Annotated in this window: 197 protein-coding genes and 2 pseudogenes (1 of these 199 running past the window's edge); 105 read left to right on the top strand and 94 right to left on the bottom strand. The window is 73.4% G+C overall.

Annotation, left to right across the window (positions count from 1 at the left end; all coding sequences use genetic code 11):
- The first annotated feature begins 119 nt into the window (after window positions 1-119).
- On the top strand, window positions 120-713 hold the full coding sequence (locus ACFY3I_RS26405) for a hypothetical protein (RefSeq protein ID WP_390863226.1): 594 nt from the start codon (window positions 120-122) through the stop codon (window positions 711-713).
- Between the two features lie 25 nt (window positions 714-738).
- Here the strand turns inward: ACFY3I_RS26405 and ACFY3I_RS26400 are convergent, their stop codons facing one another.
- Together ACFY3I_RS26400 and ACFY3I_RS26395 are read right to left on the bottom strand one after the other, a co-directional pair.
- Window positions 739-2,724 (bottom strand): HEAT repeat domain-containing protein, encoded by a 1,986-nt coding sequence (locus tag ACFY3I_RS26400; RefSeq protein ID WP_390863224.1) that lies wholly within the window; start codon window positions 2,722-2,724, stop codon window positions 739-741.
- A gap of 127 nt (window positions 2,725-2,851) precedes the next feature.
- Window positions 2,852-4,513: a DNA alkylation response protein gene (locus ACFY3I_RS26395; protein ID WP_390863222.1), complete on the bottom strand. Its 1,662-nt coding sequence runs from the start codon at window positions 4,511-4,513 to the stop codon at window positions 2,852-2,854.
- Between the two features lie 71 nt (window positions 4,514-4,584).
- On the opposite strand from ACFY3I_RS26395, the gene ACFY3I_RS26390 reads away from it, so the two are divergent.
- Together ACFY3I_RS26390 and ACFY3I_RS26385 are read left to right on the top strand one after the other, a co-directional pair.
- Window positions 4,585-5,340: a PaaX family transcriptional regulator C-terminal domain-containing protein gene (locus tag ACFY3I_RS26390; RefSeq protein WP_390863220.1), complete on the top strand. Its 756-nt coding sequence runs from the start codon at window positions 4,585-4,587 to the stop codon at window positions 5,338-5,340.
- Between the two features lie 19 nt (window positions 5,341-5,359).
- On the top strand, window positions 5,360-6,634 hold the full coding sequence (locus tag ACFY3I_RS26385; RefSeq protein ID WP_390863219.1) for a lanthionine synthetase LanC family protein: 1,275 nt from the start codon (window positions 5,360-5,362) through the stop codon (window positions 6,632-6,634).
- Here the strand turns inward: ACFY3I_RS26385 and ACFY3I_RS26380 are convergent, their stop codons facing one another.
- Together ACFY3I_RS26380 and ACFY3I_RS26375 are read right to left on the bottom strand one after the other, a co-directional pair.
- A complete protein-coding gene (locus tag ACFY3I_RS26380; RefSeq protein WP_390863217.1) occupies window positions 6,635-8,029 on the bottom strand; it encodes a nucleobase:cation symporter-2 family protein in 1,395 nt (464 codons plus the stop codon).
- A gap of 99 nt (window positions 8,030-8,128) precedes the next feature.
- Window positions 8,129-9,475 carry an FAD-dependent oxidoreductase gene (locus ACFY3I_RS26375; protein ID WP_390863215.1) on the bottom strand — a complete coding sequence of 449 codons (1,347 nt, stop codon included), beginning with the start codon at window positions 9,473-9,475 and terminating at the stop codon, window positions 8,129-8,131.
- A gap of 191 nt (window positions 9,476-9,666) precedes the next feature.
- On the opposite strand from ACFY3I_RS26375, the gene ACFY3I_RS26370 reads away from it, so the two are divergent.
- Entirely contained in the window at window positions 9,667-10,224 is a 558-nt protein-coding gene (locus ACFY3I_RS26370) for a DUF6214 family protein (RefSeq protein WP_390863213.1), read from the top strand.
- 9 nt (window positions 10,225-10,233) lie between these two features.
- On the opposite strand, the gene ACFY3I_RS26365 is transcribed toward ACFY3I_RS26370, so the two are convergent.
- The 6 genes from ACFY3I_RS26365 to ACFY3I_RS26340 all read right to left on the bottom strand — a co-directional run bounded on the left by ACFY3I_RS26365 (window position 10,234) and on the right by ACFY3I_RS26340 (window position 15,714).
- Window positions 10,234-10,896: a TetR/AcrR family transcriptional regulator gene (locus tag ACFY3I_RS26365; RefSeq protein ID WP_390863211.1), complete on the bottom strand. Its 663-nt coding sequence runs from the start codon at window positions 10,894-10,896 to the stop codon at window positions 10,234-10,236.
- 136 nt (window positions 10,897-11,032) lie between these two features.
- Window positions 11,033-11,767: an HAD family hydrolase gene (locus ACFY3I_RS26360; RefSeq protein ID WP_390863209.1), complete on the bottom strand. Its 735-nt coding sequence runs from the start codon at window positions 11,765-11,767 to the stop codon at window positions 11,033-11,035.
- 10 nt (window positions 11,768-11,777) lie between these two features.
- Window positions 11,778-12,455: a phosphatase PAP2 family protein gene (locus tag ACFY3I_RS26355; protein ID WP_390863207.1), complete on the bottom strand. Its 678-nt coding sequence runs from the start codon at window positions 12,453-12,455 to the stop codon at window positions 11,778-11,780.
- A gap of 185 nt (window positions 12,456-12,640) precedes the next feature.
- Window positions 12,641-13,918, bottom strand: a complete 1,278-nt coding sequence (locus ACFY3I_RS26350; RefSeq protein WP_390863205.1) for an IS701 family transposase — start codon at window positions 13,916-13,918, stop codon at window positions 12,641-12,643.
- Window positions 13,919-14,134: 216 nt separating this feature from the next.
- Window positions 14,135-15,070, bottom strand: a complete 936-nt coding sequence (locus ACFY3I_RS26345; RefSeq protein ID WP_390863203.1) for a M56 family metallopeptidase — start codon at window positions 15,068-15,070, stop codon at window positions 14,135-14,137.
- A 95-nt stretch (window positions 15,071-15,165) separates the two neighbouring features.
- Window positions 15,166-15,714: a DUF5134 domain-containing protein gene (locus tag ACFY3I_RS26340; protein ID WP_390863201.1), complete on the bottom strand. Its 549-nt coding sequence runs from the start codon at window positions 15,712-15,714 to the stop codon at window positions 15,166-15,168.
- 199 nt (window positions 15,715-15,913) lie between these two features.
- Between ACFY3I_RS26340 and ACFY3I_RS26335 the strand changes: the two genes are divergently transcribed.
- Both ACFY3I_RS26335 and ACFY3I_RS26330 read left to right on the top strand, forming a co-directional pair.
- A complete protein-coding gene (locus tag ACFY3I_RS26335) occupies window positions 15,914-17,569 on the top strand; it encodes an FUSC family protein (RefSeq protein ID WP_390863199.1) in 1,656 nt (551 codons plus the stop codon).
- Window positions 17,566-18,126 carry a MarR family winged helix-turn-helix transcriptional regulator gene (locus ACFY3I_RS26330; RefSeq protein WP_390863198.1) on the top strand — a complete coding sequence of 187 codons (561 nt, stop codon included), beginning with the start codon at window positions 17,566-17,568 and terminating at the stop codon, window positions 18,124-18,126. The genes ACFY3I_RS26335 and ACFY3I_RS26330 overlap by 4 nt, the downstream gene beginning before the upstream one ends.
- Window positions 18,127-18,163: 37 nt before the next feature.
- On the opposite strand, the gene ACFY3I_RS26325 is transcribed toward ACFY3I_RS26330, so the two are convergent.
- Both ACFY3I_RS26325 and ACFY3I_RS26320 read right to left on the bottom strand, forming a co-directional pair.
- Window positions 18,164-18,928 carry a VOC family protein gene (locus ACFY3I_RS26325; protein WP_390863196.1) on the bottom strand — a complete coding sequence of 255 codons (765 nt, stop codon included), beginning with the start codon at window positions 18,926-18,928 and terminating at the stop codon, window positions 18,164-18,166.
- A gap of 76 nt (window positions 18,929-19,004) precedes the next feature.
- Window positions 19,005-19,397, bottom strand: a complete 393-nt coding sequence (locus ACFY3I_RS26320) for a VOC family protein (RefSeq protein ID WP_365291087.1) — start codon at window positions 19,395-19,397, stop codon at window positions 19,005-19,007.
- A 193-nt stretch (window positions 19,398-19,590) separates the two neighbouring features.
- Here ACFY3I_RS26320 and ACFY3I_RS26315 point away from each other — a divergent pair, with 193 nt between their 5' ends.
- Window positions 19,591-20,130 (top strand): GNAT family N-acetyltransferase, encoded by a 540-nt coding sequence (locus tag ACFY3I_RS26315; protein ID WP_390863194.1) that lies wholly within the window; start codon window positions 19,591-19,593, stop codon window positions 20,128-20,130.
- Between the two features lie 4 nt (window positions 20,131-20,134).
- Here ACFY3I_RS26315 and ACFY3I_RS26310 read toward each other — a convergent pair whose 3' ends face one another.
- A complete protein-coding gene (locus tag ACFY3I_RS26310) occupies window positions 20,135-20,818 on the bottom strand; it encodes a glycerophosphodiester phosphodiesterase family protein (protein WP_365291082.1) in 684 nt (227 codons plus the stop codon).
- Between the two features lie 414 nt (window positions 20,819-21,232).
- Here ACFY3I_RS26310 and ACFY3I_RS26305 point away from each other — a divergent pair, with 414 nt between their 5' ends.
- The 5 genes from ACFY3I_RS26305 (at window position 21,233) to ACFY3I_RS26285 (ending at window position 25,869) form a co-directional block, all read left to right on the top strand.
- Entirely contained in the window at window positions 21,233-22,630 is a 1,398-nt protein-coding gene (locus tag ACFY3I_RS26305) for a DUF6421 family protein (RefSeq protein WP_390863191.1), read from the top strand.
- A gap of 38 nt (window positions 22,631-22,668) precedes the next feature.
- On the top strand, window positions 22,669-23,418 hold the full coding sequence (locus ACFY3I_RS26300; protein WP_390863189.1) for an SDR family NAD(P)-dependent oxidoreductase: 750 nt from the start codon (window positions 22,669-22,671) through the stop codon (window positions 23,416-23,418).
- Entirely contained in the window at window positions 23,415-24,485 is a 1,071-nt protein-coding gene (locus tag ACFY3I_RS26295) for a low specificity L-threonine aldolase (protein WP_365291076.1), read from the top strand. Before ACFY3I_RS26300 ends, ACFY3I_RS26295 begins: the two co-directional genes overlap by 4 nt.
- Before the next feature lie 78 nt (window positions 24,486-24,563).
- Entirely contained in the window at window positions 24,564-25,157 is a 594-nt protein-coding gene (locus tag ACFY3I_RS26290; protein ID WP_390863187.1) for a transglutaminase domain-containing protein, read from the top strand.
- A gap of 10 nt (window positions 25,158-25,167) precedes the next feature.
- A complete protein-coding gene (locus ACFY3I_RS26285) occupies window positions 25,168-25,869 on the top strand; it encodes a B3/4 domain-containing protein (protein ID WP_390863335.1) in 702 nt (233 codons plus the stop codon).
- A 3-nt stretch (window positions 25,870-25,872) separates the two neighbouring features.
- On the opposite strand, the gene ACFY3I_RS26280 is transcribed toward ACFY3I_RS26285, so the two are convergent.
- Window positions 25,873-26,601 carry a lysophospholipid acyltransferase family protein gene (locus ACFY3I_RS26280; protein ID WP_390863185.1) on the bottom strand — a complete coding sequence of 243 codons (729 nt, stop codon included), beginning with the start codon at window positions 26,599-26,601 and terminating at the stop codon, window positions 25,873-25,875.
- A 189-nt stretch (window positions 26,602-26,790) separates the two neighbouring features.
- Window positions 26,791-27,207, bottom strand: a complete 417-nt coding sequence (locus tag ACFY3I_RS26275; protein WP_390863184.1) for a DUF4395 domain-containing protein — start codon at window positions 27,205-27,207, stop codon at window positions 26,791-26,793.
- A 103-nt stretch (window positions 27,208-27,310) separates the two neighbouring features.
- Between ACFY3I_RS26275 and ACFY3I_RS26270 the strand changes: the two genes are divergently transcribed.
- The 4 genes from ACFY3I_RS26270 to ACFY3I_RS26255 all read left to right on the top strand — a co-directional run bounded on the left by ACFY3I_RS26270 (window position 27,311) and on the right by ACFY3I_RS26255 (window position 30,496).
- Window positions 27,311-27,727, top strand: a complete 417-nt coding sequence (locus ACFY3I_RS26270) for a TlpA family protein disulfide reductase (protein WP_390863182.1) — start codon at window positions 27,311-27,313, stop codon at window positions 27,725-27,727.
- Between the two features lie 208 nt (window positions 27,728-27,935).
- Entirely contained in the window at window positions 27,936-28,445 is a 510-nt protein-coding gene (locus tag ACFY3I_RS26265) for a flavin reductase family protein (protein ID WP_365291065.1), read from the top strand.
- A gap of 217 nt (window positions 28,446-28,662) precedes the next feature.
- Window positions 28,663-29,451 carry an electron transfer flavoprotein subunit beta/FixA family protein gene (locus tag ACFY3I_RS26260; RefSeq protein WP_365291063.1) on the top strand — a complete coding sequence of 263 codons (789 nt, stop codon included), beginning with the start codon at window positions 28,663-28,665 and terminating at the stop codon, window positions 29,449-29,451.
- A gap of 82 nt (window positions 29,452-29,533) precedes the next feature.
- On the top strand, window positions 29,534-30,496 hold the full coding sequence (locus ACFY3I_RS26255) for an electron transfer flavoprotein subunit alpha/FixB family protein (protein ID WP_390863180.1): 963 nt from the start codon (window positions 29,534-29,536) through the stop codon (window positions 30,494-30,496).
- Between the two features lie 59 nt (window positions 30,497-30,555).
- Here ACFY3I_RS26255 and ACFY3I_RS26250 read toward each other — a convergent pair whose 3' ends face one another.
- Window positions 30,556-31,506, bottom strand: a complete 951-nt coding sequence (locus tag ACFY3I_RS26250; RefSeq protein ID WP_390863179.1) for an endonuclease/exonuclease/phosphatase family protein — start codon at window positions 31,504-31,506, stop codon at window positions 30,556-30,558.
- A gap of 210 nt (window positions 31,507-31,716) precedes the next feature.
- On the opposite strand from ACFY3I_RS26250, the gene ACFY3I_RS26245 reads away from it, so the two are divergent.
- The gene (locus ACFY3I_RS26245) at window positions 31,717-33,021 is read left to right on the top strand and encodes a DUF6986 family protein (protein ID WP_390863177.1); all 1,305 of its coding nucleotides are present in this window, start codon (window positions 31,717-31,719) and stop codon (window positions 33,019-33,021) included.
- A gap of 132 nt (window positions 33,022-33,153) precedes the next feature.
- On the opposite strand, the gene ACFY3I_RS26240 is transcribed toward ACFY3I_RS26245, so the two are convergent.
- The gene (locus ACFY3I_RS26240; protein WP_390863174.1) at window positions 33,154-33,951 is read right to left on the bottom strand and encodes a hypothetical protein; all 798 of its coding nucleotides are present in this window, start codon (window positions 33,949-33,951) and stop codon (window positions 33,154-33,156) included.
- Window positions 33,952-33,958: 7 nt separating this feature from the next.
- Window positions 33,959-35,035: a LacI family DNA-binding transcriptional regulator gene (locus ACFY3I_RS26235; RefSeq protein WP_390863172.1), complete on the bottom strand. Its 1,077-nt coding sequence runs from the start codon at window positions 35,033-35,035 to the stop codon at window positions 33,959-33,961.
- Window positions 35,036-35,229: 194 nt separating this feature from the next.
- Here ACFY3I_RS26235 and ACFY3I_RS26230 point away from each other — a divergent pair, with 194 nt between their 5' ends.
- A complete protein-coding gene (locus tag ACFY3I_RS26230; protein ID WP_390863170.1) occupies window positions 35,230-36,186 on the top strand; it encodes an ROK family protein in 957 nt (318 codons plus the stop codon).
- 290 nt (window positions 36,187-36,476) lie between these two features.
- Here ACFY3I_RS26230 and ACFY3I_RS26225 read toward each other — a convergent pair whose 3' ends face one another.
- Window positions 36,477-38,516 carry an NPCBM/NEW2 domain-containing protein gene (locus ACFY3I_RS26225; RefSeq protein ID WP_390863169.1) on the bottom strand — a complete coding sequence of 680 codons (2,040 nt, stop codon included), beginning with the start codon at window positions 38,514-38,516 and terminating at the stop codon, window positions 36,477-36,479.
- Window positions 38,517-38,803: 287 nt separating this feature from the next.
- Complete coding sequence (locus ACFY3I_RS26220) at window positions 38,804-39,157, bottom strand: hypothetical protein (RefSeq protein ID WP_390863167.1); 354 nt, start codon at window positions 39,155-39,157, stop codon at window positions 38,804-38,806.
- Between the two features lie 152 nt (window positions 39,158-39,309).
- Here ACFY3I_RS26220 and ACFY3I_RS26215 point away from each other — a divergent pair, with 152 nt between their 5' ends.
- Window positions 39,310-39,519 (top strand): hypothetical protein, encoded by a 210-nt coding sequence (locus ACFY3I_RS26215; RefSeq protein WP_365291046.1) that lies wholly within the window; start codon window positions 39,310-39,312, stop codon window positions 39,517-39,519.
- Window positions 39,520-39,663: 144 nt separating this feature from the next.
- Window positions 39,664-40,704: an NUDIX domain-containing protein gene (locus tag ACFY3I_RS26210; protein ID WP_365291043.1), complete on the top strand. Its 1,041-nt coding sequence runs from the start codon at window positions 39,664-39,666 to the stop codon at window positions 40,702-40,704.
- A 117-nt stretch (window positions 40,705-40,821) separates the two neighbouring features.
- Here the strand turns inward: ACFY3I_RS26210 and ACFY3I_RS26205 are convergent, their stop codons facing one another.
- From ACFY3I_RS26205 to ACFY3I_RS26195, 3 genes are all read right to left on the bottom strand, one after another.
- A complete protein-coding gene (locus ACFY3I_RS26205; RefSeq protein WP_390863165.1) occupies window positions 40,822-41,805 on the bottom strand; it encodes a zinc-dependent alcohol dehydrogenase family protein in 984 nt (327 codons plus the stop codon).
- A gap of 121 nt (window positions 41,806-41,926) precedes the next feature.
- Window positions 41,927-42,499, bottom strand: a complete 573-nt coding sequence (locus ACFY3I_RS26200) for a TetR/AcrR family transcriptional regulator (RefSeq protein ID WP_390863163.1) — start codon at window positions 42,497-42,499, stop codon at window positions 41,927-41,929.
- A 216-nt stretch (window positions 42,500-42,715) separates the two neighbouring features.
- Entirely contained in the window at window positions 42,716-44,071 is a 1,356-nt protein-coding gene (locus ACFY3I_RS26195) for a dipeptidase (protein ID WP_365291037.1), read from the bottom strand.
- Between the two features lie 242 nt (window positions 44,072-44,313).
- On the opposite strand from ACFY3I_RS26195, the gene ACFY3I_RS26190 reads away from it, so the two are divergent.
- Complete coding sequence (locus ACFY3I_RS26190; protein ID WP_390863161.1) at window positions 44,314-45,663, top strand: geranylgeranyl reductase family protein; 1,350 nt, start codon at window positions 44,314-44,316, stop codon at window positions 45,661-45,663.
- On the opposite strand, the gene ACFY3I_RS26185 is transcribed toward ACFY3I_RS26190, so the two are convergent.
- A complete protein-coding gene (locus tag ACFY3I_RS26185; RefSeq protein WP_365291033.1) occupies window positions 45,653-46,102 on the bottom strand; it encodes a nitroreductase family deazaflavin-dependent oxidoreductase in 450 nt (149 codons plus the stop codon). The genes ACFY3I_RS26190 and ACFY3I_RS26185 overlap by 11 nt on opposite strands.
- Before the next feature lie 203 nt (window positions 46,103-46,305).
- On the opposite strand from ACFY3I_RS26185, the gene ACFY3I_RS26180 reads away from it, so the two are divergent.
- Complete coding sequence (locus ACFY3I_RS26180) at window positions 46,306-47,004, top strand: TetR/AcrR family transcriptional regulator (protein ID WP_390863159.1); 699 nt, start codon at window positions 46,306-46,308, stop codon at window positions 47,002-47,004.
- A 248-nt stretch (window positions 47,005-47,252) separates the two neighbouring features.
- On the opposite strand, the gene ACFY3I_RS26175 is transcribed toward ACFY3I_RS26180, so the two are convergent.
- Window positions 47,253-48,404 (bottom strand): medium chain dehydrogenase/reductase family protein, encoded by a 1,152-nt coding sequence (locus ACFY3I_RS26175; protein ID WP_390863157.1) that lies wholly within the window; start codon window positions 48,402-48,404, stop codon window positions 47,253-47,255.
- Between the two features lie 206 nt (window positions 48,405-48,610).
- Between ACFY3I_RS26175 and ACFY3I_RS26170 the strand changes: the two genes are divergently transcribed.
- From ACFY3I_RS26170 to ACFY3I_RS26160, 3 genes are all read left to right on the top strand, one after another.
- The gene (locus ACFY3I_RS26170; protein ID WP_390863155.1) at window positions 48,611-49,264 is read left to right on the top strand and encodes a TetR/AcrR family transcriptional regulator; all 654 of its coding nucleotides are present in this window, start codon (window positions 48,611-48,613) and stop codon (window positions 49,262-49,264) included.
- 247 nt (window positions 49,265-49,511) lie between these two features.
- Window positions 49,512-50,744, top strand: a complete 1,233-nt coding sequence (locus ACFY3I_RS26165; RefSeq protein ID WP_390863153.1) for a sensor histidine kinase — start codon at window positions 49,512-49,514, stop codon at window positions 50,742-50,744.
- Window positions 50,741-51,406 carry a response regulator transcription factor gene (locus tag ACFY3I_RS26160; protein WP_365291022.1) on the top strand — a complete coding sequence of 222 codons (666 nt, stop codon included), beginning with the start codon at window positions 50,741-50,743 and terminating at the stop codon, window positions 51,404-51,406. Before ACFY3I_RS26165 ends, ACFY3I_RS26160 begins: the two co-directional genes overlap by 4 nt.
- A gap of 237 nt (window positions 51,407-51,643) precedes the next feature.
- Here the strand turns inward: ACFY3I_RS26160 and ACFY3I_RS26155 are convergent, their stop codons facing one another.
- Window positions 51,644-53,155: an MFS transporter gene (locus tag ACFY3I_RS26155; RefSeq protein WP_390863151.1), complete on the bottom strand. Its 1,512-nt coding sequence runs from the start codon at window positions 53,153-53,155 to the stop codon at window positions 51,644-51,646.
- Window positions 53,156-53,241: 86 nt separating this feature from the next.
- On the opposite strand from ACFY3I_RS26155, the gene ACFY3I_RS26150 reads away from it, so the two are divergent.
- Window positions 53,242-53,634 carry a MarR family winged helix-turn-helix transcriptional regulator gene (locus tag ACFY3I_RS26150; protein ID WP_390863149.1) on the top strand — a complete coding sequence of 131 codons (393 nt, stop codon included), beginning with the start codon at window positions 53,242-53,244 and terminating at the stop codon, window positions 53,632-53,634.
- Window positions 53,635-53,655: 21 nt separating this feature from the next.
- Here the strand turns inward: ACFY3I_RS26150 and ACFY3I_RS26145 are convergent, their stop codons facing one another.
- The 3 genes from ACFY3I_RS26145 to ACFY3I_RS26135 all read right to left on the bottom strand — a co-directional run bounded on the left by ACFY3I_RS26145 (window position 53,656) and on the right by ACFY3I_RS26135 (window position 55,676).
- The gene (locus ACFY3I_RS26145; protein ID WP_390863147.1) at window positions 53,656-54,390 is read right to left on the bottom strand and encodes a maleylpyruvate isomerase family mycothiol-dependent enzyme; all 735 of its coding nucleotides are present in this window, start codon (window positions 54,388-54,390) and stop codon (window positions 53,656-53,658) included.
- 192 nt (window positions 54,391-54,582) lie between these two features.
- On the bottom strand, window positions 54,583-55,287 hold the full coding sequence (locus tag ACFY3I_RS26140) for a CPBP family intramembrane glutamic endopeptidase (RefSeq protein WP_390863146.1): 705 nt from the start codon (window positions 55,285-55,287) through the stop codon (window positions 54,583-54,585).
- A 23-nt stretch (window positions 55,288-55,310) separates the two neighbouring features.
- A complete protein-coding gene (locus ACFY3I_RS26135) occupies window positions 55,311-55,676 on the bottom strand; it encodes a hypothetical protein (RefSeq protein WP_390863144.1) in 366 nt (121 codons plus the stop codon).
- Between the two features lie 251 nt (window positions 55,677-55,927).
- Between ACFY3I_RS26135 and ACFY3I_RS26130 the strand changes: the two genes are divergently transcribed.
- The gene (locus ACFY3I_RS26130) at window positions 55,928-57,547 is read left to right on the top strand and encodes an alpha/beta hydrolase (RefSeq protein ID WP_390863142.1); all 1,620 of its coding nucleotides are present in this window, start codon (window positions 55,928-55,930) and stop codon (window positions 57,545-57,547) included.
- Window positions 57,548-57,597: 50 nt separating this feature from the next.
- Here ACFY3I_RS26130 and ACFY3I_RS26125 read toward each other — a convergent pair whose 3' ends face one another.
- The gene (locus ACFY3I_RS26125) at window positions 57,598-58,749 is read right to left on the bottom strand and encodes an MFS transporter (RefSeq protein WP_390863140.1); all 1,152 of its coding nucleotides are present in this window, start codon (window positions 58,747-58,749) and stop codon (window positions 57,598-57,600) included.
- A gap of 270 nt (window positions 58,750-59,019) precedes the next feature.
- Entirely contained in the window at window positions 59,020-59,667 is a 648-nt protein-coding gene (locus ACFY3I_RS26120; protein ID WP_390863137.1) for a TetR family transcriptional regulator, read from the bottom strand.
- Window positions 59,668-59,724: 57 nt separating this feature from the next.
- Here ACFY3I_RS26120 and ACFY3I_RS26115 point away from each other — a divergent pair, with 57 nt between their 5' ends.
- The 3 genes from ACFY3I_RS26115 (at window position 59,725) to ACFY3I_RS26105 (ending at window position 61,906) form a co-directional block, all read left to right on the top strand.
- Complete coding sequence (locus ACFY3I_RS26115) at window positions 59,725-60,402, top strand: class II aldolase/adducin family protein (RefSeq protein WP_390863135.1); 678 nt, start codon at window positions 59,725-59,727, stop codon at window positions 60,400-60,402.
- Entirely contained in the window at window positions 60,399-61,328 is a 930-nt protein-coding gene (locus tag ACFY3I_RS26110) for a carbohydrate kinase family protein (RefSeq protein WP_390863133.1), read from the top strand. The genes ACFY3I_RS26115 and ACFY3I_RS26110 overlap by 4 nt, the downstream gene beginning before the upstream one ends.
- A 182-nt stretch (window positions 61,329-61,510) precedes the next feature.
- On the top strand, window positions 61,511-61,906 hold the full coding sequence (locus ACFY3I_RS26105) for a luciferase family protein (RefSeq protein WP_390863131.1): 396 nt from the start codon (window positions 61,511-61,513) through the stop codon (window positions 61,904-61,906).
- A 71-nt stretch (window positions 61,907-61,977) separates the two neighbouring features.
- Here the strand turns inward: ACFY3I_RS26105 and ACFY3I_RS26100 are convergent, their stop codons facing one another.
- Window positions 61,978-62,757, bottom strand: a complete 780-nt coding sequence (locus ACFY3I_RS26100) for a DeoR/GlpR family DNA-binding transcription regulator (protein ID WP_365287309.1) — start codon at window positions 62,755-62,757, stop codon at window positions 61,978-61,980.
- Window positions 62,758-62,946: 189 nt separating this feature from the next.
- A complete protein-coding gene (locus ACFY3I_RS26095; protein ID WP_390863129.1) occupies window positions 62,947-64,077 on the bottom strand; it encodes a methyltransferase in 1,131 nt (376 codons plus the stop codon).
- Between the two features lie 67 nt (window positions 64,078-64,144).
- Between ACFY3I_RS26095 and ACFY3I_RS26090 the strand changes: the two genes are divergently transcribed.
- The 3 genes from ACFY3I_RS26090 to ACFY3I_RS26080 all read left to right on the top strand — a co-directional run bounded on the left by ACFY3I_RS26090 (window position 64,145) and on the right by ACFY3I_RS26080 (window position 66,710).
- A complete protein-coding gene (locus ACFY3I_RS26090; RefSeq protein ID WP_390863127.1) occupies window positions 64,145-64,795 on the top strand; it encodes an alpha-ketoglutarate-dependent dioxygenase AlkB family protein in 651 nt (216 codons plus the stop codon).
- Between the two features lie 127 nt (window positions 64,796-64,922).
- Window positions 64,923-66,158: an ROK family protein gene (locus ACFY3I_RS26085; protein WP_390863125.1), complete on the top strand. Its 1,236-nt coding sequence runs from the start codon at window positions 64,923-64,925 to the stop codon at window positions 66,156-66,158.
- A gap of 261 nt (window positions 66,159-66,419) precedes the next feature.
- Window positions 66,420-66,710, top strand: coding sequence for an SHOCT domain-containing protein (locus tag ACFY3I_RS26080; protein ID WP_390863123.1), 291 nt, complete (start codon window positions 66,420-66,422; stop codon window positions 66,708-66,710).
- A 385-nt stretch (window positions 66,711-67,095) separates the two neighbouring features.
- Here the strand turns inward: ACFY3I_RS26080 and ACFY3I_RS26075 are convergent.
- Window positions 67,096-67,530 (bottom strand): annotated as a pseudogene (locus ACFY3I_RS26075) (ATP-binding protein); the annotation flags it as partial.
- A gap of 183 nt (window positions 67,531-67,713) precedes the next feature.
- Complete coding sequence (locus ACFY3I_RS26070; protein ID WP_365287319.1) at window positions 67,714-68,037, bottom strand: hypothetical protein; 324 nt, start codon at window positions 68,035-68,037, stop codon at window positions 67,714-67,716.
- A gap of 355 nt (window positions 68,038-68,392) precedes the next feature.
- Here ACFY3I_RS26070 and ACFY3I_RS26065 point away from each other — a divergent pair, with 355 nt between their 5' ends.
- The gene (locus tag ACFY3I_RS26065; RefSeq protein WP_365287321.1) at window positions 68,393-69,517 is read left to right on the top strand and encodes a PLP-dependent cysteine synthase family protein; all 1,125 of its coding nucleotides are present in this window, start codon (window positions 68,393-68,395) and stop codon (window positions 69,515-69,517) included.
- A gap of 155 nt (window positions 69,518-69,672) precedes the next feature.
- Here the strand turns inward: ACFY3I_RS26065 and ACFY3I_RS26060 are convergent, their stop codons facing one another.
- Both ACFY3I_RS26060 and ACFY3I_RS26055 read right to left on the bottom strand, forming a co-directional pair.
- The gene (locus ACFY3I_RS26060) at window positions 69,673-70,131 is read right to left on the bottom strand and encodes an SRPBCC family protein (protein ID WP_390863121.1); all 459 of its coding nucleotides are present in this window, start codon (window positions 70,129-70,131) and stop codon (window positions 69,673-69,675) included.
- Between the two features lie 67 nt (window positions 70,132-70,198).
- Entirely contained in the window at window positions 70,199-71,014 is an 816-nt protein-coding gene (locus ACFY3I_RS26055) for a DeoR/GlpR family DNA-binding transcription regulator (RefSeq protein WP_365287325.1), read from the bottom strand.
- Between the two features lie 292 nt (window positions 71,015-71,306).
- Here ACFY3I_RS26055 and ACFY3I_RS26050 point away from each other — a divergent pair, with 292 nt between their 5' ends.
- Window positions 71,307-73,685: a hypothetical protein gene (locus ACFY3I_RS26050; protein ID WP_390863119.1), complete on the top strand. Its 2,379-nt coding sequence runs from the start codon at window positions 71,307-71,309 to the stop codon at window positions 73,683-73,685.
- Here the strand turns inward: ACFY3I_RS26050 and ACFY3I_RS26045 are convergent, their stop codons facing one another.
- From ACFY3I_RS26045 to ACFY3I_RS26035, 3 genes are all read right to left on the bottom strand, one after another.
- Entirely contained in the window at window positions 73,686-76,121 is a 2,436-nt protein-coding gene (locus ACFY3I_RS26045) for a right-handed parallel beta-helix repeat-containing protein (RefSeq protein ID WP_365287327.1), read from the bottom strand.
- A 176-nt stretch (window positions 76,122-76,297) separates the two neighbouring features.
- The gene (locus tag ACFY3I_RS26040) at window positions 76,298-76,903 is read right to left on the bottom strand and encodes a hypothetical protein (RefSeq protein WP_390863333.1); all 606 of its coding nucleotides are present in this window, start codon (window positions 76,901-76,903) and stop codon (window positions 76,298-76,300) included.
- 1,020 nt (window positions 76,904-77,923) lie between these two features.
- A complete protein-coding gene (locus ACFY3I_RS26035; protein ID WP_390863117.1) occupies window positions 77,924-78,379 on the bottom strand; it encodes a DUF6643 family protein in 456 nt (151 codons plus the stop codon).
- Between the two features lie 290 nt (window positions 78,380-78,669).
- Here ACFY3I_RS26035 and ACFY3I_RS26030 point away from each other — a divergent pair, with 290 nt between their 5' ends.
- Window positions 78,670-80,037 (top strand): TerD family protein, encoded by a 1,368-nt coding sequence (locus tag ACFY3I_RS26030; protein ID WP_390863115.1) that lies wholly within the window; start codon window positions 78,670-78,672, stop codon window positions 80,035-80,037.
- A 15-nt stretch (window positions 80,038-80,052) separates the two neighbouring features.
- On the opposite strand, the gene ACFY3I_RS26025 is transcribed toward ACFY3I_RS26030, so the two are convergent.
- Entirely contained in the window at window positions 80,053-81,228 is a 1,176-nt protein-coding gene (locus ACFY3I_RS26025) for a glycosyltransferase (protein WP_390863113.1), read from the bottom strand.
- A 57-nt stretch (window positions 81,229-81,285) separates the two neighbouring features.
- On the opposite strand from ACFY3I_RS26025, the gene ACFY3I_RS26020 reads away from it, so the two are divergent.
- Together ACFY3I_RS26020 and ACFY3I_RS26015 are read left to right on the top strand one after the other, a co-directional pair.
- Window positions 81,286-82,077 carry a glutamate racemase gene (locus ACFY3I_RS26020; RefSeq protein WP_390863111.1) on the top strand — a complete coding sequence of 264 codons (792 nt, stop codon included), beginning with the start codon at window positions 81,286-81,288 and terminating at the stop codon, window positions 82,075-82,077.
- A gap of 89 nt (window positions 82,078-82,166) precedes the next feature.
- Window positions 82,167-82,724 (top strand): hypothetical protein, encoded by a 558-nt coding sequence (locus ACFY3I_RS26015; protein WP_365287341.1) that lies wholly within the window; start codon window positions 82,167-82,169, stop codon window positions 82,722-82,724.
- Window positions 82,725-82,933: 209 nt separating this feature from the next.
- Here ACFY3I_RS26015 and ACFY3I_RS26010 read toward each other — a convergent pair whose 3' ends face one another.
- A complete protein-coding gene (locus ACFY3I_RS26010) occupies window positions 82,934-83,962 on the bottom strand; it encodes an O-antigen ligase family protein (protein WP_390863109.1) in 1,029 nt (342 codons plus the stop codon).
- Between the two features lie 184 nt (window positions 83,963-84,146).
- Between ACFY3I_RS26010 and lnt the strand changes: the two genes are divergently transcribed.
- The 4 genes from lnt (at window position 84,147) to ACFY3I_RS25990 (ending at window position 89,241) form a co-directional block, all read left to right on the top strand.
- Window positions 84,147-85,757, top strand: coding sequence for an apolipoprotein N-acyltransferase (gene lnt / locus ACFY3I_RS26005; RefSeq protein ID WP_390863107.1), 1,611 nt, complete (start codon window positions 84,147-84,149; stop codon window positions 85,755-85,757).
- A 67-nt stretch (window positions 85,758-85,824) separates the two neighbouring features.
- A complete protein-coding gene (locus tag ACFY3I_RS26000) occupies window positions 85,825-86,304 on the top strand; it encodes an NUDIX domain-containing protein (protein WP_390863105.1) in 480 nt (159 codons plus the stop codon).
- Between the two features lie 54 nt (window positions 86,305-86,358).
- A complete protein-coding gene (locus tag ACFY3I_RS25995) occupies window positions 86,359-87,171 on the top strand; it encodes a 3-hydroxybutyrate dehydrogenase (protein ID WP_390863103.1) in 813 nt (270 codons plus the stop codon).
- Between the two features lie 75 nt (window positions 87,172-87,246).
- Window positions 87,247-89,241 (top strand): helix-turn-helix domain-containing protein, encoded by a 1,995-nt coding sequence (locus tag ACFY3I_RS25990; RefSeq protein WP_390863101.1) that lies wholly within the window; start codon window positions 87,247-87,249, stop codon window positions 89,239-89,241.
- A gap of 26 nt (window positions 89,242-89,267) precedes the next feature.
- On the opposite strand, the gene ACFY3I_RS25985 is transcribed toward ACFY3I_RS25990, so the two are convergent.
- Window positions 89,268-90,638: an MFS transporter gene (locus ACFY3I_RS25985; RefSeq protein WP_390863099.1), complete on the bottom strand. Its 1,371-nt coding sequence runs from the start codon at window positions 90,636-90,638 to the stop codon at window positions 89,268-89,270.
- Window positions 90,639-90,840: 202 nt separating this feature from the next.
- Entirely contained in the window at window positions 90,841-91,245 is a 405-nt protein-coding gene (locus ACFY3I_RS25980) for an FKBP-type peptidyl-prolyl cis-trans isomerase (protein ID WP_390863097.1), read from the bottom strand.
- Window positions 91,246-91,595: 350 nt separating this feature from the next.
- Here ACFY3I_RS25980 and ACFY3I_RS25975 point away from each other — a divergent pair, with 350 nt between their 5' ends.
- Window positions 91,596-92,828, top strand: a complete 1,233-nt coding sequence (locus ACFY3I_RS25975; RefSeq protein ID WP_390863095.1) for a CaiB/BaiF CoA transferase family protein — start codon at window positions 91,596-91,598, stop codon at window positions 92,826-92,828.
- A gap of 34 nt (window positions 92,829-92,862) precedes the next feature.
- Here ACFY3I_RS25975 and ACFY3I_RS25970 read toward each other — a convergent pair whose 3' ends face one another.
- The gene (locus ACFY3I_RS25970) at window positions 92,863-93,975 is read right to left on the bottom strand and encodes a PucR family transcriptional regulator (protein ID WP_390863093.1); all 1,113 of its coding nucleotides are present in this window, start codon (window positions 93,973-93,975) and stop codon (window positions 92,863-92,865) included.
- A 255-nt stretch (window positions 93,976-94,230) separates the two neighbouring features.
- On the opposite strand from ACFY3I_RS25970, the gene ACFY3I_RS25965 reads away from it, so the two are divergent.
- Window positions 94,231-95,742, top strand: a complete 1,512-nt coding sequence (locus ACFY3I_RS25965) for a long-chain fatty acid--CoA ligase (RefSeq protein ID WP_390863091.1) — start codon at window positions 94,231-94,233, stop codon at window positions 95,740-95,742.
- 169 nt (window positions 95,743-95,911) lie between these two features.
- On the opposite strand, the gene ACFY3I_RS25960 is transcribed toward ACFY3I_RS25965, so the two are convergent.
- Window positions 95,912-96,301 carry a cold shock domain-containing protein gene (locus ACFY3I_RS25960; RefSeq protein WP_365287363.1) on the bottom strand — a complete coding sequence of 130 codons (390 nt, stop codon included), beginning with the start codon at window positions 96,299-96,301 and terminating at the stop codon, window positions 95,912-95,914.
- Between the two features lie 209 nt (window positions 96,302-96,510).
- On the opposite strand from ACFY3I_RS25960, the gene ACFY3I_RS25955 reads away from it, so the two are divergent.
- Window positions 96,511-97,308, top strand: coding sequence for an SAM-dependent methyltransferase (locus ACFY3I_RS25955; protein ID WP_390863089.1), 798 nt, complete (start codon window positions 96,511-96,513; stop codon window positions 97,306-97,308).
- Window positions 97,309-97,348: 40 nt separating this feature from the next.
- On the opposite strand, the gene ACFY3I_RS25950 is transcribed toward ACFY3I_RS25955, so the two are convergent.
- The 4 genes from ACFY3I_RS25950 to ACFY3I_RS25935 all read right to left on the bottom strand — a co-directional run bounded on the left by ACFY3I_RS25950 (window position 97,349) and on the right by ACFY3I_RS25935 (window position 100,905).
- The gene (locus ACFY3I_RS25950) at window positions 97,349-98,602 is read right to left on the bottom strand and encodes a hypothetical protein (protein ID WP_390863088.1); all 1,254 of its coding nucleotides are present in this window, start codon (window positions 98,600-98,602) and stop codon (window positions 97,349-97,351) included.
- Entirely contained in the window at window positions 98,599-99,732 is a 1,134-nt protein-coding gene (locus ACFY3I_RS25945; RefSeq protein ID WP_390863086.1) for a dolichyl-phosphate beta-glucosyltransferase, read from the bottom strand. The genes ACFY3I_RS25950 and ACFY3I_RS25945 overlap by 4 nt, the downstream gene beginning before the upstream one ends.
- An 89-nt stretch (window positions 99,733-99,821) precedes the next feature.
- Window positions 99,822-100,373 carry a hypothetical protein gene (locus ACFY3I_RS25940; RefSeq protein WP_390863084.1) on the bottom strand — a complete coding sequence of 184 codons (552 nt, stop codon included), beginning with the start codon at window positions 100,371-100,373 and terminating at the stop codon, window positions 99,822-99,824.
- A 10-nt stretch (window positions 100,374-100,383) separates the two neighbouring features.
- Window positions 100,384-100,905: a SigE family RNA polymerase sigma factor gene (locus ACFY3I_RS25935; RefSeq protein WP_390863082.1), complete on the bottom strand. Its 522-nt coding sequence runs from the start codon at window positions 100,903-100,905 to the stop codon at window positions 100,384-100,386.
- A gap of 203 nt (window positions 100,906-101,108) precedes the next feature.
- On the opposite strand from ACFY3I_RS25935, the gene ACFY3I_RS25930 reads away from it, so the two are divergent.
- Genes ACFY3I_RS25930 through ACFY3I_RS25920 form a run of 3 tightly spaced genes read left to right on the top strand, consistent with a single transcriptional unit; the run spans window position 101,109 to window position 105,136 of the window.
- A complete protein-coding gene (locus tag ACFY3I_RS25930; protein WP_390863081.1) occupies window positions 101,109-102,638 on the top strand; it encodes a hypothetical protein in 1,530 nt (509 codons plus the stop codon).
- Window positions 102,639-102,680: 42 nt separating this feature from the next.
- Window positions 102,681-103,898, top strand: coding sequence for an AAA family ATPase (locus ACFY3I_RS25925; RefSeq protein WP_390863079.1), 1,218 nt, complete (start codon window positions 102,681-102,683; stop codon window positions 103,896-103,898).
- The gene (locus ACFY3I_RS25920) at window positions 103,895-105,136 is read left to right on the top strand and encodes a VWA-like domain-containing protein (protein WP_390863078.1); all 1,242 of its coding nucleotides are present in this window, start codon (window positions 103,895-103,897) and stop codon (window positions 105,134-105,136) included. The genes ACFY3I_RS25925 and ACFY3I_RS25920 overlap by 4 nt, the downstream gene beginning before the upstream one ends.
- Window positions 105,137-105,156: 20 nt before the next feature.
- On the opposite strand, the gene ACFY3I_RS25915 is transcribed toward ACFY3I_RS25920, so the two are convergent.
- On the bottom strand, window positions 105,157-105,867 hold the full coding sequence (locus tag ACFY3I_RS25915; protein WP_390863076.1) for a transcriptional regulator: 711 nt from the start codon (window positions 105,865-105,867) through the stop codon (window positions 105,157-105,159).
- Window positions 105,868-106,035: 168 nt separating this feature from the next.
- Between ACFY3I_RS25915 and ACFY3I_RS25910 the strand changes: the two genes are divergently transcribed.
- The 4 genes from ACFY3I_RS25910 (at window position 106,036) to pqqB (ending at window position 109,871) form a co-directional block, all read left to right on the top strand.
- Complete coding sequence (locus ACFY3I_RS25910) at window positions 106,036-107,007, top strand: threo-3-hydroxy-L-aspartate ammonia-lyase (protein ID WP_390863074.1); 972 nt, start codon at window positions 106,036-106,038, stop codon at window positions 107,005-107,007.
- 348 nt (window positions 107,008-107,355) lie between these two features.
- Window positions 107,356-107,757 carry an SseB family protein gene (locus ACFY3I_RS25905; protein WP_365287383.1) on the top strand — a complete coding sequence of 134 codons (402 nt, stop codon included), beginning with the start codon at window positions 107,356-107,358 and terminating at the stop codon, window positions 107,755-107,757.
- 49 nt (window positions 107,758-107,806) lie between these two features.
- A complete protein-coding gene (locus ACFY3I_RS25900) occupies window positions 107,807-108,919 on the top strand; it encodes a hypothetical protein (protein ID WP_390863072.1) in 1,113 nt (370 codons plus the stop codon).
- 61 nt (window positions 108,920-108,980) lie between these two features.
- Window positions 108,981-109,871, top strand: coding sequence for a pyrroloquinoline quinone biosynthesis protein PqqB (pqqB, locus tag ACFY3I_RS25895; RefSeq protein ID WP_390863071.1), 891 nt, complete (start codon window positions 108,981-108,983; stop codon window positions 109,869-109,871).
- Window positions 109,872-110,032: 161 nt separating this feature from the next.
- Here pqqB and ACFY3I_RS25890 read toward each other — a convergent pair whose 3' ends face one another.
- Entirely contained in the window at window positions 110,033-110,431 is a 399-nt protein-coding gene (locus ACFY3I_RS25890) for a MarR family winged helix-turn-helix transcriptional regulator (RefSeq protein WP_390863069.1), read from the bottom strand.
- A 106-nt stretch (window positions 110,432-110,537) separates the two neighbouring features.
- Window positions 110,538-110,888, bottom strand: coding sequence for a VOC family protein (locus ACFY3I_RS25885; protein ID WP_351322685.1), 351 nt, complete (start codon window positions 110,886-110,888; stop codon window positions 110,538-110,540).
- A 281-nt stretch (window positions 110,889-111,169) separates the two neighbouring features.
- On the opposite strand from ACFY3I_RS25885, the gene ACFY3I_RS25880 reads away from it, so the two are divergent.
- From ACFY3I_RS25880 to ACFY3I_RS25830, 11 genes are all read left to right on the top strand, one after another.
- Window positions 111,170-111,457 carry an ArsR/SmtB family transcription factor gene (locus ACFY3I_RS25880; RefSeq protein ID WP_390863067.1) on the top strand — a complete coding sequence of 96 codons (288 nt, stop codon included), beginning with the start codon at window positions 111,170-111,172 and terminating at the stop codon, window positions 111,455-111,457.
- 29 nt (window positions 111,458-111,486) lie between these two features.
- The gene (locus tag ACFY3I_RS25875) at window positions 111,487-112,440 is read left to right on the top strand and encodes an SMP-30/gluconolactonase/LRE family protein (RefSeq protein WP_390863065.1); all 954 of its coding nucleotides are present in this window, start codon (window positions 111,487-111,489) and stop codon (window positions 112,438-112,440) included.
- Between the two features lie 70 nt (window positions 112,441-112,510).
- A complete protein-coding gene (crcB, locus tag ACFY3I_RS25870; protein WP_390863063.1) occupies window positions 112,511-113,011 on the top strand; it encodes a fluoride efflux transporter CrcB in 501 nt (166 codons plus the stop codon).
- Window positions 113,008-113,382: a fluoride efflux transporter CrcB gene (gene crcB, locus ACFY3I_RS25865; RefSeq protein WP_390863061.1), complete on the top strand. Its 375-nt coding sequence runs from the start codon at window positions 113,008-113,010 to the stop codon at window positions 113,380-113,382. Before crcB (ACFY3I_RS25870) ends, crcB (ACFY3I_RS25865) begins: the two co-directional genes overlap by 4 nt.
- 72 nt (window positions 113,383-113,454) lie before the next feature.
- Complete coding sequence (locus ACFY3I_RS25860; RefSeq protein WP_390863059.1) at window positions 113,455-114,291, top strand: undecaprenyl-diphosphate phosphatase; 837 nt, start codon at window positions 113,455-113,457, stop codon at window positions 114,289-114,291.
- Window positions 114,292-114,483: 192 nt separating this feature from the next.
- Window positions 114,484-115,161 (top strand): FadR/GntR family transcriptional regulator, encoded by a 678-nt coding sequence (locus ACFY3I_RS25855; protein ID WP_390863331.1) that lies wholly within the window; start codon window positions 114,484-114,486, stop codon window positions 115,159-115,161.
- Window positions 115,162-115,240: 79 nt separating this feature from the next.
- The gene (locus ACFY3I_RS25850; protein WP_390863057.1) at window positions 115,241-115,405 is read left to right on the top strand and encodes a hypothetical protein; all 165 of its coding nucleotides are present in this window, start codon (window positions 115,241-115,243) and stop codon (window positions 115,403-115,405) included.
- 43 nt (window positions 115,406-115,448) lie between these two features.
- Complete coding sequence (locus tag ACFY3I_RS25845; RefSeq protein ID WP_390863056.1) at window positions 115,449-116,459, top strand: asparaginase; 1,011 nt, start codon at window positions 115,449-115,451, stop codon at window positions 116,457-116,459.
- Window positions 116,460-116,530: 71 nt separating this feature from the next.
- Window positions 116,531-117,466, top strand: a complete 936-nt coding sequence (locus tag ACFY3I_RS25840; protein WP_365287405.1) for a glutaminase — start codon at window positions 116,531-116,533, stop codon at window positions 117,464-117,466.
- Between the two features lie 294 nt (window positions 117,467-117,760).
- On the top strand, window positions 117,761-119,155 hold the full coding sequence (mptB, locus tag ACFY3I_RS25835) for a polyprenol phosphomannose-dependent alpha 1,6 mannosyltransferase MptB (RefSeq protein ID WP_365287407.1): 1,395 nt from the start codon (window positions 117,761-117,763) through the stop codon (window positions 119,153-119,155).
- A 14-nt stretch (window positions 119,156-119,169) separates the two neighbouring features.
- Window positions 119,170-120,513: a glycosyltransferase family 87 protein gene (locus ACFY3I_RS25830; protein WP_390863330.1), complete on the top strand. Its 1,344-nt coding sequence runs from the start codon at window positions 119,170-119,172 to the stop codon at window positions 120,511-120,513.
- 89 nt (window positions 120,514-120,602) lie between these two features.
- On the opposite strand, the pseudogene ACFY3I_RS25825 reads toward ACFY3I_RS25830, so the two are convergent.
- Window positions 120,603-121,448 (bottom strand): annotated as a pseudogene (locus ACFY3I_RS25825) (D-alanyl-D-alanine carboxypeptidase family protein); the annotation flags it as partial.
- 94 nt (window positions 121,449-121,542) lie between these two features.
- A complete protein-coding gene (gene rho, locus ACFY3I_RS25820) occupies window positions 121,543-122,691 on the bottom strand; it encodes a transcription termination factor Rho (RefSeq protein WP_390863053.1) in 1,149 nt (382 codons plus the stop codon).
- A 395-nt stretch (window positions 122,692-123,086) separates the two neighbouring features.
- Here rho and ACFY3I_RS25815 point away from each other — a divergent pair, with 395 nt between their 5' ends.
- The 3 genes from ACFY3I_RS25815 to ACFY3I_RS25805 all read left to right on the top strand — a co-directional run bounded on the left by ACFY3I_RS25815 (window position 123,087) and on the right by ACFY3I_RS25805 (window position 126,123).
- Window positions 123,087-124,322, top strand: coding sequence for a cytochrome P450 (locus ACFY3I_RS25815; protein WP_390863051.1), 1,236 nt, complete (start codon window positions 123,087-123,089; stop codon window positions 124,320-124,322).
- 117 nt (window positions 124,323-124,439) lie between these two features.
- Window positions 124,440-125,330, top strand: a complete 891-nt coding sequence (locus ACFY3I_RS25810) for a hypothetical protein (RefSeq protein WP_390863049.1) — start codon at window positions 124,440-124,442, stop codon at window positions 125,328-125,330.
- Between the two features lie 34 nt (window positions 125,331-125,364).
- Window positions 125,365-126,123, top strand: a complete 759-nt coding sequence (locus ACFY3I_RS25805) for a class I SAM-dependent methyltransferase (RefSeq protein ID WP_390863048.1) — start codon at window positions 125,365-125,367, stop codon at window positions 126,121-126,123.
- Here the strand turns inward: ACFY3I_RS25805 and ACFY3I_RS25800 are convergent.
- From ACFY3I_RS25800 to ACFY3I_RS25790, 3 genes are all read right to left on the bottom strand, one after another.
- Window positions 126,093-126,836, bottom strand: coding sequence for a GntR family transcriptional regulator (locus ACFY3I_RS25800; protein WP_390863046.1), 744 nt, complete (start codon window positions 126,834-126,836; stop codon window positions 126,093-126,095). The two genes, ACFY3I_RS25805 and ACFY3I_RS25800, sit on opposite strands and share 31 nt — an antisense overlap.
- Window positions 126,837-126,956: 120 nt before the next feature.
- A complete protein-coding gene (locus ACFY3I_RS25795) occupies window positions 126,957-128,123 on the bottom strand; it encodes a serine hydrolase domain-containing protein (protein WP_390863044.1) in 1,167 nt (388 codons plus the stop codon).
- Between the two features lie 121 nt (window positions 128,124-128,244).
- Entirely contained in the window at window positions 128,245-129,132 is an 888-nt protein-coding gene (locus tag ACFY3I_RS25790; RefSeq protein WP_390863042.1) for a CDP-diacylglycerol diphosphatase, read from the bottom strand.
- Window positions 129,133-129,374: 242 nt separating this feature from the next.
- Between ACFY3I_RS25790 and ACFY3I_RS25785 the strand changes: the two genes are divergently transcribed.
- A complete protein-coding gene (locus ACFY3I_RS25785) occupies window positions 129,375-129,704 on the top strand; it encodes a hypothetical protein (RefSeq protein ID WP_365287760.1) in 330 nt (109 codons plus the stop codon).
- Window positions 129,705-129,795: 91 nt separating this feature from the next.
- Here the strand turns inward: ACFY3I_RS25785 and ACFY3I_RS25780 are convergent, their stop codons facing one another.
- Window positions 129,796-130,764, bottom strand: coding sequence for an acetylxylan esterase (locus ACFY3I_RS25780; RefSeq protein ID WP_390863041.1), 969 nt, complete (start codon window positions 130,762-130,764; stop codon window positions 129,796-129,798).
- A gap of 134 nt (window positions 130,765-130,898) precedes the next feature.
- Complete coding sequence (locus ACFY3I_RS25775) at window positions 130,899-131,486, bottom strand: DUF3592 domain-containing protein (protein WP_390863040.1); 588 nt, start codon at window positions 131,484-131,486, stop codon at window positions 130,899-130,901.
- Window positions 131,487-132,004: 518 nt separating this feature from the next.
- Here ACFY3I_RS25775 and ACFY3I_RS25770 point away from each other — a divergent pair.
- Together ACFY3I_RS25770 and ACFY3I_RS25765 are read left to right on the top strand one after the other, a co-directional pair.
- On the top strand, window positions 132,005-132,928 hold the full coding sequence (locus ACFY3I_RS25770; RefSeq protein ID WP_390863039.1) for an NADP-dependent oxidoreductase: 924 nt from the start codon (window positions 132,005-132,007) through the stop codon (window positions 132,926-132,928).
- Complete coding sequence (locus ACFY3I_RS25765) at window positions 132,925-133,674, top strand: GNAT family N-acetyltransferase (RefSeq protein ID WP_390863037.1); 750 nt, start codon at window positions 132,925-132,927, stop codon at window positions 133,672-133,674. The genes ACFY3I_RS25770 and ACFY3I_RS25765 overlap by 4 nt, the downstream gene beginning before the upstream one ends.
- Here the strand turns inward: ACFY3I_RS25765 and ACFY3I_RS25760 are convergent.
- Window positions 133,635-134,036 carry a MarR family winged helix-turn-helix transcriptional regulator gene (locus ACFY3I_RS25760; protein WP_390863328.1) on the bottom strand — a complete coding sequence of 134 codons (402 nt, stop codon included), beginning with the start codon at window positions 134,034-134,036 and terminating at the stop codon, window positions 133,635-133,637. The genes ACFY3I_RS25765 and ACFY3I_RS25760 overlap by 40 nt on opposite strands.
- A 183-nt stretch (window positions 134,037-134,219) precedes the next feature.
- Here ACFY3I_RS25760 and ACFY3I_RS25755 point away from each other — a divergent pair, with 183 nt between their 5' ends.
- Together ACFY3I_RS25755 and ACFY3I_RS25750 are read left to right on the top strand one after the other, a co-directional pair.
- The gene (locus ACFY3I_RS25755; RefSeq protein WP_390863035.1) at window positions 134,220-135,272 is read left to right on the top strand and encodes a hypothetical protein; all 1,053 of its coding nucleotides are present in this window, start codon (window positions 134,220-134,222) and stop codon (window positions 135,270-135,272) included.
- 31 nt (window positions 135,273-135,303) lie between these two features.
- Window positions 135,304-136,107 carry a putative protein N(5)-glutamine methyltransferase gene (locus ACFY3I_RS25750; RefSeq protein ID WP_390863033.1) on the top strand — a complete coding sequence of 268 codons (804 nt, stop codon included), beginning with the start codon at window positions 135,304-135,306 and terminating at the stop codon, window positions 136,105-136,107.
- 99 nt (window positions 136,108-136,206) lie between these two features.
- On the opposite strand, the gene ACFY3I_RS25745 is transcribed toward ACFY3I_RS25750, so the two are convergent.
- Window positions 136,207-136,932 (bottom strand): hypothetical protein, encoded by a 726-nt coding sequence (locus ACFY3I_RS25745; RefSeq protein WP_390863031.1) that lies wholly within the window; start codon window positions 136,930-136,932, stop codon window positions 136,207-136,209.
- Window positions 136,933-137,136: 204 nt separating this feature from the next.
- Window positions 137,137-139,212: a SpoIIE family protein phosphatase gene (locus tag ACFY3I_RS25740; protein WP_390863029.1), complete on the bottom strand. Its 2,076-nt coding sequence runs from the start codon at window positions 139,210-139,212 to the stop codon at window positions 137,137-137,139.
- Window positions 139,213-139,503: 291 nt separating this feature from the next.
- On the opposite strand from ACFY3I_RS25740, the gene ACFY3I_RS25735 reads away from it, so the two are divergent.
- The 4 genes from ACFY3I_RS25735 (at window position 139,504) to ACFY3I_RS25720 (ending at window position 143,585) form a co-directional block, all read left to right on the top strand.
- Window positions 139,504-140,373: a hypothetical protein gene (locus ACFY3I_RS25735; RefSeq protein WP_390863027.1), complete on the top strand. Its 870-nt coding sequence runs from the start codon at window positions 139,504-139,506 to the stop codon at window positions 140,371-140,373.
- 145 nt (window positions 140,374-140,518) lie between these two features.
- Entirely contained in the window at window positions 140,519-140,887 is a 369-nt protein-coding gene (locus ACFY3I_RS25730) for a hypothetical protein (RefSeq protein WP_390863025.1), read from the top strand.
- Between the two features lie 117 nt (window positions 140,888-141,004).
- Window positions 141,005-143,020: an FAD-dependent oxidoreductase gene (locus ACFY3I_RS25725; RefSeq protein WP_390863023.1), complete on the top strand. Its 2,016-nt coding sequence runs from the start codon at window positions 141,005-141,007 to the stop codon at window positions 143,018-143,020.
- 22 nt (window positions 143,021-143,042) lie between these two features.
- Window positions 143,043-143,585 (top strand): PadR family transcriptional regulator, encoded by a 543-nt coding sequence (locus ACFY3I_RS25720; protein ID WP_390863021.1) that lies wholly within the window; start codon window positions 143,043-143,045, stop codon window positions 143,583-143,585.
- Window positions 143,586-143,592: 7 nt separating this feature from the next.
- Here the strand turns inward: ACFY3I_RS25720 and ACFY3I_RS25715 are convergent, their stop codons facing one another.
- Window positions 143,593-144,147 (bottom strand): hypothetical protein, encoded by a 555-nt coding sequence (locus ACFY3I_RS25715; RefSeq protein WP_390863019.1) that lies wholly within the window; start codon window positions 144,145-144,147, stop codon window positions 143,593-143,595.
- 186 nt (window positions 144,148-144,333) lie between these two features.
- Complete coding sequence (locus ACFY3I_RS25710; protein ID WP_390863017.1) at window positions 144,334-145,296, bottom strand: fibronectin type III domain-containing protein; 963 nt, start codon at window positions 145,294-145,296, stop codon at window positions 144,334-144,336.
- Window positions 145,297-145,679: 383 nt separating this feature from the next.
- On the opposite strand from ACFY3I_RS25710, the gene ACFY3I_RS25705 reads away from it, so the two are divergent.
- Window positions 145,680-146,375, top strand: a complete 696-nt coding sequence (locus tag ACFY3I_RS25705; RefSeq protein WP_390863016.1) for a glycoside hydrolase family 75 protein — start codon at window positions 145,680-145,682, stop codon at window positions 146,373-146,375.
- 326 nt (window positions 146,376-146,701) lie between these two features.
- On the opposite strand, the gene ACFY3I_RS25700 is transcribed toward ACFY3I_RS25705, so the two are convergent.
- From ACFY3I_RS25700 to dhaK, 3 genes are read right to left on the bottom strand one after another with little or no spacing between them, the layout of a single operon-like run.
- Window positions 146,702-147,112, bottom strand: coding sequence for a PTS fructose transporter subunit IIA (locus ACFY3I_RS25700; RefSeq protein WP_365287453.1), 411 nt, complete (start codon window positions 147,110-147,112; stop codon window positions 146,702-146,704).
- Complete coding sequence (gene dhaL / locus ACFY3I_RS25695; protein ID WP_365287455.1) at window positions 147,105-147,704, bottom strand: dihydroxyacetone kinase subunit DhaL; 600 nt, start codon at window positions 147,702-147,704, stop codon at window positions 147,105-147,107. The genes ACFY3I_RS25700 and dhaL overlap by 8 nt, the downstream gene beginning before the upstream one ends.
- A 47-nt stretch (window positions 147,705-147,751) precedes the next feature.
- Window positions 147,752-148,744, bottom strand: coding sequence for a dihydroxyacetone kinase subunit DhaK (dhaK, locus tag ACFY3I_RS25690; protein WP_390863014.1), 993 nt, complete (start codon window positions 148,742-148,744; stop codon window positions 147,752-147,754).
- 339 nt (window positions 148,745-149,083) lie between these two features.
- Between dhaK and ACFY3I_RS25685 the strand changes: the two genes are divergently transcribed.
- Window positions 149,084-149,395 carry a hypothetical protein gene (locus tag ACFY3I_RS25685; RefSeq protein WP_390863012.1) on the top strand — a complete coding sequence of 104 codons (312 nt, stop codon included), beginning with the start codon at window positions 149,084-149,086 and terminating at the stop codon, window positions 149,393-149,395.
- 133 nt (window positions 149,396-149,528) lie between these two features.
- Here ACFY3I_RS25685 and ACFY3I_RS25680 read toward each other — a convergent pair whose 3' ends face one another.
- Both ACFY3I_RS25680 and ACFY3I_RS25675 read right to left on the bottom strand, forming a co-directional pair.
- Window positions 149,529-150,278, bottom strand: a complete 750-nt coding sequence (locus ACFY3I_RS25680; protein ID WP_390863010.1) for an SDR family NAD(P)-dependent oxidoreductase — start codon at window positions 150,276-150,278, stop codon at window positions 149,529-149,531.
- A 296-nt stretch (window positions 150,279-150,574) separates the two neighbouring features.
- On the bottom strand, window positions 150,575-152,116 hold the full coding sequence (locus ACFY3I_RS25675) for a GMC family oxidoreductase (protein WP_390863008.1): 1,542 nt from the start codon (window positions 152,114-152,116) through the stop codon (window positions 150,575-150,577).
- A gap of 268 nt (window positions 152,117-152,384) precedes the next feature.
- Here ACFY3I_RS25675 and ACFY3I_RS25670 point away from each other — a divergent pair, with 268 nt between their 5' ends.
- Window positions 152,385-153,722, top strand: a complete 1,338-nt coding sequence (locus ACFY3I_RS25670; protein WP_390863006.1) for an aspartate aminotransferase family protein — start codon at window positions 152,385-152,387, stop codon at window positions 153,720-153,722.
- 37 nt (window positions 153,723-153,759) lie between these two features.
- On the opposite strand, the gene ACFY3I_RS25665 is transcribed toward ACFY3I_RS25670, so the two are convergent.
- The 8 genes from ACFY3I_RS25665 to ACFY3I_RS25630 form a co-directional block, all read right to left on the bottom strand.
- Window positions 153,760-154,443, bottom strand: a complete 684-nt coding sequence (locus tag ACFY3I_RS25665) for a helix-turn-helix domain-containing protein (protein ID WP_390863004.1) — start codon at window positions 154,441-154,443, stop codon at window positions 153,760-153,762.
- Window positions 154,444-154,658: 215 nt separating this feature from the next.
- Complete coding sequence (locus ACFY3I_RS25660) at window positions 154,659-155,561, bottom strand: LysR family transcriptional regulator (RefSeq protein WP_390863326.1); 903 nt, start codon at window positions 155,559-155,561, stop codon at window positions 154,659-154,661.
- Window positions 155,562-155,724: 163 nt separating this feature from the next.
- A complete protein-coding gene (locus ACFY3I_RS25655; RefSeq protein ID WP_365287467.1) occupies window positions 155,725-156,387 on the bottom strand; it encodes an enoyl-CoA hydratase-related protein in 663 nt (220 codons plus the stop codon).
- 270 nt (window positions 156,388-156,657) lie between these two features.
- Window positions 156,658-157,911 (bottom strand): CaiB/BaiF CoA transferase family protein, encoded by a 1,254-nt coding sequence (locus tag ACFY3I_RS25650; protein ID WP_390863002.1) that lies wholly within the window; start codon window positions 157,909-157,911, stop codon window positions 156,658-156,660.
- 5 nt (window positions 157,912-157,916) lie between these two features.
- A complete protein-coding gene (locus tag ACFY3I_RS25645) occupies window positions 157,917-159,143 on the bottom strand; it encodes an acyl-CoA dehydrogenase family protein (RefSeq protein ID WP_390863000.1) in 1,227 nt (408 codons plus the stop codon).
- Window position 159,144: 1 nt separating this feature from the next.
- Window positions 159,145-160,089, bottom strand: a complete 945-nt coding sequence (locus ACFY3I_RS25640; RefSeq protein ID WP_390862998.1) for a 3-hydroxyacyl-CoA dehydrogenase NAD-binding domain-containing protein — start codon at window positions 160,087-160,089, stop codon at window positions 159,145-159,147.
- Complete coding sequence (locus tag ACFY3I_RS25635; protein WP_365287475.1) at window positions 160,086-160,832, bottom strand: acetoacetate decarboxylase; 747 nt, start codon at window positions 160,830-160,832, stop codon at window positions 160,086-160,088. The genes ACFY3I_RS25640 and ACFY3I_RS25635 overlap by 4 nt, the downstream gene beginning before the upstream one ends.
- Window position 160,833: 1 nt before the next feature.
- Window positions 160,834-161,601, bottom strand: coding sequence for a crotonase/enoyl-CoA hydratase family protein (locus tag ACFY3I_RS25630; protein ID WP_390862996.1), 768 nt, complete (start codon window positions 161,599-161,601; stop codon window positions 160,834-160,836).
- A 342-nt stretch (window positions 161,602-161,943) separates the two neighbouring features.
- Here ACFY3I_RS25630 and ACFY3I_RS25625 point away from each other — a divergent pair, with 342 nt between their 5' ends.
- Window positions 161,944-162,855 (top strand): ADP-ribosylglycohydrolase family protein, encoded by a 912-nt coding sequence (locus tag ACFY3I_RS25625; protein WP_390862994.1) that lies wholly within the window; start codon window positions 161,944-161,946, stop codon window positions 162,853-162,855.
- Window positions 162,856-163,071: 216 nt separating this feature from the next.
- On the opposite strand, the gene ACFY3I_RS25620 is transcribed toward ACFY3I_RS25625, so the two are convergent.
- Entirely contained in the window at window positions 163,072-163,917 is an 846-nt protein-coding gene (locus ACFY3I_RS25620; protein ID WP_390862992.1) for a helix-turn-helix domain-containing protein, read from the bottom strand.
- 186 nt (window positions 163,918-164,103) lie between these two features.
- Here ACFY3I_RS25620 and ACFY3I_RS25615 point away from each other — a divergent pair, with 186 nt between their 5' ends.
- Window positions 164,104-164,688, top strand: a complete 585-nt coding sequence (locus tag ACFY3I_RS25615) for a YrhB domain-containing protein (protein WP_390862990.1) — start codon at window positions 164,104-164,106, stop codon at window positions 164,686-164,688.
- A 90-nt stretch (window positions 164,689-164,778) separates the two neighbouring features.
- On the opposite strand, the gene ACFY3I_RS25610 is transcribed toward ACFY3I_RS25615, so the two are convergent.
- The 3 genes from ACFY3I_RS25610 to ACFY3I_RS25600 are packed head-to-tail and all read right to left on the bottom strand — an operon-like array spanning window position 164,779 to window position 166,749.
- Complete coding sequence (locus ACFY3I_RS25610; protein WP_390862988.1) at window positions 164,779-165,549, bottom strand: alpha/beta fold hydrolase; 771 nt, start codon at window positions 165,547-165,549, stop codon at window positions 164,779-164,781.
- On the bottom strand, window positions 165,546-166,109 hold the full coding sequence (locus ACFY3I_RS25605) for an NAD(P)H-dependent oxidoreductase (RefSeq protein WP_390862986.1): 564 nt from the start codon (window positions 166,107-166,109) through the stop codon (window positions 165,546-165,548). Before ACFY3I_RS25605 ends, ACFY3I_RS25610 begins: the two co-directional genes overlap by 4 nt.
- A gap of 13 nt (window positions 166,110-166,122) precedes the next feature.
- Complete coding sequence (locus tag ACFY3I_RS25600) at window positions 166,123-166,749, bottom strand: ABC transporter permease (RefSeq protein WP_390862984.1); 627 nt, start codon at window positions 166,747-166,749, stop codon at window positions 166,123-166,125.
- Window positions 166,750-166,911: 162 nt separating this feature from the next.
- Here ACFY3I_RS25600 and ACFY3I_RS25595 point away from each other — a divergent pair, with 162 nt between their 5' ends.
- The gene (locus tag ACFY3I_RS25595) at window positions 166,912-167,328 is read left to right on the top strand and encodes a TetR-like C-terminal domain-containing protein (protein ID WP_390862982.1); all 417 of its coding nucleotides are present in this window, start codon (window positions 166,912-166,914) and stop codon (window positions 167,326-167,328) included.
- A gap of 374 nt (window positions 167,329-167,702) precedes the next feature.
- Here ACFY3I_RS25595 and ACFY3I_RS25590 read toward each other — a convergent pair whose 3' ends face one another.
- A complete protein-coding gene (locus tag ACFY3I_RS25590; protein ID WP_390862980.1) occupies window positions 167,703-168,605 on the bottom strand; it encodes a LysR family transcriptional regulator in 903 nt (300 codons plus the stop codon).
- 99 nt (window positions 168,606-168,704) lie between these two features.
- On the opposite strand from ACFY3I_RS25590, the gene ACFY3I_RS25585 reads away from it, so the two are divergent.
- Together ACFY3I_RS25585 and ACFY3I_RS25580 are read left to right on the top strand one after the other, a co-directional pair.
- Window positions 168,705-169,451 carry an SDR family oxidoreductase gene (locus ACFY3I_RS25585; protein ID WP_390862978.1) on the top strand — a complete coding sequence of 249 codons (747 nt, stop codon included), beginning with the start codon at window positions 168,705-168,707 and terminating at the stop codon, window positions 169,449-169,451.
- 202 nt (window positions 169,452-169,653) lie between these two features.
- Entirely contained in the window at window positions 169,654-170,058 is a 405-nt protein-coding gene (locus ACFY3I_RS25580) for a VOC family protein (protein ID WP_390862976.1), read from the top strand.
- A gap of 118 nt (window positions 170,059-170,176) precedes the next feature.
- Here the strand turns inward: ACFY3I_RS25580 and ACFY3I_RS25575 are convergent, their stop codons facing one another.
- Together ACFY3I_RS25575 and ACFY3I_RS25570 are read right to left on the bottom strand one after the other, a co-directional pair.
- On the bottom strand, window positions 170,177-171,070 hold the full coding sequence (locus ACFY3I_RS25575; RefSeq protein WP_390862974.1) for a hypothetical protein: 894 nt from the start codon (window positions 171,068-171,070) through the stop codon (window positions 170,177-170,179).
- Between the two features lie 11 nt (window positions 171,071-171,081).
- Window positions 171,082-171,681: a DsbA family protein gene (locus tag ACFY3I_RS25570; RefSeq protein ID WP_390862972.1), complete on the bottom strand. Its 600-nt coding sequence runs from the start codon at window positions 171,679-171,681 to the stop codon at window positions 171,082-171,084.
- Window positions 171,682-172,161: 480 nt separating this feature from the next.
- On the opposite strand from ACFY3I_RS25570, the gene ACFY3I_RS25565 reads away from it, so the two are divergent.
- Window positions 172,162-172,869, top strand: coding sequence for an SDR family oxidoreductase (locus ACFY3I_RS25565; RefSeq protein ID WP_390862970.1), 708 nt, complete (start codon window positions 172,162-172,164; stop codon window positions 172,867-172,869).
- A gap of 172 nt (window positions 172,870-173,041) precedes the next feature.
- Here ACFY3I_RS25565 and ACFY3I_RS25560 read toward each other — a convergent pair whose 3' ends face one another.
- Window positions 173,042-173,308: a hypothetical protein gene (locus tag ACFY3I_RS25560; protein WP_365287535.1), complete on the bottom strand. Its 267-nt coding sequence runs from the start codon at window positions 173,306-173,308 to the stop codon at window positions 173,042-173,044.
- Between the two features lie 424 nt (window positions 173,309-173,732).
- Between ACFY3I_RS25560 and ACFY3I_RS25555 the strand changes: the two genes are divergently transcribed.
- Window positions 173,733-174,518 carry an SAM-dependent methyltransferase gene (locus ACFY3I_RS25555; RefSeq protein WP_390862968.1) on the top strand — a complete coding sequence of 262 codons (786 nt, stop codon included), beginning with the start codon at window positions 173,733-173,735 and terminating at the stop codon, window positions 174,516-174,518.
- 58 nt (window positions 174,519-174,576) lie between these two features.
- Here ACFY3I_RS25555 and ACFY3I_RS25550 read toward each other — a convergent pair whose 3' ends face one another.
- Window positions 174,577-175,380 carry a hypothetical protein gene (locus ACFY3I_RS25550; RefSeq protein WP_390862966.1) on the bottom strand — a complete coding sequence of 268 codons (804 nt, stop codon included), beginning with the start codon at window positions 175,378-175,380 and terminating at the stop codon, window positions 174,577-174,579.
- 171 nt (window positions 175,381-175,551) lie between these two features.
- Window positions 175,552-176,388 carry a class I SAM-dependent methyltransferase gene (locus ACFY3I_RS25545; protein WP_390862964.1) on the bottom strand — a complete coding sequence of 279 codons (837 nt, stop codon included), beginning with the start codon at window positions 176,386-176,388 and terminating at the stop codon, window positions 175,552-175,554.
- 290 nt (window positions 176,389-176,678) lie between these two features.
- Here ACFY3I_RS25545 and ACFY3I_RS25540 point away from each other — a divergent pair, with 290 nt between their 5' ends.
- Together ACFY3I_RS25540 and ACFY3I_RS25535 are read left to right on the top strand one after the other, a co-directional pair.
- Entirely contained in the window at window positions 176,679-177,596 is a 918-nt protein-coding gene (locus tag ACFY3I_RS25540; RefSeq protein WP_390862962.1) for an NAD(P)-dependent oxidoreductase, read from the top strand.
- A gap of 9 nt (window positions 177,597-177,605) precedes the next feature.
- Window positions 177,606-178,061, top strand: a complete 456-nt coding sequence (locus ACFY3I_RS25535) for an RpiB/LacA/LacB family sugar-phosphate isomerase (RefSeq protein ID WP_390862960.1) — start codon at window positions 177,606-177,608, stop codon at window positions 178,059-178,061.
- Window positions 178,062-178,064: 3 nt separating this feature from the next.
- Here the strand turns inward: ACFY3I_RS25535 and ACFY3I_RS25530 are convergent, their stop codons facing one another.
- The gene (locus tag ACFY3I_RS25530; RefSeq protein ID WP_365287546.1) at window positions 178,065-178,430 is read right to left on the bottom strand and encodes a DUF6479 family protein; all 366 of its coding nucleotides are present in this window, start codon (window positions 178,428-178,430) and stop codon (window positions 178,065-178,067) included.
- A gap of 271 nt (window positions 178,431-178,701) precedes the next feature.
- On the opposite strand from ACFY3I_RS25530, the gene ACFY3I_RS25525 reads away from it, so the two are divergent.
- The gene (locus tag ACFY3I_RS25525; protein WP_390862958.1) at window positions 178,702-179,034 is read left to right on the top strand and encodes a hypothetical protein; all 333 of its coding nucleotides are present in this window, start codon (window positions 178,702-178,704) and stop codon (window positions 179,032-179,034) included.
- A gap of 142 nt (window positions 179,035-179,176) precedes the next feature.
- On the top strand, window positions 179,177-179,602 hold the full coding sequence (locus ACFY3I_RS25520) for an SsgA family sporulation/cell division regulator (RefSeq protein WP_390862956.1): 426 nt from the start codon (window positions 179,177-179,179) through the stop codon (window positions 179,600-179,602).
- Window positions 179,603-179,688: 86 nt separating this feature from the next.
- Here the strand turns inward: ACFY3I_RS25520 and ACFY3I_RS25515 are convergent, their stop codons facing one another.
- On the bottom strand, window positions 179,689-180,393 hold the full coding sequence (locus tag ACFY3I_RS25515; protein WP_390862954.1) for a TetR/AcrR family transcriptional regulator: 705 nt from the start codon (window positions 180,391-180,393) through the stop codon (window positions 179,689-179,691).
- 184 nt (window positions 180,394-180,577) lie between these two features.
- On the opposite strand from ACFY3I_RS25515, the gene ACFY3I_RS25510 reads away from it, so the two are divergent.
- Window positions 180,578-180,952, top strand: a complete 375-nt coding sequence (locus tag ACFY3I_RS25510) for a ferredoxin (protein WP_365287554.1) — start codon at window positions 180,578-180,580, stop codon at window positions 180,950-180,952.
- A 59-nt stretch (window positions 180,953-181,011) separates the two neighbouring features.
- Here ACFY3I_RS25510 and ACFY3I_RS25505 read toward each other — a convergent pair whose 3' ends face one another.
- Together ACFY3I_RS25505 and ACFY3I_RS25500 are read right to left on the bottom strand one after the other, a co-directional pair.
- Entirely contained in the window at window positions 181,012-181,671 is a 660-nt protein-coding gene (locus tag ACFY3I_RS25505) for an MSMEG_1061 family FMN-dependent PPOX-type flavoprotein (RefSeq protein ID WP_390862952.1), read from the bottom strand.
- Window positions 181,672-181,902: 231 nt separating this feature from the next.
- Window positions 181,903-182,568 (bottom strand): TetR/AcrR family transcriptional regulator, encoded by a 666-nt coding sequence (locus tag ACFY3I_RS25500; RefSeq protein ID WP_390862950.1) that lies wholly within the window; start codon window positions 182,566-182,568, stop codon window positions 181,903-181,905.
- Window positions 182,569-182,759: 191 nt separating this feature from the next.
- On the opposite strand from ACFY3I_RS25500, the gene ACFY3I_RS25495 reads away from it, so the two are divergent.
- The 10 genes from ACFY3I_RS25495 (at window position 182,760) to ACFY3I_RS25450 (ending at window position 195,223) form a co-directional block, all read left to right on the top strand.
- Window positions 182,760-183,548, top strand: coding sequence for an SDR family NAD(P)-dependent oxidoreductase (locus ACFY3I_RS25495; protein ID WP_390862948.1), 789 nt, complete (start codon window positions 182,760-182,762; stop codon window positions 183,546-183,548).
- A gap of 156 nt (window positions 183,549-183,704) precedes the next feature.
- Entirely contained in the window at window positions 183,705-184,835 is a 1,131-nt protein-coding gene (locus ACFY3I_RS25490; RefSeq protein WP_390862946.1) for an ABC transporter permease, read from the top strand.
- Window positions 184,836-185,154: 319 nt separating this feature from the next.
- Complete coding sequence (locus ACFY3I_RS25485) at window positions 185,155-186,378, top strand: Glu/Leu/Phe/Val dehydrogenase dimerization domain-containing protein (RefSeq protein WP_390863324.1); 1,224 nt, start codon at window positions 185,155-185,157, stop codon at window positions 186,376-186,378.
- Window positions 186,378-187,214 carry an EamA family transporter gene (locus ACFY3I_RS25480; RefSeq protein ID WP_390862944.1) on the top strand — a complete coding sequence of 279 codons (837 nt, stop codon included), beginning with the start codon at window positions 186,378-186,380 and terminating at the stop codon, window positions 187,212-187,214. Before ACFY3I_RS25485 ends, ACFY3I_RS25480 begins: the two co-directional genes overlap by 1 nt.
- A 46-nt stretch (window positions 187,215-187,260) precedes the next feature.
- Window positions 187,261-187,668: a nuclear transport factor 2 family protein gene (locus ACFY3I_RS25475; RefSeq protein WP_390862942.1), complete on the top strand. Its 408-nt coding sequence runs from the start codon at window positions 187,261-187,263 to the stop codon at window positions 187,666-187,668.
- A 202-nt stretch (window positions 187,669-187,870) separates the two neighbouring features.
- The gene (locus ACFY3I_RS25470; protein WP_390862940.1) at window positions 187,871-190,267 is read left to right on the top strand and encodes a hypothetical protein; all 2,397 of its coding nucleotides are present in this window, start codon (window positions 187,871-187,873) and stop codon (window positions 190,265-190,267) included.
- A gap of 121 nt (window positions 190,268-190,388) precedes the next feature.
- Window positions 190,389-192,920, top strand: coding sequence for a hypothetical protein (locus ACFY3I_RS25465; protein WP_390862938.1), 2,532 nt, complete (start codon window positions 190,389-190,391; stop codon window positions 192,918-192,920).
- 145 nt (window positions 192,921-193,065) lie between these two features.
- A complete protein-coding gene (locus ACFY3I_RS25460; protein WP_390862936.1) occupies window positions 193,066-193,389 on the top strand; it encodes a WXG100 family type VII secretion target in 324 nt (107 codons plus the stop codon).
- Window positions 193,390-193,454: 65 nt separating this feature from the next.
- Window positions 193,455-193,778 (top strand): WXG100 family type VII secretion target, encoded by a 324-nt coding sequence (locus ACFY3I_RS25455; protein ID WP_390862934.1) that lies wholly within the window; start codon window positions 193,455-193,457, stop codon window positions 193,776-193,778.
- A 50-nt stretch (window positions 193,779-193,828) separates the two neighbouring features.
- Complete coding sequence (locus tag ACFY3I_RS25450; protein ID WP_390862932.1) at window positions 193,829-195,223, top strand: EsaB/YukD family protein; 1,395 nt, start codon at window positions 193,829-193,831, stop codon at window positions 195,221-195,223.
- 110 nt (window positions 195,224-195,333) lie between these two features.
- Here ACFY3I_RS25450 and ACFY3I_RS25445 read toward each other — a convergent pair whose 3' ends face one another.
- Complete coding sequence (locus ACFY3I_RS25445; protein WP_390862930.1) at window positions 195,334-196,077, bottom strand: response regulator transcription factor; 744 nt, start codon at window positions 196,075-196,077, stop codon at window positions 195,334-195,336.
- Window positions 196,078-196,334: 257 nt separating this feature from the next.
- On the opposite strand from ACFY3I_RS25445, the gene ACFY3I_RS25440 reads away from it, so the two are divergent.
- Entirely contained in the window at window positions 196,335-197,156 is an 822-nt protein-coding gene (locus ACFY3I_RS25440) for a hypothetical protein (RefSeq protein ID WP_390862928.1), read from the top strand.
- Entirely contained in the window at window positions 197,153-199,885 is a 2,733-nt protein-coding gene (locus ACFY3I_RS25435) for a right-handed parallel beta-helix repeat-containing protein (protein ID WP_390862926.1), read from the top strand. Before ACFY3I_RS25440 ends, ACFY3I_RS25435 begins: the two co-directional genes overlap by 4 nt.
- Before the next feature lie 160 nt (window positions 199,886-200,045).
- Here the strand turns inward: ACFY3I_RS25435 and ACFY3I_RS25430 are convergent, their stop codons facing one another.
- Window positions 200,046-200,765 (bottom strand): hypothetical protein, encoded by a 720-nt coding sequence (locus ACFY3I_RS25430; RefSeq protein WP_390862925.1) that lies wholly within the window; start codon window positions 200,763-200,765, stop codon window positions 200,046-200,048.
- Between the two features lie 208 nt (window positions 200,766-200,973).
- Between ACFY3I_RS25430 and ACFY3I_RS25425 the strand changes: the two genes are divergently transcribed.
- The 3 genes in view from ACFY3I_RS25425 to ACFY3I_RS25415 are tightly spaced (at most 14 nt apart) and all read left to right on the top strand, a layout consistent with a single transcriptional unit that may run on beyond the window.
- Window positions 200,974-203,421, top strand: coding sequence for a WXG100 family type VII secretion target (locus ACFY3I_RS25425; RefSeq protein ID WP_390862923.1), 2,448 nt, complete (start codon window positions 200,974-200,976; stop codon window positions 203,419-203,421).
- A gap of 14 nt (window positions 203,422-203,435) precedes the next feature.
- Window positions 203,436-203,906: a WXG100 family type VII secretion target gene (locus ACFY3I_RS25420; protein WP_390862921.1), complete on the top strand. Its 471-nt coding sequence runs from the start codon at window positions 203,436-203,438 to the stop codon at window positions 203,904-203,906.
- A 13-nt stretch (window positions 203,907-203,919) separates the two neighbouring features.
- Window positions 203,920-226,950, top strand: partial view of a lonely Cys domain-containing protein gene (locus tag ACFY3I_RS25415; RefSeq protein ID WP_390862919.1) — the 5' portion only. Its footprint extends 936 nt past the window's final position; 23,031 of the gene's 23,967 nt are visible here — the first part of the coding sequence; the start codon lies at window positions 203,920-203,922; its stop codon lies off the right edge, out of view.

The following is a 226,950-nucleotide window of genomic DNA, read 5'->3' as shown; positions in this document are numbered from 1 at the left end:
GACGCCTGCGCGAGCGGGCTCACTCGTGCGACCGTCGACTCGCAGGTTCGCCGTGAGCAACAGGGCGGCCGCTCCCGTATGGGAGGGCGGTCCGGGCTGTCCGTGCGCGCGTGAGGAGGATGCCTTTGAAGGCGTTCCGTGGTCCGAAGGTCTGGTTGTGGCGGTGGCGGCGCAACCCGTTGAAGCGTCCCGGCGACGCGCTGGAGGCCTGGGTGCTGCTTGGCGCCTGGCTGTTCACCCTGGTGGCCGGGGTGGTGGGCGGGCTCGCGGCGGCCCGGTCGGTCGAGGACGGGCTGGCCCGGGAGCGTGCCCAGTGGCATCCGGTCGTGGCCCACGTCCTGGACAGGGCCCCGGGAAGGCCCGGGCCGGAGTCCGGGTCCTCCGGCGGCGAACGGGTCTGGGCACGGGTGGGCTGGACCGTCTCCGACGGCTCCGCGCACACCGGCCAGGCGCGGGTCGCGGCGGGCAGCGCGATCGGCACCCCGGTCACCGTCTGGTCGGACCCCCAGGGGCATCTCGTCACCCGGCCCGCCACCGCCTCCGAGGCGCATGTCAGGTCCGCGCTGATCGGCGGCCTGGTGGGACTGAGCACGGCCGCCGTCCCCTTCGTCGCCGGGCTCGTGGTGCGCGGCCGGCTGGAGCGCAGGCGGATGGATCGCTGGGACGCCGAGTGGGCGCGGTTCGGGCCCCAGTGGGGCCGGACGATCGGCTGAGCCGGGCCGTCGCGGGGCCTTGGGATCACTGCCGCGCGAGTGCCGTCCGGCAGTCGGCGAGCAGCCGCTCGTCCCTGGCGATGTCGTGGCTGCCGTAGCCGCCGGGGCGCGCCGTGTGCCGTCGGGCGGCGGCGAGTTCGCCCGTCGGCAGGTCGCGCAGCGGTGCGCCGGCCGGGCCCATCTCCGCCAGGCATTCGGCGATCGCGCCCCGGGCGTACGGATTCTCCGACCAGGCCGTGCGCAGCACCGGCAGTACCGGATCCGGATCCCCCTCGATCCGCCACCAGGCCCGCGCCGCCGCGGTCCGCTCCCTGCCCCGGCCCGACTCGGCGAGCGCGCGCAGGGCGGGCAGCGCCTCCCCGGCGGCGGCCCCGAGCCGGCCCAGTTGCTCGGCGGCCGTCCGGACACCGCGACCACGACCGAGCGTCAGCTCCCGCAGCAGGAAGGGGAGTACGGCCCGCGCGTCCCCCTCGGCCGACCACAGGGCGCCCGCCGCCACCGCCGCGTGCCGGGTGTCGAGGAGCCCGCGCAGCACCGGCGTCGCCGCCCGGGCCGTCGCGCCGAGGGCGTCGAGCGCGCGGACGGCCTGCCCGACGAGGGCCTCCCGCGCCCCGAGCCCCTCCGGTGCTCCGCGCAGCAGCCGCAGCACCTCGGGCACCGCGGCCGGGTCCTTCAGGGCGGTGAGCGCCGCCAGCAACGGCGCTGCCAGTTCGGCGGCCTCGGGCGAGTCCAGCGGTATCCGGCCCAGGCGTCGCCGCAGCGCGGGGGCGAGCGGAGCCGCGGCCGCGCCCAGACGAACCACCTCGAAGCCCAGACCGGCGGGGGCCGCCGGACCCGCCAGTGACTGCGCGAGGACCGGGACGGCACGCGGGTCACCGCTTCTGGTCAGTGCCTTGAGCGGTCCGCCCAGCGAGGGTCTGCCACGCTCCCAGGCGTGCGTCCACAGGTCGGGCCGGGCGATCACCAGGGCGTGCAGGTCGTCGGCGGCGGGTGCGGCCAGCTCGAACAGCTCCGCGAGCACCGAGACGGCGGCATCGCGCAACTGATCCTCCGCGCTCCGTAATTGGGCGCCGATCAGCGAGACGGGCGCCCGGAAGTCCGCCCGCCACTCACGGAACAGCCCGGCCGACATCCGTACCGCGTTGCACCGGTCCATGGCGTCCGGGCTGTCCAACTGTCCGACGAGCAGGGCGATCCGGTCGGCGACGCGGTCGTCCAGGGCCCGGTGGAGGGTGCGCAGGAGGTTCGATCCCTCCTCGTCCGACGGGCGCAGCCGCCGTATCCGGCCGACCAGCGTGTCCGGTTCCGTCCGGCCCGGCGCCGGCGCCGTCGTGCGGTGCCCGGACCGCTCCCGGAGCAGCCGGACCGCCGTCGGCACCAGATCGGCGGGCAGCCGCTCCGGTGCGCCGAGGCCCAGTTGGCCGAGCGCGGCGAGCCGCGTACCCGGGGAGTGCGGCGGCCCGCTCTGCGCGGCCAGCAGCCGCACCGCACCGGCCGCCTCGGCGGGACGGCTGCGCGCGAACAGGCCGAGGGAGGCGGTCAGGGCCCGCAGCACCTGCTCGTCACGCTCCACCGCGATCCGCCGGCCCAGCAGCTCCAGCACCCGCGCGGGCTCGTCCAGGAACCGGACCAGCGCCGCCGTGGCCGCCCGCCGTACCCCGGGGCACGGGTCCTCGGCCAGCGACACGAAGGCCTCGGCGCCCGCGCGCACCGCGGTCCGGGCGGGCGGACCCGCGCTCTCCGTGCCGATGCTGACCAGCAGTTCGACGATGGCGGCCCGGTCCGGCACCTCCGCGCGGGCGGCGAGCGCGAAGAGGAACGGCACGCAGGCGAGCGTCGAGTCGTACACGTTCCCCTGGTGGTGCACCGAGCCGTACATCCCGTCGAGCGCGGCCTCCCGTTCGGCCGTGTCCGCGGAGGCCAGTCCGCGCAGCAGGCCGGGCACGTCCGCGGCGCTGCCGTGGGCGTGCCGCAGGGAGGCCCAGTCGACCTCGTCGATCCCCGTGAACACGTCGTCCTCCCCGGGTGAGTACCACCTGTTCAGGAGTCTGCACCACGGCACTGACAACGATGCGGAATCGGACGGCGACTGTGTGCGATCCGTCGGCGGTCACCGGCCAACCGGGCCTTGGCGGCGGCTAGTTCAGGCCAGGCAGCGCCCGGTCGAGGATCGCGCCGAACCCGGACCCGGCGGGCAGGGTACCGAACGCGTACCCCCAGTCGCCGCCGAGCCGGGTCGCGCAGAAGGCGTCCGCGACGGCGGTCGGGGCGTACCGGACGAGGAGGGAGGCCTGCAGGGCCAGCGCCATCCGCTCGACCAGCCGGCGGGCACCGGTCTGATCGGTTCGCGTCAGTTCCGTCCTGAGCCGGGTCACGGTGTCGTCCAGCCGGGAGTCCGCCCCCCGCGCGTGGGCGAACTCCCCGAACAGGGCGTCCGCGGCGCCGGGTTCGCGGGCGAGCGCCCGCAGCACGTCGAGCGCGTTGACGTTGCCGGAGCCCTCCCAGATCGACAGCAGGGGCGCCTCGCGGTAGTGGCGGGGCATGCCGGAGTCCTCGACGTATCCGTTGCCGCCCAGGCACTCCAGGGCCTCGGCGGTGAAGGCCGGGCCGCGCTTGGTGACCCAGTACTTGCCGACCGCGGTCGCGATCCGCCGGAAGGCCCGCTCCTGTTCGTCCCCGCGCACCGCGCGGTCCGCGGCGCCCGCCAGCCGCAGCGTGAGCGTGGTCGCGGCCTCCGACTCCAGGGCCAGGTCGGCCAGCACGTTGCGCATCAGCGGCTGGTCGACGAGCCGCGCGCCGAACGCGCTGCGGTGGCGGACATGGTGACCGGCCTCCACGAGCGTCTTGCGCATCAGCGTCGCCGAGTTCATCACGCAGTCCAGCCGGGTGCAGTTGACCATCTCGATGATGGTCTTCACGCCCCGTCCCTCGGGCCCGACCAGCCAGGCCACGGTGCCGTCGAACTCGGGTTCCGAGGACGCGTTCGAACGGTTGCCGAGCTTGTCCTTGAGCCGCTGGATGCGGAACGCGTTGCGGCTGCCGTCGGGCAGCACCCGCGGCACCAGGAAGCAGGACAGCCCGCCCGGCGCCTGGGCCAGCACCAGGAAGACGTCGCACATCGGCGCCGAGGTGAACCACTTGTGCCCGCGCAGGGTGTAGACACCCGGCTCCGAAGTGGGCGTGGCGGCCGTGGTGTTGGTGCGGACGTCCGAGCCGCCCTGCTTCTCGGTCATGCCCATCCCGGCGAGCAGGCCGGGCTTCTCGGTCGGCACCCGCAGTTCCGGGTCGTACTCCCGGCTGGTCAGCAGCGGCTCGTAGACCTTGGCCAGCTCCGGTGTGGCCCGCAGCGCGGGCACGGCCGCGTAGGTCATCGAGGTGGGGCAGCCGTGCCCGGACTCGGTGTGTCCCCACACCAGCCCGCCGGCCGTCCGGGTGACATGGGCGCCGGGCCGGTCGTCCGCCCAGGCGGCCCCCGCGAGGCCCTCGGCCACAGCCGTCCGCATCAGGTGGTGCCAGCTGGGGTGGAAGTCGACCTCGTCGATCCGGTTGCCGTACCGGTCGTGGCTGCGCAGCTCCGGCTCGTGCCGGTTGGCCAGCTCGCCCCACTCCTGTGCCTCCGCGCTCCCGGCCCGCGCCCCGAGCCGCCGGATCCCCGGCTCGGCCCAGTCGGCGCCCTCCCGGCGCAGCCCCTCCAGGAGGGCCGGGTCGTCGGAGGCGTCGTAGGGGGCGAGCGGCGGCGGCTGGTTGGTGACGTCGTGGGTGGCGTACTGCGGCTGCGGAAGCGCGGCGGTCGGGTCCATGCCTCCATGTTGCACTCCCACTACGGCTGCAGCAATGCTGCAACATGAGGCCGCACGTACAGTACGTGACCATGAGCGCGAACGTGTCCGCCGAGCCCGCCGGCGTCGACCTGCGGCCGCTGTCGGCCCGGTCGGTCGTGCTGAGCGTGCTGCTGGGCACGCATCCGCCACGGCTGCCGGTGAAGGACCTGGTCCGGCTCGTGGAGCCGTTCGGTGTCGGCGGCTCCGCGCTCCGGGCCGCGCTCAGCCGGATGACGGCCGCCGGCGACCTGCGCCGTACCGACGACGCCGTCTACGGCCTCAGCGACCGGCTGCTGGCCCGCCAGCGGCGTCAGGACGAGGCGGTGCGGCCGCGCACCCTTGCCTGGCACGGCGACTGGGAGATGCTGGTCATCACGGCCACGGGCCGCGGCCCCGCCGAGCGTGCGGAGCTCCGCACCCGCCTGGCCCGTCTCCGCCTGGCCGAACTCCGCGAGGGCGTGTGGCTGCGCCCGGCCAACCTCACCAGACCGCTGCCCGCCGAGGTCCTGGCGATCGCCGAGCCCTGCGCGGCCCGCCCTGCCCGCCCGGCGGCCGAACTCGCCGCCACCCTCTGGCCGTTGAACACCTGGGCCGCCACCGCCCGCGCCCTGCTGGCCCACGCGGCCGACGCGCACCGGCCGTCCGACCGCTTCACGGTCTTCGCGGCGGCCGTACGGCATCTGCTGACCGATCCCGTCCTGCCGCCCGAACTCCTGCCCGCCGACTGGCCGGGCGACCGGCTGCGCGGCGCCTACGCGGCCTACCGCGCCGAACTGGGCGAACCGGCACCGGAATCGGCCGACTGATCCGTGCGAGAGTGGGTCCATGACAGCGGCACGGGACAGGGCGGCGACGGCCGACGAGGCCGAGGACCTCGCGCTGGACGGCCTGCGGTGGCTGGCCGGGTCCGCGCGGGAGACCCCCGACGGGGGGCTCGCCTGGCCGGACCTCCGCTCCGACGACGAACCGGACCCCATGTTCTACGGCGGTACGGCCGGGCAGGTCCTGGTGCTACTGGAGGCATGGCGGCACTTCGGTGACGACTCCTACGCCGACCTCGCCCTGCGCGCGGGCCGCGGCATCGCGGAGGCCGTCGACGCCGCCGACGACGACTCCCTGTACTTCGGCCGCACCGGAACGGCGCTCGTGCTGAGGGCACTTCAGCGGGAACTCGGCGACGAGGACGCCGGCACCGCGGCCGACCGCGCGCTGACGGTCGTACGGTCACGTTTCGACGGCACCCGCTGGGGCGCCCTGTTCGAGCTGATGGGCGGAAACGCGGGGATCGGCCTCGGGGCGCTCGCGGCCGGCGACCCCGAACTGGCCGTCCTCGCCGTGGAGCCGTACCCGCGGACGGCGGAGCCGACCCCGGCGGGTGTGCAGTGGGCCCACCGCACGGGCGTCGAGTCCCGTCTGCACCACATCTCGCACGGCACGCTCGGGATCGTCGCGTCGCTGGCCCGGGTCGGCGCGGCGACCGGCCGCCGGGACCTGGTCGAACTGGCCCTGGCCGGCGCCGCGGACGTGGTGGCGCGTGACGTGGCGGGACCGGAGGGCTTCCTGGTGCCGCACTCCACCCCTCAGTACCGCCCCGACCTGATCGATCCCGTCAGCTACGGCTGGTGCCACGGACCGGCCGGCGACGCCCAGGTCTTCCGGCTGCTGGGGGACGTCACGGCCGACCCGGTCTGGGCCGCCCTCGCCGACCGCTGCTGGCACACGGTCACGCACTCCGGTCTGCCCGAGCGGCTGCGCCCCGGCTTCTGGGACAACAACGGCCGCTGCTGCGGCACCGCGGGCGTCCTCGCCCTGGCCTGCGACCGGATCGCCGAACAGCGGGACCCGCACGACTTCGCCCGGGTCCTCGTCGCCGACCTCGCCGCCCGGGCGATCCGGGACGCGGCCGGCGCCCGCTGGTCCAACTTCGACCACCTGGCCGACGCGGGCGACCTCGAACCGCGCACCGGCTGGGCGATGGGCAACGCGGGCATCGTCCGCGAACTCCTGCGCTTCGCGCGGCTGAGCCGCGGCGGCGATCCCCGGTACGCGCTCGCCTGGCCGGATCAGCCGCCGGTGCCGGTGGGCCCCGGCGGCAGCTGATCAGACGGGTCCGGCTCCGGCCAGCGCGTTCTCCGGGGCCGGTCCCGCCTTCGCCGGCAGGTGGTTGAAGAGCAGGTTCAGGGCGATCGCGGTGAGGCAGCCCGCGCTGATGCCGCTGTTCATCACCGTCTGGAACCAGTCGGGGAACTTCGCGTAGACCGTCGGCACCCCCATCGGCAGCACCCCGACCGCCACCGAGACGGCCACCACCGTCAGGTTGTGGTTGCCGGTGAGGTCGACGGCGGCGAGGGTGCGCAGACCGCTCGCCGCGACCGTCCCGAACATCACCAGACCCGCACCGCCGAGCACCGGGGCCGGTACGGCCGCGACCACCGCGCCCAGCTTGGGCAGCAGGCCGAGCAGCACCAGGATGCCGCCGGCCGCCGCCACCACCCACCGGCTGCGCACCCGGGTCAGGCCGACCAGACCCACGTTCTGCGCGTACGCCGTGTAGGGGAACGTGTTGAAGACGCCGCCGAGGACGGTCGACAGACCGTCGGCGCGCAGACCGTCGGACAGGGCGCGCGGCTCGACCCGCCGGCCGGTCAGCTCGCCGACCGCGATCAGGTCACCGGTCGTCTCCGTCATGGTGACCAGGGCCACCACCAGCATGGAGACGACCGCGGACGCCCGGAAGGCCGGCGTCCCGAAGTGGAACGGCGTGCTGACGCCCAGCCAGTCCGCGTCGCCGACCCCGCCGAAGTCCGTGAACCCGAAGGGCACCGCCACCGCCAGCCCGACCGCGATGCCGATCAGGACCGCGATCCGGGCGAGGGCCGCCGGCGCGAACCGCTGGACGCCGACGACCACCGCGAGCACGAAGGCCGCCAGCGCCAGGTTCCGCGGCTGCCCGAAGTCCTTCGCGCCGGCGCCGCCCGCCGCCCAGTTGCCCGCGACCGGCAGCAGCGAGACCCCGATGATCAGGATCACCGTGCCGGTGACCAGCGGCGGGAAGAAGCGCAGCAGCCTGCCGAAGACCGGCGCGAGGAGCGTGATCGCCAGACCCGCGACGATCACCGAGCCGTAGATCGCGGGGAGTCCACCGCCCGTCGTACCGATGAGGACCATCGGCGACACCGCGGCGAACGTGCAGCCCTGCATGATGGGCAGCCGGACGCCGAAGCGCCAGAACCCGACGCACTGGATGAGCGTCGCGACCCCGCACACCAGCAGGTCGGCGGTGATCAGATACGCCAGGTCGGCGGGCGACAGCCGCAGCGCACCGCCCACGATCAGCGGAACGGCGACGGCTCCCGCGTACATCGCGAGGACGTGCTGCAGACCGTAGGCGGCCAGTTCCCGCAGCGGCGGCACCTCGTCGACGGGATGGACGGGGGAGGGGGCGGGGGCGGGGGTGGCGGACACGGGGACTCCAGAGCGCGGCGGGGACGACATCCGGTCACGACGAGACCGTAGACGGTGTGCACAGTTCGTTGATTGCCGTGGCGTTGCCGACACGTGTCCCGCCCGTTTGCCCGCCCGCGGTCGACCGCGCTACGCCCCGGAATGCGCCGCCGTCAGCAGGGCGTCCCAGTCGGCCAGTTTGACCACACCGCGTCCGAGGCGGGCACCGAGCGCCGCCTCCGCCCGCTCGATCGCCTGCCACCCGGGCCACTCGACGGGCCTGACGCCCAGCGCGCGCAGTGCGACGACCGGATCCTCCGGGACCGTTCTGCCGAGCAGCGTGGGCGCGTCCGCGAGCAGCGACGTCACCGTCTCCTTCGCGTCGGGCCGGTTGGTGCCGATGACGCCGGTCGGGCCGCGCTTGATCCAGCCGGCCACGTAGTCGCCCGGGCCGGAGGCCCGACCGTGCAGGACCCGGCCGGCCGCATGGGGCACGGTGCCGGTCGCCGCGTCGAACGGGAGCCCGGTCAGCGGCAGTCCGCGGTAGCCCACCGAACGCAGCACCAGCTGCGCGTCGAGGGTCTCGTACCGGCCGGTGCCGCGCACCCCGCCCTGCCCGTCCGGCTCGGTCCGCTCGAAGCGCACCGCGCCGACCCGTCCGCCGTCCGCGAGCAGTTCGACCGGGCGCAGGAAGAACCGCAGCCAGATGCGGCGCTCGGCGCCGCCGGTGCCGCCCTCGGCGAGGCCGCGCAGCACCTCCACGTTGCGGCGCTGCGCGGTGGGCAGCGCGGACGGGTCGGCGCAGTCCGGGTCGAGCGCCAGCTCCGCCGGGTCCACCCGGACCTCGGTGTCCGGGAGGGTCGTCAGCTCGCGCAGCTCCCTGGTGGTGAAGCGGGCCTGGGACGGGCCGCGCCTGCCCACCACGTGGACCTCTCTTATCCGGCTCGCCGCCAGCGCGGTCAGCGCCGCCTGCGGCATGTCGGTCGGGCTCAGCTCCGCCACGCCCCGGGCCAGCATGCGCGCCACGTCCACCGCGACGTTGCCGACGCCGATCACCACCGCCGAGCGGGCGTCCCGCACGAAACCCGCGTCGATCGCGTCCGGATGCGCGCTGTACCAGGACACGAACTCGGTGGCCGACCAGCTGCCCGGCAACTCCTCGCCCGGGATCCCGAGCCGCCGGTCGCCCGCCGCGCCCACGCAGAACACCACCGCGTGATACAGCTCGCGCAACCGCTCCACCGGGAGCTCGCCGGGGCCGCCGCCGATCCGGACCCCGCCGAGGAACCGCACCCGCTCGTGTTCGAGGACCGTGCGCAGGTTGCCCTGGAGCGACTTGATCTTCTCGTGGTCCGGGGCGACCCCGTACCGCACCAGCCCGTACGGGCACGGCAGCCGGTCCAGCACGTCCACGGCCACCGTGGGATCGAGCTGTACGAGGTTCTGCGCGGTATAGCACCCGCTCGGCCCGGAGCCGACGACGGCGACACGCAACACGGGGGACTCCTTGCCCGAGGAGCTGGTCGCTCCAGCATCCCACCGGCACGACCGCCTCGACAGAGGCCGCTGGGGTGAAGCGGACGCGTGTCCGCGCGTATGGAGTGTGATCATGCGGTTACGTTTCGTGTGTGCTAGAAGCATCCTTTCTTAATCTTTCTGATCGGTGCGCGGAGGACGGCACGGTCTCCGTGTCGCCGGCCTGGGAGGTGCAGGAGCACACGGGGGCCACGTCCTGGTTCCAGGTCAGGCTGGCCTTCGGGGACGGCGCCCAGGTCGACGCCCTCGCCGTGGTGGCCGCGGGCCGGGTGTCGATCGAGGACGTCAAGGCCCGGCCCGCGCTGTCCCTGGCCGATCTGACGGCGCTCGCCGACTGGATCGAGGAGCCGCTGTTCAGGGCGTGCGGGATGGAGTCCTACGCGGACGAGGAACCGGCCGGCGAGGATCTCGACGAGCACATGGGCGGCGCGGGCGGCGCGGAGGACACGGGCGCCGCGGAGGAGGGCGCCGGGAGCGCGGAAGGGGACGCCGGGGGTGGTGTCGGCGCTCGGCGTGCCCGGCCGGCCTGGCCGCGGGGGATCGAGGGGCGGTGGCTGGTCGCCCAGAAGTACCGGGCCGCTCAGGAGGAGGGCGCCGACCCCGTCCTCGCCGTGATGTGGGCGACCGGGCACAGCCGCCGGCGCTCGCTGCGGCTCATCGCCCAGGCACGCGACGCGGGCTTCCTGACGCCCCGCCACGCACGGCGCTGACCAGGGCGGTCACGCGGACCCCGACCGGTCCTCGGTGGCGAAGAACCGCGACAGTTCCTGCGGCTCCGCCGCGGGCGCGGACCCCGGGGGAGTCCCCATCTCCCAGTCGAGCCCGTAGCGCTCGAACAACTCCTCCCGCAGCACCGGGATCGGCATCGGCACCCCCGGCACCAGCGCCGCGTACACCGCACCCATCAGCAGGGCTCGCAGCATCGGGTAGTCGGCCGTGACGTTCTGCGAGCCGTAGCGGGCGACGGTGTCGCCGAGCAGCTCCGAGAGCCGGCGCTGCTCCGGGCACTGCACGAAGCCCTCCGCCTGCAGCAGCCCCGCCATGTGCTGGCGCATCAGCACCGGCCGGTCGCGGGTGAGACCCAGGATGGCGTCGATCGCCCGGGCCAGCCGCTCCCGGCCGTCCTCCGTGTGCGGCTCGCGCTCCAGTCCCTCCTCGAGCGTGCGGTGCATCAGCCGGTGTACGGCGGACTGCACCAGCTGGCGCTTGCCGGGGAAGTAGTACGACACCAGTCCGCGCGCGGACCCGGCCCGGTCGGCGATGGCGCCCAGGGTGGTGGCCTCGAAGCCGTGCTCGTCGACCAGTTCGACAGCGGCCTGCAGCAGCCGCTCCCGGGAACGCCTGCGCAACTCTTCATTGACCGAGGCGCTGCGAGGGGACATGCTGGACTCCTGCGTTGACTGGCTGCCAGCCAACTATAATCGACGCAGTGGGCACCGCCCTGCGCGGGCCTTGTTCAGTGCTGCCGTCCGTCCGGGGCGACACGGGGGAGCGTCTCGGACGGGCGGCGCACGCAGGTCAGGCCTGTGTGGGCGTGACCCGTCGGCGGGCCACGCCCATCAGGTCGAGCACCGGCAGCAGGGCGTCCGGCCGTTCGGCCACCGGCAGGTGGTCCACGAAGTGCACCCGGCAGCCCAGCGCCGCCGCGCCACCGTCGGCCGGCCTGCTGTCCCCGACCATCAGCGTCTCGGCGGGCGCGGCCCCGAGCGCCTCCAGCGCGACCCCGAAGAGCCGCGGATCCGGCTTCTGCACCCCGTGCTCGTACGACAGGACGTACGCGTCCACATGGGCGTCGAGCCCGTGGGCGCGGAAGACCGGGCGCGGGTCCCAGCCGATGTTGCTGATCACGCCGACCCCGATCCCCTGCGCGCGCAGCGTCCGCAGGACCTCGGCGGCGTCCGGGTAGGGCGCCCACGCCTCCGGGACCATGTGCCGCTCGTACAGCGCGTCGTGCAGGGCCGGGTCCGGCAGCGGCACCCGGCGGGACAGCCCGGTGTAGGCGGCCCGGTGCTGTTCGGCGCTCTGGTCGCGTACCGCCCACAACCCGGCGAGTTCCGCGGGCAGCTCCACCGGGTTCGCCCCGCCGGGCTGCGCCCCGGCCAGCTCCAGCGCCCGGGCGGCCGTGACCACCTCGGCCTCGGTGAGCCGCGCCGCGGACTCCGCTCCGGCCCCGGCGAGCACCGCCCGCAGCCAGGACTCGGTGGACTCGATGCGGAAGAGCGTCCCGGAGAAGTCGAAGAGCACGGCAGCCATGCGGCGGACTCTACCGGCCCGCCACCCGGCGTACGGCGGTCGCCGGGGACCACTCGTACGCCAGCACCGCCAGCGCCACCACCAGGGCCCCGAGCAGCCAGCCGCCGAGGACGTCCGAGGGCCAGTGGACGCCCAGCCACACCCGGGTCAGGCCGGCGCCGACGACCGAGACACCGGCCGCGGCCAGAGCCGTACGCCGCAGCGCCCGGCCGGTGCCGCAACGGTGCAGCAGCCACAGCAGCAGGCCGCAGACCACGGTGGCCGTCATGGTGTGCCCGGACGGGAAGGCCGGGTAGGGGGCGGAGTCGACCGGGTCGTGCCACTCCGGACGCGGGCGGCCGACGGCGGCCTTCAGGGAATGCTGGGCGACGGTGCCGAGCGCACAGGTGGCGGCCAGCCACAGGGCGGTCCACCACGCCGAGTGCCGCCACACCAGCCACACCGCCACCCCCGCGCACAGCAGCCGCATGGTCAGCGGGTCCCACACCCAGTCCGTCAGGATGCGCAGCACGTGGGTGGTGCCGTGGTCCGCGGCGGCCCAGCGGTGGGCGGTGTCGGCGACGTCCCGGTCCAGGGCGACCAGTGGGGGCCACTCGCCGGCGACGAGGGCGAGCAGCAGCGCCGAGGAGAGGGCGAGGACGGCGGTCGCGAGGAGCGGGGCAGGACGATCGCCGGGCGGGGGAGGCATGACGCGATCTTTGCCGAATCATTGCCCGCAGGGCAATTCCCCTTCCGGAGAGGGTGCTGTTCGTCCCCTTCCGCTGAGAGTGCTAGTAGAACTCCGTTAGGTTGCTCTGGCTCTTGGGTTCTGGCTGGTGGGGGATGTTCTGGGCAGGGGGCGGTGGCAGGTGGTGCAGGTGCCGGTCCAGCAGTTCAGCAGGTCCTGGATGGCGTCGAGGATCTGGTAGAGGGTGAGTCCGGTGTATCGGCTTTTGGGGCCAGGCGCTGTTCGGTGAGGAACGCGTGGGCGGCGGTGACCAGGGTGACGTGGTGATGCCAGCCGTTCCAGGAACGTCCCTCGAAGTGGTCCAGGCCGAGGCCGTGCTTGAGTTCCCGGTAGTCGTGCTCGATCCGCCAGCGGATCTTGGCCAGGCGGACCAGTTCGGCGATCTGGGCGTCGGCGGGCAGGTTGGACAACCAGTAGTCGGTGGGTGCCTCCGCGTCGGCGGGCCATTCGACCAGCAGCGTCACCTCGGGCAGGACACCGTCCCAGCAGCCGTCCCGCGCGGTGGCGGCGGCCTGCGCCAGGCGGCGGGCCCTGACTCCGGCCGGCCGCACCCGCAGTGCCAGGAAGTGTGAGCGCATGGGTCCACGGGAGCCTTCCCGCCAGGTCACCTCGGTGAAGGCCTGCCGGCCCTGGCCGGCCGCCAGCGCGGCCACCGAGGACGGCTTGTCGCGGTAGCGGGGCTGCGGCTTGCGGCCGTTGCCCGACCACGCCGGGGCGGTGGGCTGAGCGTCGTGCGGGTGGGCGGTCACATCCGAGCGGACGGCGACGACATAGTCGACGCCCCGACGCTCCAGCCCGTCGCGGAAGTCGGCGTTCTGCCCGTAACCGGCGTCGGCCACCAGCACCGGCGGGACAAGGCCCCATCCGGCCAGTTCGTCCAGGACGTCCAACGCCAGGCGCCACTTCTCCCGGTGCCCGACCTCCTCGGGGATCCCCGTCTTGCGCCGACGGACGGCATCGGCCGCCCACTCCTGGGGCACGAACAACCGCCACTGCAACGGACAGGACGCGGTGTCGGAGACCGCGTGCACGCTCACCGCGACCTGGCAGTTGGCCTGCTTGCCCAGTGCTCCGCAGTACTGAGGCGCGACCGCGACCGACATCTTCCCGCCCTTGGGAAAGGACACGTCATCGACCGCCCACGCGTCCGGGCCGATCTGCGGCACCATCCGCTGCGCGATCCGCTGCCGCACCAACACCGGATCCCAGGTCGACTGGTTCACGAACTGCTGCAGGTTCTGCTCGTTGCCGTCCGGCAACCGCTCTGCCATGGCCTGAATGGACTTGCGGCGCCCGTCCAGCATCAGCCCCCGCAGATAGCAGTCACCCTTCGCCCGCTGGTCCTTGCGCGGCACCGACGCGAACACGTCAGCCACGAATAACGCCAACTTGGCCCGAGCCCGGTTCACTTCATGTGCGTCCACACCTCCAACATGCTCCCGAACAGGACCGAGAGGAAGACCTAACGGAGTCCTACTAGTGCTGCGACCGGAAAGGTTCACCGGCTCGCGACGCCCGGCACGGCACCTCGCCGCGTTGTCGCACCACCCGAGTACATCCAGTACGCGGGCGATGCTCCGCCTTGCGATGCACCGCACCGGACGCCGCAAGCCTTCCGGCAAACCTTTCCGGTCACAGCACTAGCCGAGCGCGCGCAGTCCGGGCACGAGTGCGACCAGTACCGGGACCACGGGGACCAGCGCGGCGGTCGCCGTCAGCCGCAGCCGGTGCCTGGCGGGGAGCCGGTCCGGAGCGGCGAGCAACCGGTCGACGCGCTGCGGGAGATGTGCGTGGCCGGCCGGGCCGGGACCGAACACGCCCCGGTCCTCGTTGAGTTCGACCAGGGCGAGCGCGGTGGTGAGCCGGCCGTGCCGCCGGGAGGCCATGTCGTCGGCGGCCAGTTCGACCAGCCGGTGCATCTCGTCGCGGAACGCCGCGAACACCGGGATCTGCGGAAAGCCGCCGGCCAGCGCGGCCGAGCAGTGCAGCAGCCAGTCGTGCCGGGCCTGGGCGTGCCCCTGTTCGTGGGCGAGCACCGCGTCCAGTTGCCGCCCCTTCAGCCGGCGCAACGCGGCCGTGGTCACGACGAGTCGGGGCGGCGCGCCGGGCAGCCACCAGGCGTCGGAGCGTTCCCCCTCGAGTACCACGAGACGGTCGGCGGACCCCTCCTCGCCGGGCAACAGCGGCGCCCGAAGCCGGAGTTCGGCCCTCCGTCGGCGGCGGCCGGCCCTGGCCCCGGCGATCTCGCGCACCAGCATCGCGCCGCTCCACAGTCCGGCGCAGGCGAGGGTCACCGCGGTCACCGCCGCCCAGGAGCCGGTCGCCGCGAGCGGGTAGGCGTCCGCCACCCCGTGCGGGGCGCTGGCGAACAGGTGCCCTCGCGCCACCTCCCAGGCCGCCGCCGCGCTCAGCGTCATCGACAGCGCGCAGCACAGCAGGACGGCCGCCACCACGCACTGCCACACCCACAGGGCGACCACCGGCTCCCGGTCCGTCCAGTCGGCCCGGGCGAGCAGTCGGGGGCCGGCCACGGCCGTCAGGATGCCGAGCAGCAGCAGTGCCACGGGGACCGTCATGACCGGCAGCCTATGAGCGAGGGGCCGCTCAGGATACGTTCCCTTGCGTCAAAGTGACGCAGGCAACGCGTGTGCCCCGTGTGCTGTGGCCCGGTTCAGAGTCCCAACAGCATGGCCACCATCCCGATGCCCATCGACAACCGGCAGGCCCGCGCCAGTTCGGGCCGGTCGCCCCACCGGCCGGCCGGCCCGCTGCCGGGCGCCGCCACCGCGACCGGAACCAGACGGGCCCCGGACAGCAGGACATAGCCGGTGAAGTAGACGAGCAACAGCCCGGTCACCGCCGGGACTCCGGCGCCGCCGTGGTGATGTCCGCCTGGGGAGGCCGCCATCGCGACCGCCATGTAGACCATCGCCGCCGTGCCCACCAGGTGGTGCAGATGGTGCGCGCTGTCACGGGCGCTCCACAGGGCGCGCAGCGCGGCCGCGCCGAACACCGCCGCGTACAGCGGCCATGCCCACGCCGGCGGAGTGAAGACGGTCGCGGGCACGGCCATCGCGGCCATGCCGAACCCCATCAGTGCCTCGCCGCCCGCGGCCCGCCGCTGTGCCTCGACGCTGCTGCGCATCCGCAGCAGGCAGTAGGCCCCGGTCGCCGCGCACAGCGCGACCAGCAGCCAGCCGGGCGAAGCCGGTCCGTGCACGCGCACCTCCCCGCTCGACGTCGCATCGAGGGATGCGATGCCCCGCCCACCGGGCGCGCACGCGAGCGCAAGGGTGTACACGGGGAGCACTCGGCGGAGCACAGCAGGTGAGGGCGGCCTGTTCGAACGGTATCGGACGTGCGTCCGTGCGGCATGTTCGAGAGTATTTCACGAGTAAAACACATGTTAAATTGATGGTATGAGCACTGCGACCCCGACCTCCCGACGTCTGCCCCTCGCCGGCGCCCTGCGCCTCGGCCGGCCCTCCGACATCTGGTTCAAGCCCGCCCTCAGCGTGGTCGCCGCGGTCGCTCCGCCCAACCTGGCCCTGCTGGCGCTGGGCCGCCTCGACCTGGCGATGTACACCATGGCCGGATCGCTGTGCGCCCTCTACGGCCACAACCGCCCCTACCCGGCCCGTGCCCGCACGCTGGCCCTGGTCGTGCTCGGCATGACCGCCGGCCTCGCCGTCGCCCTGCTCGCCGCCTCGCTCACCGCGAACGCGGTCGTGCTGGTCACCGTCGGCGCCCTGATGGCCGCGGCACACAAGGTGCTGTGCGACGCGACCCGGGTCGGGCCGCCCGGGAACGTGGTCCTCACCTTCATCGGCTCCGCCTCGCTGTTCGCCCCGCAGACGCTCGGCGAGGTGCCCGCCCACGTCGGACTCGCCCTGCTCGCGGGGGGCTGGGCCTGGCTGGTCGGCATGGCACCCGGACTGCTGCGCCCGCACGGTCCGGAACGCCGGGCCACCGCCCGGGCGCTGAACGCCACCGCCGCCTACGCGGACACCCGCGGCACCGGGGAGGGCCACGACCGGGTCCGGGCCGCCGCGGCGGCGGCCGTGCAGGCGGCCTGGCAGTCCCTGTTCGCCACCGGTGCCCGCACCGACCGCACCCGCCGAGCCCTCGAACACCTCGTCGTCCGCGCCGAGGTCGCCCTCGCCGCCCCCGCCGACACCGACCCCGGACGGCTGCGCGACTGGGCACACCGGCTGCGCGGCACCGGACGCGTCCCGCGGGTGGCCGGCGCCGCCGACGACCTTCTCGGCGTCGACGCCGAACGTGCCGCGGCGCCCCGTCCGCCCTGGCGCCGGCTCGGCCCGCTCGGGCCGCTCGCCGCCCGTACCGCGCTCGGCTGCGCCCTCGCCGGGTACGCCGCCCTGGCCCTCGGTGTCGGCCGCCCGTACTGGGCGCTGGTCACCGCCGCCTCCCTCTACCAGGCGAACACCACCCTGACCTGGAGCCGGGGCGTCCAGCGCGTCGTCGGCAACCTCATCGGCGTCCTGGTCTTCGCCGCCCTCGCACCCCTGGCGCACCTGCACCCGGCCGTGCTGGTGTCGAGCTGCCTCGCCCTCAACTTCGGCGCCGAGGCGCTGATCGGCCGCAACTACTGGCTCGGCAGCGTCTGCGTCACCCCGATGGCGCTGCTCATCACCGAGTTCGCCCGCACCCAGGACTCCGGGCGGCTGATCACCGAACGGGTCCTGGACACCCTGGTCGGCGCGCTCGTCGGCTTCGCCGCCGCCGTCGTGGTCACCGACCGGCGGGCCGGCGACCGCATCGAACAGGCCCTGGCCGCCGTCGAGCGGGTCCGGGAGGACACCGCCCGGCTGCTGGCCGAGCCGCACCCGGACCCGCGCGCGCTCGAGGCCGCCCGCCGTGCCCTGTCCGCGGCCCTCGCCGAACTGCGCGCCACGGCCGACGCCGCGTCCGGCGAGTGGTGGCGGGGCGCGCTGCCCGAGGAGCGGGTCGTGCTCGCCGAGCAGTCCGGACACCGTACGCTCGCGGCGACGGTACGACGCCAGGGACCGCACTCCTTGGACGGCACGAGGACTACGGAGGACGTACGGCCATGACGGCGACCAACGGACGACCGGCGGCCGACGGCGACCCGGACGGGGGCGAGGGCAGAGCGGACACGGTCGCCGGGGTCGTCCGGCAGTGGCGGGCCGTCCACCCCCAGCTGGACACCGGACCCATGGAGGTCATCGGCCGGATCAACCGCTGCGCCGCCCTCCTCCAGCAGGCCGAGGACGCGCCGCTGCGCAGGGCGGGTCTCAGCCGTCCCGAGTTCGACCTGCTCGGCGCGCTGCGCCGCACCGGCCATGAACTCACCCCGAGCGAGCTGGCCAAGGAGACCTTCTCCTCCGGCGCCGCCGTCACCAAGCGGCTCAAGCAGCTCAGCGAGCGGGGCCTGGTCGAGCGGCGGGGCGACTCCCGGGACCGGCGGGTGGCCCATCTCCGGCTCACCGACACCGGGCGCGAACTGGTCGACGCCATCCTGCCCGAGCAACTCGCCTACGAGACGGCGGTGCTGTCCGTCCTCGCCCCCGACGGACAGGGCGAACTGGCGGGTCTGCTCGCCGAGCTGCTGGGACGCCTCGAGGGCAGGATGGGCGCGCTGCGGGCCTGACCGCGGCGGATGCCACGAGGTGCCGCGGCGCTCGGACTCAGCCGTGGCGTCCCGGGCGGAAGACGCCGAACGCCGCGCCCCGCGGATCGGCGAGCACGGCGATGCGCTGACCGTCCGGCACCGTCATCGGGGCCGTCCGCACGGTCCCGCCCGCCGCGACCGCCGCCGCGGCCGCGGTGTCCACGTCCTCCACCGCGAAGTACGGCAGCCAGTGCGGCGGCGCCTCGGGCGGGAACCGGTCGCCCATGTCGGCCATCCCGCCGAACTGCTGCCCGCCCACGGCGAACTCCGTGTACCACTCGGAGGACTCGGCGTTCCAGCCGAAGACGGTGGTGTAGAAGTCCGTGGCCCGCCCGGTGTCCCGGGTCGCCAGCTCCACCCAGCCCAGCGCTCCGGGCGCGTTGAGCAGTCCGGCACCGGGGAAGGCCCGCGCCTCCCACATCTGGAAGGCGGCACCGGTGGGATCGAGGGCGACCGCGAAGCGGCCCGCGTCGAAGATGTCCATCGGGCCGACGACCACGGTGCCGCCCGCCTCCTCCACCAGCCGCGCGGCCGCGTCCGCGTCGGGCACCGCGAACGACACGTTCCACGCGACCGGCTGGGACTCCTGGTAGAGCCGGCTGATGGCCGCGACCGCCGCGTCCCCGAGATGCGCCACGGTGTAGCAGCCGGCCTCCTGCCGGGGATCGGTCTCCGGACGCCAGCCGAACAGCTCCGCGTAGAACCCCTTGGCGCTCTCCAGGTCGTCGGTTCCCAGCTCCGTCCAGCAGGGCCCGCCCGCAACCGGCTTGTCGAAATCCATGGCCGCTCCTCGTGTGGTCTCTCCTGCGAACGCTAGACCCCGCCACTGACAGCGGCGATCGGACCCGGGCGCGCCCTCAGACCCCCGGCCGGTACCGGATCGGATGGTCGGCCGGCACCTCGACCAGCACGATCCGGATACCGTCCGGGTCCGCGATCCACATCTCGATCAGGCCCCACGGCTCCTTCACCGGCGGACGCACGATCTCGACGCCCTTGGCCACCAGTTCCCCGTGCGCCGCGCCGGCGTCCGCCACCTGCAGCCACAGCTGCACCGCGGGGGAGGCGGGGGCGTCCGCCCGCCCGGAGACCTCCAGGAAACCGCCGCCGAGGAAGTACACCGTGCCGCGCTCGGGACCGGTGCCGAACTCGCGGTAGACGGCGAGACCGAGCTGCTCGCCGTAGAAGGCACGGGAGCGCTCGGGGTCGGCGGGACGGAGAAGGGTACGGCTGCTCACCACATGCACCATGCGACCGGAGCGTAACGTTCCGCGGCGCCCCCACCCCGCCTCCCGCGCCCGAGCCCGGCACCGGGATCCCGAGCCGCCGCGCCGGACGCCCCGCCCGACCGCCCTCCCCGCGCCCCCGACGCCCCCGAACCGTCGGCCGGACGCGGCGCTAGGCTCATGCCCGCTCAGTGTGACCGAGACCGGGAGACCGCCCATGGAGAACGCCGCCGCCGGACTGACCTTCCGCGACGCCACCGACGCCGACGTGGACGCGCTGGTCGCGCTGATCGAGTCGGCCTACCGGGGCGACGCCAGCCGGGCCGGCTGGACCACGGAGGCGGACATCCTGGAGGGGCAGCGGACCGACCCGGAGGGCGTCCTGGAGGTCGTCAAGGCGCCGGACGGCAAGCTGCTCACGGTCGAGCGCGACGGCCGGATGGTCGCCTGCTGCCAGCTGGAGCACCGCGGCACCCACGCCTACTTCGGCATGTTCGCGGTCAGCCCCGCATTCCAGGGCGCGGGCCTCGGCAAGGCGGTCATCGCCGAGGCGGAGCGCCGGGCCCGCCGGGAATGGGGCGCCACGGAGATGCACATGACGGTGATCTCCGTGCGCGAGGACCTGATCGCCTGGTACGAGCGGCGCGGCTACCGCCGTACGGGAAGGATGACGCCGTTCCCGTACGGCGACGAGCGCTTCGGCATCCCCCAGCGTGCCGACCTGCAGTTCGAGCTGCTGGTCAAGCCGCTGGTGTGACGGCTCACGCGGTGAAGCGGGCGGTGCGTTTGATCTCCGGGTAGTCGGTCGTCGCGCCGTCCAGCTGGAGCGCCCGCACCAGACGCAGGTCGTCCTGGGTGTTCACCACCCAGCCGATCACCTTCAGGTCCGCCTTGCGGGCGTGCTCGACGACCTCCAGGGTCAGCCGCCGGATGTTGAGGCAGAGCGTCGCCGCCCCGGCCTCCCTGGCCCGCTCCACCACGTCGGTGCCGAAGCGGCTGGCGATCAGCGCGGTCCGCACGCCCGGCACCAGCCGGCCGATCTCGGCGACGGCCTCGTCGTGGAAGGACGACACCTCCACCCGGGACACCAGATCCCGCCGCTGCATCAGGTCGGCCAGCGCGCGGGCCGCCGCGACGTCCTTGATCTCGGCCTGCAGGGGGGCCTGCACCGCGTCCAGGACCTCCTCGAACAGCGGCACCCGCTCGCCGCGGCCCGCGTCCAGGGTGCGCAGCTCCTCCAGGGTCTTCTCGGCGATCGGGCCGGTGCCGTCGGTCGTGCGGTCGACCTCCGCGTCGTGCATGACGACCAGGGCGCCGTCCTTGCTCAGGTGCAGATCGAGTTCGATCAGGTCGAGGCCGGCCTGCTGGGCGGCGACGAAGGAACGGAGGGTGTTCTCGGGCTCGACGCCCATGACTCCGCGGTGACCGATGGTAAGGAAGTTCAAGATTCAACTCGCTTCCGTCGACGGCGGCGGGGGATGCACGCGCGCGGACCGTACGACGGGACGTCGCTGTCCACGCGGCTGGGCGCAGCCTAACGGCCGCCCGTCGCGATGAACCCCCTGCGTACGCGGGGGATTGGTGCGCCGGGCGCGCGGCGCCTGCCCTGTGCCCCTGTTGGCGGTCACCCGGGGGTGGGCGCGTTGCGCCGCGCATTGACCGGCCGGATCCATGCGCTGCCCGGGAGCTGACGCCCCGTCACAGATCGTGGTGAATGTGAGCGCCTTCACGGTTTCAGACAGGAAAAAGCGCGGTGAAGATGCGATGCCGCAGGATAATTTCCCGAGAGCCCTCTTGCTGGGAGAAAGCCCGTACGCATACGGTGTCCATACGCGAGGTACACCCGTGGAGGATGGGTCATGACGGAAATTCTTGTGCAGGTGGGTTCGGAGGAGCAGGTTTCTCCCGTGACCAGGGTGGTCGAGCACCCTGCATGGCCCGTGCTCAAGGATGGTGTGGAGCGGATCCGGCCATGGCAGGCCAAGGACGGGTCGATCGATTTCGGCGCCGAGGACGCCCCGGCGCGCGCCGACGCGGAGCGGGCCGTGGACACCGTGATCGCCGCCGTCGAGGAGCTGTCCCCGCTGCTCCCGCACGACGCCGACTACCACCGGGCCCTCGTGACCGACCTGCGGCGCTGGGCGGTCGGCGGCTTCCAGGTGCCCGACTTCCTCGACTCGCTGCTGGCCTTCCAGCCCGCCGCGAGCCGCGCGCACGGCCTCCAGCACCTGGTCGTCTTCCCGATGTACACCCAGAACGGCAACCCGGACCGCAACCTGGAGGCGGTCGTGCTGCGCATGGTCTGGCCGGAGTGGCTGGCCGAGCTGGAGCGCACCCGGTACGACAACCCGCTGTTCTGCGGCATCACCTTCGAGGACTTCACGGCCGGCTACGACACCAACTCCGCCGTCCTCTTCCCCGAGACCATCGCCGTGCGCGAAGCGCCGGAACGATTCTCCTGGGGCGGTATCTTCTGCGACCGCGAGGCCGCCCGGTTCCGCCGGGTCACCGACGCGGCGGTCGGCATACTCGGCCTGGAGCTGCCCGAGGACATCGCCGCCATGGTCCACGACCAGAAGCGCTGCGAGGAGGCCTTCGTGCTCTGGGACATGGTCCACGACCGCACCCACAGCCACGGCGACCTGCCGTTCGACCCGTTCATGATCAAGCAGCGCCAGCCGTTCTGGATGTACGGCCTGGAGGAGCTGCGCTGCGACCTCACCGCCTTCAAGGAGGCCGTGAAGCTGGCGGCCGACGGCGTCCCGCAGGCCCGTGACGTGCAGTACGCGGTGCTCTTCGACCGGATGTTCCGCTTCCCGGTCACCGGCGACCGGGTGCGCAACTACGACGGGCTCGGCGGCCAGCTGCTCTTCGCCTACCTGCACAAGCACGACGTGGTCCGCTGGACCGACAACAGGCTCTCCATCGACTGGGAGCGTGCCCCGCAGGTCACCAACCAGCTGTGCGGCGAGATCGAGAAGCTGTACAAGGACGGCATCGACCGCCCGAAGCTCGTCCACTGGTTCGCCGGCTACGACCTGGTCGCCACCTACCTCGCCCCGCACCCCGGCTCGAAGTGGGCCAAGGGGCCCGACGCCCTCGACCTGAGCCTGCCGCCGCGCAAGCTCGTGGACGACGTGCTTCCGGACGAGTTTCCGCTGAGCATGTTCTACGAGGCCCTGTCCAAGAAGCTGAAGAACGTGATCGCCGAGACCAAGGGCATCACGGCGGACAGCGCCGAGCCGGTCGCCGCGTGAGCGACCGTCTTCGGAACACTACTCAAGAGGGGAAGCACATGGCGGGCAACGGGTCTCTCAGTGGTGCGGTGATCGCGGTGGCCGGGGCGGGCGGACCCGCCGGGCACGCCACCCTGGTCAGGCTCGCGGAGGCGGGCGCGACCGTGGTCGGCGCCGACAACAACCCCGAGCGCCTGGCCGAGGCGGTGGACGCGGCCCGCTACGCGGGCGGCGGCGCCGTGGTCACTGGCGAGACGGTCGACCTGCTCGACCTGGAGTCGACCCGGGCCTGGGCCGACCGCATCGAGAAGGACCACGGCCGGGTCGACGGCCTGGTCCACCTGGTCGGCGGCTGGCGCGGCAGCGCCAACTTCGCCGAGACCGACCTGGCCGACTGGGACCTGCTGGAGAAGCTGCTGATCCGCACCGTGCAGCACACCTCCCTGGCCTTCTACGACGGTCTGCAGCGCAGCGACCGGGGACGGTACCTGCTGATCAGCGCGTCCGGCGCGTCCCGGCCCACCGCCGGGAACGCCGCGTACTCGGCCGCCAAGGCGGCGGCCGAGGCCTGGACCCTCGCCATGGCCGACGGCTTCCGCAAGGCCGGGGGCGAGGCGGGCCCGAAGTCCGCTGCTGCGATCCTGGTGGTGAAGGCGTTGGTGCACGACGCGATGCGCGCCGAGCGACCCAACGCGAAGTTCGCGGGCTTCACGGACGTCACGGACCTGGCCGAGGCCGTGGAGGGCGTCTGGAGCAGGCCCGCCTCCGAAGTGAACGGAAACCGTCTGTGGCTGACCGAGCAGCCGTGAACCCTCCGAAGACCGACGCGCGTCGCCACCACGACCCGGAGGTCCGCGGCTTCGCCAGTGACAACTACGCCGGAACCCACCCCGAGGTGCTGGCCGCCCTGGCCCTGGCCAACGGCGGCCACCAGGTGGCCTACGGCGAGGACGAGTACACCGAGAACCTCCAGCGGATCATCCGCGGCCACTTCGGCGCGACCGCGGAGGCCTTCCCGGTCTTCAACGGCACCGGCGCGAACGTCGTCGCGCTCCAGGCGGTCACCGACCGCTGGGGCGCGGTGATCTGCGCCGAGAGCGCCCACATCAACGTCGACGAGGGCGGCGCCCCCGAGCGCATGGGCGGCCTCAAGCTGCTCACCGTGCCCACGCCCGACGGCAAGCTCACCCCGGAGCTCATCGACCGGCAGGCGTACGGCTGGGAGGACGAGCACCGCGCGATGCCGCAGGTCGTCTCGATCACCCAGAGCACCGAGCTCGGCACCCTCTACACCCCGGACGAGATCCGGGCGATCTGCGAGCACGCCCACGCGCACGGCATGAAGGTGCACCTGGACGGCTCCCGGATAGCCAACGCGGCGGCCTCCCTGGACGTGCCGATGCGTACGTTCACCAACGCCGTCGGGGTCGACATCCTCTCGCTGGGCGGCACCAAGAACGGTGCCGTGTTCGGCGAGGCGGTCGTGGTGATCGACCAGGACGCCGTCAGTCACATGAAGCACCTGCGCAAGCTGTCCATGCAGCTGGCCTCCAAGATGCGCTTCGTGTCGGTGCAGTTGGAGGCGCTGCTGGCGAAGGATCTGTGGCTGCGCAACGCCCGGCACGCCAACGAGATGGCCCAGCGGCTCGCCGAGGGCGTCCGCGCCGTGCACGGCGTTGAGATCCTTTACCCGGTGCAGGCCAACGGGGTCTTCGCGCGGCTCCCGCACGACGTGAGCCTGCGTCTGCAGAAGCGCTTCCGGTTCTACTTCTGGGACGAGGCCGCCGGGGACGTGCGGTGGATGTGCGCGTTCGACACCACCGAGGAGGACGTGGACGCCTTCGTCGCCGCCCTCAAGGAGGAGATGGCCCGCTAGTCCGGCTCGATGCATAGATATGCGGCCACCTGAAAAGTCATTGACTCTCGGGTGGTCGCATTCCTATGCTCTGCGCCCATGCAGCTGATCCAGAACACCGCCGACCTGTCTGCCTATTTGGCCGCCGATGAGGCCGTCGACCACCATCATCCGCTGGTCAGGGAGACAGCCGCACGGCTGGCCTCGGGATCCGCGGACTCGTATGAATTTGCGCGGGTCGCCTACGAGTTCGTACGGGACTCCGTCCCGCACTCGGCCGACAGCGGCGATCCCCGCGTCACCTGGAGGGCCTCGGACGTACTGGAGCGGCGCACCGGCATCTGTCACGCCAAGGCCCACGCCCTCGCCGCCCTGCTGCGCGCCGAGGACATCCCCACGGCCCTGTGCTACCAGCGCCTGACGGACGACGGCGGCACCGGGCACGTCGTGCACGGACTGGTCGCCGTCCGGTTCGGCGGAGCCTGGCACCGGCAGGATCCGCGCGGCAACAAGCCCGGCGTCGACGCGCGGTTCTCCCTCGACGGCGAGCGGCTGGCCTGGATCCCCGATCCGGAGTCCAGTGAGATGGACTATCCGGTCCTGTACGCTGAACCTCACCCGGCGGTGCTCGGCGCGTTGAAAGCGGCACCCGACCGGCCGGGCCTGTGGAAGACGCTCCCCACCGCACTCTGAGGCAATGCAGATGACTCTCACGCTCACCGTGTCCGACGAGGTGCGCGCGCTCGCGCCCGGCTTCACGCATCTCGCGATCGAGGCCCACGGACTGGTCAACGGCCCGAGCAGTGAAGCGAGTTCGGCTCTCCTCGACGAGGCGGCCCGACGGCTCGCCGCCCGCCTGGACGGGCGCGCCCCGCACGAGGATCCGCACATGGCGGCCTGGCGCGCCGCCTACACCGCGTTCGGCTCCAAGCCGAACCGGACCCGGAACTCCGCCGAGGCGCTGGCCAGGCGGGCCCTCGCGGACGGCGGTCTGCCCCGCGTCAACCTGCTCGTGGACCTCTACAACGCCGTCAGCGTCGCCCACCTGATCCCCGTCGGCGGCGAGGACCTCGACCTCATCCAGGGCGGGATGCGCCTGGTGCGGGCCACGGGGGAGGAGGACTTCGTGACGGTCGCGGCCGGCGAGGAGGCCGTCGAGCACCCGGACTCCGGCGAGGTCGTGTGGAGTGACGGAGCGGGTGTCACCTGCCGCCGCTGGAACTGGCGTCAGGGCCCGCGCACCCGGCTGACCGGGGGCACCACCTCGGCCCTCTTCCTCCTGGAGAGCCTCGCGCCGATGCCGGTCGCCGACGTCGAGGCGGCGGGCGCCGAACTCGCCGAACTGCTGGAGAAGTTCAGCCCCGGGGCCCGTATCGAGGTACGGGCCCCCGAGTCGGCGGGCTGAGGCTCAGACCGCCTCGGCCGCCTTCAGCTGCTCCTGGGTGGGTGCCGTACCCCCCAGGTGGGTCGGGAGCCACCAGGTGTCGGCCGGGTCCTTGGGCCGGGCCGGATAGGCGCGCTGCGCCGCTTCCAGCAGGTCCTGGACGCGGTCGCGCAGGCGGCGGGTGATGGCGCCCGCGTACTGGTCGCGCGGGGCCTCCACCGGCTCGCCCACCCGGATGGTGACGGGCAGGTGGTCGCGCTTGAAGTTGCGCGGCTGGCCCTTGGTCCACAGCCGCTGCGTGCCCCACAGGGCCATCGGGATCAGTGGGACGCCGGCCTCCTGGGCGAGCCGTGCCGCGCCCGACTTGAAGCTCTTCAGGGTGAACGACTGGGAGATCGTGGCCTCGGGGAAGACCCCCACGATCTCACCGGACTTGAGGGAGTCCAGGGCGTGCTGGTACGCCGTCTCGCCCTGCTTGCGGTCCACCGGGATGTGCTTCATGCCGCGCATCAGCGGGCCGGAGATCCGGTGGCGGAAGACCGACTCCTTGGCCATGAAACGCACCAGACGCTTCTGCGGCAGAGCGGCCAGACCGTCGAAGACGAAGTCCAGGTAGCTGATGTGATTGCTCACCAGCACGGCCCCGCCCGAGCGCGGGATGTTCTCGGAACCCTGGCAGTCGATCTTCAGGTCCCAGACCTTGAACAGCGTCTTGGCGAAACCGATGACGGGACGGTAGACCAACTCTGCCATGGGCGGGGCGGACCCTTTCTGCTCTGCCTGGGAAAGGGGCTCCCGGCGGGAAAGTTACGGAGCCGTAGGTTTACGACGCGTATCGCAGATCGTGCCCGAAGAACGGACGGGGAGCCAGCCCTGGTGCCCCGGAGTGGCGAGATCCTCGTCACGTCGGCCTATGATCCACCTCGGATTTTTAACCCGCCTTTACTTCGCCCCCGCCGCCGGCCGGCGCACCAGCCGGAACACCTCGCACCCCAGGCAGTACCCGAACGCGGCGTTCAGGAACGCCGCGGCGAGCGCGAGCCCGGTCGCCGCGAGACCCAGCCAAACCGGCCCCACGCCGAAGCCGACCAGGCCGAGTCCCGCGAACACGAGTCCCACCGCCTGGGCGAATCGCGGGGGTTCGGGTGGTTCGAACTCCGTAGCGGGAGCGAGCCGGGGCCGTACGGCCTTCCGGAACACCCACCCGTACGGCGACCGGCTCACGCCCGCGGCCGCGCCGACCGCGAACGCCAGCGTCTGCCAGGCGAGGATCCAGGGGCTTGTCGTGATGAGCGCGGCGGCCAGCACGACCGTCGTCACGGCCGCCGCGAAACGGGGCCCACGCGCGTCGATGTCCATGAACCAAGGATTCCGCCCCGAAGACCGGCAGGGGAGTCGGGAATCTTTGCAGTCTCGTGAACGCTGGCCGTCAGGGCGGGCGGAGTCATGAATGCTGGTGTCCGTGACGAGCGGACTGACGGTGTGCGCGGCGGTGCTCGCCGCGGCGAGTGTCTACGGAGTGCTGCACAGGCGGCGGAGCGGGAGGGTACGGGTGCGCGGGCGGGACGACGGCAGGCGGCTCTCGGCGGCCGAACTCGGCGGCGAACTGGGCGGACGGGCCACGCTGGTGCAGTTCTCCAGCGCCTTCTGCGCCCCCTGCCGGGCCACCCGGCGGGTGCTCGGCGAGGTCGCCGCCATGGTCCCCGGGGTCGCCCACGTCGAGATCGACGCGGAGGACCGCCTGGACCTGGTGCGCGAACTGGGGATCCTCAAGACGCCCACCGTCCTGGTGCTCGACGCCGGCGGCCTGGTGGTGCGCCGGGCCACCGGGCAGCCGCGCAAGGCGGACGTCATCGCCGCGCTGGGAGAGGCCGTCTGACGAGGGTGGCGATGACGGTGAGGCAGCTCCCATATCCCGGAACGTACTTGACTGGGTGTACCACCTATCGTCAGCCTGACTGTATGTCTCATGAACTCCTTCTCTTCGGGCGGGTCCACGTGGACCTGGCCCGCACCGCGAGCGCGCGGTGTCCGGGTCACTGATCATCCCCGGACCTGAACGCCGCCTCCCCCAGAAGGACGACTCCATGACGGCCACGCCCGACCTCGGTACCCCTCGGCTCGCCTCCCCCGACCTCCTCCGCTCCGCCTTCCGGCGCCACGCCGCCGGAGTCGCGGTGATCACCGCGCGCGGCGCGAGCGGCCCGGTCGGCTTCACGGCCACCTCGCTCACCTCCGTCTCCGCCGAGCCCCCGATGCTCTCCTTCGGCGTCGGCACGGGAGCGTCCAGCTGGCCCGCGATATCCACCGCCGAGCACATCGGCGTGCACATCCTCGGCGAGCACCAGGCGGAGCTCGCGGCCACCTTCGCGCGCAGCGGCGCCGACCGGTTCGGGGCGCCCACCGGCTGGCGCGAGGGTCATGCCGGGGTGCCCGTCCTCGACGACGTGCTGGTCTGGCTGGTGTGCCGGGTCGTCGCCCGCGTTCCGGCCGGCGACCATCGCATCGTGCTGGCCGAGGTGGTCCTCGGCGACCCCTCCCGCGCCGGCCGGCCGCTCCTCTACCACCAGGGTGCTTTCAGCGGACTGCGGGATTGATCACGCGCCCCCGTTCTGCGGGGGTGTCGAGTTCCGGTTACGCTGCGTTGCGAAGGTCACAGTTCAAAGCGCTTGCTTAGCGGGCAGGAACTGGTTGTACTGGTGAGTAATATTTCGTTCGGAGCGCGCGGCCGCCCCGACCGGGATGAGCCGCTTGAGGCGCCTATGCTGCCCTCAAGAGGCAGCCACGAAAAGACGATGCGGTAGGAGAGCCGGCGTGAGCCTGAGGATCGTTGTCACTGTGAAGTACGTGCCCGACGCCACGGGCGACCGGCATTTCGCCGATGACCTGACCGTGGACCGTGACGACGTGGACGGTCTGCTCTCCGAGCTGGACGAGTACGCGGTCGAGCAGGCGCTGCAGATCTCCGAGAACTCCGACGACGACGTCGAGGTCACCGTCCTCACGGTGGGCCCCGAGGACGCGAAGGACGCGCTGCGCAAGGCGCTGTCCATGGGCGCGGACAAGGCGATCCACGTCGAGGACGACGACCTGCACGGCACCGACGCCATCGGCACCTCGCTGGTGCTGGCCAAGGCGATCGAGAAGGCCGGCTTCGACCTGGTGGTCTCCGGCATGGCCTCCACCGACGGCACCGCCGGCATCGTCCCGGCGCTGCTGGCGGAGCGCCTCGGCGTCCCGCAGGTCACCCTGCTGTCCGAGGTCTCCGTCGAGGACGGCACCGTCAAGGGCCGCCGTGACGGCGACGCCGCCTCCGAGCAGCTGGAGGCCTCCCTGCCGGCGGTCGTGTCCGTCACCGACCAGTCGGGCGAGGCGCGGTACCCGTCCTTCAAGGGCATCATGGCGGCGAAGAAGAAGCCGGTCGAGTCCTGGGACCTGTCCGACCTGGACATCGAGGCCGGCGAGGTCGGTCTTGAGGGCTCCTGGACCGCGGTCGAGACCGCGACCGCGCGTCCGGCCCGCACCGCGGGCACGATCGTCAAGGACGAGGGCGAGGGCGGCAAGCAGCTCGCCGCCTTCCTCGCGGAGCGCAAGTTCGTCTGACACGGCCCGGTGGGCCGGAAGTCCGTCCGAGCCCCGCAGCCGCCGACCGCCCCTCAACCTCGTTTCGCAGGAGAGCAATCCCATGGCTGAAGTCCTCGTCTACGTCGACCACGTGGACGGTGCCGTCCGCAAGCCCACCCTGGAGCTGCTGACGCTGGCCCGCCGGATCGGCGAGCCCGTCGCCGTCGCGCTGGGCAACGGCGCCGCCGGCACCGCCGCCGCCCTCGCCGAGCACGGCGCGGTGAAGGTCCTCACCCACGAGGCGTCCGAGTACGCCGACTACCTGGTCGTCCCGAAGGTCGACGCGCTGCAGGCCGCCGTCGCCGCGGTGTCCCCGGCCGCCGTCCTGGTCCCGTCCTCCGCGGAGGGCAAGGAGATCGCCGCGCGTCTGGCGCTGCGCATCGGGTCGGGCATCATCACCGACGCCGTGGACCTCGAGGCCGGCGACGAGGGCCCGGTGGCCACCCAGTCGGTGTTCGCCGCGTCCTTCACCACCAAGTCCCGGATCTCCAAGGGCACCCCGGTCATCACGGTCAAGCCCAACAGCGCCGCCGTGGAGGCCGCCCCGGCCGCCGGTGCCGTCGAGGCCCTGGACGTCACCTTCTCGGAGAAGGCGACCGGCACCAAGGTCACCGGCCGCACCCCGCGCGAGTCGACGGGCCGTCCGGAGCTGACCGAGGCCGCGATCGTGGTCTCCGGCGGCCGCGGCGTCAACGGTGCCGAGAACTTCTCGGTCATCGAGGCGCTCGCCGACTCCCTCGGCGCGGCCGTCGGCGCCTCGCGCGCCGCGGTGGACGCGGGCTGGTACCCGCACACCAACCAGGTCGGCCAGACCGGCAAGTCCGTGTCCCCGCAGCTGTACATCGCCAACGGCATCTCCGGCGCCATCCAGCACCGCGCCGGCATGCAGACCTCGAAGACGATCGTCGCGGTCAACAAGGACGCGGAGGCCCCGATCTTCGAGCTCGTCGACTTCGGCGTGGTCGGCGACCTCTTCGACGTCGTGCCCCAGCTCACCGAGGAGATCAACACCCGCAAGGGCTGATCACCGCCGGGCTGTCCGAGGCCCCCGCGACCGGCACCGGTCGCGGGGGCCTCGTGGCGTCAGCGCAGACTCAGCGACACCTGCACGGGCAGATGGTCGCTGGGGAACTGGCCGTGCATCGAGAAGGTGTCCATCGTCGCCTCGTGCGTGGTCACGCCCGGCGAGGTGAGGATCCAGTCGATCCGGTCGCCGTCCTGCCGGAGCCGGTGGTAGCCGTGGAAGGTGCCGTACGGGGTGCCGCGCCGCTCCGCCGTGTCCCAGGCGTCCGCGAGGCCGGAGCCCACCAGCGTGTCGTACGCCGGGTTCTTGTGCGCGGCGGCGTTGAAGTCCCCGGTCACCACCACCGGCAGCGCGGGGTCGAACTCCGCGATCCGCCGGACCAGCAGATCCGCGCCGCGCTCGCGGGCGTACTGGCTGCGCTGGTCGAAGTGGGTGTTGGCGACGTAGAACTCCCGGCCGTCGTCGGCGAGATCGCGGAAGCGGACCCAGGTGACGATCCGGGGGAACGCGGCGTTCCAGGTGTTGGAGCGGATCACCTCGGGGGTGTCGGAGAGCCAGAAGGTGTAGTGCTCCACGGGGGCCAGGCGCCGGATGTCGTAGTAGATCGCGGTGGACTCGTCGCGGCTGCCGCCCTCGCGGCCGGTGCCGATCCAGTCGTAGTGCGGTCCGAGGTCGCCGTCGATGTCGCGCAGCTGCTGGTAGAGGCCTTCCTGGGTGCCGACGACGTGGGGGCGCGCGCGGCGCAGCAGTTCGCGCATGACGGGCCTGCGGTCGGCCCAGCTGTTGGGTTCGGCGGTGCTCGCGTACCGCAGGTTGAAGGTCATGACGTCGAGCCGGGGCGCGCGCCGCGGCGGAGCCGAAGGGGCCGCCCGCCGTGACCGCAGGATGGCCGACGGCCCGGAGGACGCGGAGGAGGCGGAGATCGCGGCGCTGGAGAGGGGCACGGTGACCGCCGCCGCCAACAGGATCTGCAGGCCAAGGCGGCGGGTGACTCGGCGCTGGTGCGGCACGGGTGCTCCTTCGGTGGCGTGGGCCGGACGAGGCGTGCGTGAGGCGAGTCCTGCGCAGAGAGTGTGCTACCCAGGTGTGAGTCAAGCGTGAACATGCCCAGATGGGGGCGTGTCGGCCCGTGGACATGGTGTTGACCATCCCGAAGGCGCCCGGATAACTTCATTCAACGGATTGTTGATTCCGTACAGTGGAAAACAGGAGGGTGTGGGATGGGCCAGGGCCAGCAGCAGAAGGTGGCGACGAGTCTCGCGGGCGCCGTCAGCGAGGAGATCAGCGCCTCCCTCGCGCCGGTCGACGCCGAACTGGAGCACCGCTACCCGGGCGACCCCGGCACCCGCCAGCCCGTCCACACCGTCTACGTCCCCGGTGACGCCTTCGCCGCCGACACCGTCCGCTCCTGGGGCGACCTGGCCCTCGCCGCCCTGGACGAACACGCCCCCGACGCCGCCTCCTTCGCCGCCGTCCTCGGCCTGTCCGAGGAACTCGCCGAGCCCGTGCACACCCGGGTCCGGGCCAAGCTGGAGCGCGAGCCGATCGAGGACCTGCGCGTCGACTTCGAGGACGGCTACGGCCCCCGCCCCGACGCGGAGGAGGACGAGACCGCGGCCCGCGCCGCCCGGCTGATCGCCCAGGCCTACGCGGACGGCACCGCGGCCCCGTACATGGGTATCCGGATGAAGTGCATGGAGGCCGCGGTCCGCGACCGGGGCATCCGCACCCTGGACATCTTCCTCACCGGCCTGATGGCGGCCGGCGGGCTGCCCGACGGCCTGGTGCTCACCCTGCCCAAGGTGACCTACCCCGAGCAGGTCTCCGCGATGGTCCGGCTCCTGGAGGCCTTCGAGAAGACCCACGGCCTGGCGGCGGGCCGGATCGGATTCGAGATCCAGATCGAGACCAGCCAGTCCATCCTCGCCGCCGACGGCACCGCCACCGTCGCCCGGATGATCCAGGCCGCCGAGGGCCGGGCCACCGGACTGCACTACGGCACCTTCGACTACAGCGCCTGCCTCGGCGTCTCCGCCGCCTACCAGGCCAGTGACCACCCGGCGGCAGACCACGCCAAGGCCGTCATGCAGGTCGCGGCCGCGGGCACCGGAGTACGCGTGTCGGACGGCTCCACCAACGTCCTGCCGGTCGGCCCCACGGCCAGGGTGCACGACGCCTGGCGGCTGCACTACGGGCTCACCCGGCGCGCCCTGGCCCGCGCCTACTACCAGGGCTGGGACATGCACCCGGCGCACATCCCGACCCGGTACGCGGCCGTGTTCGCCTTCTACCGGGAGGGATTCGAGCAGGCGGCCGCCCGGCTCGCCCGGTACGCCAACCGCACCGGCGGTGACGTCATGGACGAGCCGGCCACCGCCAAGGCCCTCGCCGGCTACCTGCTGCGCGGGCTGGACTGCGGCGCCCTCGGCATCGCCGAGGTCGCCCGGCTGGCCGGTCTGACCCGCGCCGACCTGGAGGGCTTCGCGGCGCCCCGGCGCGGCGGTCTGACGGCCTCGGGCAGCTGACGCACAGCCGTCAAGCCATGCCCTCTCCGGGTGACTTGAACCGACCCCGCCGTCACCCGGTCCCCGCCGCGCCGTCCGGGCGGCGGGGACCGGCGACGGCACGGGCGGCACCGGTGGGTGCGTCGGCGACGTCTACCTCCAAGGCGGTGCCGAGGGCGGGCCGGTCCCCGACGTGCCCGCCCGCTGATCACGCAGGTACCGCTCCAGCCCCGACGCGACCGCCCATTTCCGCTCGGCGAACAGCCGGGTGCCCTGCCGGCACAGTTCGGCGTCGGCCCGCGCCCGCGCGCAGAACTCCTCGGGCGTGCCACCGAAGAGCCCCCGCAACTCCTCCGACTCGTCGAGGAGTTGCGTGAGAAGGGCGTGCTCACCGGGATGGCGGCGGGGGGTGCCGGTCCCGTCGTGCAGGACGCCGTGCCGGTTGACGTAGGCGTGCACGCCGGTCAGCGCGGTGCCGTCCGCGAGGCTGACGCGGACGTGCGGGGCGGGCAGCCAGGCCCGGCCGAAGTTGCCGTCCGGCAGCGGCGCGCCCTCGCTCGCGTCGATCACCTCCAGCTGCCGTCCGTTCAGCCAGACGACGAACAACTCCCGTACCGTCGCGGGGGACCGCAGCGGAGATGCCGAGACATAGCCCAGGCGGCTGACGTGTGCGGAGACCCCCACGTCGAGACCGGTGACCCGGGTACGCACCATGGGGATCGGCCCGCTCACCCCGGACTCGGCCATCTTGTGCTGGAGTTGGGCGGGAGAGGCGTTGGAGCCGACCGCGAGCACCGGTACCCGGCCGTCGTCGTGCACCAGCCGCTCCAGCGGCAACAGCCGGTCGCCGTCGAGGAGTCCGGAGTCGGCGGGCCAGGAGCCCGGATAGGTCAGCGGGTGGTCGCGCGGTGCCCGGTCGAGTCCCAGCTCCGCGAGCGTACGGCCCCTCACGCGCCGCTCACGCCGAGGGCGGCAGCTCGCCCGAGCCGCGGGTGACCAGCCGGGTCGGCAACTCGATGCGCTCGGGTGCCAGGAGGGTGCCGTCCAGCTGGCGGAAGAGCCGCTCGGCGGCGGTACGGCCGAGCAGGGCCGCGTCCTGGGCGACGACCGTGAGCCCCGGGTGCAGCAGATCGGCCAGCTCGATGTCGTCGAAGCCCACGAGCGCGACCGGGCGGGGCAGTTCGGCCAGGACCCGGATCACGGTGACCGTCACGCGGTTGTTGCCCGCGAAGATCGCGGTGACGCGGTCGGGCCCCGACAGCATCTCCTCGGCGGCCACCCGCACCCGCTCCGGGTCCGTCACGCCGAGCGAGGTCCACGCCTGTTCGACGGGTATCCCGGCGTCCTCCATCGCGGCCCGGTAACCGCGCAGCCGCTCGGCCGCCGTGTGGATGCGGGGCATGTCACCGATGAAGCCGATCCGGCGGTGGCCGTGCGCGATCAGATGGGCGACCCCGTCCCGGGCGCCGCCGAAGCTGTCGGACAGCACCACGTCCGCGTCGATCTTCCCGGCCGGGCGGTCCACGAACACCGTGGCCACGCCGGCCCTGATCTCCGGTTCCAGATAACGGTGGTCGTCGCCCGCCGGGATCACCACCAGCCCGTCCACCCGCCGCGCGCACAACGCGAGCGCCAACTCCTGCTCCCGGTCCGGGTCCTCGGCACTCGAGCCGTTGATCAGCAGCGCGCCGTGGGCCCGTGCCACCTCCTCCACGGCACGGCTGAGCGGGCCGTAGAACGGGTCGGCGAGGTCCTCCAGGACCAGACCGATGCTCGCGGTACGGCCCTTGCGCAGCACCCGCGCGCTGTCGTTGCGGCGGAAGCCCAGCGCGTCGATCGCCTCCTGGACCCGCCGCTCGGTGTCCGGGGTCACCCCGGGCTCGCCGTTGACCACCCGGCTCACCGTCTTCAGGCCGACACCGGCGCGCGCAGCCACGTCCTTCATCGTCGGCCGGGTCCCGTAACGGGAGCCGGGAAGACGGTCTGCGCGGCGGGAGGTGTCGGGCACGATGCGGCGTCCTGTCCTGTCGTCCACGGTGGGATTCCTGTTGTCCACGGGGGATGCACAGGTCCATGGGTTTGTATGAGGATGTGGCGTCGAGCATAGAGCCTGGACAACGTTGTCAGATGCGGGGGAGACTGTCCACCGCAATCTCCGGCCCGCGCCCCCACCGCTGGACGGCTGCCTTTCACTCGGTTACTCATGGTTGACGGGGAGATCTGACTCTGATGCACACCGACCTCGTGGCGGCCCTCGACATCGGCGGCACAAAGATCGCCGGCGCACTGGTGGACGGTCACGGACGGATCCAGGCGCGCGCCCAGCGCGCGACGCCCGCCCAGCAGGACGGCGAGACGGTCATGGGGGCCGTCGAGGAGGTGGTCGGCGAACTCGCCGGTTCACCGCTGTGGGCGAGGGCGGGTTCGCTCGGGATCGGCAGCGCGGGCCCGGTGGACGCCTCCGCCGGCACCGTGAGTCCGGTCAACGTCCCGGGCTGGCGGGACTTCCCGCTCGTCGAGCGCGTGCGCGCGGCCGCCGGCGGGCTGCCGGTCGAGCTGATCGGCGACGGCGTCGCCATCACGGCCGCCGAACACTGGCAGGGCGCGGCCCGCGGCCACGACAACGCGCTGTGCATGGTGGTCTCGACGGGTGTCGGCGGCGGCCTGGTGCTCGGCGGCAAGCTGCACCCGGGTCCCACCGGCAACGCGGGCCACATCGGCCACATCAGCGTCGACCTGGACGGCGACCCCTGCCCCTGCGGTTCGCGCGGCTGCGTGGAACGGATCGCGAGCGGCCCCAACATCGCGCGGCGCGCACTGGAGGGCGGCTGGCAGCCGGGTCCCGACGGCGACACCTCGGCCGCGGCGGTCGCGGAGGCCGCGCGGGGCGGCGACCCGGTCGCGGTGGCGTCCTTCGACCGGGCCGCACAGGCGCTCGCCGCCGGGATCGCGGCCACCGCGACCCTGGTCGAGATCGACATCGCGGTGATCGGCGGCGGGGTGGGCAAGGCGGGGGACATCCTCTTCACGCCGCTGCGCAAGGCCCTCACCGACTACGCGACCCTCTCCTTCGTGCAGCGTCTGACGGTCGTTCCGGCCCAGATGGGCACGGACGCGGGCCTGGTGGGCGCCGCGGCCGCGGCACTGGCCCGGCTGGGCACGGACGCGACGGCGGCGGGCGTCTGACCGGCGAGGCGGCCCGGCAGGAACGTTCAGGCCCGGCCGGGCGGGCCTGACGTGCGGGTCCCGTCGGCCGGCCCTGACGCGCGGGCCCGGCCGGCCGGGGCTGAACGTTCAGCCCCGACCGGCCGGGTTTGACGTGTGGGCCCGGTCGGCCGGGGTTCAGGTCCGGCCGACCGGACCCCGCTCGGGGACGGCCGGGACGCCCGGGCGGGGGCGCGTGACGTCACGGCCGGACGGGCGTGCCCGACGGCGACGGCCTGGCGGGACCGGGTGTCCCGCCGGGCCGCGGCCCGTCAGCAGGTGATCCGCGCGTCCGCCCAGTCGCCGTGGTCGGAGGTGATCCCGTTCCCGCCGTCGGTGACGACGAGGCTGACCACCTCGGCGCCGGTGACGTCGGCGGTGAGCGGCTGGGCGGCCATGTCCGTGGTCAGTACGCCGGTGGAGGCCACCTCCCTGCCGTCGGCCCAGACCTCGAACGAGACGCTGCCGTCGGCTCTTTCCTCGTCGTCCACGCCGACCTCGGCGGTGACCTTCTGACACGCCCTGCCGGTGTAGTAGTCGACCTGGCTCGGCGCGTGCGTGCCGAGCCCCTTGGCGTACACCACCCCGTCGACGGTGAGCGGATGTCCGTCGCCCGCCGCGGTCTCGCCGTTGCTGGTGTCGCGTTCCACGGGCCCCCAGCCGTTGTCGGCCGACAGCCAGGGAAGGTCACTGAGGTAGGAGCCTCCGGCCGGCGGCGGCTCCGCGACCCTCAGCGTGATCGTCGTCGTGCTCTCCGCGCGCACACCGGCGGGCGAGCGGTAACGCGCCCTGAACGCGAGGTCGTACGATCCCTCGGGCGTCCCCGCCGGAGCGGTCACCCGCCAGCCGGTACGCAGCGCGTGGCCGGTCGGCAGGGCCGAGGTCCCGGTGCGCGAGGTCGCGGTGACGCTCCAGCCCCGCGGGCCGGTGAGCGCCACGGAGACCCGGCGGGCCGGCGTGCGGCCGAGATCGGTGACCGACGTGGTGAGCGCGGCCGTGCCGCCGGGCCGGACGAACCGGTCGCCGTCCAGGCCGGGTTCCACGGCCGGCGGGTTGGCCGCCCAGTGCCGGTCGACGGCGACGCGGACCAGCACCGTGCCGTGCGCCGGGACGAGCGCGGAGACGGTGCCCGCGGTGTTGTAGCTGCGGTGCCGCCACAGGTCGCGCAGGGTGTAGGCGGGCGCGTCCGGCAGGCCGGCCGCGGTCGCGGTGGTCGCGACGCGCTGCGGGGAGCCGGACTCGTTGAAGAGGGCGACCGCGCGGCTGCCGTCCTTCATCTCCTTGGTGACGACCCAGCGTCCGCCCGCCGAGGACAGCACCGTGCCCTGCTTGCCGAGCGGGTCCTGGTCGACGGCGATGACCTCCTTGTCGTCCAGGATGTCGAAGGTCGCCGGGGAGGCCTTGCGCAGGTCGGTGCCGATGAGCAGCGGGGCGGCCATCATCGACCACATCGAGAAGTGCGTCCGGTACTCGGTGTCGGTCATGCCGCCGTTGCCGACCTCGAGCATGTCCGGGTCGTTCCAGTGCCCGGGGCCCGCGTGCGGCGCGAGGGGCAGGTTCTGCTTCAGGATCGACAGCATCGAGCCCCAGCTGTCACTGATGTCCCCGGTGGTACGCCACAGTTGGCCGACGTCCGCGGCCCACTCCCAGGGCTTGTTCTCGCCCCATTCACAGATGCTGTAGACGATCGGCCGCCCGGTCGCCCGCAGCGCGTCCCGCATGGTGAGGTAGCGCTGCTTGGCGTCCACACCCTGGTTGTTGCAGTTGTCGTACTTGAGGTAGTCGACACCCCAGTCGGCGAACTGCTGTGCGTCGCCGTACTCGTGGCCCAGGGCGCCCGGAAAGCCCGCCTCGTTGCAGGTCTTGGTGCCGGCGCTGGTGTAGATGCCGAGCTTGAGGCCCTTGGCGTGCACGTAGTCGGCGACCGCCTTGATGCCGTGCGGGAACCTGGCCGGGTCCGGGACCAGCCTGCCGTCCGCGTCACGGCTCGGCAGGGCCCAGCAGTCGTCGAGATTGACGTACCGGTAGCCGGCGTCCTTGAGGCCCTTGGCCACGAAGAGGTCCGCGATGCCCTCGACCATGGACTCGTCGAAGTCCGCACCGCAGTGCGTGGAGTTCCAGTTGTTGAAGCCCATCGGCGGGGTGAGGGCGAGACCGTCGGCGGGGGCGGGTGCGGGGGCGGGTGCGGGTGCGGGCGAGCCGGTCGCCGTGCCGGCGGCCGCGGGTGCGGCGAGGCCCGCCGTGCACAGCAGTGCCGCCGACAGTGCTCCGACCACTCTTCGGCGGGTAGTGCGGGTGTGAGGGTGACGCATCGTTACGCTCCTCCAACTCGCGAAAGGTGGGATGACGGCAGAGTGGGCGTCATCGGTGCGCGCTTATGGTAGGAGCTGTTCGGCTCTGTTGGAAGAGCGGTGCCGCAGGTTGCGTGAGTGGCCCCATCGGCCCGGCTGAAAAGGGTTGTTGGGGTGATGCGCGTCGATGCCCGTTGAGTTGTGTTGACCGGTGACGTCGGGCGACGCTGGGAGATGGCCGAGTCCGGCCTGTGCCGGTGCCGCGGTCAGGACGTCCGATGTCCTGACCGCGGCACCGGCGCCGAGCCTCACCGGAACTCGTGCACCACGTCGATGGTGCCGACGATGTGCGCGTTGAACTCGTCCAGTTCCTCGGCCGGAACCCACAGCTCCAGGATCGTGCTGCCGCCGGCCTGCCGGACGGGATAGCGGCCTGCGAACTCCGCGTCGACCTCGAAGCGGGTCACGAAGCCGGCGCCGTCGTGCTTGACGTTCCAGTCCCGGGCGATCCGGACCGCGTAGTCCTCGTCGAGCACCGGATAGAAGACCGGCTGCTCGGGCAGCCGCGGCGGCCAGGCGCGCCACCCCGACTCCCGCACCAGGCCGAGCTCCACGGGGCCGGTGGGACGCCACAGTGTGGTGGTCGGTCGAGGGCTGGTCATGGCGTACGGCTTCCTGCGCGGATCGGATGCGGGCAAGCCGACGGTAGTCGCGCCGTGATCGTCGGGGCCACCGGTTTCCGTACCGTCCCGCCGCGTTGCTCCCCTCGTGGGTCCGCCCGTGACCCCGGGGCGCCCGCGTAGTTGAAAGGAGCATGAAGAAGCGCAGCATGCTCGCCATCGCCAGCCTGGCCACCGGATTCGTCGTGGCCGCCATCACCCCGTCGCACGCCGCCGTTCCCCCGTCCCACGCCGCCGACGGCCCGCTCGACGACCTGTACGTCTCGGACGCCCTGGAGCACGTCGGCCACCTCGTGGGCGAGGACAGTTTCCAGACCGACCGGGACTTCCTGGGCCAGGAGTAGCCCGGCGGGGCGGAAGCGAACGACGGTGCCGGTGTTCCGCCGAGGGACGCCGGCACTCCGATTCGGGCGCCCTCAACGCGAACTGGTTTCCGTGGCAGTGTGGAGCGGGCAAGCCTCAGGGGGCCAACAGAAGAGGGGGAGTCCGTGATCGTCTGGGTCAACGGCGCGTTCGGTGCGGGGAAGAGCACCACCGCACGTGAACTGATCGAACTGATCCCGAACAGCACGCTCTTCGACCCCGAGGTCATTGGCGGGGCACTGACACACCTGCTGCCGGCCAAGCAGCTCGCCGAGGCCGGCGACTTCCAGGATCTGCCGATCTGGCGGCGGCTGGTGATCGACACGGCCGCCGCGATGCTGGCCGAGCTGGGCGGGACCCTGGTGGTCCCCATGACGCTGCTGCGCCAGGAGTACCGCGACGAGATCTTCGGCGGTCTCGCCGCCCGCCGGATCGCAGTCCGGCACCTGTGCCTCACCCCGGCCGAAACGATCCTGCGCGAGCGGATAGCCGGTCGGGAGATCCCGTCCGACCTGCCCGACGGCGAGATACGGGTCCGGCAGTGGTCGTACGACCACATCGAGCCCTACCGGGCCGCCCTCGCCTCCTGGATCGGCGCCGACGCCCACCTCGTCGACACCAGCGCCCTCACCCCGTACGAGACGGCCGTGTACATCGCCGAGGCCGTCGGCACCGGTGCCGCCAGGGTGTGCGACATCGTGCAGACGCCGGAGCCCACCGCCGAGACGCTCGCGGCCGGGGTGCTCCTCTTCGACGAGCAGGATCGTTTCCTGCTGGTCGATCCCACCTACAAGGCGGGCTGGGAGTTCCCCGGCGGTGTCGTCGAGCCCGGCGAGGCCCCCGCCCGGGCGGGCGTGCGCGAGGTCGAGGAGGAGACCGGGATACGACTGGAGAAGGTGCCGAGACTGCTGGTCGTCGACTGGGAGCAGCCCGCGCCGCCCCGCTACGGGGGCCTGCGGCTGCTCTTCGACGGCGGCCGCCTGGACGCCGCCGAGGCCGGCGGGCTGGTGCTGCCGGGGCCCGAACTGCGCGGCTGGCGCTTCGTCACCGAACAGGAGGCCGCGCAGCTGCTGCCCCCGGTGCGCTACGAACGGCTGCGCTGGGCGCTGCGGGCCCGTGAGCGCGGCGCCGCGCTCTACCTGGAGGCGGGCGTCCCGGTCGGCTGACCACCTTCGTGACCGGGAAGCGGCCGCGCCTTCCCCGCGGCGGGTGTTCCCCGCCGACGGCGGGGCGGCCGTTCCGCCCGTCGGCGGTCTCGTACGAGGGCGGCCCGCGCGGCGACCTCAGGCGACGTCGACCACGATCCTTCCCCGGGCGGTGCCGCTCTCCACGGCCGCGTGCGCGTCGGCGACGTCGGTGAGGGCGAAGCGCCGGGGGTCGAGCACCGGTGTGAGCCCGCCCGCCTCGGCGAGCGCCGCCGCCTCGCGCATGATCTCCCCGTGATGCTCCCGACCGCGCCCGGTCAGCAGGGGCAGCAGGGTGAAGACGCCGGAATAGGACGCCCCGCGGAAGCTGAGGGGCGCGAGGCTGTGGGTTCCCCACCCCAGGGCGCTCACGACGTGCCCCGTGTAGGTGCGCACCGCGTTGAAGGAGGCGTCGAGCACCGGACCGCCGACGGTGTCGAGGACGACGTCGAAACCCTCGCCCCCGGTGTGCTCGGCGACGTACTCGTCCACGGACGTGGCGGCGTAGTCGATGGGGGTGGCCCCCAGGCCCTCGACGACCGACAGCCGCGGGGCGGACGCGGTGGCGAAGACCTCGGCGCCGCGGGCGCGGGCGATCTGCACGGCCACCTGGCCGATGCCGCCGGCGCCGCCGTGGACGAGGACCTTCTGTCCCGCGCGGACCCGGGCCCGGTCGACCAGCCCCTCCCAGGCGGTGATGAACACCAGGGGCAGGGCCGCGGCCTCGCGCACGCCGAGCGAGGACGGCTTGCGGGCGAGCAGCCGGGCGTCGACCGCCGCGTACTCGGCGAGCGAACCCTGCAGGTCACCGACCCCGCCCGTCATGCCGAAGACCTCGTCGCCCGGCGCCAGGCCGTCCACGCCCGCGCCCACCTCCTCGACCACACCGGCCAGGTCCAGGCCGAGGACCGCCGGCAGTGTGCGCCGGGCATGGGCCGCCTTGCCGGCCCGGATCTTGGCGTCGAGTGGGTTGACGCCACTGGCGCCGATCCTCACCAGCGCCTGGCCCGGGCCCGCCGTCGGCTTCTCGATGTCCCTGAGGACCAGCGGTGATCCGAACTCTTCGAGGACTACTGCGCGCATGACTGCGTCTTCTTCCTGCCGTTGTCAGGCGGGTGCGGGTGCGGGTGCGGGGGACGTCGGGGTGGGGTACGGGTGAGGGCGCGGCGGCCCGTGACCGTGGTCGTCGGTCGTGTCCTCGGGGTCAGAGGTGACCGGCGATGAGCAGGCGCGCCGCGGACTTCGCCTCGGTCACGACGGAGCGGTCCTGAAGGAGGCGCCCGGAGGTCAGGGCGCCGTCGACGAGGAGGCCGATCCCGCGGGCCAGTGCCTCGGGTGCGCCGGCGCCGGCCCGCTCGCTCAGCTCGGTCAGCCATGCCTTCCGGCGCTGTGTGTGCTGCACGGTGACGGCCCGGGCCTCCGAGTCCAGCTCGGCCTCGACCGCCGCGCTGACGAACGGGCATCCGAAGAAGCCGTGCCGGTCGAAGGCGTCGGTCAGGGCGTCGAACAGCCCGACGAGTTGTTCGCGTGGACCACCGGGGGTGCGTTCCGCGGCGGCCTGGAGCTGCGCCATCCAGGAGTCGTCGGTCCTGCGCAGATACTCCGCGACGAGCTCCTCCTTGGTGCGGAAGTGCGCGTACAGCGTCGACTTCGAGATGCCGGCCGCCGCGATGACCTGATCGACGCCCACGCCGCGGAGTCCGTTCGCGTAGAACAGGTCCGCCGCCGCGGTGAGGATCCGCTCCTCGGATCTCGTCTTCCTGAACTGCGTCGCCATGACCCCGTCTCCGTATCCTCAGCTCCTTAATCGAACAGACTAGTTCGTCCGATTAAGGTCCGCAAGGGCCCATGCCGACGCGCCTCGACGCGTCTCGACGCGGCGTGGCGTGCCTTTGGGGGCAAACGAAAGACGGGCTCCGGCTGCTCGCCGAAGCCCGTCTGGCCGCACTGCGGGGAACCGACCCGCCGGTCGGCCACATCCCCCGGAACGGGCTCAGCCCGCCGCGTAGTTCCGCAGGAACAGCGCCTCCGCAACCGACAGGCGCTCCAGTTCCTCGGGCGACACGCTCTCGTCGACCGCGTGGATCTGCGCCTCCGGCTCGCTCAGCCCGATCAGCAGGATCTCGGCCTGCGGGTAGAGGCTCGCGAGGGTGTTGCACAGGGGGATGGACCCGCCCTGACCGGCGTACTGCATCGTCTCGCCCGGGTAGGCGACCGTCATCGCGTCGGCCATCGCCCGGTAGGCGGGGCTGGTGGTGTCCGCGCGGAACGGCTGGCCCTGGCCGACCGCCTCGGTCCGCACCCGGGCACCCCACGGCGTGTGCGCCTCCAGGTGCGCCTGGAGCAGCTTGCTCGCCTCGGCCGCGTCCACGCCCGGCGGCACCCGAAGGCTGACCAGGGCGCGGGCGCTCGCCTGCACCGAGGGCGTGGCGCCGACCACGGGCGGGCAGTCGATGCCGAGCACCGTGACCGCAGGACGCGCCCAGATGCGGTCGGCGACCGAGCCGTCGCCGATCAGCCGGACCCCGTCCAGCACCTTGGCGTCCTTGCGGAACTGCTCCTCCTCGTACGCCAGCCCCTCCCAGCCCGACTCCGGCGCGAGACCGTCGACCGTCGTCGAACCGTCCTCGGCGCGCAGCGAGTCCAGCACCCTGATCAGCGCGGCCAGCGCGTCCGGGGCGGCGCCGCCGAACTGTCCGGAGTGCAGATTGCCCTGGAGCGTGTCGATCTGGACCCGGAGCATGGTCATGCCGCGCAGGGTCGTGGTCACCGTCGGCAGCCCGACGCGGAAGTTGCCCGCGTCGCCGATGACGATGGTGTCCGCCGTCAGCAGGTCGGGGTGCTGCTCGGCGTACCGCTCCAGGCCGCCGGTGCCCATCTCCTCCGAGCCCTCGGCGATCACCTTGACGTGGACCGGGACACCGCCGTTCGCCCGCAGCGCGCGCAGCGCCAGCAGGTGCATGATCACGCCGCCCTTGCAGTCGGCGGCACCGCGCCCGTACCAGCGGCCGTCCCGCTCGGTCAGCTCGAACGGCGGGCTGGTCCAGGCGGCCTCGTCCAGCGGCGGCTGCACGTCGTAGTGGGCGTAGAGCAGGACCGTCTTGGCGCCCTCCGGGCCCGGCAGGTAGCCGTACACCGACTGTGTACCGTCCGGGGTGTCCAGCACGGCGACGTCCACGAAGTCCTCGGCGCGCAGCGCGTCGGCGACCCAGTTCGCGGCGCCCTCGCTCTCGCTCTTCGGGAACTGGGCGAAGTCCGCCACCGACTTGAAGGACACCAGCTCGGCGAGCTCCGTCCTCGCCCTGGGCATCAGGGCGGCGACGGTCTCGGCGACCGGATTGGACGACATGGGCACGCTCCTCGTGGGTGCGACGTTCAACTGGTGAGTACACCGATCCTCCCACAGCGGCCTGCGGCGATCTCCGCCGTAGGATGCGGGAGGACAGGTGACAGGTGTCCGGCTGCGGACGGACGGTGGCTGCCTCCTGGCGCACCGGCCGCGCGGCACCTTCGGCTCGGTGCGGCACCCATGGCTTGACACGGCATACGGCACTTACGGCTTCTACGGCTTGATCGGAGCAGCGGACCATCGTGAGCGGTGAGATTTCTTCGGCGGACGACATGCAGCGGGTGTGGGACGTCGTCGTGGTGGGCGCGGGACCCGCGGGGGCCTCGGCGGCCTACGCTGCGGCGGTCGCGGGACGGCGCGTGCTGTTGCTGGAGAAGGCCGAGCTGCCGCGCTACAAGACCTGTGGCGGCGGCATCATCGGGCCCTCGCGCGACGCGCTCCCGCCCGGCTTCGAGCTGCCCCTCAAGGACCGCGTGCACGCGGTCACCTTCTCCAACAACGGCCGGTTCACCCGCACCCGCCGTTCCAAGCAGATGATGTTCGGGCTGATCAACCGGCCCGAGTTCGACCAGCAGCTGGTCGAGCACGCCCAGAAGGCGGGCGCCGAACTGCGCACCGGCGCCGCCGTGCAGCGCGTCGAACAGCACGGCTCGGCCGTCCCCGACCGGCGCACGGTCGCCGTGGTCCTCCAGGGCGGCGAGACCGTGCTGGCCCGCGCGGTGGTCGGCGCCGACGGCAGCGCCAGCCGGATAGGTGCCCATGTCGGCGTCAAGGTCGACCAGGTGGATCTCGGCCTGGAGGCGGAGATCCCGGTGCCGGAGACGGTCGCCGAGGACTGGAAGGGCCGGGTGCTCATCGACTGGGGCCCGATGCCCGGCAGTTACGGCTGGGTCTTCCCCAAGGGCGACACCCTGACCGTCGGCGTGATCTCGGCGCGCGGTGAAGGCGCGGCCACCAAGCGGTACTTGGAGGACTTCGTCGCGCGGCTCGGCCTGGCCGGCTTCGAACCGAGCATCTCCTCCGGCCACCTGACCCGCTGCCGCGCCGACGACTCGCCGCTGTCGCGGGGCCGGGTGCTCGTGTGCGGTGACGCGGCGGGCCTGCTGGAACCGTGGACCCGCGAGGGCATCTCCTTCGCGCTGCGCTCCGGACGGCTCGCGGGGGAGTGGGCCGTGCGCATCGCCGAGGCCCACGACGCCGTGGACACCCGCCGTCAGGCGCTGAACTACGCGTTCGCCGTCAAGGCGGGCCTCGGCGTCGAGATGAGTGTCGGCAAGCGGATGCTGGCGGTGTTCGAGCGCAGGCCCGGCCTGTTCCACGCGGCCCTGACCGGCTTCCGCCCCGCCTGGCGCGCTTTCAAGGAGATCACCCAGGGCCGCACCACCCTCGGTGAACTCGTCCGTTCCCACCCGCTCGCCCAGCGCGCCCTCGCGGCGATGGTTCCCGAGCCGGCGGCTCCGCAGGACGCCGCCGAGCCGGACCCGCACCACGCCGACGAGACGCACGACACGGACGGGACGGGCGGCACGGACGGGACGGACGGCACGGACGGGACGGACGGGACGGGCACGCCGGGTTCTGTCACTTCGTGACGGCGATCCGGAAGACCGGGTGGTCGGGGGCGATGCGACGCAGGTCGGCGTCGGGCGAGTCGGGCCCGACCCCCTTGAAGAACACGCCCACCTCGGCCTTCCAGCGCTTCAGGTAGGCCCGCAGCAGCTCGACCTTGTCGTCGTCGGCGACCTCGGTGGCGGTGAACACGTCCACGTTCCTGCCGAGCCGCAGTTCGCCGCCGCCGGCGGCGCGCATGTTGTGGGTCCACTGCACGTGGCCGCGCGGCGCGAGCAGGTACTGCTGCCCGTCCACCGTCAGCAGGTTCACCGGCGTGGTGCGCCATTGCCCGGTCTTGCGCCCGCGGACGGCGAGGAGGCGGGAGCCCCAGATGCTGATACCGCGCCCGGTGAGCCAGCCGACGGCCTGGTTGAAGATCTTGATCGTGAACCAGCCGGGCTTCTGGACGTGTGCAGACACGGTGACCCCCACAGTTTGGGAGAGCGGTGCTCTCGCTTGACTCCAGTGTGGGGAGATCGGCGATCCAAAGCAAGAGCAGTGCTCTCTTTTTTGTGCAGTGCACTCGTTCGAGATCGGTGCGCCGAACGGAGTGCGATGCTCATTTTCCGGCGCACTGCTCCGAAATGTGTGCACCGCTCTGCCCGCGTGGCAGACTGCTCGCCATGACCACCGCACAGGGCGCCCGTGCGCGAGCCAGGATGGAAGTCACCGCGGCCATCAAGGACGAGGCGCGCAGACAGCTCGCGGCCGAAGGCGCCCCCAAGCTGTCGCTGCGTGCCGTCGCCCGCGAACTCGGCATGGTCTCCTCGGCGCTCTACCGTTACTTCCCGAGCCGGGACGACCTGCTCACGGCGCTGATCATCGACGCCTACGACTCCCTCGGTGAGGCCGCCGAGGCCGCGCACGCCGCCGGCGAGGCCGCCGGGACCGCCTCCGTGGAGCGCTGGGTCGCCGTGTGCGAGGCGGTGCGGGGCTGGGCGCTGGCGCACCCGCACGAGTACGCGCTGATCTACGGCTCGCCGGTGCCCGGCTACTCGGCCCCCGACACCACCATCCAGCCGGCCGCCCGCGTCGCCCTCGTGCTGATCGGCATCCTGCGCGACGCGTTCGGGCGCCGCGGGCTGGCCCGTACCCCGGTCTCCGCCGAACTGGCGCCCGAGGCCCGCCGGATGGCCGACGAACTCATGCCGGGCCTGCCGCCCGAGGTCGCCGTCGCCATGGCCGCGGCCTGGGCGCAACTGTTCGGCCTGGTCGGGTTCGAACTGTTCGGCCAGTTCAAGGGGGTCGTGGAGGAACGCGACCAGTTCTTCCGGCATGCGGCCGCGCAACTCGCCCACGGAGTGGGGCTGGTCTTTCCCTAGTGGACTCCGGTGGGCGGGGTGCCGGCCCGGCACGCGCCGTGGCCTCACCCTGCCCCTGCCCCTGCCCCTGCCCCTGCCCCTGCCCCCGCCCTCGCGCACGTGGAGGATCCCGTGTGTCGGGGCCGCCGGCCCGAGGGCCCCGATGTCCGAGACCGCGGTCACCGTGCCGACGGTTGTCGTCGTGCGGACGCCCGTCACCTCACCCATGGCTGTCTCTGTGCCGGCGGCCACCACCGCGGCGACGGTGGTCATCGCGCCGGGTCGGCCGACGTGTCGGTGCCCGTGCCCGTGTCGGTGCCCCCGTCCGTGCCGGCGTCCGCGTCCGCGTCCGTGTCCGGGACGAGGACGACCTTGCCCGCGACCGTCCCGGACTCGGCGAGCCGCAGGGCTTCGGCGGCCCGGGTGAGGGGCAGCCGCGCGGCGACGCGGGCGGTGACCTCGCCGCGCCGCAGGGACTCGAAGACCTGGGTGAGGTCGGAGCTCAGCCGGGCCCGGAAGCGGTCCCTGCCGAAGGCGCGGCCCTCCCAGACGTTGAAGAAGTACGCGTGCCTGCCGTTGGGCAGCGCGTTCCACAGCCACACCCGGCCGAGGATCTTCAGCACGGGAAGCTGCTTGGAGCCGGAGTCGTCCCGGGTGGTGGCGCTGCCGTAGGAGACGAGGGTGCCGCCCGGGGCGAGGAGGTTCCAGGAGTCGACGACGCTGCGTCCGCCGAGGTGGTCGAAGACGGCGTCGACGCCGCCGGGGGCCAGTTCGCGGACCCGGGTCGGGACGTCCTCGGCGCGGTAGTCGACCGGGGTGACGCCCATCTCGCGCAGTGACGCGTGGTGGCGGGCCGAGGCCGTGCCGATGACGCGAAGGCCGGCCGCACGCGCGAGCTGGACGAGGACCGTGCCGACCCCGCCGTTGGCACCGTGCACCAGGATCGTCCCGCCCTGCCGCACCCTGGCCTTGCGGTACAGCATCTGCCAGGCGGTGATGCCGTTGACGACCAGCGTCTCTGCCTCGGCCGCGCCGATCCCGGCCGGGACCTCCACGGCGTCGGCCGCGTCGAGTACGACGTGGCTGGCCCAGCCGCCGACCTTGACCAGGGACGCCACCCGCCTGCCGACGAGGGCCGGTGCGACCCCTTCGCCGGTCGTGAGCACCGTGCCGACCAGGTCGTAGCCGGGGACGAAGGGGAACGGCGGCTGGTCGTAGTAACGGCCGCGGCGCATCTGCTGCTCCGCGAAGGAGACGCCGGTGGCCTCCATGCGGACGACGATCTGGCCGGCGCCCGGGGTGGGGATCTCTCCGCGCCGGATCTGCAGCCCCTCGGGTTCCACGACGCCCGGCAGGACGATCTCGACGAGCCGGGTGCCGGCGGTGCTCTCCTGCGGTGTGGCGGTTCCCGTGCTCTCCATGACGATCTCCCTATAGATGCAGTCACAAGTGAGAGTGCTTCTAGCTTGCGTTATAAGCTATAACTAAAATGACTCGCGCTAGCTTCAGTGTCAAGTCCTCGCGGGGCGGGGTGCTCTCGCGGCTTGTTAGAGGTAGTCTCGAAAGTGACGGGTTAAAACGGTCGTAACGGGGCGGCCGCAGCGGGAGCGAGAGGAGCGCGCAGGTCATGGCGGAACAAGCGGTGAGTCCTCGCGAGCGGTACCGGAGCCAGGTACGCGCCGACATCAAGGCGCGCGCCTGGGAGCAGATCGCCAAGTCCGGCGCGACGGGCCTGTCCCTCAACGCCGTCGCCAAGGAACTGGGCATGAGCGGGCCCGCCCTCTACCGGTACTTCGGCAGCCGGGACGAGCTGATCACCGAGCTGATCCGGGACGCCTACCGTGGCCTGGCCGACACCTTCCGTGCCGCCGCCGACTCGGGGGCGGGCGTCGACGGTCTCGCCCACACCCTGCGACGCTGGGCGCTCGACGACCCCCAGCGGTATTTCCTCGTCTACGGCACGCCTGTGCCCGGCTATCACGCGCCCGACGACATCACCGCCATCGCCCAGGAGATCATGACCGCGCTCCTCGACGTCTGCGCCGCGGCCGCCCCGGAGGCGCCGGTCTCCGCCGGCTTCACCGCCCATCTCGCGCAGCACCGCGCGTGGGCCGGTGACCATTCCGCGTCACCGGCCGTACTGCGCCGGGCGCTCGCGTTCTGGACCCGGATGCACGGAGTGCTCTCCCTCGAACTCGCCGGTCAGTTCACCGGCATGGGCTTCGACCCGGAGCGGCTGTTCGAGGCCGAGGTGGCCGAACTGGCGAGCGGCGGCAGCTGACGGATCCGCGGGGGCAGACGGATTTGTGGAAGGTGACCGCCCCGCCCCGCGCTGCTCGCGCCCCGCGCTGCTCGCGCCCCGCGCTGCTCGCGCCCCGCGCTGCTCGCGCCCCGCGCTGCTCGCGCCCCGCGCTGCTCGCGCCCCGCGCCGCTCCCGCCCCCTCGCGTCGCCTACTTCCCCGGGAGTACGCGTGATCACCTCGCCGGGCTGACGTCCGCGCGGCACGGCGCCGTCTAGCGTGGCGGACATGGACGAGTGGCGGGAACGGCGGCGCGGACCCGCGCACTGGTGGCACCACGGCCCCGCGGGGTGGCGCCGAGAAGGCGACGGCAGCGACGGCCCGCCGCCCGGCCGGCTGCCGTGGCGCACCACCGTCGCGGTCACCGTGCTGGTACTGGTGGGTTCGAACTTCGCCGCTCACGCGCAGCCGCACCGTGAGCCGCTGGACGGGTATGCCCGCCTGCTGCTCCTGGCTGCCTGCGCGCTGCTGCTGTGGCGGCAGCGGCACCCGGTGCCCGTGGTGTTCGGCACGGCGGTGCTGGCCCTCGGCTACCTCGCGGCCGGCTACCCCTACGGCCCGGTCTTCGCGGCCGTGGCCGTGGCCTGCTTCAGCGCCGTCGTCGCGGGGCACCGCCGGTCCGCGTGGGCGGCCGTGGGGCTGCTGTGGGGCGGGCATCTGCTGATCTCGCTCTGGCTGTACCGCGTGCTGCCGCCACCGGGTGACCAGGGGGCCGGCGCGGGCCAGGAGCTGGTCGCCGCCACCTGGGTGCTGATCATCCTCTCCGTGGCCGAGCTGGTGCGGCTGCGGCGCGAGCAGTGGGCGCGGGAACGGGCGGACCGCGCCCAGGCGGGCCGGCGCCGGGCGGACGCGGAACGGCTGCGGATCGCCCGCGAACTGCACGACGTGCTCGCGCACAGCATCTCCGTCATCAACGTGCAGGCCGGCGTGGGCCTGGCGCTCCTGGACTCCGACCCCGAGCAGGCCCGGGCCGCGCTCACCACCATCAAGGCCGCGAGCAAGGAGGCGCTCGGCGAGGTGCGCCAGGTACTCGACACCCTGCGCGCTCCGGGAGACGCTCCGCGAGCCCCCGCGCCGGGTCTTGGGCGGTTGCCGGAACTGGTCGAGCAGGCGGCGGGTGCGGGGCTCGAGGTGACCGTGCTGGGGGAGCCGCCCGGGCTGCCGCCCGGCGCCGATCTGGCCGCGTTCCGGATCGTTCAGGAGGCGCTCACCAACGTCGTACGGCACTCGGGTTCCCGGCAGGCGCGGGTGCGCCTCGAACACGGTGGCGGGGAGCTGCGGTTGCGGATCGACGACGACGGCCCGGCGACCGGTGCGGACGCGGGCGGCAGCGGGAACGGGCTGGCCGGGATGCGGGAGAGGGCGGCCGCCCTCGGTGGCACGATCGAGGCGGGGCCGCGCGCCGACGGCGGTTTCCAGGTGCTGGCCGTACTGCCTCTGAACGACCGGGAGGGCCGATGATCCGGGTACTGCTCGCCGATGACCAGGCGCTGGTGCGGGCCGGCTTCCGGGCGCTGCTCGACGCGCAGCCGGACATCGAGGTGACCGCGGAGGCGGCGGACGGCGAGGAGGCGGTGCGCGGGGTGCGCGAACTGCGCCCCGACGTGGTCCTGATGGACATCCGCATGCCGCGCCTCGACGGGCTGGCGGCGACCCGCCGGATCACCGGCGAGGACGAACTGAAGGACGTCAGGGTGGTGATGCTGACGACGTTCGAACTGGACGAGTACGTCTTCGAGGCGATCCGCTCCGGCGCCTCCGGGTTCCTGGTCAAGGACACCGAGCCGGAGGAACTCGTGCGCGCCGTCCGGGCGGTGGTGGGCGGGGACGCGCTGCTGTCGCCGGGTGTGACGCGGCGGCTGATCGCGGAGTTCGCGGCCCGATCCAAGGAGCCCGCCGCCGCCGAGTCCCTCGCCCGGCTCACGGACCGCGAGCGGGAGGTGATGGCCCTGGTGGGCATCGGCCTGTCCAACGAGGAGATCGCCCGCCGCCTGGTGGTCAGCCCGCTCACCGCCAAGACCCATGTGAGCCGTGCCATGGTCAAGCTGGGCGCCCGGGACCGGGCCCAACTGGTCGTCCTGGCCTACGAGTCGGGGTTGGTCAGGCCGGGCTGGCTGGGCTGAGGGGACGGTCGGAAGCGGACTGGCACGCTGACGAGAGAGGGAGGACACATCGGTGGCGTGCGGTCCGCCCTCCCTCGTCACGCGCGCCGTCCCCTGGCGCGCCGTACCGGCGGTGTCACGGCCGTGCGGCCGTATACCCGATGTCACGGCCGTGCGCCCGGCGGGGCCGGAGCCCCGCCGGGCGCACGTCGGGCGTACCTCGGGAGGCGACCCCGTGGGCCGCCGGTCCCTCACGCGTCAGTCGCGCACCGACACCCGCTCGGCCCCGGCCCCGGCCTGAGCCTCGGCCTCGGCCCCGGCCTCCAGGACCGTGGACTTCGCGATCACCACGGTCCGCTGCTCACGCCGCGTGCGCAGTCCGGTGAGTGTGATCAGGAGGCCGGCGAGGGCCACGCCCGCGACCACCATGAAACCGGGGCGGTAGCTGTCGAGGACCGCCTGCGGGGTCGCGTCCGCCGGAGCGCCCGCGGTGACGACGGCCGTCACGACCGCCAGGAAGATCGCGCCGCCCACCTGCACCGAGGTGTTGAGGAGCCCGGAGACCATGCCCTGCTCGTGGTCGTCGACCCCGTTGGTGGCCTGGATGTTGAGCGAGGGGAAGACCAGCGCGCAGGCCGCGCCGATCAGCAGCATCGACGGCAGGATCACCGCCGCGTACCCGGGGTTCAGGTCGATGCGCAGGAAGAGGGCGTAGCCGAGGACCATGAACGCGAAGCCCGCCGCGATGAGCCGCGGGGTGCCGAACCGGTCCACGATCGCGCCGACCTTGGCCGAGGACACCGCCACCAGCGCGCCCGCGGGCAGGAAGGCGAGCGCGGTGTGCAGCGCCGACCAGCCGAGCAGGGACTGCATGTAGAGGGTGGTCAGGAACTGGAAGCCGACGTAGGAGCCGAAGAAGGCGACCGCGCCGAGCTGGGCGCGGATCTGGCTGCCCGAGCGCAGCACGCCGAGGCGGATGAGCGGGCCGGGGGAGCGGCGCTCGACGCGGACGAAGGCGGTCAGCAGGACGGCGGCCGCGAGGAAGGACAGCAGGGTGCGGGCCGATGCCCAGCCCACCTGCGGGGCCTCCACCACGGTGAACACCAGCAGCAGCATGGAGGCGGTGCCGAGGATCGCGCCGGGGATGTCGTAGCCGTTGTGGTCGCGTTCGCGGGCGCTGCGCGGCAGCAGCCGGAGGCCGGCGACGAGCGCGATCAGGGCGATGGGGGCGGGCAGCAGCATGGTGAGGCGCCAACTGGCCTCGGTGAGCAGGCCGGAGAGGACCAGGCCCATCGAGAAGCCGGTGGCCGCGCAGGTGGTGTAGATGGCGAGGGCCCTGTTGCGCAGCGGGCCCTCCGGGAACGTGGTCGTGATGATCGAGAGGCCGGCCGGTGCGGTGAAGGCCGCGCTCAGGCCCTTGACGAAGCGGCTGGCGATGAGCAGCGGGCCCGAGTCGACCAGGCCGCCGAGCAGCGAGGCGAGGGCGAAGACGCCGAGGGCCACGAGGAACACCTGGCGGCGGCCCAACAGGTCGGCGGTGCGGCCGCCGAGCAGCAGCAGGCCGCCGTAGCCGAGGATGTAGCCGCTGACGATCCACTGCAGCGTGGAGGTCGACAGCTGCAGGTCGGAGCCGATCGAGGGCAGGGCGACGCCCACCATCGACACGTCCAGGGCGTCCAGGAACATCGCGGCGCAGAGCACCAGCAGGGTGCCCCACAGGCGGGGAGTCCAGCGTCCCGCTGAGGCAGGGGCGGTGAGCGGAGAGGTCATGTCGACAGACACTACATGCACATGCATCGAATGCAAGTGCATTTAATTACGATGCAATGATTCCACTTCTCTGCTACGGTGCCGGGATGGCGGCGAACGAGCCTGAGCAGGCACTTGTGGAGCAGTGGCGGGACATCCTCGCCCTGCACGCCCGCACCCAGTGCGAACTCGACCGCGCCCTGCACGGCCACGGTCTGTGCGCCAGTGACTTCGAGGTCCTCGACCTGCTCTCCGGCGGTACGGCCCCGGACGGCGGCTGCAGCTACCGCGTCCAGGAGATCGCCGAGCGGGTGCACCTGAGCCAGAGCGCGCTGTCCCGGCTGGTCGCCCGGCTGGAGAAGGACGGTCTGGTCGAGCGGGCCATGTGCGCGGAGGACCGGCGCGGAGTACGGGTGGCCCTCACCGGCAAGGGGCGCGCGCTGCACGGCGAGGTGCTGCCGGTGCAGCGCGCGGTGCTCACCCGGATGCTGGCCGGCTAGAACCGGCGGCCGGATCGGCGGTCAGATCCCCGACGTGGTGCGCCACAGGTCGGCCAGTTCCGGGTCGCCGGTCACCTTCGGCACCGGCATCCGGTTCCAGAGCGCCAGGTACAACTCGTCGGCGGGGCCGGAGAGTTCGGCCGTCGCGCCCGGAAGGGCGCCGAGCTCCGTGACGGGCGGTGCCGCAGACAGCCGTACCGTCCAGGCCGCGTCCCGGTCGGCGGCCCGCACCTGGAGCACCTGAGGATCCTCGGAGCGGACCCGGCTGCGCGGGCGGGCGTGGAACCCGCGCAGCAGTTCGTCGATGCCGTCGACCGCGAAGTCGGTGGCGACCGGGGAGACCGGCCCGCCCCGGGCGGCCTCGGCGTCGTACCGGTGCACGGTCGTCTCGTGGGCCTGGCGGCGCGCCCAGAAGGCGAGCGGGGACGGGACGGGCGCGGGATGGAAGGTCCAGCACGGTACGTCCGGCGGGGCCGCGGCCAGGGTGTCGACGAGGATGCGGTGGCCCTCCCGGAACCAGGAGGTCAGTTCGGTGCCGTCGAGTGCGGGCGGGTCGGGGATGGGACGCGGCCCGGGACGGGCGTCGGCGACGACATCCGCGGCCCACCGGTGGATGGTGCCCGTGTGCCGCAGCAGGTCGCGTACCCGCCACTCGGGGCAGGTGGGCACCTCGGCGTCGAGTCCCGCCGTCGCGGCGGCCTCGGCCAGCGACCGGCCCTCCCGGTCGAGGATCTGAAGATATTCGGCAGTCTCCATGCCGCGAGTCTGCCCGATCCGGCACCCGCCGGTGTGACGGTCCCCGGTCACCTTCCGTGCCTGCCACCGCCGGTACCGCGTTTCCCGACCGCGCCCGCCGCGTCCGTACGGCAGTCACCTACGGGCCTGTCGCCGAAGAGCCTCTGCCACCGACGGGTCTGCCACCGGCCGCCCACCCTCGGCCGGTTCGCCCTAACGCAGCAGGAACCCCACCGCGTAGCCCAGCGCGTTGACCGCCCAGTGCAGGGCCATCGGTGCCAGCAGCGACCCGCTGCGGTCGCGCAGCCAGCACAGCAGACACCCCGCCAACGCGGTGAACAGCACCGCTCCGACGTCCACCAGCACCGCCCCGGCCACCGACTCTCCGAAGACCGAACCGAGCGTCGGCTTGTCCCTGTTGAGGTTCAGCGAGGGCAGGATGTGCCAGAGGCCGAACAGCACGGAGGACAGCACCGCGGCCGTCGTCGCCGTGCGCAGCCGGCGCAGCAGCGCGAACAGCACACCGCGGAAGGCGATCTCCTCCAGCAGCACGGTCCCCACCGGTACCGCCACCAGCGCCTTGAAGGCGATCTCCGGCCCGCTCAGCACGTCGGTCCGCTGATCCGCGAACAGCCCGCGGGTGACCGGGACCAAGGCTCCGCAGAGATAGACCGCCGCGACGATCCCGATCAGCGCGACCGCCCAACGCACCCCGTCCACCAGTGTGTTCCGGCCGAATCCGAGCTCCGACCGGTCGCCCCCGGCCCAGAACAGCACCGCCACCAGCACCCCCGAGACGGCGACCGCGGTGAGCAGACTCCAGGACCTGGCCCAGCGGTTGTCCAGCAGGTTGGCCGCGACCAGCACGGCCACCACCGCCACCAGGGCGGCCGGGGTGGGGAGCCGGGGAACCGGCATCTGCCGGCCCGGACCTGGGGGAGTCAGAACTCGACCGGGTCGCGTGGCGGGATGTCGGTCCGGGTGTTGCGGTCGCAGGCGAACACCACGCCCGGCTCCGGCGCGACGGCGTTGCCGCCGCCGTACCGCCGGAGGGTGGCGAGCGGGCTGACGGGGACCCGTGCCCAGGCACCGGCCGCGTGTTCCGGCACTCCGGCCGTCGAGGGCGGGCGCAGCCCGGCGGTCCCGCTCGTCGGCAGCGGGCCGTACGACACGATCGTCATGGACGCGAAGACGCGGCAGGCACCCGGGAAGCCCAGCGGCGTCGCCCGGCCCCCGTCCGCCCGCCGCTCGGCGTGCCGGGAGTACACGCTCGAACGGGGACTCTCGGTCGTCGGGGCCTGGACCATGTCCACCACGATGGGACATCGCCCACCGCCGCGCACCTTCTCCGCGGCCAGGTGGAGGGGCCCGGCGGCCTTCGGGATGCGGCGGCGGGCGCCGTGGCCGATCGTGGTCCCGAGGTGGCCAAGTGGGTGTTGCGGGCAATGCTCTGAATCGTACGAGGGAGTGGCCCCGCCGGGCGGCGGAGTGGGCGCGCCGGCACACGGCGGGCTCCGGCCGGGTGGTCCGGCGTCGGCCGTGCTGGTGCGGAACCGTCGTGGCGGTCCTCTGCTACTGCCTGTCCCTCACGCCTTCGCTTCTGCCGCGCGCCTGGTGGCTGCAGGGGCTCGTGGCCGGTGTCTCGGCGGTCGTCGGATACGCCGTCGGGGCCGTGGCGGAGACACTCGCCCGGTTCATGCTCCGCTGGGCCGGCTTCCGTCTCCGTCCACGGGTCCGCCGCCGCCTCTGGGCGGTCCTCGGGGTTCTCGGAGCGGCCGCGGTCGTCGCGGTCACCGCCTGGAGCGTCCGCTGGGAGGGCGAGGTCCGGCGCGCGGTGAGCCTGCCTCCCCAGGTGGTCTGGTGGCAGTGGACGCTGGTCCCGTTCGTCGCCGCCCTGGTCGGCACGGTACTGCTCCTGATCGGCCGTACGGTGCGGCTCGGCACCCGCCTCGTCAGCCACCCGCTCGGCAGACAGATCCCGCGCCCGGTCGCCTACGCCACGGGGGTCGCCCTCGCCGCGTTCGTGATCGCCGGCATCGTCCAGGGCTTCCTGCTGCGCGGGGCGCTGGACGCGGTCGAGAGCGCCGCGTCCCTCGCCGACCAGGGCACCGCCGAGGGCGTCCACCGGCCCGACCTGCCCACCCTCTCCGGCACCCCGCGGTCCGCCGCGCCCTGGGACACGCTCGGCGCCAGGGGCCGCGACTTCGTGGGGACGGCCACCACCCGCGCCGACATCACCGCGTTCACCGGCCGTCCGGCGAAGGACCCGGTCCGCGTCTACGTCGGTCTGCGCACCGCCGACACCCTCGACGAACGCGCCGCCCTCGCCGTGCGCGAACTCGAACGCACCGGCGGCTTCTCCCGCAGGATCCTCGCGGTGATGGGCACCACCGGCACCGGCTGGATCAACGACCAGGGCAGCAAACCGCTGGAGTACATGTGGGGCGGCGACACCGCGGAGGTCGCCATGCAGTACTCCTACCTGCCGAGCTGGGTCTCCGCGCTCACCGAGGACGAGGCCGCCGCCACCGGACGCGCCCTCTTCGACGCCGTCTTCGACAAGTGGCGCACGCTTCCCGCCGGCTCCCGCCCCCGGCTCGTCGTCTACGGCGAGAGCCTCGGTTCCTTCTCCATGGAGTCCGCCCTCGACGGTTCCCTGCCCACGCTCACCTCGAAGACCGGCGGCGCGCTGTTCGTCGGGCCGACCTACGACAACCCGCTGTGGAAGAAGCTCACCGAGGACCGGCGGCCGGGCAGTCCCGAGTGGCGGCCGGTGGTCGGCGACGGCGCGCACGTGCGCTTCGCGCAGGTACCGGCGGACTACGGCATCCCGCCCGCGCCCTGGGACGAGCCTCGCGCGGTCTACCTGCAGAACGGTTCCGACCCCGTCGTCTGGTGGTCACCGGCCCTGGCCCTGCACCGGCCGGACTGGCTGGATCGACCGCGCGCCCGGGACGTCTCCCCGGCGATGCGCTGGTACCCGCTGTTGACGTCCTGGCAGGTGGCCTGCGACCTGGCCGGCGCGGACAGCGTGCCGGACGGTTACGGTCACCGGTACGGCACCCTGCCGACCAGCGCCTGGGCCGAGATCACCCGGCCACCGGACTGGACCGCCGCCGACACGGCGAGGCTGGCCGCACTGCTGGAGTCGGTGCGGGAGCCGGGCCTGCTCGACTGAGGCGCGGAAACCTCCACCGGACGCCTTCCGCGCGGCGCCCGGTCCGCTCCTCACCCGCTCGTCGCGCCTATCACCATCGCCGCTCCCGCCAGCACCGCCACGCTCGTCAGCGCCGCGGGCAAGGAGGTCCAGCCGGCCAGGAAACCGATCGCCGGCGGGCCCAGCAGCATGCCGCCGTAGCCGAGCGTGGACGCCGTCGCGACGCCCGACGGGCCGGCCAGCGCGCCCGCCCGCTCCACCGCCACGGGGAAGAGGTTGGCCAGACCGAGCCCGGTGACCGCGAAGCCCAGCAGCGTCACCCAGGTCCAGGGGGCGAGGGAGCCGAGGAGCATGCCGGCCGCCGCCGTGCCGCCGCCGAGGATCACGGTCCTGGACCGGCCGAGCCGCTCCAGCAGCCGCGTCCCGCTCGCCCGGCCGATCGTCATGGCCAGCGCGAAACACGTGTACCCGGCCGCCGCGAGCCCCGGGGAGGCGTCCAGGTCCTGCCGGAGGTGGAGCGCGCCCCAGTCGGCCATCGCTCCCTCGCCGTACGCCGTGCACAGGGCGATCAGGCCGAAGACGATCACCATGCGGCGGGTACGGCTGTCGAGGCGGCGCGGGGCGGCGTCGGCGGGCTGCCCGGTGTGGGCGGTCGGGGTGTCGTACCGCAGCAGCGTCGGGGCGGTGACGGCCGTGACCAGCAGGCCGATGACGGTGAGGGCGAGCAGGTGGCGGGTGGGGGAGAGGGAGCCGGCGACCAGGCCGCCGAGCCCCGCCCCGATCATGCCGCCCAGACTGAACGCCGCGTGGAAGGTCGGCATGATCGGGCGGCCGAGGGCGGCGACCAGGTCGACGGCGGCGCTGTTGAAGGCCACGTTCAGTCCGCCGTAGGCCGCGCCGAACACGAGCAGGACGGCCCCGAGCGCCGCCACCGAGTGGGTGAGCGGGGGCAGCGCGACGCTCAGGGAGAGCAGGGTCGCGCAGACGAGGGTCACCGGGTGGCTGCCGTGGCGGCGGCAGAGCCGGCCGGTGAGGGTCATGGTGATCACCGCGCCGGCCGAGACGCCGAGCAGGGCGAGACCGAGCGCGCCCACGGAGGCATGTGTCTGGTGCTTGATGTCGGGGATCCGCACCACCCAGCCGGCGAAGACGAAGCCGTCCATCGCGAAGAGCGCGGTGATGGTGACGCGGAGGCGGGTGAGGGCGGTGGTGCTTCCCGGCACGACGGTGTGCGAACGGGTTTTGTTTATTAGCGGCACAAAATCAGCGTAGGAGGGTGCCCCGTGGTGCCGCAAGGGGAGTCCCGGGCGATATGGCGACGGCCGGCGCGGCGGGCTCGCGCCCGTGATCCGGACACGTCTCTGCGGAACGCGGTATCTCGCCGCGAACAGCGGTGTTCTCGGTGATCCGCGTCGGTTCGCGGTGGTGAGGGCGGAGCGGGCGCCCGTCCGCGGGTGGACGTCCTTCGGGGCGTTCCCGGCGGGCGTCGGCGATCAGGTGTGCCGTGAGCGGTCGGCGACGGCCGCCAGGTAACCGCGCAGCATGACCTTCGCCTCCTCCAGCAGGGCCGAGTCGCCCCCGGGGTCGCGCCGGAAGGCCTCCTGGGCGAGGGTGTCGGCGGCGAGGACGGCGGCATGGCAGGCCCGGCCGAGCGTCTCCGGGTCGCCGGTGACCCCGAGCGCGAGCAGGACGCGGTGCACCCCGTCGGCCATGCGGCGCTTGTGCGCGCGGTCCGCCTCCCGGGTCCGGTCGGTCAGGCCGCTGCCGAACCACAGGGCCCGGAAGCCGTGTTCGGCACGGTAGAGGGCGGCGAACGAGTCGACGAGCACGTCCACGGGATCGTCCCAGTGCCCGGCGCCCGCGGCACGCACGAGGTCGTCCATCAGCCCTTCGAGCCGGGAGAAGTACGTCGCCGCCAGCGCGTCGATGATCGCGTCCCGGTCGGGCAGGTACTGGTACAGCGAACCGACGGACACCCCCGCCTCCGCCGCCACCCGCGTCGTGGTCAGTGCCGGCACGCCCTCGGCGACCAGGACGCGCTCGGCGGCCTCCAGCACCCGCGCCAACCTGGCCCTGCTGCGGGCCTGTCGGGGAGTCCTGCGCAGGGCGGACCCGGTCTCCTCGGGGATCGGCTCGCTCACCACGGGCTCCTGAATCTGAACGTGACTTTGTTTCAGGTTTACGTTAGCGTCGCGGCCATGACGGTCTCAAGCTCCGCGCTGGTCCAGGAGCGACGGGCGGTGGCGGACGCCTGCGGTCGGCTGGAGGCGGCGGGCCTGCTCTTCGGCACGTCGGGAAACGTCAGCGTGCGGGCGGGAAACCTGGTCGCGGTCACCGCGACCGGGGCTGAACTCGCCCGGCTCACCGCCGAGCAGGTGACGGTGGTCGACCTCGACGGAAACGTCGTCTCCGGATCCCTGCGGCCGACCTCCGAACTCGGCCTGCATCTGGGGGTCTACCGCCGCTACGGCGCCGGTGCCGTCGTCCACACGCACGCGCCCACGGCCACCGCGCTCTCCTGCGTACTCGATGAACTACCCTGTATCCATTACCAGTTGATAGCCCTCGGCGGCACGGTGCGGGTGGCTCCTTACGCCACCTTCGGTACCCCGGAACTCGCCGAGTCGGTACTCGCCGCCCTCGACGGCCGCAGCGCCGCGCTGATGGCCTCCCACGGCTCGGTCACCACCGGTGCCACCCTCGACCAGGCGGTCGAGAACGCCCTGTTGCTCGAATGGGCCTGCGACGTCTACCGGCGGGCGGCCTCGGTCGGAACGCCCCGCGTCCTCGACGCCGAGCAGCAACTCGCGGTGGTCGAAGCCGCGATCGCACGGAACTACGGCACCACTCAACCCCTGCGGGAGGACAGGCCATGAAGGTCGTCACGATGGGCGTGCACGTGCTGGACGTACTGGTGCGGCCGGTGGACGCGATACCCGAGGGCCAGGGCGCCACGCTGGTCGAGGACATCAGGATGACGGCCGCCGGGACCGCCGGCGGCACCGCGCTCACCCTGGCCAAGCTCGGCGCCACCGTGCGCAGTGCCGGAGCCGTCGGCGCGGACGCGACCGGCGGCATGCTCGTACGGCTGCTGGAGGACGCCGGAGTCGACACCGGGTTGCTCGTCCGCCGCGACGGCGTCGCGACCTCGGCGAGCGTGCTGCCGATCCGCTCCGACGGCGGCCGGCCCTCCCTTCATCTGCTCGGCGCCAACATCACGTACGGCGTCGACGACGTGCCCTGGGACGCCGTCGCCGAGGCCGACCATCTCCATCTCGGCGGACCGGAGTTGATCGGGGTCGAGGCGGCCGCCCGCATCCTGCGGTTCGCCAGGGAGAACGGTGTGACGACCTCGGTGGACCTGCTCGCTCCCGGGGCGCTCGGCAGCTTCGAGCAACTCGCGGCGGCCCTGCCCTACATCGACCAACTCCTCCCCAACGACGAGCAGGTGCTGGGATTCTCCGGCGAGGACGACCTGGTGGCCGGTGCGAGGAAGCTGGTCGACGCCGGAGCCGGGCTGGTCGCGGTCACCCGGGGCGGTGACGGCGCGCTGCTGGTCACCGCCGGGGGCACCGAGGCCGTCCCCGCCTTCGAGGTCGACGTCGTGGACACCACGGGTTGCGGCGACGCCTTCTCCGCCGGGTTCGTGCGCGGTACGGGGCTGGGCCGCGGCCCGCGCGAGTCCGCCGTGCTCGGCAACGCCGTGGCGGCACTGGTCGCCCGGGGGCTCGGCAGCGACCACGGAGACTTCGACCTGGCGGCCGCCGACGCCTTCGCGGACACCTGCGCCAGACGTACGTGAAACGTGACGTTCACCACGTGCGTCCCAGACGTCCGAGAGGTACCTTCCGTCCCGCGAACCGCTGAAATCCTGCGGATATCCGCCCACCTCCGCTGTCGGAGTCCCGACGGAGTCCGGCAACAGCTCGGTTAATAACTGCTCGCTGGTTGGTTACCGGAGAGTGAGCGGGCCATGATGGCTCCATGACGTTGGCCTCGCGTGCTCTGGCGCAACTGGCGACCTGGCCCGACCTGACCCAGGCGGTACCGAGCTGTGGCCTGGGTCAGGGAGTGAACTCCGCACAGGGCGAGATCGCGCACTTCCACTCGGAGCGCGACGTGGACCTGCGTCTCACCGCCCACGCCATCCGGCACTTCGCCAAGGACCTCAAGGGCACGGGGGCGATCCGGATCGTCCCGGGCTCGCAGTGGGTGACCATACGCCTCGACGCCGCCAGTGACGTCGACCTGCTGCTGACCCTGGTCAGCGTCGCCCTCCAGGCCGACCAGAGCTGGCCCGACCCGGCGGACCGGCCCGCGCTGGGCTGCAACGACCAGCGGGGCGCGGGCTTCGTCAGCGCGGACACCAGCGGCACCTGACCGCGTACGCGGGCCCGTTGGCCCCGGCCCGGCGCGGTCGCCGGCTCTCATCCACCTGTTCCGCGGCCGGGTCACACGGTCAGGACCCGGATCCCCGCCTCCTCGAACCGGCGCACCGTCTCCGGTGCCGCGGCGGTGTCCGTGACCAGCGTGTCCACCTGTTCCGCCGCGCAGATCCGGGCGAACGCCCGCCCCTCCAGCTTGCTGGAGTCGGCGGCGACGACCACACGGGCGGCACGCTCGCACAGCAGCCGGTTGATCGCGGCCTCCGCCTCGTCATGGGCCGCCGCCCCGTGCGCCACGTCGAAGGCGACCACCCCGAGCACCGCCACGTCGAGGGTGATCTGCCCCAACACCCCGTCCGCGAGCGGCCCGACGAGTTCGTAGGACTGCGGGCGGGCCACCCCGCCCGTCACCACGATCTTGAACTGGGGCCGTACGGCCAGCTCGTTGGCGATGTTGAGGGCGTTGGTGACGACCGTCAGCGCCGGTGTGCCGGTGGCGAGGTCGCCGCGCACGGCCAGGGCGCGCGCCACCTCCGTGGTGGTCGTGCCGCCGGTCAGCCCCACCGCCTCGCCGGGCGCGACCAGTTCGGCCACCGCCTTGGCGATCCGCTCCTTCTCCGAGGCCCGCCGGGCGGTCTTGTAGCGCAACGGCAGCTCGTAGGAGACCCCGTGCACCACCGCCCCGCCCCGGGTGCGCACCAGCATCTGCTGCTCGGCGAGCTGGTCGAGGTCCCGGCGGATCGTCGCCGCCGACACCGCCAGTTCCGCCGCCGCCTCCTCGACCTCCAGGCGGCCCCGCTCGACAAGCAGCTCCAGCAGCGCCTTCCAGCGGGCGTCGCGCGACATCCGCCACCTCCGATCCTCGGCCTCCAGGCGACCCTAACCCACCGCCCGGACCGCGCCGGAGTGCCTGATCGTGCCCGAAAGCCGGTTCTGTCCTGCGCGAACGGTCAGATCCGAAGGAGGGCGCGACCAGATCCGAAAGAGGGCGCGGCACGACGCCGGAGGGCACGCGGTCGTCGGTGTCCTCGGGAACTACCTCCGCTTGACCGCTTTCAGCACCACGAACTTCGGGTCGCTCGCGACCAGTTGGCTGTTGCCGAACAGCCTGCGGAGCTTCAGGTGGTAGCCCAGGTGCCGGTTGCCGACCACCCACAGCTCACCGCCCGGCCGCAGCGCCCGCTTCGCCCCGGTGAACATCCGCCACGCCGTCGCGTCGGTGGTCGCCTGATGGGAGTGGAACGGCGGATTGTTCAGCACCGTGTCCACGCTCCCGGCCGCGACCCCGGCCAGCCCGTCCCCGACCCGGAACTCGGCATGTCCGGGAACCCCGTTGGCCTTGTACGTGGCCTCCGCCGACGCCACCGCCTGGAACGACTCGTCGACGAACAGCACCTCCGCGGTCGGGTCGGCCAGCGCCACCGCCGTGCCGACGACCCCGTTGCCGCACCCCAGGTCCACGATCCGGCGCCCGCCCGCGGGCAGATGCCCCAGGAAGAACCGGGTCCCGATGTCGAGCCGGTCGGCGCAGAAGACCCCCGCGTGGTTGACGACCGTACGCCCGGAGACCGCGCCGATCCCGTCCGGGAGCCCGTAGCTGTACGGCCACGGGTTCGCCGGCCGCGCGAGCGAGGGGTCCGGGGCGCAGTGGATCAGCCGGGCCTTCTGCTCGGCCGGCGAGGTCCGGGTCGGTCCGAGGATCCGTTCGAACAGCCGCAGCGTCGACGTGTGGATCTCCTTGACCATCCCGGTGCCGATCACCACGGTGTCCGCGTGCACGGCCGGCGCCAGCCTGAGCAACTGGTCCTCCAGCAGCGCCAGGCTCTTCGGGACCCGCACCAGCAGCACGTCCACCCGCTCCGGCGGCGGGTCCTGCGTGGTGAGCAGCCGCACCGCGCCCGGCGCCACACCCGCGCGCGCCAGGTTCGCCCGGGTCGCCTCCTGGCTCAGGTACGAGTCGGTGATCTGCGTCGGTCCGTGCTCGGCCAGCGCCGTGACCAGTGCGCCCCAGCGGTCGCAGAGGACCACCACCGCGCCGGACAGCGCGGTCCGTTCCTGTGCCAGGTGCCTCAGCAGATACGCGTCGGAGGCGTCCCAGGCACGCAGCCGGTCGTTCGGATCCTCGGGGAAGCGGGACAGCTCGTACTCGCCCCACGCAGTCGTCATACGGTCGCTCATCGTGCTTCCAGGCTAGCGGAGCCGCAGATCAGGCCCGGTCGGGCAGGATGGGGGCATGGAGGACGAACTCTTCGCGAGGGCGCGCGCCCAGGTCGCGCCGGGCGCCGTGCACGTCCCCGACTGGCTGAGCGCGCCACACCAGCGCGAGCTGCTGGACGCCTGCCGGGAGTGGGCCCGGCCACCCGCAGGACTGCGCACGGTCCGCACCCCGCAGGGCGGCACGATGACCGCCCGCCAGGTCTGCCTGGGCTGGCACTGGTACCCGTACGCCTACGCCCGCACCGTCGTCGACGGCGACCACAGCCCGGTCAAGCCGTTCCCGTCCTGGCTCGGCGAACTGGGCCGCCGCGCGGTGACCGACGCGCTGGGCCCACAGGCGGCGGACGGATTGTCGTACGACGTCGCACTGATCAACTTCTACGACGCCGACGCCAGGATGGGCATGCACCGCGACGCCGACGAGCGGGCCGGGGCACCGGTGGTGTCCCTGAGTCTGGGGGACACCTGCGTGTTCCGGTTCGGCAACACCGAGACCAGGACGAAGCCCTACACGGACGTGGAACTGCGCTCGGGCGACCTGTTCGTGTTCGGAGGCGAGTCGCGGCTCGCCTACCACGGGGTGCCGCGGGTGCACCCGGGCACGGGACCGGCGCGGCTGGGCCTGACCGGACGGCTGAACGTCACGCTGAGGGTCAGCGGCTTCTGAGGTCCCCCCCCGCACGGAGCGCCCCCTGAACGCCGCGGGGAGGCCGCGACCAGCCCCGACGGGTGCCGCTCAGCGCGCACCGCCCTCGCGAGCGGGGACGCCTGCGGATCATGGGAGACTCGCTCCCATGAGCGGCAAGGCGGCCCCCGGCCCGACGGGGAACGGAACCTCGAAGCCCCGGTTGGACCGAGGGCGCGGCGCACTCGGCCCCGCACTGGAACTCGTGCACACCGGCCGCGCCCCCACCCGCGCCGTGCTCACCGCCGAACTCGGCGTCACCCGGGCCACGGCCGGTGCCGTCGCCGCCGAACTCGAGGCGCTCGGCCTGATCAGGGTCGACGCGCACCCGGGTGCCGCGGCCGGCTCGCAGGGGCGCCCCTCGCACCGTCTGGAGGTCGCCGAGCACGGTCCCGTCGCGCTCGCCGCGCAGGTCCACGCCGACGGGTTCCGGGCCGCGCTGGTCGGTCTGGGCGGCCGGATCGTGGCCACCGCACCCGGCTGCGAGACCGTCGACGCCGACCCGGCGAAGGTGCTCGGCTCGGTCGTGGAGGCCGGCGCCGACCTGCTCCGCGCCACCGGACTGCGGTGCGTCGGCGCCGGCCTCGCCGTGCCCTCCGCCGTCGCCGAACCGGAGGGCCTCGCCCTCAACCCCCTGCACCTGGCCTGGCCGGTGGGCGCGCCGGTACGCCGGATCTTCGCGGAGTGCGTGCGCGCGGCCGGGATCACCGGCCCGGCCTTCGCGGGCAACGACGTGAACCTGGCCGCGCTCGCCGAGCACCGGCACGGCGCCGGCCGGGGTTCCCGTGACCTGCTGTGCGTGGCCACCGGGCACCGGGGCGTCGGCGGCGCGCTGGTCCTCGACGGGCGCCTGCACACGGGGAGTTCGGGACTCGCCCTGGAGGTCGGCCACCTCACCGTCAACCCCGAGGGCCGTCCCTGCCACTGCGGCGGCCGGGGCTGCCTGGACGTCGAGGCCGATCCGCTGGCCCTGCTCATCGAGGCGGGGCGTGAACCCGGTCCAGAGGTGTCGCTGCTCCGGCAGGCCGAGGACCTGATCCGCGACCACTACGCCGACCCGACCGTGCGCAGGGCCGCCGAGACCCTGATCGACCGCCTGGGCCTGGGCCTGGCCGGTCTGGTCAACATCCTGAACCCCGACCGCATCATCCTCGGCGGCCTGCACCGCACCCTGCTGGAGGCCGACCCCGAGCGGCTGCGTGCCGTCGTCGCCGACCGCAGCCTGTGGGGCCAGAGCGGCGGGGTACCGATCCTGCCGTGCACGCTGAACCACAACAGCCTGGTGGGAGCCGCGGAGTTGGCCTGGCAGCCGGTGCTCGACGATCCGCTGACGGCGCTGCGGTGACCCGCGCGACACCGCGCGTCCCACCCGGGAGCCGCGCACCCGACGGCCGAACTCCGCACGAGGCGCGCCCTGTCGGCCACCCACGAGAGGTGGGCTGACGCCGCCCGACGGCGTGGACCCCGGCGGGCGCAGTCCGGCGGTCCGGGTCTACTCCCCGGGGGGTACGGCGACTGCCGCCGGTCGCACGACGACCCGGACCCCCTTCCGGAGCGAGTCTCGGTGCAACGCATCGAGAGGTTCCGGCAGAGGAGTTGAGCCGAGATGGAGTACCTGGCGAACTGGGACGGCGGGCCCGGCCCGTGGATCCTGTTCTTTCCGCTGGTGTGGGCGGCCGTCGTGATCGGAGTGGTCACCGTGTTGCGCCGCACCGCGTGGCGCGGGCGCGGCGGTCCCTGGCGCCCGATGACGACCGGGCGTCCCGCGGGCGACTCACCGCTCGCCGTCCTCGGCCGCCGGTTCGCCTCCGGCGAGATCGACGAGGACGAGTACTGGCGTCGACTGTCGGTCCTGGAGGAGCACTTCGGCCGGATCGGCAAGGGCGACACGGCCTGACGCCGTGCGGTGGTGCGGGTCGAGCCACGGGTGCCGTGGGGGCGCGCGGCGGCGGCCGCGCGGCCCGGCGCCCGCACCCCGGTCACCCGGCCGGCTCGCGGCGGTGCCGGAGGAAGAACTCACCGCCCGCTCAACTGACGGCAGCCGAGCGGGCGGGAGCGTGTGCGGTGGCGGGAGCACCGGCGGTCGCGGGTACCGCGGCGGCGGAGGGGCCGCCGGCCGCGGTCAGGACGGCGGAGGCACCGGCTGTCAGGTGTGCGGCCACCGGGGCGCCGGCGCCGGCCGGTGCGGAGGCGGAGGCGCTCAGGGTGACATGCCCGGCGGCCGGTGCCGCCACGGCCGCCGTTCCCGCCGCCGGCACGGGCCGGGGCACCGGCTCGGGCATGCGGCGTTGCGGGCGGGCCGTCTTCGGCGTGGCTTGCGGCGCGGGCAGGGTGAACCACACGACCTTGCCGTCGTCGTGCGGCCGCACCCCCCAGCTCTCGCTGACGGCGGCCACCATCGCCAGGCCCCGTCCGCAGGTGGCCATGGGGGCGACGTCCGTGTCGTCCTCGACCACCGGCAGCCGGGGATCGTGGTCACGGACGGACACCGTGAGCCGGTCGAGCTGGAGCTCGATCTCCACGGTGCAGTTCTTGTCGGGCTGGGCGTGCCGGTGGACGTTGGTCAGCAACTCCGTCACACCGAGCGCGGCCCGGTCGATCAACGGATCAAGGCGCCAGTAGCGCAACTGTGCAGATACGATTCTGCGGATCTGGCCGATCCGCGAGGGCAGGGCTTGGAGCTCCACCGAGCAGTGTCTGCTTGGGTGTTCGATCACGACTGCGACTCCCCGACGTGAGGTCCGGAAGAACACGGAGAACGGATCCAGCAGGCCGCCGCAGTCCATGGGGCCGCCTGCTGTTGTGGCCGGCGGGCTGGTTCGCAGCGTTATCGCCGGTAAACCCAGAGTGACGTGAGACAAGCGTGACCCAGTGCACACGGTCCCGCAACTCGCCGTGATTCAGTGGTCCCGACCGGCGGCCCGCCGTACCGCCTCGATGAAGCGGCGCGCGGGGGGCGGTCCGGGCTCGCCGGGCGCCGGATCGTGGTCGCCCAGAGTGAGCGAGTAGCGCTGCCCGTTGAGGTCGGCCAGGGCCCGGCCCTCCGAAGCGAACCAGGGCTTCGAGGCCCGGACCGCCTGCACGGGCGCGCTGTCGATCTCGCTGCCGTAGCTGGTCAGCAGCTGCAGCCTGCCGTCGCTTATCCGGACCTGCCCGGCCCGGGTGAGCGAACGCAGTCGCTTGTCGATCCGCACGCCCTTCGCCGTGAACTCCGGCTCCGCCATCCTGCCCCGCCCCTTTTCGAGTACCTCGGTGACCGGTCCGCAGGCTCGTGGCCCCGACCGGCGCGCTCCGGCTCGTATCGAGATCCCGTGTGCGCCCCCGTTCGGGACGTTCGTCCCGTCCGGTGGCAGTCTGCCCGCCTCCGACGAGGAGCACCAGTGTGCGCGAGCCGCCGGGCGGGGGGCGCTCGGAGCACTCGCGGCAATGCGCCCCCGAAACATTCGAGCCACCGTTCCCCAGGGGGCTTTGAGGCGCCCAAAGATGCGTTTATGCAGGTGGGAAGCGCTGTGAAAGCTGCTTATGATCGGTGCGTCGGCCGCGCCCGACGCCGTCGGCGCCCAGCGTAAGGAGCCCGCCGTGAGTTCCACCCCGCAGATCCGCACCGGCGCCACCCTCGACGTCGACCGCAGCGACGCCGAGTACCGCGACTGGCTCAAAGAGGCCGTCCGTAAAGTCCAGGCGGACGCGAACCGCTCGGCGGACACCCACCTGCTGCGCTTTCCGCTGCCCGAGGCCTGGGGCATCGACCTCTACCTCAAGGACGAGTCGACGCATCCCACAGGAAGCCTCAAGCACCGGCTGGCCCGCTCGCTCTTCCTCTACGGTCTCTGCAATGGCTGGATCCGGCCGGGCCGCCCCGTGATCGAGGCGTCCAGTGGCTCGACGGCCGTCTCCGAGGCGTACTTCGCCAAGCTGATCGGCGTCCCCTTCGTCGCCGTCATGCCGCGCACGACCAGCTCCGAGAAGTGCCGGCTCATCGAGTTTCACGGCGGGCAGTGCCACTTCGTGGACGACTCCCGGAAGATGTACGAGGAGTCCGCCCGGCTCGCGGTGGAGACCGGTGGCCACTACATGGACCAGTTCACCTACGCCGAACGGGCCACGGACTGGCGCGGGAACAACAACATCGCCGAATCCATCTTCCGCCAGCTGGAGTTGGAGCGGTTCCCGGAACCGGCGTGGATCGTCGCCACGGCGGGCACCGGCGGCACGTCCGCGACGCTCGCGCGCTACGTCCACTACACCCTGCGCGACACCCGGATCTGTGTCGCCGACCCGGAGAACTCCTGTTTCTTCGAGGGCTGGACCACCGGCGATCCGGACGTCGGCTGCGACTGCGGGTCCCGGATCGAGGGCATCGGGCGGCCGCGGATGGAGCCCAGCTTCGTGCCCGGGGCGATCGACCGGATGATGAGGGTGCCGGACGCGGCGAGCGTGGCGGCGGTACGGGCGCTGGAACGGGCGATCGGACGGAAGGCCGGCGGTTCCACCGGGACCGGCCTGTGGAGCGCGCTGAAGATCGTGTCCGAGATGGTGGCGGCCGGGCGCACCGGGAGCGTGGTGACGCTGCTGTGCGATCCGGGAGACCGGTACCTCGACAAGTACTACTCGGATTCCTGGCTGGAGGAGCAGGGGCTGGACATCGCGCCGTACGCGGCCGCGATCGACACCCTGCTGGCCACCGGGGTCTGGCCGGACTGAGGCGGGTCGCGAACGTCCCGCGTGCCGGCGTCGCGGCGGGGCGGACGTCGCCCGGTGCGGCCCCGGGGCCTTCGGAGAGCGTCCTGGGCCGGCCGCCGCCCGATTCGCGGTGCCCAGGAGGCGGCGCGCGGCGCCCGGCGCTCACAGCCCGGCGCTCACAGCCCGGCGTCCAGGGCCCGTATCCCCTCGCGGATCGCCCGGCCCATGCCCGGCGCCGCCAGCCGGCACACCGCGAGGAACGGCGCGGCACCGTCCAGGGCGAACGTCATCCGTACCCGGGTCCCGGTGCCGTGCGCGGTGAGGTGCCACTCCTCCAGCCAGGCCCGCGCGCCCGGTACGTTCGCCGCGTCCACCCGGTAGGCGTACACCTCGGGCGCCGTCGACGCGAGCACCGTCTCCTCGAAGCGGACACCTCCCCGGAGCCGCACCTCACGGCCACGCTCCGTCGGACGGGCCGACCGCACCCCGGGCAGCCACCGCGACCAGCCGGGCACGTCCTCGGCGAGGGCCCGGAAGACCGCCTTCGGCGCCGCCCTCATCTCCCGTCCGAACACGAGCCGTACGGGTGCGGTGTCGACGAAGTCGAGCCCTACCGGGCGCAGTTGGTGAGCCATCGAGCCGACCTCCTCGTGAGACGCTGTCCCGAAAAGGTAACTGACGGCCCGTCAGCTGTCTGCACCGTCAGTCGGTTTCCCCCGCCACCACCAGCCGGCGCAGATGCTCGGAGACCTCCGCGCGCGCCGCGGCCGGCAACCCCGCGTCCGTGACCAGCGTGTCGACCTGCTCCAGCTTCGCGAACGAACTGAGCCCCACCGTTCCCCACTTGGTGTGGTCGGCGACCACCACGACCCGCCGGGCCGACTGCACCAGACGGCGGTTGGTCTCCGCCTCCGCGAGGTTCGGCGTGGACAGACCGGCCTCCACCGATATGCCGTGCACACCGAGGAACAACAGGTCGAAGTGGAGCGCCCCGATCGCCTGGTCGGCCACCGGGCCGACCAGGGAGTCGGACGGGGTGCGCACACCGCCGGTGAGGACGACGGTCGCCGCGCCCTGCCGCTGCCCCGAGACCCGCTGGGCGGCGTGGAAGACGTCCGCCACCCGCACCGAGTTCGTCACCACGGTCAGGTCGGGGACCTCCAGGAGCTGGTGGGCCAGCGCGTAGGTGGTGGTACCGCCGGACAGGGCGATCGCCGTGCCCGGCACGACCAGCTCCGCGGCGGCCCGGGCTATGTCCTCCTTGGCGGACAGCTCCAGCCCCGACTTGGCCTCGAATCCCGGTTCGTGGGTGCTCGCCTCGACCACCGGCACCGCACCGCCGTGCACCTTCTCCAGCACGCCCTGGCGGGCCAGCGCGTCCAGGTCCCGGCGCACGGTCATGTCCGACACGCCGAGCTTGCGGGTCAGTTCGTTGACCCGGACGCCGCCCCGGCGCCGGACCTCGTCCAGGATCAGGGCGCGCCGCTGCTCCGCGAGGAGGTTCTGGTTCTCACTCACGTACGCTCCGGTCCTCTCGACTCAAGCCGTCCGACACGCCCCGCGCACCTGCTCCGACCAGGACATTCCGCCCGGCTCCGGTGCGTGAGCGCCCCATCCTTTCACGGGACCTCGCCGGTTGCGCCACTCCCTGTGTCGCCGCGCACATGTCATTCGGTCACCACGCGTTCCCTCAGGTGTCACACACAACGGGGGAGATTCCGCGCCGAGTGGTGTGCGTCACACCGGAATCGGAGATCCTGGAACCCTGACGGACGGACCATCGGCGCGGCACGGGGGAAGTGCGAGAACAGTGGAACGCGCGAAGGAACGGTCCGCGGACGACCCCGCGGACCGGACGCCGGCACCCGGCACCCCACGAACCGACCCGACCGACCGGCCCGGAGAACAGCGGACCGACGAGCCGCTCGGCACCTCGGAGATCGCCCTGGAACTGCTGGTGCACGGCGTCGGTGGCAGCACGCCCGAGAAGATGCTCGGCGATCCGCGCACCGTGCGGATCACCGGCGACGACACGGCCGCCGTCTTCCGGCGTGCCGGAGACGTCGACGCCGAGTCCCGGCCCGGCGACCACCGCGACCGCCCGGTGCCCGAGGCGTACGTCTGGTGCAACCTCACCTCCGGCAACGCCTCCCGCGCCCTGTGGCTGCTGCTCCTGCCGTTCATGGTGGTCAACCTCGCCCACTGGATGCGCCCGGCCGCCCGGGACCGGCCGCGCACCGTCCGCTTCTACGGCCTGCTCGTCCGGCTCGCCGGACTCACCCTGACGGTGCTGCTGGTCGCCGCCGCCTGCGAGGTCGCCCTGGACCTGACCGCCTGGCAGTGCGCGGGCACCGCCGCCTGCGCCCGCCGCCACTCCTGGCTCGGTTTCCTCTCGCCCACCGGCTCCACCGGAGGCTGGTGGAGCGCCCCCGGCCGCCGCCTCGCCCTGGCCGCCCTGGTACCCACCACACTGACCGGCCTGCTCTGGTACCTCTCCCACCGCACCTGGAGCGCCTACGAGTCCACCCGGCCCCTGGCACACGACGCCGAACCCGGTCACACCTCCCTGGGCAGCCCCGGCTTCTGGTACGGGCGCCGGCTGGTGGCCCGGCTGCGCGCCGCCCACACCACGGCAGGCCTGCTCACCGTCACGGCCGCGGTGCTCGCCCCCGCGGCCGCCTTCGACCACCGCCCCGGCGGACCCGCCCTGCTCGACGCGGCCGGACGGCTCCTGTTCGGCGCCCTGGCCGCCCTCGCGGTCGCCGCGGTGTGGGTGGTCTGCCGCCGGGGCCGCAGCGAGAACCTCCTCGACCAGGAGCTCGACCGGCATCTGGTCCGACGCCTGCCGCTCGGCGCGCTCACCCTGCTGACCGTCGCCTGCCTGTACGCCGGCTGGTCCCGGCCGGGCTGGCGCTCGGTGGGACGGCTCGCCGGGGACCAGGCGTTCGGCGGCCTGGTCCTGGCCCAGGGACTGCTGGTGATCGCCCTCGGGGCCGTCGCACACGACCTGCACCGCCGGCTCCCCGACCCGCGTGCCGCGATGCGCGGCTTCGGCGGTCCCGCCGTCGCCCTGCTCGCCTGCGCGCTGGGCGGAGTGATCTCGGGCGGGGTCGCCCAACGGGTCGCCGACTGGCTGGACGGCACCGCGGCCTCGATCGCCGGCCCGCCGGTACTGCTGACCTGGCAGGCCTCGGCGATCCCGCCCGTCCTCGTGGTGCTGTTCGCCACCGCAGGCCGGCTCTCCTGGCGCACCTCACGGCTCGGCCGCGCCGAACGCGCCGCCGTCGGCGCCGAACACGTCGGCGAACCGGAGGACACGGCGCGCACCCGCCGTATCGCCGGGACCCGCGCCATGGCCGCCCTCACCGACCGGGCGCCGCTCGTCGTGACCGTGCTGTGCGCCGCCACGCTGGTACTGGGGGCCGGGGCGCTGGTGGGCGCGCTCGCCACCGGCAGGACTCCGGACACGGCGGCCGACCGGACCTACGCGCTCGTGCACGGCACGGCCCAGGCGTCCCAGGCACTCGGGTCCTGGCTGGTCGGGCTCGGCTTCATACTGTTCGTCACCTGGGGCAGGCGCGCCTACAAGGACGCCTCCGCCCGGCGCACCATCGGCATCCTGTGGGACGTCGGCACCTTCTGGCCGCGTGCCGCCCACCCCTTCGCCCCGCCCTGCTACGCCGAGCGCGCGGTCCCCGACCTGACCTGGCGCATGGACACCTGGACCCGCCGCACCGGCGGCCGGCTGGTCATCTCCGGCCACTCACAGGGCAGCGTCCTCGCCGCCGCGGCGGTCTGGCAGCTGACCCCGTCGGTTCGCGGACGGGTCGCGCTGCTCACCTACGGCTCCCCGCTGGAACGGCTGTACGGCCGCTGGTTCCCGGCCCACTTCGGCCCGGCCGAGCTTCGCTCCCTGCACCGCGAGGTGGCCTGCTGGCGCAACCTCTACCGGCTCACCGACCCCATCGGCGGGCCCGTCCGGATCGCCGACGGCGACGGCCCGGCGGTCGACCACACCCCTCTGAAGGACCCGCTGGCCTACGGGCGAACTCCGGGACACCCGCTGCCCGCTCCGATCCTGGGCCACTCCGACTACCAGGCGGACCCGGCCTTCGCCAGGGAACGGGAACGGCTGCTGGCCCGGCTGCGTCCGGAGCTGCCCGGGCCGCGGCCACGACCGGCGGACTGATCAGGCGGGTTCCGGAAGATCCTCCGCGTACAGCAGCGTGAGATCGTCGGTGCTCGGGTCGGCGAGCTGGGCGACCCGGCTCGCGTGCCGCTCGACCATCGCCTCGAACGTCTGCCGGGCGGTACGGCCGTTGCCGAACGCGGGGCCCTTGGGAAGCACCGCGAAGTACGTCCGCAGCGCCTCGGACGCGCCCGGCGCGAGCCGGTACTCGTGCTCGTCGGCCTGCTGTTCCACGATGCGCAGCAGTTCGTCCGGGCCGTAGTCGCTGAACGTGATGGTCCGGGAGAACCGGGACGCCACACCGGGGTTGACCGAGAGGAAGCGCTCCATCTCCTCCGTGTACCCCGCGACGATCACCACCACGGCGTCACGGTGGTCCTCCATCAGCTTCACCAGCGTGTCGATGGCCTCCTTGCCGAAGTCGCGGCCGGCGTCCTCCGGCGACAGCGCGTACGCCTCGTCGATGAACAGCACACCGCCGTGCGCCCGTTGGAACGCCTCCTGGGTGCGGATCGCCGTGGAGCCGATGTGCTCGCCGACCAGGTCGACCCGGGACACCTCGACCAGGTGGCCCTTCTCCAGCACCCCGAGAGAGGCGAGGATCTCGCCGTACAGCCGGGCCACCGTCGTCTTGCCGGTACCGGGGGAGCCCGTGAAGACCAGATGCCGCTTGACCGACGCGGCCTTGAGACCGGCCTGCTGCCGGCGCCGGCCGACCTCGATCATGTCGGTCAGCGCGCGGACCTCGCGCTTGACGCTGTCCAGGCCCACCAGCGCGTCGAGTTCGCCGAGCACGGCCTGGGAGGTGCGGGCCGGCTCCTGGGGCGCGGCGGGAGTCAGCAGCGGTTCCTGTTCGGCGGTGCGCTGGCCGGGGATGGCGCCCAGCAGGCCGGGGGTCTGGTGCGCGGTCTGCACGACCGGCTCGTGTATGGCGGTCGGGCGGAGGCTGCCGCTCTCGTCACTGGTGCAGTCCTCCACCACCGGGCCCGTTCCGGATCCGTCCGGACCGGCGTCGGCGAACTCGTAGCCGCCGCGCGCGCACCGCTCCGTACGGCACTTGCGCAGCGTCGTACGGCAGCCGTCGATCACGTGGAACCCGTAACCGCCGCTGCCGGTGACCCGGCAGTTCTGGAAGGTGCCGCGGCCGCCCGCCGACACGTAGAAGCCGGCCTCGGCGGGGGAGTCCACCGTGCAGCGTTCCAGCGTGGGGTCGGCGCCCTTGGTGACGATCACGCCGGTCTGGGTGCCGTCCACCGTGCAGTTGTTGAGGGTGCCGCCGCTGCCGTGGTCGCGGAACCAGGCGCCGGTGGCCGCGTCCCGGATCCGGCAGTCGTCCAGCTGCGCGGTCGCCCCGTCGCTCACCGACACCGCCGTGTTGCGGACCTGGGAGAGGTCGCTGTCGACGACGTCCGCGCGGGAGCCGCGGTCCAGCACGAACAGCGCGTCCGGCACGTCGTGCACCCGGCAGGAGTCCAGGACCGCGGTGGCGCCGTCGCTCACCCACACCGCCGGGTAGTCGCCCGTGCTGTCGAAGATCTCGCACTGGTTGGCGTCCACGCGGGTGCCCGGGTCCCACACCGACAGCCCGTTGCGCCCGAACTTGCGGACGGTGGTCCGGGTCAGCGTCAGCACCGAGCGCGAGCGCAGGTCGACCGCGTTCTCCGGGATGTCGTGGATACGGCAGTCGGCGAGGGTGAGCACCGCGTCGGTGTCCAGCGTGACCCCGTCGGAGGTGGTGCGGTGCACATCGCAGTCGGTGAGGTGCGCCGTGGCGCGCGCGGTGACCTGCACGCCGGAGCCGCGCACCTCGTAGATCTCACACCCGACCGCCTCCAGCGCGGAGTTCTCACCGGTCGCGGTCACCCCCGTGCCCGAGGCGTGGTGGATACGGCAGCGCTCCAGCCGCGGGTGGCCGCCGCCGCGCACCGCCACCCCCGCCTGACCGGCGGCCACGACCTCGCACTCCTCGAACACGCCACCGCCGCCGTCGAGCACGGCGATGCCGATGCCGGCCGGGTTGTCCACGGTGCACCGCCGCACGGTCGGCCGCGCCCCGCCGCGCACCTCGATGCCGGCGGCGGAGCGGGTGACGATCCGCATGTCCAGCAGCTCGGGGGTGCCCTCCTCGACCAGCAGCGCGGGGGCGGCCGAGTCCTGGCCCTCGACGTGCAGGTCCTGTACGACAGCGGAGGCCCGCACGGTCAGCGGCACCCCGTCGGCGGGTGCGATGCGCACCGAACCGGGCGAGCCCTCCGGGCCGCGCAGCGTCACCGCGCGCTGGACGACGAGGTTCTCCCGGTAGGTGCCGGGCGCGACCGTCAGGACGTCGCCGTCCGCGGCGGCCTCCAGGGCGGCGGCGAGCGACGCGTACTCACCCGTGCGGCGCCGCCACCTCGATGTGCCGGTGTGCGTCACCTGGACCGTGCCCTGTGCCATGGTGTTGCTGAGCCCCCACTCGTCGTACAGATCGCTTGCTCGCCTTCGGGACGGCTCCCCGGCAGGGTGCGCCGTCCCGTGCGGTCCGCTCGCGCGCGGGTCGATGCCGAATGCGCTTCGGCCGGTCCACCGTAGCGTGCGCCGAGGTGGTGCACCGACCAGAGAGGGAAAGGCCCTCAGCTGCCGGTGCCGGCCTTGCCCCAGTCCGGTCCCGCGCGGTCCCAGGCCTGGTCCCAACGTGCGTATCTGCGACGGACCATACGCCAGACGATCATCCGTCTGGCACTCTCCACCAGACCCGCGGCGAGCAGGGTCGCGCCGAACCCGGCCAGCACGGCATGGGTGGTCGCGGTGGTGGAGTCCAGCGGGCGGGCCGCCGGCAGGCCGTGCCGGTCCGTCCAGATACCGAAGTGATCGCCCTTGTGAGGGGATTCGACGGTCGTCAGAGCGGTGCCGTGCCGCCGGGTGCCGTCGGGGGCCGTCCAGTCGGCGATGACGCGGCTGCGGGTGTCGTGCGCGTCGGTGGCGTCGGGGTCGGGCTCGACGAGGGAGCCGCCCAGCCTCCGTACGACGGTGGCCGTGACCAGGTGCCGGTCGTGGTGCTGCTGCCGGACGGCCCGCTGCAGGGTGTGCTGGGCCGCGACGCCGACGAGTGAGCCGAGCACGGGCGCGGCCACCACGATCAACAGCAGTGTCACCAGGGCCACCCACGCCTCGACCAGGTCGGTCGTCCGCCGCAGCGGATTGCGCCGCCAACGCCACAGGCCGCGGATCGCTCGCACCGTCACACCACCCCCCTTCCGCTCCGTGACAGCCCCCGCCCGAGCAGTTCCCCCGCGAGCCCGCCCGAAGAGAGAGCGAAATCGTCCCGGCACGGTTCCCGGGAACTTCTCACGATCCTCAACGACCGGGCCGCGGCCTCGGGTTCCCACAGGGCGGAGATCAGTCGAGCCGAAGTCGCCGACGGTCCCCGGGACGTGGTCGGGGGACGCGCTGACGCCGAGGGACGCCTTGACGCCGAGGGGCGCCCTGACGCCGAGGGGCGCCCTGACGGGGAGCGCCCGTGCCAGGGGGAGTGACGCGCGCCGGGCCGGGCCGGGCCGAGACAGACCTGGTCGGTGACGGACGGTGAGCGGTCGGCGGTGGAAGGCGGTGGCGGACGGCCGGCGTTGGACGACCGGTGGTGAGCGGCGCGGTCACGGGGGTGCGCGGTGGGCGTCAGAGGGTTGGCCGGTGAGGTGGGAGCCCGGTGGCCGGGTGGACCGCCCTGACGACAGCGTGTGAGGTGTGGCCGACAGGGCGCGTGGGGCCTGCGCGGTGGTTCGTGGGGAGGGCCGGAGGCGCGGCGCACGAGCCCGGCGGTGCGTGTGGGACGTGGGTGGGTGCGTTCCCGAGGGTGGGGGCGCGATCCGGCGGGTGGGCGCGCGTGATCCGGGGGGGCCGCCTGCCCTGCTTCTCCCCTGTCACCTTCTTCGTACGGGCTGCCGCGTGCCCGGGGCGTCCGCGGACGGCGGGACCCACCACCCCGCCGGCCCGGCCGGGCGCGGGCGCACCGGTTCCGCCGCCGGAGGGCGGCTCGGCGGTGGCTGACGCGAGGCACGGGTGCGCGCGCTGGGTGACGACCTTTCCCCCGTCGTCGATCCGGACCCGGCGTCGGTCACCGGCCGGCCTCCAGGGCCGTGTGACGGCCTGCCGGGGCGAGTGGCCCCGGAGCGCCATGACCGGGTGTGCGCGCGTCGACCGCGGACCGGCGTCCCCGTGACGTCGTGGTGCCGTGCGGCACCGACATCAGGGGCTGCCGGTCAGTAGCCGCGGTACTGCTGCTGTTGCTGGTTGTTGTACGGGTCCTGGTACGGAGCCGTCGGCGCGGGGCGCGGAGCGGCGGGGCGCATCGCCTCGTAGCCGGTGCCGCCCATCATGGGGCGCGGCGGCTGCGGCTGCTGCTGGCCGGGGTAGCCGCGCGGTGCGGTCGCCTGCTGCGGGATGTACGCCGTGGGCGCCTGCTGCATCGGAACGGGCTGCTGCATCTGCGGGTAGCCGTAACCGGCGGCCGGCTGGGAGGGGCCCGCGGGGAGGGCGGGCAGTGCCGACGGGAGCGCGGGCAGGTTCAGACCGCTGGGCGCGTCGTAGGCGGGGGGTACCCGGATCGGGGCGATCTGCGGGGTGCCCCGCTCGGCGACGAGGGAGTCGTAGATCGGGGTGTCCGGGAAGGAGGCGGAGTAGTAGCCGCCGCCATAGGTGGAGCGGGGGGAGGTCATGGCACATAAGTTAAGCCCACGATGTGCTGGTTGGGGAGACCGATAAGAGGGTTGTTTTCCGTGTCGGCAGGGATGCCGGATCCCCAATCCGAGCGAACTCGGCAAAAAAGGACGGCAATCACCGTACTGATCGTGTAAAGGCCGAGTTCCGAGCCGGTTACCGGCAGTTGGACAGGGATCTTCCTGCGCCGCTGATGGGCCTTCCCGGCCGCCGGGAATAGGTTGTGCGGGTAGGGATGAGCTGGGGCCGCCGGGAGCACCCGGCCTGCCGACATGCGATGGGGGCGGACATGACAATGTCGAAAGGATCCAATACGCCGGTGCCGACCACGGCACTGCGTGTCGAATTGGGCTGGCGCTCCGGTTCCGGTGCCCCCGACGCGGACGCCTCGGCGTTGCTGCTGGTCGCCGGTAAAGTGCGCTCCGACGGTGACTTCGTCTTCTACAACCAGCCCGAGCACGCCTCCGGCGCGGTCCGCCACGAGGGCAAACGGCACTCCGGTGGCCAGGTCACCGACACCCTTTCCGTCGACCTCGCGCGCGTGGAGGCCCCGGTCGAGAAGATCGTCCTCGCGGCCTCGGCCGACGGCGGGACGTTCGGTCAAATCGCCGGCCTCTACGTCGAGGTCCGGAACACGGCGGACGGGACAGTGGTCGCCCGGTTCGACAGCACCGGAGCCACCGTGGAAACCGCTTTCGTGCTCGGTGAGTTGTACCGGCGCCAGGGCGCCTGGAAATTCCGCGCCGTGGGGCAGGGCTACAGCACCGGACTCGAAGGGCTCGCCACCGATTTCGGGATCACGGTCGACGAACCCCAGCACCCGGCCGCCCCGCCCGCTCCGTCCGCCCCGCCCGTCCCTCGGACCGCCCCAGCCCACCCGCCCACGGTGACCACACCCGTGGCGCCCGTCCCGCCCGCGCCGCCCGGCGGCCACTCCCTGCCCCGGCATCCGGCGCCGGCCGCCTACGGCCCGCCCGTACCGCCGGTCCCGCCGGTCCCGCCGTCGCCCCCTTCCCCGCCGACCGCACCCGTGCGCCTGACCAAGGTCACGCTCACCAAGGCCGCGCCCTCCGTCTCCCTGGCCAAACAGGGCGCCACCTCGGGTTCACTGCGCGTCAACCTCAACTGGCAGGTGCGCAAACAGTCCCCGGGCGGCTGGGGCGGCCGACGGGGCGGATCCGACCTCGATCTCGACCTGTGCGCGCTGTACGAGCTCGCCGACGGCCGCAAGGGCGTCGTCCAGGCGCTCGGCAACGCCTTCGGATCACTCGGCAGACCGCCGTACATCCATCTCGACGGCGACGACCGCACCGGTGCCGTGGCGAGCGGGGAGAACCTCACCGTCAACCTCGACCACACCAAGGACTTCCGGCGCATCCTCGTCTTCGTGACGATCTACCAGGGCGCCAGCTCCTTCGCCGACCTGCACGCCACGGTCACCCTCCAGCCCCAGCACGGCGCCCCGATCGACTTCTCCCTGGACGAGTGCACGGTCCCCTCGACCGTGTGCGCACTCGCCCTGCTCACGAACAACGGCGGTGAACTGATCGTGCAGCGCGAGGCGCGCTACCTGGTCCCCGACCGCGGGGTGAGCCCGCAGCGGACCGCCGACCGCGCCTACGGCTGGGGCATGAACTGGACACCCGGCCGCAAGTAGCCCCCCGGGAGCAGGTCAGCCCTCGTCGGCCACCGTGCCGGGCCGTGCGTAGGTACGGCCCTTCCAGGCCGCCCCGCGCCCGCGGTAGTGCTGGACGGCCGAGTCGACCGTCATCAGGAGGTAGAGGAACGCGGTGAACGGCAGCAGGGGAGCGAGCCACGCCGGCTGACGGTAGTAGCGGAGCATCGGCAGGTACGTCGCGGCCATCACCAGCCAGGCCGCCGCACCGGCCAGTACCGCCGCCGCGCTCCCGGTGACCGCTCCGGTCAGCACCGCCGCCGGGGGCACCAGGTACACCAGCGCGAGACCCGCGACCGTACCGAGCAGCAGCAGCGGGCTGTGCCGCAGCTGCGCGTAGGCGCTCCGGGAGACCATCCGCCACAGGTCGTGCAGGCGGGGGTAGGGCCGCACGCTGTCCACCCGGTCCGCCAGCCCCAGCCAGATGTGCCCTCCGGACCCCTTCACCGCCCGCGCGAGCGCCACGTCGTCGATCACCGCCTGCCGGATCGAGTCCGGGACGCGTGCCCGCTCCGCGGCGTCCGCGCGCAGCAGCACGCAGCCGCCCGCCGCCGCGGCCGTGCGCGACCCCCTCCTGCCGATCCGGCGGAACGGGTACAGCTGGGCGAAGAAGTAGACGAACGCCGGGACCACGAGCCGCTCCCACAGGCTCTCCACCCGCAGCCTGGCCATCTGCGAGACCATGTCGAAGCCCCCGGTGCGGGCCGCCGCCACCAGCAGCCGCAGGCTGTCCGGCTCATGCGCGATGTCGGCGTCGGTCAGCAGCAGGTACTCGGGGCCACGCGCGCGTGCCAGCGCGATGCCGTGCCGCACCGCCCACAGCTTGCCCGTCCAGCCGGCCGGCGGCTCACCGGGCGAGGCCACGGTCAGCGGCAGGCCGCCGTGGCGCCCGGCCAGCTCCCGCGCCAGCCGGCCGGTGCCGTCCGTACTGCCGTCGTCGACCAGGAACACCTCCGCCCGCCCCGGATAGTCCTGCGCCAGCAGGGACGGCAGACTCAGGGGCAGGACGGCCGCCTCGTCCCGGGCGGGCACGACCACGCACACGTCGGGCCACCGCCCGGGATCCCCCTGGGGTGGCAGCCGGACGTCGGTACGCCAGAAGAAACCCTGGCAGAGCAGCAGCCACAGCCAGGCGGCGAGGGATACGGCGGCGGTCCACACGATGGCGCTCACCCGCGCAGTCTGCCCCACGGGACCTGCCACCAACGGCCCATCGTCTATCGTGGCCGGGTGAAGATCGCGCTCATCGACTCCGGCATCGGCCTGCTGGCGGCCACCGCAGCGGTACGGCGGCTGCGCCCCGACGCGGATCTCGTCCTCTCCTTCGACCCCGAGGGCATGCCATGGGGGCCGCGCACCCCCGAGGGCGTCACCGAGCGCGCCATGGCCGTCGCCGAAGCCGCCGCCGCCCGCCGTCCCGACGCCCTGATCGTCGGCTGCAACACGGCGACCGTGCACTCCCTGCCCGCACTGCGTGCCCGCCTGGAACCCGGCATCCCCGTCATCGGCACGGTCCCGGCGATCAAGCCGGCCGCGGCCGGCGGCGGCCGCGTCGCGATCTGGGCGACCCCCGCGACCACCAGCAGTGCCTACCAACGGGGTCTCATCGAGTCCTTCGCGGACGGCGTACCGGTCACCGAGGTGCCCTGCTGGGGTCTCGCCGAGGCCGTCGAGCACGCCGACCGGGGCGCCGTCGCCGCCGCGGTGAAGGCCGCGGCCGAGCTGACACCCGACGATGTCACGGCCGTGGTCCTCGGCTGCACCCACTACGAACTCCTGGCGGAACGTATCCGCGCCGCCGTGCAGCCCCCCGGCGCCGCGCCCGTCACCCTGCACGGCTCCGCCGGCGCGGTCGCCGCCCAGGCGCTGCGCCGGATCGGTGCGCGGCCCGCCCCCGAGGCACCGGCCACCGGAACTGTGACGGTGCTCCTCAACGGCCGCGAGGGCGAGCTCCCGGAGACCGCGCTCGGGTACGCCGAGGCCCGCCTGCTGCGGACGGCCAGCCCCGCCGCGTCCCAGTGAACCCTCCGGGTCCGCCGACACCGCCGATGTGAGCAGTCACCCTCCGCTACGTAGTACCCGCGCAGCGAATCCTGAGTAGTCTCATAGGCATGAGGGACCACCCCCACGACCGCTTCCCGGACGAGGACGCCCCGCACCCCGACGTCTGGACGGGGCGTGCCACCAACCGGGTCCAGTGGCTGATGGCGCTGGTCGGCGCGGCCTGCATGGCGCTCGGCGTCGAACTCGCCGTGGACTCGGCCTGGACCTCGGGGATCACGGCGCTGGCCATGTCGGTGGTGGGCTGCATCGCCGCCGGACTGCTGGTGCTCTTCGGCACTCTCGCCTTCGTGCACGTCGACCTGAAGCTCGACAAGGAGTGCCTGGAAGTCCGGTGCGGCCACATAGGGGTACCGCGCCGCCGTATTCCGCTCTCCCATGTGGTCGGCGCCGACTTCACCCCGCAGATCACCCCGCGTCACTGGGGCGGCTGGGGATACCGCTGGCGGCCCGAGAAGGGTACGGCCGTCGTCGTCCGCCGCGGTGAGGGCATCGTGCTGAGCCTGTGGGACGGCCACACCTTCACGATCACCGTGGACAACGCCGAATCGGCGGTCCGGGTCATCCGGGAACGGCTGCGGACGATCACGCCGGGCACCGCGCACTGAGGCAACCGGCGCGAGCGTATGACTCGGGCCACGTGTGGCGGGCGAGCTGTGGCTGGACCACGTGTGGGCGGGCCACATGGGCCTGGGCCACATGTGCGCAGACCACGCAGACCACGCGGACCACGCAGACCACACGCGCCTGGGCCACCGTGTGGGCGTGCCATATGGGTGCGGGCCAAACGTGGGTCGGCGCGCGCCCCGGGCCGGCGTCAACTCCGGGGGAGCCCCGCCGCCCACGGCCGGGACGTCGCCACGCCCGCCAGCAGGCCCGCGCCCGCTGACACCGTCGTGAAACTCAGGGCATTGCCGACCACGACGACCGCGGCCAGTGCCGTCAGGGCCGCGCCCGCGGTCAGCACGACCGGGGTGGAACGCGCCGACCGCCACAGGGCGTAGAGGATCCAGCAGAACGCGGCGACCAGCAGAAGAACACCGACCAGTCCCTGCTCCGCGGCCTGCTGGAGCAGGGCGGAGTGCGGCCTTCCGTCGGGCGGCGCGGCCCCCGACGTGGCGCCGCTCACCTCGCCGAACCGCCCGGGGCCGAGGCCCAGGACACTGTTGGTACGGGCCAGGTGCAGCGCGTCCCGCCACAACTGGACGCGGCGTTCGGTGAGCGGGCCGGTCAGGGCGGTGGTGAGGCCGGCCGGCAGGGCGTTCGCGGCGAGTGCCCAGACCGTGCCGGTCACCAGCGCCGTCGCCAGGGCGAGCCCCACGAGTCCCGCGTCCCGACGGCGCATCCGGCCGGCGGCCAGGGAGCACAGGAGAACGGCGGCGCCGGCGGCGCACCCGGCGGCCGAACCCATGGCCGCTCCGGTGACCACGATTCCGGCGGCCACCGTCCACAACCCGGCCCGCAGTGCCGGAACCGGCGTCGCCCAGGCGGCACAGCACACACCGCCTGCCGCCAGGACCAGGAGCGCGGCGACGGCGCCGGCGTGGCCCAGCGGCGAGGTGAACCGGGAGCCCGTGGCCACCGCGGGCATCGTCACCGCGAGCACCAGCCCGGCCAGCCCCGCGAGACAGGGCGCGGCCACCGGCCACAGCGATCCCGACATGCGCCCCGCGGCATAGCCCGCGGCCACGGCCAGCACCGCCAGCAGGACGCCCTCGGGCCGTCCGTCGCGCCCGGCCCCGGAGAGCAGCGGCCACACGGCGCACGCCCCCAGCACCACGACGCCCACCGCGTCAGAAACGTTTCGTCTGTCGTTGTCCGCATCCGTTCCGGCAGCGGACGTCACCCCGGTCGACCCCACCGTCGCCCCCCGTACCCGGTCCCCCGACCTGTCGGCGGGCCCCGCCGCCCGCCTCGGCTCACCGTAACCGGTGATGCCCACTTTGTGGACGACTTGAGCGGGAACGGTGTGATTCCTGTACGGCGAGACCGCGCTGTCGACCCCGGGGCCGCCGCCGTACACTCCCCAGGTGACCGCCACCGCAACTTCCGCCGACCCGTCGGACCAGCTCACACCCCCCGCGCCCGGTTCGCGTGGGACACGCCTGCTGCTCCGTCTGGCCCCGGCCGCCGCCGCTGCCCTCAGCGGGGTGCTGCTGTACGTCAGCTTCCCGCCGCGCACCCTGTGGTGGCTGGCGCTGCCCGCCTTCGCCGGCTTCGGGTGGGTGCTGCGCGGCCGTACCTGGAAGGCGGCCTTCGGCCTCGGCTATCTCTTCGGGCTCGGCTTCCTGCTGCCTCTGCTGGTGTGGACCGGCGTGGAGGTCGGCCCCGGGCCGTGGCTCGCGCTGGTCGCGATCGAGGCGATCTTCGTCGCCCTGGTGGGGGTGGGCGTGGCGGCAGTGTCCAGGCTGCCTGCCTGGCCGGTGTGGGCGGCCGCCGTGTGGATCGCCGGTGAGGCGGCACGCGCGCGCGTGCCGTTCAGCGGCTTCCCCTGGGGCAAGATCGCGTTCGGCCAGGCGGACGGCGTCTTCCTGCCGCTCGCCGCGGTGGGCGGCACCCCCGTGCTGGGCTTCGCGGTCGTCCTGTGCGGATTCGGTCTGTACGAGGTGGTGCGCCTGAGCGTGGAGGGACGCCGGACGCGGGAGATCCGGCGCGGCGCGGCGGCAGCGGCGCTGCTGAGCGTGGCCGTACCCGTGGTCGGCGCGGTCGTCGCCCGGACGCTGGTGAGCGACCGGGCGGAGAACGGCTCCGTCACGGTCGCCGTCATCCAGGGCAACGTGCCGCGTGCCGGCCTCGACTTCGCGTCCCAGCGGCAGGCCGTCCTCGACTACCACGTCAAGGAGACGCTCAAGCTGGCCGCCGACGTGAAGGCCGGCAAGGCCGCCAAGCCGGACTTCGTGCTGTGGCCGGAGAACTCCTCCGACGTGGACCCGTTCGCCGACGCCGACGCGGCCGCGGTGATCGACCGGGCCGCCACGGCGATGGGCGTGCCGATCTCGGTCGGCGGGGTGGTCGAACGCGGCGGGAAGCTCCTGAACGAGCAGATCCTGTGGGACCCGGTCAAGGGACCGACGGCGACCTACGACAAGCGGCAGATCCAGCCCTTCGGCGAGTACCTCCCGCTGCGCGGTCTGGTCGGCGCCATCAACAAGGACTGGACCAGCATGGTCCGGCAGGACTTCAGCCGGGGGACCAGGCCCGGGGTGTTCGACATCGACGGCACCCGGGTCGGGCTCGCCACCTGCTACGAGGCCGCCTTCGACTGGGACGTGCGGGACACCGTCACGCACGGCGCCGAGATGATCTCCGTGCCGAGCAACAACGCCACGTTCGACCGCAGCGAGATGACCTACCAGCAACTGGCCATGTCCCGGATCCGCGCGGTCGAGCACAGCCGGACCGTCACCGTGCCGGTGACCAGCGGCGTCAGCGCGGTCATCCTGCCGGACGGGAGGATCACCCAGAAGACCGGCATGTTCGTGCCCGCCTACCTGGTCCAGAAGGTGCCGCTGCGCACCTCCGAGACCCCCGCCACGAAGCTCGGGATCCTGCCCGAGATCGCGTTGGTGCTGGTCGCCGCGGGTGGGCTCGGCTGGGCCGTCGGCGCCGGGCTGCGCTCGCGGCGCGCCGGTGACGCGTAGCCGTACACCCGCTGTACGCCCCGTGGTCTCGGCCGGTCCGGGGGAACGGGGCGGTTAGGGTCGGCGCATGGCCACTCCTGACTTCATCCACACGATCCGGGCCTCCGCCGGCCACCAGCTGCTGTGGCTGCCCGGGATCACCGCCATCGTCTTCGACGACGAGGGCAGAGTGCTCCTGGGCCGTCGTACCGACACCCGCAAGTGGTCGGTCATCGGCGGTATCCCGGACCCGGGGGAGCAGCCCGCGGCCTGCGCCGTGCGGGAGGTCTTCGAGGAGACGGCGGTGCGCTGTGTCGCCGAGCGGGTCGTCCTCGTCCAGGCGCTGAACCCCGTCACCTATCCGAACGGCGACATCTGCCAGTACATGGACATCACCTTCCGCTGCCGGGCCGTCGGCGGCGAGGCCCGTGTCAACGACGACGAGTCGCTCGAGGTGGCCTGGTTCGACGTGGACGCGCTGCCGGAGCTGAACGAGTTCGGTGTGTTCCGCATCAAGCAGGCCATGTCGGATGCACCCACATGGTTCGACGCTATGGCTTTCAGCTGAAGTATGTGCGCTGACCATATGTGGTCCCGGGTGAAGGCCGCCTAGGGTCGGATCATGAGCTCGTCCAGCGCCCTTCCCACTCCCCACGCGTCCGACCTCGACCTGAGGGGCCGCACCGCACTCGTCACCGGTGCGGCCGGCGGCATCGGCCGCGCCTGCGCGCTGCGTCTCGCGGCGGCCGGGGCCGAGGTGAGAGCCGTGGACCGGGACGCGGCCGGACTGGCCGAGCTGACCGAGGCGGCCGAACGCCTCGCCGGCCCGGCGGTCGGTGCCGTCGAGCCGTACGTGCTCGACCTCACCGACCTGGACGCGGCCGAACGCGCCGCCGCCGGCACCGACATTCTCGTCAACAACGCCGGCATCCAACGGGTCTGCCCCATCGAGGAGTTCCCGCCCGACGTCTTCCACACGGTGCTGACGGTGATGCTGGAAGCCCCGTTCCGGCTCATCCGGGGTGCCCTGCCGCACATGTACGAACAGGGCTGGGGGCGGATCGTGAACGTCTCCTCCGTCCACGGGCTGCGCGCCTCCGCCTTCAAGTCCGCCTATGTGGCGGCCAAACACGGTCTGGAAGGGCTCTCCAAGACGGCCGCCCTCGAGGGCGCACCACATGGCGTGACCTCCAACTGTGTGAACCCCGGCTATGTGCGCACCCCACTCGTCGAGAAGCAGCTCACCGACCAGGCCCGGGCACACGGCATTCCCGAGGACCGCGTGCTGTCCGAGGTGCTCCTGACGGACACCGCCGTGAAACGACTCCTCGAACCCGAGGAGGTCGCCGAGGCCGTGGCCTACCTCTGCGGCCCTCAGGCGTCCTTCGTCACGGGCACCTCGCTGGTGCTCGACGGCGGCTGGACCGCCCACTGACGAGCCGGACGGCCACCGGTCCCGAGTTTTCCACAGGCCCGACGGGCCGCGGCAGCGATGCGAAATCCTGTGAGCATGTCCCGCGATCACGTGCAGTCCGCCCGGCGGCCGACCCCGGCGGAAGCCCTCGGCGCCCCCACCGGGGTGCCCTCCGATGCCGAGACGTTCTCCGGCGCCGAGCCGTTCTCGGCCGCCGAGACGGCGTATCTCGAGCTGCTGGCCAGAGACGCCTCGGCGGAGGCCTACGAGCAGCCGCTGCTGGTGGCCCGTGCCGCGGGGCGGCCGCCCGAGCTGATCGCCGCACTGGAGCGGGCCAGACTCCTCGCACTGCGGGTGCGCACCGAACTGGAGGGCAGGCGACGGCGTGAGGCCGAGCTGTCCGCGCTCTTCGAGACCGCGCACGACCTGGCCGGCCTGCGGGACGTGGACGCGGTGCTGCAGGCGATCGTCCAGCGCGCGCGTTCCCTGCTCGGCACCGACGTCGCCTACCTGAGCCTCAACGACCCTGCGCGCGGCGACACCTACATGCGGGTCACCGAGGGTTCCGTCGCCGCCCGCTTCCAGCAGCTGCGGCTCGGCATGGGGGAGGGGCTCGGCGGACTCGTCGCACAGACCGCACGCCCCTACGTCACCGACGACTACTTCAAGGACGATCGTTTCCAGCACACCCTCACCATCGACGCCGGGGTGCGTGACGAGGGACTGGTCGCCATCCTCGGGGTGCCGCTGATGCTGGGGCCGCACGTCATCGGCGTGCTGTTCGCCGCGGACCGGCGGGCGCGGGTCTTCGAACGGGAGCAGATCGCCCTGCTCGGCTCCTTCGCCGCGCTGGCCGCCGCCGCGATCGACGGGGCGAACCTGCTCACGGAGACCCGTTCGGCCATGGCCGGCCTGGAGCGGGCCAACGAGATCATCAAGGACCGCAGCGCCGTCATCGAACGCGCCTCGGACGTCCACGACCGGCTCGCCGAACTCGTGCTGCGCGGCGGCGGGGTCCACGACGTGGCCGCGGCCGTCTCCCAGGTCCTCGGCGGCACCGTCGAGTTCACCGACACCGCGGACGCCCGCTCGCTGGCGACCTCACGCACGCAGGGGCGCGCGGTCCGGCACGGAGCCGACTGGATCGCCGCGGTCGTCGCCGGCGGTGAGCTGCTCGGGGCCCTGGTGCTGCGCGGCCACCCCGGCCTCGACCCCGTCGACCAGCGCACCCTGGACCGCGCCGCCATGGTCACCTCCCTGCTCCTGCTGGCCCGCCGGTCCGCGGCCGAGGCCGAACAGCGGGTGCGCGGCGAGCTGTTGGACGACCTCCTCGACGCGCGCGACCGCGAGCCCCGCCAACTCCGCGACCGTGCCGCGCGACTGCGCGCGGACCTCGACGCGACCCATGTGGTGCTCGCCGCACGGCTGGACGGTCCGGCGGCCGACGCGGAGGAAGAGGCGGCCGCCCGCCGCAGGCTCTGGTCGGCCGCGTCCCACCTGGCCACCACCCGGCACGGCCTGGCCGCTGCGCGCGACGGCGGCACCGTCCTGCTGCTCCCCCTGGAATCCGAAGACACCGCCACCGATCTGGCCCGGCGCACCGCCCGCCACCTCGGCGGCGCCGTCCACCAACCGGTGACGGTCGGCGCCTCCGGACCCGTCACCGGCCTCGCCGCCCGGCCCGACGCCGTGGCCGCCGGCTACGCCGAGGGCCGCCGCTGCCTCGACGCGCTCGCCGTGCTCGGCCGGGTCGGGGACGGCGCCGCGGCCGAGGACTTCGGTTTCCTCGGCCTCCTCCTGACCGGCGAACGGGACGTCCCGGGCTTCGTCGAGCGCACCATCGGCCCGGTCGTCGCGTACGACGCGCGGCGCGGCACCGAACTGCTGCGCACGCTGGACGCCTACTTCGCCTGCGGGATGAGCCCGGCCCGCACCAAGGACGACCTGCACGTCCACGTGAACACGGTGGCCCAGCGACTGGAGCGGGTGGGCCGCCTCCTCGGCGAGGACTGGCAGCTCCCCGCACGCGCGCTGGAGATCCAACTGGCCCTGCGGCTCAACCGGTTGGGTGCGCCGGTGGAGCGCCGCTGAGCCCCCGGGGGACCGGCGGCGCCCGCTCACCCGGTGTGCGCGTCGGCCCTGCTGCCCGCCGTCACGTGCTCGGCGCCGTCGTCGGCCAGATCCCGCCGCCGGGTCTCCCTCGCCACCGCCACAGAGACCAGGGTGAGCAGGGCGGCCGCGATCACGTACAGGGCGATCGGGGTCGAGCTGCCGTAGTCGGACAGCAGCGCGGTGGCGATCAGCGGGGCCGGTGCCCCGGCGGCGACGGAGGCGAACTGGGCGCCGACGGAGGCGCCGGAGTAGCGCATCCGGGTCGCGAACATCTCGGCGAAGAAGGCGGCCTGGGGCGCGTACATCGCGCCGTGCAGCACCAGACCGACGGTCACCGCCAGCACCAGGCAGCCGAACCGGCCGGTGTCCACCAGCGCGAAGAAGGGGAACATCCACAGCCCGATCCCGGCGGCGCCCAGCAGGTAGACGGGCCGTCGCCCGACCCGGTCGGACAGCGCGCCCCACGCCGGGATCACGGCGAAGTGCACGGCGGACCCGATGAGCACGGCGTTCAGGGCGGTCTGCGAGGAGACGCCGGTGGTCGTGGTGGCGTACACGAGGATGAAGGCGGTGATGACGTAGTAGCTGATGTTCTCCGCCATCCGCGCGCCCATCGCCACCAGTACCTCCCGCCAGTGGTGCCGCAACACCGACACGAGCGGCGGCCGCTCGGACGCACCGGCGGCTCGCCGGGCCTCGGCCCGCGCCAACGCCTCCCGGAACACCGGCGACTCGTCCACGGACAGGCGGACCCACAGACCGACGAGGACCAGGACCCCGGAGAGCAGGAACGGGATCCGCCAGCCCCAGCTCACGAAGGCGTCGTCGGAGAGCCGGGCGGTGAGCAGTGACAGCACGCCGGTCGCCAGCAGCTGTCCGGCCGGCGCCCCGGTCTGCGGCCACGACGCCCAGAACCCGCGCCGGCGGGCGTCCCCGTGTTCGGACACCAGGAGTACGGCGCCGCCCCACTCACCGCCGAGCGCGAACCCCTGCACGAGCCGCAGAAGGGTCAGCAGCACGGGCGCCGCGCCGCCCACCGTGGCGTGTGTCGGCAGCAGCCCGATGGCGAAGGTCGCCCCACCCATCAGCAGCAGACTCAGCACCAGCAGCCGTTTGCGTCCCAGGCGGTCCCCGTAGTGCCCGAACACCAGGGCCCCGAGCGGCCGGGCCGCGAACCCGACGGCGTAGGTGAGGAACGACAGCAGCGTGCCGACGAGCGGGTCCGAGTCGGGAAAGAACAGCTTGTTGAAGACGAGAGCGGCCGCGGAGCCGTACAGGAAGAAGTCGTACCACTCGATGGTGGTGCCGATGAGGCCGGCGGCGACGATGCGGGGGAGTTTGGCGGGAGGTGGGGGAGTGGTGGTTCCGGATGCCATGTGCGCCACTTCCTCGTGTGCGGTGGGGACGGGTACGTGTCGGCACACGGTAGGAAGACGCAGGTCAGTGGCACATGTGGTGGGGCAACATAGTTTGAGGGTTAGCTATGCGCGCGGCCACCATGCCGGCTCACGGAAGGGCGGTTCAGAGGCTCGAAGATGGTGCCGGGTGGGTCGTTGAGGAAGTCGACGGCCAGGGGCACTACGCCTTGCTCCACCCGGTCGTGCCGGAATACGAGTCCAGCAGGTCCACCACGAAGACCAGGGTCGAGCCCGCCGGGATCAACGGCGAAGGCGACTGGTTGCCGTAGCCGAGACGCGGGGGAACGATGATCTCGCGCCGACCGCCGACCCTCATCCCCCTCAGCCCCCGGTCCCAGCCCTTGATGACCCTGCCACTGCCCAGGGCGAACTTGAACGGCTCACCGCGGTCCCAGGAGGCATCGAACTCCTTCCCCGACGCGAAGGTCACTCCGACATAGTGGACCCTGACCACCATGCCGGGCTTCACCTCGGCCCCGTCCCCGACGACCAGGTCCCGGACGGTCAGCTCGGCAGGAGCGTCACCCTCCGGAACGACGACCTCGGGCTTCGTCAGTTCACTCATCGCAGCCTCATCACTATCAGCCGGAACCTTCGTACGGACCAGCCGGACACCTGGACACGCCGTGCGGCAGATGGTCACGCTACCGAGAACACCCGTCCCCCGGCTTCCGCGTGCCACGCGCCGTGCCGCGTTGGTCCACGGACACCAAATCGGCGGGCAACGTGGTGCCCGGCGCCCAGTGGCCGTGCCCGGGCTCCCTCCTAGCGTCGTTCGCACCGGCACCGACACCGGCACCGGCACCGGCACCGGCACCGACACAGGCACCGGCACCGGCACCGGCACCGGCGGACCCGAGTCCCGGCCCTCGTCTCGTGGGGGGCGCGCGCGACCGGACCGAGGAGGGAGACGTCATGACCGACACGCCGCTGCTGCAGGGCCTGCACGTCGTGGACGCGGCGAGCTACATCGCCGGGCCCGCCGCGGCCACCGTCCTCGGCGACTTCGGTGCCGACGTCGTCAAGGTGGAACCGCCGGGCACGGGCGACCCCTACCGATCGCTCAGCCGCATGCCGCCGAACCCGCGCGTGGAGGGCGTCAACTACCCCTGGCAGCTGGACAACCGCAACAAGCGCAGCATCGCTCTCGACCTGACGTCACCCGCCGCCCGGGCCGTCCTCGAACGGATGGTGACCTGGGCGGACGTGCTCGTGACCGACTTCCCGCCCGGCACCCGTGCCGGACTGCGACTGGACTACGACGATCTGGCCCCGCTCAACGACCGCCTGGTCTACGCCGATGTCACCGGCTTCGGGGAGAAGGGCCCGGACGCCGACCTGCCCGGGTTCGACGTGACCGCGTTCTGGGCCCGCAGCGGACTCATGGACGTGACACGCCGACGCGGCGCGGCGCCCGCGGTCAACGCGTTCGGATCGGGCGACCATCCGACCGCGATCAGCCTGTTCGCCGGGATCATGACCGCGCTGTACCGGCGGGAGCGGACCGGCCGGGGCGCCCGGGTGACCGCGTCACTGGTCGCCGAGGGCGCCTGGGCCGCGGGCGTGTGGCTGCAGGCCGCGCTGGTCGGCGGGAGGGCGCCCCGCCCGGCCGACCGGACCGACCCGCCGAACGCGCTCGCCCACTGCTACCGCACCGCGGACGACCGCTGGCTGCTGCTGTCCTTCGCCGACGAGGACCGGCAGGTGCCCCTGTTCCTCCGGGCCGTCGGCCGCCCCGAGGCCTTCCGGAACCCGCACAACGCCGACCCGTACAACGCCGACCCGCGCAGCCGCCGCGCGCACGCCGCCGAGATCGTCGGCGTCCTGGACCGGACGTTCGCGGCCCGCCCGCTGGCCGAGTGGCGACAGGTGCTGGACGCCGTGGGAGTCACCTACGGAGTCGCCCAGACGATCGAGGAGTTCGCCCGTGACCCCCAGCTCGTCGCCAACGGGATCCTCGTGCCGATCGAGGACGGCAGCGCGGAACCGCACCTGACGGTCGACAGCCCCGTACGGGTCGACCAGGAGCCGAAGGTCGCGCCGCGGCCCGCGCCGGACCTGGGCGAACACACCGACTCCGTGCTCCACGACCTCGGCTTCGACACCGCCGGGATCGAGAAGCTGCGCAGGGCGCGGGTGCTCGGCTGACACGGCCACGGTCCGCAGATGCCCGCCGAACCCGTCACCGCGCGCCCGGACGCAGGAGCGTCGAGCCGAGGTACCGGACGGCGCGCAGCGCGATCTCCAGATCGGTGTGCTCCTCCTGGACCGGGTGGCCGATGATCTCCTCCGCCTTTCGAATGCGGTACTGCACCGTGTTCTTGTGCAGGATCTGCGCGGCGGCGGTCGCGGTGTAACTGCATCCGCTGTCCAGGAAGATGCTCGCGGTCTCCCGGAGCCGCGCGCTGTTCTCGTCGTCGACGGCCAGCGGGCCGAGGATTCCCCACACCCAGGCCCGGATGTCGTCGATGTTCGCCGCCATCAGGGCGATGGGGGCCACCGTGGAGAATTCGGTGAACCGGGGGACCGGGTCGGCGACCGCCGCCAGTTCCTGAGCACGCAATGCCTGCCGGTGCGTGGCGCGGAATCCCTCGACTCCGTATCCCACGCTTCCGGCGCACAGCAGCAGCGAGGGATCGCCGCCCTCCACCGTGTCCGCCACCTCGTCCCAGGGGACCCGGCTGCGCGAGCCCAGGGGCAGCCAGGCCCAGGCCGCGCCGGCGTCGCGGGGGACGAAGAGCGGCCCGGTGGCGCAGCCGAGCCGCCGGGCGACAGCGTCGGCGACCCGTTGGAGCCGGGCCAGGCCCGAACCGCCGTCCGTCGGCACGGGCAGCCATGCCACCAGTCCGAGATGGTGCTGCCGGAGCCGGTAGCCCAGGGACGCCTCCACCGGGCCGGGCTCGACGTCACCCGTGGCGAGGACGGAGCGCACCCGGGCGGCGCGCGCCGCGGTCTGGCCGAGCAGCCAGTTGTCGCGTTCGTGCTGGTAGACCGCGATGACCTGCTCGGTGATCCGGTCGGTGTAGCCGAAGCTCACGTGCAGCATCCGGCGGTTCGCCGAGACCGCCAGGTCCTCCGGGGCCCGCTGCCGGTTCAGCTCGTCCAGACACCACTGCAGGAAACGCCAGTGCCCGATCCGGTAGGCCCTGATCAACGCACTGAGGGGAATTCCGCGCTGCGCCAGCCTCCGGGCGTATTCGAGAGCCGCCGCGGGCCCCTCGACCTTTTCCAGCGGGATGTCGTTCTCGAAGACGTGGAGCAGCGTGTCCACGTTTTCCGTGATGCTCGCCTGCATGAGCGTGACGAGGGTGGAATCCCCTCTGAGCTCCGGAATCTCGAGAAGAACACACTGCCCGATGTCCAGGCCGACCTCCGGGAGATGTGACCCCAGGTGAGCCGCGACCACGGACAGTTGTCTCACAGCCTCTGGATGCTCCGGGGCCATGACTCGAATTTACCCGCGGAATGGTACAGCGGCACCAATTCCAATCCCGGGGTCGTGTCGCGGGCCCAGTGATTTCCGCGCGCCGCGGGCCTACCGTCCGATGGCATGAACCTCGCACAGCTCGTGGCCGACGGTGCCCGGACCCGACCGGATCGCCCCGCGCTCCGCCTCGGCGACACCGTCGTCTCCTACCGCACGCTCGACGCGCGCAGCGCGCAGACGGCGGGCATGCTGCGCGAACGCGGTCTGCGGCCCGGTGACCGGGTCGCGCTGATGCTGCCCAACGTGCCGGAGTTCGCCCTGGTGTACTACGGCGTACTGCGCGCCGGTGGCATCGTCGTCCCGATGAACCCGCTGCTGAAGTCCCGCGAGATCGTCTACCACCTCGGCGACTCGGGTGCCCGCCTGCTGTTCGCCTGGCACGACTTCGCCGACGAGGCACGGGCCGGCGCCCACGAGGCCGACGTGGACGCGGTCGTCGTCGCCCCCGGCGTTTTCGAGGAACGGATCGACTCCGCCGCGCCGTTGGCCGAGCCGGCCGAGCGTCGTGACGACGACACCGCGGTCATCCTCTACACCTCGGGGACGACCGGGCGGCCGAAGGGCGCCGAGCTGACCCACGCCAACCTGGACCGCAACTGCCGTATCGCGGCCGCCGAGCTGATCCGCCTCACCGAAGACGACGTGATCTTCGGCGGGCTGCCGCTGTTCCACGCCTTCGGACAGACCTGCACCCTCAACTCCGCCGTGGTGGCGGGCGCTTGCCTCACCCTGTTGCCGCGCTTCGACGCGGCGCAGGCCCTGGAGATCGTGCAGCGGCACGGGGTGACCGTCTTCGCCGGGGTTCCGACGGTGTACGGCAGGCTCGTCCGGGAGCCCGGCCGGGAGGCCTACGACGTCTCCCGGCTGCGGGTGTGCGTCGCCGGCGGGGCAGCGCTGCCCGCCCAGGTGCTGGACGACTTCCGGGCCGCGTTCGACTGCGCCGTGCTCGAGGGGTACGGGCTGTCGGAGACCTCGCCGATCGTCGCGGCCAACACCCTGGAGTCGGGTGCCAGGCCGGGTTCGGTCGGCCTCCCGATCAGCGGCGTCCAGGTGCGCGTGGTCAACGCCGACGACGGCCGGGAGGCGCCGCCGGGGCAGCCCGGCGAGATCACCGTGCGCGGGCACAACGTGATGAAGGGGTACTGGCAGCGCCCCGCGGAGACGGCCGCCGCGATCAGGGACGGCTGGTTCCACACCGGCGACCTCGGCCGGCTGGACAAGGACGGGTACCTCTGGCTCGTCGGACGGCAGAAGGACGTGATCATCCGGGGCGGGTACAACGTGTATCCCCGCGAGGTCGAGGGCGTGCTGTACGAGCATCCGGAGGTCGCCGACGCGGCTGTCGTCGGCATCCCCGACCGCGATCTCGGCGAGGAGGTGGGCGCGGCGGTGGTGCTCAGGCCGGGGGCCCGGACCACCGCCGAGGAACTGCGCGCCTTCGTCAAGGGCCGGGTCGCCGCCTACAAGTACCCGCGCCGGGTGTGGTTCGTGGACACCCTGCCCAAGGGGCCGACCGGCAAGATCCTCAAGAGAGAGGTCGCCCTGCCGACCGGCAGCGATGCCGGCGCGAAGTGACGCCGGGTGGGATCCCCCGGGATAGCACGCCGACGCCGATCCGGTCGCTGCGCCGGGACGCCCGGTTGCGGTCGCGGTCCCGGGACGCCCGATCCGGTCGCGGTGACGGGTCGCCCGGTCGCGGTCGCGGTCCCGGCACGCCCGGTCCGGCCGCCGTGCCGCGTGTCCGTCAGCCGTCGATCCAGCCGTGGTTCTTCGCGAACTGGGCCAGGGCCCCGCGGACCCGCACGATCTGGTCGGCGGTGAGCGTCGGCGCCGACGCCAGCAGCGTCTCGGTGACCTCGCGGGTGAACTCGTCCGCGCTGAGCAGATCGCAGAGCGAGTCGTCGTCCGGTCCCAGCGTGCGCACGTCGGCGCCCCGCGCGAGCCGGACGCCGGACGCCTTCGGACCGCGCTCACCGGTCTCGATCTCGAACTCCACGGCCACGCCCGGGCGCACGTAGGACTCCGGCATCTGCATGTCGTTCACATGCAGGAAGACGTCCTCGCCGCCGCCGTCCGGGGCGATGAAGCCGTATCCGCGTGTGCTGTCGAACCGCACCACACGACCACTGACCATGAGGAACCCCCAACCAAAACCCGGGCCACCTGCCCGGACACCTGGGCCCGATGGTAGTCACGTCGGTCCGGGGCGGGCGAGCTCGACGGCCCGCCGCACACCGGTCGGCACCCGGAACTCGGTGCACGGGAGGCGGAGTTGATGTGGAAAGCTGTCGCCTGCCGTCGGTGGGCCAAGGGGAGCCGGGACGGTCGCCGAGAGGAGCGCACGTGACGCAGGACGGTACTCGCCCCGTGGAGATAGACACCAGCAAGCCGCATCCCGCGCGGATATACGACTACCTGCTGGGCGGCAAGGACAACTACGAGGTGGACCGCAAGGCAGGTGACCAGCTCGCCGCCGTCGCGCCCGAGGTGTGGATCTCGGTGCGGGCCAACCGCGGCTTCCTGCAGCGTGCCGTCCGGTACGTCATCGACAGCGGGGTCCACCAGATCCTGGACGTCGGCACCGGGCTGCCCACCTCGCCCAACGTGCACGAGATCGCCCAGGAGACCGGCGCGGACGTGCGGGTCGCCTACGTCGACAACGACCCCATCGTGAAGGCGCACGCCGACGCGCTGCTCAACCGGGCCGGCACCACCAGCATCGTCCTGGCCGACCTGCGGGACCCGAAGTCCGTCGTGGAGCACCCCGAGGTCCGCCGGATCATCGACTTCGACCGGCCCGTCGCCCTGTTCCTCGTCGCCATCCTGCACTTCATCCGCGACGCGGAGGAGCCCGAGCGGATCGTGGCGACCCTGCGCGACGCGCTCCCGGCCGGCAGCATCCTGGTGCTCTCGCACGCCACCGACGACTTCGCCGAACGCAGCGAGGCCCAGGCCGTCTACAACAACGCGACCGCCAGCATGAACCTGCGGTCCCGCGCCCGGATCGAGCAGTTCTTCGACGGCTTCGAGCTGGTCGAACCCGGCCTGGTCCAGGTCCCGTTCTGGCGCCCGGACGCCACCCCGCCCGAGGGCGCCCAGGCGATCGGCTTCTACGGCGGAGTGGCCGTCAAGAAGGGCTGAGCCCCTGCCAGGGGGTGTCCGGCGGACCGCCGGACACCCCCTACGGCACGCCGAGTTCGAACAGGGCGTAGCCCGCGTACGAGCCGGAGGCCAGCGCGGCCAGGCCCAGCACCAGGCACTGGTAGGGCAGGGCGACCCGGCGCAGCGCGACCGCGAGCGGGACGAACAGCGGGAAGGCGGGCAGCAGATAGCGCGAGACGTTCGCGAAGTACTGCTGGCTGCCGAGCACCAGGGCCAGGGTGAGCACCGTGTGCACGACCAGCACCGCCGGCGGCCGCAGCCGGATCAGCAACGGCAGCAGCGCCAGGTCGAGGAGCACGGCGCCGACCCCGATGACGTCGGCGAACGGAAGCGCGAAGAGGTAGCCGAAGTGGCCGACGGCCACGGACGTCAGGACGTCCAGGGTCTGTCTGCCGTAGTCGAACTCGTGCCCCCACGCCTGCGACTGGAGTCTGAAGTAGCCGTCGGCCCGGCCGGTCCGGAGGCCCACCCAGCCGAGGTAGCCGAGCAGGCCCAGCGGGGCCACGAGGATCGCGGTCAGCGGACGGGCGACGCCGTCCTCGCGGCGGCGCAGCGCGAGCAGCCCGGCCAGGGCGAGCGCGGCGACCAGGGCGACGGCGGTGGGCCGGTTGAGTCCCGCCGCGAAGGTCAGCACCCCCGCCGTCAGCCAGCGCCTGGTCAGCACCGCGTACAGGGCCCAGGCGGCCAGCGCCACGTACAGCGAGTCCGAGTAGACCGCCCACTCCACGCCCGAGCCCGGCCACACGGCCCAGAGTCCGGCGGCCGCCAGCCCCGCCCGGCGGCCGCCGAACCGGGCGGCGACGGCGTGGAGGCCCAGCGCCGCGGTGAACGAGGCCACCACCGACACCAGCAGCCCGGCGCCGAACGGGCCGAGACCGGTGACCTCCATGGCCAGCCGCATGAGGGCCGGGTAGAGCGGGAAGAACGCGGCCGAGTTGCCCTGGAGGGTGATCAGGCCGGAGGCGCCGGGAACCGGGACCAGCGCGGGGTGGTAGCCGTGCAGGGCGATCTGCTGGTACCACCAGCCGTCCCAGGTGCCCAGTACGTCCCAGACGTGCGCGCCGCCCCCGAAGCGCGGGTGCTTCCGGCGGAAGTCCCCTGCCGAGTCCAGCAGGTACATGAACGAGCCGAAGCCGATGAGCTTCAGGATTCCGTACATCGCGAGGACCGGGCCGTGGCGGCGCGCCCACCGCCGGAGTGCCGGGACGGCCGGTGAACCGGGAGCTGGGGTCCCGGGGCGGGCCGCGGGTGTGATCGTCACCGGTGTCGTCATGAGGCGGCGGACTCCGTCCGGTGCCGGCGGGACGGCAACAGCCCCGGCAGGAGGGCCAGATGGGCGGCGGCCAGTACGGCGAGCTCGGCGCGGTGCCCGGCGCTGGGCGCGGCGTGCCGCAGGACGGCGAGCGAACCGGCGGTGAGGGCGAGCCGGGTGCCGAGGCCGGCCGGCGCCAGTGTGCCGAGGGCCGTCCGAGCCACGGTCCAGCAGGCCAGCAGGGAAAGGCAGTTGGCCGTCTGCTCGCCGGCCGACGGGCGCACGGCCGCGTACACCAGGAGATGGGCGAGGGCTGTGAGGGCCGCCGGGGTCACGGACCGCCGGCCCCGGCCGCCCGTCGGCAGCGCGCCCCGGGCCAGCGCCCAGCCGACCCGCGCGACACCGCGCAGGTCCGCGACCGCGGTGGCCAGCAGCGCCACCCGGCTGTCCGGGTCGTCCACCCAGTCGACCGGTACCTCGTGGATCCGCAGCCCGGCCCGTTCGGCGACGACCAGCAGTTCGGTGTCGAAGAACCAGCCGGTGTCCCGCACCAGCGGCAGCAGCCGCTCGGCCGCGTCCCGGCGGACCGCCTTGAATCCGCACTGCGCGTCCGAGAACCGGACCGAGAGGGTGCAACGCAGCAGGACGTTGTAGCAGCGCGAGACGATCTCCCGCCGGGGGCCGCGCACCACCCGGGAACCGGGCGCGAGCCGGGTTCCGATGGCCAGGTCGGAGTGGCCCGAGAGCAGCGGGGCGACCAGCGGCAGCAGCGCCGTGAGCCCGGTCGACAGGTCCACGTCGAGATAGGCGAGCACGGGGGCCCGTGATCGCGACCAGGCGGCGCGCAGCGCCCGGCCGCGCCCCTTGTCGGCCAGCCGTATCCACTCCACCTCGGGCAGTTCACCGGCGAGCCGGGCGGCGATCAGCGGGGTGGCGTCCGTGCTGGCGTTGTCGGCGACGGTGATCCGGAAGGGGTGGGGGAACGTCTCCCGCAGGTGGGTGTGGAGCCGTCGCACGCTCGGCTCCAGGTCGGTCTCCTCGTTGAACACCGGCACGGCCAGGTCCAGGACGGGCTCGTGCTGGTGCGCGGGGGGCGGGGGAGCCGGGGCCGGCGAGGTGGCCTCGGCCGACAGAGCCTGTGAGTGTTTCATGGTGTTTTCTCACATTCGTGATCGGTTGTCGGGCATGCCGAAGGCACACCCGGCGGGGCGGTGGCGGGCGGAGGAGGTGTGGGCTGCCGCTATCCGGCCGAACCGGCCGAGTTCGAGGGGTCGGCTCCCTCGGTGGTGGGTGCCGACGGCGGGGTCGTGGTGGCCGTGGAGTCCCCGGACGCGCCCTCCGACGACGAGGTCGAGCCCGAGTCCGGGGTGGTCGTGCCGGACGGCGTGGACGAGGCCGGGGGACCACCGGTGTCCGAGACGTTCGACGAGGGCGCGCCGGTGCTCCCGGGCGGCGGCGGTGCCGAGGCCGTCGCCCCCGTGGCCGGTGCGCTGGGGGTGGGGCTGGACCACGGTGTCGTGCCCGTGCCCGTGCCCGTGCTCGGACCGGGACTGGTCGCGGGCCACGGCCGTGGTGCGCCGGGTTCGTCACGGACGCCGGCATGGGGCCACAGGAAGAGACCGAGGCAGAGGCCCGCGGCTGTGAGGACGCCGCCGGCCGCCCGCCGGGCCGCGCGCACCCGCCGCCGGGCGCGCACACCGGCCCGCAGCCGGTCCCGGTGCCGCGGCTCGAACGCCGTCGGTTCCCGTTCGCCGTGCATCAACCGCGTCAGCTGCCGTTCGAAGTGATCCATGGCTTCTCCCTCACCCCACCGGCTCGATGACGTCGGCCAGCAGCCGGCGCAGCCGGGCCACACCGCGTTCCGCGTGCGACCGGGCCGTGCCCACCGGGCACCCCAGCACCTCGGCCACCTGCCGGTCGGGCAGGTCCTGGTAGTAGCGCAGTACGACCGCGGCCCGCTGACGCGGGGTCAGCAGGGCGAGCGCGGCCTCCAGGCGGGACCGCTCGGCGACGGCCGCCGACAGGTCACCGGCCGCCGCCACCTCGGGCAGCTCCTCGACGGGGCGCTCGCCCCACCAGCGGCGCCGCGCCGAGCGCGCGGCGGCCCGGGCCAGCACCTTGCGGACGTACGCCTCCGGCGCCTCGTCGGCGATCTTCGGCCAGACGAACCACAGCCTGACCAAGGACTCCTGCAAAAGGTCCTCGGCCCGGTGCCGATCGCCGCCCGTGAGCAGACGGGCCAGGTGGAACAACCCCGACCAGCGGGCCGCCACGAACTCGTCGTACTCACCGGCCCGGGCCTGCTCCGTTCCCTCGGTTCCCACGGTCCTCGCTCTCCCCGGCTGCCTACACCTGGGAAAAGGCCCTGGGAGCGACGGAACGCTGCACCCGGTCCGGGTGATCCCCGTCACGTGCGGGCCGCCGGACAATTCCGTGGCGCGCCGGGGCGCCGTCCCCGTAAGCTCCCGGCGATGACCACTTCCTCTGTTCTCAGATTGGGGGCCCCGTCCACACAAGGTGAGTGCTGATGGCCACTCATCCCATGGACGAGGACACCCGGCTCCTCCTCTGGCGGCGGATACGCGAGTTCGCGGTACCGCCCGCCATGATCGAAACCGCGACTGCCCGGCGTGCCGCCGGAGACTGGTCGGGAGCGTGCGCCGCCGCCGGTTTCGACGTCGACCTGAACCTGCGCGTCCTGGCCCGTACCCGCGGCCGGGACCTAGCGGAGCGGGTCCGTGCAGATCTGCGGCGGTTCGCGCCCGACCTGTTGCGCTGGCACCTGCCGAGGGTCGCGCCCGACGGACTGCTGCGGCCCGGCCGGACCATGGCGCTCGCCCGCTACGACGCCGGGCCGGGATCCGTGCGGCTGGTGGTCAGGACGCCGCCGGCCTGGGCCGGCGGCGGACAGCGGATCAGCCTCGCGCTCTGGGACGGGACCCTGGGCGAGCCCGCCGCGCGCGGGCATCCGCACCCACGCCCCGGCCGCCGGTTCCGGTTCGACCTGCACCGCCACCTGTGGGACGCGGACAGCGCACCCGACCTGCGGAGCCGGTCGGGCGCCCGCCGTAGCCCCGATACGGGAGCCGCCGGCGAAGCCCTCACCGGTGCGGGAGCCGCCTGGGAAGCCCTCACCGGTGCGGGAGCCGTCGGCGAAGGACCTGCCGGCGAAGGACCCGTCGGCGGCGGGCGGCCGTACAGATGGCTCGCCGACCCACCGGGCACCTCCCGCGGCCCGTCTCCCGACGCGACTCTCGGCTCACTTCGCGACACCGGCCCCGCGACGGAGTCGTGTGCCACCGACCGGTGGGCGGAGGAGGCCGGGATCGTGCTGCGCGCCGAGGGGCGGGACAGCGGAACCGTCGTCGTGCACCTGCGCGGCAGGCAGCGCCTCGCGCTGCACCTCGCGGCCGACGGGACGGTGACCACGGGTCCCGTCCCGGACGCCGGGGCGCTGCCCGTGCTGCCCGACGCGGCGACCTGGACCCTGCCCGACCTGGAGCTGCTGGACGCCGGGCTGATCGACGCCGGACAGCTGCACCCGCTGGTCGCGGACGCGCTCGTGCCCGGCCACGCGACGGCCGGCCGGAGCCCGCGCCAGGACCCGGCCGGACGGCCGGACCTCGTGGAGTGCCGGGGCGCCCGGCACCGCATCGGCCTGGTCGACGGGGTGCTGTCCCCGCTGGACCACGCCCCGGACGAACTGCGCCGTGAGGAACTGCTGGTGGCGCTCGGCGGACCGCCGCTGCCCTGCCTGCGGGTCATCGACGAGGCACACCGCGGTCCCGAGTGCCTCACCGGCGTGCGCGAACGCCTCGACCACGGGGACATCGCCGGCGCTCTCGCCGTCGTCGAGGGGCTGCTGGGGCCCGAAGCGGTACTGCGTGACGGCCCGTTGAAGGACGAACTCGAGTCGGCCGCCCGCCGCCGCATCGCCCACGGCCTGTACCGGGCGGGCCTCGCCGGACCCGGCACAGGCCCCGTCCGCACCCGGGAACGGCGGCGGCCGCGCTCCCGCGACCCGCGCCTGGGGCCCCGCCCCGCCGACTGGCGCTGATCCACACCCACCTGCCCGACCCACACCCCTAGGTGATCTCCCATGCCCCTGCGCGAAACCGCCCGACTCGACGTCGCCGAGGACCTGCTGAAGCTGCTCGGCGACCGCGCCACCGAACCCCGCCCCGACGACCAGTTGGAGGCGCTCACCCTCGCCGTCGCCGCCGACCTGCCCGTCCTGCTGTGGGGCGAGCCCGGCATCGGCAAGACCGCCGCCCTGACCCAGCTGGCCGACTCCCTCGACCTGCCGCTCACCACGGTGATCGCCAGCGTGCACGAGCCGTCCGACTTCGCCGGGCTGCCCGTCGTAGGAGACGACCCCGCCGTCCAGGGCGTCCCGATGGCCCCGCCGGACTGGGCGGTCCGGCTGGTGAAGGCCGGCCGGGGCCTGCTCTTCCTCGACGAGCTGTCGACCGCGCCGCCCGCCGTGCAGGCCGCGCTGCTCCGGCTCGTCCTGGAACGACGGGTCGGCGCCCTGCGACTCCCGCCCGGGGTACGGATCGTGGCGGCGGCCAACCCGCGGTCCTCGGCCGCCGACGGCTGGGAGTTGAGCCCGCCACTGGCCAACCGGTTCGTGCACCTGCGGTGGGCCCACGACCACGAGGTGGTGGTGCGCGGCCTGGGCGGCACCTGGCCCCGGGCGACCCTGCCCCGGCTCGACCCCGGGAAGCTCACCGCCGCCGTGGACTTCGCACGCCGCGCGGTGTGCGGTCTGCTCGCCACCCGGCCCGCACTCGTCCACCGTCTGCCCAGCGGGGAGACCCGCAGGGGCGGCGCCTGGCCGTCGCCGCGCAGCTGGGACATGACGCTGCGGCTGGTCGCCTTCGCGCACGCCGCCGGCTCCTCCCGGGACGTGCTCTCCCTCCTGGTCCGGGGCACGGTGGGGGACGGCCCGGGGCTCGAACTGCTCGCGAGCGTCGACCGGTTGGAGCTCCCGGACCCAGAACTCCTGCTCGCCGACCCGGACGCGGCCGAACTGCCGGACCGCGGCGACCTGCGCCAGGCCGTGCTCGACGGGGTGGTCGCCGCCGTCCGCGAGCGGCCCGACCGGACCCGCTGGGACGCGGCCTGGGCCCTGCTGGTCCGGGCGCTGGACACCGGCGCCCCCGACCTGGTGGTGGTACCCGCCACCACCCTCGCCTCGCTGCGCCGGGAGGACTGGGACGTGCCCGAGGCCGTGGAACGCCTCGCCGGGGCCGTCTCGGTGTCCCGGCGGGCCGACCGGGCCGCCCGGCACGTCGCGGCGAAGGCCGGGCGATGAGCGCCGCGCCGGCCGGGACGCTGGACCTGGAGAAGCTGTACGCCGCCCGGCTGCAGGCCGCCCGGGCCAGGCCCTACCTCGCCACCGCCCTGTTCGCCCTGAACGTGGTGGAGTCGCGGCGGGTTCCGACGATGGCCGTCGACACCCACTGGCGCTGCTACGTCTCGCCCGCGTTCGTGGACCGGATGCCGGTGCAGGACCTGGCCGGGGTCTGGGTGCACGAGGTGTCGCACCTGCTGCGCGACCACCACGGGCGCAGCGACCGGGTCGCCGGGCAGCGCGGGCTGACCGGAGCCGGTGAGCGGCTGCGGATGAACATCGCCGCGGACCTGGAGATCAACGACGACGCGTACGGCGACGGACTGGTCGCTCCGCAGGGCGCCGTCCGGCCGTGCGACCTGAGGCTGGACGAGGGCCTGCTGATGGAGGACTACCTGCGGCTGTTCCGGCTGGGTCCGCTCACCGGGGACCTCACCTGGCTGGACTGCGGCAGCGGAGCGGACGGACGCGAACGCGAGTGGGACCTGGGGCCGGACGGCGCGCACGGCCTCGGCGAGCAGGAGCGGGACGGGGTGAGGTTCCGCGTGGCGCAGGCCATCACCGGGCGCCCGGGGAGTGCTCCGGAGGGCTGGCGGCGCTGGGCGGAGGAGGCGTTCCATCCGCCGCAGCCGTGGCGGGAACTGCTGGGTGCGGCGGTCCGCTCGGCGGCCTCCGCCGCGGGGGCGGGCGACGACTACGACTACGGTCGCCCATCCCGCCGTTCGGCGAGCCTGCCCGGGGTGGTGCTGCCCAGCCTGCGCCGCCGCCCGCCCCGGGTCTCCGTCGTCATCGACACCTCCGGCTCGGTCAGCGACGCCGAACTGGGCAGTGCCCTGCTGGAGGTGGCGGCCATCGCCCGCGCCGTCGGCGGCCGCCGCGACCTCGTCAGCGTGGTCTCCTGCGACGCGGCGGCCAGGACCGCGCACCCCCTGTGCCGCGCGGAGGGCATCGCGCTGGTGGGCGGCGGCGGCACCGACCTGCGCGAGGGCTTCACCAGGGCGCTGCGGGCCCGCCCCGCTCCGGACGTGGTGGTGGCCCTGACCGACGGACAGACACCGTGGCCGACGACCCGGCCGCCCTGCCGGACGGTGGTCGGGCTCTTCCCCCGCTCGCACACCGGAACGCCGTACGACGAGAACAACCCCGACTACGTCCCCGACGAACCGCCGGCCTGGGCCCGGGTCGTGCGCATCGGATGACACCGCAACCCACCCGGCCGCTACTCCGCCCGGGTCGCGGCCAGGTAGTTGTACGCGGACGCCCGGGAGATGCCGAGGCGCGCGGCGACCTGCTGGACCGCGCCGCGCACCGCGAAGACGCCCTGCCGGTCGAGGTCCCGGAACAGGTCGAGGCGTTCCTCGCGGGCGAGCTGCGGCCACGGTCTGGTCTCGCGCAGCTGGCGCGCGTCGACGAGGGAGTCCAGCACGGCGGTGATGTCGTCGCCGAACGTCGTGGTCGGCGGTGCCTCGGGCAGGGCCGCGACGCCGGCCAGGTCGGCGACGAGCGCGTGCACCTGGGTCACGGCCGTGACGTCGAGGTTCACGCACAGGGCTCCGAAGACGGTGCCGGCCGAGTCGCGCAGCACCATGGTGGAGGACTTGACCAGCTTCCCGTCCCGCGTGCGGGTGAGGTAGTTCAGCTCGTCGGCCGCCGCGTCACCGGCGGCCAGCAGCTTCATGCCGATCTCGCTCATGGACCCGCCCACCCCGCGGCCGGTGACGGAGCCCGCGATGGCCACGACGGATCGTTCGGGGCGGCGGAAGTCATGGACGACCACCTCGCAGAAGGCGCCGAAGGTCGCCACCATCCCTTCGACGACCGGGGCCAGCGCCGAGATGATCGCGTCCTGCTCGCTCCGTGCCGAGATGATCGCGTCCTGTTCGGCCCGCGCCGCGGGCTCGTCCGCCGCGTCCGCCGCTTCCTGTGCCATCCGCTCGCCTCCGTGTCCCCCGCGCCGACATCCCGGCCGGGGCTCCCCGGCCCACCGGGTCTGGACTTCGCGTCCAGATGATAGACAATAATTCCATACCGGCGACGTCGAACGGCTCTGCTCGACGTCCACCCGGCGCCCGCCGGCGCCCAGACACGGAGGACGACCATGCCCGACACCACGCCGCCCGTGACCCTCCAGGACGTGCGGGACGCGGCCGAGCGGATCAAGGGAGTGGCCCACCGCACCCCCGTGCTGCGCTCACGCACCCTGGACGCGCTGGTCGGCGCCGAGGTCTTCCTCAAGTGCGAGAACCTCCAGCGCATCGGCGCCTTCAAGTTCCGGGGCGCGTACAACGCGGTGTCCCGGCTCTCCGCGGAACAGCTGGCCAGGGGTGTCGCCGCCTACTCCTCCGGCAACCACGCGCAGGCCGTCGCCCTGGCCGCCCGCGAACTGGGCACCACCGCCGTGATCGTGATGCCCGAGGACACCCCGCGCGCCAAGCTGGAGGCGACCGCCGGATACGGCGCCGAGATCGTGACCTACGACCGCTACACCGGCGACCGCGTAGCCATCGGCGAGGCCCTCGCGGCCGAACGCGGACTCGCCCTGGTCCCGCCGTACGAGCATCCGCACGTGATCGCGGGACAGGGCACGGCCGCCCTCGAACTCCTCGAGGAGGTGGGCGAGCTGGACGCCCTGGTGGTGCCGGTGGGGGGCGGCGGGCTGATCGCGGGCAGCGCCACCGCGGCGAAGGGCCTGCTGCCCGGGATCCGGATCGTCGGGGTCGAGCCCGAGGCCGGGGACGACACCAGGCGCTCCCTCCAGGCCGGGCGCCGGGTGTCCGTCCCGGTGCCGAGGACCATCGCCGACGGCCAGGCGGCCGACATCCCCGGCGAACTGACCTTCTCCGTCAACCGGCGCCTGGTGGACGACATCTGCCTGGTGAGCGACGACCAGATCCGGGACGCGATGCGGTTCGCCTTCGAGCGGATGAAGACCGTCGTGGAGCCGAGCGGCGCCAGCGGTCTGGCCGCGCTGCTCGCCCACCGGGTCGAGCCGCTGCCGCGCCGGATCGGGGTCGTCCTGTCCGGCGGGAACGTGGGTGCCGAGCGGTTCGCCGAGCTCGTCGCGGGCTGAACCCGCCGAGCCGGCCGGGATGCCGGACGGTGGCGGAATCGACGTGACCCGACCGGGCCGCGGCCCGCGTGAACCGACGTCGCGCCAGTACACGCGGGGTACGGCCGGGGCCGTTCCGGCTCACAGTCCGCGCCACCGCCCCGCCGGGCGGCCCGGCCGCGATCGATCCGCGCCCCGGCCGGCGGGATGCCCGGCCGCCCCCGGACCCCGTGGACCCGCCGTCCCCGTCACCGCGGGCGGCCGGTGCCGGACCGGACGCATGCCCCGGCCCCGATCGGGTACGCGTGGCGTGGCCGCCCGGTACCTACCGGTCCTGCGGCCGGTACCACCACTACCTGGGGATCTGTCATGGAGACACCCGCACACGACGACATTCCGACGCCGGCCCAGCGGGCGCTCGACACGCTGGCCGTGAACGCCGAGGACCGTGACGCGCTGGACACGCTCGCACACAGCGACGTGCTGGTCCCGGTGCCGGACGACGCGGCGGAGGCGGCCGACCCCGCGATGATCGCGCTGCCCGTCCTGGACCGGCCCGACGGCGACCCCGTCGTGCCCGTGTTCACCTCGGAGGGAGAGCTGACCGGCCTGCTGCCGACGGTCTCCCGCTACCGCCTGGTGCCCCTCGGCGCGCTCGCCTCGCAGTGGCCGGAGGACAACCTGTCGCTCGCCATCGACGGCAGCTCGACGCACGCGCTGACGCTGACCTCCGAGGGCGTGCGCACCCTGCTGGCCCGTCCGGCGGGCTGACACCGGATCCCGGTCACCCCGCCGTCGCCGCGCGCGCCAGAATGGCCGCATGGAACTGATCTCCGGGGTGGCCGGGGGACTGGTGCTGATCCTGGTCCTGCGCAGCATCCTGCGCACCCTCGTGGTACCCCGGGGCCTGTACTCCGTGCTGGTGTACCGGCTGTGGTGGACCCTGCGCAGACTGCTCCGCCTCGCCGCGCGCGGCGGCGACTACCGGGCGATCGACCGGGCGGAGACCTGGCTCGCCCCGCTGATGCTGGTCGGCATGCTCACCGCGTGGCTCGGCGGGGCGTTCCTCGCCTTCGGCCTGCTGCTGTTCGCGTTCTCCCCGCTGTCCTGGAGCACCGCGTTCCGGGAGGCCGGCTCCAGCCTGTTCACCCTCGGGTTCGCCAGCGGCGCCCGGCTGCGGCTGTCCGCGCTCGACTTCGTCGCCGCGGCCACCGGACCCGTCGTCATCGCCCTGCAGATCGCCTATCTCCCCACGCTGTACGCCGCCTACAACCGCCGCGAGCTGGAGGTCACCCTCCTGCAGTCCCGGGCCGGCGAGCCCGCCTGGGGCCCCGAGATCCTGGCCCGGCAGTGGCTGGTCGACACCGAGGTGGCGCTGCCCCAGCTGTACCGGGACTGGGAGCGGCTGGCCGCGGACATGGGGGAGAGCCATGCCACCTACCCGGTGCTGCTGGCGTTCCGCTCGCCCCGCCCCTACCGCAGCTGGCTGGTCGGGCTCATCGCGGTCATGGACGCGGCGGCCATGCAGCTCGCGCTGACCCCGCGCACCGCCCCGCCGGAGGCCCGCCTGGTGCTGCGCGCCGGATTCACCGCCCTGCGCGACATCGCCGCCTCGGTCAGGGCCGACTTCGACGCCGACCCGCCCCCGGACGCCCCGATCGACCTGACGTACGCCGAGTTCGAGGCGGCCGTGACCATGCTGGAGAAGTCGGGTTTCCGCGCGGAACGCGGCACCGGGGAGGCCTGGCCGCACTTCCACGGCTGGCGGGTCAACTACGAGGCCGTGGCCTACGAACTGTGCCGCCGGTGCGACGCCGTACCGGCGCTGTGGACCGGCGGGCGCGATTTCCCGTCCGAGCCGATCCCGCCGATGCGCCCGGTGGACCGGCAGCCCTCCGAAGGACGGCCGGAACTTCCTCCCGGCCACGGATAGCCCGGCCCGTCCTGAGGGAAGATCCCAGCAGGGGCCGGGAGACGGAGAGGGGCGGATCGTCGTGAGGGTCGTCCTGCTGGGCACCGCCGCCGGCGGCGGATTCCCGCAGTGGAACTGCGCCTGCGCACTGTGCGCCGCCGCCCGGGACGGCAAGCTGCCGTCCCGTACCCAGGAGTGTGTCGCCCTGACCGGCAACGGCCGGGACTGGTGGCTGCTCAACGCCTCGCCGGACATCCGGGCCCAGCTCACCGCCACCGCGGTGCTCTGGCCCGGGCCGGGTCCCCGGGAGACCCCGGTGCGCGGAGTGCTGCTCACCGACGCCGAGGCCGACCACGTCACCGGTCTGACCGTGCTGCGCGGGGCGCCGGACCTGAAGGTGTACGCGGCCCCGCCCGTGCGCACGGTGCTGGCCGCGGTGCGCGGCGCCCTGGACCGCTACGCCGCCTGGGAGTGGGCCGACAGCCTGGCCGACGGCGGGTTCGTGCTGTCCGGCGGTCTGGTGGTCACCGCCCATCCGGTGAGCGCCAGAGCCCCGAAGTACGTCCCGCCCGCGCTCGCCGAGGCCGACGGCCGCTGGGTCACCGCGTACCGGATCGAGGACCTGGCCACCGGCGGAGTCCTGCTCTACGCGCCGTGCGTCGGCGCCTGGAGCGACATGCTGGACGAACTGTGCGCCGAGGCCGACTGCGTCCTGCTGGACGGCACCTTCTTCACCGCCGACGAGATGGGCGCCACGGCCCGGTCCGGCCCCGGGCAGGCAGCCATGCGGCACCTCCCGGTCTCCGGACCGCACGGCAGTCTCGCCGCCCTGGCCCGGCATCCCCGCACCCGCCGGATCTACACCCACCTCGACAACACGAACCCGCTGCTCGACCCGGTCTCCCGGGCCCGCGCGCAGGTGGCCGAGGAGGGCGTCGAAGTCCTGCCGGACGGCATCGAGTTCGCGCTCTAGCGCCGTGACCGGAAGGGCCGGCGGGAAAGTTCGCGGTGTCCGGCGCGCGGTGGGTGGGAAGGCGGAGGGTCGTCCTCGTGCCGGGCGTAATCCGGTGAACCCGACCACGCCGCGAGGCGCGGTGGCCGTCGGCGCGCCCGGCGTGGATCGCGGGACGGCCCTCAGTCGCCCGGGGCGTCCAGCGTCCGCTCCAGCGCGGCCCGCTGCAGCGGCAGTACCTCGGCGTGCACGGCGCGGCCCCTGGGGGTGAGCGCGACCCACACGCCCCGCCGGTCCTCGACACACACGGACCGCTCCACCAGGCCGTCCTTCTCCAGGCGCCCGATCAGGCGGGACAGGGCGCTCTGGCTGAGATGGATCCGTCCCACCATGTTCTGCACCCGGCAGTGGTCGCCCTCGGCGGGCGATTCCGTGGCCAGCAGGTCGAGCACCTCGAAGTCGCTCGCGCCCAGCCCGTGCGGGTGCAGGGCCCGGTCGATCTCGCACATCGTGCGCGCGTGCACCGACAGGATGTCCCGCCAGCGTTCCTCCAGCCGGGCCCCGGCCGTCTTGACTGCCATACCCGCACCGTAGCACCGATCCGGCCAATCGTTGAGTGTGCAACTAGTGCGACTAGTGCGGATGCGGGCAGTCTTCGGAGGACCCGCGGGACGGGCCGTACGACGCTCAGGCCACCGGGTCCTGGAGCAGGCCCACCATGTTCCCGTCGGCGTCCTTGACCGAGGCGACCAGCCGGCCGTTGCCGACGTCCCGGGCGTCCTGGACCAGCTCGGCACCCGCCGCCAGCAGCGCCGCGAGCCGCTCCCGCAGATCGGTGACGTGCCAGAACGGCGTCGGCCCGGTCAGCCCCTGGGCATGCCCGTTCGGGTCCAGGCCGACGTCCTGCCCCGCGGCCTTGAAGCCGATGTAGTAGGGCTCGTCGGCGTACGGCTCCACGCCCAGCAGCGCGCCGAACAGCGCCTTGGCCCGCTCCGCGTCCTTCACGGGGTAGATGATCGTCTGGATGCCTGCGGTCATGGTCTTCTCGCTTCTCGTAGTACCTGGCTGCCCGGCGCGGTGCGTCCGGTGGTGACCACGCTAGGAGTACGAGGGGCCGCACCGCTTCTCGAAAACTGACCGGATGGCGCGGGCCCGTTCGCCCTGCCCCCGACGGGGCGCCGGGGCAAGGCGTCAGCCGGTCGGACACCGGTGGGCGTCCGGTCTCGGACAAGGCCCGCCGACTGCCTGACGTGGCGGCTCCGGCTGCGCGACAGTGGGAAGTCCAACCACGGGGAGGCGGGCGGACGGAGGCCGGTCGGATGCTGAGGAACTCCCGGAGCGTGACCCGTCTGGACATCCTGGACTGGCTCAAGGACCCGGCGGCCCGCCTCCCGTCCCGGCGGCACGCGGACCTCACCGAGGGCGGCGTCACCGTCCGGGCCGTCGCCGCCGGACTCGGTGTCTCCCGCAGGGTCGCCGGGAGTCATCTGGTCGTGCTGGCCCGGCTCGGGCTGCTGCGCACCCGGCGCATCCGGCACCGCACCTACTACCGGCGCGACGAGGTCCGTATCGCGGAAGTGGCCCGGATGTTCGAGAAGGGCTGGTGAGAGCGGTTACCCCTGTCAGTATGGGATTCATGGACCGACCCGCGCGCCTCGTCCCGCTGCACTACGTCGCCATCGGCGGCCACGGCCCGGAGGACGTGGTCGCGGATCCGGACGGCGGTGTCCTGACCGGCGTTGCGGACGGCCGCATCCTGCGCCTGGACGGGCTCGGCGACCCGGACACCGCCCGGGTGAGGGAGGTGGCCCGCACCGGCGGCCGCCCGCTGGGCCTCGAACTCCTCGCGGACGGCGACCTGTTGGTGTGCGACGCGGAACGCGGCCTGCTGCGCGTGGGTCTGGCCGACGGCGCCGTCCAGGTCCTCGCCGACACGGCCGACGGGGAGCCGCTGCGGTTCGCGAGCAACGTGGTCGCCCTGCCCGACGGCACCGTGTACCTCACCTCCGCCAGCCGCCGCTTCCCGCTGGACCACTGGATCGGCGACATCGTCGAGCACAGCGGCACCGGCCGCCTGCTGCGCCTCGCGCCCGGCGCCCGCACGGCCGAAGTGGTCTGCGACGGGCTCCAGTTCGCCAACGGGCTGGCCGTCAGCGGCGACGGCACCTTCCTGATCGTGGCCGAGACCGGCGCGTACCGGCTGACCCGGTTCTGGCTCACCGGTCCGCGGGCGGGCCGCGCCGAGTTCTTCGCCGAACTCCCCGGCATGCCGGACAACTTGTGGCGTGACGGCGAACTGACCTGGGTCGCCCTGGCCGGTCCGCGCAACCCACCGCTCGACCTCTTCCACCGCGCCCCGCCCGCCGTTCGCCGGGCCGCCGCGCGTGCCGCCGTGCACGCCCCCTACCGCCCGGCCGGCACCGTCGCCGTCGCGGCCCTCGACGACCACGGCAGGGTCGTCCACCACCTGGCCCGCCGGCACTCCGGCTTCCGCATGGCCACCAGCGTCTGCGTCACCGGCCGCCACCTGGTCCTCGGCAGCGTCCGGGAACCCGGAGTCGCGGTCTGCGCGGCCCCCACCGCGAAGTGACCGCCGGGTAGACCCGGCGGTACCCTGGGGCACCCCCGTCGGGGTGGTGCCGAACAGGAGAGTCACGACCATGACAGCGCCGGAAGCCGAGAGCCTCCGTGTCCAGCCGAGCCCTTGGCGGCCCGACCCGCGGACGCAGGCACCGGTCGTCGCGGTGGTCGCCGCGGGCGGCGCGCTCGGCGCGGTGGCCCGCTACGCCCTGGCCCTGGCCCTGCCCACGGCCGCCGGGGGCTTCCCCTGGGCCACCTTCTGGACGAACGTCGTCGGCTGCGCCGTGATCGGCTCCTTCCTGGTCCTGATCACCGAGGGGCGGCCCGCGCACCGACTCGTCCGCCCGTTCTTCGGCACCGGCGTACTCGGCGGCTTCACCACCTTCTCCACCTACGCCGTCGACATCCAGAAGCTGGTGGACCACGGCCGGCCCGCCACCGGCCTGGCCTACCTCGCCGCGACCCTGTGCGCGGCGCTCGCGGCCGTGTGGTGCGCGGCGACCGCGACCCGCCGTGCCTTCTCCCTCATGCGCCCGGACGAAACGGGCAAAACGGACGTGAAGGGTAAGAACTCGTTGTGAACTGGCTGTTGGTCGCCGCCGGCGCCGTCGTCGGTGCCCCGCTGCGCCATCTCACCGACCGCGCCGTCCAGTCCCGGCACGAGTCCGTCTTCCCCTGGGGCACCTTCGTGGTCAACGTCACCGGATGCCTGGTCCTCGGCCTGCTGACCGGCGCGGCCTCGGCGGGCGCCGCGAGCCCGCACCTCCAGCTGCTGCTGGGCACCGGGCTGTGCGGGGCGCTGACGACGTACTCGACGTTCTCCTACGAGACCCTGCGGCTGACCGAGACCGGTGCCGGGCTCTACGCTGCGGCCAACGTCGTCGCGAGCCTGGCGGCGGGACTCGGGGCGGCCTTCGCCGGGGTGGCGATCGCCCAAGCCGTGTGGGCCTAGGACTTGCTTCACAACCGCCCGCTGTAAGACTGTCTACAGCACTGTCGACCAAACTCTGCAGAACTGGATCCCATGAGCGCCATCTCCGTCGGTCAGGCCGTCGTCCTCGGTGTCGTCGAGGGGGTGACGGAGTTCCTTCCCGTCTCCTCCACGGGCCACCTCAAGATCACCGAGGGGCTCATGAACATCCCCGTCGACGACCCGTCCGTCGTCGGGTTCTCGGCCGTCATCCAGGTCGGCGCCATCGCCGCCGTGCTGGTGTACTTCTTCAAGGACATCCGGCGGATCGTCTCCGCCTGGGGCCGTGGCCTGGTCAACAAGGAGGAGCGCTACCACCACGACTACAAGTTCGCCTGGTGGGTGATCGCCGCGACCCTCCCGATCGTCGCGGTGGGCCTCGCGGCCAAACCGCTGATCGACGGTCCGCTCGCCTCGCTCTGGGTGGTCGCCGGTTCGCTGATCCTCGGCTCCGGCGTGATGTGGGCGGCCGACCAGATGGGCCGCCACAAGCGCGGTGAGGACGACACCTCCTTCGCCGACGCGATGTGGGTCGGCTCCTCCCAGATCCTCGCCCTGCTCTTCCCCGGCTTCTCCCGCTCCGGCGCCACCATGTCCACCGCGCTCATCCGGGACCTCGACCGCGTCGCCGCGACCCGGCTGTCCTTCTTCCTCGGCATCCCGGCCCTGACCGGCGCCGGACTGTACGAGCTCAAGGACGCCCTGGGCGCGGGCGTCGGCGCCGCCCCGCTGGTCGTCGGCACGGTGGTCTCCTTCGTGGTGGCCTACGCCTCCATCGCCTGGCTGCTGAAGTTCGTCGCCAAGCACTCCTTCAACGCCTTCGTGATCTACCGGATCGTCATCGGCCTGGCCCTCTTCGGGCTGCTCGCCACGGACACGATCAGCGCCTGACCCGCTCACCGAACGCGCCACGGGGTGCGACGCCTGTTCCCTCGGCGTCGCACCCCGTGCGTCTTCGGCGGCCGGGCGGCACCCCCGGCTTCGGGCGCCCCTTGACAGGCGCGCCCCGCACCCCGGACCATCTCACTCGTGAACCTGTCAGACAGCCGGACAGCCGGACAGCTCCCACGGCGTGTGAGCGCCATGGAGGCGGTCCTGGCGCACCTGCGCGGCGCCATCGAGCGCGGCGCGTACGCCATCGGCGACAAGCTCCCCTCCGAAGCGGAACTGTGCCGCTCCCTGGAGGTCAGCAGGCCCGTCCTGCGCGAGGCCCTGCGAGCCCTGCAGACGATGGGCCTGACCGTCTCCAAGACCGGCAAGGGCACCTTCGTCCTCGCCCGCGCCGTCGAGGACCCCACCTTCGGCGACTACGCGGCCAGCGACCTGCTGGAGGTGCGCCGGCACGTCGAGATCCCGGTCGCCGGGTACGCGGCCGTGCGCCGCACCCCGGAGAACCTGGACCACCTGACCCGTCTGCTCGACCGCATGGAGCGGGAGACGGACACCACCGCGTGGGTCGCGATGGACACCCTCTTCCACCTCTCCGTGGCCGAGGCCGCCCAGAACCCGGTCTTCCGCCGGGTCATCGAGGAGATCCGGGACGCACTGGCCCGCCAGTCGGCGTTCCTCGACGAGCTGGGCGGCCGCCGCGAGCAGTCCGACCGCGAGCACCGCGCCATCGTCGAGGCCCTGATCGACGGCTCCGAGTCCGACGCGGTGGCCGCCATGAGCCACCACCTGGACCGCGTCGAGACGACCCTCGGCCGCATCGTGCGCTCCGTGCGCACGGACGAACGTCCGGAAGACGGCGCCGGGCCGTGAGCGAACAGCACCCCGGGGCCGCGCCCACCGGGACCATGCGCCCCACTCACGGCGGCCGGGCCTCCCCGGGACCGGGATCGTGACGCCGGCGTTCCCCGTCGCCGTCCCGGTCCCCACGTACGCCGACAGCGGCGCCGGACGCACCACCGTGCCGTCCCCGCCGCCGCTCCACACCGCACAGGGCGCCCGCCGGGACACCACCCACGGCCGGCGCGCGCACCCCCTCGCCGGAGCCGACGCGTGAACCGCGTACCGGTCCGGCCCGACCCACCCGAGACCAGGCAGTGATGCACAGCACTTACCCCGCGGCCGCACCCGTCGTCCGAGAGCCCCTCCACGCACCCGTCGCCCACCTCGTACGCGGGGGAGTCGTCGAGGGCGTCCACCACGGCTCCGTCGTCGTCCTCGACGCCGACGGCGAGATCACCTTCCAGCTCGGCGACGCCGAGGCCGCCTTCTACCCGCGCTCGGCCCTCAAGCCCGTCCAGGCCGTGGCCATGCTGCGGGCCGGGCTGCCGCTCGACGGCGAGCTGCTCTCCCTGGCCGCCGCCAGCCACTCCGGCGAGGAACGCCACATCGCCGGCGCCCGGCGCATCCTCGGCCTCGCCGGACTGACCGAAGCCGACCTGCGCAACGTGCCTGACATGCCCTACGGCCCCGAGGTCCGCGACAGCTGGATGCGGGCGGGCCGGCAGCCCTCCCGGCTCGCGCAGAACTGCTCCGGCAAGCACGCGGCGATGCTGTGGACCGCGAAGCTTAACGACTGGCCGCTGGAGGACTACCTCGACCCGGCACACCCGCTCCAGCAGGCGATCGCCGAGATCGTCGAGGACCTCACCGGGCAGCGCATCGCCCGTACCACCGTGGACGGCTGCGGTGCCCCCCTGTTCTCCGTCTCCCTGCACGGGCTCGCGCGGGCGCTGTCGCGGATCGTCACCGCGGCGCCGGGCACGCCGGAGGCACGGGTCGCCGACGCCATGCGGCAGCACGCGGAGATGGCGTCCGGCGCGGGGCGCGACGTGGCCGCGCTGATGGCGGCCGTGCCGGGGCTGCTGGCGAAGGACGGGTTCGAAGGGGTGCAGGTCGCCGCGCTGCCGGACGGCCGGGCCGTCGCCGTGAAGATAGCCGACGGCGCGAACCGGGCGCGGATCCCGGTCGCCGCGGCGGCGTTGGCCCGGGCCGGCGTGGACCGGGAGCTGCTCACGGAGTTCGCCGGCGAGACGCTGCTCGGCGGCGGCCGGCCGGTCGGACACGTGCGGCCCGTACGTTCCCTGGAGCCGCTCTCCGTCCGCGTCTAGGGGGCCTTCGACGGCAGCGGTCCCTCACCCGGCCGACCCGCGCCCACGCGCCGGGTTCCGGCCGGGGCACAATGGTGATCATGGCTACGTCGTCGCCGGCCTTTCTGCCGGTCCTGGAGCGGATCGCCGAGGAGATCGAGCGGACGCCCGGCCGCGGGCGGCCCGCCGACTACATTCCGGCGCTCGCCGCCTGCGACCCCCGCAGCTTCGGCATGGCCGTGGCCGAACTGGACGGCACGGTCTACGGCGTGGGCGACTGGCGCCGGCCGTTCTCCACGCAGTCCGTCACCAAGGTCTTCACCCTCGCCCTCGACCTGAGCCGCGAGGGCGACGAACTCTGGGAGCACGTCGGCCGCGAACCCTCCGGCAACCCCTTCAACTCCCTGGTCCAGCTGGAGTACGAGAACGGCATCCCGCGCAATCCCTTCGTGAACGCGGGCGCCCTCGTCGTCACCGACCGCCTCCAGACCCGTACCGGAGACGCGGCCGGTGAACTCCTCGCCTTCCTGCGCGCCGAGAGCGGCAACGCGGCCCTGGCCTTCGACACGGAGGTGGCCGCCTCCGAGTCCCGGTCCGGCGACCGCAACGCCGCCCTGGCCCACTTCATGGCCTCCTACGGCAACATCGACAACGAGGTCCCGGTCCTCCTCGACCAGTACTTCCGCCAGTGCTCGGTCGCCGCGTCCTGCGCCGACCTGGCCCTGGCGACCACGTTCCTGGCCCGCCACGGCATCCGGGCCGACGGCAGCCGGCTGCTCACCCGCAGCCAGGCCAAGCAGGTCAACGCGGTGATGCTGACCTGCGGCACGTACGACGCGGCCGGCGACTTCGCCTACCGGGTGGGGCTGCCGGGCAAGAGCGGGGTGGGAGGCGGCATCATCGCGGTGGTACCGGGCCGTTGCGCGATCTGCGTGTGGAGCCCGGGCCTGGACGAGCGGGGCAACTCGGTGGCGGGAGTGGCGGCCCTGGACCGCTTCACGACACTGACCGGCCTGTCGGTGTTCTAGGGCGTGTCGCGAAAGTCCCGCCTGCCGCGCGACGCCATGCACGCTCCCCCACTGCCTGAAGGGGCACTCCCCCAGCCTTCGGCCGGGGGCCCCCAGAGCACGCACCTGACGCCGCGCGGCCCGCCCTTCGGGCGAACGACGGGACTTTCGCAACACGCCCTAGTGCCGCGGCCCGCGCCCCACCGGCCGGGCGCCGACGGCGAATCACTGGCCGGTCACAGCCAGGTCTCTCCCAAGAAAACGCCCCGTCGCTTTCTGGCCACCCGCCCTTGACACGCTGGGCCAGTGTTGGCCATGGCTTTCCCCGTCGATCTCCGCCGATGCCAGGTTCTGGGCCTGGCCGGTACCGCCTTTCTCGCACTGGGAGGTGAGACAGCCGGCGCCCTCCCGGTCGAGGACCTCCTCGCGCCGAGCTCCGTACAGGCGGCGTTCGGTCTGGTCGGGGTCTACTTCGGCGTCGTCCTGCTCATCGCGGCGTGGCTGCTGCTGGGCCGCCTCGTACGCGGCGGCGAACCGCCCACGCCCCGCCAGCTGTTGCTGGTCCTCGCGGTCTGGGCGGCCCCGCTGCTGCTCGCGCCCCCGCTGTTCAGCCGGGACGTCTACAGCTACCTCGCCCAGGGCGCCATGGTCGACGCGCACATGGACGTCTACACCGCCGGACCCGCGCAGCTCGGCGGCCCGCTGGCCGACGAGGTCGCCCCGGTCTGGCAGAACACCGCCGCACCGTACGGCCCCGCGTTCATGGGCCTGGCGTCGCTGTTGTCCGGGCTGACCCGGGGTGAACTGCCCGCCGGGCTCTTCGGGATGCGGCTGGTCGCCCTGCTCGGTGTCGGCCTGATGGCGGTGGCGCTGCCCCGGCTGGCCCGGCACAGCGGGGCCGACCCGGCCGCCGCGCTCTGGCTCGGCGCCCTCAACCCGCTGGTCCTGCTGCATCTGGTGGCGGGCGCCCACAACGACGCCATCATGCTCGGCCTGCTGGGCCTCGGTCTGGTCGCGGCGCTCGGCCGCTGGCCGGTCCTCGGCGCCGTGCTCGTCACACTGGCGGCGCTGGTGAAGGCGCCGGCCGCGCTGGGGCTGCTCGCGATCATCGTCGTACAGGCGCGCAGGGGCCGTAGTCCGGTGGCGGCGACCCTGCTGACGGTCGCCGCGTCCGGTGCCACGACGGTGGTGGCGACCGCCGTCGCGGGGACCGGGTACGGGTGGATAGGGGCGCTCGACACGCCCGTCTCCGCGCACAACTGGGCCCTCAGCAGCCTGCTGGGCCGGGCGACCGGCGCGCTCCTGGAACACCTCGGCAGCGACCTGGCACCGCTGGCCGTGCCCGCCTGGCATCTGCTCGGGCTCGTGCTGACGGCGGTGACCGTGCTGCTGATATGGATCCGGCTGCGGCTGCGCCCGGTCTACGCCCTGGGCCTGAGCCTCGCGGCGGTCGCCGCCTTCGGGCCGGCGATCCGGCCCTGGTACGCGATCTGGGGCCTGTTCCTGATAGCGGCGGCTGCGCCCAGCACCTCGGTCCGGCACCGGGTGGCCGCCGTCACCGGAGTCCTCGCGCTCGCGGTGCTGCCCAGCGGCGGCCCGGCCGACGTCGGCCAGCTGGTCCTGGCCGTCTCCGGCGGGGTGCTGGGCGTGGTCGTGCTGTGGCAGGCCCACCAGGCCGCGCAGGCCCCGGCCGTGGGACGTACGGCATGAGCGGCACGTACGGGGTGAGAGGCCCGCGTACCGACCGGGGGAGAGCGCTGCTCGTCCTGGTGCTGGTCGGCGTCGTGACCGTGTTCACGGCCACCGTGCCGCTGCTGCGCGACTGGTTCGACCTGCGCGTCTACTACGGCACCGTGCACACCTGGGTGCACCACGGCGGGCGGATCTACGACTACCGGGTGCCGGGGACGACGTACGGCTTCACCTATCCGCCGTTCGCCGCCGTCGGCATGCTGCCCATGGCGCTGGTCGGGCTGCACCTGGCCATCGCGGTCTCGCTGCTGGTCAACCTGGCCGCGCTGGCCTTCGTGCTGCGCATCCTGGCCGGTCCGGGCTGGCGGCGCTGGGGCTGGTACCGCTGGGCGCTCGCGCTGTGCGCGCTGGCCCTGTTCGAGCCGCTGCGGGACACCTTCAGCTTCGGCCAGGTGAACCTGGTGCTGCTCGCGCTGGTCCTCGGCGACTGCTGTCTGCTGCGCAGCGGGCGCGGACGCTGGGCCGGCGCCGGTATCGGGCTCGCCGCCGCCGTCAAGCTCACACCGGCGCTCTTCATCGGCATGCTGCTGCTGGCCCGCAGATGGCGGGCGGCGGCGACCGCGACGGCGGTGGCGCTCGTGGCCACCGGGCTCGCCGCCTGGGCGGACCCGAAGGCGTCCCGCTTCTACTGGACGCAGGCGCTCTGGGACACCAGCCGGGTCGGCCGGCTCGACTACGTGTCCAACCAGTCGCTGCAGGGCGTACTGGCCCGGCTCGGCCACCCCGACAAGCCGCTGTGGGCGACGGTCGTGCTGGTCACGCTCGCCGTCTGGGCGTGGCGGACCCGCAGGGCGGTGGCCGCCGAGAACTGGACGGCCGCCTTCGCGCTGACCGGTCTCACGGCCTGCCTGGTCAGCCCGATCACCTGGGTGCACCACCTGGTGTGGCTGCTGCCCTCGTTCGCGCTGCTGGCCCGTGCCGGGTACCCGCGGGTCGCGGGCGCCCTGTACGCGGTGATGTGCACCAGCGTGGTGTGGCTGTGGTTCGACGACGCGTCCGGGGTCGACGGGTTCCTCGGCAGCAACATCTACACGTGGATCACCCTGGGTCTGCTGCTGGGCCTGCCGACCGGTCAGCCGCGTGCGGAGCGGCCGCCCCTGAGCCGCAGCGCGAAGGCCACGGCACCCGCACCGAGCGCCGCGACACCCGCGGCCATGGCGGCCTCGGACCAGCCGGAGCCGTCCTCCGGCCCGGCGGCCGCCGCCATCGGTACGGTGCTCGGTCCCGGCCGGGGCCGCGGCTTGGCCCGCAGGGCGTCCAGCGAGCCCACCGGGTCGACCCGTCCGGCCGCCTCGAAACCCCAGTCGAGCAGCTGACGGGACTCGTCGTAGATGCCGCCGTCCTGAGGGTTCATCACGGTCACGATCAGGGTGCGCCCGCCCCGCTTGGCGGCGGCGACCAGGGTGTTGCCGGCGTTGGTGGTGTAGCCGTTCTTGATCCCGATCAGGCCGGGGTAGCGCGGCACTCCGTCCTCGCCGGTCAGCAGCCGGTTGGTGTTCTGGATGCCGAACGACCATCCGGCGTCGGCCGGGAACTGGGCCGAGGCGGTGGAGCAGTACCGGGCGAAGTCCTGGTTGCGCAGCCCGGCCCGGCCGAACACCGCCAGGTCGAACGCGGAGGAGACCTGCCCCGGTGCGTCGTAGCCGTCGGGGGACTCGACGTGCGTGTCCAGGGCGCCCAGGGAACGCGCCTTGGCCTGCATCAGGGAGACGGTGCGGTCCCAGCCGCCGTCGAGCGCCGCCAGGACGTGCACGGCGTCGTTGCCCGAGCTGAGGAAGACCCCGCGCCACAGGTCGGACACCCGGTAGGTGTGGCCCTCCTCGACGCCGACCAGGCTGCTGCCCTCCTCGACGTCGGCCAGCTCCTGGTGTGTCACCCGGTGTTCCAGACCGCCCGGCAGGACCGGCAGCACGGTGAGCGCGAACAGGGTCTTCAGGGTGCTGGCCGGCGGCAGTGCGCGATGCGCCTCGTTCGCCGCCAGCACCTGGCCGCTGGACGCGTCGGCGATCAGCCAGGACAGCGCCGAGACGTCCGGGACCTCGGGCACCCCGGCGTGCGGCCGTACCTGGGTACCGGAGTGGTAGAGCAGGGACGGCCCGGGCACCACCGCGCGTGGGGGCGGGGCCGGGTCCAGCGCCGCGGAGCCGGCGGCGGCCGTGCCGGGCGTGAGCGCCAGCAGGCCTGCCACGCAGAGGGCGCAGGTCGACGCCGCCACCCGGCGAGGAAATCGGTCAGAGAATCCGATCGTCATACGATCAACGTAGGAAGGGAGTCGGTTTCCGGCGCGCAGCCTGGGCCGGACGGGGGTCCTGAGCAACCCGGATGCCGCATGCCCGGCCGCGGTGTCAGCCCGTCGGCAGGGTCGGCTGGACCCGGCGCAGGAAGGTGGCGTTGTCCGGCGTGCCGCGCATCCGCTCCAGGAGCGTCTCCAGGCCGGCCTGGCTCCCCTCCCGGCTCTGCAGGGCCCGGCGCAGCCCGCGTACGACGGTCAACTCGGCGGGGGAGAGCAGGAGTTCCTCGCGCCGGGTGCCGGAGGAGGTGACGTCCACGGCCGGGAAGACGCGCCGGGCGGCCACCTCGCGGTCCAGGCGCAGCTCCATGTTGCCGGTGCTCTTCAGCTCCTCGAAGAAGTAGCCGTCCGCGCGGGAACCGGTGTCCACCAGGACGGTGGCGAGGATGGTGAGCGAGCCGCCCTCCTCCACCTTGCGGGCCGCCCCGAAGAACCGCTTGGGGCCGAGCAGCGCGGCCGCGTCGACACCGCCGCTGAGGGTTCGGCCGTTCGTGGCGGCCGCGTTGTTGTGGGCCCGGCACAGCCGGGTCAGGGAGTCGAGCAGGATGACGACGTCCCGGCCGTCCTCGACGAGCCGCTTGGCCCGCTCCACGACGAGTTCGGCGAGCGCGATGTGCTCCTTGGCGGGCCGGTCGAAGGTGGAGGCGTACACCTCGCCGTGGACCGAGCGCCGCATGTCGGTGACCTCCTCGGGGCGCTCGTCGAGCAGCAGCACCATGAGGTGGCACTCCGGGTGGTTGCCGGCGACGGCGGCCGCGTACTGCTGGAGCAGCACCGTCTTGCCGGTCTTCGGCGGGGCCACGATCAGCCCGCGCTGTCCCTTGCCGACGGGGGCGAACAGGTCGGTGACCCGTCCGGCGAGCCCGGAGGCGGGGTGTTCGAGGCGGATCCGCTCCCGCGGGTGCAGCGGGGTCAGCTCACGGAAGTGCCGGCGCCCGCGCGATTCCCCGGGCGTCCGGCCGTTGACGAGCGTGACCTCGGTCAGGGTGCGCCGGTCGCCCCGGACGCCCTCGACGAGGTCGCCCTTGCGCAGACCGTGACGGCGGATCAGCGCGGCCGGCACCTGCGGGTCGGCCGGGGAGGACAGGCAGCCCGGGGCCCGCAGCTGCCCCTTCCCGCCCGCGTCGATGTCGAGGACACCGGTGACGGGCCGGACGGCGCTCCGGTCCTGCTGCTGTACGGGGGGTTCGAGTGTGGTGGTCATGAGAGGTGGTCCTTTCGAGGACGTGGGCACGAAGAAGGGGGGAAGGCCGGGGCCGCGAGCGGGAGGCGTCGAGACGGGCCTCCGTGCGGCGGGAACGACACCTCGGGACGGCACGGATGCCCTGGTCACGAGGTGGTGCGGAGAAGCCGGCGGGCCGGTCGCGGAGCGACGGCCGAAGCGGCGGGGAGAGAGAATCCGGCACCGGGGCCCGGCAACGGGGCGACCACGGGTGCTGCTCGGACTATACCCAATCTTCCGCTGCCGTCAACACGGAACCGGTCACCGGTATTCCCGGACCGGCCCCGGACACGAGTGGCGCGCAACCCCGCATCCCGGCGGGCCGGGTGCGCCTACGATCGGCGGTGCCCGCGTGCCGCGCCCCGTCAGGAGTCCCGGTGGAGACCTCGCCCGTACCGCACCGCCTGAACCCCGCCGGCGGCTGCCCGCACGCCGACAACGCCCGGCTGCTGGCGCGCGGCGCCGTGACACCGGTCGCCCTGCCCGGCGGTGTCGAAGGCATGGCCGTGCTCGGGCACGAGACGCTCAGGGAGTTCCTCCAGCACCCCGAAGTCGCGAAGGACGCACGGCACTTCACCGAGCTGCGGGAAGGCCGGATCCCGGCCGGCTGGCCGTTGCGCACCTTCGCCACCGTGCGCGGCATGACCACCGCGGACGGGGAGGACCACCGCAGGCTGCGCGGTCTGGTCAGCCGTGCCTTCACGCCTCGCCGCGTCGAACGACTGCGGCCCCGGATAGAGGAGTTGGCCGCTTCCCTGCTCGACGGTCTGCGGCGCGCTGCGGTGGACGGCGTCGTCGACCTGCGCCGGCACTTCGCGCTGCCGCTGCCCATGGACGTCATCGGTGAACTGCTCGGCGTGGACGCCGAGTTCCGTGACCGGCTGCACCAGCTGTCCAGCCGGGTCGTGGCCACCGACATCGGGCCGGCGGAGGCCGTGGCCGCCAACCGCGAGCTGGTCGCCGTCCTCGCCGCCGTGGCCGCGGCCCGGGCCGAGCGGCCCGGCGACGACCTCACCAGCGCCCTGATCGCCGCCCGCGACGAGGACGGCGACCGGCTCGGGCAGGAGGAGCTGATCGGCACCCTGGTACTGATGATCATCGCGGGGCACGAGACCACCCTCAACCTGATCACCAACGCGGTGCGCGCCCTGTGCGGCCACCGCGACCAGCTCGACCTGGTGCGCGGGGGCGGGGCGAGCTGGGCGGACGTGGTGGAGGAGACGCTGCGCTGGGACGCCCCGGTCAGCTACTTCCCGTTCCGCTACCCCGTCCGGGACCTCGCCCTCGGCGGCACGGTGATCCCCGCCGGCACCCCGGTCCTGGCCGGCTACTCCGCCGCCGGCCGGGACCCGGCCGCGCACGGCCCGGACGCCGGGCGGTTCGACGTCACCCGGCCCGCCCGCCCCGACGCCGTCCGCCATCTCTCCCTCGGCCACGGAGCCCACTTCTGCCTGGGCGCCCCGCTGGCCCGGCTGGAGGCCACCGTGGCCCTGGAACGCCTCTTCGACCGCTTCCCCGCCCTGGACCTGGCCGTGCCCGAGGACGGTCTGGCCCGGGAGGCCAGCTTCGTCGGCAACAGCGTCCACGTCCTTCCGGTACGGCTCGGCGTCTGACCGCGCGGCCGGCCTCCGTCCCGCCGCCGGGTCGTGGGACGGCAACGGATGTCCGCAATCCATAACGGTCATGCCCGGGAGGGGACTTGATGTCGGGTAATGCCTTATCTTCACGACATGTCCACGCCACCGCAGCCGCCGTCCTCCCCGCAGCAGCCGCCGGCCCATCAGCAGCCCGAGCAGCCGCCGGTGCCGTCCCAGCAGCCCCGGCCGACCGCGTATCCGTATCCGAACCCGCAGTCGCCCCCGCCCGCGCAGAACCCCTACGCGCAGCCGACCCTCGTCAACCAGCCCGCGGCGCCCCCGCAGGGCAACCCCTATGGCGTGCAGCCCGGTTACGGCTACCCGCTGCCGGCCGCGCCGCCGTCGGCCGGCGGGAGCCAGGCCGGCAGAGCCGTGCTGTGGCTGGCCGTCGGCGCGGTGGTGGCCTCCGCGGGCTGGGCGGCCGCCCTGTTCCTGGCCGGCGGTCTCGGCGGCGGCGCGGACCTGCGCGGCTACCAGGCACCCGCGAACCTCTGCTCCGGCGCGGACTACTCCTCCTTCCAGGACGAGTACCCCGACGGCGACTCGTCCCCGACGAAGAACGTGCTGAAGGACCCGGCCCTGGACGAGAGCTACTGCAGTCTCAGTCTCAAGAAGACCGGGTCCAGCTACGCGGACGCCTATCTCTCCATCCAGGTCGACCTGCACCGCAAGACCGACCCGGGACCGGAGTTCACGGCCACCTGGAAGAACTACGGGGACAGCCACACCGACTACGACGTGAGCCCGGTGCAGGACATCGGGGACGAGGCCTACCTGGTCACCGAGGACACCGGCAGCGGCTCCGGCACCAGCGGCTCGCGGTACGCCACGCTGGCGGTGCGGGACGGCTGGATGACGTACACGATGAGCTACAGCGCCTACTTCTCGTCGTACGGCAGCGACAAGAACCCGCCAACGCTCGACGACGTGACGGGCTGGCTGAAGACGGACACCAAGTCCACGCTGGAGCAGCTCAGGGACTGACGCCCGGCTCCGGCCGTTCCCGTAGGCTGGCCGGATGTTCAGCCCCGATGGCCCGAGCCTCCGCGAGCTCACCGTCCAGGCCCTGTCCTCGGTCGAGCGCGGCTACGACCTGCTGGCCCCGAAGTTCGACCACACCCCCTTCCGGACCCCGGACTCGATCCTGGAGGAGGCCGCCAAGGCGCTGACCCCGCTCGGCCCGTTCCGGGACGGACTCGACCTGTGCTGCGGCACCGGCGCCGGGCTCGACGTGCTGGCCCAGGTGTGCCGGGACAGCGTCACCGGCGTCGACTTCAGCGCCGGCATGCTCGACGTCGCCAGGCGGCTGCCGCCTCCTGAGGGGCCGGACGTCCGCTGGGTGCGCGCGGACGCCCGGGCCCTTCCCTTCGGACCCGCCTTCGACCTGGTGGTCAGCTTCGGGGCGTTCGGTCACTTCCTGCCCCGGGAACTGCCCGGCCTCTTCCGGCAGGTCCACTCGGTCCTGCGACCGGGCGGCGCCTTCGCCTTCCCGGTGCCGGCGCCGCCCCGACCCGCCGGCCCCGGGTTCTGGGCCCTGCTCGGCTTCGACGCCGTCATGCGGGTGCGCAACGCCCTGTGGCGGCCGCCGTTCGTCATGTACTACCGGGCCTTCCGACTCAGCACGGTGCTGGGGGAGTTGGAGCGGGCGGGATTCTCGGTGGAGCTGGGCGCGCTGCCCGGTTTCGGCCGGCGCGGGGACGGCAGTCCGCGCGCCCGGCTCGTCGTGGCCAGGAGGGGCGGACCGGGTCAGCCCGCGGCGGGCACCGTGAACTCGTAGACCAGTGAGTCCTGTCGGGTGTCGACCACGAGGTCGGTGATCTCCAGCGGGCGGGCGTACTGGTCGTGCACCCGGCGGGTCACCAGGACCGAGGCCGCGTCCGCGATCTGGCTGATCGAGTCCCGGTGGTGCAGGGTGAGGCCGGCCTTGCGCATCCAGTCGTAGGCGCGGCGCAACTGGGCCGCGGTGGCGCCGTCGGCCCGGTCCCGGTAGCGGCCGAGTTCCTCGACCTCGCTCAGGGCGACGGTCGAGAAGGAGGTCACGGCGGTGCGCAGGGCGCGGCCGTCGGGGGCGGCGGACTCGTAGCGGTGGACCAGGGTCGGCCGGTGCGGGGCGAGACCGAGGGCGGCCGCGTGCCCCGGCGGGGGCTCCTCCCAGGTCACCGTGGCGCGGTCGACCGCGCCGTGCTCCGTGGGGCCCGCGCCCACCGGGAAGGCCAGTGAGACCGGGCTCTCCACCGGCCGGCCGTGCAGCGTGGCGTGGCTGCCGCGCCGGTCGGTGGCGACCAGGCCGCTGTGCCGCAGCACCTCCAGCGCCTGCCGGACGGTCTCCCTGCTGACGCCGAAGTGCTGTGCCAACTGTCTTTCTCCCGGCAGCCGTTCGCCCGGCGGGATGGTGCCGGCGCGGAGCTCGTCGAGCAGTTGTGCCGCGATCCGCCCGTACAGAGGCTGCCCTTCGCTCTCGGAGTGGTCGTGGTGGGTGGTGCGGGCCATGCCGCGCCTCCTGTTGGTGACAAGACGTAGCCGTGCGGGCTCATTGCGCGACCACATCTAGCATTGGTCTAAACCATCAGGGAAGGGCGGTTCGCAGGTTCGGCCGAAACCCAACCGACCTCACAGGCTCGCGTAGAGGGCGTTCACCAGGGCCGTCTTGCGTGGATCGTCCGCGATCCGCGGCCCCATCCGGTTCATCACGTAACCCAGCGACACCCCCGCCTCGGGGTCGGCGAGCCCGCACGAACCGCCGAACCCGTCGTGTCCGAAGGCCCGTGGGTTCGGCCCGTACGAGCCGTTGGCCCCACTCAGCCACAGGCCGAGCGCGACCTCGGTCTCGTGCTCGAACCCCGCCCCCAGCACCAGGTCGCGGCAGGGGCCCTGGCCCTCACGCACCCGCTCGGCGGCCTCCGTGGACAGCAGTCGCAGACCGCCGTACTCGCCCCGGCCGGCGAACACCCCGTACAGCGCGGCGACCGCGCGGGCCGTTCCGTGGCCGTTGGCCGCCGGGATCTCGGCCGCCCGCCACCGCGGTGTGTTCGCCGCCGCCGCGCCCACCCCCGGATTGGCCAGGGCCGCCACCGCGGCGGGCGCCAACTGGCTGAAGATCGCGGCCTGTTCGCTGTCCGAGGTGACCCGTGGATGGTCGAGGACCGCGGCCCGCCCGGACTCCTTCTCCGGCAGCCCGACGGTGAAGTCGATGCCCAGCGGCCCGGTCACCTCCCCCTCCAGGAATGCCCCGGGCAGCAGCCCCGACACCCGCCGCACCACCTCGCCGACCAGGAAGCCGTAGGTCATCGCGTGGTACCCGGACCGCGTCCCGGGCTCCCACCAGGGTTCCGTCGCCGCCAGCCGGGCGGTCGTCAACTCCCAGTCGTACAGCTGCGGGAGCGAGTGCGGCTCGCGCAGGCCGCAGAGTCCGGCGCGGTGCGAGAGCAGGTGCCGCACGAGGACCCGCTCCTTGCCCGCGGCCGCGAACTCGGGCCAGTATTCGGCCACCGGCGCGTCGAGGTCCAGCAGGCCCCGGTCGGCCAGGATGTGCGCGCACAGGGCGACCGGGCCCTTGGTCGTGGACCACACGTTCACCACCGTGTCCCGCTCCCAGGGCCGGTCGCGCCCCGGGTCGGCCCAGCCGCCCCACAGGTCCACGACCGTCTCGCCGTCCACGGTCACCGCCACGGCGGCGCCCAGCTCCGCGCGGCCGCGGAAGTTCTCCTCGAAGGCCTCCCGCACCGCCCTGAACCGCGGCTCGCAGTGACCGTGGACCGATGATCCGTGCTCGGACATGCGCCCTCCGTCGTATGCCGGAAGCCCGGGCCGCGGCTCTGCGGCCCGGGCCTCCCGAACGTACCGACTGGTCGGACTGGAGGGAAGGCCGGTGCGTCGGCCGAGGCTCCGGAATCCGGCGTCAGTTGTAGACGAGCAGGTAGTCGCAGGTGCTCGTGCCGTCGTGGAGCGAGGTGTCGCTGTTGAGGACGTAGAAGGCCTGGGCGAAACCGGCCGCGGTCATCTTCGGGACCACGATCATGGTCTGGTTCGCCATGCTCAGCCCCTGCGGCCGCACCACGTTCTGGTAGAGCAGCGCGAACAGGTTCTGCGTGAGGTTGGGCAGCCTGAGGATGCGGTAGGTGCGGTCACCCGAACCGGGCCGGCCCGTGACGGCCGCCTGACTGCCCGGGTCGCCCCAGTGGGAGGGCTGCGTGGCCATCCTGCCCATGGACTCGAGTTCCTGGAGCCGCCGCTGCGTGCTCGGCCTGACACCGGACATGTGAATGTGCAGCTGCTGATATCGCCGGGCGCCCTGCGAATTGACGCCCAGACCGATATTTGCGTACTGCACGGGAACACTGCCGCTGCTTCTCGCGGTCTCCCACGCGTCGTTCCAGTAGTTGTGCGCCGACGTGCTCACCAGGAACGGACACTCGATTCCGGAAATCCGGCAGCTGGGGAGCAGCAGGTAGTTGTGCTGGTTCTCGGGCCTGCCGTGCAGCACGACGTAGTTCGGGGTCGTCCTGAGGCATGCGGGCGGGGTCTGTCCGGGCGGCGGGGGCGTCCCGGTGGTGCAGTACCGGACGTCGTTCCACAGCAGGTCGTTGTCGTTGGGGCTGCCGCACAGCGCCTGCATCGAGGCGGGCGGGCACGGACCGGCGCCGCCCGGGGGAGGAGGCGTGGGGCACGAGGGGTCGGTGGGCACCGGGCCCGTCGCGGCGGCCGCGTTCCCGGCCGCCGCCGTACCCGCCAGGAGTGTGGCGGCGCCAACGACGCCCGAGAATCTGACGAATTGACGCCGGTCCATTTCGCTCGGCTGTTTTTCCGCACTCATGGTTTCTCCGATGGTGGTGGCCGCTGCCTGGCCGTCCGCTGATTCACCCACACAGTAAGCAGTGGCATGCGAAATTCCTCTCAACTGAAAGGGTGGTTGTCATCCGCCGGTTCGTGCGGAGCCGTACGAATATCGAGTTGTGGGTCGCGCGGCCCCGCCGTAGGGTCACCGGCATGTCGGTACGTCTCCGTATGCGTCAGGCGCTGCCGGACGCGATGCGCGCCCGGGACAAGGCCGCGGTGAGCGCGCTGCGCGCGACACTCGCCGCGCTGGACAACGCGGAGGCGGCGCCCGTGGACGAAGCCGCGCTGCGCGGCATGGCCCTCGAGCAGTCACCGGTGGGCGCGGGCGCCACCGAGGTCGCACGGCTCGAACTGAGCGAGCGCGAGATGGCCGACGTCGTGCGCGCCGAGGCCGCCGAGCGCCTCGACGCCGCCGCGCGGTTGACCGCGCCCGCCCATGCCGACCGGGCCGGGCGACTCCGCGAGGAGGCCGCCGTACTCCTGCGGTTCCTCGACGATCCCCGGGTCCCGGCAGACTCCTGAGCCCGGTCCGCCCGGTGCCGGCGAGCCCCGGAGCGCCCTCGGCCACCGGTGGCGGTTCTCCGCGTGCGCGGGGCCGGCGCTCCCGCGCCCCTCAGACGCGGGCGCGCAGCCAGCGCAGTTTCGCCTCCTCGTGGTGCGGGCCGCCGCCCTCGTGGTCGTTGAAGTCGTACACCTCGATCTCCTTGTCCTCGTGCGCCCAGGCGTTGAACGCCGAGAAGACCGTGGACGGCGGGCAGGTCTGGTCCTCCAGCGCCGCCGAGAACAGCGCCGGGGCCCGACCGCGTGCCGCGAAGTGCACCCCGTCGAAGTAGGACAGGGTGCGCTGCACGTCCGCCGAGCGGCCGCGATGCGTCTTGAGGAAAAGGGCCACCTCGCGGTAGGGGTGACGGTCCGTCAGGCCGACGGCGCGCGGGAAGTCGCACAGGAACGGCACGTCCGGGGCGACCGCGGCCAGGTCCGGGACCAGACCGCCGACCGCGATGGTGATCCCGCCGCCCTGGCTGGCGCCGAGCGCCACCGTCCGCGCCGCGTCGGTGAGCGGGTGCGAGCGCGCCGCCTCGACCGCCCGGACCGCGTCCGTGTAGACACGGCGGTAGTAGTAGTTCTCGGGGGCGTCGATGCCCCGCGTCATGAACCCGGGGAACGCCGGTCCGCCGCCGACCGGGTCCGCGGTGGCGCCCCCGCCGCCCCAGGCGCTGCCCTGGCCCCGGGTGTCCATCACGAAGTGGGCCCGTCCGGTCGACGCCCACAGCAGGTTCTCGTGCGCCAGCCCGCGTCCGCCGCCGTAGCCGATGAACTCCACGAGCAGCGGCAGCGGTTCGGCCGCCCCGGCGGGCAGCCGCAGCCAGCCCTTGACCGGGTGGCCGCCGAACCCGGCGAACGTCACGTCGTACACGTCGACCGTCGACAGTCCGGTGTCGACCGGTTCGAAGCGCGCGTCCAGGTCGTGTTCGCGGGCCTCCTGGAGCGTCCCGGACCAGAAGGCGTCGAAGTCCTCGGGCGCCACCGACGCGCTGCGGTGCTCTCGAAGTTCATCGAAGGGGAGGTCGAACAGGGCCATCGTCAGCCGCCTTTGGCGAAGTGATCACACGGATGATCACACCGTACGTGGGCGGTCGGACGGCCCACCAGCTCTCCGCGCCGCCGTCACGGCATCCCGGCCCGCCCCGCACCCGGCCGGGCGAGAGGAAAGGCTCAAGCGCGTCCGCGGGTCCAGTCGGGTCCGGTGCGGGCCCATTCCTGTTCCCACTCGTCGAGCCGGTGCCGCAGCGCGACCCGGCGTACGACACCGTGACCGAGCAGGACCACGCCCGCGGCGCCCGCCGTCCCGCACAGGCCCACGGTGACGGTGTGCTGCCAGACGGCGACCTCGTTCGGCGGCGGGGCGACGCTGTGTCCCCCGCGGTCGAACCACACGTCGACCCGGTCACCGGTCCGGGTCCCCGCCGGCACCCGCGCCGCGGCGGTCTTCGTTCCCTTGCCGGGTTCGGTCCACCGCACGTCCGTCTGGTAGGCGTGCGCGCGGTCGCTGCCGTCCGCGGACGGCAGCTGCTCCGGCGCGTCGCCGACCACCACCGCGCGGACCATGTGCCGCTCGGCCCGCTGCGCCGTCGCCACCGACCGCGCCTGCTCATGGGCCCACAGCCCCGTCACGGCCCCCACCAGGGGCGCGCCCACGCAGATCAGGACCGCGACGGCCAGCGCGATCCAGGCCTCCACCTGGTCGGACCTGCGCCGCAGCGGGTTCTGCCGCCAGCGCCAGCCACGCACTCGGGTACGCATGTCGACCTCCTCGCCGCCACGGGAGCCGTAGGGCCGGACAGCCGGTCCGCAGCTCCAGCGTGCCCCCCTTGCACGCGAGCGTCCACACGGCCTGTCGGCCCGTACGGCGTAAGCCGGTCCGCCTACCGGGGGCAATCCGCCCGTACGCCCTTGCGGGGACGGGCCCGTCATGGCAGGACATCCCGCCCGCAGGCGTTCCGGCGCGGCCCCTCCCATCATGGGAAGGAGCACGGGCCGCGCGTTCCGGCCCCCGGGCCGAGAAGGGATCGCCTACGCGAGTGCCGTCGTCCCGTCCGGGGAGTTCGTAGCGGGACCGCCCCTCCGAGATCACCGGCTCCGCGGCGACGACCGGGGAACCCGGCTCCGCGGCGACGACCGGCGAACCGGCTCAGGACCCCGACCGTTGCGGCCGTATGAACAACCCGACGGTGCGGGAATAGCGTCCGGGCGATCGTCCTTGCCCCAGAGTGCCGGTTCCGGGACACCGGGAGACAGCATTCCGAGAGCGAGGAAGAACGATGCCCAAGGCGTACGTCTACACCAGGCACGGCGGGCCCGAGACCGAGGCGTTCGCCGAGGTGGACCGGCCCGTTCCCGGCCCCGGCGAGCTGCTGGTCGCGGTGCGGGCGGCGGGGGTCAACCCCGTCGACTGGAAGCTGCGCGGCGGTTTCCGGCGCCCGGGCGAGGGCGAGGCGCGCTTCCCGGTGATTCTCGGCAGCGAGGCCGCCGGGGTGGTCGTGGAGGTCGGCGAGGGCGTGCGCGGGTTCGAGTCCGGCGACGAGGTCTTCGGCAACACCGTCACCGGCGCGTTCGCCGAGTACGTCCTGCTGAGGGCGTCCGTGACGGCGCACAAGCCCGCCGCGCTGTCCTTCACCGACGCCGCCACGCTGCCGGTCGCCGCGGCCACCGCCTACGACGGGGTACGCCAGCTCGAACTGCCCGAGGGCTCGACCCTGCTGGTCACCGGTGCGGGCGGCGGAGTCGGCGCGGCGGTCCTGCAGATCGCCCGTGCCTGGGGGCTGCGGGTGGTGGGCGTGGCGAGCGAGGCCAAGAAGGACTTCGTGGAGTCGCTGGGGGCCGTGCACGTGCCCTCCGGGCCAGGTCTCCAGGAGCGGGTCCGGGTGGCCGCGCCCCAGGGGGTGGACGCGGTCTACGACCTGGTCGGGGGCGAGGCGCTGGTCGAGGCGGCCGGTCTGCTTGCGGACCGCACCAGGCTGATCACCGCGGGAGCCGCCCCGGACACGGTGGCCGCGCTGGGCGGCAGCCGGGTCGAACGCGCCCGCACCGCCGCCGTTCTGGACGAGGTGGCCGAACTGGTCGTGGGCGGTGAACTCGACCCGCACGTCTCGCGGACCTTCCCGTTCGACGAGGCCGGCCGGGCACTGCGCACCGTCGAGGACGGGCACGCGCGCGGCAAGATCGTCATCGAGGTCGCCGCATGAGCGTCCCCGGACCCCGCGTGGGCGCGCCGCACGTCCTGGACAACCCCGCCCGCGCCTCCCTCACCGGCCCGCACGCCCGCTTCGCGGAGCGGCGCGGCCGGATCCTGCGCTATCCGGTCGACGTCTCCCCGTGGCTGGCGCTGCCGGACGATCCCGGCGCCGAGGACTGGGCCGATCTCGCCGCCCTGTCCGGGCCCGGCACGGAGGTCGGGCTGCCCGGCTACCGCGGTGACCTCCCGGACGGCTGGGAACCGACCATGAACATCCCGGGCGTGCAACTGGTCGACGAGGGCATGGACGCCGTCCGGGAACCGCTGGCGGTCCGGCTCGGCCCCGCCGACGTGCCCGAGATCCTCGATCTCATCGAGCGCACCAGGCCGGGCCCGTTCCTGCCCCGCACCATCGAGCTCGGCACCTACCTCGGCATCCGCCGGGACGGCCGGCTGATCGCGATGGCGGGGGAGCGGCTGCACCCGCCGGGCTGGACCGAGATCAGCGCGGTGTGCACCGACCCGGCGTACCGCGGCGAGGGCCTGGCCACCCGGCTGATCCGCGCGGTCGCGTACGGCATCCGGGCCCGCGGCGAGACCCCGTTCCTGCACACGAGTGCCGGGAACGCCACCGCGATCCGGCTGTACGAGTCCCTCGGTTTCCGGGTGCGCCGCCGCACCGCCTTCCTCGCGGCCCGGGTCCCGCAGCCGCTCGGTCAGGCCTCGCCGGTGCCGGCGGACGCCCCGGTGTTGTAGCGCTCCAGGTATCCGGCGAACCTGACCAGGTCCTCCTCCGGCCAGTCCGCCAGCCGCTCCCGGAAGGCCGTCCGGCGGCTTTGGGTGACCTGGGCCAGGATCTCCTGTCCGGCCTCGGTGAGATGCAGTACCTGGACCCGGTGGTCCTCCGGGTCCAGGCGGCGCTCGATCAGACCGGTCCGCTCCAGCGCCCCCACCTGCCGGCTGACCGTCGACTTGTCCAGCGCGTAGTGCGCGGCCAGGTCGACGGCCCGGCAGCCGCCACGCTCCTCCAGGTGTCCGAGGAGCGTGTACGACACCAGTGACAGCTCGGGGTGCATGCGCCCGGCGGACGCCCTGGCCCGGCGCGCGAAGGCCGTCATCTCCCGCTGGATGGTCTCGACGGCGACCTCGGCCGGGGTCACGGCAGGACCTGCCACGGCTGTCCCTGCACCTGCGACGTCTCCACGGATTACCTCCTCCGGACCTTCTAGTTGTATAGTACAACTTAATCATGAGTTGTATAAGCCAACTTGTTTGCCCGCAAGGTCTGGAGGTCGTACGCGATGAGGTCACCGGCGCTGCGCCACGTGCTCACGCATCTGCTCACCCCGCTGCTGATGTGCCTGGGCATGGGGATGGCCTATCTGGGCGCCTTCGTCCATCCGGAACCCCACCACGTGCCCGTCGCCGTCGTCGGCACCGGGCCGAAGGCCAAGGTGTTCGCGCAGACCGTCAAGGACCTCACGGGTGACCTGCTCGACGTCCGTACCGTTCCGACCCGCGCCGCGGCCGTCGACCTGGTGACGTCCCGCGCCGTCACCGGCGCCTACGTGCCGAAGGCCAAGGCACCCGAGCTGATCGTCGCCAGTGCCGCCTCCGACATGGACGCCACCGCCGTCGAGAAGGTCTTCACCCCCGTCGCCGCCCACGACGACCGCCCGCTCAAGGTCACCGACGTGGTCCGGCCGGTCGCCGACGATCCCACCGGACAGGGGCTGTTCTTCCTGCTCATCGCCGTGAGCATCGGCTCCTACGCCTCGGTCGCCGCCCTCGGCGCGGCCGGCGGCACGCTTCCCATGCGGATCCGCGCCCTGCTCGCGCTCGGCGTCTCCGCCGTCGTCAGCGGCATCGGGGCGCTGCTCGCCGGACCTGCCTTCCACCTCGCCCACCACGACCTGGCCGGCGTCTGGGGCATGGCCTGGCTCTACTCGGCGGGCATCCTGTTCATCGGCGTCGGCGTGCACACCTTCCTGAAGCGCTGGACCACGCTGGTCATGATGGTGCTGTTCGTGATGCTCAACTTCACCAGCTCCGGCGGGTTGTTCCGCCCCGACCTGCAGAACGGCTTCTTCGGCACCCTGCACGCCTTCTGGAACGGCGCCGGCTTCGTCGAGGGCCTGCGCAGCCTGCTGTACTTCGGGAACGACGGCCTGCACCGCGACGTGTGGACCCTCGTGATCTGGCTGCTCGTCGGCCTCGCGCTCACCTCGGCCGCCGCGCTGTACGAGCGCGCCCGGGCCGCGCGTCCGGTCGCACGGCACTCGCACGCCGCGCCCGCGGCCCATACGCTGCCGGACGAGGCGGACGTCGAGGAGGAGGAGACGGTCGGCGTGTGACGCCGCACCACAGGCGGATAGGCTCACGGCGATGCTGCCGCTCACCGACACCACCGCCGTCGTCTCCGCGCTGCGCGCCGCGGGCTGTGTCTTCGCCGAGGACGAGGCCGACCTGATCCTCGCGACCGCCCGCACCCCCGGCGAACTCGCCGTGATGGTGGACCGGCGCGCCGCCGGGCAGCCCCTCGAACACGTCCTGGGCTGGGCCGGCTTCCACGGGCTGCGGGTGCTCGTGGAACCCGGCGTGTTCGTGCCCCGCCGCCGCACCGAGTTCCTCGTCGACCAGGCCCTCGCCCAGGCTCCGGACGCGTCCGTCGTCGTGGACCTGTGCTGCGGGTCGGGCGCGGTGGGCGCGGCCCTCGCCGCCGCTCTCGGTGCCACCGAACTGCACGCGGCCGACATCGAACCGGCCGCGGTCGACTGCGCCCGCCGCAACATCGCCCCCTACGGCGGCCATGCCCATCTGGGCGACCTGTTCGACGCCCTGCCGACCGCCCTGCGCGGCCGGATCGGCATCCTCGCGGCGAACGTGCCCTACGTCCCCAGCGGCGAGGTGGGCCTGCTGCCCGCCGAGGCCCGCGACCACGAACCGCTGGTCGCCCTCGACGGGGGCGGCGACGGCCTCGACGTGCTGCGCAGGGTCGCCGCCGGGGCGCCAGGGTGGCTGGCGCCCGGCGGCTGCGTGCTCGTCGAGACCAGCGAACTCCAGGCCGCGGCGGCCGTCGAGGCCTTCGCCGACGCCGGCCTGACCGCGCGGCTCGCGGTCTCGGAGGAGATGTACGCCAACGTCGTGATCGGCGTACGGGACGTGATCGGCGTACGGGACGCGTCGTAGGCCGGAACACGACCCCGGCACCGGTCCGGCCCGGGTGCCGGCCGGCACGGCGACCCGCGGTGCCGGGAGACGCGGACCGGGGCGATCCGGGCGGCGTCCCTAGGTCGTCGCCCCGCCGGAGGACGAGGCGCTCGGGGACGGCGAGCGGTCGCCGCGGTGGTGCCACGGGCCGCCGTGGTCGTGGCCGCCGCCCCGGCCCATGCCCTTGAGGTCGCCGGAGAAGGCGGCCGCCGCCGTCTGCTTGCCGTCGTCGCCGCGGGTGCCGACCACGAACGCCTTGGCGTCCTTCTTGAGCGTGTCGGAGTCACCCCGCACCTTGACGCCCGAGCTCACCGTCCACGTCCACGACGTACCGTCGTCGCTCTTCACCGTGACCTGGTCGCCGGCCACCTTCTGCACCGTGCCCCGCTGCCAGACCCGCACCACGTACTCACCGGTGTCGGGATCCTTGACGGTCGCCTCCCCGTGCACGCCCAGACCCATGCCGAACCGGCCGTGCCCGTGGCCGTGTCCGTGGCCGTTCGGAGCCGACGGCGTCCCCGAGGCCGCGGGTGACGTCGCGGGGCCCGTGCCGGAGCCGGCGGCGAACGCCGCGGTGCCGCCCAGGGCCAGCGCCCCGACGACGAGGGCCACGGTCACGGCACGCGCGCGGGCCGGCTGCCGGTGCCACAGATCGCGTGCCCGGGCACCCGGCACACGGTCCGGCGCGGTCGCGGGGAGCAGCTCCCGGCCGGGGCGGGCCTGCGGGGGACGATCCGGCATCGGCGGGATCGACGGGTCGGTTCCGCCGTCACGGCGGTGTTCCTGCTCCGGTTCCTGCGTCACGGCTCGCTCCCATCGGCGAACGGCACGCGGCCTGGCGAGGCATGCCTGTCCGAGAATTGTCGGTTTTCACCCATAAGGTCCCGGTAACGAGTACCTGTGAAGTGCCCTTGCCGAGCACCCGTGAAGTGCTCCTGCGAAGGCGCGCGGATCCGTGTGCGAGGCGCGCGGATCCGTGTGCGAGCGCGCCCGGACGCCGCACAGCCCTCAGGGCGGTTCCTGCGCCCGCGCGATCAGCAGTGCCACGTCGTCGTGGTTGTCGGGATGGTGCAGCTCGCGCAGCAGCAGGTCGCAGACCTCCTCCAACGGGCGGGCGGGGCCGTCGAGCAGGGCCAGCAGCGCGTCCAGCCGCTCGTCCAGCGAGTGACTGCGGGTCTCCACCAGGCCGTCGGTGTAGAGCACCAGTTCGTCACCGGGTTCGAAGTCCACGGTCGTGGTGGCGAACGGAATCCCGCCGACACCCAGCGGTACGCCGGTGGGCAGGTCGAGCAGTTCCGGCGGCCGCCCGGGGCGGACCCGGACCGGGGGCAGATGGCCGGCGTTGGCGATCCGGCACTGGCGCAGCGACGGGTCGTGCACGGAGTACACGCAGGTGGCGATGGAGTGGTCGAGGCCCGAGGTGGTCTTGTCCAGGTGCTCCAGCAGGACGGCCGGATCGAGGCCGAGCGAGGCCAGCGTGTTGGTCGCGGTGCGCAACCGGCCCATCGTCGCGGCCGCGTTGATGCCGTTGCCCATCACGTCGCCCACCACCAGCGCGGTCCGGCCGCCCTCCAGCGGGATGACGTCGAACCAGTCGCCGCCGACCTCGACGGTGGCGCCGGCCGGCTGGTACCGCGAGGCGACCTCCAGGCCGTTGGTGACCCGCGGGTGGGCGGGCAGCAGGCTGCGCTGGAGGGTGAGCGCGGTCGTGCGGGCGTTCTGGTACCAGCGGGCGTTGTCGATCTGCATGGCCGCGCGGGCCGCCAGTTCCCGGGCCAGCAGCAGGTCGTCCTCGTCGAACGGCGCCGGATTGCTGGTGCGTTTGAGGTCGAGGGCGCCCAGCACCTCGCCGCGGGCGATCAGCGGCACCGCCAGATACGAGTGCAGCCCGGACCGTTCCAGCAGCGCGGCCGCCTCGGGGGAGCGGGCGATCCTCGGCAGGTCCTCGGCCCCGACCTGCCGTACCAGGACCGCCTCACCGGTCCGTACGCACCGCGTGACCAGCCGGTCCGGGGCGTACCGGGCGACCGTGCCCGGCGTGTCGGCCGCCTGCACCGCGCAGGCGTCCCGCTCCGCGCGCACGGCGAGGGCGCGCAGCATGGCGGGTTCGGCGGGGTCCAGCCTGCTGCGCCGGCCCTCGACGACCGTGTCCAGCAGGTCCACGGCCGCCACGTCGGCCAGCTCGGGCACCGCGACGTCGGCCAGCTCGGCGGCGGTGCGCTCCAGATCGAGGGTGGTGCCGATCCGGGTCGAGGCGGCGGCGAGCACGGCCAGCCGCCGGCGCGCGTTCTCCGCCTCGACGCGGGCCCGGTAGGGCCCGGTGATGTCCACCACCGAGGTCGCCACACCCAGGACGTTGTCCAGCGCGTCCTCCAGCCGGTAGACCGACAGGGACCAGATGTGCTCCTCGTCCGGGTCGGCCGGGGTGGTGCCCACCGTGGCCTGGTCGATCACCGGTTCACCGGTCCGCAGCACCCGAAGGTACGCGGACTCCAGGGCGTCGGCGTCCAGACTGGGCAGCACCTCGCGGAGCGTGCGCCCCACGTGCTCCTCGGCCGGGACCCCGTTCATCCGCTCCAGCGCCGGGTTGACCGAGACGAACCGCAGCCGGGTGTCGAGGACGGCCAGCCCGATCGGCGACTGTTTCACGATCCGCTCGGAGAGTGCCACGTCCTGCTCCAGCCGGCGTACCGTCGACTGGTCGGCGGCCAGCCCGAGGGCGAACAGGTCGCCGTTGTCGTCCGTGAGCCGCATGTTGCGGAACTCCACCACATGGGTGGTGCCGTCCTTGCGCAGGATCGGGAATCCGCCGGCCCAGCTCTGCCCGGTGCGCATCACGTCCGAGAACAGCCTGCCGACCAGTTCGATGTGGCGTTCGTCCACCATCAGCCGGGCCGCGTACTGCCCGAGCGCCTCCGGGGCCGTGTAGCCGAACAGCTCCTCGGCCTGGGGGCTCCACAGCACGATGCGCCCCTTGGCGTCCAGGACGACCGAGGCCACACCGAGGACGTCGAGCAGGCCGCCGGGGCGCACCGGCCCGCGTACCGGCTCCTCGCCGGCTCCCGACGCCTCGGCTGGACTCATCCCACGCACCGCCTTCGGACCCGCGCACGGCACGGCGTCCCCCGTGCCGACTCCCCTTTTTCTCTCGCGCTCACACCCGACTCTCCGACGACGCCGACCCCTCCACCATCTCTCACCGCGGCCGCATCCGTGCGGCGAAGCGGCCGGCCGGGCCGCCGGGCCCGCGAGCGCCGGGTACGGGGTGCGAGTTCACCGTCCCTTTCCGTCACCGGTGTGTACATGTCTGTCAGGTACACACCAGACTGTCGGACGCATCCGCGTCCCACCCCCCGAACCGAGGAGTAGGCCCCTATGCCCGCGTCCCCCCGGCAACGTTGTCGCGCAGGCCTGACCGCCCTCACCGCCCTCGCCGCGGCCCTCGCCCTGTCGGCCGGCCCGGCGTCCGCCGCCGACACCTGGACCGAGACCGGCTCCGACCGCGCCGACCCGCTCACCGAGAGCCAGGGCCTGACCTCGGTCGAGGTCCCCGCGGGCAGCGCCAACCGCTACACCGGCATCGGCACCATCCCGGTCGGCGTGTCCAGCCGCGGCTGGAACCATGTCGGCGACCCCGACGAGTCGTACGACGGCTACTACGTCGAGCCGTACCAGGCGGACTCCGGCACCGCCAAGATGTACCGGGTGCAGGCGCCCGGCGGCGCCTGGTCCGAGTACGTGCACACGCTCGCCTCCGGAGAGGCCCTCAACAACTCCTGGGACGCGATCTCGCCCGACGGCCAGTACATGCTCACCGGCGAGTACGGCACGATGACCCGCTTCCTGGTCCTCCCCACGCCGGGCGTCAACAAGAGCACCTCGCCGTCCGCGAACCTCCCGCTCGCCTCCGTCGTGAACCTCGACCACGCCGTACGCGACGTCCAGGGCTGCGACTTCTCCGGCCCGACCACCCTGCTGTGCTCATCGGACGACCCGGACGGCAGCCTCTTCGGCTACACCAAGCCGCTCCTGCAGATCGACCTGTCCGCCCGGCCCGGCACGAGCGACGTCACCGGTCATGTCACCGCCCTGCGTCAGCTCCCGCTGCGCAGCTCCTGCTCGGGCACCTTCGAGGCCGAGGGCATCGACTACGACCGGCGCACCGGCACCCTGCGCGTCATCGTGATGTCGCCCGGGTTCTGCGTCCTCACGGACAGCAAGACCTACAGGTTCACGCGCGGCTGACCGCCGGGAGCGGCGGGCACCGTATGGTGCCCGCGGCGGGCGCCGGGTGGTGCACCGCCCGGGAATCGGTGCTTTTCTGTTGGCATGGCGCGGTTCGCGGGGGAACCCGGGTGACCGCGCCGTCGCCATGAGAGGAGCGATCAGCATGGGCCCTGAACGACTGCACGAGGAACCCGTCTCGCTCGAGATCAGCGGATGCAGCAAGGAGGACGCCCGGATCGTGTTCGACGCGCTGTGCCAGTGCTTCGAGTCCGACCGGGAGGCCGAGGACGTGCCCCAGCAGCTGCACGAGAGCCGCCCCATGGTGTGGCTCGGCACGTTCGAGGTCACCGACGCCCACCAGTGCACCCCACCGCCCCGGCTCGCGGCCTCGGTCGAGGCCGACGCGCAGGGTGGCTACTGGGCGATCAGCCGGCTCCACTCGACCCTCGACTCCCTGTTCACGGTGCGCAACCTGTCCTCCGCCTCGGGCGACCAGGAGAGGGAGCTGCACGTCCTGCTGGAGAGCCGGTGAGCGGCGGCCTGGCAGGTGATCTGAGACACGTAGCGCCGGAGCCTTTGTGCAACTAGTTGCATAATCCGTGCGCGGTCCTCTAGAACTTGGGGGAAGACACCGCGCACGGAGGTCCCGATGAGCCGCTACCCGCACCTGCTGAAACCCCTCGACCTGGGCTTCACCACGCTGCCCAACCGCGTGCTCATGGGCTCCATGCACGTGGGCCTCGAGGAGGCCGAACGCGGCTTCGAGCGGATGGCGGAGTTCTACGCGGCCCGGGCCCGCGGGGGAGTGGGGCTCATCGTCACCGGCGGCATCGCCCCCAACGACGAGGGCCGGCCCTACGAGGGCGGCGCCAAGCTCACCACGGAGGACGAGGCCGAGCAGCACCGCACCGTCACCGGGGCCGTGCACCGCGAGGGCGGCAGGATCGCGCTGCAGATCCTGCACTTCGGCCGCTACGCCTACCACCGGGACCTCGTCGCCCCCAGCCCGCTGCAGGCCCCCATCAGCCCCTTCCCGCCCCGCGAACTCACCGACGAGGACGTCGAGCGGACCATCGACGACTACGTGCGCACCGCCCGCCTCGCCCGCCGGGCCGGCTACGACGGCGTCGAGATCATGGGCTCCGAGGGCTACCTCGTCAACGAGTTCATCGCCGCCGGGACCAACCACCGTACCGACCGCTGGGGCGGTCCGTACGAGAACCGGATGCGGTTCCCCGTCGAGATCGTCCGGCGGGTGCGCGAGGCCGTCGGCACGGACTTCATCATCGTCTACCGGCTCTCCATGCTGGACCTGGTCCCGGGCGGCTCCTCGCTGGACGAGGTGATCACCCTCGCCAAGGCCGTCGAGGCCGCCGGGGCGACCATCATCAACACCGGCATCGGCTGGCACGAGGCGCGGATCCCCACCATCGCCACCTCGGTACCGCGCGGCGCCTACACCTGGGTCACCAAGCGCCTGATGGGCGAGGTCTCCGTCCCGCTGGTCACCACCAACCGCATCAACACCCCGGAACTCGCCGAGGAACTGCTCGCCGACGGCACCGCCGACATGGTCTCCGTCGCCCGCCCGATGCTCGCCGACCCCGACTTCGTCGCGAAGGCCGCGGCCGGCACTCCCGAGGCGATCAACACCTGCATCGGCTGCAACCAGGCCTGCCTGGACCACACGTTCAGCGGCAAGATCACCTCCTGCCTGGTCAATCCGCGCGCCTGCCACGAGACCGAACTGGTCCTGTCCCCGACCCGGCGGCGCAAGCGGGTCGCGGTCGTCGGCGCGGGCCCGGCCGGACTCGCCTGCGCGGTCTCGGCCGCCGAACGCGGCCACCAGGTCACCCTGTTCGACGCGGCGGCCGAGATCGGCGGCCAGCTGAACGTGGCCCGCAAGATCCCCGGCAAGCAGGAGTTCGACGAGACCCTGCGCTACTTCCGCCACCAGCTCGACGCCCACGGCGTGGACGTACGCCTGAACACCACCGTGCAGCCCGAGGACGTCACCGGCTACGACGAGATCGTGGTCGCCACCGGTGTCACCCCGCGCACCCCCGACATCCCGGGCGTCGACCACCCCCGCGTCCTCGGCTACCTGGACGTGCTCCGCGACGGCGCCCCCGTCGGCGACCGGGTGGCGATCCTTGGCGCGGGCGGCATCGGCTTCGACGTCGCCGAGTTCCTCACCGACGGCGGCGACAAGGCGAGCGAGGACCCGGCGACGTACTTCAGGCACTGGGGCGTCGACACGGACTACCGGACCCCCGGCGGCCTCGCCGCCCCCGAGCGCCCCGCGCCCCCGCGCACCGTCCACCTGCTCCAGCGCCGGACCGGCAAGGTCGGCGCGGGCCTCGGCAAGACGACCGGCTGGATCCACCGTGCCGAACTCAAGCACCGGGGCGTCACCATGGTCCCGGGGGTGCGCTACGACCTGATCGACGACGCCGGACTGCATGTCACCGTCGACGGGGAGAGCACCGTCCTGGAGGTCGACACCGTCGTGCTGTGCACCGGGCAGGAACCGCGCCGGGACCTGTACGAGGAACTGGTCGCCGCCGGCCACAGCGCGCACCTCATCGGGGGCGCCGACGTCGCCGCCGAACTGGACGCCAAGCGGGCCGTCAAGCAGGGCACCGAGCTGGCGGCCGCCCTGTAGGGCCCGTCCCTAGGATGAGCCCATGTCACTCCCGCACGCCATCCTCACCGCCCTGCTGGAGAAGCCGTCGTCGGGGCTGGAGCTGACCCGCAGGTTCGACCGGTCGATCGGCTACTTCTGGTCGGCCACGCACCAGCAGATCTACCGCGAACTGGGCAGGCTGGAGGCGGAGGGCCACATCCGCACCCTGCCCACCGAGCAGCCGGCCCGCGGCCAGAAGAAGAGCTACGAGGTCCTGCCCGCGGGCCGCGCCGAACTGGCCCGCTGGACCGCCACCGCCCAGGACCCGAGGCCGCAGCGCGACACGCTGCTGCTGCGGCTGCGGGCGGCCGCGGTGGTCGGCACCGAAGGACTCGAAGCCGACCTGCGGCGCCATCTGGAGCTGCACCGGCAGCAGTTGGCCGAGTACGAGGAGATCGAGCGGCGTGACTTCCCGCCGGGCAAGGACGCCCCCGAGGACCGGCTGCGGCACCTGGTGCTGCGGGCCGGCATCGACCTGGAGTCCTTCTGGACCCGGTGGCTCGGCCAGGCCCTCGGGGAGTTCGGCGAACTCCCCGAGAACTGAACCGGGTTCAGAACCGGTACGGCTTGGACCGCTTGCGCAGGTACCAGCCGGTGGCGATGACGCCCGAGCCGACCAGCGCCGCGCCGACGCCCAGCGTGAGCGGGCCGTAGTCGCGGACGGCACCGCCCAGGCCGCCCGCGACGCCCCGGGCCGGGGCGGGCGACTTGTTGGTCGACGAGGTCGTCGGCGGGGCGGGGACCGCCGGGGCGGCGGAGACGATCACCGACTGGGTGCCTGCCGTACCGCCGTTGGAGCAGACGACGACCACCGAGTAGGTGCCGGGCGACACGCCCGACCAGGCCGCGGACTGGCTCACCGTGGTGCCCGCCAGGGCCGCCTGCCGCCCCTGGGCGAAGGCGGTCTGACCGCTGCTGAGCAGCGAGGCGTTGCCCCAGCTGCCGCTGCTCTGCGTGCAGGCGCTGGTGACCACCGAGACCGTGGAGCCGGTGGTACTCACCGAGATGCCCGAGACGGCGGCGGACGGTCCGGCGGACCAGGTGGGGAGCGCGGCGGCGGCCGCCAGGGTCAGGCCGGAGCGGACGAGAAGTCGTGAGTTGCGCATGTGGCTGCCCTCCGACGGCACGGTAGGCGGAACGTCCCTTGCGCCGCCGAGGATCGGGAGACTCCCGTGCTGCCTCGGGACTCAGCCAAAGCGCCACCGGCCCGCGCCGCACCCGGGGGCGGCCGTCCAGGTGATCTCTTCCCCCGTCCGGCCCAGGCCGGGATGCGGATCAGGCCGGGATGCGGATCAGGCCCGCGTCGTGACCGTCCGACGCGCCGACCAGCCGCCCCAGGTCCCGTCCGGCAGCCGCGCCCGCAGTCGCACCCGGTGCACCACACCATGGTCGCGCCCCACGTAGAAGCTGTAGGTCGAGTGGCCTTCGGGCGGGACGCCGCCCCAGACCAGCGAGGTCGTCGTGCCGCCGTCGAGCAGGATCTGGTACTCCGTGATCACCCCGTCCACGTCCGGCGGGTCCCAGGCCAGGTCCAGGTAGTACGCCCCGCTCTCCGCGTGGCTCCGCGCCGTGAACCCGGTCGGGGCGGTGTCCTGGCCGTCGTCGCCGCCCGGTGTGGTGAGGCGTACCGCCGTGGCGGCCGCCGAGAGGTTGTCGGCCGCGTCCCGGGCCCGGACGGTGAACACATAGCGGGTACCCGGCCGCAGCCCCGTGACCACGGTCGCGGTCTGGTTGCCGCCCACACTGTGGATCTTCGCATCGCCCTGGTAGATGTCGTACGACACCACCGCGCGGTCGTCCTTCGCGGCGCCCCAGGACAACTGCACGGCACGGCCGCCCACGGCCCGGCCGCTCGGATGCGCCGGCCGGGTCGGCGCCGACCGGTCCGCCGCGACCACCGCCGGGGTCGTCGCCCGCACCGCCCGGCTCCGCGGGCCGAGGCTGCCGTCGTCACCGCGGGCCCGGACGGTGAACGCGTACATGGTGGACGGCCTGAGCCTGGTGACGTCCACCATGTGCTGCGTATCCGGCACCTCACCCACCTTTGTGGTGCCGCGATATACCTCGTAGCCGCGGACGCCCGAACCGACGGGCAGCGCGTTCCACATCACATGCACGCTCGTCGCACTCCCGGCCGCCGCGGTCACCCCCGTCGGGGCGCCGGGCAGCCGGCCGCTGTCGCCGTCGGCCGCCCCGCCCCAGCCGCAGGACGACGTCAGCAGCAGTGCGCAGACCAGGACCACAACTCGGCGCACGGTTCCGCCTCCCCTGGGACGGCAGCACGACAAAGGTACGGACCAATATGACCCGTCCGGGACACGAACATCAAGGGGGCCGTATTGCGGACAGCGGGGGAGAGTTACGTATGCTGAGGGCTCTGCGGCCGAACTTCCCGAGAAGGAAGGGGAGTTCACGCCCGTGGCGCGGAACGCTGTCGTCGCTGATCCCGCGCCGACGCGGGTGGCCGGGGCGAGGGGCCGACACCGGCCCGGCGTCCCGGCCCCTGACGGAATCTCACGGAGTGTCAGTTCGTTGCTCCGAACGGCCCTGTACGGGCCCCTCTTCCTGGCTCGGCCGCCCCGGCCCCACCACATTGGACCGGTTGACTCCATGTCCCCCACGGAGAGGGTCCCCCATCGTGCGTGTCCAGACGCTGACGCTGGCCGCGGCCGGCGCCGCCCTGCTCGCCCCGACCACACTGCCCACCCCCGTCCCCGCCGCCGCCTCGCTCCCCGCCCACGGAGCGCGGCACCGGATCGCCGCCACCGACCTGCTGTCCCGGCTGCGCGACTGCGCCGAGATCTCCAAGAGCCGCTACCGCACCGACGCCGGAACCGCCACCACCGTCCCCGTGTGCGGCACCGACCAGGCGGTCTTCTGGGAGGCCGACCTCGACATCGACTGCGACGGCCAGGTCACCACCCACTGCAACCGCACCGCCGACCCGGCGTTCTCCGCGGCCACCGCCTTCCAGCAGTCCGACGGCCGCCATCTCAACGCGGAGACGCTGCCCTACGTCGTCGTGCCGGGCCCCAGCAGCCGCTGGGACTACCGGGCGACCGGCATCAAGGGCGGCGCGGTGGCCGCCGTGATCTACAAGGACCGGGTGCAGTACGCCGTCGTCGGCGACACCGGACCGACCGACATCATCGGCGAGGCCTCGTACGCCACCGCGAAGGGGCTGGGCATGGACCCCGACCCGCGCACGGGCGGGGTGCCGTCCGGCGTCACCTACATCGTCTTCAAGGACTCCGCGATCAAACCCATCGAGGACCAGGACGCGGCGCGGGCGGAGGGCGAGCGGCTGGCAGCGCTCTTCACCGAGGGCGGCTGACCGGCGGCCGGCACCGGGTTCGGACGGCCGGCCCGCCGTTGTCCACCGGCGGTACCGTGCCGTCGAGGTGGCCGGCCGCGCCCGAGGTGCGGACACCGCACCGCGGCCTCCCGCGCCTCGGGCCGGTTGCGGCCGGCCCCACGCCCGCCGCCGACAGGCCGCCCCCGGTCCCGACCGCGCGCCTGTTCCGGTGTTCCGGTCCCGACCCCTGGTTCCGGACCGGGTGCCACCGGGTGCGATCTAGTGCGGGTGCGGGTGCGGTGGGCGTCGGCTTCCCGGCGGCCTCGGACCTTTCGCCGAGGTCGCCGGGGTCCTCGCCCCGGAGGTCAGACCTTCCGGTAGGAGTACGCCTCCGCGGCGGCCGCCTCCACCGCGCCCAGGTCCGCGCCGGTCGACGCCGTCACGACCGCGGCGACCGCCCCCTCGACGAACGGGGCGTCCACCAGGCGGGTGCCGTCCGGGAGTTCGTCGCCCTCGGCGAGCAACGCCTTCACCGTGAGCACCGCGCTGCCCAGGTCGGTGAGGACGGCCACACCAGCGCCCCGGTCCACGGACGCGGCGGCGGCCGCGATCAGTTCGGCGCTGGTGCCGAGCCCGCCGCCCTCGGTGCCGCCCGCCGCGGCGACCGGTACCGCCGCGCCGCCGCCCGACAGACCCTTGGCCAGCTCGGCGACGGAGGCGGCGACCTCCGCGCTGTGCGACACCAGCACGATCCCGACCAGCTTGTCGTCACTCACCGGCTGCCTCCTGAAGTCCCGCGACGAGCAGCGCCGACGAGGTGGCGCCAGGGTCCTGGTGACCGACGCTGCGCTCCCCGAGGTAGCTCGCCCGGCCCTTGCGGGCCTGCAACGGTGTCGTCGCCAGGGCTCCCTCCTCGGCGGCGGCCCGTGCCGCGCCGAAGCCGTCACCGAGCGCCTCCACCGCCGGCAGCAGGGCGTCGATCATCGTCTTGTCGCCGGGTGCCGCCCCGCCGAGCGCCATGACCTTGTCCACCCCGGCCCGCAGCGCCCCGGCGAACTCGGCCTCGGTGACCTCCGCGCTGTCGCCGAGCGCCTTGCCCGTACTGCGCAGCAGCGTCCCGTACAACGGCCCGGACGCCCCGCCGACCGTGGAGATCAGGCGGCTTCCGGCGAGGACCAGCACGGCCCCCGGGGTGTCGGGGGCGTCCTTCTCCAGCGCGGCCACCACCGCCCTGAACCCGCGCTGGAGGTTGCTGCCGTGGTCGGCGTCGCCGATCGCGGAGTCGAGGGCGGTGAGCCGCTCCGCCTCACGATCGACGGAGGAGGCGGTCGCCGCCATCCAGCGGCGGAAGAAGTCGGCGTCGAGCACGGGATCTCCTTGCTTCGCGGTACGAGTGGATCGCTGCGGTCGCTCGCTCACATGCCCCAGCGCAGGGCCGGCGTCCGCACCGGGGCGTCCCACAGCCGCAGCAGCTCCTCGTCGGCCTGGCAGAGGGTGACCGAGGCGCCCGCCATGTCCAGGGAGGTGACGTAGTTGCCGACCAGGGTGCGGGCGACGGTGACACCGCGCTCGCCGAGCACACGCTGGACCTCCGCGTTGAAGCCGTACAGCTCCAGGAGCGGGGTCGCGCCCATGCCGTTGACCAGGACGAGCACCGGGTCGCGCGGCGGCATGTCCTCCAGGACTGCGTTGACCGCGAAGTCGGCGATCTCGCCCGAGGTCATCATGGCCCGCCGTTCCCGGCCCGGCTCGCCGTGGATGCCGATGCCCAACTCCAGTTCGCCCGACGGCAGATCGAAGGTCGGGGTGCCCTTGGCCGGGGTGGTGACGGCGCTGAGCGCGAAACCGAAACTGCGGGAGTTCTCGTTCACCCGGCGGCCGATCGCCTCCACCCGCTCCAGCGGCTGCCCCTCGGCGGCGGCCGCACCGGCGATCTTCTCCACGAACAGGGTGGCGCCGGTGCCGCGTCGGCCCGCGGTGTAGAGGCTGTCGGTGACGGCGACGTCGTCGTTGACGAGGACCTTGCCGATCTGGATGCCCTCGTCCTCGGCGAGTTCGGCGGCCATGTCGAAGTTGAGCACGTCGCCGGTGTAGTTCTTCACGATGAAGAGGACGCCGGCGCCGCTGTCCACGGCCGCGGCGGCCCGGGCCATCTGGTCAGGGACGGGCGAGGTGAAAACCTCGCCGGGGCACGCCGCCGACAGCATCCCGGGGCCCACGAATCCGCCGTGCAACGGCTCGTGTCCGGAGCCTCCGCCCGACACCAGCCCGACCTGCCCGGCGACGGGAGCGTCCCGCCGTACGATCACCCGGTTCTCCACGTCCACGGTGAGATCGGGATGGGCGGCCGCCAGACCCCGCAGCGCATCCGCCACCACGGTCTCCGGGACGTTGATCAGCATCTTCACGGCTGTCTCCCTCATACGTTAGCAGTCAGGCATCCGACCGGCATTTCCCTGGTCAAGCCGGGTGCGGCAAGCTGTCGATCCTGGTGGTTCCGGGTGCTGGGAGGCGGGTTTCGCCGGCTCCGGTGCTGATCGGACACCGGCCGAGTTGACGGGGCGTCAGTCTTCGCGGGGACCTTTCGGGGTCGGGGACGGGCCTCCTGCCCCTCAGTATCGGCCTTCCGGCTACGAAGGTCATGTGCGCTGCCGGACTCGGTGCGGCCGGTGCGGGCCGGGCCACGACGTGCTCGGCTGCCCGCCTCGGCCCGGGGAGGAAAGATCCGTACTTCATATACTCCTGCCATGCCGACCGAATCGCGTCACTTCCACGTCTCGTCCACCCGCAACCGGCAGTCGATCGCGCGGTACGGCCTGGACTGGACGCGGATGGGTGCCGCACCGGGAATCGCCGGCAGCCGCCGCCCGGAGGTGGAGGGGATCTTCGTCTGCCGGGACGAGGGCGACGTCGGCTTCTTCCTGCACCTCAACAACACCGGTGGACCGGTCGACGTCTGGGCTGTGGACGGCATCGACGAGGCGGCGCTCCTCGACAACGGCAACGGATTCCCCTACCTGCCCGACCGCGTACCGGCCGCACGGGTCCGCCGCGTGTGAAGGGACGCCGTGTCCCGCGACGCCTGCGCGAGTGGTGCACGGTCGCCCTGTTCTCCCGCCCGTACGGAGGCCGCCGGACCCGGTCCACGCCAGGGACCGCCCGGTCGTCCGGCGCGGCCTGCGGGGTGTGGTCTCAGACCTGGGCCAGTCCGCCGTCGACGAAGAGTTCTGCCCCGGTGGTGAAGGAGCTCTGCTCCGAGGCCAGGAACACGGCCGCGGCCGCGACTTCGCCGGGGCGGCCTATCCGGCCGAGCGGAACCTCGTCGATGATGGCGTCCGCCAGCGGCCTCCCGCCGTCCGGCGGACTGTCCAGACCGCGGATGCCGGGGGTCTCTATCGGCCCCGGGCTGAGGGCGTTGACCCGGATCCCGCGCCCCGCCAGTTCCACGGCCCAGGTGCGGGCCAGGTTGCGGATGGCCGCCTTGGTGGCGCTGTAGACCGACATGGCCCGCAGGCCCATCGAGGCGTTCGTGGACGCCAGTACGATCACGGAGGCGCCGTCCGGCAGCAACGGCAGCGCCTTCTGGACGGTGAAGATCGTCCCCTTCACGTTGATGTCGAAGGCCGACCGGTACTGCTCCTCGGTGATCTCCCCGAGCCGTGCCAGCTCCGCACCGCCGGCGTTGGCGACGACCACGTCCAGCCGTCCGCTGCCGGCCCGGACGGTCGCGAACAGGTGGTCGAGATCGTCGAGGCGGGAGACATCGCTGCGGACGCCGACGGCACGTTCGCCCAGGGATTCCACGGCCGCGTCCAGCTCCGCCTCGCGCCGGCCGGTGAGGTACACCGTGGCGCCTTCGGCGACGAACCGACGGGCGATCCCCAGACCTATCCCGGTCGAGCCGCCGGTCACCAGGCAGACCTTGCCGTCAAGCTGTCCCATGTCATCCACTTCTTCCCTGCGCCCCTGCCCGGACCGGCCGCGCGTCCACGTCCGGCCGCGCTCCGCATGATCCGGTCGCATCGGTACCTTCCAGCAAAGGACCCGCGCCACGGTGCCGCAACCGGAGACACGGTTGCGGCCGCGGGCCGCACCGGTGGCCGTCGGCCGAACGAGCCGGAGGGCGACGGCAACGGGCGGCCCGCCGACCGCGGGCGAGGACGACGACGACCAACCCGGGGCGGAGTCGCGCCGGTTGTCCTTCCGCCATCGACAAGACGCCCGGCCGTCCGGCCGGTTCAGGCCGTCGATGGGGCCGGGGTCCGCAGCATCTCCGCGGCCCGCTCGGCGATGGCGCAGACCGTGGCGTTGGTGTTGGCCGAGGGAATGGACGGGATGACGGAGGCGTCCGCCACCCGCAGGCCGGCGACACCGTGCAGGCGCAGTTCGCCGTCGACCACGGACAGCGAGTCCGTCCCCATGCGGCACGTACCCACGGGGTGGAAGTACGACGCGGGAGTCCTGAGCACGTACTCCCGCAGAGCGGCCTCGTCCGTCGCCGCCGGCCCCGGTACCGCCTCGCGGTCACGCCACTCGTCGAGTGCCGGGGACTCACCGATGTCCCGCGCCATCCGCAGTCCCCGTACCGTGACGTCGACGTCTGTCCCGTCGCCGAAGTAGTCGGGGTCCACGAGCGGCGGAACGCCGGGATCCGCACTCGCGAGCCGGACGCTGCCGCGGCTGCGCGGCGTGACGGGGGAGACGGCGACGGTGTACCCCCACCCCGTCTCGGGTCCGTCCACGGCCGGGGCGTTCCGCGGTACGTCGACGAAGAGGATCTGGAGGTCCGGGCCGTCGAGCCCCGGCCTGCTGCGTGCCAGCCCGTACGCCTCGCCGTGGTTGTTCGCCCCCGGCGGGACCGGACGTCTGGACCGGTAGGTGATGCCACTGATCGGGTGGTCGTGCAGCCCCTCTCCCACGCCGGGCAGATCCAGCACGACGCGCACGCCCAGCCGGCGCAGCTGCTCCACGGGCCCGACACCGGAGAGCAGCAGCAGCTGGGCCGACCCGATGGTGCCGGCGGCGAGGACCACCTCTCCCGAACAGCCGGCCGAGACGACGTCCGTGCCCGTGCTGTACTCCACCCCGTCGCACCGGCCGGCCCTGATGCGCAGCCTGTGCACCAGGGCCCCGGTCACCACCGACAGGTCGGCCCGCCGCATGGCGGGAGCCAGGTACGCGTCCGCCGCGCTCTGCCGTCTGCCGTCGACGATGTTCAGGTCCGACCAGCCGAAGCCCTCCTCCGTGCCGCCGCTGATGTCGGTGGCACGCCGGTGACCGGACTGGACCGCTCCTTCGAGCAGAGCCGCCACGACCGGATGCGGAGGGTCGGGCGGCCCCACGGACAGCGGACCGTCGACTCCCCGCAGGGCAGGGTCCCTCCCGACGGTTCTCTCGCTGCGTTTGAAGTAGGGCAGCAGACCGTCGAACGACCAGTCCGTCCGGCCCGGTTCGGCCCACACGTCGTAGCTGGAACGATGGCCGCGCACGTAGTTCATCGCGTTGACGGCCGATCCGCCGCCCAGTGCGCGCCCGCGCGGAAGCGGGACACGGACACCGCTCGCCCGTTGCCGGACGGTCACGTCCCCCCAGACCGCGTTCGACCGCAGCAGCGCCGGCCACGCCGGAGGAACGGCCATGTCGGCCGACGGGTGCGCCGAACCCGCCTCCAGCAGCAGCACGCGCGCGCCCCCGTCCTCGGTCAGCCGTGCCGCGATCACGCTGCCCGCGGTCCCACCGCCCACGACGATGTAGTCGTAGCCGTCGTTCCTCGTCTCCATGGCTCTGCCCACCGGCCGTTCGATGATTCGGCCGGCTCCGCACCGGGCCGGCCCTTCGCCTCAGGGGACAGCGGGACGGGCGGCCGGACAATTCTGGTTCCACCCAGTGGAACCGGCCGCGGGGAGAACGGGGCGGATCTCGGTTCCGCTGGCCGGAACGCGCTTTGATCCGCGTTCGCAGCCGCGTTCCCATCGAGGGGACGGGTCCCGGTCCGGCATTCCGTGACCGGGCCCCTTCGGACCGTTTTCCCGCGCAAGGAGAATCGTCATGACTCCGCACCCGTCCGCCCTGCTGGAACCCCACACGTCACCCGCCCTGACCACGGAACCTCATGTGATCGTCCGAGGCGAGCGGCTCACGGTCTGGGACAGCGAGGGGCGTTCCTACCTCGACGGGACCTCCGGAATGCTCTGCACCAATCTGGGATACAGCCAACCGCGCCTGGTGCGGGCGGCCGCACGGCAGATGGCCAGACTTCCGTTCTTCGCGTCCTTCGCGCACCGCACCACCGATGTCGCGCGGGCCCTCGCCGACGATCTCGTCCGGCTGGCGCCCATACCCATGGGCCGCGCCTTCTTCGCCAACTCCGGTGCGGAGGCCAACGACAGCGCCTTCAAGCTGGCGTGGTACTACCACCAGTGCCTGGGACGGCACGGACGGTTCAAGATCATCTCGCAGGAGAAGGGGTACCACGGGACCACGGTGGCCGCCGGTTCCGCGACCGGCCTGGACGCCCTGCACCGGGGCTTCGGTCCCCCGCTGCCGGCCTACGTCAAGGTGCCGTGCCCCGATCCGTACGGCCCGCTGGGACAGGGGATCGAGCAGGAGCGGTTCGTCGACCGGCTCGTCGACCGTCTGGAGAGGGTTCTCGCGGCGGAGGGCCCCGACAGCGTCGCCGCGTTCGTCGCGGAGCCGATTCTCGGCGCGGGCGGTCTGATCATCCCGCCGGCGAGCTACTACCCCCGCGTCCAGGAGGTCCTCGCGCGTCACGACATCCTCTTCGTTCTCGACGAGGTCGTGACCGGTTTCGGACGCACCGGATCACTGTTCGCCACCACCGAGTTCGGTCTGGCCCCCGACCTGATCACGCTGGCGAAGGGGCTGTCCTCGGCGTACGCGCCGATCTCCGCGGTGCTGGTCGGACGGCGTGCCATGGACGTCATCGCCGAGGGGGCACCGGCCATCGGGGCGTTCGGACTCGGCTTCACCTACTCGGGGCACCCGGTGGCCGCGGCCGTCGCGCGTGAGGCCGTCGCCGTCGTCGTGGAGGAGGACGTCCCCGGGCACGTGCGTGCGACCGCGCCCACGCTGACCCGGGCCCTCGCCGACGCGTTCCGGGGCTGGGAGTGCGTCAGGGACGTCAGGGGCCACGGCTTCCTGGCCGCGGTCACCTTCGTCACGGGTGCCGAGGGCCGGCCGGAAGGCGCCTGGGGCGAACAGGTCATGGCCGCGGCGGCCGACCACGGGCTTCTGGTGCGGGCCGTCGGCGACACCGTCATCCTCGCCCCACCGCTCATCAGTACCGCGGACGAGATCAGGACGATGGTCCACATCCTGGAGACGTCCTGCCGGTCGGTGCGCGCGGGTGGCCCCCCGAGGCGCTGACGCGTCTTCCCCGCGGCCTTTCCGGCTCGGCTCCGGCTCAGGGCCGCAGGCGGCGTTCGTCCGCCGCGATCAACGACACGATCCTCTCCAGAGGGCGCTTGAGGGACTCCACCTCGCGGTCGGCCGGGCGGGCCAGTGACGCGACGATCGTTCCGCCCGACGGGAGCGGCGCGGGAGCCGCTATGCAGATGCATCCCGGGCGTACCTCGTCGTACTCCGCCGCCACCTGCCCGGCGGCGAGAGCCCGCCAGAGCGAGGCGGCCGGGTGCGCCGCGGCCAGTCGCTGATCCGGCGCGGGCATGAGGGGTGCGAGCAGCGCGCCGTGCCCGCAGTACACGGTGTCCAGCACGCCGTCCGCCATGCGATGCAGGAACACGCTCGCGCCCGTGCCCCGGACCACGGCGTCCAGCCGGGGGCGGGCGGCGGCCGCGAGGGGGGAGGGCCGCCGGCCCGCTCGCACCAGTTCGCCGAAGCCGGGCGCGATCGCCCACCTGTGGTCGTGGCGTGCGACGATCCGCTCCTCGGCCATCTGCTCCAGCAGCCGGTGTGCCGTCGTCTTCGGAATGCCCGCGACCGAGGCGAGTTCGGTGACGCCGAGCGGGCCCGGCGCCTCGCTGAGCGCCCTCACCAGCGCGAACGCGCTGTGCACCACTCCCGCGGGCCGGTCCTGCGCCGCGCCGGGGAGACCCGAACCCGGCCGGACCGCCGGGTCCTCGGCCATGTCACGCTTCTTCCAGCCGTACGGTTCGGCGCCCGGCGTCGGAACGACGTCGGGGTCCGCCGGCTCCTGCTCTCCTACCAGTGTGGCCCGACGGCGCTCTCCAAGCGTCCCGGGGGCGGACGCGGGTCAGGCTTCGAAGGTCTCCGGCCACGGTGACGTCACGGATGCCGGTGCTGTCGTCGAGGGTGTAGGCCGCACCGTGCGAGACGGCCCGCTCAGACGTGGCGCGTCTCGGCGAAGACCTCGCGTGCCGCCATGACGAGCCTGGCCAGGTCGCCGCCGTCCGCCCGGTCCTTCCGCCAGACCAGGACCGTGTTCAGGGACGGCTTGAAATCCGTGAGCGGCAGGACCGTCGTGTTCTCCATCGCGTAGCCGTGCATGGGATTGTCCGGATTGAGGAGGGAGAAATAGAAGGCGATTCCGCTGGATACCAGCTCGGCGATTCCCCCGAAGTCGGAGTCGGTCAGCTTGATGCGCTTTCTGATGCCCCTGGCGGACATCTCGCCGTCGAGCTGGTCGAAGTAGGCGGACCTTATCTCGTGCGGGGCGACGATGAAGGAGAGGTCTGCGAGTTCCGTGAGGGACAGGGATTCCCGTCCGGTGAACTGGTCGGCGGGGACCACGGCCCCCATCCGCTCGGACATGACGTGCACGATCTCCAGCGCGGGATCGCTGACCGGCATCCGGGCCAGCGCCAGCGCCAGCCTGCCCTCGTGCACGCCCTCGACCAGGGCCTTGGTGGTGCCGGGCCACCGCAGGAGTTCGTACCAGGCGGCGGCGCGCTCGGTGAGCTCCGAGACGTGCTCCCGCAGGCAGGGGTGGAGCCCGGCGGGGATGCCCATGAACATCGTGGCGCGCCCCGAGCGAGTCGCCTCCCGCAGCCGCCACGGGATGGAGTTGAACTGCTCCAGCACGTCCCGTGCCAGGGGGAGCAGCGTCTCGCCGGCCGGAGTGAGCGTGACGCTGTGCGTGTCACGCTCGAACAGCCGTTGGTCCAGCTCCCGTTCCAGGTCCCTGATCCGCTGGCTCAGCGGTGACGTGGCCATGTGCAGTCCCCGGGCCGCCGCCGAGAAGTTCAGCTCCTCGGCCACCGCGACAAAATAGCGCAGATGCAACATATCCACGTCTATACGTTAACCCGACCGACGACCGGATCGGGGGCGCTGCCGTCGGGCCCGGGACGCCGGGGCATCGGCGCGGCGCGACACCGCGCACACGGACGGCACCCGTCGCGCGGGCAGCTCGCCGTGCGCGCGGACGCGGTCCGGGATCGGTTGTCCGTCAGCCGGCCGTACCGCGCAGGACGGCCAGGGCCGGGCCGTACATGCCGGCCTTGATGGCGCCGAGGGTGCCGGCGTCCTTGCCCACCTGGGCCCGGGCGATCTCCACCGCGGTCGGGAGCACCGCGTCCTCGGCCACCGCGTGGTCGACGATGCCCGCGCCGGCGGCGTCCGTGCCGCCGTACCGCCGGCCGGTGACCATGGCCTCGTGCGCCGCCGCGGGGGTCAGCCGGGACTGGATGAGTGCAGACATGCCGGGGGTGAAGGGGATCTTGATGTCGGACTCGGGCAGACACCAGAAGCCGCGGTCCGCCCGCATCACCCGGAAGTCGTGCGCGAGGGAGAACATCGCGCCGGCGGCGAAGGTGTGCCCCTGCAGAGCGGCGACGGTGACCATCGGCAGGGCCAGCACCCGGGCGAACAGGGCGTGGACGGTGTCCACGTAGGCCGCGTGCTGGTCGGCGTGGGCGGTGAGCCAGTCCAGGTCCAGGCCGTTGGAGTAGAACTTGCCGGTCGCGGCGGTCACCAGCGCCCGGGGCGCGTCGGCCTTCTCCACCTCGTCCAGGGCCGCGTTGACCGACGCGAGCCAGTCGGGGTGGAAGCGGTTCTCGCCGTCTCCGAGGTCGAGCACGAAGACGGAGTCATGACGGTCGAGGGTGGGCATGTGCACTCCAGGTTGCTGTGTCGGGTGGGGGTGGCTGGAATCGGGTCCGGCGCGGTGCGCCGCGGGGGCCGGAGGCCGGCCCGGACCGACGGGCGGGGCGCCTGACCCGCCCGTACGGTGGCGAAGGCGCGCGGGCCGGGCCGCGACGGCGCGCCGGCCCGGACGGCCGCCGGCCGCCCGGGCCCGGCGGCCGCGCCCGGCGCCGCGCTCGGGGGGCAGATACCGGTGGGTCACCGTCTCCGCTCCGTCGGTCACGTCGTGCCGTCCGGGTCAGGCCGCGCTCGCCTCGGGGGTGTCCGGGATCGTACCCTCGGCACGCAGCCCGGCGATCTCCCCTGGGGCGAAGCCCAGTTCGGCGAGGATCTCGTCGTTGTGCTCGCCGAGATCCGGCGCCCGGCGCGCCGCGACCTTCGGCACGCCACGGAGGTTGACCGGGTTGTTGACGGTGTACTCCAGTCCGGTGACCCCCTGCAGCGGCATGACGATGTCGTTGGCGCGGAGCTGGGGGTCCTGCGCCGCCTCCTCCGGCGTCTGGATGAGGCCGTAGGTGATGCGCTCGCGGGCCAGCGCGTCCTTCCAGTGGCTGAAGGGCCGCGAGCCGAACTCGTCATCGAGCAGGCTGCTCAGCGCGGCGGCGTTCTCCGAGCGCCCCTCGATGTCGGCGAACCGGGGATCCTCGAGCAGCTCGGGGTGTCCGACGGCGCGGGCGAGCCCCGGCCACTGCGGGCCGGAGGTGGCCAGCATGAACCACTGGCCGTCCGCCGTCCGGTAGGGGTTGGTCAGCGCGTTCACCGGCTTGTTCCGGTCGTGCAGCTCGAACGCGGTGCCCTTGGCGAGCGCGCCGGCGACGAGGGTGCCCGTCGCCCACACGCCGGTGGCCAGCAGCGACGTTCCGACGCTGGTGCCCTGCCCGGTGACCGCGCGGCGGTACAGCGCGGTCACGATCGCCCCGTAGATCGCGACGGCCGAGGTGTAGTCGCCGCTGCCCCAGACGGGCACCGTCGGCGGGGCCTCGGCGTCGCGGGTGGAGGCCAGCAGGCCGCTGCGCGACCAGAAGGCGGTCAGGTCGAACCCGGGCTGCCGGGCGTCGGGACCAGCGTCGCCGAAACCGGTGATGTCGGCGTAGACGACCCGCGGGTTCCAGCCCGCGACCTCCTCGTAGCCGAGGTGCAGCTTCTCGCGGGTGCCGTGCGGGAAGTTGGTGATCACCACGTCGGCCCACTCCACGAGCCGCTTCAGGACGCCGACGGCCGTCGGCGACTTGAGGTCGAGGACCATGCCCCGCTTGTTGCGGTTGGCCAGGTGCCACCCGTAGTTGGCCTCCGCACGCGGGCTCGGGGGCACGAAGCTCAGCCTGCGTTGCGGGTCGCCCGCCCCGGGCGGCTCGACCTTGATGACGTCGGCACCGAAGTCGGAGAGCATGGTCGCGGCGGCCGGTCCCGCGATGTAGGTCGACGCGTCCAGGACCTTGAGCCCGGTGAACACGGATGCGGACGCGGATGCCGGTTCGAGTTCGTTGGTCATCGCCGTCAGCCCACGAACGCGCTCTGGCCGGTGATGGCCTTGCCGACGATGAGGGTCTGCATCTGGTGCGTTCCCTCGTAGGAGTAGAGGGCCTCCGCGTCGGAGAAGAACCGCGCGATGTCGTTGTCGAGGAGGATGCCGTTGCCGCCGAAGAGCTCGCGGCTCCAGGCGACGACCTCCCGCATGCGGGCCGCGACGAACTCCTTGGCCAGCGCCGACTGCTCGTCACGGAAGATGCCCTGGTCCTGCAGCCGGGCGAGCTGCACCAGCATGCCCCAGGACGCGGTGATGTTGCCGACGCTCTTCACGAGCAGATCCTGCACCATCTGGAACTTGGCGATCGGGCGCCCGAACGCGACACGCTGCTTGGAGTAGTCCAGGGCGAGTTCGTAGGCGCCGATCATGACGCCCAGAGCCTGCCAGGCCACCCCGCTGCGGGTCTGCCGCAGCACCTCGCCGACGTCCCGGAAACCCTTGATGTTCTTCAGCCGGTTGGCCTCCGGAACCTTCACGTCGGTCAGGGTGATCTCGGCGTTCTGCACGATCCGCAGTGCGATCTTGCCCTCGATCTTGACAGGCTTGAAGCCCGGGGTGCCCTTCTCCACGACGAACGCCTTGACCTTGTTGTCCTCGACGTCCCGCGCGAAGACCACGACGTTGTCGGCGAAGGTGGCGTTGCCTATCCACTTCTTGGCGCCGTTGAGCGTCCAGGTGTCGCCCTCCCGCCTGGCGGTGGTGCGCATGCCGCCGGAGACGTCGGAGCCGCCGTCCGGTTCGGTCAGGGCGAACGCCCCGATCTTGTCCATGGTGGCCATGGCGGGCAGGAACCGGTCCCGCTGCTCCTGGTCGCCACCGTAGTAGATGGAGTAGAAGCCCAGCCCGTTGTGCACGCCGAAGAAGGTGGCGGACGAGGCGTCGACGCGGCCCAGTTCCATCGCCAGCATGCCGCTCAGCAGGTGGCTCACGGCCGGAAGGTGCTCGCCGTAGCCCTCGTAGGCCAGGGCCACCAGGCCGCTGTGGCGGAACTTGTCGATCAGTTCGTCGGGCAGCTCGCCCTTGCCCCAGGACTCGTTGACCAGCGGCTTGACCTCGTCCCGCATGAAGGTGCGGGCCTTGAGCAGAATCTTGTACTCCTCCTCGGACAGCAGCGACTCGTAGTCGTAGAAGTCGGCGGCCAGGCGGTCGTCCACCGGCGTCGCGGGGGTCACGGGGGTGGAGGTCTCGGCGGTCATGTCAGTTCTCCTTCTGGTTGCGGCGGACGTCCGCGAGGGCGGAAAGGACGGCGAGCTGCCCGCGGTCGCGGGCCTCGGCGAGGTCGGCGTACGGCGTACCGGCGTACGCCTTCTCCACGGCCTGGATGACCCGCTCCCGGTCCTGCGGGTCCTGCGAGGGCTCACCCAGGTCCATCTGCGCCATGGTCGAGCCGATGTGTTCGGCGATGTGCCGGTAGCCGCCCGGGCCGCCGCCGAGGTGGCCGCCGAGGAAGGGGCCGACGGTGGCGTAGCGGATGCCCAGCGAGTGGGTGACGACGGTGTCCAGGTCCTCGGGCGTGATGACGCCCTGCTGGACGAGGTAGACGGCCTGCCGGTTGAGCGCGTTCTGCAGCCGGTTCCCGACGAAGCCGGGGACCTCCTGGCGCTCGACGACCGGTGCGCGGCCGACGGAGGTGTAGAAGGCGACCGCCGACTGCACGGCGTCCTCGGTGGTGTGCTCGCCGGGTACCACCTCGACGAGGGGCAGCAGGTGCGGCGGGTTGAAGGGGTGCCCGATGAGCACGCGGCCGGCGTCCTCGATCTCCGTCGTGAAGACGGACGAGGGAATGGCCGACGACGAGCTGAGCAGCAGCGCGTGCCGCGGTGCCTCCCGCACCAGGCGGGCGAACAGCTCCTTCTTGAACTCGACGCGCTCGGGCCCGTTCTCCTGGACGATGTCCGCGTCGCGGACGGCCTCGGTGACGTCGGGGGCGAGGTGCACGCGGTCGGCGAGACCATCGGTGTCCAGGCCCTGGGCGGCCAGGTGCGGCCCGAAGGCGGCCAGCGCCTCGGCGGTCGCCTCCGCCAGGTCGGGGCGGGGATCGCTCACGTGGACGGTCAGTCCGTGCGCGGCGAAAAGCGCCGTCCAGGACAGTCCGATGGTTCCCGCTCCGATGACGGCGGCGGTACGGAACTGGTGTGTCACCGCGTTTCTCCCTTCAGGTAGTCGAAGACCGGCTCGACAGGGGCGAGCGTCAGGTCGGTCAGGATGTGGGTGGCGGAGACGACCTCCAGGACGGGGAGGTCCGCCAGCGGCGCGAGCACGTGGGCGAACAGCTGGAGCCGCGCGGGGCCGGTGTAGGCCTCCTTGACCACCACGTCGGTGATCTCGGTGCGTACCAGCTCCTGGACGCGCAGGTCGCCGCGGTAGCCCGGGACGGTCTTGAGCATGAACGTCGGCGCGGCGATCTCTTCCCTGGCCACGGCCTTGTCCAGCGGGTGGTGCTTGTAGCCCATGGTCGCGGTGGCGACGCGGACGGTTCCGTAGTCGAGGGTGCCGACGAGTGCGGCGCCGTCCACGTACAGCCTCGGCGAGCCCATGACCTTCGGGTAGGCGCTGACCTCGCGTCCGGCCGCGGTCGCCGGGAAGTTGTCGAGGTACATCGCGTGCAGGTACTCGCCGCGCTCGCCGTCGAAGACCACCTGGATGGCCTGGCCGCCCTCGGTGTAGGGACCGAAGCCGGTGACGTCGCCCATCTTCATGATCTCGAAGCGGACCAGCGGATCTTCGATCCGCAGGGGTTCGGGTACCACCGCGCGCAGCGCGTCGGGGTCGGTGCGGTAGAGGATGTTGAGGTACTCGCGGTCCGTGAAGCGGTGGACCGTCGGCGTGTAGGCCGGGCCAGCCAGCGGAGTGGTCAGCTGCCGTCGTACGTCTTCGATCCGCATGTCACTTTCCCGTCCACTGAGGGGCCCGGCGCTCGGCGAAGGCGGTCATGCCCTCCCGCACGTCGGCCGTGGCCATCAGCTTCTTCATCACCGTGCTCTGCGCGGCGAAGGCCTCGCTCTCCGGAGCGCCGTCCGCCGCCCGGACGACCTCCTTGACGGCGGCCAGCGCCAGCGGCGCGTTCGCGGCGAGCCGCTCGGCCAGCAGCAGCGCCTCGGCCACCGCCTGCCCGGCGGGGACGACCTGGTTGACCAGGCCGAGCTCACCCGCCCGGCGGCCGGTCATCGGCTCACCGGTCAGCAGCACACCCATCGCCAGGTGGTACGGGATGCGCCGGGGTAGTCGGATCACACCGCCACCGGCCGCGATCAGCCCCCGCGTGACCTCCGGCAGACCGAAGTGCGCGTCCTGCGACGCCACGATCAGGTCGCAGGCGAGGGCCAGTTCGAAACCGCCGCCCACGGCCCAGCCCTCGACGGCCGCGATCAGCGGCTTCTGCCGGTCGACCTCGGTCACACCGCCGAATCCGCGCCCCGGAACGTCGGGGGACTCGCCCTGCAGCGCCGCCTTCAGATCCATGCCCGCGCTGAAGTTGCCCTCCGAGCCGGTCAGCACACCGGCCCGCAGTTCCGGATCCGATTCCAGCTCGTCCAGGGCACTCGCGAGACCGGCGGCGACCGAGGCGTTGACGGCGTTACGGGCTCGTGGGCGATCGATCGTGATCAGCAGGGTCCTGCCGTCCCGCTGGGTGCGTACGTCGGTGGTGCTCATGGGTTCCCTCTTTCGCGGCGATGGTGCGGCGAAATCGGATCTCGGTGACCCGACCCGCCTGGCTCGTCGTCCTGACAAAGAATCTAGAGAAGACCGACGGAAGATGGAATCATCAAAATAGGAAAGGGGGTGTGACCGTACTAGTCACACCGAATTCAAGGGGGGATTCGCCGATTTATCGAAATGTTTATCGGCGATTTTTCGGAGAGATCGGCGGCAATTCACGCCTGGAATTGTCCCGGGCCCGCTCGGTCCGGTCCCCGACCGGACGTCCGCCGCCACCGCTCCCGTGTCCCGGAAACCGGTGTGCGGGGCGCGCCCGCCCACTGCGATACTGCGCCGATGATCACTCCGCCTGCCGCCGTGCTCGACTCGTTGTCCGGACTCGCCTTCGGCGACGCCTTCGGCGATCGCTGGTTCGGCATCCTGCGCCAGGAGGGCCCGGGAATCCTGGAGGCGCGGACGCTGCCCCCGGAGCCGCTGTGGCGGTGGAGTGACGACACCGCCCAGGCGGTCGTTCTGGTGCGGGAGCTCGCCGAGGGCGGCGGCACCGTCGACCAGGACCGCCTCGCCGCGCGCTTCGCGCAGGCGTACGCCGAGGACACGCACCGCGGTTACGGGGCCTCGATGCACGACGTGCTGCGCCGGATCGGAGCGGGCGAGTCCTGGCGGGACGTGGTCGCCGGACAGTTCGGCGGCCAGGGTTCCTGGGGCAACGGCGCGGCCATGCGGGCCGCACCGCTGGGCGCCTGGCACGCGGCGGATCTCGACACGGCCGCCGAGCAGGCCGCCCGCCAGAGCGTCGTCTCCCACCACCATCCGGAGGCGGTCGCCGGGGCGGTGGCGGTCGCCCTCGCCGCGGCGCTGGCGGCGCGCGGCCGGGGCGGACCCGCCCCGGCCGGCCCCGAGTTCCTCCGGGCCGTCGCCGAACGGCTCCCTGACAGCGACGTCAGGTCGGGCGTGCGGGTGGCGTCCCGGATGCCGGAACGCACCTCGGTCCGGCACGCCGCGGAGGTCCTGGGATCCGGCTACCGGATGTCGGGACCCGACACCGTCCCGTACGCCCTGTGGTGTGCGGCGCGGCACCTCGACGACCTGCACGAGGGCCTGTGGTTCACGGTCGCCGGGCGCGGCGACATCGACACCACCTGCGCCATCGCGGGCGGCGTGATCGCCGCCCGTACGGGCGTCGCCGCACTCCCCGCCGCCTGGCACGCGGCCCGTGAACCGCTGCCCGCGACCACGCCGGGGTGACGACTCACCGCCGTACCGCCCGAAGCCACCGAGGCCGGTAGGCGGTGGCCAGCACGGAGACGGTGACCCCGACGGGCGGGAGGCGGTCGCCGCTCGGGTCCGCACGGCCCGAGAGCCCCGGTGCGTCCGGCGCCACGGCTTCCGGGCGTGCTGCGGGGCCCCGGTAGGACGTGCCGGTTGCCGGTCCCTGCCGGGCGGGGGCTGGCCCCCGGCGTGTCAGTGGCGGTCGGTCAGGCTCTGGGTGCCCAGTACCGAGATCAGGTCCAGTTTCTCGGCGGCCGCCGTGCCCGGCTCGGCCGAGTACACGAGGATGCGCAGGTCGTGCTGTTCGACCCGGAGTTGGTCGCAGTCCAGGGTGACCGGGCCGACCTGCGGATGCTCGATGGTCTTGCGTGACGCCTCCAGCCGGCCGACCACGCCCGCGTCCCACAGCTCCGCGAACCGCTCGCTTCCGGCGCGCAACTCGGTGATCATGCGCTGCAGTTGGCGGTCCGCCGGATAGCGGGCGGCCGTCGAGCGCAGTTCGGCGACCATGCCGGCCTCGAAGTCGCGCCGCTCCTGGGGGGAGTGCCGTACCCGGGTCGGCCGGCCGAGGAAGTTGCGCCACACGCCGTTGCGTTCGAAGCCGCGCAGACCGGACGGATCGCCCATCAGGGCCGCGTACATCGGATTGGTCACCAGCAGTGTCATCGCCGCGTCGGAGACGGCGACGGGAGTACCGGACAGCCGCTCCAGCAGCCGCTGCACGCTGGGGGTGAGATATCCGGGAACCATGTCCGGACCCGGCGGCACCAGACCGGCCAGCCCGAACAGATAGGTCCGCTCGTCCGGGGACAGCCGCAGCGCCCGTGCCAGCGCCTCGACGACCTGCACCGAAGGATTGACGGCCCGGCCCTGTTCGAGGCGGGTGACGTAGTCGACCGAGATGCCGGCGAGCAGCGCCAGTTCCTCGCGCCGCAGGCCCGCCGCGCGCCGCTGCCCACCGGCCGGCAGCCCCGCCGCCCCCGGGGCCGCCCGGTCACGCCAGCGCCGCAGCGCCTGTCCCAGTTCCGTCGCCGTCATGCCCTCCAGTCAACACCGCCGGTCGCGGATGTGCCTGGTACCGCCAGTCCTGGTCTCGGACCGCCCCGGTCGCCGTCACGCGGGTCGGTCGTGGTGATTCGCCGTGGTCGACGGGACTGCCCTCCGCGTGCCGTGAACCGCGGGAATTCGCTGGTCGGAGCCGGGCCCGTGCGGGATGCTGCACGGGTGATCGAGCGAGGAGCCGCCGTTCGGGCTGTGGAAGAACAGTTGGAGCGCGACCATCAGCGGTGGCGGGCGGTGGGGACGGACGCGGTGAGGATGGCCGTGGTCCGGGTCGAGGAGCACGAGTTGGTGTGGCTCGTCTTCTGGCAGTCCGAGGAGTTCGCACGCACCCGGGACTCGCGGCACATGCTGATCGGCAACGGGCCGTACCTGGTCGACCGCGTCGACGGAGGACTGCACCGGATCGGCGTCGTCTCCGCGAGGACCGGAGCATGGGAGAACGACTACCGAACCCGGATACGCGGCTTGCCGGTACGCACCGCGGTGGACGATCTGCACGACGCGCTGCGCGCAGTCGCCGCGACGCGCGGACGCATGCACGCCGCGCGGACACTGCGCCGGAGGCTGCCCGTGCTCACGCCCGCCGAGGCGGTCGAGTACGTGAGCGCGTTGCCGGCCGGTGACATGCCCGCGCGCCTTCTCGCCGTCGTCACCGAGGAACTCGTGGAGCCTCTCGGCCGGGAGATCGCGGTGGAGACCATCGTGAGCGGGGCGGGGGCCCGAGCCGGTCGCGGAGCCGAGGGATGACGGAAGGCCGGCCGCCGTGCCGGTCGCGCCTCCGGTTCCGTTCCCCGGGCCGGGTGCGGCGGCCGGCGGTGGAGGCGCGCGGCCGGTCCGTCAGAGGGCGGGCAGGCCCGCGTGGGCGTCGCGGACCAGGTCGGCGAAGGCGTCGGGGTCCTGGAGCGGGAAGAGATGACTGCCGGGGGCGTGCGCCAGGTGGGCGGGGGTGCCGGCGGCCCGGACGGCCCTGAGGAACGCCCCTTCCTCCAGGCGGAAGGGCAGGTCGCGGCGCCCGTTGACGAACCGGGTCGGGGTCCGCAGCCGGGCGGCGAGGCCCAGGACGTCCACGCGGCGCAGTTCGAGCACGGCCTGGCCGAAGGCGTGTCGGGCGAAGCCGCCGGCGATGACGGCCTCGGCGCACTCGGGGGTGGTGTGCCGGCGGAAGAGGCGCGCGTTCGCGGCGGCACTGCGCTCCTCCCCGCGGCGTTCGTCCAGGCGGGCGGCGGCGGTGTAGGCGAGTGCCTTCAGGCCGCGTGCCCGCGCGGTGGAGCCGCACACCAGCAGCCCGCGCACGAGATCGGGGTGGGCCGCCGCGTGGGCCATGGCGACGAAGCCGCCCAGGGACATGCCGACGACCAGGGGCCGCCGGCCGGTCGCCCGGTACGCCTCGGCGACCGCCGCGTCGAGTTCCCCGACGGCTGCGGCGAGGGTGAACGTCCCGCCGCGCAGGGCGCCGTGACCGGGCAGGTCCGGGGCGCTCACCCGGAAGTCGGGCGTGAGCCGCCGGGCGTGCGGGAGCCACGTGGACGAGGAGACGCGGATGCCGTGCACCATCACCACGGCGGCGGCCGTCCCGCCGCCGAACACCCGCAGGCCGGACCCGGTCATGCGACGCTCCGCGCGTCGCCGTCCGGCTGCCGGGGAGGACGTCCGGTGGCGCGCCGCAGCAGTTCCGTCCCCCGGTCGAGTCGCTCCCGGGCCTGGACGTACTGGGGAGCCCGGAGCGAGCGCGCGGCCCGCTCGGTCACGAAGCAGCTGGGGACGACGGCGGTCGCGCCCATGGAGCGGAGCACCGTACGCAGTGCCTCGTGGAGCAGCACGCCATGGCTGGCCATGTGCCCGGTCGCCAGCGGCAGGACGGCCTTGCCGGCCAGCCCGCGGCGGGGCAGCACGTCGAGGAAGGCCTTGAGCAGGCCGGAGTACGAGGCCTTGTAGACGGGCGTGGCGATGACGAGTCCGTCGGCCGCGGCCAGCAGCCCGGCCGCCGCGGCCAGCCGGGGATGACCGGCGTCGCCGTGCAGCAGGGCCTCCGCGGGCAGGTCCCGTACCGCGAGGTGACGGATCCCGTCGCCGTCGCCCGAGAGGCGGGGCTCGATCTCGGTGAGCAGGAGCCGCTCGGTGCAGGAGTCCGGCGAGACGCTGCCGGACACGGTCAGGAACGTGGGCATGGCGGGTCTCATCTCACGACGACGGACGAGGGAGCGGCTCGGGCACGGGGCGGGCCGCCGGACGGGATGTCAGTTCGTGCTCGTGGGCGCGCCGGTAGCCGCGCCGGTCGTAGAGGTGCGAGCCGAGCAGGCCCAGCAGGACGGAGCCGACGGCGTACGCGCCCATGACCAGCCACGCGGTGGTGAGTCGTGGGCCGCCACCGCCGTAGAACAGCAGGGAGCGGACGCCTTCGACGACATGGCGGGCCGGAAGGAGCCGCCCGAGCGCGTCCAGGTCGGCGGGCAGGGCCTCGGGCGGGATGGCGCCCCCCGACAGCGGGATGCCGATCAGGGTGACGACGAGGAGGGCCAGGATCTGGCCGGGCGCGCCGAACACCGCGAACAGGGCCAGGGTGAGCAGTGTGACCGCGGCGCAGGCCACTGCGCAGAAGACGACCAGCAGGCCGGGGGCCCGGGCGCCGGGTTCGACACCGGCGAGACCCACCTCGGCGACCACCGCTCCGGCGGCGAACCCCATGACGGCGCCGATGGCGGCCTTGGCGAGGAACGTCGAGGAGCGGGCGATCCCGACGATCGGCCGAAGCAGCCGCCGCGGGCCGATCTCCAGGGGGACGTACCCTAGCCGGGCGTCGACGAGCATGGTCAGGAGGCTGGCCGGCAGCAGCCCGGAGATGAGCAGCGCGACGGCGAGGTAGAGCGGGACGGTGCCGCCGGAGGGCGCCGAGCCGGCGGAGGTATCGCGCAGGAGGCCGCCGTCGGCAAGGCCACCATCTACCGGTCGTGGGCCAACAAGGCCGCCCTGGTGCTCGACGCCGTGCGCGTCCAGTTGCCGGAGGTGCCCGTCGCCGACATCGGCGACAGCGAGGAGGAGATCGTCGCCGTGGCCGAGACGCTGGCGGAGATCTACGGGTCGCCCAAGGTCAGGCTGGTCCTGCCGGCACTCGTCTCGGACGCGGCGGCCGATCCCGAACTCGGCCTGCGGCTGCGCGAGGAACTCATCGAGCAGAGCAAGAAGCAGTCGGTCGTGGTACTCGACCGGGCGGTCGACCGCGGCGACCTCCCGCAGGACGCCGACGTCTCCACGGTGTTGGACATGTGGGCCGGACTGATGCTGTTCCGCAGCCTGTTCCACGGCGTCAGCCTCGACAGGCAGTCGGTCCGCAACCTGGTGACCGCCACGCTCGCCTCCCCGCCGCGCACGGCGTCCGAGGACGCGTGAGAACCATGACGTGAACCGCCCCCCGCCCCCGCCCGTCGCCCCCGCCGTACGTCCATGGCACGGGCCCCGCCGGGACGCATGGTTGCCCCGGGCGCCGAGCGGGTCGCGGCGGTCGGGGCCCGCCCCTTTGGCACAGCGCACCCGCGCGGGCGCGCCGCGCGGAGCGGGCTCTCCGCCGGGCCTTACCCGGAAGCATCCGCCGGGCCTTACCCGGACGCATTCGCCGGGCCTTACCCGGAAGCATCCGCCGGGCCTTACCCGGACGCATTCGCCGGGCCTTACCCGGACGCATTCGCCGGGCCTACGCCGGACGCGTCCGACGGGCCGTCGGCGAGCGGACGCCGGGGCATCTCCCCGGGGCCGCCCAGCAGGGGTCAGCCGACCGGCAGTTCGTGGTTCTCCTGCCGGTGCGCGGCGCCGAGCACCGTACGCGCGACGTCCTCCAGTGACGCGAGCAGCGGGTTGGGATCGTCGGCGCGCGTGACAAGCACGACCTCGCAGGGGTCGATGTCGACGACGGGTACCAGGGCGATGTCCTCGCGGGCGGCGGCGCGTCGGTCGCCGGCGGGGAAGACCGCGACGCAGTGACCGGTCGCGACGAGTTCCAGCTTGTCCTCGAAGCTGTCGTCGACCGCGGGCGCGGGTGGTGGCGGCCGGTCGCCGACCGGCTTGGGCGTGCTCCAGAGCACCGGAGTGCTGGCGCAGGCCACCAGTTCCTCGTCCGCCAGGGCCCGCAGGCTGACCTGTGTCCCCTTCGCCAGACGGTGGTTCACCGACGTGACGAGCACCCGCGGCTCGTCACGGAGTTCGGTCACCCGGAAGCCGTCCGCGGACAGGGGGAGGGGCCTGTACGCGAGGAGGGCGTCGACCCGCCCCTCGGCGAGGGCGTTCGTGTCCCGCCAGTCGAGGTGCCGGGTGCGGACCTGCGCCTCGGGATGCCGTCGGCGCAGCTCCTGCGCACACGCGGTGACGACCAGCCCTTCGGCGTGGCCGACCGTGACGCTGTGCGGCCGGACGGCGGCTCTGGCCGTGCGGGCGGCCTGTTCGGCCTCCTGAAGGAGTCTCAGGGCGCCGGGAAGGAAGGCCTGACCGGCGTCGGTGAGGCTGCTGCCCTGCGGCGAGCGGTCGAAGAGCCGGACCCCGACCTGGGCTTCCAGCCGCTGGATCTGGCGGCTCAGCGACGGCTGCGCCAGGTGCAGCCTCGCGGCGGCCCGGCCGAAGTTGCCGTACTCCGCCACGACCGTGAAATAGCGCACGAGCCGCAGATCGACGTCCATTCGCACAGCGTACGTCGCGCGCCGCCATACGCCGGTGACATGACGGCATGCGGAACAGGTCTTGGACACGGTGTGCGGCCGGCCGTTTGGCTGGAGGGCATGACCACTTATGACGGCAAGAAGATCGTGATCACGGGCGGAAGCAGCGGTATCGGCCTGGCCGCGGCCCGGCTGTTCGCGGACGGCGGGGCGCACGTACTGATCACCGGCCGCACCGGCTCCGCCCTCGGCACCGCGTCGGAGCGGTTGGGGAACAGGGCGATCGCCGTCCGCAGCGACGCCGCGTCCCTGGAGGACATCGGAGTGCTTGCCGACACCGTCCAGGAGCGGTTCGGCGCCGTGGACGCGCTGTTCGTCAACGCCGGCGTCACCGCGTCCGCGCCGTTCGGCTCGACGACGGAGGAGATCTACGACGAGGTGTTCGGCGTCAACGCCAAGGGCCCCTACTTCACGGTGCAGGCGTTGGCGCCGCTGCTGCGCGAGGGCAGCGGGGTGGTCCTCACCACGTCCGTGGTGAACGTCCTGGGCCTCGACGCGCTCAGTGTCTACTCCGCGAGCAAGGCGGCACTGCGCTCGATGACGCGCACCCTGGCCCGCGAACTGCTTCCGCGCAGGGTGCGCGTCAACGCGGTGAGTCCCGGCCCGATCGACTCGGGGATCCTGGAGCGCTCCTCGCTGCCCGCCGACGTCGTCGAGGCGACGAAGGACACCTACCGGAGCACCATTCCGATGCAGCGGCTCGGGACACCCGAGGAAGTGGCCAAGGCGGTGGCGTACCTGGCCTTCGACGCGACCTTCTCGACGGGAACGGAGTTCCCCGTCGACGGAGGGGCCTCGCAACTCTGAGGGCTGTCCCGTGATCCCCTGCGGGCGCACGACGACAGCTACGGCACCTCGCAGCGGTGTCGGGCGGCGACCGGCAGCCGGAGGCCGCCGCCTCGACGGAGTGGGCGCCGCTGATTAGGATCATGGGCACGCATCGCGTGTCGGTCACCGGCCGGGTGAGGCATGGAGGTGCCGTGAGGTGCCTTGCGGAGGCATTCCACACATGTCAGTCGAGTTGAACCACACCATCGTCCATGCCCGGGACAACCGGGAGTCGGCCGAGTTCCTGGCGCACGTCCTCGGACTCGAGGTCGGGACCGAGTGGGGCCCGTTCGTTCCCGTGACCACGGGCAACGGCGTCACCCTGGACTTCGCCGCCGTCCCGGTGGAGTCGATCGTCACGCAGCACTACGCGTTCCTGGTCTCCGACGAGGAATTCGACGCGGCCTTCGGCCGTGTCCGGCGGGCCGGCATCACCTACTACGCCGATCCGCGTCTGCAGCGGCCCGGGGAGATGAACCACCTCCACGGCGGCCGCGGCCTGTACTTCATGGATCCGGCCGGGCACGGCATGGAGATCATCACCCGTCCCTACGGCAGCCACGGGCAGACACCGACGGCCTCGTGAGACAGCGGCAGGCCGGGCCGTGCCCGGCCTGCCACCCCGTCGCCCGGCCCAACCGCCCCGATCCTCCGGTGGAGTTCGGCCCGCACCGTACGGCCCCGGGCGGCCGGCCCGTCGCCGGTCACCCCTGCTGCGCCGGATCGGTCCCGTAGAGGGCGGCGGCGGCGACGGCCTGCCGTACGCCGCAGACCTCCTGTTCGTCGGCCGGGGCGGCCCACAGGGGTACCAGGCGGGACGCGGTGGAGGAGGAGTCCATACGCAGGTAGTGGCAGGCACCGTCGATACGCAGGGCGAGGACGTACACGCCGTCGCCGTCGGCCTCGCCGGAGACCGCGCTCACCGTGTCGTCGGCGGTGACCAGCCGCCTGTCCTTCAGGAAGTCCTCGGCGCCCTGCGGGGTGTGGGCGTACCCCTGGGTCGGCACCGGCCGGTACGCGAACGCGCCGGCGGGCTGCCGGGTGAGCAGCACGCCCATCTGCGCCGCGAGGCTGCCCGGGCTGCCGTCGGTCCGGGTGGCCGGACACGTCATGCCGGACCGTTTCACGCTGTACGCACCGACGCCGAAGGCGTAGCGGTAGCAGCGGACGGGATAGGCGCGCGCGTCGACGGTCCCCGTGAGCGGTGGCACCAGCCCCAGCATCACCTCTGCCGTGTGGACGTCGCCGGCCGTCCGATCGCGTTCGGTGCGGGCACCGAGGACCACCCCGCCGTGTGCCTGCACCTGGGCGACGAGCGTGCCCTCGGTGAACCGCCCACCGTAGGTCCCGCCCCCCGAGTAGAACCCCGCGTTCAAGTCGGCACGCAGGTCGGCGGTGATCGCGGCGGCCTGGGCGTCGACAGCGGACGTGTCCGCGGCGTCGATCCTCTGCTGGAGCAGGGTGCCGGCCACTCCCACGGCCCCCGCGACGATCGCGGTCACCGCGAACGCCAGGATCCGTAACCAGGTGCCGCGCTCCCGCGGCCGCCCGGAACCGGATCGCTGCTCCTGCGGATCCGCGGCGACCGGCGCCGTCATGTCCTCCCCCCTCATGACGCCTCGCCGATCACCTTCGTCAGCAACTTGGCGAAGAGGTCCGGCTTGTAGAGGAGGCCGCTGTACTCGGCGGGGATCCGGTACCCGTTGATCTCGGCGGTGGGAGTGCCCGGCCCGTCGTGCCCGTTGTAGTGCCCGGCGGCGGCGAACGCCTTCTCCGAGGAATCCACGAAGCCCCGGTACTTCATGGACTTCACCGCGGTGTCGAAGGACGGGTTCCGCAGCCCCTTCACCGTGCCCGCCAGTTGCAGCAGGCGGGTGTCGGTGAAACCGTCCACCTCCTCCGAGGGCTGGCTCCGGTAGAGGACGGCGTGGTACTCGGCGAACTTCCCCTTCTCCACGGCCGCGCGCAGCGCGTTGACCGCCTTCTTCGACCCGTTCCCTCCGAGCCGCGGGTCCAGGAAGGACGCCATCGTGTACTCGACCTTGACCTCGCGCCGCAGGACCCACTTCGTCAGCACCGGGCCGCCGCCCGAGGTCTCGAACTCCTTGCAGTACGGGCAGCGCGGGTCCTCGTAGAGGTGCACGGTCACGCGCGCCCGAGGGTCCCCCACCATGATGGTGGTGCCGTCCGGTTCCACCTGCTCGGGCACGTCGGCCAACGCGGGGTAACCGGTCCTGGCCGGGGCCTGTCGTCCGCCGCCGGACCCTGCCGTGTGTGGTCCGCCGGATGCCGCCGCGGCCGGATGCCGCGGCCCGCAGCCCACCACGGCCGCACCGAGCACACCTGTCAGCACGGCTGCCGTCAGCCGCGCGCCCCCACGTCTCCATCGCATGATGCCCCCCGGGATCTTGGACGGAAGAGTAGGCCATCCGCCGCAGGCCCGTGCCGGTGGGGTTCTTCCTTCCCGCTCGGCCGCCAGGACCGTCGGCGAGGCCGTCCTGTCATCCCCGGAGCCGGTCAGCCGGTGATCCGGCCGCGAGGGGCTCCGGGGTCGCAGACGGGGTCGCCGCACCGGTCCGACGCCCGCGCCACCCGGCCCGGCGGGCAGGAGAGGTGCGTCGGTGGTACCGGCAGTCCCAGGAAGAAGGGTCTGCTGGCTGTCCCCACGCCCCGGGCGCAGGCTGGACGCATGACGACAACACTGATCACCGGAGCCAACAAGGGCATCGGCTACGAGACCGCCCGCCGGCTCGTCGCCGCGGGCCACACCGTGTACATCGGCGCCCGGGACGCCGAGCGGGGCCGGCGCGCCGCCGAGGAACTGGGCGCGCGGTTCGTCCTCCTCGACGTCACCGACGACGCCTCGGTCGATGCCGCGGCCAAGTCGATCGACGCGGACGGCGGACTGGACGTCCTGGTCAACAACGCCGGCATCGAGACCCGTACGGCGGACAACGGTGTGCCGACCGCCGAGACCGTGACCGCCGACCAGATGCGGAACACCTTCGAGACCAACGTCTTCGGCGTGGTCCGCGTGCTGCACGCCTTCCTGCCGCTGCTGCGGCGCTCGGCGGCACCCGTCGTGGTCAACGTCAGCAGCGGTCTGGCCTCGCTGACGGCCCTCTCCGACCCCGGCCACCCCGCCCACTTCTATCCGGGCATCGCCTACCCGACCTCCAAGACGGCCGTGAACATGCTCACCGTGCAGTTCGCGAAGGCGTTCCCGGACATGCGCATCAACTCCGTCGAGCCCGGGTTCACCAGGACCGACCTGAACGGCAACACGGGGACGCAGACGGTGGCGGAGGGTGCCGAGATCATCGTCCGCATGGCACAGCTAGGCCAGGACGGACCGACCGGTGGTTTCTTCGACGTCAACGGCCCGCTGTCCTGGTGACGCCCGCCTGAACCGGCGGGGCGGCCCGGGGGGTTCACCCCGGATGCGGCAACCCACCGACCGGGCGAGCCGTCCGTCCCTGCGCCCGCCGAGGCCCGCGTCGCAACGGACGCGGGCCGTGGGCGGGGCCGTGGGCCGGGCCCATGGGCCGTGAGCCTGGAGGAAGCTTTCTTCAGGACTCGCGGCTGGGATCGCACAACACCATGACCGCGCGGGCGACGAGTTCGCCGGCGCCGCCGAGTTCCCGGCGGTAGCGGCCCGTGACACCACGTACGGTCTCCGCGAAGGCCGGGTCGGCGGCGCGGGCGCGGGCTGGGGGAGCGAGCTCCTGGGCCATCGCCCGGCGCCGGGCGAGAAGAGCGATGATCTGCTCGTCGAGGCGGTCGAGCGAGGCCAGTGACAGATCCGCCGGCGCATCGGCAGCGGGGTTGGTCGTCACGAGAGATCTCCGTTCTCCGAGGACGGGCACCCCGGGGTCCCCGGCCGTGTTTCCCGTCCGTCCGTCGTCGCGGTCGGTCCTCCAACACCTTGCCCAAGGCGTTCGCCGACAACTCCTCACGGAACCCCGTGGATCACGGCGCGCGGCGACGGCACCGTCCCACGGGTCACGCCCGACCGGCGGTGCCTCCTCCGGCAGCGCTCCGGAGAAGTCGGCGAAAAGGCCGCCTCGGCGTGGTCGAGGAGAGTGCCTGTCCGGCCCGTGACGGGCGGCTGGGCGGGCGTGGGGCCGGGGTCCGGAGCGGGGGCCCTTCCGCCCGCTCCGACGGCGCCCCGAGCCCGTACCGGCTGTCGCCGAGAACCGGCTGACCTGGCCTTCCGTGCGCCGTGTGCCTATCGTCGGTGCCGGTCGAAAGGGGGGCCGGATGGACCGGACCGTACGCACCGTCGAGGACGTTCTCGCACTCCTGGACGGGCTCTTCGCAGCTGGATCCGAGGCAGACCGCCCGGTGACGGGAAACGGCAAGGACTTCTGGGACCCCTTCTACGCCGACCGGTCCCGCCCGGTGCCGTTCTTCACCTCGAAGCCGGACGAGAACCTGGCCGCCTGCCTCCGCCGGGGCCTGATTCCTTCCGGCCGCGTCCTGGACCTGGGGTGCGGGGCGGGCCGCAACGCCGTCTACCTCGCGTCGCACGGCTTCGAGGTGGACGCCGTCGATCTCTCGCACACCGCCGTCGCCTGGGGCGAGGACCGCGCGCGCGAGGCCTCCGTCGACGTGCGGTTCCTGTGCGGCGACGTCTTCGCCCTGCCCGCCGCCGAGTTGGCCGGCCCGTACGACCTGGTCGTCGACTCGGGATGCTTCCACCACCTGCCGCCGCACCGCCGCGTCAGCTACCTGGCCCTTCTCGACCGTGTCCTCGCCCCCGGCGGCCACCTGGCGCTCACCTGCTTCGCCGCCGGCGAGGCCGGCACGGGTTCGGAACTCGCCGACGCCGACCTCTACCGGGAGCGTGAACTGCGGGGCGGACTCGCCTACACACCCGAATCGCTGCGCTGGATCTTCTCCGACCTGGCGGAGGTCGAACTGCGCCGCATGCGCGAAGAGCCTCCGGACTCCGCGCTGTTCGGCGTCACATTCCTGTGGACGGCGCTGTTCCGACGGGGGGCGCCCGCGTCGGGGGGCGCCCGCCCCGTTCACGGCCGCGGGTAGCCCGACCGGTACGCCTCCGGCCGGCCCCGGCGGTGTTCCCGCCCCTGCCGTCGGTGCGTCAGCCGAGGCAGATGACCAGCAGGCAGATCTCCGAGGGCGAGGACGGGCTCGCGGTGGGGGCGGGACTGGCCGTGGCCGCCGGTGCGGTGTCGCCGGCGCCGGTGGTGGGCGTGGCCGCCGGTTGCGACGCGGGTGTGGTGGCTTCGCCGGACGCCGTGGTCGCGGACGGGGCCACGGACTGGGACTGGGCCGCGGACGACGACGCCTTGGACGGCAGCGACGTGAGGGGGAGCCGACGGGACGCCGGGGTGGCGCGGAGGGAGCCGACGGTCTGCTCGTGCGGTGCGTTCGAGGTGGCCGCGGACCGGGCGGAGGGGGAGGTGTCGGGGGCCCGGTGACGGCCCGTCGGTGCCGACGCCGACGGTGTGGGCAGCGTGGCCTCCACGTCCGCGACCCCCATCGTCGTGGTGTTCGGGGCGCCGGCGGCCTGCGTCCGGTCCGTGGACTGCCGGTCCAGCGAGGCGACGGTCAGACCGCCGCCCACCAGGGCGACCGCGGTGGCCACCAGGGCCCGCCGCTGGGTCTTCCTCCAGCGGGCCCGCTGACGGCGCCGGGCCGCCCGGCCGGTCGGTGCGGCCGACCCGGTGGGGGAGCCGTCGTACGGCGTCTCGGCCGCCCCTCGGCCGTGGGCGGTGTCCGCCGGGGCCGCCGGGTCTGCCGTGCCGTCGTGCCGGGGGGTGTCCGCCGGAGCCCGCCAGGGCGTCACGACCGCGCGGCGCGCGGTGTCCGGGACGTAGGCGCCGCAACCGGGGCACGCCAGGGCACCGTTGAGGTGCCGACGGCACGAGGAGCAGTAGTCCATCGGAGGTCTTCCTGACTCGACTGCGCCAGCGGCGTCCTCGGCCGTGGCCTGATCTCGATCACGTGTGTGATCGAACGGCCTGAACGGTAGCGAGGCTTTGGCCGGGCAATGTGCAGCCTGTGTGCGGTTTCTGCGCAGATGCCACACGTCGACACGGCCAGGCACGCTGAGTCACGGCCGTACGCTGTCCTGGCCGGTTCGAGCCGTCCCCTCCGCGGGCCGGTGTCCCCAGGCGGTCAGCATGCCGGCGGACAGCGCGGCGCACTCGTCGGAATCCAGGTAGCGCACCGCCGCGTCGACGGCCGCGTCGTCGACCAGGCCGGTGGCGAGCATCGCCGCCCGGCTCCGCTCCCAGGTGTCCGCCCAGAACCGGCTGACGGGACTGCCCGGCAGCAGCGGAGGCACGTGGATCTCGGCGGCGACGGACACCAGCCCCGCCCCGCGCAGCAACTGTGGAAGGGACGGCACCCAGGAGACGTCGGTACCGATCGTCGCCCGCAGCCCCTGCCACATCGCGCGCATCGCGATCGTGTACGGCGTGTCGGGTGTCCGGTCGCTCGTCAGGTCGACCGCGTCGCTCAGCACCAGCACCCCGCCGGGCTCCACCAGCCCGGCCAGTTCGGTGATCAGCCGGTCGTGCTCGGCCAGGTGCATCAGCACGAAGCGCGCGTGGACGAGCCGGAACCGGCCGGGGACCGCGTCCGCCGCGGCCGTGATGTCGGCCTCCAGGACGTCGAGTCCGGGACGTTCGGTGAGGAACCGCACGTCCCGGTCCAAGGCGAGCACGCTCTCCACCCCGGCCTCGTCCAGGAGCCTGCGCGAGACCGTGCCGGTGCCGGCACCCACGTCCAGGCAACGCCAGCCCGGGCCTACGCCGAGCGCCCGCAACCGGGCCATCGTGATGTCGTCGTAGACCAGGGTGCCGACGTCGATGCGTGCCCCCTCGCCCGGCTGGTCGGGCCGGAAGACGGTCTCGCCGTAGCGCCCCTCGCCCGCGGCGCCGGTCATCGTGCCGCCGGGCTGCCGCCGGAGCGGTTGACGAAGCGGCCGTCGCGGCGGCCGGGGTCGCCGCGCCGGAGCGGCGGGGTGTCGGAGATGTTCATGAACAGGCCTCAGCACGTGGGGGTGCGGCCCGTCCCGAGGCGGCCGCACCACCGATCCTGCACCGGGCTCCGTCCGCAGGCCCGAGGCGCGCCGTGGCCGACCCGATCGGCCTCACCCGTCGTGGGCGGTGGTGACCGGGCGCCGTACAGTGCCGATGGTCCTCACCTTCCGCACGCCGAGCAGGAGTTACGACGATGACGCAACCGACCGGCAGCCCCGACGCACCCCGGTACGGCTTCGTGGGGCTCGGCGTGATGGGTCAGCCCATGGCGCTCAATCTCGCCCGTGCCGGTACCCCGCTCGTCGTGTGGAACCGGACCGCCGACCGCGCCGAGGCGCTGCGCGCGGCCGGGGCGCGGGTCGCGGCGGGCGTCGAGGAGGTCTTCGCACGCGCGCGTGTCGTGTTCGTCATGCTCCTCGACGAGGGGGTGACGGACTCGGTCCTGGGCCGGGGCGGGCCGGAGTTCGGGAAGCTGGTGGCCGGCCGTGTCGTGGTGTCGATGGGCTCGACGGCACCGGAGTACGCGCGCGGGCTCGCCGCGGACGTCCACGCGGCCGGCGGCCGGTTCGTGGAGGCCCCGGTGTCCGGATCGCGCAAGCCCGCCGAGGCGGGCCAACTGGTCGCGATGCTCGGCGGCGACCGGGACACGGTGGAAGAGGTACGACCGCTGCTCGCGCCGATGTGCCGCGAGACCGTCCACTGCGGCGGGGCCGGAACCGGTCTCCTGATGAAACTGGCCGTCAACCTCTACCTGAACACGACCGTCGCGGCGCTGGCCGAGGCCGTGCACTTCGCCCAGCGGCAGGACCTGGACCTGGAGACCTTCCGGGCCGTGGTGGAGTCCGGGCAGCTCGGCAGCGGCGTGACCCGGGTGAAGGTCCCGATGCTCGCCGGGCACGACTTCACCGTGCAGGCCGCGACCTCGGACGCCTACGCCAGCACCCGGCTGATCGCGGACGCGGCCCGCGCGGCCGGCATCGCCACCCCGCTGCTCGACCTGAGCAGCGACCTGTACGGCGAGAGCGTGCGGATGGGCAACGGACGCCTCGACATGTCGTCGGTGCTCACCGCGCTCGAGGCCCGCACGGACGGCACCCCGGAGACGGCCTAGGCTGCGGGCATGCGGATCTCCGTCTCCTCCGACATGGACGAACCCGTCGCGCGTCTCCTGGTGGGGGAACTGCGCCGGCGCGGCCACGAGGTGCGCTCCTACGGCGCGCTGGAGGCGGGGGACGACCCCCGGTGGGCGGTCTGCTCGGCGGCGGCCGCCCGCGATGTCGCCGACGGCGTCGCCGACCAGGCGGTGGTCTGCTGCTGGACCGGCACCGGCGCCTCGATCGCCGCCAACAAGGTGCCCGGCGTGCGCGCCGCGCTGTGCGTGGACGCGTACACGGCCGACGGCGCCCGCCGTTGGAACGACGCCAACGTCCTCGCGCTCAGCCTGCGGCTGACCTCGCGGCCGGTGCTCGCGGAGATCCTCGACGCCTGGTTCGCGGCCATGCCGAGCCAGGACGCCGAGGACCTCGGGAACGTGGCCCGCGTCGGACGTCTCGACAGGGACCGCGGAGCTCTCTAGGAGTCAGTGGGCGCCGAGCCCGCCGCCGCCGAACGAGCCGCTGCTGCCCTTGCTCCAGCGCGGCCGGTCCGTGGACGTGCTCGGTCTGGTCTGCTGATTGCTCAGCTCGTAGGGGGTGAGCGGACGTCCGCCCTTGGGCATCCGGGGGATCTCCTCCGACTCGCGGTTCTCCCGGATCTCATGGACCGCGCCCTCCGGCGGCAGCGTCGGCTGCTCCTCGGGACGTGGGCGGGGCGACTCGTGGTACTTGACACGGTTGCCCAGCCAGAAGCCTCCGGCGAGCATCGCCAGTACCGCCACGGCCACCACGAACAGCCCGAGACTCAAGAGGCCGCTGGGCGCGGCCAGCTCCATCGGTTCGGTGTTCATGGAAAAGGGATACCCCGCCCGAATGCGTATGAACCGGACGCATTGGGTGGCTGGTCGCGTGCGCACGGTAATCGCTGTTGGCAGATGCAATGCCACCCCCTTTTCCCACTGTTCCTCGCCTTGGGATGCCCTGTGACGGGGTTCACCGCAAACATGAGGCACCCCTCGAGTATGGTGGGCAACGCCGAACATGAGGACCCCCTCAGGATCTCCTCGACAGCTCGGTGACCGAAAGGCCCGGACCCCCCGGACCGGAAGCACGGAAAAGGGAATGACCATGAACAGGTGGACCAGGCGCGTCTCGACCGCTGTTGCTGCTACGACGCTGGTGGGCGGCGCCGTTCTGGGAGTCGTCGGCCCCGCTTCGGCGGCGACGGCCTCGGGACCCGCGGAGCACGCGCGGCCCTCGGCCGCCGTTCTCGCCGTCGACGGCGACCGCGACGGCCGGTACGGCGACCACGGCCACTACGACTACTACGGCGACCACGATCACGCGTACGGCCGGGACGGCCACCGCGGCCAGGCGGAGGCGGCCACGTGGTACGCCGTCAGCGGCGAGCGCTGGTACCTGGACCAGGTCGCCTGGGTGACGGACCGGTACTGATGCGCCCGCGGGCCGACACGGTCGGTTTGACGAGCCGTAACGCCGCGACCGGGGGGCACGACGTTACGGCTGGTCAGACCGACCGCCGGCCCGGCCGACGGCAGACCCGTCCCGACGGGTCGGGACGCAGAAGCGAGGAACAGTGAGATCGGTCAGAACGGTGGCGTACGAGCTGCCCGTGGAACTTGTCCTGTCACCGGACGTGTCGGTGCCCATGTACGTGGCACTGCGGTACGAGGCGCACGACCCCTATGCGGTCCGCGCCGTCTTCCGTCCCCCGGGGCGGGACGAGACGGTCGAGTGGTTCTTCGGCCGCGAGATGCTGGCCCAGGCCCTGAGCGGACGTACCGGGCCCGGGGGAGACGTGGACATGTGGCCGGCGGTCGACGCGGGACGCGCGACGGTGTTCGTGGGACTGCGTTCGCCCGCGGGATCGGCCCTGGTCGCGTTTCCCGCGCGGGATGTCGAGTCCTTCCTGCGCGAGACGTGGTCCGCGGTGCCGCCGGGGTCCGAGGCCGACAGGCTGGACCTGGACGCGGAGCTCTCGGAACTGCTGACCGGAAACTGAACCTCCCGCCACGGGCCCGGTACCGAACTCGGTACCGGGCCCGTCGGTCGTCCTCCTGGCAGTCGGCGGGTCTCACCCGCCGCCGCTCAGCTCTCCTCCTGGCAGTCGGCGCACTCCTGCTCGGGGCACTCGAGGCTGATGAGGGTCTGGCCGAACTGCCGTGGGGTCAGCGGAGGTTCCGGCAGCTCATGGGCGCACTGCGCGCGGAACGCGTCCAGCAGCAGGTGCAGGTGGCGGCGCCAGGCGTTGGGGGCGACGGCGCGGGTGGCCTGGATGATCCCGGCCTGGGACCAGACCACGAAGGCGAGGTCCTCAGGGGTGACGTCGGCGCGCAGGGCACCCTGCTGCTGGGCGTTGTGGAAGATCTGCGCGCCCAGTTCCTGCGCGCGCTCGAACATGCCCCTGCCGAGTGCGTGGAGGGGCAGCCGGGCCGAGGCCAGGTCGTTGAAGGCGCGGTCGCAGGCCTGCAGTTCGCAGAGCCGCTCCAGGTAGTGGCAGAAGCCTTCCCAGGCGTCGTCCATGGCCGCGGCCTCTTCGGCGGCGGCCAGCAGTTCCGTGAACTTCGCGGTGAAGAGTTCCTCGACCAGGTCGAGTCTGCGGGGGAAGTGCCGGTAGAGCGTCCCGATCGCGACGCCCGCCTCACGGGCGACACCCTCCAGGGACGCGTCCAGGCCCTGCTCGGCGAAGGCCTTGCGGGCAGCGGCCACGATCGCGTCCCTGTTGCGCTGCGCGTCCCGGCGCAGCGCTCTGGCCGGCGTCTGGGGCGCGGACAGGGCGTGCTGGTGGCTCATGCCCCCAGGTTAACATGAGGGGCCCCTCGAATTCGGGATGTGGCCCTGCTCACAGGCGAGTTGCGGCGCCGACGGCGAGGCCGGGCGGGTCGTGACCGGCGACCGTGCGGCCTTGCCCCGCGGGTGACGTCCCGCCGCCCTCCGGGGCGGGTTTGCCGGACCGTGCCGTGGCAACCCGGACGGCATGACGCCGACGTTTGGCCCCGCGGAGCTGTACGGATATCTCGAGGACCGGTTCGCCTGCGCGCAGGCCTGCGCGGAGTGTGCTCGCATGTGCGCGCTGGGTGCCAGCGTGTTCGATCCGGAGGGGACGGTCGAGCTGGAGCGGGTGCGTCGTACCGGCGTCATGTGCGCCGAGGTGTGCGACGCGACCTGCCGGGCGCTGACCGAGGAGAACGTCCAGGACGAGGCCGGTCTGCGCGTCCAGCTGGAATGGTGCCGGGCGATCTGCCTCCAGGGCGCCCAGGCCTTCGACACCCGCCCCGACGCCGAGAAGAGCGCGGCCGCGTGCCGGGCCTGCGCCGTGGCCTGCACGGAGTTCATGGCCGTACTGGCGTGAAGCCCGCCGGCCTGTCGGGGACCGCGAGGCCCGCGGCGGTCCGGTTGCGGCGGGGTGCGTCACTCGTACCGGTACTTCAGGGAATCCGCCTCGGTCTGTTCGACGTCGGCGAGTGTCAGCCCGGGCATCCGCAGCTGGGCCAGGGTCACCTCCGCCGAGGTGGGCTGGGCGTCCGCCGCCGGCCACTGCTCCGGCTTCCAGGCGCCGCTGCGCAGCAGCGACTTGGGGCAGTGCGGGTAGACCTCCTCGATCCCCAGGACCAGGGCGCTGGCCGGCGGCCTGCCCACGGCGGTCAGCCGCGACAGCAGCTCCGGACGGGTGGAGACGCAGGCCCGGCCGTTCACCCGCAGCGTCGTGGTGCGTCCCGGGACGACGAACAGCAGCCCGGCGCGCCCGGTGGCGACGACGTTCTGCAGGGTGTCCAGCCGCTTGTTGCCGGTCGCGTCGGGTATCGCCACCGTGCGTGCGTCCAGGACGGCGACGAACCCGGCCGGACCGCCGCGCGGGGACACGTCGCAGTTGCCCTCGGCGTCCGCGCTGGCCACCATGACCAGCGACGAGCATGCGATCAGCCGCCTGGTCTGTTCCGTGAGTTCGGTCATCTGCTTGCGTACGGCCGCGTCGCCGGGGAGCGCGTAGGCCCGGCGCAGTGCCTGCGGGTCGGACACCGCGTCGAGACGGAGTGAGTCGAAGGCACTTCCGGCAGTGGAGGACGTCATGTCCCGACCCTAAGGGCTGTCCCGTGATCCCCGGCGGGCGCACGACGACGGCTACGGCACCTCGCGGCGTTGTCGGGGTCGCCCGAATACGCCCGGTATGAGGGCGACCCTCCGCCTTGCGATGCACCGCATCCGACGCCGTGCGCCGACCCACCGGGGATCACGGGACAGCCCTTGGTCTCGGCGGATCCCGGCCCGCCGGTGCGGTGACCGCCGGGCCGGGAGGCGGGGTCAGCCGCCCTCGGTTCCGGTGCGCAGGTGCGCGGTGATGTCCCGGTGCGTCGGGGAGGGCGGCAGCGTTCGCGGGCCGTCCGTGCGCAGGCCGTCCACGAAGATGCGCACGTGACGGGTGGCCAGGGCCCTGGCCTGGTCCGCGGGCAGGTACGGCATGGGGCGGCAGACCATCGCCGCGGTGGCGATCAGGTCCATGTGCGTGGCCTCGGGCCGGATCGACCCCCGGGAGCGGGCGCGGGCGAGGAGGTCGTCCAGGAGCGGTGGGATCCGGTCCTGGAGTTCCAGGGCCTCGGGGCTGGTGGCGAGCGGGCCGCCGATCAGGGGGAGGACCAGCGTGTCCCGTGCGTCGACCAGGTTGAGCAGGAATTCCTCGATGGCCGCCGGCGGGTCCGGCGGAGCGCTGTCCAGGGCGTGGCGGGCGGCCTCGACCACCGTGGCGAACCCGTCGAGGACGACTTGCTGGACGAGGGCCTCACGGTCGGGGAACCGGCGGTAGAGCGTGGCGATGTTCACGCCGGCCCGGCGGGCGATCTCGTCCAGGGGGGCGGCGGTGCCCAGTTCCCGGAAGGCGGTCCGCGCGGCGGCGAGGATCTGCGCCCGGTTGCGGGCCGCGTCCGCGCGCAGTCGCGGCCTGCCGCCGTCGCCCGGGGTGCGGGAAGCCACGGTGGGCCCCTCCTTTCTGGGCTGTGCCGACCGGCTCCCGGCTGTGCCGGTGCGCGGTCGGCCGTGATCATCGCGGGCCGACGGGTCGAGGTTACGTCAGCCGGATTCCCGCGAGTCGCTAAGCGAAGGATTTTCTGCGCTTGGTGTTACGGTGGGCTGGCCGGCCGCCGACGTTCCCTTGGAGTGCAGAAGTGGTGTCATCCGCGCAGCAGGCACGATTCGAAGGCAAGGTGGCGGTCGTCACCGGTGGCAGCCGGGGCATCGGCGCCGCCGTCGCCAGGCGGCTGGTCCGCGAGGGCGCGGCGGTGGCCGTCGGCTACCGGGACGACCAGGAGTCCGCGGCCGCCCTGGTCGCCGAGGTGCGGGCCGGCGGCGGCCGGGCCCTCGCCGTCAGGGCCGACGTCGCGGACCCGGAGCAGACCGGAGCGCTGATCGAGCGGGCGGTCGCCGAGTTCGGCCGGCTGGACGTGCTCGCCTCCTGCGCCGGGGTCGAGCACTTCGACACGCTGGACAGGATCACACCGGCCGACTTCGACCATGTCTTCGCCGTCAACACGCGCGGGCAGCTGTTCGCCGCCCAGCACGCGGCCGCCCACCTGGGCGAGGGCGGACGGATCGTGCTGACCTCGTCGGTGAGCGCCTCGAAGGCGTTCTTCGGCCACACCCTGTACGCCGCGAGCAAGGCGGCGGTGGAGGCGATGGTCCTCAACCTGTCGGCGGAGCTCGGACGCGGGGGCATCGCCGTCAACGCCATCGCCCCCGGCGGCACGGCCACGGACATGGCCCGCGAGAACGGCGCGAACTACCTGCACCCCGATCTGGCCGGGAAGCAGGACCTGTCCGAATGGCTGGAGGTCGGCGTCGCGCTGCGGCGGCTGGCCGAGCCTGCCGAGATCGCCGCCGGATACGCCTTCCTCGCCTCCGCCGACGCGGCCTACATGACCGGCCGCACCCTGCGGATCGACGGAGGGATGTTCTAGGCCGACACCGCCGTCGACCCGCACCGCACTCCGACCCGACCAGACCCACGGCAGCCCACAGGGCCGACAGCGCCGTCGACCCGGACCTCGTCCGACCTGACCCGCGGCAGTCCACCAAGACCCGCGCTCCGCCCCGACCCGGAAAGCTCCCGTCCCATGCACCACGGCATACAGCCCCCTGTCAGCGCGCCGCCCCAGGCGGCCCCGAACGGTCCGGGTGCCGAGCCCGCCGTCGATCACGTGCGGCACGCCCGGCACGCGCTGGTCGACTCCGAACCCGGACTGCCCGCACCGGTGCTCGCGGCGGCCGCCGGCGCCCGGAAGGCGGTAGTCGTGCCGGTGCTCACCGCGCTGGTGATCGGCACCGTGTTCGTCGCGGTGTACCTCGCGGCCTTCCACGCCCCGTCGGCCCGACACCAGCCGGTGGGCATCGCCGCCTCCGACAAGCTGGCCGCGCACACCGAACTCGCCCTGAACAACGCGGCCCCGGACGGATACACCTTCTACCGGTACGCGGACGCCTCGGCCGCCCGCCGGGCCGTCACCCACGACCAGGTGCCGGCGGCCCTGGTCTCCGACGGCCGGGGCACGCGCCTGCTGGTCGCCGGCGCGGAGGGGCCGTCCACGGTGTCCAGCCTGGCCACGGCGCTGACCACCGCGGTGGGCAAGCCGCTTCCGGTCAAGGACGTCCAGCCACTGGTGGCCGGTGACGCCCGCGGACTGTCGGTGTTCTACGCGGCCTTCGGCGTCGTGCTGGCCGGCTTCCTGTTCGCCGTCTCCTCCTACCAGATCGCGCCACGCCTGCGGCTGGCCGTCCGCGTCGCCTCCATGCTGGTCTTCGCCGCGGCCTCCGGCCTGATGGTGGCGCTGATCGGGCACACCGCCCTGAGCGCGCTGCCCGCTCCGTTCGCGGTCGTCGCCCTCCTGGTGGGCCTGCTGGCCTGGGCCGCGGCCGCGGCCGCCGGAGTGCTGCTGCGGGTGTTCGGGCCGCTGGGCATGCCGGTCTCGTCCGTGGTGCTGCTGATCCTCGGCAACGCCACCTCCGGCGGCATCCTGCCGACCACCTTCCTGCCCGCCTGGCTCTCCCCGCTCGCCGCGGTGCTGCCGCCGGCCGCCGCGGTCCGGGGCCTGAGGGGTGCCGCCTACTTCCACGACGCACACCTCACCGGTGCCGTCGTGACCCTGGCCGCCTGGGGCCTGGGCTGCCTCGCCCTGCAGTACGTACTGGACCGTGCCGCCGCCCGCCGGAAGCCGGCCGGCTCCCCGGCCCTCGCGGTCGCGCGCTGACGGCCCGGCACCCGGCCGGCGAGGACCGTCGGGTGCCGGCCCCGGCCGGGACCACCCCACCCCACCCCACCCCGACCCGGCCGGGACGCGGGAGACGGGAGGCGGGAGGCAGCGAGCGGCGTCCGGGCGACCGGCGGCGAACGGGGGCGGTGACCCCGACAGGGGCGTCGGCGATGCCCCGGAACAGGGGACTGCCCGGTGATCCACGGTCGGAACTACCGTCGAAGCGCGCGTGAGTGGCCGCTACCGGGTCTTCCACGACCGCCAGTGGCGCGCTCCGTGGTCAGTCCTCATCGGCTTTCCCAAGGAGCCCATCGCCGTGAACAGCGGTCTTCTCACCCCGCCCGCGGCCCGTGCCGACGGCGCGGCAGCCCGGCCCCCCGAAGCGTCCCTCACCTGGACCGACCCCGTCACGGGCCGCCAGGGCTTCCTCGTCATCGACCGACTCGTCCGGGGGCTGGCCAGCGGCGGCCTGCGGATGCGCGCGGGCTGCCGGCCCGAGGAGGTCAGGGAACTGGCGGCGGCGATGAGCGTGAAGGAGGCGCTGCACTACGACCCCACGGGCCGCTACCTCCCCATGGGCGGCGCGAAGGGCGGCATCGACTGCGACCCGCTGAGCAGCGAGGCGCGCGGCGTGCTCTCCCGCTTCCTCGCCTTCATCCGGCCGTACGTCGCGAACAACTGGGCCACCGGCGACGACCTCGGCACCACCACGGAACTCATCGACGAGGTGCTCGGCGAACTGGGCGTGGAGGGCTGCATCGCACCCGTCGTACGCACCCTCGACGACCCGCGGGCGGCGCGGGAACGATTCGCCGAGGCGTTCGCCGTCGACGTCGACGGGATCGGGCTGGGCGAACTGGTCGGCGGCTGCGGGGTCGCGGAGGCCGTGCTCACCGTTCTGGACCGGGACGGTGTCGCCCCGACGTCCGCCGGCGCCGTCGTCCAGGGCTTCGGCGCCATGGGCGGTTCGACGGCCCGCTTCCTGCACGAGGCGGGGGTCCGGGTGGTCGGGATCTCCGACGTGCACGGCACCGTGGCCAACCCGCGCGGCCTGGCCGTCGAGGACATGCTGCGTCACCGCAGGGCCCACGGTGCGGTCGACCGCGGCCGGCTGCGCCCGGACGACGTCCTGCTGGAGCGGGACGCCTGCCTGTCGCTCGCGGCCGACGTGCTGGTTCCGGCCGCGACCTCGTACACCGTCCACGAGGCCAACCAGGACCGGGTCGCGGCCCGCTACATCGTGGAGGCGGCGAACCTGCCCGTGACCGCGGGCGCGGAGGAACTGCTCCGGGCCCGCGGCTGCGTCGTCGTCCCCGATGTCGTCGCCAACTCGGGCACCAACGCCTGGTGGTGGTGGGTGCTCTACGGCGATGTCGCCCCGAACGCCGCGTCCTCCCTCGCCAAGGTCCGCGGCGCCCTTCGCGACCTGGTCACGGAGACGCTGAAGCTCGCCGAGGACGCGGTGTGCACACCCCGCCAAGCGGCCCGCCACCTCGCCGACGCCCGCCGCGACCTGCTGCTGAGCCGGACCGGCGCCTGATGGGCACCACCGTGCTGGCCGCCGTGGCGGCCCTCGGCTGGGGCGCGGCCGACTACTGCGGCGCCAGGGCCTCCCGGAACGCGCCGGCCACGCGGGTCGTCCTCCTCTCCCAGGTGCTGTCCCTCCCGGTGATCGCCCTCTGGCTGGCGGCGACCGCCTCGCACGGTCCCCGGCCGACCGCCCTCGCCTGGGGGTTCGCGGCCGGCGCCTGCGGAGCGCTGGGCCTGGTGCTGCTCTACCGGACGCTGGCCGCGGAGGGGATCGTGCTGGTGGCGCCGGTCACCGGGGTGACGGCGGCCGTCGTCCCCCTGGCCGCCGGACTGGCCGTCCAGGCGGCGCCCGGCCCGCTCGCGCTGTGCGGGGTCTGCTGCGCGGTGCTCTCGATCGCCCTGGTGAGCCGGGTCGGACGGATCCGGAGGGCCGGCGTCGCGACGCGCACCGTGCTGCTGGCCCTGGCGGCCGGCGGAGCTCTCGGACTCCAGCTCGTGCTCCTCTCCCACCCGGGTCCCGACGCGGGCCTGTGGCCTCTGGCGGGCGCCCGCGCCGCCTCCGTCCTGTGCGTGGCCCCGGGCGCGCTGCGCGGGTGGTCGAAGGCGGCCGCCGCGCCCGTGCCGTGGCTGCCCGTGGTGGTGGCCGGTGTGCTCGACTCGGCGGCCTTCGCCTTCTGCCTGTTCGCGATGGACCGGGGCCTGCTGAGCGTGGTCGGGCCGATCGTGTCCCTCTACCCGGCGGCCACCGTCGTCCTCGCCCTGGTCCTCGACCGCGAACGCGTGACGGCGCATCAGGCGCTCGGGCTCTGCCTGGGTGCCGGGGCGCTCCTCCTCGTGGCCGTGTAGCGCCGAGGCACCCACGATCCCCCTTCCTCCTCCGGAGAGACACGACATGAGCGACGACCGCAAGCAGGTCCTCCAGGCTGCCGACCACCTCGTGGCCGCCTACGCCGAGGGACGCCTGGACGACTACTTCGACGCCTTCGCACCGGACGCGACCTTCGTCTTCCACACCGCCGAGCGGCGCATCGAGTCCGTCGCCGAGTACCGGCGCGTCATGGCGGGCTGGGTCCAGGAGGACGGATTCCGGGTCCTGAACTGCCTCTCCTACGACCGGCTGGTCCAACTCCTCGGCGAAACCGCTGTGTTCACCCACTCCGTGGAGACCCGGATCGCCACCGGCGCCGGTGAGGAGACGCTCCACGAACGGGAGACCGTCGTCTTCCGCCGGGAGGCCGACGGGCGCTGGCTCGCGGTGCACGAACACCTGTCACCCCTCGCCGCGGCCGGTCCGGCCTGACCGCGACCGGAGAACCGATCCCGCCGGCCATCCGTAGCTGTATGCGGAAGGGGCCGGGAACCCGGCGGCCGACCCGCGGCGCGGACCGTCACCGGCGTGGACCCGCTCCCGCGCGCGGGCGGATGCGCACCGGAGGGCAGGCGCCCCGCCCCCTGGACGTACATCCGCGCAGGACGGCACGCCGTCACGGAAGGAGCAGTTCATGTCCCGCTGGGGCACTCTCTTCACGCGCTTGGCTCCGGGCCGGGGCCAGCAGCCCGGCGGCACGGCGGGAGAGCTCGACACGCCCGTCCTCGTCGACCGGTACGACGGGCTGACGCTGCTGCGGTCCACCGAACGGGCCGTTCCCGGCCCGGACGAGGCGGCGGAGCTCGCCCGGGTCCTGGGCGCAGACGGGGCCCGTTCCGTCGCCACCGTCGTCGTCGGCGTCGACGGGCCGGTGCCGCCCGCGCTGTGGACCCGGCTCGGTGACGTCCTCGACGCGCTCCGGGAGGAGGGGACGACCACCCTGCGCCTGGTCGTCCCGGGCGCCGGCAGCACCGCCGCCGACCGGCCCGCGCTGGCCCGGAGGATCGCCGACGCCTGGGGGTTCGGCGTGATCGCCCCCGAGGGCGGCGCGTTGCTCGTCCCCGGTGGCACCCTCTTCGTCCCCGACGCCGCCGAGCCGTCCGGCGGCTGGCAGCTCTTCCAGCCCGGCACGGAGCCGGCACCGCTCGGTGTCCGCCACCCCGCCCCCGGCTGGCAGAGCGCCTTCGCGGCGCTGCCCGGCCGCACGGCCGGCGGACACACCGTCCACCCCGTGCCCGCCGGTGTACTGCTCCAGCCCCCGGGGGCCCCGGCGCCCGCCCCCGGTGCCCTGTGCCACGCGGTGCCCGTCGACCCGGTCCACCCGACCGTGCTGGTCGGTGTGCCGGGCCAGGGCGGCGACGTCCCCGCCGACGAGCTGGCCGCGCTGCTCGCCGCGCTGCCGCCCGCGGTGCGTGCCCGGGTGCGCGTCGCCCCCGGCGCCGGAGGCGACCTGCTGCCCACCGTCCAGCAGGTCGCCGACGCCCTGGGCACCGAGGTGGAGGTGGTCACCGGGTTGCCGCTGGCGGCCCGGGACGCCACCGCCCCCGGGGCGGACGCCGCGGTGGTTCCCGGGCCGGTCCTGGTCGACGCCACGGGCCGGCCCACCTGGCGGCCCTACGTCGAGGCCGTGGTCTGCCGGCCGGCCGCGTCCGGCGGCGACGGCGAGGCTCCAGGCCCCCGCCCGCTGCGCCGGCGTTCGCCCGTGCCCGGCGCGCAGGAGCACGACGCCGGTGCGGTCCGGCTGTCGGAGCGCTGGCAGGTCACCACGATCCGGTCGGGGCTCGCTCTCGGGCCCGTGGGGCAGCTCCCGCCGGTCGCCGACCGGCCCGTGCGCGCCGACCAACTCGCCGTGGAGATCCTTCCTTCGGACCAGCCCCTCGACGAGACCTGCTGGTCGGCCCTGTCGCAACTGCTCGACCACCTCGATCCCGGGGCACGCGAACACGCCGTCCTGCACGCGCCCGGCCGCTCGGCCGAGGAGAGCCGGGTGCTGCGCGGGCTCGCGGTGCGGCACGGCGTCCGGATGCTGTGGCCGGCCACCGCCGGCGCCGACCCGGAAGGCCTGCCGGTACCGGCCGCCACCGCGCCCGCCGCCACCGCGCCCGCCGCCACCGCGTCCTCCGGGATCGCGTCCTCCGAGACCGCCGTCACCACGTCGGCGCCGGCACCGGTGCCGGACGGGTTCCACCGCTACCGCGAGCGGATCGGCGGCATCGTGCAGGCCGCGAACGGGGGCCGGTACGACGACGCCACGGCCCTCGCCACCGCACTCGAACGCGAGGCGTTCACCACGCACGGCTCGGAGCACCCCACCTCGTTGCAGATCCGCCAGATCAGGGCGCACGTGATGCGGCTCGCCGGGCACAACGCCCTCGCGGCCGACCTCTACCGCCGGGTGGCGTTCAGCCTGCTGGTGACCAACGGCATGGACAGCGTGGACGCGGAGCAGGCCGCCGCCAACGCGGACGCCTGCTGGCGGGACACCCCCGACATCTCCCTCGCCCTGCGCATCGCGCCGTCGATCGTCTCCCTGCGGCAGAAGGTGCCGGGCCCGGACGGCCGTTGGCTGCGGGCCGCGGAACGCTACCGGGAGCAGCTGGAGGCCGCGCACGCCACCCCGTCCGCGCCGCACCTGCCGCACGCCGTACGGGTTCCCGTGACGACCCCGCCGATGATCGCGCCGACGCCCGACGGACACCACCGGACCCCTCCGGCCGCCGGTGACCAGGTGCTCGGTGACCCGGTGCTCGGTGACCAGGGCACCCCCACGGCCGGCGGCGGGACGCGGAGACTTCCGGCCGTCGGGGAACCGCGGACGCCCCCACCCGCCGGTGCCGCCGACGGCGCCGTCGGCGGTGCTGCCGCCTCTGCGCGGACGTGGCGGGCGGTGCCGTCACGGGACAGGGTTGCGGTGGCGGCGGCCGGACAGGCGAGGGCCACCGGTGTCCTGACACCGCGGCCGTCGCTCGCAGGCCGGGACGACGACCACGCGAACGTCACCTCGTGCTCGGCCGTGGCGGGACGCGCCTGATGCGCGGCGGACCGGGAGCGCGGGCACGGAGCCGGTGCGCGGATCCGCGATCGCCCGTCCGACGTACGCACCGGCGGCGCGGCGCGCACCGCACCGCGACGACGAACCGAAAGTGAGCGAGATGGCTGGGACGACCACCGGCGGGGCCGGCGTGGACGACGCGGCCGTACGCGTCGAGGAACACGACCGGCTGCTGGTGCTCCGGTCCGGTGCCCCCACCTCGTCCGGCGGCGTGGAGGCCGACGACCTCGCCAGGGTGCTGCGCTGGTCCGGCGACCCGACGGTGACGCTGCTCGCCGACCCGGGGACCATGGCACGGGCCGGCTTCCGGCGCGCCCTGGGCGGACTGCTCGACGGACTGCGCGCGTCCGGCCGTACCGCCGTACGCCTGGCGATGCCGGGCACGGGCGGGGAACGGCCCGGACGACCGGCGCTGGCCCGGCAGGTCGCCGACGGCTGGAATGTCACCGTGGAGGCTCCCGCCGACGCCGTGCACCCGGTACCCGGCGGCTCGCTGTACGCGCCCGGGGGATGGCTGGGGTTCGCTCCCGGCGCCGCTCCGGTGCCGATCGGCGCCCGCTGCCCGAGGCCGGCGTGGGAGCAGGCCCTCGACGCGGTACCCGGACACACCGCGGGCGGACACGTGATCGAGCGGATCCCGGCCGGCCTGCTGCTGCGCCCGGCACGCTCGCCCGCCTCGGCACCGGGCGACCTCCACCACACCGTTCCGCTCGATCCCCGTCGGCTCACCGTGGTGGTGACCGGCCTGCCGGAGGACGAGGAGGCGGCGGCGCTCGACGTCGCCGGTGTGCTGTCCCTCCTGCCCGGACCGGTGCGCGACGGCGTGCGGCTGGCGCCCGGTGGTCCCGGCGACCTGCTGCCGCTCGGCTGTCGCGTGGCCGACCGGCTCGGTGCCCCGGTGCTGGTCGCCACCGGGCTGCCGCTGCTCACCGACGGTCCGTCCGCAGGCGCCCGCGGGGTGCGTTCCGTCGTGCTCGGGGCGGACGGCGCCCCCGGCTGGCTGCCGTTCGTGAACGCCGCCGAGGTCCACCCCCACCGGGAACCACGGCTGCTGGGCTGTGCCGCACCGCTTCCGGGCGCGGACGGTGAGCCGGACGGCGCGGTGCGGCTCACCGAGGGCTGGCAGGTGACGGTGACCCGGGCGGGGCTCCGGGTCGGCCGGCGAGGTGCCGACGGACCCGCCGCGGGGCTCGCGGTCCGCCCGGACGGACCGGTCGTCGAGGCCGGTGTCCCGGGGGAGCGGCCCGACCCCTCGCTGTGGCCCGCGCTGGACGTCCTGTTCGGCTCGCTGCCGCCGCGGGTGCCGGCGAGCGCCCTGCTCCAGGTGCACGGCCGCACCGCGGCCGACGCTCCCGCACTCCGCGCGTTGGCGACCCGGCACGGCGTGCGCACCGAGGCCGCCCCGGCACCGTCCACGGCCGGCGGGGCCGAGGTCGTCCGGTACGCGGATGCCCCGGTCGCCGAAGCGTCGCGAGCCGTACCCCGCACCGTGGCCGGCTCCGCCGCCTCCCCGGCCGCCGGCGCGGTCGTACCGCGCACCTCGGCCGATCCGGTCGCCGCGCCCGATCTCAGCGGAGTCTGGGAGCAGGTGATCGGTGGGCGGGAGCAGACCGCGGCACCCCGGGAGCCGGCGGTCCCCGACCCGCCCGCCGGTCCCGATCTCGACGAGGCGTGGGAGTACTTGAGCCGCCGGTGGCAGGGTACCGGCGCGTCCGCGCCCGGCTCCGGCTTCGGCACCGGCTCCGGCTCCGGCTTCGGCTCCGTGAACGAGCCCGCACCCGGTGTAGGCGCGTCCCGCGCGGACGGCCCGGAACCCGCACGGCCGGCGCCCGCCAGGTCCTTCCTGCGGGCCGGTCACCGCAGCAGCCCCGCCGAGCACACCGCGCTGCGGCTGCTCGCCGGGCCGGCCTGGGAACGGCACGCGCCCGCCGTCGCGCGGGCGCTCGGCCGGCTGCCGGCCCTGCCCGACGCCGAACGGGAGGCCGCCGAGGCGGACCTGACGGCACTTATGCTCTACCTCGACGACGAGCACGGCCTGCTCGACCACCGTGCGGTGGCCGCGGCCTGCCGAGGGCGCGACGACCGGCTCCTGCCGTTCGCCGCCTGTCTGGTGTCGGGGCTGCGCCGGCTGCCGACGCACCGGGGCGCGGTCCTGCGGGGCGCGGGCTCCGCGCCGCCGGATGCCGAGGACCCGGAGAACGACCCGCTGCGCCCCGGCACCGTGCTCCGCGACCGTGCCCCGCTCAGCGGTGTGCGGGCCGCCGGGGCGGCGGAGCGGCCGCGCGGCCCCCGGTACGCCGTCTGGTCGGTGACCGGCCGGCTCGCCCGGCCGCTGTTCCACGACCCCGAAGGGCCCGAGGAGGTCCCGGAGGTGGTGTTCGCCCCCGGCACGCCCTTCGTGGTCCTCGACGTACGGCGCACCGGCCCGTCCCCGGTCGTCCTGCTGCGGGAACTGCCCGCCTCGGGCGGGGCGCCGGCGTCCGCGCCGGGCAGCACCGCCGACGCCGAACCGGGCGAGGCCGACCGGGCCGCGCTGGCGGGTCTGGACGAGGCGCTGCGAGACCGGGGCGGCCGGAGCGACGGCGCGGGCTGGCCGGAACGCTGCGCCGGACCGGTGGGCGAGGGTCCCTGAGGTACGCGCCGTTCCCCGCCGTCTCCCACCGTCGCACGCCCCGCGTCTTCGGCCGGGGACACCGGAACGGGGATCTGTCGGGGTCCTGGCCCCGCTGCGACGCTGAAGTGGACCGGTATCAGTCCACCCGGACAGGAGCATCACGGTGACCGACTTCAAGGTGACACCGGAGCAGATCTCGCTGGCGGCGACGTCCTGCGACAGCACGGCGGCCGAGATCCAGGGCCGGCTCTCCGACCTCAGGACCTACGTCGTCAACATGGAGGGCTGGTGGCAGGGCATCGCGCAGGACACCTTCCAGGCCCTCATGCAGGAGTACGACATCTACTCCCGCATGCTCCACGACGCGCTCACCGACATCGCCGGCGGTCTGCGCGGCAACTACGTCAACTACACCGACACCGAACAGCAGAACATCACCTCGATCAACAACATCGAGGCCGGTCTGTCGAAGGCCAACCTCAGCTGACGCCTCGTCATATCGGCGGTCCCGGACCGCCGTACCCGGCATCCGTCACCACCAGGGAGTGAGTCATGGCAGGAAACGTCGACGGCGCGAACCTCATGGTCAAGGAGGAACTCGCCGGCGCGGGCACGCACATCAACGGAGTCGCCCAGACCATCGCGGACGAGCTCCACGCCCTCATCAGCAAACTCCAGCCGGTCCTCGCCGGCGGCGACTGGAACGGCGCCGCACAGCAGTACTTCGAAGGGCTGGAGGCGGAGTGGAACTACGCCGCCAACGGCCTCTTCGGCCCGGGCGGCGTGCTCGGCGAGATCGCGAACGCGATGCACGTCAACTGGAACAACTACTCCGAGGCCGAGTGGGCCAACTCCCGTACCTGGCAGCACCGCTGACCGCCGCCCCGGCTACGGAACACCCCTGCGTCCCCTGAGGAATCGTCATCGTGGATGAGCACTGCCGTATCACCGTCGTCGGCGAGCGCCGCAAGGTGGACCTCGCGGTCCCGGCCGGCGCCCCGATCGTGAGCTATGCGGACACCCTGGCGCGCCTGTGCGACCAGCGCGAGTCCGACATCATGCCGGCGGCCTGGACCCTGGGCGCGGCGACCGGGAGTGCCTTCGCCCCGGAGTGGTCGCTGTCGGAACTGGGCGTCACCGACGGGCAGGTCCTCTACCTGCGTGACGCCACCGCCGACGAGCTGGACGACCCGGTCGTGCACGACGTCGCCGAACGCGTCGCCGAGGTCTCCGAGGGCGTCCTGGACCGCCGGTGGGACTCCCGCGCCCGGACGTACACCCTGACCGCGCTCGCCCTCGCGTGGCTCGTCGCCACCCTGTCCGTGCTCGCCGTCCGGCACCGGCCGGACGCGGGCGTCCTGGTCGACCTCGCGCTCGCCGCGGGGCTGGTGCCGCCCGTGGCCGCGTGGGTCGCGGGGGAGCGCGCCTGGCCCGTCCCGGCGGCCCTGCGCACGGCGATGGCGCTGTGCGCGGTACCCGCCCTCGCCCTGTGCGCCTGGTCCGCCGCTCTGGGCCAGGGCACCGGACGGCTCGGTCTGGACGGTGTCATGACGCGGACCGGGCTCGCCGTCGCGGCCCTGGCCGTCGGCGCGCTGCTGGGCGCCTTCCTCGCCGCCGCGACGGCCCCCGCGGTGACCACCTCGGCCACCGTGTTCACGGCCGCCGTCGCGACGGTCCTCGGCGTCGGCCTCGCGGCGCTGCGGGCCGACCCGGTCCAGGCCGCCTGCGTGGTCACCGCGGTCGCCTTCGCCCTGCTCACCGTGGTGCCGTCGGCCGTCAGCGGCACGGTGGCCTTCACCTGGCGGCGGGTGCGGATGCGGGTGCAGGAGCAGCCCCGTGACGACGAAGTGGCCCGCGCCGTGCGCGCCGCGACCGTCCTGCTGGTGGCCTGGAGCGGCACCCTGAGCCTGGTCCTCGGCGGCGGGCTCGTCGTCATGGCGGCCTCCGGTTCCCCGTACGCCAACCTCGCGGCCGGGCTGCTGGGGTTCGCGGTGCTGCTGCGCGCGGGGTCGGCCCGGCTGCTCGCCGAGGTGGTGCCGCTGCTGGCCGCCGGTACGGCCGGGCTCTTCACGCTGCTCGTCACCGGCCCCGAGCGCCTCGGCTCCGGGAGCTGGCCGGGCCCCGTGTCCAGCGCCCTGGCCGCGGCCGTGCTCCTGGTCTACGGGTTCCGGCGCATGATGCGGCGCCCCGACCTGCCGGCGATGGCGCGGCCCCGCTGGCTGGCCGGACTCGGCTCGGTACTGGCCGGGGCGAGCGTCGCCCTGGCGGTGGCGACGTTCGGGGCCTTCGGCGCCGTCGTCGGCCTGGGACACCACATCTGATCATCCGTCACATACGACCGTGACCGCGGACCCGTACGAAGGTGCGGGACCGCGGTCACGAAAGAGCCCGGGAGCGTGGGGACTTGCCGCGGAGCGGGCGCGGCGGGATGTCAGGCGGCGGAGGAGTACCCGGCGGGGGCGTAGCCGGGAACGGCACCGGCAGGGGAGTACGCGGCACCGGAGCGGCCGCCGTCGGCAGGCGCCGCGCCGCGCAACCCGCCCTCCTGGAGCAGGCCCAGCTCGATCGCCTTCCGGGTGAGGTCGGCCTTGTTGCGGACGTTCAGCTTGTTCCTGATCCGCTTCACGTAGGTGCTGACGGTGGCCTCCGTCAGCCCCATCCGGCGGGCGATCTGGCCGTGCGTCAGCCCCGTGGCCAGCAGCCGCAGCGCCTCCCGCTCCCGGTGGGCGAGCGCCGGGGCGGGAGCGCCGGCGGGCTGCCGCAGCTCGTGGTGGAGCCGGGTGGCGAGACCGGGCGCGATGTGCAGGCCGCCCAGCGCGACCGTCTCCACCGCGCGCAGCAGTTCCTGCTCGCCCGCCTGCTTGCCGACACAGCCGTAGGCTCCGGCACGCAGCGCGTCGGTGACCGGCTGCCGGCCCGCGAAGTCCGCGACCACCAGCACCCGGCCGCGGGCCGCCAGCGCGGCGACCGTCTGGGCCAGCGACGGTCCGGGCTGGGGCGGAGCGCCGTAGACGACGACATCCGGGCGCTGCGCGTCGGCCCGCGGCAGCTCCGCCGGATCCGCGGCCAGCGCGACCACCCGCAGCAGCGCACTGCCGGAGAGCAGCGTCTCCAGGCCCAGGCGCACCAGGGGGTGTTGTTCGACAACGGCGATCTGAGAAATCTGGGGGGACATTGCGCTCCTGCCATTGCCAGTTCCGGTGAGTTCCTGAGCAAGAACGTAGCCGCCGCGTCAGCCCCCACCCCCGCTCCGGGACCGGTGAGAGAAAACACGTGAACCTGCCCGTGACCTCCTACGTAACTCAAGTCGGGTGCCCTGCGGCCGAGTAGCCCACCCGTGCGCCCGCACCGCGGCCATTCGCCCCGGCGTCATTCTCCATCTGCCTTTCCCGCGATTGTTCATTCACTCGACCTCGAGGAGTGCATTCCCGCATGATTGAAGAGGACTGGCGTGAGTTCTCCTCCGCATTCGCCGAATCCGTACGGCCGGAGGACCCGCGGGGGCGGACCGGTAGACGCATGCTCGTGGTGAGCGTCTCCACGCTCCTGGCCGTCGCCCTCGGCGCACTGGTGTACGGCGCGCTCGGCGGCCCGGCCTTCGCCCTGCCCAGCGAGGTCAAACCCATCGCCCCCAGCCCGGACGCCACGCCCTACCAGGCCGGCGGCCAGAGCCCCGGGCAGACCTGGAAGGCCATCGCCGGCCCCGACTGCGCGGCGAGCAGCGACGGTTCGACCGGCTTCGCCGCCTACGGCTACTCCACCGGGACCGACGCGGACGGCACCACCGCCTGGACCCAGTCGGACAGCGGCGGCTACACCGGGGAGGCCTGCACCGGCGGTTACCTCTCGATGCCGGTCTCCGGGAAGTCCAGCGCCTTCGACGCCACCCGGTACGCCCTGTGGAAGTACGACTTCCGCTCCCGCTTCACGGTCGCCTCCTGCCGGCTCTCCAGCTTCGTGCCCACCAACTCCTCCCGCACCCTGGTCGGCGGCTCACCCGCCTACTTCTACTACTACGGCGACGACTACGCCGCGGGCGGTGGGGCGGGCAGGCAGCCCGAGGCGCTCGGCGGCTTCATGGTCGACCAGGTCGGCAGGAAGCAGCAGGGCCGCTGGTTCACCTCGCCCCCGTTCACCGTCCGCACCGGCCGGGTGACCGTCAGGCTCGTGGACGCCGGCGCGGAGAGCGCCGACGTGGCCCAGGGCGTCCACGTCGCCGCCGCGCAGGTGCGGCTCACCTGCACCTCGACATGACGGCCGGGCTGCGCGTGGCCCCCCGCGGCTGGGGCACGTACAAGACCATCGTCGCCGCCGTCCGGGAGGCTCCCGAAGGTGCCGTCATCTCAGTCCAGCCCGGCACCTACACCGAGAGCGTCGTGCTGGACCGCGACGTCACGATCGCCGCGGAGAAGGGCCGCGGCACGGTGCGGATCGTCGCGGGCCCCCACGGGCCCGCGCTCACCGTGCGGAGCTCCGGCGGCCGGGTGCACGACCTCGTCATCGAGGGCCGCGGCCCGGAGCCGGCCGTCCTGGTCACCGCCGGGGCGGTGGAGATCTCCGGCTGCGAGATCACCGGCGCCGGCGCGCGGGTCACCGGCACCGCCGCCCCCGTCTTCCGGGACTGCGAACTCCACCACACCGGCGGCATCGGCCTCCATCTCGCCGGGGACAGCCGTGCCGTGGTCGAGAACACCGGCATCAGCGACGTCGAGGCCGTCGGCGTCCTCGTCGACCACGGCGCCGCCCCCGCCCTCACCCGGGTCTCGGTGACCCGCACCGGCGGCCACGGCGTCCGCGTCACCGGCGCCGCCCGCGCCGCCCTGGAGCACTGCGCCGTGACCCACACCGGGGCGGCCGCCGTGGCCGTGGACGACAGCGCCCGGCCCGTGCTGCGCACCTGCCGGATCGGGGACAGCGAGGCCGGGGGAGTCGTCATCACCGGCGACGCCGGCGCCGACACCGCCCCAGACGACGACACCGGCGGTGAAGCACCGTCCGCGGGCGGCGAGTTCGGGGTCGCGCTGCGCGGCTGCGAGATCGCCCGCACCGGCCGGGACGGCGTCCATGTCACCGGCCGGGCCGTCGCCTCACTCGTCGACTGCCGCATCAGCGACATCCGCGCGGCCGGTGTCGTCGCCACCGGCGCCGGCCGGCTGCGGCTGCACGACACCACCACCAGCGACACCACCGGCTCCGGACTCGCGGCCGGCGGCGAGGCACGGGTGGAGGTCCGGGGCGGAGCCTTCACCCGCTCCGGCGCCAACGGCGTCTACGCCTCCGACACCGCCCACCTCACCGTCACCGACTGCGCCGTCACCGTCTCCGCCTTCACCGGGGTGCACGCCGGCGACCGCAGCCGGGTCACCCTGCACGACAGCCGCGTCCAGGGCACCCCCGAACACGGGCTGCGCAGCGTGGACCAGGCCCTGCTCACCCTCACCGACATCCGGATCGACGACACCGGGCTGTGCGGCATCGAGGTCGACGGCGGTGACCTGGCCGCCCGCGGCTGCCGGATCACCAAGGCCGCCACCGGCATCGGCCTGCGCACCGAACACCGCCCGCTCCTCGACGACTGCTCCGTCAGCTCCTGCACCGGCGTCGGCATCGACATCGGCGCGGGCACCTGCGCGCTCGTCGTCGACACCCGTGTCACCGGCACCGGCGCGGCCGGCGTCTTCGTCCGCGAGGGCGCCGGCGCCTGGCTGACCGACTGCTCCATCACCGACACCAAGGGCACCGGCCTCGTCGTCCAGGCGAAGGCCGCGCCCCGGGTCCGCGGCACCACCGTCACCGACACCGCGAAGAACGGCCTGTACGTCGCCGACCACGCGGCCGGCCGTTTCGAGGACTGCGACATCAGCGCCACCGGCTTCCCCGCCGTCTACATCGGCAGCGCGGCGACACCCCTGCTGCGCGGCTGCCGCATCCACGACACCGACGAGGACCTCAAACTCGCCGACGGCGCCGACCCCGCCATCGAACGCTGCCGGGTCGACGACGTGAAGATCAGCACGATGCCGGAGGAGGCCCGGGAAGGCGCCGAGCCGCTGCCCGCGCAAGGCCCCGGAGCGGTCGCGGTGGCACCCGGCGGCCGCGCCGGCGGCTCCCGGGCCCCGGAGCCCAGGAGCACCGGAACCCGGCGGACCCGAGCGGAGAGCCTCACCGAGGTGATCGCCGAACTGGACGGCCTGATCGGCCTGGAGAGCGTCAAACAGGACGTCAGCACCATGGTCAAGGTCATGCAGCTGGTCCGGCAGCGCACCGAGGCGGGCCTCGCCGCGCCGCCGCTCAGCCGCCACCTGGTCTTCGCAGGCAACCCCGGCACCGGCAAGACGACGGTGGCGCGCCTGTACGGCCGTATCCTCGCCGCCCTCGGACTGCTCTCCCGCGGCCACCTGATCGAAGCGGACCGCGGGTCCCTGGTCGGGGAGTACGTCGGGCACACCGCGCCCAGAACCACCGCGGTCTTCAAACGAGCCCTCGGCGGCGTCCTGTTCATCGACGAGGCCTACGCCCTCACCCCCGCAGGCCAGGGCAACGACTACGGCCGTGAGGCCATCGCCACCCTGGTCAAACTCATGGAGGACCATCGGGACGACGTCGTCGTCATCGTGGCCGGCTACCCAGACGAGATGGAACGGTTCGTCGACGTCAACCCGGGCCTCGCCTCCCGCTTCACCCGCACCCTGATGTTCGACGACTACGGCAGCGAGGAACTGAGCCGGATCGTCGAGTTCCACGCGGCCAGGCACGAGTACGAGCTGCCGGCCGACACCCGTGCGGCCCTGCTCGGCTACTTCGGCGCGCTCGTCCGCGACGACCGCTTCGGCAACGGCCGTACCGCCCGCCAGATCTTCCAGCGCATGACGGAACGCCACGCGCAACGGGTCGTGGAACTGGTGGAGCCGACCACGGACGACCTGGTGACCCTGCTGCCGGACGACCTGCCCGCCGTCGCCGAGGACCGTCGAGGGACCTGACGGCCGCCCCGCCGGTTCGCCCCGGGCCGACTTCGTGCCCCCGGCCCGGGGCCTCGGCGGAGTACCCGGAGGAACAGGTGTGCCGACGGCGTCGGCGGGACGTTCGCCGGCCGGTGGTTCGCCGGGCTTCGCGAGCCGGTGAACCCTTCCGGTCACAGCACTAGATCGACGAGGGCGAGTCCGCGTCGCTCTGCTGCGCCGCCTGCTCGGCGGTCGGGTCCATGGACGACTTCGCGTCCGCCGCCGCGTAGGTCTGGCCGGCGTTGTTCAGCAACGCGGTGAAGGTGCCCATCAGTTCGATGCCGCCGGCACCGTCCTGCATGACCTTCGTCAGCTGCGGATTGATCGCCTCGGCGAACTGCGCGCCGCTCTCGGCGAGTTCGTCCTTGTGCCACTGCAGGGTGCCGTGCGGGCCGCTGGCCTCGTAATGACCGTTGTCCTGCCCGAACAGGGAGGGATCGTCGATGGCGCCCTGCACCTTGGCCCGCAGCGCCTCGTACGCGCTCGTCACGTTGGAGACGGCGTCGAGGAACGTCTGCTCCGCGCCGCGCAACGCGCCCAGGTCGATCGAGAAGGGGTTGCCGTCCGGCAGCGTGGGCAGGGCGTCCGAGCCGCCGCCGGCCGAATCGCTGGGCACCAGGTCGGGCGAGGTGGTGTAGGCCATGCTCAGCTTGGGCATGGTCACCAGCTCGCCCGGCGGGTCGTCCGAGTCGTCGGTCGGGTCGGACGTCGCCGTGACCCCGTAGATCTCGGCGTACTGTTCGGCCGCGTCCTCCTCGTCGCCGTGATCGCTCGCGTCCGGGTCCACGTTCGGTACCCAGGGGTCGCTCTGGTACTTCGACGCGTGAGGGGTCACGTCGTCGCCGTCGCTGTCACCCATGGGACACCCCGCTCACTTCGGTCGTCGGCGTTCCGGATCGTCCTGTCCATGGTGCCGGGACAGCGCGCGCGGCTCGACGTCCCCGTTCCAGGACGTCCCCGCCGTCAGGAACGAGGAACTACGAAATCCCCTGCCGTGGCAGGACTCTTGGCGTGCGGACACCCAGGGAGTGGCCGACCGTGCGGGGAGAACGGGGAGACGGGGCGAGATGGCGAACGCGCACACCGACGGCGAGGCGTTGATTCCCCTGGACCGCGAGCTGTTCGAACCCGGGAGGGCGACGGCCGCCCCGGCACCGGATGGCACGGCCGCCGCCGGCCTCGCGGACTCGCCGGACTCCGCGCCGGCGGACCGGATGTACGACGGCCGGGTGGCCGTTCCCGGTGAGGCGGGTCGATCACCCGAGGACGGGTCGCTGATCCACCTGGACAGGGACTTCTTCTCCCCGACGACCAGCGGGACCCACGCGAACGGCCACGACGGCCACCGGAACCACCAGCGCCATGACGGCCCGGCGGACGGTGTGGGCGCCACTCCGGCGGATCACGCGGACACCGGCGGCGCACGGCTCCCGGCACCGGCGCCCGCGCCGCACGAGGGCGGGGCGGGCGGCACAACGGGGTCGGCCTCCACCCCCACCGCACCGGAATCCGGGGGAGCGGGACGTACGGAGACCGCTCCGGACCCCGGCGACACGGATCCCGGCCCGGCCACGTCCAACGACCAGGACCTCACCGAACGGACCGTGGACGGCCGGCATCTGCTGGGCTCCGAGACCCGGGACGGCGGCTGGATCTCCCAGGACGGCACGGTCCACGTCTCCGGCGACGGCACGGTCGAGCACGGTCTGACCGCGCCGGACGGCGCGTTCCTGCCCGACGGTGAGATGCGCGTCGTCGACGGCGCGGAGGTCTACGGGACCCGTCTGGACGACGGGTCGTTCCTGTCGGAGGACGGGACGACGGTGGTCACGTCCGGTGGTGTGGTCGAGCACGGGCGGACGTCGTCGGACGGGCTGTTCCTCACGGAGCGCACGGTCGACGGGCAGGCGGTGTGGGGGTCGGACACGCAGGACGGGGGGTGGGTCTCGCAGGACGGGACGGTCCATGTCTCGTCGGACGGTGAGGTGGAGCGTGGTCTGACGGCGCCGGACGGGTCGTTTCTGGCCGGTGGCGAGGTGCGGCAGATCGATGGGCAGACCGTTTACGGGACCGGGTTGGACGACGGGTCGTTCCTGTCGGAGGACGGGACGACGATGGTCACGTCCGGTGGTGTGGTCGAGCACGGGCGGACGTCGTCGGACGGGCTGTTCCTCACGGAGCGCACGGTCGACGGGCAGGCGGTGTGGGGGTCGGACACACAGGACGGGGGGTGGATCTCCGAGGACGGGACGGTCTACGTCTCGCCGGACGGTGTGACCGAACACGGGCAGACCTCGCCCGACGGGTCGTTCACGGCGGACGGCGACACGCAGGGCGGGGACGACCCGACCACGACGGTCGCGGACGACGGCACCGGCCAGGACGGGACCCCCGCTTCGGACCCGGTGGATTCGCCGGATTCGGTGGATCCCGTGGATTCCGCGGACGTGGATTCCGCGGACTCCGGGGACTCGGCCGAGGGGACCGCCTCCGGAGAGTCCGAGGAGTCGGCCTCCGACACCACGTCGCTCACCCCGCGCACCGTCGGCGGACAGACGCTGCTGGGGACCGACACCCAGGACGGCGGTTGGATCTCGCAGGACGGCACGGTCTACGTCTCTCCGGCGGGTGAGGTCGTGAACGGGCTGACCTCCCCGGACGGAACGTTCCTGCCCAACGGTCAGACGCGGACCGTCGACGGCCGGCAGGTCTACGGAAGCGTCCTGAGCGACGGGACGTGGGTGTCCGAGGACGGCACCGTCGAGATCCAGCCCGACGGCACGGTCCTGAACGGACAGACCACGGCGGACGGGCAGTTCCTCGTCTCACGGACCGTCGACGGCCGGACGCTGCTGGGAAGCGCCACCCAGGACGGCGGCTGGATCTCCCAGGACGGCACCGTCTACGTCTCGTCGGACGGCGAGGTCGAGCACGGCATCAGCACTCCGGACGGCAGCTTCCTGAAGGACGGCGTGACCAGGACACTGCCCGACGGCACGGTCCTGTACGGCTACATGTCGGGCGGCGACTTCTACTCCTCCGACGGGACCACCGTCGTCCTGGCGGACGGCACCGTGCTCAGCGGGACCCTCGACACCCAGACCGGCATCTTCACCGCGTCCGACGGCTCCACCTACCTCGTCACCGACGACGGCGTCGACAGCGCCACCCTGCAGAGCGACGGTTCCTACCTGCTCGCCGACGGTACGACGGTGATGACCCCGGCGGCCTGGGCCGTCGACATCGGTCAGCTGGGCGAGTCCATCACCCTGGTCCGCGACCGGGCCGACGTGATCGGCGACAACATCGACACCATCCAGGACCAGTACCGCGCCGTCGAGGACGCCTGGCGGAGCCCCGCGGGCGATTCGTTCAGCGATGTCTCCGCGCAGGTCACCAAAGTCATGACGGATCTCCAGGATCTTCTCACCGACATGATCGAACGAATGATGACCAGCAAAGAGAACTACATCTCGGCCGAGACCGCCAACGTCGCCAATTCGTCGGGATCCTGAGGAGAGATCGGACCATGTCGCACATCCCCCACGACTACAACGCCGTCACGATCTCGGTGGATCCGAACGGTCTCACCGCCGCCTGCGACCAGGTGAACGCGGCCGGCCAGAACATCAGCGACGCGCTCGCCGACATCATGAACTCCCTGGGTGAACTGAGGCTTTCCTGGACCGGGGACGCGGCGGACGTCGCCGACGATTTCAACACCCGCTGGACGACGGTGACGGAGCAGCTCTACGGCACGCAGGCGGAACCCTCCAAGGGCGTTCTCAACACCCTGACCGCGGGCATCGGCAAGGCCGCGCAGAACTACGCCCAGTGCGAGGGCGCCGTAAAGACGATGTTCCTGAATTTCCACACCGGGATAGTGCAGGCCGACAGCGACTCGGCCTCCTCCGGTTCGCCGAGCGACACCGTGGACCAGCCGAGCGGTGGGCCGGACCAGAACTACCACACCACCGCGGTCAACGAAACCGGATTCTGAGGTAGCCCCGATCATGTCTGAGTCGATGTTCCAGGACAAGAACTGGGATCCCGATCCCGTTTACGAACTCGGCAACGCCCTCATCGACTTCGGTGACTTCCTGGACGAGCAGGCCGCCAGGATGACCAGCGCGGAATTCGACCTGAACCTCGGGGCGTGGCGGGGCGACGCCGAGATGTACATGACCCAGGCGTTCGCGGACCAGCGGGAATCGGTGATGAACATCATCGAGGAGTTCTGGGACACCGGCGAGATGATCAACTACTACGCCATGCTCCGCACCGAGCAGGAGGAGACGCTGGCGAAACAGGCGCTGGCGGAGCTGATCGCGGGCCTGGTCGGTGTCTTCCTGGGGGCTCTCCTGTTCGCCGCCCCCGAACTCCTCGGCCTGCTGGGAGCCGCGCTCTCCGTGATGGGCAGGGTCGGCGAGATCATCGCCGGCGCCGTCGAGTCGATCGGCACCATGGCCGCGAACGTCGGCGAGTTCGTCGGCTCCGCCGTCAGCGTGATCGGGGACACCCTGCCCGACTGGGTCGTGACGATGGCGGGCGTCACCGGGAACGTCGCCCGTTTCGGCATCGAGTTCATGGGAGTCAACGCGGCCTCGGTGGCGGCGGGCAACGCCGCCGCGGGCCTGGAGACCACCGCCCAGCAGCTCATTCCCGTCCCCACCTCCCTGGAGCAGATCCCGGGCTTCATCTCGGACATGGTGCTGTGGGGCGGGATCGGCATCGCCGTGGCCACCGCCACCAAGGGCCTGGCCGGCCTTGCCAAGGACAAGCTGACCGTTCCCAAGGCCGACGTGAACGTTCCCGACGTGAACGTCGGCACCGGCGACGTCGGAACCTCGGCCGGCACCTCCCCGACGGGCGCCGGTACCGGTACGGGCCTGACCCTGCCGTCCTCGGTCACGTCCGTCACCTCCGTCAGCGGGACGATCGCCGACTCCTCCAAGGGCCTCACCAAGTCCGGCCTGACGCTGTCCTCGGACGTCGAGGTCAACTCCACGGTGACCCGGACGCTCACGGGCACCACGGCACGCACGTCGGTGGACACGGCTCCGGCGCCGACCCCCGCCAAGGTGACGACGACCGGCACCGGTGACGGCCCGAGCACCGGAGACGGTCCGAGCACCGGTGACGGTCCGAGCACCGGTGGCGGGACAGCCGTTCCGGACAAGGTGACCCCGGTGGACGCGGGCGCCTCGCCCGGCGGTTCCTCGGCGGTCAGGACGGGCGGCGACGGCGCCACCCAGCCCGTACAGCCCGCGCAGAGGACCGGGACGACCGGAGGGGACACGAACCCGGTCACGAGCGGCGCGGCGGACGGCGCGAGGCAGGGCGCCGGCGAGCAGGGCGTCCTGCACGACGTCGGCTCCGGCCTCAGCGGTGTGGCCAGGACCGCGCAGGCCGCGCAGCGGACCGTGGACGCCGTCACGGCCGGACACTCGACCGGCGGCCAGGAGTCGGTGGGGACATCCGGGGCCGCCCCGCACGCCGTACGGACGAACCTGGACGCCCAGCCGGCCACCGCCGCCCCGCACGAGGCGGCCTCGGGGACGCCGGGCCCGACGACGGACGCCGTCGGCGGCGGCAGGACGCAGGACCCGGGCGTCCGCGGGGTGGCGGCCGACGAGGCCGCGTCCGCGGTGCGGTCGGCCGCGTCCGGGACGCCGGAGGCCGGGCATCCGGCCGGTGCGCCGGGCGAGGCGTCGGCCGGGCGGAGCGGCGGCGGTGCCCGTACGGGCGCGCTCGAGTCCGCGGGCGGTACGGCTGCCAGGTCCACGGCCGGGGAGCAGGGCGCCCGCCGCACGGTGGACGGCGGCCCCGCGACGGACGCGGCCAATGCCCGGGCCGGCCTCGGGGACACGGCCGCGCGTTCGGGCACCGAGCAGGGGCAGCGCGGCGCCGGTGCCGCCGAGGGGACGCGCACGACGCCGAACGCGGGACGCGCGCCGCTGAAGTCGGCCGCCGGTCCGGGCGGCCGCCAGGTGCGGCCCGCGGGCAGGGCCGACACCAGGTCCGCGTCCGGCGAGGACGGCGCCACGATCGCGTCCGGCGAGGAAGGCGCCACGACCGCGTCCGGCGAGGAAGGCGCCACGACCGCGTCGTCCGCGTCGTCGGCGAAGGACATGACGACGCCCGTGGAGGCGTCCGGCGCGACCGTACGCGGGGCGTCGGCCAGGGCGGCCCGCACGGGGTCCGAGGCCGAGGCCGACGGGGTGGGGCAGACCCGGACCGGCGCGCCCGGCGGAGCGTCGGACGCGCGGCGGGGCACGGACGGGGTGCGGGGCACGGACGAGGTGCGGTCGGCCGCCGGCTCCGAGGAGGCCGGGGCCGGGCGGACCGCGCCGGACCGGGAGTCCGCCGCCACGCACGTCACCACGGACGCCGCCACGCACGTCACCACGGACACCGCCACGCACGTCACCCAGGCGGAACGGCAGCGGCTCGCGGCCTTCAGGGAGGCCGCCGGGCGGCAGGTGGAGCCCAGGTCCGCCGCCGACCCGTCGAGGTCCGCCGCGGCGAAGTCCACGGACGCCACCGACGTGTCCGAGGCGTCGGAGGCGGGACAGGAGGGAGCAGGACGGGTCCGGGACCCGGGCCCGGCGGACGGGGCGGGGGCCCGCGGGCCGGCCACCGCCGTCACCGACGCGCGCGCGGCGGACGCACCGTCCGCGGAGGCGGCCGTGGACCGGCCCGGGCAGGACGCGTACGACTACCGCCACGACACGTCGGCCGCGAAGAACGCCGCGTACGAGGAGTCCAGCCGCCGGCAGGACGGGACCTACGCGGCCAGGCTGGCGGCGGAGGCGGAACGGGCCGCGGAGCGGCTGGCACACAACCGGCGTCTGTGGAACGCCTTCGAGGACGTCCGCGGCGATCTGACGCACGAGTACCCGGCGGTCAGGTCCGAGGCGGTCACCGACATCGAAGCCGTGGTGAGGGGCGAGGGGGTCTCCGACCACTACGCCGAAGGGCTCGCCGACGCCTATCGCAAGGCGGTGGACGAACACCGGCAGTACCTGGAGGAACACCCGGAGAAGCGCGCCGACGACCTGCGCGTGGGAGTGGACTCCGAGACCGGTGCCGTGACCCACTCCCCGTTGCAGGCCAGACTCGTCAAGGCGCTGGAGTCGGTGCTGGACGACGGCTACCGGGGTCCCTCGGCCGGTGAACTGGTCGAGGCCGTCCACCGGTCGGCGGACGAGAGTTCCGGACCGAAGCAGTGGGCCCGCAGGCTCAGCGTCCCCGAGGACCTCGTCTCCACCGTGGCCGCCGCCTTCGACGAGGCACGCTTCGAGTTCTCCCGCACGGGTGAATCCGACCCCGCCACGCACGCGTTCGAGGAATCGCTGACCGCCAGGCTGGAGCAGCACCTCGGCGGCCTGGACCACGGCCTGTCCGCACGTCCGCTGGCCGACCGGATGATCCGCGAGGAGAGCAGGTCGCAGGGCGCCCAGCCGCGTCCCTGGCGGGAGGAGGTCAAACAGCGCCTCGAAACCCGGATGGAGAGCATCAGGGACGCCGTCGAACAGGGTGAACTCACCACCCGGCAGGGCGAGGCGGCGACCAGGAGTCTCTACGAGGGCCTTCCCCAGGAGTTCGCGCTGGAGGCCGCCGTGCGTCAGCTGCGCGACGCCGCTTCGGACGCCTTCGACCGCGCGCTGACCCACCCGGACCGCCCCGGGGAGGACCTGTTCGTCTCCGAGGCCCTGTTCGGCCGGCGCCCGTTCTCCCCGAAGGACGAGGCGGCCTTCCGCACCGACTTCCTGGACGAGTTCACGGCCGGCCTGCACGAACTCACCCAGCGGCTGGAACTGGACGGCACCCTCGTGCACCGGGACTTCCTGACGGACCTCCTCGACGGTGCGCGCTCCCGTTTCGACGCCCTGACCCGTGGCCTTGAGACCCGGCTGACGCTGGCCGAGGACGCCACCCGCGCCTTCGACTCCATGGCCGACTCCAGGGGCCTGGACCGGTCCTCGGACGACATCGGCGCGGTGCGCGGGGAATTCCTCGACGAGTACGCCGAGGCCACCGCCGAACTGTCCGACGGCAGGCCGGTGCGCGAACTCACCCGCGCCGAGTACGCCGACGCGGCCCACGGGTTCAGCCGCGCCCTGGGGGAACTCCAGGACCGCTGGGCGGCCAGGCTGGACGCGAAGGCCGCGGAGCGCGACCTGCGCCGACAGGCCGAGGAGATACGCGACAACCGGTACGTCGCCTCCCGGGACGTCGCCGACAGGATGCTCGCCGACCACACCAAGGCCTTCGACGACGAGGTGGCCCAGATCCTCGGCTCGCGCAGGCCGCAGGACCTGTCCGCCGAGGACTGGGCCACCTACACCACCGAACTGGCCCAGGCGCACCTGGCGTTGACGGAGCGGACGGGGGCCAGGCACGACCTCCACTCCGGCCTGGAGAAGGCGCTCGACACGGCGGACAGTTACCTCTACGCGGCCCTCGACGCCCGTAAGGGAACCGAGTTGGGCTCGCGGGCCGAGCGGGTCCGCGACGACATGCGCAGGGCGCTCACCGACGCCTACCGGGAACACGTCGGCATGCCGGAGAAGGGCCAGTGGTCCGCCGGTGAACTCGACGCCCGGGACGCGCAGTTCTACGACAGGGTCCTCGACCCGTACACCCGGTCCCTGTCCGACCGACTCGCCTACGAGGAAGCCTTCGACGCGGCGCTCGCCGAAGGCGGCCGCCGGTTCGACGAGCTGACCAGCAAGGTCGACGAGGCGACCGGATCGGTCACCGGACGCTACGCCCTGAACGGCCACGTCCTCGGCCGGATCGCCGACGACTTCCGCGACGACGCCGCGCAGGCCCACCAGACGGTCTACGGTCCGGCCGGCCGCGACGCCGAAGCCGCGCTGAAGGCGGAGCGGGCGGACGGCGACGCCTTCGGCGCCGCACGCGATCAGGCCCGGCGCGACCTCGTGCACGAGGTGGAGATGCCCCGGCACCGTGCCGAACAGGAGGCGTGGCGGACGCGGCTACGGCAGGGGTTCGCCACCTTCGAGGCGGACGCCGACCTGCGCGGGCAGGTCGAGACGCGGGCGTCGTCCATCGGCTCCGCGGACGCCCGCCGGACCTTCCGGGAGGACAGCCGGCAAGTCCTGGACACCTTCACCGCGGAGGTGAGGGCGGCCCGGACACCGGACGACGTCGGCACGGCGGTGCGCGGCGCCCAGGAGAGGATCCAGACCCTCTACGACGACGCCGCGAAGCTCGACGCCGAGCACAGCCGGTGGCGGGAAAGCCCCGAGTGGCGGCTGGACTTCACGCGGCTGACGGTCGAGCGGACCCCGTTCGGGGCATCCGGCCGCCCGCGCGGCCAGGCCGACGGGACCTTCTCCCGGGACGCCGCGTCCCCGGCCGAGCAGGCGCTGGCCGACCTCCGGGCCGGCACGGAGCTGCGCGCGGAGGTCTACCAGGCGTTCGAACAGCGGCTCGCCGACAACCCGGCGACGCGGCAGACCGTTCCGTACACGGAGCAGACGAGGATCCGGGAGTGGTTCGTCGACCGGTGGACGGAGTCGGCACAGCAGCCCGGCGCCGGACGTGACGCGCTGACCACCGAACTGGACGAGAGACTGGACCAGGCGTACGGCCGGGCCAAGGCCACGGCGGAGGCGTACCAGGTCTTCGACCGTGAGATCGCGCTGTCCTGGAAGCTGCGTTCCACGTACGCGTCGTTCGGCTCCTCGTCCGTGGCCCGTGCGATCCGGGACGACTTCGGCCGGGAGAGGGCCACCGCCGCCACCGGCGACGAAGGTTCGGCCTCCGGGCTGGTGGAGCGGTTCCGGGAGCACTACACGCGGGCCCACAGAAGCTGGCAGGCCGAGCAGTGGGCCCACGAGGCGTTCCGGAAGGCGCTCGTGGTTCCCGGGGCGGGCGACCTCACGCGCGGTCGGCCGACCTGGGCCCAGGAGCAACGTACCTGGTACGACGGCCGGCTTGGGGAGCTGCGCGACCTGTACACGGCGGAATGGCTCGCCGCCGGCGAGGGGCGGCCCTCCTCGGACACGGCGAACCGCCTGGCGGAAGCCGTCCGGTACGCGGCGTCGCTCCTGACGGGCCGGGCCGACTCCCTCGACGGCACGGTCCGGCAGGCCGCCAAGCTGGCCGGGGCCCGGGGCGCGGAGTCCGACTGGTCCCGGGACCTCGCCCTGTGGCACCGGAACGAACAGGCCGCGCTCGTCCATGACTTCGTGACACACACGGCACAGCTACGGCCGGACGCGCGGCCCGCCGCCACGGCGGATCTCGCCGCCGCGCTGGACGCGCTGCGCGACGCCGCCCGCATCCGTCATCTCGCGCACCAGGACCTGGCCGGGTACCTGTCCGAGGTGCGGATCGAGCCCATGACGGTGACCTCGGACGCCGTGGTCGGCTGGGTCCGCCAGGAGATCGACCGCATCCGTACGGAACACGCCGAGGCGTTCGAGGAGACGTACCGGAACGCGGCACACCCCGAGCCGGAGCAGGACGCCGAGGGGCGGGACGCCGATGAGCAGGATGCCGAGGGGCTGTCGGTCTCCGAACTCTCCGAGCTCAAGGCCGGTGTCAACAAGGAGCTGCGGCGGGTGAAGTCGCCCTACGGCCCCGCCGCGACCGACGACGTGGCCAAGGTCCACGCCGGGCTGCCGTCGTACTGGAAGAAGAACCTCGAGTCGACCGCCCTGGTGGCCGCTCGCGCCTACATGGCCCTGAAGGCGGCCGAGGCAGCCGGTCCCGGAGCCGGCGAGGTCGACCTCAAGCGCCTGCGACTGGGTTTCGCACCCGGCGGAACGGCCTCCCGGACGCCCGCCGCGGCCCTGAACCCGGAAGAGCCCCTGAACACGGAAGAGCCCCAGGCGTCCGGGCGGGCCCCGGCCGGGGACCGGATCCCGGAGATCGTCGTCACCCCGCCGGCCGACGAGCCGCCCGCCCGGGTCCAGCGGCCCAGGTTCCCCGGCGCCCGCATCGACGAGGAACTGGAGCTGCACCGGTCGGCCCGGCTCGACCGGGCCCTGCTGCCGCCGCCCGTCCACCAGGGCCCGGGCCGGTTCGAGGACGGCAGCAGGATGCCGGACCACCTCAACCTCCTCACGCTCATGGCCGAGCACGACCCGGAGGTGCTCACCGACCCCGACCGCCTGGCCGTGCTGGACGACGCCGCGGCCTTCGGCCAGAGCGAGGTGACGCTGCGCGGCGCCGACCAGGTCGTACGGGAGATCGAGCGGCAGCTCGCACAGGACCCGGCGACCCGGCCCCAGGAACCCCGGCGAAGGCCGTCGCGCGTCAGTCGCCCGCCCCGCAGCGGCACCGACGACCTGCTCGGCAGGGTCGGGCACGCACTGGCGACCGCACCGCGGACCCTCGCGGGCGAAGGCCGTGACTTCGTGTACCGCACCGCCGAGGGGCGGATCCGCACACTGCGCGTCCGGACCCGGAACTACGGGGAGTGGGAGCGGTTCGGCGACGGGGCCGGCAAGGTCACCAAGGTCGACAACCTGAACCGCAGTCAGATCACCACCGGAGCGGGCAAGACGGTCGCCACCACCCGCCAGCTGGCCCCGGGCGTACCCGTGGGACCGCCGAGCCATCTGTTCGCCGGGTTCGGCCGGATCTCCGCGCGGTTCGGATACACGCGGGCCTTCGACTACCTGATGAGCCAGCAGGTGGTGAACCAGAGCGAGAACCGCTCCGCCGGCCCCTCCCACCTTCATCTCGACGACGTCTACTACGAGTTGACCGTGACCGACGGGCCGCTGCGGCCCGCTCGCAAGGGCGTCCTGGGCACCGGCTGGCGCAGCAGGCCCGCCGAGGCGCGCAACCCCGACGCCGCCTTCGGTTTCGCGGTGCGCGACGGTCTCGGGGTGCGGGTGCCGGACAGCCTGACGGACCGCTCGGAGCCGGGCCGGACGCCCAGGACGATGCGGCTCGACGCCGGGTCCGACTACCGGATGGTGTACACCGAGGACTTCGGTCCGGTCCGGGAGATCCGGGACTGGGCGGCCGACCGGATCGGAGCCCGGCCCGCCAGCTCCGCCTACCAGGAACTCGACGCCCTCTTCTCCTCCGACAGCTTCCAGCAGCTGTCCGGGCGGCTCTCCCACTCCCGGGTCACCAGTGTGCCGTTGCTGGCGGACGACAGGAAGCGCACCCCGCTGGGCGCGTTCGTGATCGAGCGGACCGTACCGGGACGGGCGCTGTTCATCACCGAGACGGACCTCCAGGAACTGCGCGAGACAGGCCAGTTGACGGTCCGCAACGAGCGCAGGGAGACCAGGTCCCTCAACCAGGACCTCGCCGCCGTCGCCGGACCGACCTTCAACCTGCCGAGCCTGTTCGGTCTGACCGACGCGCTGCGGCTCCGCATCCAGTTCGGACCCGTGGCACGCTACGGCCACACGTCGGGGCGTACCCAGGTCACCGGCGGCTCCGGCGCGGTCAAGACCGCGGGCCAGGTGAAGGACACCACCAGCAGCCTGTACCTGGTCGAGAAGACCGTGTACGTGCGCAAGACCGGGGACGCGCGGGCGACGCCGTTCGTCACCTGGAGCCTGGACCGGATGACGCCCACCGAGGCGCGCCGGCTGGCCGGCTGGGACGACGGCACGACCCTGCGGGCGCGGAGCGGCGCGGAGCCGTTCGCCCCGGCGTACCTCACCGAGGACCGCCCGCCCACCCTGGGCATGAGCCGGGTGGAACAGTTCACCTTCGCCGACGGCAGCTACAGCGGCCGGCCGGCGGCGACCGCCCCCGCCGCGGAGGGCGCCGAAGGCATCGAACTCGCCGGGACGGACGCCGGACCCGCGCGGACCGTGCTCGACACCCTCATCGACCAGGTGCTGGAGGTGGTCGGCCGGAAGTACCCCGGGATGGTCGCCCCGCTGGCCGACCTCGGCGATCCCTCCGCGTGGCGGAACGCCGCGCACTACCAGATGGTGCTGTCCAACACGCTGACCGTCGTCAACACGCTGTCCCACCACAGCATGGCCGGGAACCTGGAGGCGATGACCACGACCGGCATCCGGGTCGGTCTGGTGGAGCCCGGCCGGGCCACCCGCGGCTACCGGTACATCTGGCTGGACGCCGAACTGACCGGCCGCCGCTACGAGGGCACCCAGAACGACCTCAAGATGCGGTTCAGCTCCCCGGGCGCCACCTCCGTCGCCGGACAGCAGAGCATGTCGCACAGCGCGGGCGCCGGGTTCGAGGTGCTGGGATCGGTGCGCGACAAGGCCGTCGACAACGTCGGTGCCCCGAAGCACGGCGGCACCGCGCAGCTCGGCTACCAGGCGGACGGCCGTACGCAGCACGGGATCGGCTACGGCCCGAGCGCCACGTTCGAGCCGATGGCGGTCAGCAACAAGCCGTCCCACCTGTACAGCTACGGCTTCAAGCTCACCGCGAGCACCGGTGGCTACTGGCGCTTCCGCAGCCTGCTCCGGGGCATCGCCTCGCTCGGCGTCCTCGGCACCCAGCCGTTCGTCTTCAGCCAGGGCAGGTCCGAGGTCCTCGGGGAATCCGCCGCCGATCCCGCCCCCCGCGGCCGGGTGCTGCTCAGCGTCCCCTCGGAGCACATGCCGGCCCGGAACCCGCACGCGCCGGGCGCCGTCAACCCGTACGCGGGCACCGACGCCGACCGGGTCACCAGGGAGCCGATGACCCACGCCGAGGCCCGAGCGCTGACGTCGGGCTCGGTGCCGGCCACCGAGGCGGGCCGGCGGCCGGGAGCGCTCGGCGAACACCCCCACCACACCGTGTCCGTGCTGGCGCTGGGCGGCGAACCCGGCATCGTGGACAGGGTCCTGAAGAAGGCCTCGGGAGGGCTGTGGCACCTCACCGAGGAGGGCGCGCCCGCACACGACGCCGCGACCCGTTCGGAGCGGGCCCAGTTCCTGACCGCGGACTTCGACCAGAGCTCCGGACCGCTCGGCTCGCGCACCACAGGGCTGTTCGGCAAGGGCCCCTACCTCGACTACCTCGGGACCGTGGTGCACCGGGTGCGGGTGACCGCGCTGCGCGCCCTGGGCCGGCCCACCGTGCTGCGGACCGAGACGACGGTCGGCGGCAGCACCCAGGCGTCGGGGTCCCAGTCCAAGTCCTTCACCCAGTCCTTCGGCGGCACCCTGATCTACAACCACTCCCACTCCGTCGGCCCGGAGATCACCGGCGGTTACGGACTGGTGCTCCGTCCCTGGTGGCGCTCCCGGGGCAAGGCGGTCCAGGTCTCCCGGACCGTCACCTCCGACATCAACCGGGTCGACGGCGGACACCAGGTGCTGGTCGCCGGCGACGCGGAGCACGAGGTCGCCGCGGCCGTGCGCACCGGCGGCCTGCTGGCGCCGCTCACACGCCTGCTGCCGAACCGGGTCCACGGCTGGGCAGGTGAACGGTGGCGGGTGAGCGGCGGCTGGCTCGGGCACGTTCCCGAACGCAGCGCACACCTGCTCAAGATCGTCAAGGACGCGGCGGGCGCGGTGCCGATGTACGACGCCAGCCGGTGGACGCAACCGGAGTGGTTCCGCGGCAACCCCTTCGCCACCTACCCCGTGACCTCACTGGACACCTCCCGGGTGCTGGAGGACTTCGACCGGAAGATCAGCGAGCTGGGGTTCGACGACGTGAGCCGGGAGGCCGTCCGGCAGCTGGCCTCGGCCCGGGTCGTCCGGGCGCTGCGCCGCGAGATGACGGGCATCGGTACCTCGGTGCCGGCCCGGATCGGCGGCCCCGGCTGGAAGCGCGCCAGGATCGGCACGCGGACGGTACGGATACGGGCGCGACTGGTTCCGGACGCGAACGGCCAGGAGTTCACGGGGCTGTGGCCGGGCATCGAGATGGAGGACCACCGGCTGGCGGTCGAGACGGTCAGCGAGGCCTTCGACGTGGCGAAGGGCCGCGACCTCGGTGTGCTGGCCACCGAAGGCGTGCACACCGCCAACCACGACGTGACCGCGGCGGGACCCACCTACGCCGAACTCGGCTCCAACCGGCAGACGACGTCCGGCTCCCGGTCGGCCACCCGCACGAAGCTGTTCTCGACGTACACCAATGAGCCGCACGCCCAGTTCACCACCGCCTACCGGCTCGAACTCAGCATGGAGATCGAGGGCGACACGGCGGATTCGGGCTTCGGGAAGACACGGAGGACGAAGAAGAAGCAGCACGTCCTCACCGAGGGCGACGTCGGCCGGCTGACCGAACTGGTGGCCACCAGCCTGATGCGGCCGGACACCTCGACGGCCACCGCCGCCGACACCGCTCCCGACCCGCTGGCCCCGCCGGAACTCGACGCCGGGCCGCCGACCGTCAACGTGCTGACGGGACACGACGTCCCCACGACACCCGAGCGGCTCGCCGAGTGGCGCGCCACCCCGCACGCCGACGGCACGTCCAGGCCGTTCACGATGCCCGCCGAGGGATTCCAGGTACGCACCGTGGTCGGCGCGGAACGCGTCCAGGCGGCGAACGTCGTCGCGCTGGCCAAGGCCTACGACAACACGCTCGCCGGCACCAGGGGGGAGCTGACCGGCGACGCGCTGGACCGGACGCTGGACAGGGCGACGGCGAGCGGCCTGACAGTACCCGGCACCGGTTCCGCGCAGGCACTGGAGGACGGCACCGGCAAGGGCGCGCTGTCCGCGTTCTTCCACGACAGCGCGACCGGTGACGGCTACCAGGTCGCCGGGCTGACCGAGGACCTGTTCGCCGACCGGTCCGACGGGACCCTGGCCATGTACTCCAGGCCCGACTTCGCCGGCGCGGAGCTGCTGACGGTGGCCGACAACGTCCGGATGGAGGCGGCCGACCGGTACACGGAGAGCGACAACGTGACCGCCTCCCAGGGCGGCACCCAGGACTCGGCACTCGGCGTCTTCCCGGCCGTCAAGACCGACATGGTCGGCCTGACCGGCCCCGGCGCGAGCGGCACCGGCTCCGACACCATCGAGACCGACGGTCGCCTCATCACCGGCGAACTGGTGAAGCAGGACCGGGTCAAGCCGAAGGGGGCCCGCGCGTTCGCCTTCGCCGTCCCGGTCACCTGGCTGAGCATCGCCGACGTGAACCGGCAGTTCAAGGACGGCTCGGTCGCCACCTGGGTCCGGGACCACCTGATGGGACCCTTCGGCGGGGTCAGACCCGGCCCGCAGGCCGTCGAGTCGCGGACCCATGCCATCGCCTGGGTACGCGAGGACGTCGCCCGCGACCTCGGACTGATCACCGACGCCACCTTCCCCCCGCAGGTCGCCAAGGCCTGGGACCGGGTGAAGGACGCCGGAAAGGCGTGGTCCGACGCCGACGGGAAGTACTGGAAGCTGCGCCGGAGCCTGGCCGACCTGCAGGACGCCCTCGACGCGGCCGGGGCCGCCAGGTCCGTCGCCCGCCGCGGGCGCGACGAGATCCGCGCCGCCGCGCGGCGGGAGCACATCGCCGCCCACGCCGACGTCGTCGCCGCGGTCACGGCCGCCGAGGCACGGCGCGACCGGCCGGCGTCGGACCGGCTCACGGCGGCCCGGACCACGGCCGCGGACGCCCGGGCCGCGGTCGAGGCACTCCTCGCGCAGCGGGAGTCGGAGAGCGCGTCGCAGCCCGAGCACGACGGCTGGGCGGAACTCGCGCGCGAACAGCTCGACGCGCTCGACGGGCGGATACGGACGGCACGCGAGGCCCGGGAGCGCGCTGACGTACGGCTCGCCGAACTGGAACGGGACGAACGCGACAGCCGGCTCGCCGACTTGGACCGGACCGTCAGGGAGGCCAGGCAGGCGGCCGGCGCACGGAGAGCGGCAGCCGACCGGCGGGTACTGGCCGGCGACGAGAACGCGGAGACCGCGGCCCGGACCTTCCGGACGGCGCGGGCCGCCCTGGACACCCGTCTGCGGGAGGTCGGCGAACAGCAGACCGCCGCCGAGGCCGCGGCCGCCGCCTTCCACCAGGTACGGGCCGAGACCGACCGGCTCACCCGCTGGCACCGCCTGCCGGACGACCCGCGCACCGCGGGCGACCCGAACGCGGTCCCGACGCGGGCCGGGGTGCCCGAACCGGTGCTCACACCGGCCGCAGCCAAGGCGAAGCCCGAGGCCGCGGCGCGCCCCCGCTACGCCGACGCCGTCACCGCCGACGGCGCGCCCGCGCTCGTCGCCCCCGAGAGCGGCACCGTCCACCGGCTGCTCGACGTACCGAAGGACGGCCGCTCCTTCTTCCACGGCCTCGCCGAGAGCCTCGGCCTGACCGTGGACGCCGACACCCTGCGCCAGGAGTTCGCCGACCGGCTGGCCGCGCTCCCGGACGACTCACCGCTGCTCGCCTACGTCGCACCGGACACGAAGGACACCTTCACCGACGCCGAGTTGCGGGCCGCCGGGGTCGACCTCGGGACCGGCACCCCGGAGCGCCGCGAGTTCGACGCCCTCGGCGTGCTCCCGCACTCGGCGGGCCCCCGGCCCACCCCCGACCAGCGCCACCGGCCGCTGACCGCGGCCCAGCGCCGCTCCGTCGCCGTGGCGCAACTGCGCCGCCCGGCCGCCGCGGACGACGGGTCCGGCTGGGACCACGGCGCCGCCGACCTGCTCGCGGCCCTCGCCGCCCCGCGGTTCGGGACCGTCGTCCGGGTCGTCGCGGCGGACGGCACCTTCCAGGACTTCGGGCCGGATCCCGACGTGCCGGCCGCGGCGGACGCCGAGAAGGCGGTGCTGTACCTCGCGGACCGGCGTTTCCGCGTCCTGGAACAGCGGCCGACGCAGGGCACCGCAGGCAAGGCCGCCCGGCCGCCGGTGACCGTGCCGGCCGCGCCGGCCGCGCCCCGAGGTGTCCTGCCCGCACACGCCACCCGCCCCTGGACCTGGGAGGGGCTGGACGCCGCCGGGTCCGCGAAGGAGCCCAGATACGACGCGGCGACCCGACCCGGACAGCTGACCGACCCCGAGGGCCACGTCTTCGACCTGGTGGAACCCGCCGGTGACGGGAACCGCTTCTACGCGGCCGTGGCGACCGGGCTGGCGGCCGCCCGGCAGCAGGCCGCCGGCGTGCCCTCCACCGTGACCCTCCCCGGACCTGCCCGGGCACTGCCCGCCACCGCCCGGCTCGCCCCCCGGGCGACGTTCCGGCCGGCGGAGCTGACGGACGCCGGGGTGACGCTCACCGACGCGCAGGACCGTGAGTTCCGGCAGAGCGGAGGCCGGCTGCCCGCGTCCCTGACGCTCACCCGTCCGCAGGAGGAGGCCCTGGTCCGGGCACAGCTGACGGCCGCCCGGCGCTGGGACCGCGCCACGGCCCTGCTGGCCGCCGAACTGACGGCACGCGCCAACGGGATCCACCTGACCCTCGTCCACGAGAACGGCACGGTCGACACCTTCGGCACGGCGGCGGTCCGCGGCGCGGACACGGTGACGGTGTACGAGCGCGGCGACGAGTACCTGGCGGCCGTCCCGGTCGCTCCCTTCAACCCCGCCCCGCCCCTGGACCACCGCACCGGCGGCCTCCCGCCCGAGCGGCGCGAACAGCTCCTGACACCGACCCGGGCCGGGAAGCGGCGGGCCGACGCCCCCGGCGCCGAGGCCCAACTCCCGCCGGTACCGGGCCCCTCCGGCGCGCACGCCGCCCCCGTACCCGACGAGCGCACCGAGCCGGAGGTACTGGAGGACCGCGCGGAGGCCGTCGTCGAGTGGAAACAGGCGATCGCCCTGCTCGACGCGGCGGAGGCGGCCCGGCGCGCCGGTGCCGGTTCGTCCGGCACGGCCGATCCGCTGGAGGCGCTGCGGGAGCGCCTGGAGGGCGCGGAGGCCCGGCTGCAGGCGGTCCACCGACGCCTGCGCGAACTCGGCGACGACGGCGGCCGGCCCCCCGGAAACACGCGACCCCGCCCGCCGGTCGTCCGCGACCAGCGGGCCACCCCACAACCCGAGCCACGCCGACACCCCGCACCGGAGACGCCGGAATGCGCGTCCGAGGCGCCTGTATCCGTGTCCGGGGCGCCGGAGTTCGTATCCGAGGTCCCGGAGTCCGCGCCCGGGGCACCGAAGTCCGTGGCGGAGACACCGCAGTCCGCACCGGAGGCGTCGGAGTTCGTGTCCGAGGTCCCGGAGTCCGCGGCGGAGACCCCGGAGTCCGCGGCGGAGACCCCGGAGTCCGTGCTCGGGGACCCGGAGTTCGTGTCCGAGGCCCCGGAGTCCGCGCCCCGGGCGCCGAAGTCCGTGGCGGAGACACCGCAGTCCGCACCGGCGACGCCGAAGTCCGCAGCGGAGGCGTCGGAGTTCGTGGTCGAGGCCCCGGTGTCCGTGTCCGAGGCCCCGGTGTCCGGGTCCGAGGCCCCGGAGTTCGTGGTCGAGGCCCCGGAGTTCGTGGTCGAGACCCCGGCGTCCGTGCCCGAGACGCAGGCAGCGGGTGCCGAGGACGCTGCCCGCGTCCCGGCACCCGCACCCGCGCAGCAGCCGTCCGCACCCGCGCAGCAGCCGTCCGCACCCGCGCAGCAGCCGTCCGCACCCCCGCAGCAGCCGTCCGCCCCGCGTCGTGCCCTCCTGCCCGCTCCGAAACGGCTGGCGCGGTACGCGGAGGCGCTCCAGGACACCGGCGCCGAGCCGCCGGGCGGTCGCGAGGCCATGTGGGCCCAGCGGTCCACGGCGCTCACCGCGACGGGCACCGGCATCCCACCCCGTTTCGTGCAGATCGAGGACGTGACGGCCGGCTACACGCCGACCGAGGAGAACGGCGAGGCCAACGCACCGCTGGCGGGCGCCAGGTTCATGAACCTCTACGGTCGTACGGACGACGGCGGAACCCTCGCGGTGATGGCGGAGAACTACCGTGCGGCCGGCGAGGAGTTCACGGCCGCCGACGCCTTCGTCCACCAGTGGTCGACCGCGCAGCGGCTGCTCGCGGGCGAGAAACTGTCCCGGAAGAAGCTCGCCGACGCGGTCGAAAAGGACCTGGCACGGCCGAAGTCCGCCGCCGACCTGCCCGACCGGCTGCCCGACCGGATCTACCGGCAGAACATCTCCGGTCCGGCCGCCAAGAAGGCGCTGGGCGCCCTCCTCGAAGGGGACGCGAGCAGCAGGCAGTTCGTCGCGGGCGACGAGGCCTACGAGAAGGTCCTCAGGACCGTCAACGGCAAGTCGACCCACAACATCGTCAGGACCTTCGACGAACTCAAGGGCCACTCGGGCGACGACGCCCACCTGATCACCGGCGGAGCCCTGTTCCGCGACGCCAACGGCAACTACCAGTTGCGCTTCGACGTCGTGCGGGCGGCCGAGGCCGTCGGCGGCGACCGGACCGAGGCGCAGGCCACGGCGGTCACCGTGCCGGACGCGGAGGCGTCGGCACGCGGGCCGGAGATCCGGTCCATGGCGGCCGCCGACGCCGCCGCACCGGTCCCCAGCATGTCCGACGCCCCCCGGACCGACCCCGGCAAGAGCGCCCCCGCGAACCCGGCACAGTCGGACGCGGTCGCCACCGGCACCCTCGCCGGCGACCGGGACGCGGCCGGTGAGGCCCGCACCGAGGGGATCGGCTCGACGGGGCCCTGGACACACCGGAAGGTCGCCTTCAAGGAGGGTTCCACGGCGATCGATCCCTTCCAGCGCGGCCGTCTCGGCGCGCTCGCCCGCAAGGTGGCGGAGGTGGGTCTGCGCGACGTGCGCGCGGGACTGGACGCTCCCTGGATCACCGTCACCGGGTACGGCAACGGTTCGTGGCTGACGCCGGGAAGCGCCGACCGGGGCGCCGGACGCGCGGGGCAGGAGCGGGCCGACGCGGTGGCGGACGTGCTCCGGGACGAGCTGTGGAACGCCCTGTACCTCCTCCAGCGGAACGATCCGCCCACCGCCAGGCGGGTCGGCTCCGACGCCTTCAGGATCCTGACCGTCAGCGAGGGGCGGAAGATCCCCGACGGCGGGTCCCAGGCCACCGACGCGCGAGCCCTGCGCCGGCGGGCGGACGTCGACGTCGACCTGGCTCCCCGGTCACCCGCCGTCGACCTGCTCGACGAGCTCAGGAAGGCCGATCCGGACGCCGCCCTGCGCGAGGCACCCTTCGACCCGGCCCCGTTGGCACGCCGGATCCTGCACCTGGACCCGGGGCAGCCGGTGCGGGACTCCCATCGCCAGAAGCTCTACGCCCTGGTGGAGGAGGCGATCGCGGCCGGCCGGGCGACGAGCCTCGCGGAGCTCGGCGCCTACCACCTCTGGCGGCACGGGGCGTTGTCCGACGCGACCCGGATCACCGCCGCGGACGGCCGTTCCCTGGGCCGCAACTGGACGGCAACCCCGGCCGTGGACCTGTCCACCCGGTCCTCCTCCCTGCTGCGCGGGGGCATCCTCGTGAACCGCGCGAGCGCGCTGTGGCGGCAGCGGGGAGCCGGCGACGACCGCCCCTACGTCATCGCGGCCGGCGGCGACCACGACCATGTCGAGGTGCGGCTCGCCGACGGCTCGCTGCCCCGGGTGCCGCTGGAGGAGTTCGCGGAGCTCCTGTCGATGGACCAGGACCTCGCCGCGCTCGACGGCGGCCTCGGTGTCGTACTCGCGGTCCCGCGTGCGGGAGCCATGCGCCCGCGCCTGCCGCGCACCGCCTCCGCCCGCACCGGCAGGACCGTCTGGGCGCACAGCGGCGAGGTGCGGCTGTACCGGGACGCGGTCTCGAAGCGGACCCGGATCGCGGTGGTCGACCGGAACGCGGCGGACGAGCCGCTGGGCACCTGGTTCGCGAGCCGGCCGGACGACCTCCCGGCCGGCGACGCGGCACCCGGGGTCGAGGAGCGCTTCGTGCGCGCGACCGACGGAACCCTCGTGCCGGACGACGACATCATGAGCCACACCCTCACCGCCGCCGGGCGCCCCTACGGCCGCGCCGTCCTCGGCAAGGGCGACATCGCCGGGCGGGAGGAGTACTTCGGCTCCATGCCGACGGCGAACGAGTACGTGCACATCGATCCCGTCGGGGGCCGGCTGTACGGTGCCGCCGAGACCGTGCCCTGGATCGGCCGGGAGGCGTACTTCTTCAACCTGCACGGGCACCCCGGGGCGTTCGAGATCAGACGCGCGGACGGCACCCTCAAGTCCGCCCGCGGCGACCAGGTCGGCGGCTACCTGCGGCGGAGCCCGAGTTTCCGGCGGCTTCCGGCCGACGGGGTCCTGGTGCTCATGTCCTGCTGGGTCGGCGCGGCCGCGGACGGTCCCGTCTCCGTCAACACCGCCGGCCGGGCGCCCTTCGTCGCCGACCCGCTGGCGACGCTCTCCGAGGCACAGCAGGTGGCCAACCAGGTCGGCCGCACGGTGTTCGCGGTCGACCGGGTGCACTACCTGACGTACGACCAGGGTGTGAAGCGTCAGGCGATCGCCACGACCGCCGAGGGGGAACGGCGCAAGTGGCTGGAGTTGCGCCCCGAGCCGGCCGGGGAGGCGCTGGACGACCTGGCCCGCGAGGCCGGCCTGCACACGCGGCCGGGCGAGGCACCCGAGGAGACCAGGGCCGCCACGCTGCGGCTGGTGCGGGCGCTGCGCCAGGTGTTCGGGGCCGCGGTCGAGGACGACCGGGACGACGCCTACGGCGAGTACCGGCGGCTGCTGCGCGGTATCGGCGCGCTGGAGTCGATGCGCCGGAACGACCCGGGGCTGCGGGACGCCGGTCCGTTCACCCTGGAGCTGCTGGAGCGGGCCGCCCGGGCACATGCGGCACGGGCCACGCGCGCGGCCCTGGACCCGGCGGACGTCCTCGCGGTCCTGGAGGCGGCGTCGACCCGGCCCGGCGGGACGGCCCTGCGTGACTTCGTCCCGCTCGCGTCGATGGACAAGGCCCTCGGGCTGCTCGCGACGGGCGACGCCGACGAGCGGGCCGTCCGGGTCCTGGACCTGGACCCGGCCGCGGGCCCGGTCACGGACGCCGACCGGCAGCGGCTGCTCTGGGCGACGGTCAAGGCGGTGGAGGCGCTGGAGGAGACCGCCGACACGGAGGCGCTGGCGGTCAAGGTCCTGCACCTGGACGCGGCCGCCCACCCGGTCGACGACGCACGACGTGCCGAACTCCTGTGGACGACGGCCGGTGCGGCCGCGGCCGGCCGCGACGTCCGCAACCCGACGGCGGTCGCCGCCCACCACCTGCGGCGCAACGGTGCGCTGTCCAAGGAGACGGTGATCAGTTCCTGGAGCGGCAGGGTGACCGGCCGGAACTGGACCGGACGGCCGATGACCGACCCGCTGTTCAGGGACAGGTACATCTCCGTGGACCCGGCCGTCGGCAAGGCGAGCGCCGCGGTGCGCCGGGTGCCGTGGCACCGCTCCGGAACCGGCACCGAGAAGAACTCCGGCTACCTCGTCCTGGCCGAGGGCGGTCCCGATCATGTCGACATGCCCTGGCCGGACGGCTCCCGACGCCCGGTGCCGGTCGACGAGATCGCCGAAATGCTCGCCGAAGACGATGAGTTGAGCCGACGTCCGCAGGCGGAGCCGATCGTGCCGGTCCGGGTGGGCGCCGGCGCGAGCCGTCCCCTGATGTCGGCGCTCTCGGACCGCGCGGCCACCGGCCGTACGGCCTTCATGCCCGAGACGCACGCCGACCTCTACCACGACGCCGCGACCGGGCAGTACTACCTGGTGGTGGACGAACCCGCCGCGGGGACCGGCTCGACGGGCTGGTCCCGTACCGACCCGCCGCCGCTGGCCCCGTTCGCCCCGGCGTCGTCCTCGGCACCCGTCGGCAACGCCGCGCCCACGGCCGTGGAGTCCGCCGCGTCCGCCGCGTCCCCCGGATCCGTCGACCCGGCCGCACCGCCGCACGCCGGACGGGAGTCCGCCGTCGACGCCACGGGTCCGGCCACCACCACGACGGACACGGCCGCCGCGCCGTCGTCCTGGACCAGGGCGAGGGTCACCTTCGAGGAGGGCTCCAAGGAGATCGGCCCCGACCAGCGCGGGGAACTCGCCGCCCTGGCCCGCAAGGTGGCCGAGACGGGACTGCGGGACGTACGGGACGGGTTCTCGGCCCCCTGGACGACCGTCACGGGGTACGGCAACGGCTCCTGGCACAGGGTGGTGCACGGCGACGGAGGCGCCGAACGCACCGGCCAGGAGCGCGCGGACGCCGTCGCCGACCTGCTCAGGACCGGCATCGGCGACGCCCTGACACTGCTCCAGCGCGACGATCCGCCCACCGCGCGCCGTGTCGGGGCCGACGCGTTCGGCATCAACACCGTCAGCAAGGGGCGGAACGCGACCGGCGACGGCTCCGGCCTGCGGGAACTGCGGCGGCAGACCGACATCGAGATCGACCCGGCGCCCCGCTCACCGGCCATCGAACTGCTGAACAGGCTGCGGCGGGCCGAGCCCGGATTCGGCCTGGCCGACGACTCCTTCGATCCGGATCCGTTCGTCCACCGGCTCCTGCAGCTGGATCTGGGCGAGGAGCCGGTACGGGACGTGCACCGCCGCGCCCTGTACGACATGGTGGACGAGGCGATCGCGGCCGGCCGGGCGACGAGCCTGGCCGCGCTCAGGGCGTTCGAGCTCCGGCGGCGGGGGGCGCTGTCCGACGCGAACCGGATCACCGCCGCGGACGGCAGACCCCTCGGCCGCAACTGGACGGACAAGCCGGTCACGGACCTGGTCACGGCGTCCTACCGGCGGACCGGCAAGGGTGCCGTGCAGCCGACCCCCACGGCGCTGTGGGAGCAGCAGGGTCCCGGTGACCACCGTCCCTACGTGATCGCGGCCAAGGGCGACCACCAGCATGTGGTGGTGCGGCTCGCGGACGGTACCCGGTCGTACGTGGCACCGGACGTGTTCGCCGAACTGCTGGCCATGGACGAGGACCTGACCGCGCTCGACGGCGGCCTCGGTGTCGTCCTCGTCGTCCCGCACGCCGGTGCCCTGAGCCCGCGCCTGCCGCGCACCGTCGCCGTCCGCACCGGCCGGACCGTGTGGACGCACACCGGCAGGGTGGATCTCCAGGACGACTCCTCCTCCGGGCCGACCCGGATCGCGGTCACCGACTCCCGGATCCCGGGGGAGCCGGTGGGAAGCTGGTTCGCCAGTGAACCGGACGGCCCGCCACCCCCGCCCGAACAGCTCTTCCCCACGGACTTCGTGCGGATGACCGACGGGAAGGAGGTGGCGGACGACGGGCTCATGACCCACACGCTCGTCGCGGACGGGCGCCCGTACGGCCGTAGCGTGCTCGACAAGAGCGACCAGTACCAGCGTGAGCAGCCTCTGAGCTCCCTGCGGACGATGGACAACGAGTACACGCACATCGACCCCGTCGACCTCGCGCACTACGACGACCCGGAGAAGGTGCCGTGGACCGGCCGGCCGGCGTACTACTTCGCCCTGCACGGGAGGCCGGGGGCGTTCATCCTGGTGACGACGTACGGGTCCCGCGGCCACGCGCGCGGCGACGAGGTCGGCAGGTACCTGCTGCGGCGTCCGAGCCTGCGGGGCCTCGCCCCCGACGGCGTCGTCGTCCTCATGTCGTGCTGGGTGGGCGCGGCCGCCGACGGACACCCCGTCGTCCACGCCGCGAGCCGCGCGCCCTTCGTCGCCGACCCGCTGGAGACGGTCTCCGAGGCCCAGCAGGTGGCCAACCGGGTCGGCCGTACGGTGTTCGCGGTCGACCGGATCCACTACCTGACACGCGAGAAGGACACCTGGCTGCAGGCGATCGCCACGACGGCCGAAGGAGAGCGGCCCAAATGGCTGGAGCTGCGGCCGGAACCGACAGGGGCGGTGCTCGACGACCTGACCGCCACGACGGACCCGCGATCGCAGGCGGATCCGTCCCACGAGCGCGACGGCGCCACCACGGTGCGACTGGTGCGGGCGCTGCGCCAGGTGTTCGGGGCCTCCGTCGAGGACGACCGGGAGGACCCGCACGGGGAGTACCGGCGGCTGCTGCGCGGTATCGGCGCGCTGGAGTCGATGCGCCGCGACGATCCGGGACTGCGGGACACCGGAGAGTTCACCCTGGACCTGCTGGAGCGTGCCGCCCGTTCGCACGCCGGGCGGTCCGCGGGCACCGGCGGGGCTCACGACCGGTTCCTGGACCCGGCGGACGTCCGCGCGCTGCTGTCGGCTGCGGAGACCCGGCCCGCCGGGACGGCGCTGCGCGACTTCGTGCCGCTGCCCTCGGTGGACAAGGCCCTCGGGCTGCTGGCGATGGGCGACGCCGACGCACGGGCCGCCGAGGTTCTCGGCCTGCGCGCGGGCCGGACCACGCGGACGCACCGGCAGTGGACGCTGTGGGCGACGGTCAAGGCCGTCGAGAGCCTGGAGGCGGCCACCGACGTCGACGCCCTGGCGGTCAAGGTGCTGCACCTGGACCCCTCCGCCGGGCCCGTGGACGACGCACGGCGCGAGGAACTCCTGTGGACCACGGCCGCGGCGGCCGCGGCCGGCCGTGACCCCGGCAACCCGACGGCGGTGGCCGCACACCACCTGGAACGCAACGGCGCCCTGTCCCCGGCCACCCTGCTGAAGTCGTACAACGGCCGCGTCCTGGGCCGCACCTGGACCGGCGCGCCGCCGGCCGGCTCCCTGGTCGTGGACCGGTACCTCGCCTCGTCCGACGGCACCGACGGAGCCAGGGCCCGGTCCCGGCCGGCGCCGTGGCCCGTCCACGGGACCTCACCCGACCAGCAGCCCCTCGCCTACTTCCTGCTGGCCGACGGCGGGCCCGACCACATCGACATGCCCTGGTCCGACGGCACCCGGCGCCCGGTACCAGTCGACGAGATCGCCGAACTGCTCACCCACGACCCGGAGCTGACCGGCCGTCCGCTGGGCGAGCCGATCGTGCCGGTCGTGCCGCACGCGGGCCGCGGTCAGGCACTGGCGAAGGCCCTGTCGAGCCGGAAGGCGACCGCCAGGCCCGTGTACGCGCCCGCCGTGGACATCGGCCTCTTCCACAACACCCGGACCAGGGAACAGTTCGTCGTCGTGGCCCCGCGACCCCAGGAGGCCGCGGCCGGGCCCGACTGGGAGCACATCACACCGCCGCCCCTGGTGACCCCCGCACCGGCGGCACCCGCCCGCACCGTCGTGACGACGGCGGGC

Origin of the sequence: Streptomyces sp. NPDC001068 (genome assembly GCF_042897315.1) — a bacterium.
Classification (GTDB): domain Bacteria; phylum Actinomycetota; class Actinomycetes; order Streptomycetales; family Streptomycetaceae; genus Streptomyces.
The sequence above is the reverse complement of the archived record's forward strand: the minus strand, read 5'-3'. Positions and strand labels throughout refer to the sequence as shown.

Coding starts and splice junctions, on each gene's coding strand:
- ACFY3I_RS26405 (WP_390863226.1), top strand. CDS start 120: ATGCCTTTGAAGGCGTTCCGTGGTCCGAAGGTCTGGTTGTGGCGGTGG.
- ACFY3I_RS26395 (WP_390863222.1), bottom strand. CDS start 4,513: ATGGACCCGACCGCCGCGCTTCCGCAGCCGCAGTACGCCACCCACGAC.
- ACFY3I_RS26390 (WP_390863220.1), top strand. CDS start 4,585: ATGAGCGCGAACGTGTCCGCCGAGCCCGCCGGCGTCGACCTGCGGCCG.
- ACFY3I_RS26385 (WP_390863219.1), top strand. CDS start 5,360: ATGACAGCGGCACGGGACAGGGCGGCGACGGCCGACGAGGCCGAGGAC.
- ACFY3I_RS26380 (WP_390863217.1), bottom strand. CDS start 8,029: ATGTCGTCCCCGCCGCGCTCTGGAGTCCCCGTGTCCGCCACCCCCGCC.
- ACFY3I_RS26365 (WP_390863211.1), bottom strand. CDS start 10,896: ATGTCCCCTCGCAGCGCCTCGGTCAATGAAGAGTTGCGCAGGCGTTCC.
- ACFY3I_RS26360 (WP_390863209.1), bottom strand. CDS start 11,767: ATGGCTGCCGTGCTCTTCGACTTCTCCGGGACGCTCTTCCGCATCGAG.
- ACFY3I_RS26355 (WP_390863207.1), bottom strand. CDS start 12,455: ATGCCTCCCCCGCCCGGCGATCGTCCTGCCCCGCTCCTCGCGACCGCC.
- ACFY3I_RS26345 (WP_390863203.1), bottom strand. CDS start 15,070: ATGACGGTCCCCGTGGCACTGCTGCTGCTCGGCATCCTGACGGCCGTG.
- ACFY3I_RS26335 (WP_390863199.1), top strand. CDS start 15,914: ATGAGCACTGCGACCCCGACCTCCCGACGTCTGCCCCTCGCCGGCGCC.
- ACFY3I_RS26330 (WP_390863198.1), top strand. CDS start 17,566: ATGACGGCGACCAACGGACGACCGGCGGCCGACGGCGACCCGGACGGG.
- ACFY3I_RS26325 (WP_390863196.1), bottom strand. CDS start 18,928: ATGGATTTCGACAAGCCGGTTGCGGGCGGGCCCTGCTGGACGGAGCTG.
- ACFY3I_RS26320 (WP_365291087.1), bottom strand. CDS start 19,397: ATGGTGCATGTGGTGAGCAGCCGTACCCTTCTCCGTCCCGCCGACCCC.
- ACFY3I_RS26315 (WP_390863194.1), top strand. CDS start 19,591: ATGGAGAACGCCGCCGCCGGACTGACCTTCCGCGACGCCACCGACGCC.
- ACFY3I_RS26305 (WP_390863191.1), top strand. CDS start 21,233: ATGACGGAAATTCTTGTGCAGGTGGGTTCGGAGGAGCAGGTTTCTCCC.
- ACFY3I_RS26300 (WP_390863189.1), top strand. CDS start 22,669: ATGGCGGGCAACGGGTCTCTCAGTGGTGCGGTGATCGCGGTGGCCGGG.
- ACFY3I_RS26290 (WP_390863187.1), top strand. CDS start 24,564: ATGCAGCTGATCCAGAACACCGCCGACCTGTCTGCCTATTTGGCCGCC.
- ACFY3I_RS26285 (WP_390863335.1), top strand. CDS start 25,168: ATGACTCTCACGCTCACCGTGTCCGACGAGGTGCGCGCGCTCGCGCCC.
- ACFY3I_RS26280 (WP_390863185.1), bottom strand. CDS start 26,601: ATGGCAGAGTTGGTCTACCGTCCCGTCATCGGTTTCGCCAAGACGCTG.
- ACFY3I_RS26275 (WP_390863184.1), bottom strand. CDS start 27,207: ATGGACATCGACGCGCGTGGGCCCCGTTTCGCGGCGGCCGTGACGACG.
- ACFY3I_RS26265 (WP_365291065.1), top strand. CDS start 27,936: ATGACGGCCACGCCCGACCTCGGTACCCCTCGGCTCGCCTCCCCCGAC.
- ACFY3I_RS26255 (WP_390863180.1), top strand. CDS start 29,534: ATGGCTGAAGTCCTCGTCTACGTCGACCACGTGGACGGTGCCGTCCGC.
- ACFY3I_RS26245 (WP_390863177.1), top strand. CDS start 31,717: ATGGGCCAGGGCCAGCAGCAGAAGGTGGCGACGAGTCTCGCGGGCGCC.
- ACFY3I_RS26230 (WP_390863170.1), top strand. CDS start 35,230: ATGCACACCGACCTCGTGGCGGCCCTCGACATCGGCGGCACAAAGATC.
- ACFY3I_RS26225 (WP_390863169.1), bottom strand. CDS start 38,516: ATGCGTCACCCTCACACCCGCACTACCCGCCGAAGAGTGGTCGGAGCA.
- ACFY3I_RS26220 (WP_390863167.1), bottom strand. CDS start 39,157: ATGACCAGCCCTCGACCGACCACCACACTGTGGCGTCCCACCGGCCCC.
- ACFY3I_RS26215 (WP_365291046.1), top strand. CDS start 39,310: ATGAAGAAGCGCAGCATGCTCGCCATCGCCAGCCTGGCCACCGGATTC.
- ACFY3I_RS26205 (WP_390863165.1), bottom strand. CDS start 41,805: ATGCGCGCAGTAGTCCTCGAAGAGTTCGGATCACCGCTGGTCCTCAGG.
- ACFY3I_RS26200 (WP_390863163.1), bottom strand. CDS start 42,499: ATGGCGACGCAGTTCAGGAAGACGAGATCCGAGGAGCGGATCCTCACC.
- ACFY3I_RS26195 (WP_365291037.1), bottom strand. CDS start 44,071: ATGTCGTCCAATCCGGTCGCCGAGACCGTCGCCGCCCTGATGCCCAGG.
- ACFY3I_RS26180 (WP_390863159.1), top strand. CDS start 46,306: ATGACCACCGCACAGGGCGCCCGTGCGCGAGCCAGGATGGAAGTCACC.
- ACFY3I_RS26175 (WP_390863157.1), bottom strand. CDS start 48,404: ATGGAGAGCACGGGAACCGCCACACCGCAGGAGAGCACCGCCGGCACC.
- ACFY3I_RS26170 (WP_390863155.1), top strand. CDS start 48,611: ATGGCGGAACAAGCGGTGAGTCCTCGCGAGCGGTACCGGAGCCAGGTA.
- ACFY3I_RS26165 (WP_390863153.1), top strand. CDS start 49,512: ATGGACGAGTGGCGGGAACGGCGGCGCGGACCCGCGCACTGGTGGCAC.
- ACFY3I_RS26160 (WP_365291022.1), top strand. CDS start 50,741: ATGATCCGGGTACTGCTCGCCGATGACCAGGCGCTGGTGCGGGCCGGC.
- ACFY3I_RS26155 (WP_390863151.1), bottom strand. CDS start 53,155: ATGACCTCTCCGCTCACCGCCCCTGCCTCAGCGGGACGCTGGACTCCC.
- ACFY3I_RS26150 (WP_390863149.1), top strand. CDS start 53,242: ATGGCGGCGAACGAGCCTGAGCAGGCACTTGTGGAGCAGTGGCGGGAC.
- ACFY3I_RS26145 (WP_390863147.1), bottom strand. CDS start 54,390: ATGGAGACTGCCGAATATCTTCAGATCCTCGACCGGGAGGGCCGGTCG.
- ACFY3I_RS26140 (WP_390863146.1), bottom strand. CDS start 55,287: ATGCCGGTTCCCCGGCTCCCCACCCCGGCCGCCCTGGTGGCGGTGGTG.
- ACFY3I_RS26135 (WP_390863144.1), bottom strand. CDS start 55,676: ATGGTCCAGGCCCCGACGACCGAGAGTCCCCGTTCGAGCGTGTACTCC.
- ACFY3I_RS26115 (WP_390863135.1), top strand. CDS start 59,725: ATGACGGTCTCAAGCTCCGCGCTGGTCCAGGAGCGACGGGCGGTGGCG.
- ACFY3I_RS26110 (WP_390863133.1), top strand. CDS start 60,399: ATGAAGGTCGTCACGATGGGCGTGCACGTGCTGGACGTACTGGTGCGG.
- ACFY3I_RS26105 (WP_390863131.1), top strand. CDS start 61,511: ATGACGTTGGCCTCGCGTGCTCTGGCGCAACTGGCGACCTGGCCCGAC.
- ACFY3I_RS26100 (WP_365287309.1), bottom strand. CDS start 62,757: ATGTCGCGCGACGCCCGCTGGAAGGCGCTGCTGGAGCTGCTTGTCGAG.
- ACFY3I_RS26095 (WP_390863129.1), bottom strand. CDS start 64,077: ATGACGACTGCGTGGGGCGAGTACGAGCTGTCCCGCTTCCCCGAGGAT.
- ACFY3I_RS26090 (WP_390863127.1), top strand. CDS start 64,145: ATGGAGGACGAACTCTTCGCGAGGGCGCGCGCCCAGGTCGCGCCGGGC.
- ACFY3I_RS26085 (WP_390863125.1), top strand. CDS start 64,923: ATGAGCGGCAAGGCGGCCCCCGGCCCGACGGGGAACGGAACCTCGAAG.
- ACFY3I_RS26080 (WP_390863123.1), top strand. CDS start 66,420: ATGGAGTACCTGGCGAACTGGGACGGCGGGCCCGGCCCGTGGATCCTG.
- ACFY3I_RS26070 (WP_365287319.1), bottom strand. CDS start 68,037: ATGGCGGAGCCGGAGTTCACGGCGAAGGGCGTGCGGATCGACAAGCGA.
- ACFY3I_RS26060 (WP_390863121.1), bottom strand. CDS start 70,131: ATGGCTCACCAACTGCGCCCGGTAGGGCTCGACTTCGTCGACACCGCA.
- ACFY3I_RS26045 (WP_365287327.1), bottom strand. CDS start 76,121: ATGGCACAGGGCACGGTCCAGGTGACGCACACCGGCACATCGAGGTGG.
- ACFY3I_RS26035 (WP_390863117.1), bottom strand. CDS start 78,379: ATGACCTCCCCCCGCTCCACCTATGGCGGCGGCTACTACTCCGCCTCC.
- ACFY3I_RS26030 (WP_390863115.1), top strand. CDS start 78,670: ATGACAATGTCGAAAGGATCCAATACGCCGGTGCCGACCACGGCACTG.
- ACFY3I_RS26015 (WP_365287341.1), top strand. CDS start 82,167: ATGAGGGACCACCCCCACGACCGCTTCCCGGACGAGGACGCCCCGCAC.
- ACFY3I_RS26000 (WP_390863105.1), top strand. CDS start 85,825: ATGGCCACTCCTGACTTCATCCACACGATCCGGGCCTCCGCCGGCCAC.
- ACFY3I_RS25995 (WP_390863103.1), top strand. CDS start 86,359: ATGAGCTCGTCCAGCGCCCTTCCCACTCCCCACGCGTCCGACCTCGAC.
- ACFY3I_RS25990 (WP_390863101.1), top strand. CDS start 87,247: ATGTCCCGCGATCACGTGCAGTCCGCCCGGCGGCCGACCCCGGCGGAA.
- ACFY3I_RS25985 (WP_390863099.1), bottom strand. CDS start 90,638: ATGGCATCCGGAACCACCACTCCCCCACCTCCCGCCAAACTCCCCCGC.
- ACFY3I_RS25980 (WP_390863097.1), bottom strand. CDS start 91,245: ATGAGTGAACTGACGAAGCCCGAGGTCGTCGTTCCGGAGGGTGACGCT.
- ACFY3I_RS25975 (WP_390863095.1), top strand. CDS start 91,596: ATGACCGACACGCCGCTGCTGCAGGGCCTGCACGTCGTGGACGCGGCG.
- ACFY3I_RS25970 (WP_390863093.1), bottom strand. CDS start 93,975: ATGCAGGCGAGCATCACGGAAAACGTGGACACGCTGCTCCACGTCTTC.
- ACFY3I_RS25965 (WP_390863091.1), top strand. CDS start 94,231: ATGAACCTCGCACAGCTCGTGGCCGACGGTGCCCGGACCCGACCGGAT.
- ACFY3I_RS25960 (WP_365287363.1), bottom strand. CDS start 96,301: ATGGTCAGTGGTCGTGTGGTGCGGTTCGACAGCACACGCGGATACGGC.
- ACFY3I_RS25950 (WP_390863088.1), bottom strand. CDS start 98,602: ATGACGACACCGGTGACGATCACACCCGCGGCCCGCCCCGGGACCCCA.
- ACFY3I_RS25945 (WP_390863086.1), bottom strand. CDS start 99,732: ATGAAACACTCACAGGCTCTGTCGGCCGAGGCCACCTCGCCGGCCCCG.
- ACFY3I_RS25940 (WP_390863084.1), bottom strand. CDS start 100,373: ATGGATCACTTCGAACGGCAGCTGACGCGGTTGATGCACGGCGAACGG.
- ACFY3I_RS25930 (WP_390863081.1), top strand. CDS start 101,109: ATGGCCACTCATCCCATGGACGAGGACACCCGGCTCCTCCTCTGGCGG.
- ACFY3I_RS25925 (WP_390863079.1), top strand. CDS start 102,681: ATGCCCCTGCGCGAAACCGCCCGACTCGACGTCGCCGAGGACCTGCTG.
- ACFY3I_RS25920 (WP_390863078.1), top strand. CDS start 103,895: ATGAGCGCCGCGCCGGCCGGGACGCTGGACCTGGAGAAGCTGTACGCC.
- ACFY3I_RS25915 (WP_390863076.1), bottom strand. CDS start 105,867: ATGGCACAGGAAGCGGCGGACGCGGCGGACGAGCCCGCGGCGCGGGCC.
- ACFY3I_RS25910 (WP_390863074.1), top strand. CDS start 106,036: ATGCCCGACACCACGCCGCCCGTGACCCTCCAGGACGTGCGGGACGCG.
- ACFY3I_RS25905 (WP_365287383.1), top strand. CDS start 107,356: ATGGAGACACCCGCACACGACGACATTCCGACGCCGGCCCAGCGGGCG.
- ACFY3I_RS25900 (WP_390863072.1), top strand. CDS start 107,807: ATGGAACTGATCTCCGGGGTGGCCGGGGGACTGGTGCTGATCCTGGTC.
- ACFY3I_RS25890 (WP_390863069.1), bottom strand. CDS start 110,431: ATGGCAGTCAAGACGGCCGGGGCCCGGCTGGAGGAACGCTGGCGGGAC.
- ACFY3I_RS25885 (WP_351322685.1), bottom strand. CDS start 110,888: ATGACCGCAGGCATCCAGACGATCATCTACCCCGTGAAGGACGCGGAG.
- ACFY3I_RS25880 (WP_390863067.1), top strand. CDS start 111,170: ATGCTGAGGAACTCCCGGAGCGTGACCCGTCTGGACATCCTGGACTGG.
- ACFY3I_RS25875 (WP_390863065.1), top strand. CDS start 111,487: ATGGACCGACCCGCGCGCCTCGTCCCGCTGCACTACGTCGCCATCGGC.
- crcB (WP_390863063.1), top strand. CDS start 112,511: ATGACAGCGCCGGAAGCCGAGAGCCTCCGTGTCCAGCCGAGCCCTTGG.
- ACFY3I_RS25860 (WP_390863059.1), top strand. CDS start 113,455: ATGAGCGCCATCTCCGTCGGTCAGGCCGTCGTCCTCGGTGTCGTCGAG.
- ACFY3I_RS25855 (WP_390863331.1), top strand. CDS start 114,484: ATGGAGGCGGTCCTGGCGCACCTGCGCGGCGCCATCGAGCGCGGCGCG.
- ACFY3I_RS25845 (WP_390863056.1), top strand. CDS start 115,449: ATGCACAGCACTTACCCCGCGGCCGCACCCGTCGTCCGAGAGCCCCTC.
- ACFY3I_RS25840 (WP_365287405.1), top strand. CDS start 116,531: ATGGTGATCATGGCTACGTCGTCGCCGGCCTTTCTGCCGGTCCTGGAG.
- mptB (WP_365287407.1), top strand. CDS start 117,761: ATGGCTTTCCCCGTCGATCTCCGCCGATGCCAGGTTCTGGGCCTGGCC.
- rho (WP_390863053.1), bottom strand. CDS start 122,691: ATGACCACCACACTCGAACCCCCCGTACAGCAGCAGGACCGGAGCGCC.
- ACFY3I_RS25810 (WP_390863049.1), top strand. CDS start 124,440: ATGTCCACGCCACCGCAGCCGCCGTCCTCCCCGCAGCAGCCGCCGGCC.
- ACFY3I_RS25805 (WP_390863048.1), top strand. CDS start 125,365: ATGTTCAGCCCCGATGGCCCGAGCCTCCGCGAGCTCACCGTCCAGGCC.
- ACFY3I_RS25800 (WP_390863046.1), bottom strand. CDS start 126,836: ATGGCCCGCACCACCCACCACGACCACTCCGAGAGCGAAGGGCAGCCT.
- ACFY3I_RS25795 (WP_390863044.1), bottom strand. CDS start 128,123: ATGTCCGAGCACGGATCATCGGTCCACGGTCACTGCGAGCCGCGGTTC.
- ACFY3I_RS25790 (WP_390863042.1), bottom strand. CDS start 129,132: ATGGACCGGCGTCAATTCGTCAGATTCTCGGGCGTCGTTGGCGCCGCC.
- ACFY3I_RS25785 (WP_365287760.1), top strand. CDS start 129,375: ATGCGCGCCCGGGACAAGGCCGCGGTGAGCGCGCTGCGCGCGACACTC.
- ACFY3I_RS25780 (WP_390863041.1), bottom strand. CDS start 130,764: ATGGCCCTGTTCGACCTCCCCTTCGATGAACTTCGAGAGCACCGCAGC.
- ACFY3I_RS25775 (WP_390863040.1), bottom strand. CDS start 131,486: ATGCGTACCCGAGTGCGTGGCTGGCGCTGGCGGCAGAACCCGCTGCGG.
- ACFY3I_RS25770 (WP_390863039.1), top strand. CDS start 132,005: ATGCCCAAGGCGTACGTCTACACCAGGCACGGCGGGCCCGAGACCGAG.
- ACFY3I_RS25765 (WP_390863037.1), top strand. CDS start 132,925: ATGAGCGTCCCCGGACCCCGCGTGGGCGCGCCGCACGTCCTGGACAAC.
- ACFY3I_RS25760 (WP_390863328.1), bottom strand. CDS start 134,036: ATGACGGCCTTCGCGCGCCGGGCCAGGGCGTCCGCCGGGCGCATGCAC.
- ACFY3I_RS25755 (WP_390863035.1), top strand. CDS start 134,220: ATGAGGTCACCGGCGCTGCGCCACGTGCTCACGCATCTGCTCACCCCG.
- ACFY3I_RS25750 (WP_390863033.1), top strand. CDS start 135,304: ATGCTGCCGCTCACCGACACCACCGCCGTCGTCTCCGCGCTGCGCGCC.
- ACFY3I_RS25740 (WP_390863029.1), bottom strand. CDS start 139,212: ATGAGTCCAGCCGAGGCGTCGGGAGCCGGCGAGGAGCCGGTACGCGGG.
- ACFY3I_RS25735 (WP_390863027.1), top strand. CDS start 139,504: ATGCCCGCGTCCCCCCGGCAACGTTGTCGCGCAGGCCTGACCGCCCTC.
- ACFY3I_RS25730 (WP_390863025.1), top strand. CDS start 140,519: ATGGGCCCTGAACGACTGCACGAGGAACCCGTCTCGCTCGAGATCAGC.
- ACFY3I_RS25725 (WP_390863023.1), top strand. CDS start 141,005: ATGAGCCGCTACCCGCACCTGCTGAAACCCCTCGACCTGGGCTTCACC.
- ACFY3I_RS25720 (WP_390863021.1), top strand. CDS start 143,043: ATGTCACTCCCGCACGCCATCCTCACCGCCCTGCTGGAGAAGCCGTCG.
- ACFY3I_RS25715 (WP_390863019.1), bottom strand. CDS start 144,147: ATGCGCAACTCACGACTTCTCGTCCGCTCCGGCCTGACCCTGGCGGCC.
- ACFY3I_RS25685 (WP_390863012.1), top strand. CDS start 149,084: ATGCCGACCGAATCGCGTCACTTCCACGTCTCGTCCACCCGCAACCGG.
- ACFY3I_RS25680 (WP_390863010.1), bottom strand. CDS start 150,278: ATGGGACAGCTTGACGGCAAGGTCTGCCTGGTGACCGGCGGCTCGACC.
- ACFY3I_RS25675 (WP_390863008.1), bottom strand. CDS start 152,116: ATGGAGACGAGGAACGACGGCTACGACTACATCGTCGTGGGCGGTGGG.
- ACFY3I_RS25670 (WP_390863006.1), top strand. CDS start 152,385: ATGACTCCGCACCCGTCCGCCCTGCTGGAACCCCACACGTCACCCGCC.
- ACFY3I_RS25665 (WP_390863004.1), bottom strand. CDS start 154,443: ATGGCCGAGGACCCGGCGGTCCGGCCGGGTTCGGGTCTCCCCGGCGCG.
- ACFY3I_RS25660 (WP_390863326.1), bottom strand. CDS start 155,561: ATGTTGCATCTGCGCTATTTTGTCGCGGTGGCCGAGGAGCTGAACTTC.
- ACFY3I_RS25655 (WP_365287467.1), bottom strand. CDS start 156,387: ATGCCCACCCTCGACCGTCATGACTCCGTCTTCGTGCTCGACCTCGGA.
- ACFY3I_RS25650 (WP_390863002.1), bottom strand. CDS start 157,911: ATGACCAACGAACTCGAACCGGCATCCGCGTCCGCATCCGTGTTCACC.
- ACFY3I_RS25645 (WP_390863000.1), bottom strand. CDS start 159,143: ATGACCGCCGAGACCTCCACCCCCGTGACCCCCGCGACGCCGGTGGAC.
- ACFY3I_RS25635 (WP_365287475.1), bottom strand. CDS start 160,832: ATGCGGATCGAAGACGTACGACGGCAGCTGACCACTCCGCTGGCTGGC.
- ACFY3I_RS25630 (WP_390862996.1), bottom strand. CDS start 161,601: ATGAGCACCACCGACGTACGCACCCAGCGGGACGGCAGGACCCTGCTG.
- ACFY3I_RS25625 (WP_390862994.1), top strand. CDS start 161,944: ATGATCACTCCGCCTGCCGCCGTGCTCGACTCGTTGTCCGGACTCGCC.
- ACFY3I_RS25620 (WP_390862992.1), bottom strand. CDS start 163,917: ATGACGGCGACGGAACTGGGACAGGCGCTGCGGCGCTGGCGTGACCGG.
- ACFY3I_RS25610 (WP_390862988.1), bottom strand. CDS start 165,549: ATGACCGGGTCCGGCCTGCGGGTGTTCGGCGGCGGGACGGCCGCCGCC.
- ACFY3I_RS25605 (WP_390862986.1), bottom strand. CDS start 166,109: ATGCCCACGTTCCTGACCGTGTCCGGCAGCGTCTCGCCGGACTCCTGC.
- ACFY3I_RS25600 (WP_390862984.1), bottom strand. CDS start 166,749: ATGCTCGTCGACGCCCGGCTAGGGTACGTCCCCCTGGAGATCGGCCCG.
- ACFY3I_RS25590 (WP_390862980.1), bottom strand. CDS start 168,605: ATGGACGTCGATCTGCGGCTCGTGCGCTATTTCACGGTCGTGGCGGAG.
- ACFY3I_RS25585 (WP_390862978.1), top strand. CDS start 168,705: ATGACCACTTATGACGGCAAGAAGATCGTGATCACGGGCGGAAGCAGC.
- ACFY3I_RS25580 (WP_390862976.1), top strand. CDS start 169,654: ATGTCAGTCGAGTTGAACCACACCATCGTCCATGCCCGGGACAACCGG.
- ACFY3I_RS25575 (WP_390862974.1), bottom strand. CDS start 171,070: ATGACGGCGCCGGTCGCCGCGGATCCGCAGGAGCAGCGATCCGGTTCC.
- ACFY3I_RS25565 (WP_390862970.1), top strand. CDS start 172,162: ATGACGACAACACTGATCACCGGAGCCAACAAGGGCATCGGCTACGAG.
- ACFY3I_RS25555 (WP_390862968.1), top strand. CDS start 173,733: ATGGACCGGACCGTACGCACCGTCGAGGACGTTCTCGCACTCCTGGAC.
- ACFY3I_RS25550 (WP_390862966.1), bottom strand. CDS start 175,380: ATGGACTACTGCTCCTCGTGCCGTCGGCACCTCAACGGTGCCCTGGCG.
- ACFY3I_RS25545 (WP_390862964.1), bottom strand. CDS start 176,388: ATGACCGGCGCCGCGGGCGAGGGGCGCTACGGCGAGACCGTCTTCCGG.
- ACFY3I_RS25540 (WP_390862962.1), top strand. CDS start 176,679: ATGACGCAACCGACCGGCAGCCCCGACGCACCCCGGTACGGCTTCGTG.
- ACFY3I_RS25535 (WP_390862960.1), top strand. CDS start 177,606: ATGCGGATCTCCGTCTCCTCCGACATGGACGAACCCGTCGCGCGTCTC.
- ACFY3I_RS25530 (WP_365287546.1), bottom strand. CDS start 178,430: ATGAACACCGAACCGATGGAGCTGGCCGCGCCCAGCGGCCTCTTGAGT.
- ACFY3I_RS25525 (WP_390862958.1), top strand. CDS start 178,702: ATGACCATGAACAGGTGGACCAGGCGCGTCTCGACCGCTGTTGCTGCT.
- ACFY3I_RS25515 (WP_390862954.1), bottom strand. CDS start 180,393: ATGAGCCACCAGCACGCCCTGTCCGCGCCCCAGACGCCGGCCAGAGCG.
- ACFY3I_RS25510 (WP_365287554.1), top strand. CDS start 180,578: ATGACGCCGACGTTTGGCCCCGCGGAGCTGTACGGATATCTCGAGGAC.
- ACFY3I_RS25505 (WP_390862952.1), bottom strand. CDS start 181,671: ATGACGTCCTCCACTGCCGGAAGTGCCTTCGACTCACTCCGTCTCGAC.
- ACFY3I_RS25490 (WP_390862946.1), top strand. CDS start 183,705: ATGCACCACGGCATACAGCCCCCTGTCAGCGCGCCGCCCCAGGCGGCC.
- ACFY3I_RS25480 (WP_390862944.1), top strand. CDS start 186,378: ATGGGCACCACCGTGCTGGCCGCCGTGGCGGCCCTCGGCTGGGGCGCG.
- ACFY3I_RS25475 (WP_390862942.1), top strand. CDS start 187,261: ATGAGCGACGACCGCAAGCAGGTCCTCCAGGCTGCCGACCACCTCGTG.
- ACFY3I_RS25470 (WP_390862940.1), top strand. CDS start 187,871: ATGTCCCGCTGGGGCACTCTCTTCACGCGCTTGGCTCCGGGCCGGGGC.
- ACFY3I_RS25465 (WP_390862938.1), top strand. CDS start 190,389: ATGGCTGGGACGACCACCGGCGGGGCCGGCGTGGACGACGCGGCCGTA.
- ACFY3I_RS25455 (WP_390862934.1), top strand. CDS start 193,455: ATGGCAGGAAACGTCGACGGCGCGAACCTCATGGTCAAGGAGGAACTC.
- ACFY3I_RS25445 (WP_390862930.1), bottom strand. CDS start 196,077: ATGTCCCCCCAGATTTCTCAGATCGCCGTTGTCGAACAACACCCCCTG.
- ACFY3I_RS25440 (WP_390862928.1), top strand. CDS start 196,335: ATGATTGAAGAGGACTGGCGTGAGTTCTCCTCCGCATTCGCCGAATCC.
- ACFY3I_RS25435 (WP_390862926.1), top strand. CDS start 197,153: ATGACGGCCGGGCTGCGCGTGGCCCCCCGCGGCTGGGGCACGTACAAG.
- ACFY3I_RS25430 (WP_390862925.1), bottom strand. CDS start 200,765: ATGGGTGACAGCGACGGCGACGACGTGACCCCTCACGCGTCGAAGTAC.
- ACFY3I_RS25425 (WP_390862923.1), top strand. CDS start 200,974: ATGGCGAACGCGCACACCGACGGCGAGGCGTTGATTCCCCTGGACCGC.
- ACFY3I_RS25420 (WP_390862921.1), top strand. CDS start 203,436: ATGTCGCACATCCCCCACGACTACAACGCCGTCACGATCTCGGTGGAT.